Origin of the sequence: Rhizobium sp. Leaf384, assembly GCF_001424065.1 — a bacterium.
Lineage (GTDB): Bacteria > Pseudomonadota > Alphaproteobacteria > Rhizobiales > Rhizobiaceae > Ferranicluibacter.
In genome coordinates, this window is sequence record NZ_LMQE01000006.1 from 57,672 (window position 1) to 285,848 (window position 228,177).

Sequence of the window (228,177 nt, forward strand, 5' to 3'; positions counted from 1 at the left end):
CGATTACCTTTGGCTATGGTCTCCCTTCTGACATTGAAAGGGCCGACGCCTTTCGCCGTTTCGTTCGCGTCTCCACGCCTAACGTCCGTTATTTCGATCTGGATCATTTGAACCGGGCAACGGAACTCCTTCCCGAGTCCCTCGACTCGGAGATTGGCTACCTTTTCGACGGAAAGGCGCATGCCGCTTTCCTGGCGTCTCCCGAGGCCCAACGCGTCCGCCTTGCCCAATACCTGCCCGGTATTAACGCCCGGCTCACCAAAACTGACAATGGTATCCATGTCCTGAACCTGTGGACACCGTCGCCTCTCCTGCCAGCCCATGGGAAGTGGCCTGTGTTCCGGCGTCATCTGGAATTGCTGTATTCCGATCCCGATGACGGCGCTATTGCCTGCGATCACCTTTTGGATTGCCTCGCCTTTATGGTGCAGCATCCGGGCGAAAAAATCCGCCACGCCTATCTGCTTGGCAGCGCCGAACAACAGATCGGCAAGGGGCAGCTTCTGGAACTCATCAAGCAGCTTCTTGGGCCGGACAATCACCAGACTATTGAGGGCGAGGATTTCGGCGAAAAGTTTAATGCCCATACTGCTGATTATCAGTTGCTCGTTGTTGAAGAACTCCCACTCTCAAACAAGCTTGGCATCTACAACAAGATCAAAACCTTGCTGACGGAGCGCGACAAGCTTGTGGAAAAGAAGGGTGTCCAAAAGTTTCGTGCGAAGACGCCTGACTTCCTCCTCGCTACGTCCAATCATGCCCGCCCGCTTACCCTCGAAAAGGCGGATAAACGGGTTTTCTTCTACGAAAGCCCAATGCGTCGCCAATCCAGCGAATATTACCGTACCTTGGCGGAGGCGATGAAAACCGAAGCCCCGGCTATTCTCTACGATCTGTTGCAGCGCGATCTGAGTAGCTTCGATCCCAAATCGCCGCCACCCATGACCGCTGCGAAGTCCCGGCTCCTCTACGACTCCATGCCTGAAACTGAGAAGTCCTTGCAGGAACTTGTTGGTGAAGGCAACGCGCCGTTCAACCGGGATATTATCCACATGGATGATCTTCGTTTCGCCTTGGGTACGTCATCCACACGCAACCAACGCTTCGACGCTCTCAAGGCTATCGGTGCGTTGCAGACAGGCCAGGTGCGGGCCGAACCGGGAAATCCGAAATCTCCGAAGCATCGGCTCTGGATTATCCGCGATTTTGATCGCTGGAAAAACGCCACCGAAGGCCGGATTGTTGCTCACTGGAGGGGTATCTAAATGGCATCCCAACGCCTTCGCCGCCTCATTGCCGAACAACAGCAGGGCTTGGACGACTACCCTGACGTTATCACCCAATTCGATGCCAACTGGCGCGTGATCCGCCACATCAGTGGGAAGCCCCTGATCCTCCAACACCGTGCAGTTAGTCCCTACTACGTAGGCAAATGGAGGACGGCCGACACGGCATCCACCGCCTACGACATGATGGACCTTTGCATGGACGTCACCAACGACCTCGAAAAACTCAAGGAGATTTCTGCAGCATGCGCACCAACTTTGTGAAAGACCAATACGGCAAAATCAAATTCGAGCGGGACAACGACTGGCCGGACATCCTCGTCGAATTTTCTCCTAACGAACGTGTCATCTACGCTGCGGATGGCCAACGCCTCATAGTGCAGCACCGTCACCGCAATGGACAAAACGGCCAATGGGGCAAGTGGGTCCGCGTCGCAATGAAGACGTCCCATGAGCAAATGCGGAAGTTCCTGAACGACTTCCACCCTTTCGCCTCGGACTCCGAAAAACTGGACGCCATTTGCCTTAGGACTGATGACGGTGACTATGTAGAACACAGCCACTAACACCCGTTGCGCCTATAGAAATTATCTCCGCGAACTGCGGATTTATAAGTCGTGTTTTTTTGTTTGTATAACTCTACTTTTTCCACCTATGCAGCGACCACTCAACTATCCGGTTTGCCCTTGTGTTCAAATCATCCAATGACCACGTCTCAAATTGCAGTGCCAAGGAACGGGCGGTGGAGAAAATTGAATCTTTGTAAGCCACCCGTTTTAGTTGGAACGCGTTCTGTCCTTCATCATTGTTCATTTTCGATGTGAGCGGGATGAGGTTGGCGAAGGTGTTCAGTGACGATTTATGCTGGTCTTCTGAATACAAGCCTGCCCATTCGTCTGTGAGCTTTTGGGGCATGATATGCTCAATCCAAAAACTGTCGGAGGGAGTTTCACCGTGTTCCGAAAGCTCAAACTCTGACAGGACGTACCTGCAAACTTTTCTGCTATAGAGGTCACCGAAGCGCAAGGCGTGCTCAAACTCCTGATCTGACGGCCAGGCGATAGTTGGTCGCTTACGGATCGACTTAGAAACACCTGTTGCTGATAGATCACCTTCCTTGGCAAGCTCAGGCCATAAGCCCTTGAATACCGCATGCAAGCCCGTCGGTTCATGGCCACAGATTGCGCGTCGGGCTAGAAAAGCCTCAATCACATCAAGCATTTCCCTCGCAGTCGTAACTTCTAGTCTGCCCGAACTTGCTGCGTCACTGACGAGGCAAACAAACGAGTAAATTGAACTTGGCGCGCCGAGTCGATGCAACCGAAGAATATTTTGCCTTAGCTCATTAGGCAGAGACTCAGTCAAACCCTTCTCAAGCGCTATAATTGTGGGCGCGAACCTATCCATATCGATAATGATATCTGTAGTATCCTCAAATGTATTCCAATGCACTCTCAAGACCGAAAATAGATCCGCTTTTGTCGTATTGTGGTTGAGTGCAAGCCCATATGGAAACAGCAACTTCTCAAGGTCTACTTGTGCATCTAAAAACTTCCTCTGAAAAGGCTCCCAATCATTGTTAAATATTACTTGAGCAAGCGTTGGCTCAGATGCAACTCGTGAAAATATTTCGTTTCTAACCAAGTCTGCTGTCGTTATTCTCTCGCCGCGAGCGTTCAATCGCTCAAATATAATTGGGGCGGCAATCGGATTTCTTAGAGAAATCGATACAAAGCTAAGACTACCTGTAAGAATTTGTAAGGTTTTCTCTACGCGCTCAAAACCATAGTCTGTGAACGTTTTGCGAAACCGCCGCACAAGTCGGATATATTGTTGGATTAGCTTCCCGCTGGACGGGCCAGAAGAATGAGGAGGAGTGGGCTTGCCTATGACGTCCCAACTACCTTTTTCTTTCAGAACGCTATGAGCAGCGATGTCATCCCACGCTAGCTTAAACTGCTGCCTATCTGCTGCAGATGGAACAAGCTTCGTGTTCGTTGGGTGCTGACTGAAAGGTCGTAGAAGCAAGAAGGTTCTGGCAACCTCCAGCGCCCATTCTTTTTTACCTTCATCTAAAGCAGCGCGAACGGCCGCCATTATTGCCAGATAGCAAGTGAATAGCCTCTGCTGGCCATCGACAATGTCGTAGATTGTAGGTCTCCCAATTTGACTCGGTTGACGAACTGTTACAATCACGCCCAGGAATTGAGATTGCTTTGTGCCATCAAGAATCTCTTCGATATCCTGCCAAAACTGGCTAAGATTCTTTTCTGTCCATTTATACTCACGCTGAAATAGTGGTATATTTATAACATTATCACCGGCAACGATGTCCGAGAAACTGCTCTCTTCCGGAGTGTCGGTGACTTTCAGTCCTGAGTCCAAGGCAACCCCCATCTGTTGTTTCAGGTTAGATATCGACCTCAAACGTCCATCACAAGCGTCTGGGGCTACAAACGATAGCTTCACTCAAATTCGTAATAAAATGATATGCTTCGCTGTCGGTCGAGAAGCTGGCTCTCTTGCATGATCTGTAAGACAGTTTATGACCGGGCATAACATGGAATTGGTTGATTGCTTGACTTTGTCCAGCATTTTAAACCATCGAACTCAACGTGAGGCACGCTTGGGAAAGCTCGACAAGATTCGTATTAAGGGTTTTCGGAGCATCAAGGACCAAACGGTGGCTCTCGGGCCTATCAACATACTCATCGGCGGTAATGGTAGCGGGAAGTCAAATTTCATCGAGGCGTTTAAGCTGCTGAGGGAGATCTCCGAAGGGAGACTAACGGAGTACGTGAAACGTTCTGGCGGCGCCGACCGGATATTGCATTTCGGAACGAAGGAAACCGAATCTCTTCAATTCAAAGCTTACTTCAATGATTCTGTGGACCAGTACGAGATATCACTGGAGCCTACGGACCTTAGCGGATTGATACCAATGCGCGAGGTCGCATCCTATTGGAATAAGTCATATCCTCAGCCCTACAACAAATCGCTTTCTTCTTTCGGAGGAGAGGCCGCGATCTCGGGAGACAATGTCGATGGCGTCTCTTCTTACGTGAAGACTGCTTTATCAAGCTGGCGTGTCTACCATTTCCACGACACGGGACCCTCTTCACCGATGAAGAAAGTTGCGGAACTTGATGATAACCGGTTTCTGAGACCCGACGGCTCAAATCTAGCATCGTTCCTATACTATCTAAAACAAGCCCATGAACCAGAGTACAACCTAATACGCGGTGCCATTCGTCGAGTTGCGCCATTTTTTGATGACTTTGTTCTTGAGCCGCGAGCACTTGATGAAACTCGTATACGGCTGGAGTGGAAGCACTCAAGTTCCGATGCGTTTTTTGATGTCGCCAGCTTTTCCGACGGCACCCTACGGTTCATAGCACTCGCGGTGCTGCTGCTTCAGCCAACTGAATTTCGACCTTCGGTTATCCTGGTAGACGAGCCAGAATTGGGCTTGCATCCAGCTGCCATAACGCTGCTCGGTGCCATGGTAAGGCAAGCTTCCGACAAAGGTCAGGTGATCCTGTCAACCCAATCCCCATTTTTGTTGGATCACTTCGCCCCCGAAGAGGTGATTGTTGCTGATCGAGAAGATGGCACTTCAGTTTTCACTCGTTTGGAAAGTGTCACCCTCACAGAATGGCTCGAGGACTTCAGTCTTGGAGAGCTGTGGGAAAAGAATGAACTCGGCGGCAGGCCGCGCGGATCGTGAGGTTGGCTCTATGACTCGCCTTCTGGTCCATGTCGAAGGGCAGACCGAGGAAACGTTCGTAAACGAAGTCCTCGGTCCCCACCTGTACACATTGGGTTTCCATAAAGTCTCAGCCCGCCTATTAGGGGCGGCAAGAGTAAGAAAACGGCGCGGAGGAATATGTGCGTGGGAAGTAGTTGCCGATGAGGTTGCAAGGCACCTACTAAATGATGGTGGGGCGTTCGCGACAACGATTGTGGACTATTATGCTCTACCATCAGGTGAGGACGGCTGGCCCGGACGGCATGCCTGTGCCGGCTTGCCGTACGATCAAAGATCATCTTTTCTCGTGCAAAACCTCCGTCAGGACTTCGCAGCAAGGTACCCGGGCTTGGCAGGTCGCTTCATACCATTTGTAGCGATGCATGAGTTTGAAGGGCTACTATTTAGCAACCCTCAAACGATGGCTCAATCAATGGGACAGCCGGAACTTGCAGATCATTTTTCCGCTATTCGGGCCGCATTTGAGACCCCTGAGCACATCAACGATAGTTATATTACAGCTCCGTCCAAACGGCTCATAGCTGCGTTGCCAGGCTACCAAAAAGTACTTCACGGAAACGTCGCCTTTATAGATATTGGCTTGGATAACATCCGACAAGAATGTCCGATCTTCGACGAATGGCTCACGGAAATTGAAAAGCTCGCAACTTAGCGAACGCGGCGTGTCTCTTTGCCCTGAAAGTAGAAACGCAATCACGCTTCGATCCATCAACAGCAGGTGTGGTATTGACGCGATCAACGTTTCCAAATCCTGAACTGCCTCGCTACTCCAGAATGCCTCCTAGCTGCCTCTTACCGTTCCGAGTTTGGAGGCATGGTTCTTTGTTGATTTTATTTGCGAATTTAGATAATGCCTCGCTGCCTCGGGACTTTTGATCAGTCCACGCGCGCATAGCGAACGGATTCTATTCGTAATGGCCCAACCGCCCGGGGCAGCTCTTCACGATGTCAAATATCCGACGAACCAACGTCCGTCTGCTACCGGTTAATCTAATAGTCCCGTGTAGCGCTGGGATTTCCGACGCATATCGGCGTCGTCCTTAGCCCTGCACGCTGCCGCAAGTCATGCCCGTCTCCCCTGTAGTTGAATGAGCTCCGCCCCAAGACGCATTCTGTCGCACTCATCGGCCCACCAGGCAGCCATGTGAACACGTTCATCCCAATACACGCCACGGTGATAGGCGGCTCGGACGGCATTGGGGTCCAAATGCGCCAATTCGGCCTCAATAGCATCGGGGTTGAATTTGCCGGCTTGATTCAAGAGCGTCGAAGCCGTCGTGCGAAAACCATGCGGAACATGCGTGTCTTTGGAGAAGCCCATGCTTCTCAAGGCCGTGTTCATCGCCATGTCGCTCATGGGGCGCGTGACGGTGCGTTCTGAGGGGAAGACATAGCGCCCGGTGCCGGTCCACTGCTGCATGCTTTTTAATATCGCGACGGCTTGCGGTGGCAGCGGCTTTTTGTGATCCCGCCGCATTTTCGCTCTGCTGGCGGGTATAGTCCATATGGCCTTATCCAGATTGAACTCTTTCCACTCTGCTTGGCGTAATTCGCCCGGTCTGGGGTAAAGCAGTGCCATCAACTGCAATGCTACCTTCACACCCTCTCCCCGGCCCTCATAAGAGTCGATGGACCTAAGCAAGTCGCCGAAGTTCTTTCCATCGGTGATGGCAGATTGGTGCTTCGGCTTATTGGCTTTGATAGCGCCGCGCAGAGCACCGGTAGGATCGCTCTCAGCCCGCCCCGTAGCAATGGCGTAGCGAAACACCTCACCTATCACGGCCCGCACCCTGCCAGCCGTTGCCAGCTTCTCACGCTTTTCCAGCTTCCGGAGCGTGATAAGGATTTCCGGAGCCTTGATTTCATCAATCGGTCTTGATCCCAAGTCGGTCGAGGCAAACCTCAGATAGAAGCGCTTGTTTTTCATCGTCGCCACCGCCTTGCCTTCCGCCTCCTTCTTGGTCAGGAGTTCTTCAGCGACTTCCTTAAAGCTGCTGCCTCCGGCAAGGCGTTGGGCTTTCTCGATCTTTGCTGTAACAGAGGGATCGACCGCTCTCGCCAAGGAGGCCTTGGCTTCATCGCGCAGCGTCCGGGCTTGCTTGAGAGTGGTGGCGGGATAGGCTCCAAAGGAAAGTGTCTTCTCCTTCCCCCTATAGCGGAATTTCCGCCAGAGCTTTGAGCCATTAGGATTGACAAGAAGATATAGCCCCTCAGCGTCTGCATGTTTCCGAGGCTTGTCTGAGGGCTTAAGATTTCTAATCGCCGTATCCGTCAAACTCATATCAAACCTTGTGGGGGTATTGGGGGTATTGGCGAGGGGTATCAACAAAGTCGCACCCCCAGACATACCCCCAAACTTGTTACCTGTGGGTGGACAGTCCTGGACAGCCGCAGACGGAAGAGCCTGTAAAATCAGATCCTTGCTACTAGCATATGGACTATCATGAATGACGGTGGAAAAGAAGATGGTGCCCCATGCCGGAGTCGAACCAGCACTCCTTTCGGAACTCGATTTTGAGTCGAGCGCGTCTACCAATTCCGCCAATGGGGCACGGGAGAGGCAGGAACGGGATTTATACGGGTGGACGGGGCTTGGTCAACCGGGATTCCGTCGGAATGCAGCGCAATCGCTTGCCGTCAAGGCTGACGGCGCTTCGCCGCTGACCGGGCAGGAGGTCGGTCGGGTTGCGGAAGACATGCGGGGAAGACGTGTGGCGGAAAGCATGCGCCGAGGAGCATGGTCCGCTCATGCCTGTCGTCCGAACGTGTACAGCGGTTTCGGGAAACGACATGCATCCAAACCAGCCCCTCAAGCGCGTTGCGGGAATCCTTTTTTGCGTACCGCGCTTGAGGGTGCGGGACGGCTGGCTGGCGTGGCACCGGCACGCGCCCGGCGAAAAACCATGGTGCGGAGCAACATCCGTTGTGCAGGCGCGATTTACAGTTGGGCCGTTCGTGCATAAAAGCGACAGCATGCCCTTCGGGGCACCGCCGTTTTACCGCCCGGCTCGGGATATCGTCGCGAGTTTCGGGCCAGCGCTGCGCGCGGGATCCCGTCCCGCCTGCCGTCTGAACGAGGATTTGCCGATGCTCCGCAGCCTTTACGACTGGACCATGTCGCTTGCCGCCCGCAAGTCGGCGGAGGTCTGGCTTGCCGTCATCGCCTTCGTGGAAAGCTCCGTCTTCCTGGTGCCGGCCGACGTGCTGTTCCTGCCGATGGCGCTGGCGCGGCCCGAGCGCGCCTGGCGCTATGCAGCGATCGCGACCGTGGCCTCCGTCCTCGGCGGCATTGCCGGCTGGTATCTCGGACACTATGCGTTCGAGGCGCTGGCCCGCCCAATCCTCGAATTCTACGGCAAGCTCGAGGCGTTCGACACCATGCGGGCCTCGTTCAGCAACGAAATGCTCGTTCTGCTGCTCGTCACCTCGGGCCTTGCCCACCTGCCGCCGATCAAGGTCGTCACGATCCTCTCCGGCGTCGCGGGCATCCATCTCGGCCTGTTCATCGTGTGCGCCGTCATTGCGCGTGGCGCGCGCTTCTTCCTGCTCGCCTGGCTGCTGCGCCGCTACGGCGAGGAGATCCGCCATTTCATCGAAAAGCGTCTCGGCCTGATCTCGGCCGTCATCGCTGCCGTGCTGATCGTTCTTTTCATCGCCTACCGCTTTTTCCTGCACAATCCGGAGATCGTCACGCCCTGACCGGGCGATGCCTTTCCGGGTCGCCGGCCGGCGCGAAACAGATTTCGATCGCCGGCCATATGCTGTAAGCCCGTCGGCAACATCGACGCCAACCCGCCTTCCGGAGCCTTGAGATCGTGACCGAGACCGTGACCGCCATTCAACGCTCCCCTGCCCTGCCCGCAGCCGTCCTCGTCACGCTCGGGATGATCGTCACGGTGGGAACCGCGCTTGGCTTCGAGCATCTCGGCGGCTACATCCCCTGCGCCCTCTGCCTGATGCAGCGCGAGCCCTATTATTACGGCATTCCCGTCGGCCTGCTCGCCATCCTCAGCGCAGCCTTCCCCATGCCGGCCTGGCTGCCGCGCCTGCTGCTGGCCGTTGTCGCGCTGATGATGCTGGTCGGCGCGGGCATCGGCATCTACCACGCGGGCGTCGAATGGCATTTCTGGGCCGGTCCGGCAAATTGCTCGACGACGGCCCAGGGCGTCTCGCCCAATGTCGGCGACCTCCTCGGCGATCTCGACAGCAAGCATGGGCCCTCCTGCACGGATGCGGCCCTGCGCGTGCTCGGCCTTTCCTTTGCCGGCTGGAACGTGCTGGCGAGCTTGGTGCTGGCGGCCATCGCCATCCACGGCGCCGTCAAAGCCCGGTAAAAACCGAAAAGGGCGCCCTCATGTGGCGCCCTCGAAACCCATCGGCAATCCGTCAACGCCAAGCCTTACGGCTGCAGTTCGACATCCCAGTAGAGATAGTCCATCCAGCTTTCGTGCAGGAAGTTCGGCGGAAACAGCCGGCCATTGTTGTGCAGGTCCTGCACGGTCGGGTGGTACGGTTTCTGGTGGGGGAACATGCCGGCATTGCGGGGCATCTTGCCGCCCTTGCGCAGGTTGCAGGGCGAACAGGCGGCGACCACGTTTTCCCATGTCGTCTGGCCGCCATGGCAGCGCGGAATGACATGGTCGAAGGTCAGGTCGTCGGGCGAGCCGCAATACTGGCATTCGAAACGGTCCCGCAGAAACACGTTGAAACGCGTGAAGGCCGGATGACGCGAGGGCTGAACATAGCTTTTCAGGCAGACGACACTCGGCAGTTTCATCGAGAAGCTGGGCGAGGAGACCTGATGTTCGTATTCCGCGAGAATAACCACACGGTCAAGGAAGACCGCCTTGATCGCGTCCTGCCAGGACCAGAGCGACAAAGGGTAATAACTGAGAGGCCGGTAGTCCGCGTTCAACACGAGCGCAGGCAAGGCCTGAGGTGAGACTGCAATCGTCAAGTCCAGTGACTCCTGATCGATTCGGCATCTGCCCTTCTATATTAGGCTCGTTACGTCAGGATTGTGAAGCCGAAAGGAAAGTGGAAACAAAAGATTCATTTCAGTTGGTTACGAGCCGGCTTTGCCGCGTCCGGCCCCGCCAGAACAGGTGCGGCATCGCGTCGCATGCGCTGTGCATAGAAGGCCCAGAACAGCCGGGCGGCAACGCTGCGCCAGGGGCTCCAGGCCAGACTGAGGCCTTCCAGCACCCGGGCCGAGGGTCGCATGTCCAGGCACAGGGCATCGGCAACAGCACTCTGAAGTGCAACGTCGCCCACGGGAAAGATGTCGCAATGACCGGCGCAGAAGACGAGATAGACCTCGGCGGTCCAGCGACCGATCCCCGGAAGCGCGCCGAGCGTGGCGATGGCAACCTGCGGATCGACGGAACAGAGGCCGTCGAGATCGAGCGATCCGGCCTCGACAGCGGACGCGGCGGCCCGCAGAGCCTTGATTTTCGCAGCCGAAAGCCCGACCGCGCGGCATTCTTCCTCCGCGAGCGAGAGAAAGGCCTGCGCCTCCACCGTGCCCAGGCGCAGCACCAGCCGGTTCCAGATTGCGGCCGCACTGGCCTTGGAGATCATCTGGGACACGATGATGGCGGCCAGCCCGGAAAAGCCGGGTTCGGATCGCCGGAGCGGCACGGGTCCCGTCGCCGCGAGGATCGGGATCAGCCGGGGGTCGCGCTCCGTCAGAGCCGAGAGCCCGAGGGAAACATCGTGATCGCTCAGAATCCGCATGGCGGAACGCTTCTCCTGGTCTTGGCCCGGCGGCCCTTCGGTGGCAGAAGAAGCCATGCCGCACCGCCTGTCAAAGCCCCCGGTATACCGCTTCGCGCCGAGCCCCAATGGCCTTCTCCACCTCGGCCACGCGCTGTCGGCGCTTATCAACGCCCGTTTTGCGGCAGAAACCGGCGGACGGCTTCTGCTGCGCCTCGAAGATATCGACCGGACCCGGTGCCGCCCGGCATTCGAGCAGGCCGCTCTCGATGACCTCGCCTGGCTCGGCCTGACCTTCGACGAGCCCATCCGGCGCCAGTCCGAGCACTTTGCGGATTACGAGAGGGCGCTGGACCGCCTCAGGGATCTGGGTCTCGTCTACCCCGCCTTTCTCACGCGCGGCGAGATCCGCACCCGGGTCGCTGCCATCGAGGCGGGCGGCGCCCCCTGGCCGCGCGATCCGGACGGCGCGCCTCTCTACCCCGGCCCGGAGCGCGACTGGAGCGAGGCGCAACGGGCGGACGCGGTGGCCGAAGCAACGGCGGCCGGACGACCGTTCGCCTGGCGGCTCGACATGGCGAAAGCCCGCAACGCCGTCAAAGGGCCGCTGACCTGGCAGGAAACCGGCCTGCGTGCCCATGGCGAGCCTGAGGACGGGAAGACCGTGCTGGAAACGGTTCACGCCATGCCCGAGGCTTGGGGCGACGTCATCCTGTCGCGGCCGGATGCGCCCTCCAGCTACCATCTGTCGGTCACCGTGGATGATGCCTTGCAGGGCGTAACCCATGTCGTCCGAGGGCAGGATCTCTTTCATGCGACCTCGGTCCACCGCCTGCTGCAGGCGCTGCTCGACCTGCCGGAACCGGTCTATCACCACCATCGCCTCATCCTCGGAGCGGACGGGCGCAAGCTGTCGAAGAGCCATCGCGATACGGGGCTGCGCGACCTCAGGGAGAAAGGCCTTTCAGCGGCGGATGTCCGCGCGCTTGTCGTCTGACGCCGCGGCCGCGCTCTCTTCCGGCAGGGCGATATCGCGCGTCGCCGCGGCCTCCTCCGCCGGCATGCCGCGAAAATGGCGGATCACCATGCGCTTGACCTTGTATTTCATGATCGCCGCATTGATCTCCGCGCCGATGATGAAGATCGCGCCCAGCATGTAGAGGAACACGAGCACGATCATGATCGAGGCCAGACCGGCATAGGTCGAGGCATAATTTGCGAAATTCGAAAGATAGGACGCGAAACCGACGGCACCGATCGTCCAGGCAACAAGCGTGATGACGATCCCCGGCAGCACGTCCATGATCTTGCGCCGGCCATCGGGCAACCAGAGATGGGAAACGATCAAGCCCCCGGTCAGAATGAGGAGCGCCAGCGCCAGACCCCAGTTGTCGACCATCGACAGAAGCTCGTCGAGCCAGGGCAGCCAGCGGTCGGCATAGCGCAGGGCAAGCGGCACCGCGACCAGCAGCAGGCTGACAAACGCCAGGATGACGACCCCGGCCAGCACGAAGCCGAGGCTGGCGATCCGCGTGACGTACCAGGGCCGGCTTTCCGCCACCCGGTAGGCCCGGTTGAGCGAAATGCGCAGCGCCTCGACGCCGTTGGAGGCAAAATAGGCGGCCGCGAGCACGGACACGGTAAGCAGCCCGCCGCGCGGCGTGGTCAGCACCTGCACGATCTCGTCGGCGATCGGCTTTGCGATCGATGGTGGCCATGTGTCGAAGATCAGGTGCACGGCCGTGGTCGCGAACTGGTCGGCACCAAGAAAACTGCCGAGCGCGGTTCCGAAGATCAGGAACGGAAAGATTGCGAGCAGCGACGACAGGGCGACATGGCTGGCCATGGCCCAGCCGTCATCGTCGCTGAAATGCCACAGCGCATCGAATGTGACCTTCCAGGCCATACGCAGGAACAACGGCATCCGGTCTCCGCTCTCAAGGGCGCGACGTCCTCTTCCCCGAAAGACGTACGGCACTGCGATTTGGTTTCAAGCGCAGACCTTTGCGTCCGGATCGGCGTCCGGTTGCAAAGCCGCCGCATTGTCACCTGCTGTCGAATATGGGAGACCAGCGCTCCAAGTCCACAGCCTCATGGGCCTCATCGGCTTCATGCGCCTTGTTGGCCCATCTGCGGAATCCGGAGCGACACGCCTTCATGACCGACAGCCCTCATCGGGATCGACCGACCATCATCGTCACGGGATGTTCTTCCGGCATCGGGGCCCATGCCGCAAGGGCGCTCACACGCGACGGGTGGCGCGTTTTCGCCACCGTCCGGCGCGAGGAGGATCGGGTCGGCCTCGAAGCCGAAGGGATCGAGACCTTTCTCATGGACTACACGCGCACGGAAACGATCGCGGCGCTGGTCGAAGCTGTCCTGGCGCGGACAGGCGGGCGGCTGGACGCGCTCTTCAACAACGGCGCCTACGGACAGGCCGGCGCGGTGGAGGACCTGCCGACGGAGGCGCTGCGGCTGCAGCTCGAAACCAACGTCATCGGCTGGCACGATCTCACCCGTCGCGTCATCCCGGTCATGCGGGCGCAGGGCCACGGCCGCATCGTGCAGTGCTCGTCCATTCTCGGCATCGTGCCCTACCGATGGCGCGGCGCCTACAACGCGTCGAAATTCGCCATCGAGGGCCTGTCGCTGACCCTGCGCATGGAGCTTGCCGGTTCGGGCATTTCGGTCAGCCTCATCGAGCCCGGCCCGATCGAATCGCGCTTCACCGCCACGGCCGTGACGCATATCCGCCGCCATATCGACCTCGAAGGCTCGGTCCACCGCGCGGAATATCAACGGCAGATGCAGCGGCTGACCGGCGAAAGCGGTCCTGCGAGGGGAAAACTCGGACCGGAGGCCGTTTATACCGTTCTTGTGAAAGCTTTGACGGCAAAACGGCCGCGACCGCACTATATTGTGACTCAACCAGCCAAACAGGGCGCGCGGTTGAAGAAACTGCTTCCGGCAAGCCTGTTCTATCGCATTATCGGACGCCTCGGCTGAGCGGCCGGATCCTCTCTGGTGGGACGGCGAGCGGCCGTCAGAAAGACTGCGCATGAGTTCCTTTCTTACCGGCCTGACACTCCTCGTGATGGGCCTCGTCGTCATCGTCCTCGTCCGCGGCCTGATCAACATGGCCAAGGGCGGCAGCGGAAATGCATCCAACAAGCTGATGCAGGCCCGCGTCCTGCTGCAGGCGGTTGCCATCGGCCTGATCATGCTGACGCTCTGGATCACCGGCGGAGGCCGCTGAGATGGTCAAGCTCAACAAGATCTACACCCGCACCGGTGACGACGGGACCACGGGCCTTGCCGCCGGTCCGCGGCGTTTCAAGAACGACCTGCGGATCGAGTGCTACGGCACGATCGACGAGGCGAACGCCGCCATCGGCATGGCGCGCCTCACCACGGCGAGCGAGCCGGAGGTCGATGACATGCTGAAACGCATTCAGAACGACCTCTTCGACCTCGGTGCGGATCTCTCGACGCCCGATACCGGCGAAACACTGCCCTACGAGCCGTTGCGCATCGTCGCCGGCCAAGTGGCGCGGATCGAGGCCGAGATCGATCGCCTCAACGCCGATCTCGAGCCGCTGCGCTCTTTCGTGCTGAACGGCGGCACCCCGGCAGCCGCCCACCTGCACCTTGCCCGCACCATTGCACGGCGCGCGGAGCGCGCGATGGTCGCCCTCTCCCATACCGATGGAGAGACCGTCAGCCCGGCAGCGCTGGAATATGTCAACCGGTTGTCGGACTTCCTCTTCGTCGCGGCCCGCTGGCTGAACGATCGCGGCCGCGGCGACGTCCTGTGGATACCCGGCCTCACGCGATGACGCTGGGCTTACACCGTAAGCCCAGGCATGCGCAGTAAGGGCTGGATTTGCGCGGCAAGGCCAGGGCTCAGGGTGAAAGCAGGGCTCATAAGGTAGAGCCATGATGCGGGAGGAAACTGCATGTTCATACCGCTTCACGATCGCAACAACCTGAAGCATATCCGTCTGCAGGTCGTCACGATCGGGCTCATCGCGGCAAATGTGGTGATCTTCTTTCTGACCGGGCCGCTGTTCGTCGAAGCCGCGACCGTCAACGCCGACCTCCTTTCGTTCGGCTATATCCCCGCGCTCATCTTTGGGGATGCGACGCTGGCACCCGGCATCGCCGTCGTGCCGGAAAGCGCGACCCATATCACCTATGCGTTCCTGCATGCCGACCTCTATCACCTCGGCACCAACATGCTGTTCCTCTGGGTGTTCGGCGACAATGTCGAGGATGCGCTTGGACATGTTCGGTTCCTGATCTTCTATCTCGCCTGTGCGGCGGCAGGTGCGCTCGTGCACGGCCTTGTCGTGCCCTTCTCGCAGGCGCCGCTGATCGGCGCATCCGGCGCCGTTTCCGGGGTGGTGGCGGCCTACTTCCTCCTCCACCCGAAGGTTCGTGTCTGGGTGCTCGTCCTCTTCCGCATTCCGCTTCCCCTGCCCGCCTTCATTCCGCTCGCGCTCTGGATCGCACAGCAATTCTACATGCTGGCGGTCGATCCCTCCGCGGATGTATCCTGGGGCGCCCATGTCGGCGGGATCATCACAGGTCTGCTCCTTGTCCTTGTCATGCGCCGCAAGGGCGTACCGCTGTTCGACAGGGTCGTCGTCGTGCCGAAGGCCGTTCGCCTCGTGGAAACGGCTCCTCCCGGCGTCGCGCCTGGTCAGGGCCAAGCCGGCCCGTGGGGTCCGCTGCCGTGACCAGATCCAAGCGACGACCAGAAAACCGGGGCAGCCTATTGACGTGCACGTAAAGGTCAGTAATTTACGGGATGGACCGGGAGCGAGGTCAGCCGAGATTGTAATTGTGGAAAAAACGCGTATCGATGTCGCCAATCGACTGACAGGGCGGCAAGGGACTATGCGATTTCTGTTGTCTGGAACCGTGTTTCCTTCGGCTCGAGACCGGCGCCGAGACGCGCCGAACGGACCATCTGGGGCTGACACGGACAGCCGCGACCACGTCAGATCCGTGCCGGGCCCGCAGACCCGGCCACATCGTTGAGATTCACTGCCGAGATTCGATGAAGGAAGGCTCCATGAAAATTCTTGTCACCGTGAAGCGCGTCGTTGACTACAACGTCAAGATCCGCGTCAAGCCGGATGGGTCCGGCGTCGAGCTTGCCAACGTGAAGATGTCGATGAACCCGTTCGACGAAATCTCCGTGGAAGAAGCCCTGCGGCTCAAGGAAGCAGGCAAGGCGACGGAGGTGGTCGTCGTATCCATCGGCCCGGCGAAGGCGGAGGAAACGCTGCGCACCGGGCTCGCGATGGGTGCGGACCGCGCAATTCTGGTCGAGACCGATGCGACCGTGGAGCCGCTGGCGGTCGCCAAGATCCTCAAGGGCGTCGTGGAAGCCGAGCAGCCGTCGCTCGTCATCGTGGGCAAGCAGGCCATCGACGACGACAGCAACCAGACGGGCCAGATGCTGTCGGCGCTGCTCGGCTGGAGCCAGGGCACGTTCGCGTCCAAGGTCGTCCTTGACGCCGACAAGGCGACCGTCACCCGCGAGGTCGACGGCGGCCTGCAGACGATCGACATCAAGCTTCCGGCCGTCGTCACGACGGATCTGCGCCTCAACGAACCGCGCTATGCGTCGCTGCCGAACATCATGAAGGCGAAGAAGAAGCCGCTCGACAAGAAGACGCCGGCCGATTTCGGCGTCGACACGGCACCGCGCCTGACCGTCCTGAAGACCGAAGAGCCGGCCGGCCGCAAGGCGGGCATCAAGGTCGGCTCGGTTGCCGAACTCGTCGACAAGCTGAGGAACGAAGCCGGCGTGCTGTAAGCCCGAGGTGCACGGTGCGCCGCAGGTCCGCCAGGACAGCGCGCACCGGCAGCCGGGCTCTGCATGCGACATGCTGCCGATATGCGGTCGATACGGGACCGACGACGCAGCGACAGACAGATCGAGATTTCACGGAGAACATACGACATGGCCATTCTTCTTCTGGCGGATCATGACGGTCACACCGTTTCCGACGCAACCGCCCGTACCGTCAGCGCCGCGACCGCCATCGGTGGCGACATCCATGTTCTGGTCGCAGGCGCCGGTGCGGACGCCGCGGCCGCCAACGCCGCAACGCTGACCGGCGTATCGAAGGTCCTGCTCGCAAACGATGCAGGCCTTGCCAACAACCTGGCCGAGCCGCTGGCAGCCCTCATCGTGTCGCTCGCCGGCAGCTACGCCGTTCTGATCGCGCCGGCCACCTCGGTCGGCAAGAACGTCATGCCGCGCGTCGCAGCCCTGCTCGATGTCGCCCAGATCTCCGAGGTCACCGAGGTCGTGTCGGCCGATACGTTCAAGCGTCCGATCTATGCCGGCAACGCCATCCAGACCGTGCAGTCGGGCGACGCCAAGAAGGTCATCACCGTGCGGACCTCGACCTTCGCGCCCGCCGCCGCAGGCGGTTCGGCACAGGTCGAGACCGTTTCTGCGGCGGCCGATCCCGGGCTGTCCACCTTTGTCGCGGATGCCCTGTCCTCGTCCGACCGTCCGGAGCTGACCTCCGCGAAGATCATCGTGTCGGGCGGCCGCGCGCTCGGCTCGGCGGAGAAGTTCCAGGAGGTCATCCTGCCGCTCGCCGACAAGCTCGGCGCCGCCGTCGGTGCCTCGCGGGCCGCCGTGGATGCGGGATATGCGCCCAACGACTGGCAGGTCGGCCAGACCGGCAAGGTGGTCGCTCCGCAGCTCTATATCGCCTGCGGCATCTCCGGCGCCATCCAGCACCTCGCCGGCATGAAGGACAGCAAGGTCATCGTCGCCATCAACAAGGACGAAGACGCACCGATCTTCCAGGTCGCGGACTACGGTCTCGTTGGCGACATCTTCACGCTGCTGCCGGAACTCGAAAAGGCGCTGTGACCCCGATCCAGCCGAGGCTGGGTTCCTGACACGGCGGAGGCTGTGCCTCGACACACCGAGAAGTGAACGGCCGCATCCCCGATGCGGCCGTTTTACATTCGAAGACGCGCAGAGAACGACGGAAAGCACTGGCAAAACCCGCCGCCAGCCGGTATCACTTTGAGGCAGGCCTTGACTGCATCATTCCAGGATCGAAAACCGATCCGGAAGACGATGATGCGGCGGGTGTCGAGCGCGACTGCGAAGCTGGACGTCACCATGGCGCGCGGCGCGGTCGCGGTGCTGAACGTCGGCTGCGATTGGGGAAGAACGGCTTGATGATCAAGAATGTCGGAATCGTCGGTGCGGGGCAGATGGGCTGCGGCATTGCGCAGGTCGCCGCGATGGCAGGGTACAAGGTGCACCTCTACGACATCGCGCCCGATCGCATCGAGGCTGGTCTCGCCACGATCAACGGCAACATGGCCCGCCAGGTCTCGTCCGGAAAACTGACCGAGGACGAGCGCAAGAAGGCGCTCACGCTCATCAAGGGGTCCTCCGACCTGACGGACCTGTCGCCGGCCGATCTCGTGATCGAAGCGGCGACGGAAGACGAAGCCGTCAAGCGCAAGATCTATGTAGCCGTCTGTCCGGTATTGAAGCCCGACGCCATTCTCGCGACCAACACCTCGTCCCTGTCGATCACGCGCCTTGCCTCCGCCACGGACCGTCCGGAGCGTTTCATGGGCATCCACTTCATGAACCCGGTTCCGGTCATGAAGCTCGTCGAGCTGGTGCGCGGCATCGCGACCGAGGAAGGCACGTTCGCCTCGGCCCGCCAGTTCGTCACGGCCCTGGACAAGACCATCACGGTGGCCGAAGATTTCCCGGCCTTCATCGTCAACCGCATCCTTCTGCCGATGATCAACGAGGCGATCTACACGCTGTACGAAGGCGTCGGCACGGTCGATGCGATCGACACCGCCATGAAGCTCGGCGCCAATCACCCGATGGGACCGCTGCAACTGGCCGATTTCATCGGCCTCGACACCTGCCTGTCGATCATGCAGGTCCTCCACGATGGTCTCGCCGACAGCAAGTACCGCCCCTGCCCGCTGCTCGTGAAATATGTCGAAGCCGGCTGGCTTGGTCGGAAGTCCGGCCGCGGTTTTTACGACTATCGTGGGGAAACCCCCGTTCCCACGCGGTAAATCCGCCGTCGCCAACAGGCACGATCGGCAACAGCGAACAGGAGCGTGAGCGCCGTCCTCGTGGCACAGGGCTTCATGATTGCCGACATCGCTGACGGCTCAGGACCCCGTGCCCGCCGAGGCCGCGGCGCGCACCAGGGCCCGCCCCTCATCGCCATCCCAGGCCGCCGGCCCGTTCATGGCCGAGAGCAGGCAACCCTTCTCGTCGAGAAGCACGGTCACGGGCAGCCCGAAAGCGAGCCCCTCCTTCTTCAGCGCATTGAAGACGCCCATGGAAGCATCGCGGTAGGGTTTTAGCGCCGCGACGCCGGTCTCCGACAGGAACGCTTTCGGCTTCTCGTCGCTGCCGGTGTCGATATTGACGGCGACGACTTCGAACCGGTCGCTTCCCTCCGCCTTTTCCAGCCTGTCGAGCGCCGGCATTTCCTCGCGGCAGGGTACGCACCATGTGGCCCAGAGGTTGAGGAGAACCGTGCGGCCCTTGAAGTCGGCGAGCGTCAGATCCTTGCCCGTTCCATCCTTGAACGTGAGATCCTCCAGGGGCCGCGGCCGGTCGGCCGGCGCCATGGCGGCCACCTGGCCCTTCATCAGCGGCGTAAGGCTGGCGATCTTGCCCGACGCGGCTGCGCATTGGCCGGACGCGCCCGCCGAAGCGATCTCCGGAGCATTGCCAGACCCGCTTTGCCTGACGTATACCGCTGCCGCACCGGCGATCAGGCCCAGAAGGGCTGCGAGCGCCACAAGCCGTAGGGCGGAGCGGGGTTTCCCCGGGTCTGTCATGTCGGTTTTCAAGACTTGTACCTTTTTCAGGACGGATACTGCGATGGCCGACGGCGCTTCCGAGACGAAAACCTCCAACCAGATGTGGGGCGGTCGTTTCGCGTCCGGACCCGACGCCATCATGGAGGAGATAAACGCCTCCATCGGCTTCGACAAGAAGCTCTACGCGCAGGATATCCGCGGCTCCAAGGTTCATGCCGAAATGCTGGCCCATCAGGGCATCATTTCCGGCGCCGACAAGGACGCCATTCTCGGTGGCCTCGACACGATCCTGTCGGAGATCGAGGCAGGCACCTTCACGTTTTCCCGCCGCCTCGAAGACATCCACATGAACGTCGAATCCCGCCTGGCAACGCTGATCGGCCCGGCCGCCGGCCGGCTGCACACGGCGCGCTCGCGCAACGACCAGGTGGCGCTCGATTTCCGCCTCTGGGTCAAGGAAGAACTGCAGAAGGTCGAGACCGCGCTCACGCGCCTGATCGCCGCCTTCCTCGATCGTGCCGAGGAACATGCCGACACGGTCATGCCGGGATTCACCCATCTGCAGACGGCCCAGCCGGTCACGTTCGGCCACCATTGCATGGCCTATGTCGAAATGTTCGGCCGGGACCGCGCCCGTGTGCGGCACGCCATCGAGCATATGGACGAAAGCCCGATCGGCGCGGCGGCCCTTGCCGGCACCGGCTTTCCGATCGACCGGCACATGACCGCCAAGGCGCTTGGTTTCGCCGGACCGACGCGCAACTCCATCGACACCGTTTCCGATCGCGATTTCGCGCTGGAGTTCCTGTCGATCGCGGCGATTTCGGCCACCCACCTGTCGCGCCTTGCCGAGGAGATCGTCATCTGGTCGACGCCGCAGTTCGGCTTCGTCCGGCTGTCGGATGCCTTTTCCACCGGCTCCTCCATCATGCCGCAGAAGAAGAATCCGGATGCCGCCGAGCTGGTGCGGGCCAAGACAGGTCGTATCAACGGCTCGCTGATCGCGCTTCTCACCATCATGAAAGGCCTGCCGCTCGCCTATTCCAAGGATATGCAGGAAGACAAGGAACAGGTCTTCGACAGCGCCGAGAGCCTGGAGCTCGGCCTTGCCGCCATGACCGGCATGGTGCGCGACATGACCATCAACACGGAGCGCATGAAGAAGGCGGCCGGGTCCGGCTTCTCCACCGCGACGGATCTGGCGGACTGGCTCGTGCGCGAAGCCGGCTTGCCCTTCCGCGATGCCCACCACGTGACCGGCCGTGCCGTGGCGCTGGCCGAGAGCCGGAGCTGCGACCTTGGCGAACTGGGCCTTGACGACCTGCAGGCGATCCACGCGGCGATCACGGACAAGGTCTTCGACGTGCTGACGGTCGAGGCCTCCGTCGCCAGCCGCACCTCCTTCGGCGGCACCGCGCCGGCCGAAGTTCGCCGGCAGATCGCCTGGTGGCGGGCACGCAACTGAGGCGTCCGGCCTTCTGCTGCATGTCGCCCGAAACTGTGCAGCGGTTTCGGGAAACGACATGCATCAAAATAAGAACGCAAAGGCCGGCCCGGGCGATCGATCACGTTTCCCGGGCGATCCATCAGCAATTCGAACGTGCGCGGTCCTTGAAAAACAGCTAAGAGGGACCGCCTTCCCTCGCAAAGGACCCGCGACGATGACATTTCGGACTGCCGCCCTGACGGCGCTGCTTCTGACGGCAACGGTGCTGACGGCCTCCGGCTGCGGCCGCAAGGGCGATCTCGAACGTCCGAGCGTCGCCCGCGCGAAGGCGGCAAAGGACACCCAGAACACGACTGCCACGCCTTCGGCCCTGCCGTCCGGCTTCGTGCGCCCGGCAAGCGGGGCCGCCCCGGCGAGCGCCGCCGTCTCCGGCAATGCCTCGACCCAGACGACGGCCGTGACGCAGATGAACACCGTCCCCGGCTCTGACAACACGGCGGCCCGCAGCGGCCGCACTGGCGCCCAGGCCGACGTGCCCGAGCGCTCCTTCCTCCTCGACCCGCTGCTCTGACAGCCCACCGAAGGCCCCATCCGTGAACCACTTCGAATATCGTGACGGCGTTCTGCATGCGGAAGACGTGCCGGTGACCGACATCGCCCGTGCCGTCGGCACCCCCTTCTACTGCTATTCCACCGCGACGCTGGAGCGGCACTATGCCGTCTTCGCGAAGGCCTTCGAGGGCGTCGACGCGCTGGTGTGCTACGCCATGAAGGCGAATTCCAACCAGGCCGTGCTGAAGACGCTCGGCCGTCTCGGCGCCGGCATCGACGTCGTCTCCGGCGGCGAACTGGCCCGCGCACTGGCCGCCGGTATTCCGGCGGAGCGGATCATGTTTTCCGGCGTCGGCAAGACGGCCGGCGAGATGGATCTGGCGCTGGCCGCCGGCATCTACTGCTTCAACGTCGAATCCGAACCCGAGCTCGAAGTGCTCAACGCCCGCGCCGTCCGTCTCGATCGCCAGGCGCACGTGTCCTTCCGCATCAATCCGGATGTGGATGCCCGGACCCATGCCAAGATCTCGACCGGCAAGAAGGAAAACAAGTTCGGGATCGGCTTCGAGCGCGCCCGCGCCGTCTATGCCCATGCCGCAACGCTTCCCGGCATCAAGGTCACCGGGATCGACATGCATATCGGCAGCCAGATCACCGAGCTGCAGCCGTTCGAGGACGCCTTCAAGGTGCTGCGCGATCTCGTGGACGCGCTGCGCGCCGACGGGCATGTCATCGATCATGTCGATGTCGGCGGCGGTCTCGGCGTTCCCTACAAGGAAGACAACAATCCCCCGCCCCTGCCCGACGCCTATGCGGCGATCGTCAAGGAGCAGCTTGCCGGTCTCGGCTGCCGCATCGTCATGGAGCCCGGCCGCCTGATCGTGGGCAATGCCGGCATTCTGGTGACCGAGACGATCTATGTGAAGGATGGCGGATCGAAGACCTTCGTCATCGTCGATGCGGCGATGAACGATCTCATCCGTCCGACGCTCTACGAAGCCTATCACGAGATCCGCCCGGTCCGCATCTCGGCCGCCAACGCGCCGCGCATCACCGCGGATGTCGTCGGCCCGGTCTGCGAGACCGGCGACTATCTGGCGCTCGACCGCGAAATGGCCATGCCGCGCCCGGGTGATCTCTTCGCCGTCAGCACGGCAGGCGCCTATGGTGCGGTGCAGGCCGGCACGTACAATTCGCGGCTTCTGGTGCCCGAGGTCCTGGTCAAGGGCAACCGCTTCCACGTGGTCCGTCCGCGCACCACCATCGAGGATCTGATCGGTCTCGACAGTCTGCCGGAGTGGCTTTCGGACGAAGCGCTGCCAGACTGAGCGCGACCCCGGCCGGCTCCGGCACGCCCGGCTGCCGTCCGTCTGTGCGGGAAGGTCAAGACCGTCGGACGTGGTTTCGCCGGAGGACGCCACGTTCACGATTGCGTTCTCGCCCTCGTCTTCGCCACAAACAATGGTATCCTCGCGCCCGTAAACACATCGGCAGGCGCGGGATTCGCGTGGGCTGCGGTGTAAGGGCAGAAACAGGACGGTGTGGATGGCAGAATTCCGGCGGCAGGAACGCCCGGTCGGCAAAAACGGCGTCTCCGGCAGGATGAAGACAGGCATGACGCAGACGCTCGCCCGCAAGCGCGGTTTCGCCCGCGCGGTTCTCGTTGCCGAGCGGCTGGCGCCTCGCGCGCTCCTCCCGCTGGGCATCGCCTTTCTCTTCCTTTCCGCTGCCTGGTTCGGCCTGTTCCGGACGGTGCCACCGCTCGTTCACGCCGGTTTGCTGCTGACCTTTGCGCTTGCCTTCATGGCTGCTCTCGTCCCGGTCTTCCGCATCCGCCTGCCCGATATGCACGAGGCCGATCGCCTGCTGGAAGAGCGCAATGCGCTGCCGCACCAGGCGATCGGCGTGCAGGACGACAAGCCGGCCACCGGCGGCGCCTTCGGCGAGGCGCTGTGGCGCGAACACCAGACACGCATGGCCCGGATGATCGGCGCGCTCGAAACGGGGCTGCCGCGCCCCGATATCGCCCGCCATGACGGGTTCGGCCTGCGTGCGCTACCGGTTCTGCTCGTAACTGTCGCCTTTGCCTATTCGTATTCCAACCGCGCCGGAACGCTCTCGGATGCGTTCCGCCTGCCCGACACCATCGTCGCCGCGCCGGATGTGCGCATCGACGCCTGGGTAACGCCCCCCACCTATACCGGCCGCGCACCCGTGTTCCTGACGGGACGGGCAGACCAGGCCGATGCCACGGGCGCGCCCGCGGAGGCGAGCGTGCTCCGCATCCCGCAGTTCAGCGACGTGACCGTTCGCGTGACCAGCGCGGCATCCGCCCCGGACACGGCCGTCACCTTCCTCGACACGGGTGCCGCCACGGCCGTGCCGATCCCGCCGCAAAAGCCGCAAGAGGCAGGCGCGGACAAGGCTGCAGGCACGGTTGCCACCCCGGTCTCCGTTCCCTCCTCGCCTGCAGGCGAGACGACGGCGACGGACAGCGCGGCCCCGACGCCTCCCGGCAACAGCACGCATCTTTACAAGATCACCCGCGACGGCACGCTGACGGTCGGCACGCAGACATGGCAGTTTGCCGTCATTCCCGACGCCGTGCCCGAGATCGCCTTCGACGGGACGCCGCGCGCCACGGTCAATGCCGCACTGGAGATCCCCTTCATTGCCAAGGACGATTACGGGCTGAGCGAGGCTTTCGCGGAGATCGTCCCGGCGGAGGCGCCACCCGTCGAGGCAACGCCGCTCTACCCCGCCCCCGAATATCGGCTCGACCTGCCGCGCCGCAATGCAAAGGACGCCAAGGCGACGGCAAGCCGCAACCTGTCGGAACATCCGCTCGCCGGCAAGCGCGTCCGCATCACGCTGGTCGCGCGCGATGCTGCCGGCCAGGAGGGGCGCAGCGCCCCGCAGGAGATGATCCTGCCCGCCCGCCGCTTCTATGAACCGCTCGCTGGCGCGGTTGCCGAGGAGCGTCAGGTCATGGCGCTGAACAGCCGGGACCTGCCCCGCGCGTTCGAACTCAACGATGCGCTGAACATCCGCCCGGAAGACAACATTCCCAACCTCACCCATTTTCTCCTGCTGCAATCCGCCAAGGGCCGCATGACGCTGGCCCGCGACGAAGAGTCGATGCGCGGCACCGCCGACTATCTCTGGGAGGTCGCGCTCGGAATCGAGGACGGCAACCTGTCGCTGGCCGAACGCAATCTGCGCGAGGCCCAGCAGAAGCTGTCGGATGCCTTGGAGCGCAATGCCTCGGACGAGGAGATCGCCAAGGCCATGCAGGAACTGCGGGAAGCGATGAAGCAGTTCATGCAGGCGCTTGCCGAACAGGCGATGAAGAACCCCCAGACGGCCGCCCGGCCCAATATGGAGAACATGCTGAGCAGCAAGGATCTGGACAAGATGATGGACCAGATCGAGAACCTCGCCAAATCCGGATCGAAGGATCAGGCCCGCCAGATGCTGTCGGAGATGCAGCGGATGATGAACAACCTGCAGGCCGGCCGCAGGCCGCAGGACATGCAGCAGGGCCAGGACAACAGCGCGATGCGCCAGCAGATGGACAAGCTCGGGCAGCTGATGCAGGAGCAGCAGCGACTGATGGAGCAGACGTTCAAGCACGACCAGGCCCTGCGCAACCGCATGCAGATGGGCGATCCGATGATGGACGAGAATCTGTTCGAACAGCCGCCGGGAGACCCCAACCAGCAACAGGGCCAGCAACAGCAGGGTGGCGATCCGACCGAGCAGATGACGGAGGAGCAGCTGCGTCAGGCCCTGAAGGATCTCCAGGGCCAGCAGCAGGCGCTCGAAAAGCAGCTCGGCGAGCTTCAGAAGGGGCTTGAAGGCATGGGCATCAAGCCCGGCAAGGGTTTCGGCCAGGCAGGGCGCGAGATGAAGGGCGCATCGGGCCAGCTCGGCCAGGGTCAGGGCGAACAGGCGGTCGGCAGCCAGGGCCGTGCACTCCAGGCCCTGCGCGAGGGTGCGCAGGACATGATGAACCAGATGAGCCAGGGCCAAGGTCAGGGACAGGGCCCCGGCCAGGGCATCCCGCAATATGGACAGAACGGCCGCGACCCCCTTGGCCGCCGCCAGCAGAACGCCGGACCCGACTTCGGGGATCAGGTGAAGGTGCCCGACGAGATCGACACCCAGCGCGCGCGCGAAATCCTCGACGAGATCCGTCGCCGGCTCGGGAACAACGTCTCGCCCGAGGTGGAACGGCAGTATCTGGAGCGGTTGCTGGACATCCGGTAACATCGGAGCAGCGCGCGTCCCGCGTCACGGGGGCGCGCCCGACGGACAATCAGGCCCTCGACGCCCGCGTTCTCGACATCCTTACGCCGCCAGAGCCACGGCGACCGCCTTGCGGATATCGGGCAGGCTGAAGGGCTTGGCAACGACGTCGACGATCTTTCCAGCAAGGTCGTCAGCGCGCTCGCGCTGTTCGGCGTAGCCGGTCATCAACAGGATCTTCAGTCCGGGAAAGGCCGCCGCCGCTTCATGGGCAAGCGCGATGCCGTCCATGACGGGCATGCGGATGTCGGAAAGCAGCAGGTCGAAGGTGGCACCATGCAGATGCTCCAGCCCCTCCGCGCCATCGCCCGCCTGCACGACATCGTGCCCGTCCATCTGCAAGGCGCGCGCGACGAAGCGGCGCAGGGAGTCTTCATCCTCGGTGATCAGGATCTTTGCCATCATGGCCTCCTACGGTTCGGACGCCCACAAGCGCAGAGTTTTCTTTGAAAACCGTAAAGACCGGCAAACCTCTTCTCGCAAGAGGCCGGCATCAGATCTTGTCGGCATCCCCGGTGACCACGCCGACGAAGGGCAGTTCGCGGAAGGCATAGGCGACGTCCATGCCGTAACCGACGACAAAGTAGTCGGGACATTCGAAACCGACGAAATCCGCTTCGAAGTCGATCTCGCGCTTGACCTTCTTGTCGAGGAGAACGGCGATCGAGACCGACTTCGCGCCCCGTTCCAGCATCAGGTCGCGTGCGAAGCGGAGCGTCCGCCCCGATTCAAGAATGTCGTCGATCAGCAGGACGTCGCGGCCACGGGGGTCGCTGTCGATATCCTTGATGATCCTCACCCCGCGCGAGACCGTGCCCGTGCCGTAGCTCGACAGGGTGATGAACTCGACTTCCGGCGCAAGGCCCGCATGATGCATGGCGCGGATGAGGTCGGCTGCGAAGATGAAGGAGCCCTTGAGCACGGAGATGACCAGCAGGTCATCGGTGCGGCCCTTGACGATGTCGGCCGCCATCTCCGTGTTGCGTGTGGCAATCACGTCCGGTGAAAACAGCGTCTCGATCATCTTTCCGCGAACGACGGGCATGGCAGTGGCTCCAGGCGACGGGACGCCGTCCGGCGCCCTTCAAGGCTTGGCGTTAGCACAGTCAGCGGGGCGAAGCACCCGTCGGGCCGAAGGAAATTTGCACGATCGGCGCCGAACCACCGGCATGTGGCAGCCGTGCGGAGAAGGCGCGGCTCTCGCCCGGTGCAAGCAGACGGTCGCCGGCAAGCTGCCCCTCGGCCGTCATCCGTCGCCCGGAGGCGGCGACATCGACGCGGATGGCCGGGACAGCGCGTGCGACGGACGTCGGGTTGACCACCGTGCCATAGACGGCGACGACCTTCAGGCCGGCGGCATCCTGCAATTCGGTGCGGACATCGCCGAAGCCGAGCGCCGGCGCTGCCTGGGGCTTGGTCGGGACGAGTGCGGTTGCCAGAGTAAAAGCAGCGACGCAAACCGCCATCGTCAGGCCGGCGAAACGGCGGGGGGAAATCCGTTGCAGGGTGCGCTCCGCCAGCGCGACGGGCCCGGCCCGACGCTCGCCAGCCTGTCTCGGCGTCGACGAAGGCGGCGTCGCACGCGGGGCGGGCGACCGCGAGAAGGGCACGACCTCGAAAACGGCATCGACGACATCGACCGGGCGCAACACCCGTGACGCAGGCCGCACCGGACGGGCTCGTTCCGGGGGGAGAAGATCGATCCTGCGCGAAGCGCCTGAAAAGCCGGTCATGCATCGTCCTTCCGAAAGGGGCTCGCACGGCGACGCGCGAAATCCTTTCCGAAAGGTAAAGCCGAAGGGTTAAGGAAGTGGTAACGCAACCGAGGACCGAAAGCTGCAGCCTGCGCGCGTCTGTCGGCCCTTAAAGCGACGTTTTTGCCTGCGAGGTTAAAGGGAAATTAACCACTGTTTAACCATGCTGGCCGGATCGCGCCCGCACTCGGCGGTAGAGCGTCCATCTCAGAGGCTGGAAGTTGATTCATTTCGAAAACGTCGGATTGCGTTACGGCATGGGACCGGAAATTCTCCGCGACCTGACCTTCGATATCCCGCGCAAGTCCTTCCAGTTCCTGACCGGCCCGTCCGGCGCGGGCAAGACGACGCTGCTGCGCCTTCTGTTCCTGTCGTTGCAGCCGACGCGCGGGTTGATTCGGATGTTTGATCGCAACATCGCCTCCATCCCGCGCGACGAACTGCCCATGCTGCGCCGGCGCGTCGGCATCGTCTTTCAGGATTTTCGCCTGCTCGACCACCTGACCACCTACGAAAACGTTGCCCTGCCGCTGCGCGTGCGCGGCAAGGACGAATCATCCTATCGCTCGGACGTGCTGGAACTGCTCGGCTGGGTCGGCCTCGGCGAACGGATCAACGTCCTGCCGCCGGTGCTCTCGGGCGGGGAAAAGCAGCGGGCCGCCATTGCCCGTGCCCTGATCGACCGGCCGGAGATCCTGCTTGCCGACGAGCCGACGGGCAATGTCGATCCGCCGATGGCCCGCCGTCTTCTCAATCTGTTTATGGAGCTCAACCGCCTCGGCACGGCCGTCGTCATCGCCACGCACGATCTCTCGCTGATGGACCAGGTGGAAGCGCGTCGCATGATCCTGTCCCAGGGGCGGCTCGACATCTATGACTGACGCCCGCAAGACATCGTCCCGCGCGGCACCCAGCCGCGGCAAAGGCGGCCCGGTTCACGCAGCACCGGAGACGGACGGGCGCAAGGCCCCCATGCGCGTCCGGCCGACCGCGCCCATCGTGCCTCCGGTCAACGTGTCCGGCAACGCGCTGATGCTGGTGATCGCCATCATGTCCTTTCTCGCCTGCCTGACGCTCGGCGCGGTCTCCATGGTGCGGGCCACGGCCGAGAGCTGGCAGAGCGAGATCTCGCGCGAGGTGACGATCCAGATCCGGCCCGAGGAAGGGCTCGACATGGAGAAGGCCCTGCGCGACGCGCGCGACATCGCCCTGACCTTCGACGGCACCGTCGACGGCAGCATCGTCGACCGCACCGCGACCGCGCGCCTGCTGGAGCCCTGGCTCGGAGAGGGGCTCGATATCGACGAACTGCCCGTGCCGCGCCTCGTGATCATCACCATCGATGAACGCAACCCGCCGGATTTCGCCGGCATGCGGGCGCGTCTGACCGGCGAGATCCCACAGGCGACGCTCGACGACCACCGGACCTGGGTGGACCGGCTGGTGGCGATGGCGCACACGACGGCGCTGATCGGAACCGGCGTTCTGACGCTCGTCTTCTCCGCCATGGTCCTGACCGTCATCTTCGCCACGCGCGGCACGCTGTCGGGCAATCGCCACATCGTCGAGGTGCTGCATTTCGTCGGCGCGGAGGCAAGCTTCGTCGCCTCCGAATTCCAGAAGCACTTCCTGAAGATCAGCTTCAAGGGCGCCGGCGCCGGCGGTCTCCTCGCCGCCCTCTCCTTCGCGGCGGCCGGCTGGTGGCAGTCGCACTCGCTCGCCACGCCGCAAAGCGACCAGGCGACGGCCCTCTTCGGTACCTTCACCATCGGCTACACCGGCTATCTCGGCATCGCCGCCATCATGCTCGTCATCGCCCTTTTGACGACGCTGACGGCGCGGTTCACGGTCATGCGCACGATCTATGAAATCGATCGCATCCGCTCCGACCCGGCCCGGGCCGATCTCATCCCGAACGCCTGACATGTCGAAGCGCACGCCCTTCCCTTCTTTGGTCACGCTTTCGCGGTCGCTGCCCGCGCGGGCCATCGTTAAGGCGCAAAGCAGGTTCACCGGTTTCGAGACATCGCAACATCCGTCGCACCGGGTCGCAGGCATCCGGCGCAACGGTGGAAGAACATCATGATGGCGGACGAGCCTTCCGACGCGGAGACATCCGGCGACACCGAGCGCAAAGCTTTTGCGCGGCGGACGCGTCGGCATGTCAGCTTCCGCCGACAGCTCGCGCGCCTGACCTTCTATGTCCTGCTGGTCGTGGCTGGCTGCGCCACGGCAAGCCTGCTCTACTTCGCCGATCAGGTCGCCTCGCTCCAGCCACCGACCAGCCCAAAGGCCGATGCCATCGTCGTCCTGACGGGCGGGTTCCAGCGCATCGACCAGGCCGTCGACCTGTTGAAGGCCGGGGCTGGACAGCGCCTTTTGATCTCCGGGGTCCACCCCACCACCACCAGCAGCCAGATCCGCCGCAACACCCAGAGTTCGGCCGATCTGTTCCGCTGCTGCGTCGATATCGGCTATGATGCGATCGACACGATCGGCAATGCCCATGAAACGGCAAACTGGATCCGCGACAACGGCTACAAGAGCATCCTCGTCGTCACCAACAATTACCACATGCCGCGCAGTCTTCTCGAGTTGCGCCGCGCCAATCCCGGCATCACCTTCGTACCCTACCCCGTGGTGAACTCCGACCTGAAAAGCACGAACTGGATCGCCAATCCCATGGTTCTGAAATCGATCCTGTCCGAATACGCCAAGCTGACGGTCGCATCGCTGCGGGATCTCCTCGGCACCCCGACGGATAGCGGACTGCGGACCGAGCGGGCCCAGACCGGGCAATAGCGCGGCCGGCAGGCACCCGCGAGATCGCGGTTTTCGTCGCGCCGGAATTCGTGTAGGCACCCGGACGGCATGCTCGATCCCGTCTGCCGCCCGCTTTTCGAAAGCCGCCCATGATTCGCCTCCGCTCGGTCCTGTTCAACGTCGCCTTCTATGCCAACCTCATTCTGCGCATGATTGTGCTGACGCCCGTCTATTTTCTGGTCTCGCGAAAGACGTCTTGGTTCGTGCCGAAGAACTGGGCCCGCAGCAATCACTGGCTGATGCGGGTGATCGTCGGAACGACCTTCGAAATCGAGGGGCTCGACAATATCCCGAAGGACGGCGTCTACATTCTTGCGCCCAAGCATCAGTCCTTCTGGGACGTCTATGCGCTGCTGCCCTGGCTGTCCGACCCGTTCTTCATCCTCAAGCGCGAATTGATGCGCATTCCGCTGTTCGGCTGGTATGTGGCCAAGCAGCGCATGGTCCCGGTCGATCGCAGTGCCCGCGGCCGGGCGATGGCGGCCGTCATGCAGCGCGCCAAGGCCGAGATCGCGACCGGTCGGCAACTGATCATCTACCCCGAGGGCACCCGCAGGGCGCCGGGCGCGCCGCCCGACTACAAATACGGGATCGCCCGCCTCTATCGCGACCTGCAGGTGCCCGTCGTGCCCGTCGCGATGCATCCCGGCCTGTTCTGGCCGCGCAGCACGACGCTGCGCTTCCCCGGCCATTTCAAGGTCCGCATTCTCCCCCCGATCGGCCCGGGCCTCGACAGCGACACCTTTCTCAAGACGTTGATTGCCGTCACGGAAACGGCAAGCGACGAGCTGCTGGTCGAAACCGTCCGGGCAAACCCGCATCTGCCTCTGCCGGAGAGCGCGCGCACGCGTTTGTCCGAACTCGGCGTCACCGTGCCCTGAGAGACCCGTCAGCGCTTGGCGAGCAGTGTCTGCACGCCGCGGCCGACCTCTTCCAGCCAGTGATCGCGAATGCCCATCGCGCGGAGATGATCGAGCGTGTTCATGACGTAATCGACATTTTCGCCGGATCGGCCGCGCGCCTGTGCGACGATCAGCGCTGCCTCGTCGGCCTGGAGGGCGCCCGCATATTGCAGATGTGCCCGGTCGATGACATAGGCGAGCGCCGTCACCGTCCGCCCGTCGGCCAGCCGCAGCGGCACCAGACGCTCCTTGTAGACATGGGTTACCAGCTCGCGCTCGCGCAGATAGGCAATGACCGCCTCCCTATCACCTCCGGCGATGCGGAACGCCATGCCGAGACACGATCCTCCGCGATCCAGGCCGAGAACGAGGCCTGGTCGTTCCGCCGTGCCGCGGTGAACCTGGGAGCGCACGCAGAGGGCGCGGCGATAGCCGAAAACACGCGCCCGGATCTGCTCGACGAAGGCAAAGCCGGGGTTCCACATCAGCGAGCCGTAGCCGAACACCCAGATGTCGTCCGAGATGCCACCCATGTCCGTCATCATCGCAAGATCCGTCACAAGAAAGGGAATCCCGTCACCGAAAGCCTGGCCCCGGCGGCCGGTTCCGCCCTCCTACTGCAAAATGCCCGAAAGCAAAACGATTGGCGACGTCCCGAGCGGGTTTTTCATCACGCCGACACCGCCGGACGATGGTCTCCCGGCGGGGAGCCGGGCCTTCTGCGCTATTTTCCCCAAAGCATTCCGGTTCGCGGTGGAATGCAGTAGAAGACCCCGACGACGCGAACGCGGCCGAAGGTGTCGCACATGACAAGCGCCGGTTGACGCACCGCCCTGCCTGCATCCAGACCGCCGACCGGAGACCCGCATGACTCAGACAGAACCGCCCGCCGCGAGCACACGGATCCGGCGTCTCGGCATCGGCATCGTCATCTTCCTGGCGGTCTACAGCGGCATCTGGTTCCTGGCTGCCCACCAGATCGAGACCCGGCTTGCGAGCGTTCTCACCAGCCGGTCCGGCAGCGCCAGCGCACAGTGCGATGGGCTGACCGTGCGAGGCTTCCCCTTCCGCATCGGGCTGTTCTGCGACGCCGTGAAGGTCGATGACACCAAGCTTGGCGCGTCCGGCGCCGCCGGCGCGCTCCGGTCGGCCGCGCAGGTCTACTGGCCCGGCCATGCCGTGATCGAGATGGATGGTCCGGCCGAACTGCGCTTTTCCCCGGGCATCACCACATCCATGGACTGGCAGACGCTGAAGGCCAGCATCCAGGCGACGCTGTCCGGCCTTAGCCGCACGTCGATCGTCTCCGATCGCCTGGCCGGAACCCTGGTGCCGACGCTCGGCGAGGACGCGCTCGCCTTTGCCACAAGCCATACCGAACTGCATCTGCGCCAGAACGAGAGCGATCTCGACGCGGCCCTTTCGATCACCGGGCTCGACCTGAAACCGCACAATGGCACCAGCCTGCTGCCGCTCATGAACGCGGCGATCGATCTGACCGTCAAGGATCGCGCCACCGTGCTCGACCGTGGCGGCCTGTCGCGCCATGCCCTGCGCAACAGTGCGGGAGACGTCCGCAACCTGACGATCGATCTCGGCAACGGCATGATCACGACCGCCAGCGGTCCGTTCACGGTGGATGATGAGGGCCTCATCTCCGGCGCCTTCAAGGTCACGATGCGGGATGTCGCGGCCTGGCGCACCGCGCTCGCTCAGGCCTTTCCCGACAGCGAGAACATGCTCGACAACGCGGCCAACATGCTGACGGCGCTTGCGGCGGGCGGCAACGACACGACGGTCACGCTCAACGTGCGTGACGGCACCGCCTTCCTGGCCTTCATCCCGATCGGCGTTCTTCCGCAGCTCTGATGCATGTCGCCCGAAAATGTGCAGCGGTTTCGGGAAACGACATGCATCAAGACAAAAACGCTTCAGGCCCGGTACGGGCGGTGACGCGCGCGGCGTGCCGGGAACGCGACCCCGCTTTCGCCACGTGGCCGCTAGGACTTGGCGTCCAGCGCATGGCGGCCGAAATCGACCATGTCGGTATCCTGGCCGGCCTGGATGATGGAACGGCGGATCGCCCGGGTGCGGGTGAAGAGGTCGAACAGCTTGTCGCCGTCGCCCCAGCGGATCGCCCGCTGCAGATAGGCAAGATCTTCCGAAAATCGCGACAGCATTTCAAGGATCGCATCCTTGTTGTGCAGGCAGACGTCGCGCCACATTGTCGGGTCCGAGGCGGCCAGACGCGTGAAGTCGCGAAAGCCGGAGGCCGAATACTTGATGACCTCGGACTCGGTGACCGTCTCGAGATCGTCTGCCGTGCCGACGATGTTGTAGGCGATGATATGCGGCAGGTGGGAGACGATGGCGAGCACCTTGTCGTGGTGTTCGGGGTCCATCTCCTCGACATCCGAGCCAAGCGCTTCCCAGAAGGCCCGTAGGCGCGCTTTGGCGGGCTCGTCCGTTCCGGGCGGTGGCGTCAGGATGCACCAGCGGCTCCGGAACAGACCGACGAAACCTGCGTCCGGGCCGGAATATTCCGTTCCCGCGATCGGATGGCCGGGAATGAAATGGATCGTGTCCGGCAGGTGCGGCGCCATCTGCGCGATGACGGAACTCTTGGTGGAGCCCACATCCGTCACGATCGCCCCGGCCTTCAGATGCGGCGCGATCGCCTGCGCGACGGCACCCGATGCCCCGACCGGGACGGAGACGATGACGAGATCGGCATCCTCCACTGCTTCGCCCGGCGACAGGACATAGCGCTCGCCGAGGCCAAGGGCTTCCGCCCGCGCCAATGTCTCGGGACTGCGCGTCGAGATCGTAACGGAGGTCGCGAGCCCCTTGTCGCGGATCTCCCGCGCGATGGAGGAACCGATGAGGCCGATGCCGATCAGCGCGACCTTGTCGAAAAGCTTTGCCATGTCGGTCTCAGTCTTTCCGAAGGAATTCCGAGAGCGCCGCAAGGACGCCTTCGTTGGCCTCCGGCGTGCCGATCGTCAGACGCAACGCATTCGGGAAACCGTAGCCGCGAACCGCGCGCAGGATGAAGCCGCGGCTGGTCAGGAACGCATCCGCATCCGCCGCCCGCTTGCCTTCGACCTCCGGAAAGTGGATGAGCACGAAATTGGCAACCGAGGGCGTGACCTCAAGACCCAGCGCCGTCAGCGCTTCTGTCACCCTGCCCACCCATTCGGCATTGAAATCGATGGCAGCGGCGGTGAACGCCGTGTCGCGCACGGCGGCGGCTCCGGCGGCGATCGCCGGCGCGTTGAGGTTGAATGGTCCGCGGCTGCGGTTCAGCGCATCGATGATGGCGGCCGGCGCGTAGATCCAGCCGATGCGCAGGGCCGCCAGACCGTAGATCTTGGAGAAGGTTCGCGTCATCACCACGTTCTGGTTGGACGACACCAGTTCGATGCCGGCCTCGTAGTCGTTGCGCCGGACATATTCCGCATAGGCGGCATCGAGCACCAGAAGCACGTGCTTCGGCAGGCCCGTCTGCAGGCGACGCACATCCTCGACGGGGACGAAGGTGCCGGTGGGATTGGCGGGATTGGCGAGGAAGACGAGCTTCGTCTTGTCGGTCACCGCGGCAAGGATCGCATCCACATCGACGCGGCAGTCCCGCTCCTTGACCGTCACCGGCGTGCCGCCGGCCGCCATGATCTGGATCTTGTAGACGAGAAAGCCGTGCTCGGTGATGATGGCCTCGTCGCCCGGCGCGAGATAGGTGTGGGCGAGCAACCCCAGCAGCTCGTCCGACCCGTTGCCGCACATCAGGTTTGCGGGATTGAGAGCATAGACATCGGCAATCGCATGGCGAAGCTCGAGCGCCTGCCCGTCCGGGTAGCGTTCCAGCTGTCCGGCGGCCTGGCGAAAGGCCTCGATCGACCTGGGGCTCGCGCCGAGCGGCGTTTCGTTGGAGGAAAGCTTGTAGACCTTGGCCACGCCCGGTGCGTGTTCCTTGCCCGGCACATAGGCGGCGATGTCGAGAATGCCGGGGCGCGGTGTCGGAGCGTTCGGAAGAGAGCTCATGGTCTGGCTTTCGCTGGTATCACGGATGGCTCTGCCATTACCGGTCCATCGCCGCCTTGTCGAGGGGCCGGAGGGCGAAGAGGTTCCGCGGCCGACCTCGGTTCACCGCGTCGGCGATTGGCCGTCGCGTGCCGTCGGGACGCCCTGCGGCGCCAGGACGGGCACGAACACGCGGCGGGATGCGCGCGCCGCGACCGGCAGCCCTTGATAGAGCCGTTTCTGCGCCTCCACGATGATGACGCCCGAGAACATGGGCCAGAGCGCCCGCCCGATCCTCTCGAACGCCCGTCCGAGCTTCAGCACGGTCTTGACCGTCGAGGGCGGAAAGAACAGTGCCTCGCAGGAGGCGCCCGGTGTGAAATTCGTTTCCCGCAGGAGCGCCGTCAGCTGTCCGCGGGAATAGGGCCGGCCGGAGCCGAACGGCGTATGGTCCATGCGCGCCCAGACGCCCTGCCGGTTGGGCACCACGATGACGAGGCGGCCGCCGGGCGCAAGCACCCGCCACAGCTCCTTCATCGTCTCGCGCGGATTTTCGGCGAACTCCAGCGCGTGGACCATGAGAATCCGGTCGATCGAGCTATCGGGAAGCGGCAGTTCCTCGTCGAAGACCAGAGCCGTGGACGACAGCTCGCCGACCGGCCAGTTCACGGCCCCCTGCCCCGCCGGCATGAAGGCGAAGGTGCGCTCCGTATCGGCCCGGAAACGCTCGAGATAGGGCAGGACGTAGCCGAGCCCCACGAGCCGCTCTTCCGGCAGGCGCGCCCAGATGGAGGCGAGCGCCATGGAGATCACCGGTTCGGTGAAGCGTCCGAGCCGCGAATGATAGAACTGGCGAAGATCGACGATATCGGCGTGCATCCGCAGAGGGTAGTGCGCAGCCCGCCGAAAGGAAACCGGGCGCCGCCGAAATTCGCGACCGCCGCCATCGCTGGACTTCGTCGGCGGCGCCTTTACATTCTGAGGACAACGCCTGTTCCAGGCCCAGCCCCAGCCTTCCGAGGACTTCACCATGCCAGCGCTCGACCTCGACCTGTTCCTCTGCCGCACCGACAATTTCGGCGTGCTCCTTCACGACCCCGAAACCGGCGAGACGGCCTCGATCGACGCACCGGAGGAGCAGCCGATCCTCGACGCGCTGGAGCGACGAGGGTGGACGCTGACGCACATCTTCACCACGCACCACCACAACGACCACGTGGAGGCGAACCTCGCCCTGAAGACGCGCTACGACGCGACGATCATCGGGCCGGATCGCGAGGCCTCGCGCATCCCCGGCATCGACATGACCATCGGCGACGGCGGCGATTTCACCTTTGCCGGCCACAAGGTCCATGTGATCGGCACGCCCGGCCACACCGCCGGCCATATCTGCTACCACCTGCCGGAAGATCGCCTTCTGTTTGCGGCCGACACGCTGTTCGCGCTCGGCTGCGGCCGCCTGTTCGAAGGCACCCCGGCCGACATGTGGGCTTCCCTCCAGAAGCTCATGGCGCTGCCGGACGATACGCAGGTCTATTTCGGCCACGAATATACCCTGTCGAACGCCCGTTTCGCCGTGACGGTCGATCCCGACAATGCCGAACTGAAGACGCGCGCCGCCGAGATCGAGGCCCTGCGCGAACGCGGCGGCTGGACCGCGCCGACGAGCCTCGGCGTGGAAAAACGCACCAATCCCTTCCTGCGCCCGAACGATCCCGGCATCCGCGCCCATCTGGAGATGGTCTCGGCCAGCGACGGCGAGGTCTTTGCCGAGATCCGCAAGCGCAAGGACCATTTCTGATGGCCGTTCAGGGCGCGGTGGATGCCCGTGCGATCGTCGCGGCGCTCGGCATGACACGGCATCCGGAGGGCGGCTGGTATGCCGAGACCTTTCGCGATGAAGCGGGCGGCACACGGGGCCATTCCACGGCGATCTACTACCTGCTCGAGGCCGGCGAACGGTCGCACTGGCATCGCGTGCGCGATGCCGCCGAAGTCTGGCATCATTACGCCGGCGCGGCCCTGACGCTTCGCCTGGCGGCACCGGACGCGCCTGCCTCGACCATCGTGCTCGGCACCGATCTGGAGGCGGGAGAACGTCCGCAGGGCATCGTTCCCGCGGGGATCTGGCAATCGGCCGAATCTCGCGGGGCCTGGACCCTCGTCGGCTGCACCGTCGCCCCCGGCTTCGACTTCAGTGTCTTCGAGATGGCGCCGCCCGGATGGGAGCCGCCGCAAGCGGCTCACACAGCCGACTGAACCCGGTCTGTCGACACGGGCTCGGCCTTGCGCGACGAGAAGATCACGTCGCGCGCCGCCAGCACCGCTCCGCCGGTCACGAGCAGGCAGGCGATGGCGATGCCCAGGGACGGCTCGGCAAAGCCGAACAGGATGAGGGTCAACGTCGAAAGCACCGGGGCCGAATAGCTGGCGACGCCGAGCAGCTGGATGTTGCCGTTCTTGACGCCATGATCCCAGGCGTAGAAGGCCGCGCCGACCGGCAGGAGCCCGAGCCCGGCAACGGCCAGCCATTGCGTCCCCGTATCCGGCCAGACCGTGGTCTCGAGCGCGAGATGGCAGAAGAACGACAGAATCGAAGTCGCAAGACAGAAGCCGGTGACGACATCCGTGGAGACCGCCTCGAACCGCCGGGTCAGCAGGGAATAGATCGCCCAGGTGAAGGCGCAGGCGAGGGCGGCGCCATATCCGAGCGTATAGGCGCTGTCGAAGGCGACGCCGTTGCGCGCGACGATCATCGCCGTGCCCGCGAGGCCGCAGAGCGCACCCGCCACATGATGCCACCGCAGCCGCTCGCCCGGCAGCAGCGCCGAACCGACGACGATCAGCAGCGGCCAGAGATAGGCGATCAGCCCGGCCTCGACGGCCGGGGCATTGCGAAGCGCCGTGAAATAGAGCGCGTGATAGCCAAACAGCCCGGCAATGCCGACGATCCACACCTTTGCGGGCTGGCGAAGCAGGGCGATGCGCTCCGGCCGAAGCGCCAGCACGGCAAGACCGGGAAGGCTGCCGATGGCAAAGCAGATCGCCGAAAGCTGGAAGGGCGGCATCGTGCCAGACGCTGCGGTGAACAGGGCCAGAAGCGCCCACATGAGGATTGCGGTGAAGCCGATCAATGTCGCCCTGGTCTGCATCTGCCCGCGCTCCTAGCCGCCCCTGCCCTGCCTGCGTCGGTCGCCCTCTCCCGCACGCCGGCACCGCATAACGCAATGCGATGCGGATGATGCCAGGCGGATCACCCCTTGAACCGCGTGGCCCAGACGGTCACAGGCCCGTATTTCGTCGGGATGCGGACGTAGACAGGTGCATATACCTGCACGGCGTCGGACTTTGCAAACCAGATCTCCATGCTGTCGAGCTTGCGCAGGTAATCGACGTCGGCACGCCCCTTGCGATAGCCCGATTTCGGCACGAACTGGACGCCGCAGACGATGACGTCGCCGCTGAAGCCGTCGGTCTTGAAGGGCTTCGTCCCCTTGGCGCTCAGCTTCAGATCCATGCGCGATTCGCCGTCGAACACGGGCAGCGTCTTGGGGCACACCTTGCTGCCGGCCGGGAAGATCAGGCCCGACAGCGGATCGACCACGCCCCGCATGTCTTCCTTGGTCACCGGCACCCAGTTCTTCGGCGGCTTCTTGCGCTGCGGGGTCAGGATCGCGGAGGTCACATTGCCCTTGTCGAAAGCAATATCGATCGCGCGCGCCTTCTTGCCCGTCTGATACCGGACCGAGTAGTCGCTGGCGACGAGCTTGTCGCTCTCGATCGTGCCGGACACTTCCGTGCGCCCGCTCGTGCTCGACAGGATGTCGGCGAGGCCGGCCGAATTCAGCGTCCCCGAGATCGTGTAGCGGCGATCTTCCATCTTCGTATGGAAGGACGCTCTGGCAATCGGCAGGCCGGCCAGCGAAATCGTGTAATCGGTGTCGTGCACGACATCCGCCGGACGCGCCGCATTCGAGGGAACCGTCACCAGGGACATTGCGGCGAGAGCCGCAAGACCGACACGCAGGACCATGCCGTCCACCTTTCCGAAAGAGATCGGGAGAAAGAAGGAGAGATAGGCAGCGTTTGCGGCATTTCTACGCCCGTGCTAACCGGCCTCCACTCGTCACCGTGGCCGCGACTTTTCCACCGCCGCACCCCGATCTTGCCCGCCTTGGCGGGAAAATCCAGTGTTTTGGCTTGACGCGCGCCGCGCTGCTGACTATAGAACCGCAACTTTCCAATCCTGACCGGTGGGAATGCTGCCTGGGCTTGTGGCCCGCGAACGCATTGAACGCAGGCGAAAAGAAATAGGTGATTCCATGTCCCGTAGTTGCGAATTGACCGGCAAGGGCGTCCAGTCGGGCAACAATGTGAGCCACGCGAACAACAAGACCAAGCGCCGGTTCCTGCCGAACCTCTGCCAGGTCACGCTGATCTCGGACTCGCTCAACCAGCGTTTCCGTCTGCGCGTTTCCGCTGCGGCTCTCCGCACGGTCGAGCATCGCGGCGGTCTCGACGCATTCCTGCTCAAGGCCAGCGAAACCGACCTGTCGATGCGCGCCCGTCTGCTGCGCCGCCAGATCGTCAAGAAGACCGCGGAAGCCGTCGCCGCCTGATCGGCCCGACCGAGCGTCATTCGGATATTGGCCTGCCTTCATCGGCGGGCCTTTTCCTTGCGCGCTTTCTGTTGGGAACCAACCCGTCATAGGATCTGCCGCCGTTCGGGCAGCCGGTCCCTTCCTCCAACTGGTGGCATCACCCAGGATAAAAAAATGCTGAACGCACGCCTGTTCGCCGTCTACGTCGCCTTGATGACCCTTGTGGTCGTCGCCTCGAATGTCCTCGTGCAGTTTCCCCTGCCCGGCTCCATTGCCGGCATGCAGCTGGGCGACCTTCTCACCTGGGGCGCCTTCACCTATCCCGCCGCCTTTCTCGTCACGGACCTCACGAACCGCCAGTTCGGTCCGCGGATCGCACGCCGTGTCGTGATCTGCGGTTTTGCGGTGGCCGTGGTGATCTCCATCGCGGTGGCCACGCCGCGCATCGCCGTCGCATCGGGCTCCGCCTTCCTGCTCGGGCAGCTTCTGGACATTTCCGTGTTCAATCGCCTGCGCCGTCAACGCTGGTGGCGCGCGCCGCTCGCTGGCTCGCTGTTCGGCTCGGCCCTCGACACGGCGATCTTCTTCTCCCTTGCCTTCGCCCCGATCTTTGCCTTCATCGGCCCGAATGACCCGTTCGCGCTGGAGATGTCCCCGATCTTCGGCGTCCTTGCGACCGATGCTCCCCGCTGGATCTCCTGGGCCCTCGGCGATCTCAGCGTGAAGATCCTCGTCGGCCTCGTCCTCCTTCTGCCTTACGGCGCCTTGATGACGGTGCTGAAGCCGATGCCGGGCGCGCCGGGCGCGCGCGTCTGAACGCTTGCCCTGCAGCCGCCGCTAGAAAGGCTGCCGCGCCGCGACCGTCTCCCCACTTGCCAACCAACACGCTCGCTCCTTGCGGGGCGAAGGGTAGAGAGGGTGGGCGCGGCATCGCCAACGCACATCCCCTACCCGTCACGGCAGAAGCTTGAACTCCAGCATCAGCGAGCGCTCGAGGATCGAGTGGTTGTCGTCGGACACGAGGATGAGGTGGATGTCGCCATTCGGTTGCGTCACCACATCAAGGCCTTCCATATTGTCGATCTGGTAGCCGAGATCGGCCGCCATCAGCACCTCGCCATCGACCACCGCGCCCGGGCGGATGTCGTCGGCCTTGATGCGGCGGATTTCCATGCCGAGCCCGGTGGCGAAGCTGAACCGACGTTCAAGCAGCAGAAGATCGCCGTTCGGCAGGAAGGCCCCGTCCGTCACGGCGAAGGGATCCTTCTGCACCACCCCGAACACGCCCTTGCGAGGACCTTCGAGCACGGCCGCCAGAAGATGGTCATCCTTGTCGAACGAGAGCTCGGCCACGATGACGGGCGCGCCGGCAAGCGGGCTCGCCTTTGGCGACACCGCGACCATCTCGAGGCTTCTGTTGTTCTTCAACCGTCCCTTGGGAATGAGGATCGGCAGGGTTCGGAGCGGACGGGAGTGCGCAAAGCCGGGGTCGGGATAGATATCCACCCGCGCGTCGCCTTCGAAGCTGACAAGCACCTGGCCGTCACGCAGCGCCAGCCCTTCGGAATCCATGCGCGCTTTCGCACTTTCCGCACGGCCGCGACGATCCGTCATCGAGGTGACGGTAACGTCGGCAAGCCCTGAAAGCCGACCGCCGGCATCCCGCTCGATGCGACCTTCGAGCCAGTGTGCAGTATCGAGGACGCCCACGAAGTGCTCGCCATCCGGGCGAAATCGGATCGAGGAAAAGGCGCCAAAGAGGGCATTGTCGGAGGTGAGATCGAGACCGCCGACGAACTGCAGCTTTCCGAAGATGGTCTGATCGGAGCCGAACCGGAAGGTTTCGATCGTCTTGGCAAAGATCGTCATCGCCGCCGTTTCGGCTCGCTCAGGTTCGAGCTTCCGGTCGGCAGCCTGCACGGGCGGGAGCACGATCCCGCCCCCCGCGAGAGCAAGGACGCAAAGGCCCACCGCAAGCAGGAGACGGCGGCAGGCCGTCGTCAGCGTCCCCTCAGCCGGCACGTCGGGCTGCGCGTCTGCCGCGTCCGTTCTCGTCGTCGAACAGGGAGGCAAGCTGCTCCGTCATCGCACCGGCGAGTTCGTCGGCATCCACGATGGTCACGGCGCGGCGGTAGTAGCGCGTGACGTCGTGGCCGATGCCGATGGCCAGAAGCTCGACCGGCGATCGGCTTTCGATCTGCTCGATCACGGCGCGCAGATGCCGCTCGAGATAATTGCCCGGATTGACCGACAGCGTCGAATCATCGACCGGCGCGCCGTCCGAAATCATCATCAGGATCCGCCGCTGCTCGGGCCGCGCGAGGAGACGGTTATGCGCCCAGATCAGCGCTTCCCCGTCGATGTTCTCTTTGAGCAGGCCTTCGCGCATCATCAGGCCGAGATTGCGCCGCGCTCGCCGCCAGGGCGCATCGGCCGATTTGTAGATGATGTGGCGCAGGTCGTTCAGACGGCCGGGCGCCTGCGGCTTGCCGCTTGCCAGCCATGTCTCGCGGGCCTGGCCACCCTTCCAGGCCTTCGTCGTGAACCCGAGGATCTCGACCTTGACGCCACATCGCTCGAGCGTGCGGGCCAGGATATCGGCGCAGGTCGCGGCAACCGTGATCGGCCGGCCGCGCATGGAACCGGAGTTGTCGATCAGCAACGTCACCACGGTGTCGCGGAAATTCGTATCCTTCTCCCGCTTGAAGGAGAGCGGCTGCATGGGATCGATGATGAGGCGGGTGAGACGCGCCGGGTCGAGATAGCCTTCCTCGAGGTCGAACTCCCAGGAGCGGTTCTGCTGCGCCATCAGGCGACGCTGCAGCCGGTTGGCCAGCCGGCCGACGGCTCCCTGCAGGTGGGAGAGCTGCTTGTCGAGAAAGGCGCGCAGGCGGTCGAGTTCCGCCTCGTCGCAGAGCTCTTCCGACGTGATGGTCTCGTCGAACGCTTCGGTGAAGACGGCATAGTCCACCTTCTCGTTGAAGTCGTCGAACGGGCTGTTCGGCCGCTTGACCTCGCCGGGCGTCTCGCTGTCCTCGTCGCCGTCATCCGACATTTCCTCGTCGGAAATCTCGGCGCCGTCCATCTCGCCGTCTTCCATCTGCTCTTCGGCAGATTCGTTCTCCTCGGACGGTGCGGCATCCGAGCCGGCATCTTCTTCGGAGGTCGACTCGTCCTGCTCCTGGCTGCGTGGCTGGTCCTCGTCGGTCTGCGTTTCCTGGTCGTCCGGCTCCGCGTCCTCGTCGGTGTATTTCTCCGCCACGTCCATGGAGGCGAGCATGTTGCGCACGACGCGGGCAAAGGCCTGCTGGTCGTTGACGGCGCCCGAGAGGTTTTCCATCTCGTGGCCGGCCTTTTCCTCGATGAAGGCACGCCAGAGATCGAGCACCTTGCCGGCCGATTCCGGCGGCTTGCGCCCGGTCAGCCGCTCGCGCACGATCAGCGCCACGGCCTCCTCGATCGGCGCATCCGCCTGCCGTTCGATGGCGCCGAAATTGGCGCGGGCGTACTTTTCGTCCAGCATGGAGGTGATGTTGTCGGCCACGCCATCCATGCGGATGGAGCCGATGGCCTCGCAGCGCGCCTGCTCCACGGCATCGAAGATGACGCGGGCATCCGCGCCCTGGGGCGACATGGTCGCGTGGATCCGGTCGTCGTGGCATGCCTTGCGCAGCGCCATGCTGTCGCCGATGCCGCGCGTCACCGACAGTTCCTGCCGCGTCGGGCGGCGGGAAATGTCCGGCAACCGCATGCGATCGCCGGTCAGGCCAGGCCGCTCATTGGCAAACACGACCTCGATCTCGGATTCGCCCGCGATCGAGCGGATGCAGCCGGTCAGCGCGCGGCGGAACGGTTCGACATCCACCTGCGTGCCGGGTTTCGGTCTCGTATTGTCGCCGCGCCCTGCCATGCGATCAGGCCGTCGCTTCGAGAACGATGTTGGCAGCGCTTTCCTTCAGCTCCACGCCGAACGCGCGCTGGTAGTGCTCCGCCACGAGGGCCCGCTCCAGCTCGTCGCATTTGTTGAGGAAGGTCACGCGGAAGGCAAAGGCGATATCGCCGAAGATATGCGCATTCTCCGCCCAGGTGATGACGGTCCGCGGGCTCATGACGGTCGAGAGGTCGCCATTGATGAAGGCGGCGCGGGTGAGATCGGCAACACGCACCATCTTGGACACCGTGTCGCGACCGCGCTTCTCGGTAAAGCCCTTCACCTTGGCGGCGACGATGTCGACCTCGTTGTCGTGCGGCAGATAGTTGAGCGTGGTCACGATCGACCAGCGGTCCATCTGCGCCTGGTTGATCTGCTGCGTGCCGTGATAGAGGCCGGTCGTGTCGCCGAGGCCGACCGTGTTCGCTGTGGCGAACAGGCGGAAGGCGGGGTGCGGCCTGATGACGCGGCTCTGGTCGAGCAGGGTCAGGCGGCCGGACGATTCGAGCACGCGCTGGATCACGAACATGACATCGGGACGGCCCGCGTCATACTCGTCGAAGACCAGCGCGACATTGTGCTGGTAGGCCCAGGGCAGGATGCCGTCCTTGAATTCGGTGATCTGCATGCCGTCCTTGACGACGATCGCATCCTTGCCGACGAGGTCGATACGGCTGACATGGCTGTCGAGATTGACGCGCACGCAGGGCCAGTTCAGCCGTGCGGCGACCTGTTCGATATGCGTCGACTTGCCTGTGCCGTGATAGCCCGAGACCATGACGCGACGGTTGTGCGCAAAGCCGGCAAGGATCGCGAGCGTGGTTTCGCGGTCGAAGAGATAGTCGGGATCGCTGTCGGGCACGTAGGCATCGGCCTTGGAGTAGGCCGGCACGCGCAGGTCGCTGTCGATGCCGAAGACCTCGCGGACGGATACGGTCGTATCGGGAAGATTGGAAATATCGAGGTCTACCTTGCTCATCATGTCTCCGGCGGCCGCGCTTTGCGTCAGGCCTCATATCGCATTGCAGTGTGACGGGGTTCTTCCTAGCAGAAGCCTGCCTGTTTTAACAATTGGTAGGCCTGAACGACCTCACGAAAACGGTCCTCCGAGCCCCGATCTCCGCCATTGGCATCGGGATGATGCTTTTTCACGAGATCCTTGTAGGCGGTCTTGATGTCGGTGGCGGTTGCCGTCGCCGGCAGACCGAGCGTGTCGAACGCCTTGGTTTCCAGTGTCTTCGGCTTGCGCTGACGCGGCTCGGGCTGCGGCCGACGGGCCCGCGCCTCGTGCAGGAAGCCGAACGGATCGCTCATCCGCGCCTTGGCGCCCGCCGAACCGGACCGCGTCTGGCCCTGCTCCGGCGCGCTCTTCGCACTGCGGTTGACGCCGAGCGTCCAGGTTGGACGGTGGCCGGTCAGCGCTTCCTTCTGGTAGCGCGCGATCTCGTTGTCCGAGAGCCCGGAAAAGTAGTTGTAACCCTTGTTGTATTCCTTCACGTGCTCGAAGCAGAACATGAAATACTGGTTCTCGGCATTGCGTCCGACCGGGGCGCGATGCCCGCCATTTTCCTCGCAGCCGTCCCACTGGCACGTCGGAGCCACGGGCTCCGGTTTCCGGGTGGTCCCGCGTCGCTTCGTCCGGATGGTATCGAAGTATTTTGAGTCGAGTTTCATGGCACACATTATGGTGTGACGGAGAGGTCACAACAAGAATTGACAAATGCGAATGTTGCAGGCTTTTTGGGGCTGATTTGCCGGGAGCGCGGAGACCTGTTCAGCAGGGCCCGCATGCAGGTCCGACCAGGGATCTGAGCACCCGGCGACCCTTCCGCCGCATGCCGAGAAACGGGGCCACGCCATGTCGCTAGAGCAGCGTATCACATCCAGGCTCACCGAGGCTTTCGCACCCTCCCGGCTGGCCGTCATCAACGAGAGCCACCTGCATGCAGGCCATCATGCCGACTTCAACGGCACCGGCGAGACGCACATGCGCGTGCGCATCGTGGCCGAGGCCTTTACCGGCATGTCGCGCATCGCCCGTCACCGCGCCATCAACGATCTCCTGAAGCCCGAACTCGACGCCGGCCTGCACGCGCTTGCCGTCGAGCCGGCAGCGCCGGGCGAGCAGACGCGCTGGTAGGCATTTACCCGGACGCCTGCGCCTTCGGCGGATCCTCCGCGGGGCGGATGCGCAGCTTGGTGATCCGGTTCTTGACCCGCTTCATGACGATGAAGCGCTTGCCGTAGAAGGTGAAGGCCTGCCGCTCGTCCGGGATCGTGCGGGATTCGTGGATGACGAGGCCGGCGATCGTCGTCGCCTCGCCGTCGGGCAGCGACCAGTCGAGCGCCCGGTTGAGGTCGCGGATGGGCACGCCGCCATCCACCACGATCGAGCCGTCCGCCTGCTGGTGGACGCCGCGGATGTCGAGATCGTGCTCGTCGGCGATATCCCCGACGATCTCCTCCAGAATGTCTTCCAGCGTCACCAGCCCGCGCACCTCGCCATATTCGTCGACGACGATGGCGAAATGGCTCTTGCGGCGCAGGAACGCGCTGAGCTGGCTTGCAAGGTTGGTCGCATCCGGCACGTACCACGGCTTCTGCGAGATCCTGACGATATCGACCGTCTCCGGCCGGACGCCGGGCTCGGCGAGCGCCCGCAGCAGATCCTTGGCGTGGAGGACGCCGATGATGTTGTCGGCCGAGCCGCGCCAGACCGGCATGCGCGTGAAGGGGCTTTCCAGCACGGCCTTCACGTTGACCTCGGACGGATCATCGGCATTCAGCGCCCGCATCGCCATGCGGTGCACCATGATGTCGGACACTTCGAGTTCGTCGAGATCGAGCACGCCGCTGACGCGGTCGCGATCGGCCTTGACGACAGCGCCTTCCCGGTGGAGGAAATCCACCGCCCCGCGCAGTTCCTCATGCGCCGTCAGCAGGGGCGCCTCGTGCGACAGGTTGAAGCCGAAGGCCTGCATGATGGCCCGCACGGTCGCGTTCACCAGGCTCGACAGCGGCCCGACGAGGGCGACGACCACGCGCACGGGCCCCGCGACACCGACGGCGAAGCGCTCCGGCGCGGCATTCGCCCAGCTGCGCGGCAGCACGTCGGCCAGCACCACAAGCAGGATGGTCATGGCGATCGTCGCATAGGCGACGCCCGGTGCGCCGAAAAGCGAGAGGAACAGGCCGGTGGCCACCGCGGTTGCCAGAACACGCACGAGATTGCTGGCAAACAGCAGCGCGCCGATGGCCCGGTCGCGCCGCTCGACGAGCCGGTCGACCACGCCGGCACGCGCCTCGCCCTGGACATCGAGCGTGTGAAGGCGCGTGCGCGACACCGCGGTCAGGGCCGTTTCCGAACCGGACAGGAAGGCGGCCAGCACGATCATCAGCAGGATGGCCAGAACGGCCGGCCCATGCGCGACCAGAAGAGCGGTCAGCGCCTCCATGGTCATGCCGCGCGATCGGGGTGGTTTTCGGCAAGGAACGACAGGACGGCCGAGGCCGGCACGTCGTCGGCGACGAAGGCCTCGCCGAGGCCGCGCGTCAGGATGAAGGTCAGCTTGCCGCCCTTCACCTTCTTGTCCTGGGCGATGGCATCCATCAGCACCTCCGCCGGCGGCAGCCCGCCGGGAATTTCGTGCATGCGGGTCGGTAGGCCGACCGTGCGCAGATGCGCCTCCACCCGCGCCGCCACGTCGGGGCTCGCGAGATTCATGCGGGCGGAGAAGGCATGCGCCAGCACCATGCCGATCGCCACGCCCTCGCCATGCACGAGGCGGGCGCCGTCATAGGCGGTGGCGGCTTCCAGCGCGTGTCCGAAGGTATGGCCGAGATTGAGGAGCGCCCGGCGGCCGGTCTCACGCTCGTCCGCCACCACGACGTCGGCCTTTGCCTGGCAGCTGAGCGCGATGGCCTCGATGCGCGCCGCGCCGCCGGCAAACACCGCCTGCCAGTTGGCCTCCAGCCAGGCAAAGAAGTCCGGCTTGTCGATCAGGCCGTATTTGGCGACTTCGGCATAGCCGGCCCGGAACTCGCGCTTGGACAGCGTGTCGAGCACGTCCGTATCGGCCAGCACGAGATCCGGCTGGTGGAAGACGCCGATGAGATTCTTGCCGTGCGGCGAATTGATGCCGGTCTTGCCGCCGACGGAACTGTCCACCTGGGCCAGAAGCGAGGTCGGGATCTGGATGAAACGCGACCCGCGCCGCGCAATGCCGGCGGCAAAGCCTGTTAGATCGCCGATGACGCCGCCGCCGAGCGCGATCACGGCGTCGTTGCGTTCGATGCGCGCTCCGAGGATCGTTTCGCACACGGGAATGAGGTGCTCGAAGCTCTTGGTCTTCTCGCCGGCCGGAAGAATGGCGGACACGGCCTCGATCCCTGCCGCAGCCAGACTGTCCATCAGCGGCTGCAGGTAGTGGCGCGCGACGTTCTCGTCCGTCACCACGGCCATCCGCCGGCCGGTCAGCCGCGCGGCGATCTGAGCGGCGGCCGAGCCGATGAGGCCCGGACCGATGAGGATGTCGTAGGCGCGATCGCCGAGCGGAACATGGATCTTGCGCACGGCCGGGGTCTCGCTCATCGCTTGCTCGCTCTCATTGTCGTTCCTGGTCATGCCTGCCCGTCGGCTCCCGGCTTGGAATTGGCCTATTTTCGGGCCGGAAGCGCGGCGATGGCTTCCAGAACCTCTTCCACGATGCGCTCCTTCTTGACGTCGCGCGACAGGACGCTGACATCGGCCTCGGCATAGATCGGGTAGCGCTCGATCATCAGCTTCTCAAGCGTGCCCTTCGGGTTCTCGGTCCGCAGCAGCGGCCGCGTATCGCGCTTGTTGACCCGTTCCCACAGGACGTCGAGGTCGGCATTCAGCCACACCGACACGCCGCTTTTCTGGATCTGACGGCGCGTCTGCGGGTTGATGTAGGCACCGCCGCCAGTGGAGACGATGCGGGCGCCCGACTGCAGGAGCCGCTTGATCACCCGCGTTTCCAGCGCGCGAAACTCGGTTTCGCCGTAGGCCGCGAACAGTTCGGCCACCGTCATGCGCGACACGCGCTCGATCTCGTGATCGGAATCGACGAAGGGCAAGGACAGCGCCTGCGCCGTCAGCCGGCCGATCGCGGACTTGCCGGCCCCCATCAGTCCCACGAAGACGAGGTTGCGCCGGCCGAGCACAGCTCTCGCCCGCTTGACCAGCGCTTCCGAAACCGGCTCGACCACGTCGCTCATCACCGCAAGACTTTCCCCATTTCCCCTGTTCTATCGACAAAACAACGGGGAGCGTCAAGTCGCGGCTGGGTGCGCAATAGCTTTCCATCAACGCCGGCTTCTCCTGTCCACGATCCCGCTCGCCGATCCCGTGCCGCCGATCCCGTGCCGCGGCTTCGCCCGACTTGCGAACGCGCGGAGGGGGGGCCATATAGACGAACGCCCCGGAGACGTTCATGCCGACCCTCGTCCGCTTTCTCATCATCTGCCTGATCATCGCGGGCGCCATCTACGCAACCATGCTGGCCCTCGTCACCTTCGTCGATCCGGCCGAGCGCGACGTGACGATCCGCATCCCGCCGGAGCGGCTGGACACCGAACGCCTGGCACCGCGATAATGGATCTGTCGTCCGCCCACCTGGAATCCTTCCTGGAGATGATGAGCGTCGAGCGCGGCGCAGCCGTCAACACGCTCTCATCCTACCAGCGCGATCTCGAAGACATCCTGTCCTTTCTCAAGGGCCGCGGCGTGACCGTGGCGGAGGCGGGACCGGACGATTTTCGCGCATATTTCGCCGCCTTCGCCGCGCAGGGCTTCAAGGCCTCCTCGCAGGCCCGCCGCCTGTCGGCCCTGCGCCAGTTCTACAAGTTTCTCTATGCCGAGGGCATCCGGACCGACGATCCGACGGGCGTGCTGGATGCGCCGAAAAAGGGTCGGCCGCTGCCCAAGACCATGAGCGTCGACGATGTGACCCGCCTGATCGGCCAGGCCGAGGCGGAAGCGGAGGCCGAACCGCAGCTCGATCGCCTGCGCATGGCGGCCCTGATCGAACTCCTCTACGCGACCGGCATGCGCGTCAGCGAACTCGTCACCCTGCCCGCCTCGGTTCTGGCGCGCGACGGCCGGTTTCTCATCGTGCGCGGAAAGGGCAACAAGGAGCGGATGGTGCCCCTGTCGCGCAGCGCGATCGCGGCGCTGCAGCGCTACGGCGCGCGGATGCAGGCGGAAGCGGCCGCACGGCCAAGCGAAACCAGAGACGCAGACGACAGCCCGTGGCTGTTTCCGGCAAACTCCGAGACCGGCCATCTCCCGCGGCAGGTCTTTGCGCGCGACCTGAAGGGTCTTGCCGGTCGGGCCGGCGTCCGCGTCGCCTCGATTTCGCCGCATGTGCTGCGGCATGCCTTTGCCAGCCACCTTCTTGCCAATGGCGCGGATCTTCGCGCCGTGCAGGAACTGCTCGGCCATTCGGACATTTCGACCACACAGATCTACACCCACGTGCTCGAGGAAAGGCTGCACGATCTCGTGCAAAACCATCACCCTCTTGCCAAACAGGCCAAAAAACAGGATTAGGACGCTCGCCTCCCGTTCCGGACTGCCACGGGAGACCCGCGTCGAAACGATCGGAACCGCATCTCATGCATCACTATCTCGATTTCGAAAAGCCGATCTCGGACCTCGAAGGCAAGATTCACGAGCTGAAGAAGATCGCCGGCGAGGACGAGAGCATCGACACGAGCGACGAGGTCGAACGGCTCGAGGTCCGCGCCCGCGAGGCGACCGTCGAGATCTATTCCAAGCTCACGCCCTGGCAGAAGACGCAGGTCGCGCGGCATCCGCAGCGCCCGCACTTCCAGGAATATGCCGCCGGTCTCTTCACGGACTTCACGCCGCTCGCCGGCGACCGGAAGTTTGCCGAAGATGCCGCCATCCAGGCAGGCCTTGCCCGTTTCCGCGGCATGCCCGTGGCCGTCATCGGCCAGGAAAAGGGCAACGACACCAAGTCGCGCATCAAGCACAATTTCGGCAGCGCCCGGCCGGAAGGCTATCGCAAGGCGATCCGCGTCATGGAGATGGCCGATCGCTTCGGCCTGCCGCTGATCACGCTGATCGACACCGCCGGCGCCTATCCCGGCATCGGCGCGGAGGAGCGCGGTCAGGCGGAAGCCATCGCGCGGTCCACCGAGATGTGCCTCAATCTCAAGGTGCCGATCATTTCCGTTGTTCTCGGTGAAGGCGGATCCGGCGGCGCGATCGCCATTGCCACCGGCAACCGCGTCTACATGCTCGAACACGCGATCTACTCGGTCATCTCCCCGGAAGGTGCCGCCTCCATTCTGTGGCGCGACTCCACCCGCGCCAAGGAAGCCGCGACCAACATGAAGATCACGGCCGAGGACCTGAAGGCCTTCGGCGTCATCGACGGCATCATCGAGGAACCCGTCGGCGGCGCGCATCGGGATGCCGATCTCGTCATCGACCGCACCGGCGGCATCATCGCCGACGCGCTGAAGGACCTGTCGAGCCGCAAGGGCGAGGACCTGCGCAAGGAGCGCCGCGAGAAGTATCTGAGCATCGGTCGCTCGCTCTAGGCGCGACCGGGGCTCCAGGTGTAAAGACACTCGCCCCTGCGCCGGGCGTCGATGCGACTGCCTTATTCCGGGCACGCCCGCCCTATTTCGGCTATGATTGTCGGGCCCTTTGTGCGTAGACGCTTGCGCGTGAGGGAGACATCCGCGCGCGCGGGTGCTTGGGCGGTTAACAATTTGTGAAGCATAAAACCGTATTGATTCTGGCAGACTCGGCCGCTAGGGAAGAGTCGCGTCCGACTTTCATTTCGATGGGCTCCTGCCGATGCGTCTGACACATATTCTCGCTGCCGCCGTCATGGGCCTGTTTCTGGCGGGCTGCACCACGGAAGAAGTGGTCGATAGCGTCGACGTCGACCTGAAGAAGGTCACCAGCAAGACCAACTACGAACTGTCCGGCAAGATCGTCCAGAAGATGCAGGCGATGAGCATGGCGAAGACCTCGCCGATCATGCTGCGCATCTTCAAGGAAGAAGGCGCACTCGAGGTCTGGAAAGCCAATACGTCCAACCGCTTCGAGAAGCTGCGCGAGTACAAGATCTGTGCCTGGTCCGGCAAGCTCGGCCCGAAGGTCAAGGAAGGCGACCGTCAGGCGCCCGAGGGCTATTACCCCCTCGCCCCGGGCCAGCTGAATCCGAATTCCAGCTACTATCTCGCCATCAACACCGGCTTTCCGAACCAGTTCGACCGCGCAAACGGCCGCTTCGGCACCAATCTGATGATCCATGGCGCCTGCTCCTCGTCCGGTTGCTACTCGATGACCGACGAGCAGATGCAGGAGATCTTCGCGCTCGCCCGCGACGCCTTCAAGGGCGGCCAGTCGACCATCCAGCTGCAGGCTCTGCCCTTCCGCATGACGGCCGAGAACATGGCGCGGCATCGCAACAGCCCGCATTACGATTTCTGGAAGAACCTGAAAGAAGGCTACGACCAGTTCGAAATCACCAAGCGTCCGCCGGAATTTGCGATCTGCGACCGGAAATACGTCTTCAACAAGAGCGTCGCCGGCAAGATGAACCCCACGGGCCAGTGCCCGGCGCTGTCGACGCCGCCCTCCATGGAAATGGCGCTGGCGAGCTACAACAAGAAATATGACGAGGACTACGCGAAGGCGCTGAAGAAGCTCGACGGTCTCGTCTGGTACGAGCCGAGCGAAGCCGAACGCAAGGCCGTGGTCGCCAAGCAGCGCGCCGGCCGCGAACTCGCCTACGCCCCGACGGGCACCTCGCTCGACGCCGGCAAGCTGATGAAGGTGGCCGATCTCGAGAAGCAGGAAGCCCACCGCGCCGAGCTTGAAGAGGCCAAGAAGGCGATCGAAATCCAGACCGCGGCTCTCGAGAAGAGCACCCGCAACGGCAAGAGCGTGCCGATCCCGCAGGAAAACCCGCTGCCGCGCCCGGTCGCGCAGATCGCGACCGCCGCGCCGGTGCCCGGCCAGGGCGGTTTCTGGGGCAATCTGTTCAAGAAGCCGGCACCGGTCGCCGCCGCCCAGCCCGCCAGCGGTCCGCTGCTCGGCGAACCCCAGACGGCAAGCGCCGACACGACGGGCCAGAGCCTTGCCTCCGGTCCGGGCGCAGCCGCCAGGGCCGGCCGCGAGACCACGGCCGCCGTACCGGTCAACGTGGAAACCCGGAAGGTCAGCGTCAAGCCCGGCCACAAGGGCGCCCAGCCGACGGCCGTCAGCCAGGCTGCGCCGGTCGATCAGACGACGGGTGCACAGGTCTCCGCCGCCGGCGCACACACAGCCGAAGGCGCTCAGGCTGCAGGTGAAATGCCCGTGCCGCAGGCGTTGGCCGAGCAGCAGCCGGAAGGCAAGAAGAAGCCGTTCTGGAAGCTGTGGTAAAGCCCGGCCTCATCTCCGCAGCGCCGTCGACGGCGGGCGACGAAGGGCCCGCCTCGTCCGGTCATCAGGATCCGGCGTGTCCGCCGGGCCCAGAGCCGGCACTTTCTCTCGATCTCAAGGGACTGAAGTGCCCCCTCCCCGTCATGCGCACCCGCAGGCGGATGGCATCGCTCGACACGGGCACGCTGGTCCGGGTGGAAACCACCGACCCGCTTGCCGTCCTCGACATTCCCCATTTCTGCAGCGAGGACGGTCATCGCCTGGAACATCAGGAGGCGACCGCGCGCGGCCACCGCTTTCTCATCCGCAAGGGGTCCGTCTGAGCCGACGTCCGCCTGTCGTGGAACCGACCCCCGTGCCCGTCCCGCCGTGTCCCCTACCATGAGGGGCGCGGTTACATGCGCAGGCCGGGGACCGCCAGCGGATTGTCCGAAAGCGCCTGCCGGTCCGGCCGGTCGATCGCGGGCTTGCCGGTAAACGCATCGAACAGATCGCGGACGAAGTTTTCCTCGAGCCCCTTGGTGATCAGCACCATGCGCGTGCGCCGATCGTCCGGGTCCGGCCAGGCAGCCAGCCGCTCCGGGGGGTGAAAGATCTGCTGGACGCCGTGCAGCACCAGGGGCCGCTCGGGCCGCTCCGCGGTGCAGACGATCGCCTTCATGCGCAAAAGCTTCTCGCCATGCGCCGAGCGGAGAAGATCGACGAACATGTCGAGCGCCATCGCGGAAATCGGCCGGTCATGCACGATGCTGAAGGAGCGGATATCGTCGCCATGCCGGTTGGTGTCGTGGCGATGCGCATGGGCAGCGCCATGCTTGTGATGATGGCCATGATGATCATGCGCATGGTCACCATCGTGGCGGTGTTCTGCGTCATGCCCGTGTGCCGGATCATGATGGTGATGGTGATGGTCGTGATCGGCCTCGTCCTGAAGCCAGCGGCCGACATCGGCGATCTTCGTTGCGGGATCATAGAGACCGCAGGCAAACAGCGCGGCCCGACCCGTTTCCGGAAGATCGCCATCGATGACCGGGGCGCGCGGATTGAGAACGGCCAGACGGGCCTTCAGCGCCGCGACGCCTTCGGGCGTCCCGAGCGTCGCCTTGGTCAGCACCAGGCGGTCGGCGACCGCGATCTGCTTGGCGGCCTCGACATGATGGTCGAGCGTCGAGAGTCCGTTGACGGCATCCACCACCGTCACCACGCCGTCGAGCCGGTAGCTCTGCGCCAGGGTCGGATGCCCCATCACCGATTGCATGACCGGCGCGGGATCGGCAAGACCGGTGGTTTCGATGACGACGCGCTTCAGCGGCCGGATCTTTCCCGTCTGCATCCGATCCATGAGATCGGCCAGCGTATCCACAAGCTCGCCCCGCACCGTGCAGCACAGGCATCCGTCCGCAAGCTCAATCACGCCGTCGCCGGAGGACTCCACCAGCAGATGGTCAAGCGACACGTCGCCGAACTCGTTGATGATGACGGCCGTGTCGGCAAGGTCCGGATCCTGCAGCAGGCGGTTGAGCAGCGTCGTCTTGCCGGCGCCGAGGAAGCCGGTCAGGATCGAGACCGGCACCGGATCGAAACGGGTAATCATGGCGCTCGCTTTCAAGGCATGCCGGGCTTTGCGGGCATGCGGGGGACAGGACGGGCCGCACGCCCGAGGAGAGCGGGCGTGGCGACCTTTAAAAGACCGGCCGCGGCACGGGCACCGGCACATTGGCAACGTCGCCCTGTGCGCCGTCGGTCTGGCCGTCGGCATCCGCCGCCTTCGCCCCCTGGCCCGGGATGAGCTGTGCCGACACGAAATTCAGCGGCCGGTTGATCTCGTGGATGAAGGGCGACAGCAGCTTCTGGCGTCCCGCCTCGTCGCGGCCTTCGCTGCGCACCTTGGCGGCCTGTGCCGAACAGATCTGCTTGGAAATGTCGGCCGTTACGTCGCGCGTGTCGCCGTAGGGGGCGATCTGCCCGAGGCCCGGCTTTCCCGCCGGGCTCGACGTCAGCGCCATCTGCATGAGGCGGGCCGACTCGTCTGCCCGGCCCCCGAGGCTGTCGGCGCCGAGCACGACGGACACGACGCTGCGACCGTTGCGTGTGGCCGATGACACCTGGTTGAAACCCGACGCGCAGATGAAGCCCGTCTTCATGCCGTCCGCACCGTCGAAGCGGCCGATCAGCATGTTGTAGTTGGGGTAGCTCTTCTTGCCGGTGGTGAAACCCTCATAGGCGAAATAGGCCGCATATTCGGGAAATTCGCGCTTGATGGTGATGGCGAGAACGGCAAGGTCCCGCGCCGTCGTGTACTGTCCGGGCTCGGGAAGGCCGTTGGGATTGACGAAGTTCGACGACGTCATGCCGATCCGCTTCGCCTCGGCATTCATCATGGCGACAAAACCGGGCTCGGAGCCGCCGACCGCCTCGCCGATCGCCACCGCGATATCGTTGGCCGACTTGATCAGCATCATCTTCAGCGCGCTGTCGAGCGTCATCGATGCGCCGGGCTTCAGATACATCTTGCTCGGCTGCTCGGAGGCCGCATGCTTCGACATCACCACCGGCGTTTCCAGCGTCATGCGACCGGCTTTCAAGGCACGAAACGTCGTGTAGGCCGTCATCAGCTTCGTCAGCGATGCCGGATACCAACGCTGGAAGATGTCTTCCTGCTCGTAGACCTTGAGCGTCGCGACGTCGACCACCAGCTTGGGGTTGGCAAGGGCCGGCGCCGCGACCGTCAGTGCCACCGTACCGGCCAGGGCTGCAGCCACCAGCCTGGCCCCTGCCGACGCTCCGGCTCCCACATTGAAACCGGACATGCGAATCTTCATAGTCACCACAGTTCAACCTCGAAATTTTCGGGCAGTGCCTCGTGCCGAGGCGCTATTTAACCTATATGGCAGGGGCAAGGCAAAGACCTTTGCCAGAAGATTGCCCGGCGAAATCGCCCGGCCGCCACCCTGCGACCGCGCGCTGCCACCACGACCGACAGGATAGACCATGCCGATTCTCAACCGTGCTGCCGAACTCCAGGACGAAGTCACAGCGTGGCGCCGCCATCTTCACAGCCGGCCCGAACTTCTGTTTGCGGTCGAAAATACGGCATCCTTCGTCGAAAACAAACTGCGCGACTTCGGTGTTGACGAGATCGTGACCGGGCTCGGGCGCACGGGCGTGGTCGGCCTCATCCGCGGGCGGCTGGGCGATGGCGCCACCATCGGCCTTCGCGCCGACATGGACGCCCTGCCGATGACGGAGACGACCGGCAAGCCCTACGCCTCCACGACACCCGGCAAGATGCATGCCTGCGGCCACGACGGCCACACGGCCATGCTGCTCGGCGCCGCCAAGTATCTTGCGGAAACCCGCAACTTCAAGGGCGCGGTCGCCGTCATCTTCCAGCCGGCCGAAGAGGGCGGCGGTGGCGGCAACGAGATGGTCAAGGACGGCATGATGGAGCGCTTCGGCATTTCCGAGGTTTACGGCCTGCACAACATGCCGGGCATGCCGCTTGGCCATTTCGCCTCCCGCGTCGGCCCCATCATGGCCTCGACCGACGAGTTTTCCATCACCATCGAAGGGCGTGGCGGCCATGCGGCCCAGCCGCACCGGACCATCGATCCGATCGTGCTCGGCGCGCAGATCGTCACCGCGCTGCAGACCATCGCGTCGCGCACGGCCGACCCGCTGTCGGCCGTGGTCGTGTCCGTCACCAAGTTCAATGCGGGCTTTGCCCACAACGTCATCCCCGAGCAAGCGCTGCTCGCCGGCACCGTCCGCACGCTGATGGCCGAAAATCGGGACATGGCCGAGCGCCGCATCAACGAGATCTGTACGCATCTGGCCGCAGCCTACGGCGCGAAGGCCCGTGTCCGATACGCACGCAACTACCCCGTCACCGTCAACCACGCCACGGAGACCGGCCATGTGCTGCAGGCCGCAAGCGATGTCGCCGGTGCGGCACAGGTCGCGGGCGATGTCGACCCGATGATGGGCGGGGAGGATTTTTCCTACATGCTGCTTGCCCGCCCCGGCGCCTTCATCTTCATGGGCAATGGCGACAGCGCCGGACTGCACAATCCGGGCTACGACTTCAACGACGAGGCCATTCCCTACGGCATCTCCTATTGGGTGCGTCTCGCCGAAAGCCGCCTGGGCGCCTGATGAGCGGCATCGACAAGATCGACCGGCGGATCCTCAGCATCCTCCAGGCAGACGGGCGGATCACCAATCTGGAACTGTCCGAGCGCATCGGCCTCTCGCCGACCGCCACCAGCGAACGCATGCGCCGGCTTTTGAAGGAGGGTTTCGTTTCGGGCTTCGGCGCGCGTCTCGATCCGCAACGGCTTGGCTTCGGCCTGCTCGTCTTCATTGAGGTCATGCTGGACAAGACGACGCCGGAGGTCTTCGACACGTTCGCCGATGCCATCCGCAAGGCACCGTCCGTCATCGAATGCCACATGGTTGCCGGCGGCTTCGACTATCTGGTGAAGACCCGCTTCGAAGACATGAGCGCCTACCGCAACTTCCTCGGCCAGTTTCTCTGGACGCTCCAGGGCGTCAAGGAAACCCGAACCTATGCGGTGATGGAGGAAATCAAGAACGACGGTCCCCTGCCGCTGCTCTAGCGGAACTGGTCACTTTCTGGGCACTGCACAATACCCGCGCAAGTTTGGTGCGCCTATGTATCAGGACACACTAATAGTGCGGGCCTGTGGGTCCAGCCAGAAGGTCGCAACCATGATGGAACCCGAGAGGAAGGACATTTCGGAAACGCGCGCCACGCCGCGGGCCATGCGGGCTGTGACCGAGCGGATTGGCATTGATCTCGAGAGCTTCCGGCAGGAGAACGACGACATCGTCCGCCACATCCGCCTGCTCGGCATCAATGCGAGCATCGAGGCCGCGCGGGCCGGGGATATCGGCAAGGGCTTTGCGGTCGTCGCAAGCGAGGTGCAGCGGCTGGCCGGCGTTTCCGCTACGATCGCCGCCAAGCTCCAGCAGGAGGTGATGGAGCGCGTCAATCTCGGCCGCGCCTTGTCGGACGCCCTGGTGCACGAGATGGAGGGCGTCCGCTTGGTCGACCTCGCTCAGACCCTCGTTCAGCTCATCGTGCGGAACCTGTTCGAGCGGACCGCCGACGTCCGCTGGTGGGCGACCGATACGGCCCTCTGGGAGGCCCTGGAAAATCCCAATCGCGCCTCGCAGGCCTTCGCCGCCAAACGCCTCGGCGTCATCAACCGCTTCTACACCGTCTATCTCGACCTGGTGATGGTGGACACGTCCGGCCGGGCGGTCGCCTCCGCCAATCCGAGCTTCCAGAAAGGGATCATGGGCCAGAAGCTTGCCGGCGAACCCTGGGTGGCTGCCGCCATGAAGACGGAATCGGGCGACGACTACATCGTCGATACCGTCAAGCCGAGCCCCCTGCACGGCAATGCGGATGCGCTGGTCTATGCCACGGGCATCCGACAGGGCGGCGTCTCGACGGCGCCGCTCGTGGGTGCGCTCGGCGTCTATTTCGACTGGGCGAACCAGGGCCAGTCGATCGTCAACAAGGAAGCCAACATCGCGCCAGCGGACTTGGAGCGCACGACGGTCCTGCTGCTCGACGGCCGGGGCATGGTGATCGCCGCCTCGCGCCCCGCGCTGGTCTACACCAGTTTTGCCCTGACGCCGCCCGAAGGCATGAAGCGGGGCAGCTACTACATGAGCGACGGAACGCTGGTCGCCTTCGCGCCGACCCTTGGCTACGAGGATTATGACGGTCTCGGTTGGTGCGGCGTCGTCATCCAGCGACCCGAACGTGACGCCGATATCCGCGAGCGCTTCTCGCTCTGACGTCACGAAAAAGGGGCCACCGTCGCCGGTGGCCCCTTGGTCCAAGACCGACAAGACGTCCGATCAGATCGTCGCGGCGTCGATCAGATCGTCGCGGCGTCGATGACGAAGCGGTAGCGCACGTCGCTCTTCAGCACGCGCTCATAGGCTTCGTTGACCTGATCCATGCGGATCAGTTCGATTTCCGAGACGATGTTGTGCTTGCCGCAGAAGTCGAGCATCTCCTGCGTTTCCTTGATCGAGCCGATCATGGAGCCAGCAACGCTGCGGCGGGCGGGCACGAGCGAGAACGCGTGGACCGGAACCGCATTTTCCGGAATGCCAAGCAGCACAAACGCGCCGTCGACCTTCAGCAGGCCGAGATAGGCATTCCAGTCGATTTCAGCCGAAACGGTGCAGAGGATGAGGTCGAACGTGCCGGCCAGGGTCTTGAACGTCTCGGCATCGCTCGTTGCGTAGTAATGCGTCGCACCGAGCTTCAGGCCGTCTTCCTTCTTGGAAAGCGACTGGCTGAGCACGGTGATCTCGGCGCCGAGAGCCGCACCGATCTTCACGCCCATATGGCCAAGGCCGCCCATGCCGACGACAGCCACCCTCTTGCCGGGACCAGCCTTCCAGTGCATCAGCGGCGAGTAGAGCGTGATGCCCGCACAAAGCAGCGGGGCCGTCGCGGCAAAATCCAGATTGTCGGGAATAGAGAGCGCGTAGCCTTCCTTCACGACGATGCTGTCGGAATAGCCGCCATAGGTCGGCGTCGTGCCGTCGGCCTCGACATCGTTATAGGTCTGGACCAGACCCGGCATGTAGTGTTCGAGGTCGAGATCGCGCGTGGCGCAGGTCGTGCAGGAATTGACGAAGCAGCCGACGCCGGCCTTGTCGCCCACCTTGAACTTGGTCACGCCCGCGCCAACGGCGGACACGATGCCGACGATTTCATGGCCGGGAACCATGGGGTACTTCGCGTTGCCCCATTCGTTGCGGACCTGGTGGATATCGGAATGGCAGATGCCGGAATACTTGATGTCGATGACGATATCGTCTTCGTTGGGCGCACGACGCTCGAAGGTGAAGGGTTCGAGCGGCTTCGACGCGTCGGTCGCCGCATATCCTTTTGCGAAAGCCATGGGTGGTTCCTTCTGTCTGCAAATCTGAACCGAGCGAGACATCGCCGGCCGCGGCAATATGCAATTTATCACTGACCAAGGCATGCGCCATTCCTGCAAATTTCTTGCCCGATCCTGCAAATGCTGATGCAGGGACTGCCTCCGCCCGCCAGGCGGCCCGTCGTGGAATGGCTGTGCTCGAACGAGCGGATCATGCGGTTCGTACCACGCGGGGTTGCCGGTTCCCGACCGCTGAGCGGCAGGCGATATAGGGCAATTCCGACGTTGAAGCCGGAGCGGCTTTCACGCTAGATATCGTGTTCCTGCCGTCACCCGCATCAGGAGAGGCTTACCCTCATGTTCGACCCGTCCGTCGCCCGCCGCCAACCCTTCGTCGAGATCATTGCCCGTTTCGCCAGCGAGGACGGCGACCACGCGACGCCGGTGCCCGGGCTGACGCTGCACCGCCGCTCGGATCAGGCCGTCCCCTCCTGCGGCGCCTACCGCCCGAGCTTCGCCCTCATTGCCCAGGGCGTGAAAAAGGTGACGCTCGGCCACGAGACCTACATCTATGGCGGCTCCGACTATCTGCTCACCTCGTTCGATCTTCCGGTCACGAGCCAGATCGTCCAGGCCTCGCCCGAAAGCCCCTATCTCGGCATGGTCTTCGAGATCGACGTCGCGAAAATCCCGCCGCTTCTTGCCCTGCTCGACCGGCCGGTTGCAGCGGCAGACGGTGCGCAGGCCGCGACCGGCCCCGCGGCTGACGGTGCGGCGACGGAGCAGCGCGGCATGTCGGTGGCCGCGCTGACGCCCGAGCTCGAGGACGCCGCCCTCCGCCTGCTGCGGCTTCTCGACCGGCCCGGCGATATCCCGGCCTTGCTGCCGCTGATCGAGCAGGAGCTGATCTTCCGTCTGCTGACGGGCCCTCATGCCGCGCGGCTTCGCCAGATGGCGATGGTGGAAAGCCAGTCGCACCAGATCGGCCGCGCCTGCGCCTGGCTGAAGGAGCATTACGCGCTGCCGCTGCGCATCGAGGATCTCGCCCGCCGCGTCAGCATGAGCGTGTCCTCTCTCCATCACCATTTCAAGGCGATCACCGCCATGAGCCCCATGCAGTACCAGAAGCAGCTTCGTCTGCAGGAAGCACGCCGGCTGATGGTGGAGACCATGCTGGATGCCGGAAGCGCCGGCCATCAGGTGGGCTACGAAAGCCCCTCCCAGTTCAGCCGCGAATATGCCCGCCAGTTCGGCGCACCGCCGCTGCGCGATGTCGGCCGCACGCGCCGCTCTCTCACCGATCGCCGGGGCAGAGAGCCGGAAATGCTGAGCGAGGGCTGAGCCCTCCACGCTCTCTCCCGAAAACCTACACCACGATCCCGCATCGAACCGGAGTTCCCATGACCGAAACCGTCCGCCTGTCCCTCGACGACGCCCGCGCCCTGAGCCTGCAGGCGCTCGCCCGGGCCGGCCTTACGTCCGATCATTGCGAGGCGCTGGCCGACCTGGTCATGGCCGGACAGATCGACGAGTGCCATTCGCACGGGCTCTATCGCGTGCTGAGCTGCGCCGATGCCATCCGCAAGGGCAAGGTCGACACGGCGGCCGTGCCGGAGATTTTCGACCAGGCCCCCGGCATCGTCCGGGTCGACGCGAAGTTCGGATTCTCCCCGCTTGCCTTTCGGCTCGGGCTGCCCTTGCTGCAGGAGAAGGCGCGCACGCAGGGCGTAGCCGCGCTTGCCATCAACAATTGCTATCACTTTTCCGCGCTCTGGCCCGAGGTCGAACGTCTCGCCGCTGCCGGCCTTGCGGCCCTGGCCATGACGCCGAGCCACAGCTGGGTTGCGCCCGCCGGCGGCACGAAGCCGGTGTTCGGGACCAACCCGATCGCCTTTGCCTGGCCGCGTCCGGGCCCCTATCCCTTCGTGTTCGACTTTGCCACCAGCGCATCCGCGCGCGGCGAGATCGAACTGCACCGGCGTGCCGGAAAGCCGATCCCCGAGGGGTGGGCGATCGACAAGGACGGTGCGCCGACGACCGACCCGGAAGCGGCCATGGCGGGGGCGATGCTGACATTCGGCGGGCATAAGGGTTCGGCCCTCTCCGCCATGGTCGAGCTGATGGCCGGGCCGCTGATCGGCGACCTGACAAGCCGCGCGTCCCAGATCTTCGATGCGGGCGCCGGGGTCACGCCCTGCCACGGCGAACTCCTGCTGGCCTTCGACCCGAACCTGCTCTCGGGTGGGCACGCAGCGGAACATGCCGAGCGGGCGGAGGTGCTGTTCGACGCGATCGTCGGCCAGGGTGCCCGTCTTCCCTCGCAGCGTCGCTACGCTGCCCGCGAACGCAGCCATGCCAATGGCAGCGTCGAGATCCCGAAGTCGCTGCACGACGACCTGCTCGCACTGCTCGGCTAAGGACGACCTGATCGTCGGGGTTGGGATTCCGGACCGTTCGCGGCCCGGGATCGTGGGCTGAGGACCCGGGAATGGAAGGCCGTTCAGGCCTCGGGGTCAACGGCGGCCCGCGCCCATTCCCGGCGACCGATCATCACCATGGCCCCCATCAGCATGGCCGCGAGCGCAAACCAGGTCAGGGCGTAGACGAGGTGATTGTTGGGAAAGACGATGCGCGTGAGGCCGCCGACCGGCAGTCCGCCCGGATTGGCCGTGCCGTCGGCATCGATGAAGTAGGGAGCGGTCCGGTCCTGCCCGCGCGCCGCGGCGATCGCGGCCACATCCCGGGAATACCAGCGATTGCCGGGAGGATCGTTCTTGCGGAGAAATCCGCCGCCCGGCTCGGAAAGCCGCAGCAGGCCGACGATCGTGGCTTCGCCGGGCGCAGTGCCGGCGGACCGGCTCGCAGGATCGCGCCGGTCGGGCGGAACGAAGCCCCGGTTGACGAGGACGGTGGTGCCGTCGTCGCGAACGAGCGGCGTCACGACCCAGAAGCCCGGGCCGCGCTCGGTCGTCGCCTGCACCAGCGTTTCCGCCGCGTGACGGAAGGTGCCGGTGACGCGGACATGTCGGTACTCGTCGTTCCCTGCGGTGATCGCCGACCACTGATCGGCCTGGGGCGCTTCGACCGGGGCGGCATGGACCCGGGCATCCACCCGTTCGATCAGATCGAGCTTCCAGAAGAGGCGCTGAACCTGCCAGATGCCGAGCGCCAGGAGCACGACCGTCACGAAGGTCGACGCAACCCCGAAAACGACGAGCCCTCTGCGGGATCGGCCGCGCGAAACGGCGGCGCCCGGAGGCGCGAGTGCATCGTCGGTGCCCGTCTTACGCGTGGATCCGGCGGCCGTGTCCGGCCGCCGGGAGGGATCAGGGGACATTGCGCATCATGTCCGGGGTCATGGTCATCATGTTCGTGTTCAGATGATGCATGACCCAGAGCGAACCGGACAGAGCGATGACGATCAGCACGAGCGTGAAGATCAAAGCCATGATCGTCCATCCGCCTTCGGATTTGGTGTTCATGTGCAGGAAGTAGACCATGTGCACGACGATCTGCACGACGGCGAAGACCATGACGAGCCCGGCCGTGAGGGCCTTGTTCTCGAACACCTCGCCCATGACCAGCCAGAAGGGGATGGCCGTGAGGATGATCGAGAGGACGAAGCCGGTCATGTAGCTCTTGAAGGAGCCGTGAGACGCTTCGTGACCGTGGCTATGGCCGTGATGGGCCTCGTGCGCGTCCTCGTGCAGGGGGGCGTGTGTGCTCATCCGAGAACTCCGATCAGGTAGACAATCGAGAAGACGCCGATCCAGACGACGTCGAGGAAGTGCCAGAACATCGACAGGCACATCAGGCGGCGGCGGTTTTCCGGGATCAGGCCCTTCATCGACACCTGGGCCATCAGCGTGATCAGCCAGATGATGCCGAAGGTCACGTGCAGCCCGTGGGTGCCGACCAGCACGAAGAACGCCGACAGGAAGGCGCTGCGACCCGGGCCGGCGCCTTCATGGATCAGGTGCACGAACTCGTAGATTTCAAGACCGATGAAGATCGCGCCGAAGATGCCGGTGATCCCGAGCCAGAACAGCGTCTCTGTCTTGGCGTTGCGCTCCATCTGCAGCATCGCGAAGCCGTAGGTGATCGACGAGAGAAGCAGCATGGACGTGTTGATCGCCACCAGCTTCAGGTCGAACAGGTCGGCCGGTGACGGCCCGGCCGCATAGGAGCGGCCGAGCACGGCATAGGTGGCGAACAGGATCGCGAAGATCAGGCAGTCGCTCATCAGGTACAGCCAGAAGCCGAGGCCCGTGCTGTTCTCCGGATGATGGTCCTCCGTCATGTAGAAGACCGGCTTTTCGCCTTCGGCGACAGGGTTGTGTGTCGGTGCGCTCATGTTCAGGCCTGCCCGGAGAGCTGCCGTGTGCGCTCCCCTTCCGTTGCGACGACGTCTTCCGCCGGGATGTAGAAATCGCGGTTGTAGTTGAAGGTATGTCCGATGGAGACCGCGATGATGCCGACGAAGGCAACGATGGCCAGCCACCAGATGTACCAGATCACGCCGAAGGCGAAGGCCACGCTGAGGCCGCTGAGGATGATCCCCGTGCCGGTGTTCCGCGGCATGTGGATCGGCTTGAAGCCCTCGAGCGGACGGGCATAGCCGCGGCTCTTCATGTCGTACCACGAGTCATGGTCGTGGATGACGGGCGTGAAGGCGAAGTTGTAGTCCGGCGGCGGCGACGAGGTCGACCATTCGAGCGTCCGGCCGTTCCAGGGATCGCCCGTCACGTCGCGCAGCTTCTCGCGCTGCAGGAAGCTGACGACGAGCGAGATGATGAACGAGGCGATGCCGAGCGCGATCAGGAAGGCCCCGAAGGCGGCGATGATGAACCAGATCTGCAGCGACGGATCCTCGAACTGGCTGAGGCGGCGCGTGACGCCCATCAGGCCGAGCACGTAGAGCGGCATGAAGGCGAAGTAAAAGCCGACCAGCCAGAACCAGAAGCTCATCTTGCCCCAGAAGTCGTTCAGCTTGTAGCCGAAGGCCTTCGGGAACCAGTAGGTGACGCCGGCCATGACGCCGAACACCACGCCGCCGATGATGACGTTGTGGAAATGGGCGATGAGGAACAGCGAGTTGTGCAGCACGAAGTCGGCCGGGGGAACGGCGAGCAGGACGCCCGTCATGCCGCCGATGACGAAGGTCACCATGAAGCCGAGGGTCCAGAGCATGGGAACCTCGAACCGGATGCGCCCACGATACATCGTGAAGAGCCAGTTGAAGATCTTCGCACCCGTCGGGATCGAGATGATCATCGTGGTGATGCCGAAGAAGGCGTTGACGCTGGCGCCCGAACCCATGGTGAAGAAGTGGTGCAGCCAGACGAGATAGGACAGGATGGTGATAACGACCGTCGCGTAGACCATCGAGGCATAGCCGAACAGGCGCTTGCCGCAGAAGGTGGCGACGATTTCCGAGAAGATGCCGAAGGCCGGCAGGATTAGGATGTAGACCTCCGGGTGACCCCAGATCCAGATCAGGTTCACATACATCATCGGGTTGCCGCCGAGATCGTTCGTGAAGAAGTGCGTGCCGACATAGCGGTCGAGCGACAGCAGCGCGAGCGTGGCGGTCAGGATCGGGAAGGACGCGACGATCAGCACGTTCGTGCAGAGCGAGGTCCAGGTGAAGATCGGCATCTTCATCATGGTCATGCCCGGTGCGCGCATCTTCACGATGGTCGCGATCAGGTTGATGCCCGACAAGGTCGTGCCGACACCCGCCACCTGCAGGCCCCAGATATAATAGTCGACCCCCACGCCGGGGCTATAGTCGGCGCCGGAAAGCGGCGGATAGGCAAGCCAGCCCGTGCGGGCGAATTCGCCCACGAAGAGCGAGATCATGATGATCGCCGCGCCGGCCGCCGTCATCCAGAACGAGAAATTGTTGAGGAACGGGAACGAGACGTCGCGGGCACCGATCTGCAGCGGCACGACGAAGTTCATCAGGCCGGTGACGAAGGGCATCGCCATGAAGAAGATCATGATCACGCCGTGCGCGGTGAACACCTGGTCGTAGTGATGCGGCGGCAGGAAGCCTTCATTGCCGTTGAAGGCGATGGCCTGCTGCGTGCGCATCATCAGCGCGTCGGCAAAGCCGCGCAGGAGCATGATCAGCGCGAGGATCACGTACATGATCCCGATCTTCTTGTGGTCCACGCTCGTCAGCCACTCCTTCCAGAGATAGCCCCAGAGCTTGAAATAGGTGAGCGCGCCGACGACCGCGAGGCCGCCAAGGACGACGCCGATGAAGGTGAGCACGAGGATCGGCTCGTGGTAGGGAAAGGCTTCCAAGGTCAATCGTCCGAAGACGAGGCTGGAAATGTCCTGATTAAACATGGTGACCCCAGTTCTTACAGTCGCAAGCGGTGCGGAAAAGCGCCGCGATCATTTCGAGTTGTTCAGCTGTTCGGGCGCGATCGAGCCTTTGTCTGGCGTCGAGGAGCCGCTGTCGGAGGCCGGAGCCTGCGGGTTTTCGCCACCCATCTGGTGACCGTCCATATCGTGACCGTTCATGTTCAGCATGTCGTGCTGCATCGGCTGTGCGCCGCTGCCGGACTGGCCCTCGGCATCCTGTCCGGTCGTGCCTTCGGGTGCGCCCTGTCCGCGCGCCGGCTGGCCGGTTGCGGGGAAGGTTGCCGAGTTCGTGCCGTCGCCGGTGCCGGCGTGGCGGTTGTCATACTGCAGGCGTTCGCGGTTGGCTTCGCTCTCTTCGCCGCCGCCACCCATCATGTCGACATGCATCATTTCGTTCATGCACATCTTGCCCGGCTGGGCGCACATGTTGAGGACTGCCTCGTAGAGACCGTTCTCGACGCCGCCGTAATATCGAACCGGCTCCCGCTCGCTCGGCTTTTCGAGCTTCAGATAGGCATCGCGGTTGAGCATGGTGCCCTGCTGCTTGACCTTGGAGACCCAGCCGTCGAAGCCGGCCTGATCAAGACCATGGAACCTGAAGCGCATGTGTGAGAAGCCGGCGCCGCTGTAATTCGCGGAGAAGCCCTCGAACTCGCCCGGCGCGTTGATCACGGCATGGAGCCGCGTCTGCATCCCCGGCATGGCGTAGATCTGTCCGGCGAGCGCCGGGATGTAGAAGGAGTTCATGACCGAGGACGCAGTGATCTTGAAGTTGATCGGCACGTCCACGGGCGCCGCCAGTTCATTCACCGTGGCGATCCCGTAGTCCGGATAGAAGAACAGCCATTTCCAGTCGAGCGCGACGACCTCCACGGTCAGCGGCTTGACGTCGGCGGGAATGGCGCGCTCCGCGTCCAGGCGGTCGATCGGGCGATAGGGATCGAGCTTGTGCGTGCTGATCCAGGTGACGGCGCCGAGTGCGATGATGATGGCGAGCGGCGCAGACCAGATCACCACTTCCAGACGCGTGGAATGGTGCCATTCGGGATCGTAGACGGCCTGCGTGTTCGCACGGCGATAGTGCCAGGCGAAGTACAGGGTCAGCACGATCACCGGAATGATGATCAGGAGCATCAGGAAGGTGGAGACCAGGATAAGGTCGCGCTGCTGTGCTGCGATGTCGCCCGAGGGAGACATCACCACCATGTTGCAGCCGGCAAGCCCCGCCAGCAGCGGCAGCATGAGGATGCGACAAGCGTGTCGATAGAGGTTCGCCATGGTCCAATGCTCTTTTCGTTGTCTGTGCCCTGCGAGTAATACCCTGCGACCACGAACGATATGAGGTGTTTGGTCGCACCGCAGCAAAAATGATGCCCTGCGGCAAAACGTGCTGCCGCGTCGATAGACCGCTCGGGCTCGGTTCGCCATTCGCGACGGCGCGTCGTCCACAAGCTTCCGGATCGGCCTGCCTGTATGCGAGATATGCATTGCGCGGAAAAAGTCGAGACTTGGGCCTTGAATTGATCGCATCCGGACACAGGGCATAGCGTCGCAGGGGACAATTTCTCGCCGCGGGCCCTTGATAACGGTGTTGGTTTGATCAACATCGTTCAAAAGACGGCACGCGTTGAACCGCGCGGCCCTGTGACGGCATGGAGGCATCCCGATGACAACGATAGCAGAGACGTCCGGCGGACCCTCTTCCTCCGCTCTGGAGCGCGACGCCCGGCAGATCCACGGCGATGCGCCGGTCTCCCCGGGCTCGATCGCGCTCGGCGTGATCATCGGACGCATGTCGGAGTTCTTCGATTTCTTCGTGTTCGGCCTTGCCTCGGTGCTGGTCTTTCCGCGGCTGATCTTTCCCTTCGCACCGGACGCGCTGACGGCAACGCTCTATTCCTTCGCGATCTTCTCTCTCGCCTTCGTCGCACGCCCCATCGGCTCGATTGCCTTCATGGCCATCGACCGGGCCTACGGTCGCGGCACCAAGCTGACCATCGCGCTGTTCCTGCTCGGAATTTCCACGGTGTGCATGGGCTTCCTGCCGAGCTACCAGGACGCCGGCGTCTGGGCGATCTACCTGCTCGCCATCTTCCGCATCGGCCAGGGCCTGGCGCTGGGCGGCGCCTGGGACGGGCTGGCCTCTTTGCTCGCACTGAATGCACCGGAAAAGCACCGCGGCTGGTACGCGATGATTCCGCAGCTCGGCGCGCCGATCGGCTTCGCCCTCGCCAGCATCCTGTTCGGCTTCTTCGTCGCCAACACCTCCGAAGCCGACTTCCTCTCCTGGGGCTGGCGCTACCCGTTCTTCGTGGCGTTCGCGATCAACGTCGTTGCCCTCTTCGCCCGCTTGCGCCTCGTCATGACGAAGGATTTCGGCGATCTGCTGGAGCGTCACGAGCTCGAGGCCGTGCCCTTCACCGACCTGATCCGCACCCATGGCCGCGACATCCTGATCGGCGCCTTCGCACCGCTGGCAAGCTTCGCCATGTTCCACGTCGTCACGATCTTCCCGCTGGCCTGGACCAATCTCAACAGCGACCAGTCGATCGGCTCGTTCATGCTGGTTCAGGTGGCCGGCGCCGGCCTCGGCATCATCACCGTCGTCGCCTCGGGCCTCCTTGCCGACCGTTTCGGTCGCCGCAAGCAGCTGGTCATCGGTGCGATCATCATCGCCATCTTCAGCTTCATCGGCCCCATCCTGCTCGGCGCGGGCCAGACCGGCATCTCGTCCTTCGTCATCGCCGGCTTCGGCGTGCTCGGCCTGTCCTTCGGCCAGGCGGCGGGCTCGGTCTCCTCGCGCTTCACGCAAGGGTACCGCTATTCGGGCGCGGCGTTTACGTCCGACCTGGCGTGGTTCCTTGGCGCGGGCTTTGCACCGCTGATCACACTCGGCCTGTCGAGCAAGTTCGGCCTGCCCTTCGTGGGCTACTACCTGCTGTCGGGCGCGATCTGCACCATGCTGGCCCTTTTCCTGAACAAGCGTCTGCTGGCCCGGGAATAGTCGCAACCCACGCGCATGACGAAACATCCCGGCGAACGTCGAACGGTCGCCGGGATGCGGTATATCGATGGTGAAGAGGGAACGTTCTGGAAAAGCGGCAAGGCCCGCCTATTCGGGAAGCAGCGTGCGGAAACTGCCGTTGAAGTAAAGCAGCGGCGCTGCGCCCTCGCGAACATGCACGCTGCGGACCCGGCCGATGAGGACGGCATGGGTGTGACGGTGCAGTGCTTCGTCCAGCCCGCAGTCGATGACGGTCAGCGCGTCGGCGAGCGCCCATCCACCGCTGTCGAGCTTGATCCATTCGGCACCGGCATAGCGCTCGGCACCCCGACGCCCGTCGGCCCCCGCAAAAGCCTTTGCGATGCCTTCCTGCCCTTCCGCCAGCACATTGACGCAGAAGCCGCCGCTGCGTTCCAGCACTGGCCAGGATGACGACGTCCGGTTCAGACTGACGATGACGGATGGCACGTCTGCGGACAGGGAGGTCACCGACGTCGCGGTGAAACCTGTCCGCCCTTCGCCGTCGCCCACCGTGATCACGCAGACGGCGCCAGCAAGATGACGCATGGAAAGCTTGAACGCAGCGGCATCGGGGGCAGCTTCCACGGACGACGGATGAACGGCAGCAGTCATGTCTCGATACCTCGCAATGGACCCGACGAGGCGACGACACCGCGGCGGTCGGGGCTTTCCGTCTTACGCGACTCCCCTGAACATCTCACCTACCATCTTTCCTTCATCGAAGACGCGACGCAAGCGGCGGGCCGCGATCTTCCCGTATGCTTTACCGAGGCTGAACGGAAGACAGACCGGACGCGTCTCCGCAAGGCCGCAGCGACAGGGACGCGCGATCACGGCGCGGAGGCTCGCGGCAGTTCGCCAGGAGGCAGGCTCTGCGCGAGGCGCACGAGATAGCCGTCCGGATCCTGCACCAGAAGCTCGCGCGAGACCACGTCCCGCCCGCCGACATTGTAGACGACATCCTGCACGCCACGGAACAGCGGCCATGCGGCCGCCTCGAGACGGGCCGCGATGTCGGATATGTCGGACACCGCGATCTGGAAGTTGATGCCACGGCCGAGGGGCGGCTCCAGGGGCGCCGTGACCCAGGCACCGTTGATCTGCGACAGCATCACTTGTGCGCCCTCGCGTTCGAGATAGGCGAAGTTTGCAGCCTTCCGGTCATAGGCGATGCGGAAGCCGAGGAGATCGCACCAGAAGTTCAGGCTGCGACCGATATCGATCACGTCGAACTCCGGGACGAGCGCATTGAAGCCGCCGGCCGGCAGTCCGCCGGCGCTGTCGGCAGCGTTGCGCTCGCTCTGCCCGAGGCTGGGTGGGGTGATATCAAGGCTCATGATGCCGGCGCCTCCCGCCGATCGGCAAGGTTCCGATCCAGGCGCCCATCCAAGCGCCCAAGGCAAATGCGGATATCGAAGGTCATCGGCGGCTCCGGGCGGGCAGGCTCTCCTGTCCGCCACCTTAGACGGCCATGCCGTCCGGGCAAGCCTGAAAGCCCTGAGCGGAGCGGAAACCCGCGCGGGCCGCCGCGAAACGACATGGCCTCACGATCGAACGGAACTTCGGAGAAATGCGCGCGTTGTGCGCAAAACCAGGAGAATTGCCATGTCGATACGATCTGCAGCCCTGACAGCCTATCTTGCCCTCACCGCAACCTTCATGACCGCCGCCGTCTTCTCGCAGGCGGATGCACCGACAGTTTCGATGAGTTCCGTCTCGCTCGGAAAAACCAATCGCGTGATCTCGGGATCGCCGGACAGCTTCGTCATGGAACGCTTTGCCGGCTGACGGACGTTTCACGCGTCCGCGGAAGGGCTCGACGGTCCGCGCCGACCGGGGAGCCTCATGCGGAGTTCTGCGCTACCAGATCAGGCGCAGCAAAAGATAAGCACCGACCCAGAACCCGACCGAGATGGCAAACGCGCAAATAAGCGCGATGATCCGCAGGGTCGGCCATGCCGTTCGCGTCTGCTTCCCGGCATCCGTCCGGTGAAATCTTGGCATGGCGACATCCTCGATCGTCTTTTGCATGGCCTGCCTCATCCGGATGTCCTCCAAACCACCGACACGAAACCGCTCGGTCTCGTGTCCGACTCTCTGGATGTGTACCTGCCTTTCGGCATCAAAACGCTAATCTCGGTCACGGCATTTTACGCAGTGGTGCATTCTCCCTGATACGCTAGACGAAAAAGCCCGGCCTGCAGGTGCGGCCGGGCGCAAGATTTATCATCACAAAAACGTGTAGTCTCAGGCGTCTTCGACAACCCGAAGTGCCTGTGCCCTGGCAAGAGCAGCCTTCTGGACGGCATCCTGCACCTTTTCGAAAGCACGAACCTCGATCTGACGAACACGCTCGCGGCTGATGTCGAACTCGCTCGAAAGCTCTTCCAGCGTAACCGGATCCTCCGTCAGACGTCGGGCCTGGAAGATGCGGCGCTCGCGATCGTTGAGCACGTCCATCGCGCCCGACAGCAGCGAACGCCGGTTTTCCAGCTCGTCCTGTTCGATCAGGATATCTTCCTGGCTTTCGTGGTCGTCCACCAGCCAATCCTGCCACTGGCCGGATTCGCCCTCGCCGGCCTTGATCGGCGCGTTCAACGACGCGTCGCCCGAAAGCCGCTGGTTCATCGAAATGACCTCGGCCTCCGACACGTTCAGCGTGGTCGCGATCTGCTTCACCTGGTCCGGCTTGAGGTCGCCATCGTCAAGTGCCTGGATCTTGCCCTTGAGGCGACGCAGGTTGAAGAACAGACGCTTCTGATTGGCGGTCGTCCCCATCTTCACGAGCGACCAGGAGCGCAGGATATATTCCTGGATGGACGCCTTGATCCACCACATCGCATAGGTCGCCAGGCGGAAGCCCCGCTCGGGATCGAACTTCTTCACGGCCTGCATCAGGCCCACATTCCCTTCGGACACCACCTCGCCGATCGGCAGGCCGTAGCCGCGATAGCCCATGGCGATCTTCGCCACGAGGCGCAGATGGCTGGTCACGAGCTGGTGGGCAGCCTTGCGGTCGTCATGTTCCTGATAGCGCTTGGCGAGCATGTACTCGACCTGCGGCTCCAGCATCGGAAACTTGCGGATTTCATCGAGATATCGATTGAGACCACCTTCGCCGGCGGTCAGTGTCGGCATCGTACTCCGGGCCATTGTGCACCCCTTTCTCGTTCCGGCTTCCATCTGGCCAGCCGGGATGTGGGTCCTTCGACCCCACAGGTCACCAAGATAAGAACGCGCCGCGCACGATTCAAGGATGCAGCCGCGCGATTGCGACCCCATCCTTGGGCTTCGGGATATCTCGGTTAGATCGGCACGACGGCGCTGAATTCAACCCCTCGTGCCATTTTTCAAAAGCCGGTCCGGTCTCTCCACAGATACGGGAGAGACCCGTTGCACGACCGATCTCAGTGGATGGCGGCGCCGTCGTCTTCCTGTTCGGACAAGAACGCCTCGTCGCTCTTGGCGCTCAGGCGGACGCGGTTCCCATCGACGCTGTCGACCAGCGACAGGTCGATGAAATGATGGTGATCCTGATGTCCGACCGGATTGTCCTTCTTGGTCAGCTTGATGCGCTGGCCTTCGACACCGTCGACGGTTCCGACGTGTACGCCATCGGCGCTGATGACTTCGGCATGTTCCTTGATGTGGCTGGCGTCGATCATGATGTCTTCCCTTCGCTTTGGATGAGGCTGTTGATGCGGGGAAAACGCCGGCCTCTGCAAAAGGATGCATAGGCGCGCCAAGATTTCGCGGCTGGCCTGTCGGCCAATGACAACCGTCACGCCTTGAGCGCGGCTGCCAGCTCCAGCATGTCGGCGGGAAGCGGCGAGGTAAACCGCATGGTTTCGCCGGTGGATGGGTGCTCGAACGCCAGCATGAACGCATGCAGCGCTTGGCGCGGGAACCGGTCGACGGTCGCCTTGGCCGCTTCCGGCAGGAGGTTCGATTTCGTCCGGAACGCCGCGCCGTAATCGACGTCGCCGATCAGCGGATGCCCGATATAGGCCATGTGCACGCGGATCTGATGCGTGCGCCCCGTTTCGAGGCGGCATTCGACCATTGCCGCGAGCGCCGTCGCGTCCGGCTTTTCGTGATAGCGCTCGGTGACTTCGTAGTGGGTGATCGCCTCGCGGGCATCATCGGCATCGTGCTTCTTCACCGCCCGCTTGATCCGGTCGCCAGCGCGTCCGAGGGGTGCGTCGATGGTCCCGCGCAGTCCGCGCGGACGCCCCCAGACGATGGCGGCATAGGCGCGCTCCAGCGGCCCCGTGCGGCCATGGTCGGCAAACTGGTCAGAGAGATGCCGGTGGGCGAGATCGTTCTTCGCCACGACCATGACGCCGCTCGTGTCCTTGTCCAGGCGATGGACGATGCCCGGCCGCTTGACCCCGCCAATGCCCGACAGGCTGTCGCCGCAATGATGGATCAGCGCGTTGACCAGCGTCCCCGTCCAGTTGCCTGCGCCGGGATGCACGACGAGGCCCGGTGGCTTGATCAGCACGATCACGTCGTCGTCCTCATAGAGGACATCGAGCGGGATAGCCTCGCCCTTGGGCTCGGGATCGTCCGGCTCCGGCATGCCGATCTCGAACAGGTCGCCCTGCTGCACCTTGCGCTTGGGCTCCAGAACCGGCTTGCCGTTGACGCGCACGGCGCCCTGCTCGATCAGGGCCTTGATGCGGTTGCGCGAGAAAAGGCCGTCCATCTGCTCGGTCAGCCACGCATCCATGCGCCCGGATGCATCCTCGTCCGCCGTCAGGACTTTCCTTGGGGCTGCCGCTTGTTTAAAGGGGTCGTTCATTCTTGCTCAATCCGTGAGGTCAAACCGCCCATGTCGCTCCAGGAACCTGACGAACAGGACGAAAAGCCGCTCGATCCGGTCATGGAAAACGTTCGCCGCAAGATGATCCGCCTGCAGCTGGTCTCGGCGGGTGTGATGTTGGTCATGCTTATGGCCGTGCTGGGCGCGATTGTCTACAAGGTCACGCGCCCGAGCGACGCGCCACAGCTGGCAGGGACGCTTGCCAACACCGGGGCCGGCGTGCCGAGCGACGCGCCACTGACGGCCACCGCCCTGCTTCCGCAAGGCTTCGAGATCGCGCAGACGTCGCTGTCCGGCGGGCAGATCCTGTTCTTCGGTACGCTCTTCGGCGTTCGCAAGGCGCTCGTCTACGACATTGCCGCCAACCGGATCGTCGCCGACGTCACCGTGTCCGCGAACTGACCGTGGCGGACGCCGAGCGCCGGGTAACGCGCATCACGGATCCGGCGGATCCGCGCATCGCCGCGTTCGTCTCGATTCGCGAGCGCGACCTGACGGGGCGGCAGAACCGCTTCATCGCGGAGGGAACCGTGGTGCTGCGCATGCTCGCGGCATCCGCCCGCGCTGCGGGGCCGTTCACGGCCGAGGCGATCCTGCTTCTCGAAAGCCGTCATGCCGGGGTGGCGGACATTCTCGCCCAGTTCGACGACACGGTGCCGGTGTTCCTCGCGGACGCGGGCGTGTTCAACGCGATTGCCGGCTTCGACATGCATCGGGGCGTGCTCGCGATCGGCCTGCGGCAAAAACCGCAGAGGCTTGCAGACGTGCTGGCGCGCCTGCCGGACGATGCCCTGATCCTGGCCGCCTGCGGCCTTTCCAACCACGACAATGTCGGCGCGATCTTCCGCAATGCGGCCGCCTTCGGTGCGAGTGCGGTGCTTCTGGATGAAACCTGCTGCGATCCGCTGTATCGCAAGGCGATCCGCGTGTCCGTCGGCGCGGTGCTGACTGTTCCCTTCGTGCGCGAGGGATCGGTCGGCAGCCTGCTCGCCGCCATCGAACACCGCGGCTTCGCGCTCTGGGGCCTGTCGCCGCGTGGTGAGACCGATCTGGACGACATCCCGCCGGCGCGCCGCACGGCGCTGGTCGTCGGCGCCGAGGGCGAAGGCCTGCCGCCCGCCATCCTGGCGGCGATCCGGACCGCGCGCATCCGGCAGAAGCCCGGTCTCGACAGTCTCAACGTCGCCACCGCCACCGGTATCGCCCTGCACCGGATCGCGCAGCTGAACGCGATCGTCTGAACGCGATCGTCTTACCGCGTCTAGAGCGCGTTGCGTGAAAAACGATTCACGCAACGCGCTTTCAGGTCGTGTTGTGATGCATGTCGTTTGCCGAAACCGCTGCACACGTTCGGGCGACGTTCATCAGGAGGTGGAGGCAAGAAGCGAGCGGGTGCGCGCGGCCAGCGTCGGCGTGCCGGCGTCCGCGGTCTCGCGGGCCAGCAAGGCCGGAATGGGCGACGCCGCGCCTTCGTTGCGCGCGGTCAGGGCCGTCATGCCGGCCGCAATCGTCAGCAGGTCATTGCGCAGCGCTGCATCCTCCCCGGGATCGGCAGAGACAAGCCGATCAAGGAATGCGCCGGCCTCGGCTCTCAGCTCGTCCGGCGACGGAAGGGTCTGTGCGGGAAGGCGCGTGATCCCCTCGGGTGCCGGCATGGCGATTGCGGTCTCCTCGGCAACGGGTGGACGCACGGCCTCGCCAGCCGCGTCTCCCCCAGCCGCGTCTCCGCCCGCCAGACGGGTCTCGATTCCGGCCGCGCGCAGGGCCTGAAGCGCCGTCGCCAGATCCGATGTCATCTCGCGCACGCGCGTCATCAGACGGTCGATTTCCGCGCGACCCCGTTGGAGGCTTGTCTCGCGGTCGGCCAGAAGCGCATTGGCCGTCGTCAACCGGGATTCGACCTGCTTTGCGCGGACCTCCTGCTGCTCGAGCTTCAGTTCGAGGGCCTTTGCCTTTTCGCTCGCGCGACGCCGCTCGTCGCGCAGGGTCTCGCGCTCGTCGCGCAGACCGCCGGCGCGGGCATGAAGCTCGTCGATCTGGAGCGCTTCGGCGGCGGACACCGCCCGCATCTCGTCGAGGTCGCCCGAGACCCGGTCGAGCTGACGGGCAAGCACGGCCGCTTGCTCGGTCTTTGCCGCATAATCCGTTTCCAGCGACGCCAGCGCCTCCTTCAACCGCTCGATATGCTGCTCGAGAAGCCGGATGCCGGAGCGCAGGTCGCCCGCTTCCACATTCATCACGTCCAGCTGGGCCCGAAGATCCTCGTTCTCGGCACGCACGGTGCGCATCTCCTGCTCGGCCTTTTCGCGCGCGAGCATCAGCGCGATCGCCTTGTCGCGCTCACGCTTCAGCGTCTGGCTGGTCCGGACGTTCTCCGCAGCATAGATCGCGCGCGCCGCATCCTTCTGGGCACGCACCTCCTGCTGCGAGAGCGGCGTCGTCGCCTTCAGCCGGTCTTCCGCAAACCGCACGATCCGCCGATGGACGACGGGCGCGACCAGCGCGCCGAGCAGAACCGCAGAGAGAAAACCCAGGGCGAACATCAGTGCAAATTGGATCACGCGGAGGTCACTTCACAGGCGGTTGGACAAGGGCTTCATCCCCTTGCCATCATTATTCGCGCTCGGCCCGGACTTGGCAAGCATGCGACGAAGAGGCCGCACGACAGAAGCATGCGGCCATCGGCAACCACGAGATCCGGACGCGGGGTCCCCGGCCCGGAGATGGCTCAGAAGGGGTTCCAGGTCGGCTGCTGGGTCAGCTTGAGATAGCCGACATTGATGCCGAGGCGTGCGCCGACGCCGGTACGGATCGGCACGAGCACGATGTGCTCGTCCGTCAGGACCGTCATGCCGACACCGGCCACCACATAGGCCGAACCGGACACGCCGCCGAAGCGCTTGTAGAGGCTCGGCACGCTCGGAAGATTATAGACGAGCATCATGATGCGGCTGCCCTGCCCCCCGGCGTCGATGCCGAGCGAAGGACCCTGCCAGTAGACGCTGTGCTGCCCGGCATTCTTTGTGTTCAGACTGCCCTCGCCATAGGTCAGACCGGCGACGAAGGCGCCCGATCCTTCCTGGCCGAGAATATAGCCGTTCGGCAGTCCGTAGCTCTCGAAGGCGCGCTCGACCACCTTGGCCAGACCGCCGGAGGTGGATCCGAAGAAGCCGTGACCGGCATCGACGATCTCCTGGATGGAATATTGCGACGCGCTGTTGGCCGCCTGCGCGGACGCGGTGGAGACCGTCACACACAGGGCAAAAGCGCCGAACAGGACGGCTTTCACGGCAGACAGCAGGCCGCGCCGCGGCATGCGGGTGGCGGCATCCTTCGAGGGTGCACATGTCGATCTCGGCAGCATCGAATCCTCCGTTTTCGCAGGGCCGATGACGTGCGACAGGCGCAAGCCGTGCCTGTCCTCGCTCCCGGCCCGGGATTCCGCCACTCTGAACCCATCATCTTAACAATTGGTTTACCAAACATGGTGTCATTATGGCTGCACCGAACGCGCCACGTCCGCGCAATCTTCACCCGCTAAACAATCCCCGAAAACGGCCCTGCGCGAACCCGTCGCGCACCGGGATGATCGGCAAGGGCGACCTTTAAGGACACGACGATGGAAAAGAATCCGAACCTCACCCTGACCGGCCCCGATCTCGCTGCCCTGTTGTGCAGCCGCGTCTGCCACGACATCATCTCGCCGGTCGGCGCCATCAACAATGGCCTCGAGTTACTGGACGAAGGCGGCGCCGATGCCGACGCGATGGACCTCATCCGCACGAGCGCACTGAACGCCGCCGTCCGCCTGAAATTTGCCCGCCTCGCTTTCGGCGCCTCCGGCTCGGTCGGCGCGTCGATCGACACGGGTGAAGCGGAAAAGGCGGCGCGCGATTTCGCGATCGTCGAAAAGAAGACCGAGATCAGCTGGACCGGCCCGCGCGTCATCATCCCGAAGAACCGCGTCAAGCTGCTGCTGAACCTCTTCCTTATCGCCTATGGCGCCATTCCGCGCGGCGGCTCGCTCGACGTGACCTTGGAAAACCCGGAATATGAGGCCGTCTTCAAGCTCGTCGTGCGCGGCAAGATGATGCGGGTACCACCCAAGCTTGTCGAACTTCTGTCCGGCACGCTCGAAGAGGCGGTCGACGCCCACACCATCCAGCCCTACTACACGGTGCTCCTTGCGGACGAAGCCGGCATGAAGATCGAAATCCTTCCGACGCCGGAAGAGATCGTGTTCATGGCCTCCTCGGTTTCCTGAGGTCTGCGGTAACGGTTTGTTTGCCAAAGGCGCCTAATATTCTCCCGACGCGCACATGACATCGCTCCGGCCTGCCGGATGATGGACATGCGCAACCGGACGTTGACGCACCGCGCGGGCGGTTTTCTGCCCGCGGACGCGACCGACGTCGCGATGACGGGAATGAAAGGACAAAGGAGCCCCCATGCAGCGCTTGATGATCGCCGACGACTCCGACGTGGTGCGCAAGGTCGGCAAGCGCATCCTCTCCGGCATGGGCTTTCTGGTTTCCGAAGCCGCCAACGGCCTCGACGCGCTGGCGCGATGCGAAGCCGAACTGCCGAACATCATTATCGTTGATGCGGGGCTCGATGGCGCCCTGGAGCTCATCGCAAACATTCGCGTGATGTCCGAAGGCAAGTCTGTGCGCATCTACTACTGCGTCATCGAGGCGGATCTTCGCAAGATGATGGCCGGCAAGCGCGCCGGCGCCGACGACTTCCTGCTGAAGCCGTTCGACCGCAAGATTCTGACCAGCGTGTTCGGCGCCTACGCCGCCGCTGCCTGACGTCGACATTTCCAAAACGTCCCTCCCCTCCGCAAACGGCCGCCTTCCCGGCGGCCTTTTTTGTTGCGCAGCGCAGGGCGCGTGGCGCGGCTGCCGAACGGTTGCCAGACGGCCGAGACGAACTCGCCAAGACACTGGCCGGGACGAACTGGCCAAAACGAAAAACCCGCCACGAGGGCGGGTCGGTCGGCACCGACGAACGGCGATCCTGCACTGCGGGATGCATGATCGCCGACGGCGCTCAAGACATCCGGGAGATCAGGCGCTCTCGGCGAGATCGCCTTCCGGTTCGCGCAGCACGTAGCCACGGCCCCAGACGGTCTCGATGTAGTTGGCGCCGCCTGCGGCATTGGCCAGCTTCTTGCGCAATTTGCAGATGAAGACGTCGATGATCTTCAGTTCGGGCTCGTCCATGCCGCCATAAAGGTGGTTGAGGAACATTTCCTTGGTGAGCGTCGTCCCCTTGCGGAGCGAAAGCAGCTCCAGCATCTGGTATTCCTTGCCCGTCAGGTGAACGCGCTGGCCGCCGACTTCCACGGTCTTGGCATCCAGGTTGACGATCAGTTCGCCGGTCGAGATGACGGACTGGGCATGGCCCTTGGAGCGGCGAACGATCGCATGGATGCGCGCCACGAGCTCGTCCTTGTGGAACGGCTTGGTCATGTAGTCGTCTGCGCCGAAGCCGAGGCCGCGGACCTTGTCCTCGATGCCGGCCATGCCGGAGAGGATGAGGATCGGCGTCTTCACCTTGGACAGGCGAAGCGTCCGGAGCACCTCGTAGCCCGACATGTCGGGCAGGTTGAGGTCGAGCAGGATGATGTCGTAATCATAGAGCTTGCCGAGATCGACGCCCTCTTCACCGAGATCGGTGGTGTACACATTGAAACTCTCGGACTTAAGCATCAGCTCGATGCTCTGCGCTGTCGCGCTGTCGTCCTCGATAAGCAGAACCCGCATATGTTTGTCCCCTTTTCCGCCGCCGAAAGGTATCGCAAGGCTGCCTGACGCTAAACGGATCCAGTCGTTGCCTGATTTGGAGCTTGCCACCAAATGGTTAACAAATTCTGATTCCCTCTGGCAAGGTGCACATCCTTTGTTAAATATTTTTGTCAGCCCCTTGATTTTGTTTGATTTTGATAAAACGACCTTCTCACCCTCAAGGTGAGCCGGGCGCCCTATCGGACTCCAGAGATTCGTCAAAAGACCAAAGCATCAGATTTCGCGTTGGCCATTTACCGGGCCTTAAATGATCGTCCCTAGGATTAACTATGCCCGTAAACGAAACGTTACCAGCGGTAGGCATTTGTTAAGATCGCTGGGATTTTTTCGCGGCGCTGCAGGCATGAGCCTTCGGCAAGGGTTGCAAGTGAGATGCCGGGTCTCGCACCGCGGGAGTATTGCGTATGAAGTCACGTGAGAGCCTTGTCCGCCTGAAGGAATTTCAGGTGAAGGACAAACAGCGTCAACTGAAGCAGCTTCAGATGATGATGGCCGAATTCGAAAGGATGACCAAGGATTTGGAGCATCAGATCGCCTTCGAGGAGAAAAAGTCTGGCATTTCGGATCCGTCCCATTTTGCCTATCCGACCTTTGCAAAGGCAGCCCGCCAGCGGGCCGACAATCTGCAAGTGTCGGTACGGGAACTGAAAGTTCAGCAGGACGCGGCCGAACTCGCTCTGGAAGAGGTCCAGGCAGAATTCGCCAAGGCCTCCGCCCTCGAAGAACGCGACGGTCTCGTGCGGCTGCGCGCCTGATCCGTTCTGCCGACAGTCGAAACTGTTCGGCAGACCAGCCTGACCGACGACACCGCGCCTCGCTCCGAAGCGCGGCTGTCGTCGTCGTGCTTTCAGCTCATGTCTCCGGCCGGCCTTTGTGCTCCTCGTGCGCAAAGATCGACACAGAGGATGATCGGTAAGCCAAGGAGCTTGCGCGAAGCCTGTCCGCCCCTCGCCTCGCGGTTGCCGGACGCAAAAAAGCGCAGGATCGGCGCTTGCTGCTCCTTTATAGCGGCCCGCGGCCACGCTGCCCTTGTTGCTGCCCGTGAACTCGTCCCTGCCCTTCAGCCAGGCCCCGGCGGGTGCGGCTCGCGCCGATCCTGAACCCGCCATCCTCCCGTCGATCCTAACGCTGCCGCCGTGCCCCAGGGGGACGCCGTGCCGGACGCGGGGTCAGACACGACGCAGCACCGGTTGGAGAACGCGGATGGGCGACCGCGACATATGCCGCGGCCGCCCATCGATAGGCCTGACCTCCTGAGGGGTCAGTGGCGATATTGCTGGATGCGCGTCGTGCGCAATCCGGCGAGGCCGTGATCGTTGATGGAGGCCTGCCACGACAGGAACTCCTCCACGGTCAGCGTATAGCGCTCGCACGCTTCTTCCAGGCTCAGCAGGCCACCGCGAACGGCCGCCACCACTTCTGCCTTCCGTCTAATCACCCAGCGCCGCGTGTTCGCCGGAGGAAGATCGGCAATCGTCAGTGGGCTGCCATCCGGGCCGATGACATACTTCACGCGGGGTCGTACCATTTCGGTCATTGGACTCTCTACACATACTCAAGACCATATTCCGCGAGCCTAGCCTGCCACATTTAAGATTTGCCTAAGCTCCGCGACACAATTTATCCATCATTCGAATGACTTGCCGGAAAGGGTGAAGACGGCACGGAAAGAACGGCCTTTTTTCGCCCTTTCGCCCGCGCTCAGGCGGCGCGGATGCCGCATGCAGGCCGCGATTGTATCACGGCGCGGCACACGGAAAAGCAGGGGGAAATCCCGGGAAACAGGGCCTGCGGACCGCCATCGTCCCCGCATGGCTGCCATGCGAAAGCGCGGGTTTCAAAACTTGTAAGTTTTACATATAAATCGATGCAATGCAGAGACGTGCGATGCGCGCGGGCTGACGGGACGCTTTTTTCTTGCGACGGGTGCTGGCCGCGCAAGTCGGCGATGTCGGCAGGCTGCAGAATATCTGCTTCGAAGGCCGCAAGGGTTTCGAGATCTCTCTCCTTTGCATCCCCGGATGCGTTCGGATCGGTATTCCGCTAGACTGACAGTGTCTGATGACGGCAGAGCGCCCGCGTGAGCGGGAATAGAGCGCCATGCTGCCAGCAGACAATGACACGCGGATGACGGGACCGTTGTGCCGGCAGGCCGGCGGCAGGTGGGAGCAGGCAGACACATCGCAGGAAACGCAGGAAACAGGGAGCCGGCCAGGCCGGCAGGGGTGATGACGCTATGTCCGACGTGGATGAAACGGTAAGCGGCAGGAAATCGAGCCTGCTGTCTGCCAGCCCCGATCCTTCCGCCGTCCAGACGGAGTACGAGGTGCTGCGCCTCATGCGGCAATGCGCCGCCGAATTCGGCTTCGACAACTTCATGATCGTGCGCGTTCCCGCCGGCGACCAGCAGAATTTCGCGGAGCGGCTCGTTGTCAGCAGCTGGCCGGCGGATCTGGTGCGCGGCTACGATGCGCTCGACATCTTTCGCCTGAGCCGCCTGGTGGAGGATCTGCGCCACACGAAGCTGCCCGTCTTCCGGGAGACGGCCACCCTGCTCGGCCTTCGCGGCAAGCCCGTGACCTCTCTCCAGATCGCCCCCTCCATGGCCTTCACCTTGGCCGTGCTGATGCACACGACCTATGCCGACCCGTTCATCGTCACCCTCTCGGGAAGCCGCGACGCGCCGCACGGCATCGAGGCGGCGGAACTCTATTACGTGCTCCTGCAGCTGTTCGAGCGGCTGGAGCGCGCCATGGATGCGGGCGTCACGACCCGCGAGAAGCTTTCGGCCCGCGAGATCGAGTGTCTCCGCTGGGCCGCGGCCGGCAAGAGCAGCGACGAGATCGCCATCATCCTCGGCATCTCGGCCTATACGGTCAGCAGCTATTTCAAGACCGCCGCCCGCAAGCTCGACGCCGTCAACCGCATGCAGGCCATTGCCCGCGCCATGCGCCTGAAGATCATCTGAGCCCTAAGCCCGAGCCCGCAGAAACCCTCGACGCCGATCCCTCCGGGATCGAGGCCTCTGGGATTGGGGCCTTCGGATCGAGCCCTTCGGGATGGGGGCTTCGCGATCGGTGCTTCGGGAGCGCGATGACGCGCAGCGCTTGTAGAGGCCCGTGCGACCTTTTATATTGCGGTGAACAAGGTGCAGGCGCCGATGCCGCACCGGTCATCCGACAGAAGCGGACCTTTTCTCGTGAACAGCCTCGATTTCGACCGCAAGCCCGAAGATACCCGCGTCGTGGTCGCCATGTCCGGCGGCGTCGACAGCTCCGTCGTTGCGGGCATCCTGAAGCGGGAGGGCTATGACGTCTTCGGCATCACGCTGCAGCTCTACGACCACGGCGCGGCCGTCCATCGCGCCGGCTCCTGCTGCGCCGGACAGGATATCGACGATGCCCGCCGCGTCTGCGAGGTGCTCGGCATCCCGCATTACGTGCTCGACTATGAACAGCGCTTTCGCGAGACGGTCATCAATCCCTTTGCCGAAAGCTACATCGCCGGCGAGACGCCGATTCCCTGCGTTGCCTGCAACCAGACGGTCAAGTTCGCGGATCTCCTGGCGACGGCGCGCGATCTCGGTGCCGATGCGCTGGCCACCGGGCATTACATCCGCTCGCGCCCCAATCCGCAGCCGGGCTTTCCCGGCCGCCGCTCGCTCTATCGTCCGGCCGATGCCGATCGTGACCAGAGCTACTTCCTGTTTGCCACCACGCAGGAGCAGATCGACTATCTGCGCTTTCCACTCGGCCACCTGACCAAGGCGGAAACCCGGGCCCTGGCCGAGGACATGGGCCTCGTCGTGGCCAAGAAGGCCGACAGCCAGGACATCTGCTTCGTGCCGCAGGGCAAGTACAGCGACATCGTTTCCAAGCTGAAGCCCAATGCGGCGCTCGCCGGCGATATCGTCCATCTCGACGGGCGTGTGCTCGGCCGCCACGACGGCATCCTGCATTACACGGTCGGCCAGCGCCGCGGCATCGGCGTCGCCACGGGCGAGCCGCTGTATGTCGTGCATCTCGACGCACGCTCCTGCCGCGTCATCGTCGGCCCGCGCGAGGCGCTAGAGACCCGCCGCGTCGCGCTGCGCGACATGAACTGGCTGGGCGACATCCCCCTGGCCGACCTGCCGGCGGAGGGCCTCGCCTGCTACGCCAAGGTGCGCTCCACCAAGGTTCCCGCCCCCGCGCGCCTGACGGTCGATGCCGCCGGCATCACCGTCGAACTGATGGAAGGCGAAGCCGGCATCGCACCCGGCCAGGCCTGCGCGCTCTATTCCGGCCCCGGCGAGGACGCCCGCGTCTATGGCGGCGGCTTCATCCTGCGCTCCGAGCGCGAACCCGCTGCCGAACAGGCCCTGCGCCACCTTCTGGACGCCCCTGCGGCCGCCTGAAACCGGTCGGCGCCAGCCCGCCCGGGGCGTCGCCGACGACGCCCCTCCCCCAGCCCCGCTTTTTTTCCGCCATCGCTTGACACCCCCCTGAACCCCATCTTATAAGCCGCCCACCGAAAGCGACCGACCAAGGTCGCATCCGGCGGCGGGGTAGCTCAGGTGGTTAGAGCAGCGGAATCATAATCCGCGTGTCGGGGGTTCGAGTCCCTCTCCCGCTACCAAAATTTTTGCCTTCACGATTGTCTATCGTCCGCGCTGCTGACTGTCGCCGGCGTGACGTTTTGGCGTTTGCGACGGATGTAGCCGGACGCGATTTTCCGGAATTTTGACACAAGAAATTAGAATTTTCAGTTTTCCGGGACCCGTGTCAAAGCAGGCCTCAAAGGTATTCCGGCGAACATTCAAAGCTTCACCCTGTTCGTGTTAGCCGATACGTCAATTGTAATCTTCCCAAGGTAACTCGGTCATTCCTCCGCTGGCCTTTAAAACGGCGCGTTTTAGCACTTCCGACGGAATTGATGCGAAGAATGGAAACTGAGTCGCTTCCCTGAACTCAAGTTGTCGTGACACTAAGCCGACGACCTGTCCTTCCACTGAGACTACAGGGGCCTCCGCTGTTTCCCGGCCGAGCGATCGCACTAAAAAGATCAACATGTTGCCTATCGAACGTTGGGACGTCCAATGCGGCTATCTCACCGCGATGGAATGTTGGCCGAGGCTCGATTGAACGCGCGATCGGAGGATACCCACAGATCATAATGTTTTCGAGAAGGTGAGCGGGACGAAAGGCGAGATCTGGCAGCGGGGAGACTACATCATCATCCAGAAAGATGATTGCAACATCATCATCATCGTTAGTCACGATGTCGCGCACGCCAATCCGCTTTCCCGTAACCATCAGTTCTCGATCGACATCCATGTCCCTTACAACATGTGCGCAGGTCAATATCGCGTTGTTAGAGAAAAGCGTGCCTGTCCCACCGTGAACATCTCCAGCAGCATCTTTTCCTACCACATGAACAAGTGAACTCTGAAACTTGTGCGCAATGTGAGCATGGCCAAGAGCTTTACCCAGAAGGAGGGTGCCCTTTAGCTGTCGAGAAGTGGCTTCAAAAAGGGTGATGAACGCTGCTGTATACTGGCTCCCGCCGCGCTGCTCTAGGAACCCTTCTCTTTCCAACACCCTGGTCATATTCAAGACGCGCGATAGGTGCCGATGTGAATCTACATCAATTGTTTTCATACTTTCTAGGTAGTCAAAGACACGTAGAGGAGTCATCGTGCCTGGGTCGGCCGGCCTATTCAAAACCCTCAGCCAATGCTCGTTTTCAGCGGGCGAAAAAAACTTGAGAAGGCTAACTGCTAGCTGCTCTTCCTGCAGCGGTTCTAGCTTCCTCAACAGATTGTGGCGTTCAAGACGTTGTTTCATGGGCTTGTCCAAAAAAGCGCCTTATTGGTTGGAGCTCGGCGCTACTAGTTAAGCCAACCGTCTCTAAAGAAATGGGCTCGTGCTCTGGCGCACTTCTCCCAATCGATTTCCGTCTTTTCTTTGAGCAACTCGTCCCGCGCCCCTGCCATTTGAGTCGCACCGGCTTCGCCCATCAGCGAGGACAGCGCGATCTTAGTCTGTAAGATTTTCTGCACATCGTCTTTTGCCATGCCGCCCCCAAATGCCATCTCATCCGAGTAGTACGGCGAGAATCAACCGAGAGTCCATCGGGCATCGGGTGAACAGATTGCATCCAGTTACGCGACACAGTGCCTATAACTAACTATGACAAGGTCATAGCGAGGCTAAGTTTCCTAGATAGCTTTCAAACGAAGTTCTGAAACGGTAATCCTGAAATTCGCTACGCATACGTCACAAGCAACCTCGCGCCCGCCGCGTCGGATCGGTTCATCCGATCGGCCACCCCATCATCCAGTCCGTAAAATTCGGGCGAAGGTCAGGTTGCCGTTCGAGGATCGCGGCCCACTCCGGAAATTGATGTGGAGCAGGCGGGCAGACGGGCTTTCATCCGCGCCGCTCGGCAGGCCCTCATGAGAGGCCGGATCCGCATCCAGATGCGAAATGAAGAGCTGGCGCCGTATTTGGACATGCCGACATCGAGCGCTTCGGGCGAGCCCGCCCCTAGATTTTTAGACGCCTTCCTTTGTACCTTCGAAACAGCAAGAGCACCGAGACCGACAGGCTTTGTTCGAGACGCCGTTACAAGCACAACAGACATGAGGGGAGACGAACGTGGACTTCATGAGGCTCCTCAAATCGCTCGAAGAGCTCCTGTACGAGCTTGTCAGTTGGCTCGTCTTCTACCCGGCAACGATGTGGCGCACCGTGACGAGACCTCTGAGCATGATGCGCTATGCGGACCTGGAGCTGGCCGACCGGCCTGAGGACCAATACGACGATACGTTGAGCCCCCCGCTGTTCCTGCTGATCACCCTGCTTCTTTCACAGGCCCTCGCAGCAGCGTTACCCTCTATCGTCGATCCCGCCAGACTGGCCGAAGTCGCGTCGGCAGGGTCCAACCTGATGATCGCGAGAGGCGTGATCTTCGGAATCTATCCCCTCTGCATGGCCGTCACGCTGCTGCGGTGGAAGTCGGTCAAGCTCAGCCGAACCTCTCTTCGCCCACCGTTCTTCAGCCAGTGCTTCGTTGCCGCACCCTTCGTTTTCGCCGTCGGACTGGGCGTCGATCTTCTCGTCCTACCTTTGCAGAAGGGCATGGTCGCAGGCCTGCTTGTGCTGATCGTTGCCGTGGCCTGGTATGGGCAGTGCCAGGTTCGATGGTTTGTCCAGGACCTCGTCATCGGGCCGTCAAAAGCCTTCGGTCTCTTTCTTCTCGCCTTCACACTGGCCACAATGCTTGCCTTGGGCCTTGCCGTGCTTGTCAGTTTTGAGTTCAACGCGGTTTACGGCCACCCGTCGCCCGGCACCGCGTGACGTGATGCGTCGAGAGTGCGAGCTGCACGGACGCCGACGAGACAGGAGCTTGCCGCAATGCCCCCACGCCTCCGGAAAACATCCGGCGATCGGGGATCGTGGCGAATGACGACCCCCTCCTTATGTTTGAGGTCGGGCATATTGCGCTTAAATACGAAATAGCGAATATTCAGGTTCCCTCATGAGAGAACCTGCGGATGACCGCCTTATCGGCCGAAGCCAGACTGTCCGGGATCGACGCCTGTCGCGTCGTGGCCTTCGTCTTCATCGTCGCTTTGCACGCCAAGAGCCCGTTCCTCCCACCGCGCTACGGTCTCCCGCTCGAGATTTTGCCGCGTTTCGCCGTCCCCTTCTTCTTCCTCGTCTCCGGATACTTCCTCAAGGTCGACACACTCAAGTTTTCCGCCTTTGTCGGCAAGTTCGTCCAGCGCCTGTTGGCGATCTACATCGTCTGGATGCTGGTCTATCTCGTTGCCTGGCGGCTCTTCCATGTCGATTTCGGTTTTGCCACAATCGTCGGGCTCGTCGTCGGCGGGGGCCCGGGCTACCATCTCTGGTTCCTTCCTTCGCTCGGCGTCTCGGTCATCACCGTCTTCGTGATTGCGCGCTTCCTTGGCGATCGCGCGCTCGTCGCCATCTGCCTGCTGCTCTACGGCATCGGCCTCTACTACGTCGCGCTCTCTGCGCCTTTGGGCCCCGCCGTCCATTGGAATTTCCGGAACGGGCCCTTTTTCGGTGCCCTGTTTGTCGCCTTGGGCTTTCTCCTCCGGAAGCATGGCTGGCAACCGGAGATGCGCGGCGCGCTGACCCTCACTGCCTTGGGCCTGCTTCTCTCCGGCGTCGAACGCGCTGCCCTCGTGCTTGCAGACCTTGCCACGCCGTCGCAAGCGATCGACTATACGCTGGGAACGGTGCCGTTCGGGGTCGGCGTCTTCGCCATCGCCCTGAACCTGTCGCCCCGCGGTCGCATGGTCGGGAATCTCGCGGCCCTCGGCCGGTACACGCTCGGCCTCTATTGCATCCATGTTCTGCATCTCTGGTGGGTGCAGTGGCTCTTGCCCGCGACAACCCTCGGCAACGTTCTCATCGCGACCGCCGTTACGGTCGTCGCGTCCGTCGCGACGATCCTGCTCCTGTCGCGCGTTACGGCGCTCCGGCGCTTCATCCGCTGACGGCAGGCCATGCCGGCGCGGCGCGCGCCCACCGCCGCGCCAGCCCCTGGACGACAATCGCCAGCGTGACGATCCCGCCCGCCAGCAGGAAAGTGCGCTGCAGGCCGCCGGCCATGGCGGCGGGGGACGCGAGGGCCAGCGCCTTCGTGCCGACGCTGTGCGCAAAGACCGTCCCCATGAGCGATGCGCCTCCGATCAGGCCCAGGTTGCGCGACAGGTTGAGGAGCCCCGAAACGGTGCCGCGGCGGTCCGGTGCGACATCCGCCAGCGCCTCCGTGTTGTTGGCGGACTGGAACAGCTGGTAGCCCGGCGTCAGGACGAGGATGGACAGCACATAGCCGGCAACCCCGATCCTGTTCGGCAGGAAGGCCAATGCGAAGGCGCCGGCGGCCATGAGGACGAGGCCCACCAGCAGCACCCGGCGACTTCCCCAGGCATCCACCATCCGACCGGACGGGACGCCGCTGACGATCGAGATCACCGGACCGACCGCCATGAGGAGGCCGACCCGCGTGTCCGTCAGGCCGAGGCCTTGTCCGAGGTAGAACGGGGCCACCACCAGCGTCGTCATCATGACGTTGGCGACCAGCACGTTGACGATGAGATGCGGCAGGAGGCCGTGGCGCAGCATGGCCCGCAGCGGAGCCGCAGCCGCCCTGCCCTGACCCGCACCCTGACTTTTGCCTTTGCCCTGCCCCCCGCTGTCGGCATGTGGCATCAGGTCCGGCTGCACGGCGGGCACCCGGGCCGGCAACAAGGCAAAGGCCATCACCGAGGCGATGGCCGCCAGCGGCACCTGCACCCAGAAGATGCCACGCCCTCCGAGGATCGGGATCACCAGGCCCCCGAGGGTCGGCCCGAGCGCCGTTCCGAGGGCCGACACCGTGCCGAGCAGGCCCATGGCACGGCCAAGGCTTCCCGCGCTCGCCGTCTCGCGCATCAGGGCCATGGACAGCGTCATCAGGAAGGCGGCCCCGACGCCTTGCAGGGCGCGCGCACCGATCAGCGTCCACAGGTCGGGCGCCAGGGCGCCGAGCAACGACCCGGCGAAGAAAAGGCCGAGGCCCGCCAGCAGCGTGCGCTTCAGCCCATATGCATCGCCAAGCCGACCGGCATGAACCACCGTCACCGTCATGGCGAGGAGGTAGGCGACGACGACCGCCTGCACCTCGGCAAAGGGTGCGGCAAACTCCCTGGACAGCGTCGGCAGGGCGATGTTGGCGATACTGGTGCCGAGCGAGGCCAGCAGCATGGCAAGCGCCAGCGTGATTCTGCCCCCCAGCCGTGATCGGTTCCCCGTGATGGTTCCAGCCTGTTGCATCCTTGTGTCCTCTTGCTCGAATATCGGTTTCGGCCCATGCTGCCACTTCAAGCGCACTTGAGGTCAAGCATGAAATTTCTGGATATCGGAGAGGTGTCGGCCGAGACGGGCGTAAAGCCGTCGGCCCTGCGCTATTATGAGGCGGTGGGGCTGATTTCCTCCGCGTCGCGCCACGGATTGCGGCGGCAGTTTCCGCCCGAGGTCCTGCTGCAGCTGAGACTGATCACGATGGGCAAGAAAGCCGGCTTCTCGCTGGACGAGATGGCCGGGATGTTCGGGCGAAACGGCATGCCCGACCTGCCCCGCGCCGAGCTTCAGCAAAAGGCCGACGAGATCGACCGCCAGATCCGCGAGCTGACGGCGCTGCGCGACACGCTCCGGCATGTCGCCGCCTGCCCCGCGCCCTCCCATCTGGAATGCCCGACCTTCCGGCGGCTCCTGCAGGTCGCGGGAAAGCGGCGCGGCACGGGGAAGGGTACCGGCGGCCGGAGACGCCCGGGCTGAGGCGCGACATCGCGGCGAGGCCCCGTCACGAGGGCCCCATTGCGAGGGCCCTGCCGCAGGGGCCAACACCCGGGTGGCGGTCGGCGCACGTGGCCGCCTCCCAACAAAAAAGGCGCCGCCGGTAAACCGGCAGCGCCTTTCCGTCGGGTGAGAAAGAGCGTCGCTTAAAACTCTTCCCAGCTGTCTGTCGAAGGGGCGACGGCCGCTGCCGTGGCAGCGCCGCGACCCGTGACGGCCCTGGCGATCTTGCCGGCCATCGCGCGGGCCGGTGAAGGTGCCGGTACGTGTGCCGGCGTGAAGCGGGCCGAGGCCATCGTCGCCGCCGTCTTGCGCAGGGCAGCCGTCTGGACGGAGGAGCTGTCCGCCTGGCCGAGCTGGAACTGGCTGATCAGGTCGCGCAGCCGGCCGGCTTCGCTGGCCAGCGTCGCGCCGGCCGCATTGGCTTCCTCCACCATGGCGGCGTTCTGCTGCGTCACCTGGTCCATCTGGTTGACCGCCGTGTTAACCTCGGCAAGCCCGATCGACTGTTCCTTCGCCGAGGTGGCAATCGAGTCCATGTGCTGGTTCATCGTCACGATGAACTGGCTGATCGTCGTCAGCGCTTCGCCCGTGTCACTGACGAGCTTGACGCCGGTTCCCACTTCCACGGAGGAATTTCGGATCAGATCCTTGATTTCCTTCGCAGCCTTGGCGGAGCGCTGCGCCAGTTCGCGCACCTCCTGGGCGACGACGGCAAAACCCTTGCCGGCCTCGCCGGCCCGGGCCGCCTCGACGCCGGCGTTCAGGGCCAGCAGGTTGGTCTGGAACGCGATTTCGTCGATCACGCTGATGATGTTGGCGACCTCGGACGACGATGCCTCGATCTTGCGCATGGCCTCGACCGCGCTGGCGACGACGGTTCCCGACTGCGTCGCGCTGGTGCTCGCCTGGACAGCGACGGACCGCGCCTCCTCCGCGCGCTTGGAGGAATTGGCAACGTTAGCCGTGATCTGGTCGAGGGCTGCCGCGGTTTCTTCGAGCGACGCAGCCTGCTGCTCGGTCCGCTTGGCAAGGTCGTCGGCACTCTGGCTGACTTCGCGCGCCCCGCCGTCGATCGAGTTTCCAACCTTCGCGACGTCGGCAAGCGTCGTGCGAAGCTGGGAAATGGCCAGATTGAAGTCGGCGCGCAGGCTCTCAAAGTCGTCGGCAAAAGGCTGCTTGAGCTCGAAGGCAAGGTTACCGGACGCCATCTGCTTCAGGCCATCCGCAAGGCCGTTGGTGGCCTGCGCCATGGCTTCGGCGCGCGTCCGCTCGACGTCCGCCGTGCGAAGCCGCTGTTCTTCCGTCAGATGCCGCTGGGTCGCGGCGTCCTGCTCCAGCTTGGCATTGGCCTGCGCGTTGGCCCGGAAGACCTCCACGGCCGCTGCCATCTCGCCGATCTCGTCGGCCCGACCCGCAAAGGGAATGGCCGTCGCGGCATCGCCACGTGCAAGACCGTTCATGGACGTCGTGATCGCCTGGATGGGACGCGCAATCCCCGTGACCGCAAACCAGATGGACCCGGCGATCAGAAGGGCCGTGAACACCAGCAGCACGATCGTCACCGAAAGCGCCTGATTGTAGCCGGCTATGCTCGACTGGTAAGCCGCACCAGCACCCTTCGTGTTGATATCGACCAGCTTGGCAAGGCCGTCATTGATACTGGCCGAAAGCGGCTTCATGTCCGTGAGCAGGATCTTTTCCGAAGCCGCATAATCGTCGGCGGCCGAAGCCTTTTTCAGCGGCGCGAGAAGCTCTTGAAACTGGGCATAGTCCTCGCGGATCTTCTTCGTGATTTCGAGCTCGACCGGGTAGGTGTAGATCTTCTCGTACGCTGCCAGCGCCTTGGTGAAGCGAGCGGCCGCTTCGGTGGCGTCGGCCTCGGCAAGCTGCTGCTCGGCGGCCGTGCTCGACACGATGTGATCGCGCCATGCGACGCGGATGTCGGTAAAGGCGTTGTCGGCCTCCTTGGCGGCATCCAGGCTCGGCATCCAGTTGCCGGCGATGTCGGAGGTGCTCTTGTTGATGTTGGCCATGCTGAGGACGGCATAGGCCGCAAAGCCTGCAAATGTCAGGCCGATCATCGAAAGCACGATGATCAGGGCAGTCTTGATCTTGGGGCGGGTCATGGGAAGCACTCAACGCGTGCTGTTGGCAAGTCATCTGCCGTGCGCGTTCCATCCATCGGCGATTCATACCGATAGTGTAGACTTACTCTTCGTCCGTTGACCGGGCATTAATCCCCGATGACCCGAATGGAAAAAATCGCGCCATGGGATCTTAAGCTTTTCCGGATTCGACGGAGCGTCTACCGCGTTTTTGCAGTCCGGGCCGACAGCTTGTTTCCGTCGGGATCGCGCAGATACGCGACGAAGGCGCCGTTCGGGCGCTCGGATGGCGGGCTCTCGATCGCGGTGCCGCCATGCTCGGTCCCGGCCTTGTGCCATGCAAAAACATGTTCCGCACTCGCTGCGCCGATGCCGATCGTTCCGCCATTGGCTGCGGTCGCCGGCCGGCCGTCGATCGGCGTCGTGATCATCAGCAAACCGCCCTCGTGATCGTAGATCAGCCGGCCCCGGGCATCCGTCTTGCCGGGCTGTCCGCCCAAAGCGGTGAAGGTGGCGTCGTAGAAGTCCCTAGCCTTCTCGAGATCGTTGCTGCCGATCATGATGTGGGTGAACATGCTGCGTCTCCAGAGATGATCCGTCCGGGGTGGTGCCGTGAAACTACCGCATCCCGTGCGCCTGGCAAACCTTGTTTTAAAGGCAAGAAACGGCACGCTTTCGAACGCAAAGGCCGGATGTCGATGCAGCGGGACTCGACTTTCGGCACGCGGGCCATATTCTCCTGACCGTCATAGTCGACTGACCCATCAATGTCCGGAGGACGCCGTGTACAAAGCGCTCATTCTTGCCCTCTCCGTGTGCGGCTCCTTTCTGTCCGTCACCGCGGCCTCGTCCGCCGATCTGATCGTCGAGGGCGGCGATATGAACCGATATGCGCCGCGTGCCGCCTATGTGGCCACGGATGTCGATTGCGAGCGGCTCCAGATCGACTATCGCTTCCCGTATCCGCGGTACACGGAGATCGTGCAGGTCTGCTATCCTCCTGTCGATCTGCGGCCGACGGGCGTCGGCAGCACGAGCGGCGGCCTCATTCATGCGAGCGGGCGCTCCAGCATCCGCTGAGGCCCGCGCTGGTCGAACCCCGTGCATCGGTTGCATTTGATGCATCGAGCGCAGGGTGTCTTTACCATCCTTGCTGGGAAGGCCCGTAACGATTTTCAGGCACTCTGCTTTCGGTCACACAGAAAGCGGGACACGCCGATGAAGCAGCTTCCAGTCAACTCCAGAATCATCACCGCGGTCTTCTTCAATCCCGAAGACGGGCAGCTCCATCTCCGCCTGAAGAATGGCGAGGAGCGGCGTTTTCTGGGCGTCGGCGAGGCCGACGTCCATGCCATGATCGACGCGCCCTCGCCGGGCCAGCATTACATCGATCATATCCGCACGAAGTTTCCGCGCCTCGTCACGGAGCGGGTCACCGAGCGGGTCGTGGGGCAGCCTGCCGCAGCGGTCCGGGCGGCCTGAAACCCGGGATCCGGCGCTTCGCACCTCAGCGTGTCGCGCCGGTGGCGGCAGACACGCGCCCTGGCAACACGCGCGCCCCAGCGCCTCACGACGTTTTCGGTTGCCACATCCTTCTCCGGTGTTTAATGTATACCTGAAATAAGGAGGATGCGGAGCACTACTCCGCGGCAGGCCGGATGGCCCATGCGAGGGGTTTGTCGTGTCAGGGTCCAGCACCAACAGCGAACGATACGCCGGCCAGGACTATCTGGCGGAAAATCCCACCTGGCACGAGGAGGATGCGCCCTGGAAGGCCGGGCACATCGCCATGATCCTTCGATCGAACGGGATCGATCCCCGCAGCATCTGCGAGGTCGGCTGCGGAACCGGGGCCATCCTCGAGGTTCTCGCACAGGACTTTCCAAAGGCCGCGATCGAGGGTTTCGAGATCGCACCCGCAGCCTATGAACGCAGCCTGCAGAGAGCGTCGCCGCGCCTCGCCTTTACCCTCGGCAGCCCCTTCGCCACCGATCGCCGGTTCGACCTGTGCATGGCCATCGATGTCATCGAGCATGTAGAAAGCCCCTTCGAATTCGTCCGTGCGATGCACGCGATATCGACCCGCCAGGTATTTCACATTCCGCTCGACATGAACGCACTTGCCGTGGGCCGCGGCTGGGTTCTTGAAGAGGCCCGTCAGAAGATCGGACATCTCCATTACTTCGACCGCTCTTCGGCGCTTGCGCTTCTCCGGGAATGCGGCCTCGATATCGTCGACAGCTTCTATACGCCCTGGGCGATCGACCAATCCGGCAAGACGTGGAAGAAACGGCTCGCCGCCTATCCGCGCCGCATTGCCTATTCCGTCGCGCCACACGGCACGGTCCGGATGATCGGCGGTTGGTCCCTCATGGTCCTCACGCAGTCGCGATAAGCGGCCCGCCAGATCACGCGGCATTCCACCGCCATGTCAGGCTGTGCAGGCCCGCCACCGGATCGGCGCTTCATTCGCCCGGGATTTCGGCCTAGGGTGGGGCGGAACAGACGGCTCTCAGGCCGCAGCCGCGCCGCCTGCCCGGCCGCAAGCCGGAGAGCGACAGCGAGACGGCATCCAATGGACTGGACCTATATTCAGGCAAATTTCGACTGGGCCGGGCATATCGTCGAAGCCCTCGTCATGTCCGCCGTCGTGGCGGCGCTGTTCTGCATCGTCTTCGAGCGGCGCGTGGCCGTTCTGATGGGGCTCGCCTTTGCCATCGGGCATTTCCATGGACGGGAAAAACGCGACTTCGAGGTCAGCGTGAAGATGAAGCCGCCCCATCTCGAAGGCTACGAGATGTGGAAATGGTCCTTCGACCAGATGACGGATTTCTGGCCGACGGCGCTGGTGATCCTCGGCATTGCCATCCTGATCTACCGCCGGCGGCGCTGATCTGCGCTAGCCCCGCGCGACGCTTCAAACAGGCTCAGGGCGCGGGATCGGCGCGGATGATCGTGGAATAGTCGGGGCCGTTGGTCGGCTGCGCCTGCGCCTTGGCGCTGATGGCGGCTTTCGCCCGGAGTTCCCTTTCCGGCAGCTTCCAGAGGGTCGCCTCCTGATCGAGCAGATAGCCCGGGAGATAACCCGACAGCAGGATGCGCCAGTCCATGGGAATGCCGGGCGACACCAGCCGGGCGAGATCGAAGATGACGGTGGTGCAGTTGGTGGTCAGCGTGTCGTAGAATTGCGGTGTCTCGGCGCGGGCATTGGCGGCGTTCACATAGGTCAGGAACAGGGCTGCCGCCGCCTGTCGCGGCAGGGCCAGGGGGTAGAGATAGGTGTCCTCCCGCCGCATATTGGTGCGGAGATAGAGAATATCGCTCTCGTCCGCGGCGATGAAGGCGAGCTCGTAGCTCTTGAAGAAGCCGGCGATGGAGGAGAATTCCTCGGTTGTCTCCCGCCGGATTTCCACGGAGAACGCCACGTGCCGGCCGTCGGCAAAGCCGAAGCTGACGAGCGTGTGGGCGATGGCGTCCATGCCCCAGTACGACAGGACGAGATCGGTGCCGGTGATCGTATCGAGATCGTAGCTGCGGGTTTCCCAGCGCGGCTCGGCATCGCGATCGCTCGTCCAGCGGAAGTTGCGCACATTGTGCAGGGTGACGAGGTGGCCCACCTGTCCCGCAGCGCCGTTGCCGGCTCCCTCGTCCCCGCCGATCGTTCCCGTCACCGTTCGGGCGACATCGGGCGCCCAGTCGCGATCGAGCCGCGGGCGGATCGTCTGCCACCAGAGTCCAACGGCGACGAGCCCCACGAGAAAGATGCCGACGGCCGGCAAGGGAGAGCGTCGGCCAAAAAGCACAAGGCCGAGAACGAAGGCAACCCAGAGAGCGGCGGCACCGCCGCGCACGAGCGCGTCGCCCGGTATCCGGTACCAGAGTGCAAGGGCCGTCCATACGGTGGCGAGCAGCGCCAGCAGGAAAAGGACGACGCCGAGGAGGCCGGCGGCAAGGGTCGTGATCACGCGCATGCTGGGAACCTCGTGGAGAGTGACGCGGCGGGCTCGCATCCGCCGCCCGAAGATTATTGCGGCGACAGGATGCGCCCGGCGACGGTGAAGGGGCTTGCCACGACCTGACCCGCCGCATCGAGAATGAAGGCCCCGACATCCGTCGGCGTCGCCGCGCCGGGGCGGCCAAGTGCGCCGATCTGGGGCCCGAGCGCGGCAAGGCTCGCATAGCGATCATGGCCCAGCCCGTCCGGCGCATCGAGCGAGGTGATGTCGACCACGAGCACGCCGTAGGCCTTGGCCGTCTCCCGCACCTTGGGGTCCTCGACATCGAGCCGGCCGACCCGTGGACGCGCACCGCTGAGCAGGCTGGAGGCCGCCAGGGCCTCGTCCTGCGGCGAGACCAGCAGAACCAGCGGCGAACGCAGCCGACCGATCACGTCCATCTGCCGACGAAAGAGGTCCGCATCGATATCGGGCGCGGCAAGGATCACCGTCAGCTTGTCGAGCACGTCCCCGCGATCCGTCAGCCGGAGCTGGCGCAAGGACTCCATGATGAGAAAGCCGCCCATGCTGTGGCCGAATACCAGGATCTGGCGCACCTTGCCCGTTTCGCTGAGCGCCGCCATCAGCGACACCAGATCGTCACGCGAAAACAGCACGGCATCGCGATCGGCGAGATAGCCGGACAGCGCCCCTTCCGACGGCCAGGAAAACAGCACCGGCATCGCCTTGCTGCGCGAGTCCACGGCCATCTGCGCGAGCCGGAACACGCCCTCCTGGTATCGGTAGTTGAAGCCATGGACGAACAGGCCGACCGTGCCGTCGAAGCCGGGTTGCGACACGATGGCGGCGACCATGCCGCGCTGGTCGAGCCTGCGGCGTTCGCGCACCATCATCGCCTGTGGCATCGCCTGCGCGGACTTCGCCTGGCCGGACGGATATTCGATCGCCGCCGGCTTGTGGGAGGCCGGTATCGACAGCCGGTAGCGCTCATAGGTCATCGTCCGGGCGCGGCCACTGTCAAAGCCGTCGCCGTCCCGCGTGCGGTTGGTGACGGCAAAGAGCGTCAGCGACCTCGCGCCCGACGCCTTCGCCGCGGACGCCCCTCCGGCGGGCGCGGAGACGGGCTCGAGCACGGCAGCCGGCGGCCGATGGGCGCAGCCGGCGAGCGCGACGAAAACGCTGAACAGAAACAAGAGGATGCCAGGGCGAACGCGCAGAAGAGGCGCACCGGCGCAGATCGCAGTCATCAGGCGTCCTCATGGGCTCTTGCAGGGAACCGGCAAGCATGCCGCCCTTATTGCGCGGGTGCTCATGCACCGTCAAGCGCAACATAGAGCGCCGCTGCCCGGCTGACCATCTCGCGCTATCATCCTCAAAAAATGCCGATACACGTCAAGGGCGCATTCGTGACTTTCATGCAACAGCCCCATTTTTCGAGGTGGGGGTGCGCCGTAAATTACGAAGATCTCCTCTACACGACGCGCAAAAACCAGCTACTTACAAATCACACGACGCACCGTTGCCGACTGCGTCCCCTCTTTCGAAGGATATCTTCATGACCCGCTTTACCTCGATCCTGCTCGCCGGTGTCGTCTTTGCCGCAACCGGCTCCATCGTTCGCGCTGCTGATCTGACGGAGCCGGTCGGTCCGGTCGTCGTTGAAACCAATGGCGGCTTCTACCTGGGCTCGGTCAGCAGCCTGACCTTCCTTGACGACACATCCTTCGATTTCGGCGGCGCGACGGTCAAAACCGACTATGACGTCGGCTACTACACGGGCGTCCGCGCCGGTTACAGCTTCGGCGAGATGGGCTTCGTCACGCCCCGCATCGAACTGGAAGTCGGCATGGGCAATGCCTCGGTCGATCATCACCGCGTCAGCGGCGGCCCGTCCTTCGACTCCATCGACAGCTTCGGCGATGCCCGCACCATCCAGGGCTATGTCAACGGCTACCTTGACATCCCGCTCGGTGGCGCGCTTTCGGCCATCACGCCCTACGTCGGCGGCGGCGCCGGTGTCATGAACCTCGAACTGCGTCGCCAAGGCGTTGCCGTCGCGGGCGCCGGCACCCTCATGGATGACGACGACACGCGCTTTGCTTACCACCTGGACGCCGGCGTCGGCATCAACATCCAGGAACTGGGCCTGTTCACCAACTTCGCCCTGCTGACCAACACCACGTTCGATATCGGCTACCGCTTCACCGCTGCCGACAACTTCTCGTTCACGGCACGCGACGGTTCGCGCTCGGAAACGGATTTCCGCAGCCACGCCGTCATGGTCGGCTTCCGCAAGACCTTCTAAGGCTTTACCGCCTCGTGACTGAAAAAAGCCGGCTGGTCCTCCAGCCGGCTTTTTTCGTGGCGTCGTTCCTCGGAAAGGTGGTCCAGCCGCGTGGCAGGCCGGCCCACGGGCCGGGGCCGTCCGGTCAGGATGCGAGGATCTTCTCGATCACATAGCCGGTCATTTCGTCCTCGGCGAAGATCTGGCATCGCCCGGTCTCCTCGACATGCTGGTAGATATAGTCGGCGCGCGCTTCGTTGTTGTCGCTGGCGATCATCAGCGTCCGGCGGAGCGCTTGGCTGCTGAGAATCATTGCCGGCAGCGCCAGCCGACCCTGAAGGAAGATGCTGAAACGGAAATTCGGGTGCATATCGACATCCCACTTCGCCGCAGATCGCCGTGCCGCAGCACCCGAGGCTCTCAGACCTCGGCTGCCGACACAGGCCGGGGGGCAAGGATATCACCAAAGGACCGGCTTGTGATTCTGGGTCGGAAAACGTACCGACGGGCTTACGGCTGCATCGCCCGGGACATGTCCGATCGGGCGGCCGTTTCCGTTCGACAGGCAGACAGAGGCTCTCTCCTTCCTTGACACGCGCTCACACCCATCCGCCGGCCCCGGCGACACCGCAGCCGGCCTCCGTCGAGGGGCGCGCCTGCCGCACCTGCACGCTCTGCTGCCGCCTGCCCGATATCGACGCGCTGGACAAACCGGCCAATGCCTGGTGCCGGCACTGCACGGCCGGGTACGGCTGCGCGATCTATCCGGAGCGTCCGACCCTCTGCCGCGACTTTCTCTGTGCCTGGATGACGCGACCGGATCTCGAGCCGGAATGGGATCCGCTGGTGGCCAAGATGATGGTCTACGAGCAGGGACCGCAGACGACCGTGCTGGTGGATCCCGACCACCCGGCGGTCTGGCGCGAGGCGCCGTACGCGGCGATGCTGGAACGCTGGGCGACGGAGGCGGAAGCGAAAGGCGGCTATGTCATCCTGTTCGTCGGAGACGCGGTCTTCAAGATCGCGCCGTCCGCACGGTGACGCGACACGCAAAGGCCCGGGACCGCGCAGAGGCGATCCCGGGCCGTGTTCCCAGCGACGATGGCTCAGTTCCCGGCCGGGCGTGCCTGGCTCCAGGCGGTCAGCGCCTGGTTGAACGCGTCGGTGCCGGCCGTCCCCTTCTCCAGCGTCAGCAGCGCACGACGGCCGTTGCGGTAGGTCAGGGGAATGTCGATCCAGGCCCGTGTGCGCAGCAGATCGAGATTGGTCGTCACGGCTTCGGGAAAATCGTTGAGCGCGATCATGTGGAAGTCGTCGGTGATCTTGGCCGGCACGGCGATCAGGGGGTCGCCGCGATCCTGCTCGTTGCGCTTCATCGCCACGCGCTGAACGGTGTCGATGCTGCCGCCCTCGAAGTTCTCGGGCAGCGAGAACACGAATTCGATCGTGTGGCTGGCCGGGAGCGACGTGTCGGTGTTCCGCTTGATCGTCATCAGCGCGGTCAGGCCGCGGTCCGGCACGGTGATCTGCGCCTGGATGACAGGCTCGGGCCGCTGCCCGGCTTCCGGCGCTTCCTCCTTCAGCGACCAGGCGACGCTTCCCTCGATGGCGGTGGGCGCCGTCTGGCCGAGACGCTCCTCATAAAGAAACATCTTCTGCGCGCCGGCCGGCATCTGGGTCGTGGCCTGGTCCGGCGCACCGGTCGGGGTGACGGGCGGTGTCTGGGCGGATGCCGCATCCGCACCGGCAGCCGCAGCATCGGGCGATGTGCCGGGGGTCGCAGCCGGAGTCGTGCCGGGGGTCGTCGCCGGGGTCGTGTCTGGCGTCGCGGCTGGGCTTGCATCGGTCGTCGTCGCCGCATTGCCCTGGGCCGGCGGCGTTGCGGATGCGTCGGCCGTATCGACCGGGCGGCTCGCCTCGGTCTGCGCGGCCACGGATTTGCCTTCCTGCGCCGTGCTTTCGCCGGCCGGCGGCTGGGCCGCGCCCTCGTCCACCTCGCTGCCGTCCGTCTGGAGACGCTGGGTGAACTTGTTGTTCGGCTCGGCGGAGGCGACATCGGTGGTCGCACTGCCGCTGGCCGCGGTGCCGGATGCGGGCGCGCCGGTCCCGGATGCCGACGTTCCGCCATTGCTGGCGGTCGGCGGCGCCGTATTGAGGGAAGCGATCGTGTCGGAAATCCAGCTGTTCACCGCATCGCGGCTCATCCAGTAGGCATATCCCCCACCGCCGAACACGAGCAGGAGAACGAGCACCGACACGACCCGCTTGATGCTGAAAGCCGATTTGCGCGGCTCGGCGCGATAGGAGGCCGGACGGCGCGGCGCGGCGGGCGCCTCTGCCAGATCGAGGGCCGCACGACCCTGTGCGGCCGCCGCAGCGCCGCCGGCGGCCAGCAGGCTGTCGATCTCGTCCCAGTTTTGCGGCGGCGGCGGCTCGTCGCCGGCCTCGGTCCGCTCGGTCTCGTTGGACCGATCGACCGGCCAGGACCAGTCCGACACGGCAGGCTCGGTCCCTTCGGGACGAACCTCCTGCTGGAAGGGATCCGTCTCGTCCAGTGCCCAGGAATGCGACGGCTCGCCCTCGGGCGTGAGGCCGCCTGATACGGCCGGCAGGACCAAGGGCGTCGCGTCGACAGCGTCGCCGCGATCGTCGCCCGAAACCGGCTCGGTGCGCCAGTCGTCATGCGGATCGGCAGCCTGTTCGGCCGGGTGCGTCTCGACCGCTTCGGTCCAGACGGGCTCGATATGGGCGGTGACCGGCGTGGCGGCCAGCTCGTAGGTCTGCGTGGCCACCGGCTCCGCATCCGGCGCGGCGACAGGGCCGGCGGGTGCTTCGTTCCACTCCGGCAGATCCCACGTCGCCGACGGCATCGCGCTGGCGTCGCGCGCCTCTGCGTCGGGCTCCACGAGAGGTGCGGCCTCATGAAACGCCGGCTCATAGGAGACAGGCTCATAGGCCACAGGTTCGTGGGCCACAGGCGCATAAGCGTCCGGTTCGCGGGATACGGGCTCGAAAGCGACGGGCTCGTAGCTCGGATGCTCCGGCTCGATCGCGTGCGGCTCGGCCGAGGCCGCTTCCGGCGCGCGGTCGTGCTCGTCGGCCCAATCCTGCGCGGGTTCCTCGACAGGCTCCGGCTCGAGCGCCACCATGTCGTTTTCGTCGGTTACCGCATCGGTGGGCGGATCGATGGGCGCGTCGACGGGGTCGGCCGTCCGATCGTCCGGCTGCGCCGCCGGCTCGTTCAGATAGGCGAAATCCTCGACCGCGTCCGGCTCCACCGGCTCGATCGGCTGCGGCGCCTCTGCGATGTCGGCAGGTTCGTCGGCATAGCCGGCATCCGTGGCGGGCTCCCGGTAGGCCGGCTTCTGGTAGGCCGGCTCTTCGTAGGACGGCGCCTGGTCGACAGGCTCTTCGTAGGCCGGTTCTTCGTAAGCTGGCTCTTCGTATGGTGCCTCGTCAACGGGCCGGGGCGCGAACGCGTCGACAGGCTCGGCGGCAATGGGCGCCGCTTCGACCGGCTGCTCCGGTGCAACATGCGTGACGTCGTAGGGTACGGACGGCTGCTGGAACGTAACCTCGGCAGGGGCTGCTGCCGGGGATGCGACGTCGACCGGAAGAGGCTCGCGCGGCGCGGGCTCTGGGACGGGCTCCGGCACCGTCTCCGGCATCGTCTCCGGCATCGTCTCGACCGGAACAACCGCCGGGGCAACAGCGACGGCCGCAGCCGTAGCGGTCGCAGCCGCAGGCGCCGCATCGAGGGCGGGCGCTGCGGCGTGGCTGGCCTCCACCTCGGTGATGGCCGTTTCGAGCTTGCCCATCTGCCGATCGATCATCTCGTCGGAGGGGCGCGGCTTCATGCTTTCGAGCTGACGGCGGACGGCACCTCGGGCCTTTTCGTAGACCCTCGACCGCATCTCCGGACTGTTGTCGGACAAACCGTCCACGGTCCTGCGAATAACTGCTACAAAATCCGCCATCGAAAACTTTCTTTCAACCCTTCGGGGTGATTAAGCCGATACTTGATACGTCGCAAGCGCGGGATCTCTTCAAAAACCCGCGCTTTACGCCCTGTCATCACCCCGTCACAGGCCTGTTAACCTAGTCCTCAAACGGATCGGTAACAAGTATCGTGTCGTCGCGCTCCGGACTTGTAGACAGGAGAGCGACCGGTGCGCCGATGAGTTCTTCGACCTGGCGGACATATTTGATCGCCTGCGCCGGCAGGTCGGCCCAGCTGCGCGCCCCCACCGTGGACTCCTGCCAGCCCTCGAGCGTCACATAGACGGGCTGCACCCGCGCCTGGCTCGCCTGGCTGGCCGGGAGATGGTCGATCTCCACGCCATCGAGCGTGTAACCGACGCAGATCTTCAGTTCCTTCAGGCCGTCCAGCACGTCGAGCTTCGTCAGCGCGATGCCGGTGATGCCGTTGGTGGCGACCGACTGGCGCACCAGCGCCGCATCGAACCAGCCGCAGCGGCGCTTGCGGCCCGTCACCGTGCCGAACTCATGCCCCTTTTCGCCGAGGAACTGCCCGATCTCGTCATGCAGCTCCGTCGGGAACGGACCTTCGCCGACGCGCGTCGTGTAGGCCTTGGTGATGCCGAGGATATAGCCGAGCGCGCCCGGGCCCATGCCCGAACCGGCAGCGGCCTGGCCGGCGACCGTGTTCGAGGAGGTGACGAAGGGATAGGTGCCGTGATCGATGTCGAGAAGCGTGCCCTGCGCGCCTTCGAACAGGATGCGTGCGCCCTTGCGGCGCAGGCGGTCGAGCAGCAGCCAGACCGTATCCATGAACGGCAGCACGCGCGCGGCGATGGAGGACAGTTCCTCCATGATCGCGGCATGGCTCACTTCGGCTTCGCCCAGGCCGCGGCGCAGCGCATTGTGATGCGTCAGCAGACGATCGACCTTGGCCGGCAGGGTCGAGAGATCGGCCAGATCCATGACGCGGATCGCGCGACGGCCGACCTTGTCTTCGTAAGCCGGGCCGATGCCGCGGCGGGTGGTGCCGATCTTCGTGCCGCTGTTGGAGGCCGCGTCCTCGCGGATGCCGTCCAGCTCGCGATGGAGCGACAGGATCAGCGTGGCATTGTCGGCGATGCGCAGGTTTTCCGGCGTGATGGTGACGCCCTGCCCGTCCAGCTTCTCGATCTCGGCGATCAGCGCATGCGGATCGATGACGACGCCATTGCCGATGACGGCGAGCTTGCCGGGACGCACGACGCCGGAGGGCAGCAGCGACAGCTTGTAGCTGGTGCCGTCGATCACGAGCGTGTGGCCGGCATTGTGCCCGCCCTGGAAGCGGACGACGACATCGGCGCGTTCGGAGAGCCAGTCGACGATCTTGCCCTTGCCCTCGTCACCCCATTGCGATCCGACAACCACGACATTCGTCATTTCGTTTTTCCTGTCTGCAAGCGCGCGTTTTCATCCGCGCTCATCTTCGCCTCGCACGCGATCGCCCTGCCTCGTTTGGCATTGACCTCCCGCACCGACCCATGATCCTGCAACCCGATCCTGTTCCGGGGCTGCAAACCCGCGCATCTATAATGCCTCGTTTTTTCAAAAGCTATTCCGTTTGCCCGGAAATCGGGGCTTTTTGCATGGCAACACCGCGCTTTACGCGATATGCAGCGGGAAGGACGCGTCGCAAAACCTCTTCTCTTCCTGTCCGAGACGGAATTTCAGCTTGAACATTCAGGCCTATCTGATCCTTGCCTTGACCACCTTCATCTGGGGCGGCAACTCCGTGGCAGGCAAGATCGCCGTTGGCCATGTCAGCCCCATGCTCCTGACGGGCATGCGCTGGACGATCGCCTGCGGGCTGCTGCTCGCCATCGCCATCCCGCCCCTGCGCAAGGATTGGCCGCTCATCCGCCGCCACGCGCTGCTGCTCTTCAGCTATGGCGCCGTCGGCTTCACCGCCTTCAACGCGGCACTCTATTCGGCTCTGCAATACACGAGCGCGATCAATGCCGTGATCGAACAGGCGGCGATCCCCATGGTGATCTTTGCCGTGAACTTCGTGCTGTTTCGCACCGGCGTGTCGGTTGCCCAATGGTTCGGTTTCGCGCTGACACTGTTTGCGGTGGCCTTGACCGCGTCGCACGGCGACCTCTCGACGCTGCTGTCCCTCGACCTCAACCGCGGCGACGCGCTGATGATGTTCGCCGTCCTGGTCTATGCCGGCTACACTGTGACGCTGCGCTACAAGCCCGGCATCCACTGGAAAAGCCTGATCGCCGTCTCGGCATTCGCCGCGCTCCTGAGCAGCGTGCCGCTGATGATCTGGGAAAGCACCTCCGGCGCGATGATCTGGCCCGATACCACCGGCTGGATCATCGTCGCCTATGCCGGCGTGTTCCCGTCTCTGATCTCGCAGATCCTCTATGTGCGCGGCGTGGAGTTGATCGGCCCGAACCGGGCCGGGCTGTTCATCAATCTCATCCCCATTTTCGGCACGCTGCTCTCGATCGTCCTGATCGGCGAACAGCTCCACACCTTCCACATCATCGCCCTTGCGCTCGCGCTCATCGGCATCGCCGTAGCGGAAAAGGGCCGACCGAAGGTGGCCGCCGAGAGCCCCTGACGATAAAAGCGCCGGACCTTTGCAGGATCCGGCGCGGGTTGACGATGCAGGGCTCTGCCGCCGCCGTTACTCGACGTTGAAGACCAGGGGCTTGGCCTGGCGAATGGCCGGGTTGTCCGTCAGGGTCTTCAGCAGGCTGTCGGGCACGGGGCCGTCGACATACAGCAGGGCGATCGCATCCGAGCCCGCATCCTTGCGGCCGAGCTGGAAGTTGGCGATGTTGACGCCGGCATCGCCGAAGGTCTTGCCGATGAAGCCGATCATGCCGGGAACGTCGGTGTTGGTGATGTAGACCATGTGGCTGCCCACGTCGGCATCGAGGTTGATGTCCTTGATCTGGATGAAGCGCGGCTTGCCGTCCGAGAACACCGTGCCGGCGACCGAGCGCGTCTGGTTGTCGGTCGTGACCGTCAGCTTGATGTAGCCGTCGAACACGCCGGTCTTGTCGCGCTTGACCTCCGACAGGATGATGCCCTTTTCCTTGATCATGATCGGTGCGGAGACCATGTTGACATCCGACACCTGGCTGCGGATGAGGCCGGCCAGTGCCGCACTCGTCAGCGCCTTGGTGTTCATGCCGGCGGTGGAGCCGTCATAGAGGATCTCGATCTCCTTGATCGCGCTTTCCGTGACCTGGCCGACGAAAGCGCCGAGCACGTCGGCAAGCCGGATGAAGGGCTTCAGGATCGGGGCTTCTTCCGCCGTGATCGAGGGCATGTTGATCGCGTTGGAAACCGCGCCCTTGACGAGATAGTCCGACATCTGCTCGGCGACCTGCAGGGCGACGTTTTCCTGGGCTTCCGTGGTGGCGGCGCCGAGATGCGGCGTGCAGACGACGTTCGGCAGGCCGAACAGCGGGCTTTCCTTGGCCGGCTCGGTCTCGAACACGTCGAAGCCGGCACCGGCGACATGGCCGGACTTCAGGGCTTCGGCAAGCGCCGCCTCGTCCACCAGACCGCCGCGGGCGCAATTGATGATCCGCACGCCGGGCTTTGTCTTGGCAAGGGCTTCGGCATTGAGGATGCCGCGCGTCTTGTCGGTCATCGGCACGTGCAGGGTGATGAAATCGGCCCGCGCCAGCAAGTCGTCGAGTTCGACCTTGGTGACGCCCATCTCCTCGGCGCGCTCCTTGGACAGGAAGGGGTCATAGGCAAGCACGTGCATCTTGAGCCCGATGGCGCGCGAGATGACGATGGAACCGATATTGCCGGCACCGATGACGCCGAGCGTCTTGCCGGTGATCTCCACGCCCATGAACTTGGACTTTTCCCATTTGCCGGCCTGCGTCGACGTGTCGGCGGCGGGAAGCTGGCGCGCGACGGCGAACATCAGCGCGATCGCGTGTTCGGCCGTGGTGATGGAATTGCCGAACGGCGTGTTCATGACGATGATGCCGCGGCGCGAGGCGGCGGGAATATCGACATTGTCGACGCCGATCCCGGCCCGGCCGATAACCTTCAGGTTGGTCGCAGCCGCGATCAGCTTCTCCGTCGCCTTGGTGGCGGAACGAATGGCGAGACCGTCATAATTGCCGATGATGTCGGCCAGCTTGTCCTTGTCCTTGCCGAGTTGCGGCTGGAAATCGACATCGACGCCACGATCGCGAAAGATCTGGACGGCGGTTTCCGACAGTTCGTCGGATACGAGAACACGAGGTGCCATGAGAGGCCTCCACTGGTGAGAACGTCTTGAAACGAAACGGGATGTGATGCGGACGGGTGGCGAGCCTGCGCGACGCCGCGCGGACCCGCCGTACCGGTCTTAGGCTGCGGTCTTAGGCTGCGGCCTTGAGCTGCGCGGCCTTCTGGGCCTCGAACGCCCAGTCGAACCAGGGCATCAGCGCCTGGAGGTCGGCCGTGTCGATCGTCGCCCCGGCCCAGATGCGGAAGCCCGAGGGAGCATCGCGATAGGCACCGATGTCATGGGCAACGCCCTGCTTTTCGAGCAGTGCCACCATGCCCTTGGCAAACGCTTCCTGCTGATCGGCCGCAAGGGCCGTGACCGCGGGATCGACGATCTTGAGGCAGACGGAGGTGTTGGAGCGGGTGTCGGCCACCTCCGCCAGATTGGCGATCCAGTCGGTCTTCTCGACATAATCGAAGATGACCTGCGCATTGGCATCCGCGCGCGCCATCAGCGCGTTCAGCCCGCCGAGCGACTTTGCCCACTGCAGGGCGTCGATGTAATCCTCGACGCAGAGCATGGAGGGCGTGTTGATCGTCTCGCCCTGGAAGATGCCCTCGATGATCTTGCCGCCCTTGGTCATGCGGAAGATCTTGGGGAGCGGCCAGGCCGGGGTGTAGCTTTCCAGACGCGCGACGGCGCGCGGGCTGAGGATGAGCACGCCGTGGCCGCCCTCGCCGCCCAACACCTTCTGCCAGGAGAAGGTGACGACATCGAGCTTGGAGAAATCGAGATCCTGCGCGAAGGCGCCGGAGGTCGCGTCGCAGATCGTCAGGCCCTGGCGATCGGCGGGAATGAAATCGGCATTGGGAACGCGCACCCCCGACGTGGTGCCGTTCCAGGTGAAGACGACGTCACGATCGAAATCGATCGTGGAGAGATCGGGCAGCTTGCCGTAATCGGCCGTGATCTTGCGGGCGTCGGCGAGCTTGAGCTCCTTCAAAACGTCGGAAACCCAGCCCGATCCGAAGCTTTCCCAGGCGACCATATCGACGCCGCGCTCGCCGAGAAGCGACCACATCGCCATTTCCACGGCGCCGGTGTCGGACGCGGGAACGATGCCGATGCGGTAGTCCGCCGGCACGTTGAGGACCTCACGGGTCAGATCGATGGCTTGCTTGAGCTTGGCTTTGCCGACCTTGGCGCGATGCGACCGGCCGAGCGGTGCATCGGAGAGTGCGTCCAGCGACCAACCAGGGCGCTTGGAGCAAGGTCCGGACGAGAAATGGGTGTTCGCCGGACGGAGGTCCGGTGTCGCAGGCGTCTTCATGATGGCTACCCTTCCAGATAGAAAGCACCTCGTTAGGGAGGCGTGTCCTGCCGCCGTCAATACAGAAACAGCTCATGCAACGCAAGGGAAAAAGTCTGGAATGCCGTGGGAGCGCCATTTCTCATGCCGCCTGCGACATGGCGGCACGCTGCCCGACGTGGGATTTGAAGGGTCATTGACGGCACGCAGATCACGGTCGACCGCGCTTGGCGCGGCTGACTGAAGGAATAAGCGTGCCGTCCGATGATGCGCGGCGCTTAACGCCGACGATACCAGGAATGGTCGGGCCGGGAACGACCATGGATGGCGAGCGCAAGGGCGTAGCCTGTCAGGAGCGCTGCGGCGAGGCTCGTCATCGGCCTGTCGCCGGCGGTCGAGCGGATGGTGGCGCGAAGACGTGCGGTGGCGTCGGAACCGCGATCTGCGATCCGGCTGCGCAAGGTTTCGATCTCGGCCTTCAGGGCAGCCACCGTATCGGCGGCGTCGTTCGAGGACGGGTTTTCCTTCGCGGCCAACGCTTCGTCGACCAGCGGTGCGTCGGTCTGCGTCACGGCGTCCGGATCGGCATCTGTGTCGATCGTGCCGCGGGGGATGGGGTTTCCGATGTCGGTCATGGCGGGCTCCTCTTCTGGAGCCAGAACAGCCGGATCGCAACAAGGTTCCTCAAGGGGTGCCCGATCAGCATCCGGCCCCCTCTCCGTCCGTGTCCCTGCCCTTCCCCCTTGAAGGGTCGGCTCATGCATGTCGCCCGAAAGCGTGCAGCGGTTTCGGGAAACGACTTGCATCCAAACAAGGACTTAAAGCGCGTCGCGTGAATCCTTTTTCGCGCAACGCGCTAGTAGAGCTGGAACCGCAGGCCGGCGCGGACCTCGTGGCGGGAAAGGCCGTCGTCCTGCGCGTTCTCGCCGGCGCGGGCGAACATGTCGCCCCCCGCGATATCGGAATAGCGGTAGCTGATATCGAGCTTCAGCCGCTCGGTCAGATCATAGGAGGCGCCGGCCATGAGGGCATAGGTGAAGCGCCAGCTGCTGTCGCCGTGATACGCGCTTCCGGCGATCGGGGCGCCGGCCGCCGTCGCCGTGACGTCCTGCCAGTCGACCGATGTCGCGCCGATGCCGGCGCCGAGATAGGGCGTGAAGCCTGCGACGGTGGCAAGATCCACATAGCCGTTTGCCAGGATGCCGACGCCGCGCAGATCGGCGCGGTAGCGCGCGGACGTGCCGGTCGCATCGCTCGTTCCGGAGAAACGGCCTTCGAACAGGTCTGCGGTCAGGTCGGCGCGCAGGATGTCCGTGAACCGATAGCCAAGGCCGAGCGTGCCGGACACCGGACGGTCGAACCGGTCGTCGTCGAAATCGCTGCGAAGGCCGCCGACCGCCAAAGACGGGCTGCCCTCCTGGCGGAAGACCGTGGCACCGAGATCGGCGCGAAGATAGAGACCGGCCGACACGGTTTCGGCCGCGATGGTGACCTCGGGCGCCGACAGGAGCGCGTCCTCGGCCTGTGCGACAGGCGTGAGGCCGAAGCCGAAGCCGAAGACGACGGCGCTGAACAGGAAGGGGGCGATGGCCGCGCGACCGGGCGTTGCCGATCCTGCAGTGCCCGATGGGGAAAGACGCGTCATGGAGCCCTCGATTGCCGGTGTTCCCCCGGCCGGCGAATCATGCGGGCGGCGGATGGACAGGCGTTAACTTTTGGGCCGGTATGGTTAATGCCGCGTTAACGCGGACGCCCCTCTCAGGCGGCAAGCCCGGCACGGCCGGCATCGGCAAAGGCTGCGGGACGCTCCGTCATGACACTCGCCTCGAAGACGACATCGGCCTCGGCAAGCCTGTACTGGACCGGCGGACCCGGCTCCATGCGCACGTCGAGCGGCCCCGCGCCCTCAGCCCCCGGCTGCCCGAGACCATCGATCAGCGCGTTGATGTCGACCTCGCGGGCAAGCAGGCACTGGAGAAGCAGGCACACGGCGGCATCCGACAGGCTGTCGACAGGCACGATCCGCTCGAAGATCTGGTCCATGCCGACATGCCCGGTGATCCGCCAGAAGTGTCTTTCCATCGTCGCGTCCCGTCAAGTTTTCATCGAATCATCCGATCTCGACCCTAACCCGCGACGCGACACGCACAAGCAACCCCCGGCATCGCCCGTCCGTCTGGTTAAGACAGCCTCAACGACACGCGCGATCCCTGTGCCGGAAACGCACAAAGCCGCCCCTTTCGGGACGGCTTCGCGCAACGGGGAAGAAAGGCTGTTTATTTGTAGACGGGCTGTTCGACCGGATATTCCGGGACGTAGGCTGCCTCATCGCAACCGCCGAAGGCGTAGCGCAGGCCGGCGCGGGCTTCGTGGACATTGATGCCCTTGTCGCGACCGGGGCCGCCGCTGGCCTTGTAGCCGAACATGTCGCCGCCGACGATCTGGCGGAACCGGTAGCCGACGTCGGCCTTCAGGTTGCAGGTGATGTCGATCGACGTGCCGGCCATGACGCCGTAGGTGAAGCGCCACTTGCGCTTGCCTTCATGCTCGAACGTGCCGTCGCAATTGTTGGGATTGCCGGTTTCGCAGCTGGTGTTCTTCAGCTTGTCCCAGCGCACCTGCGTGCCGCCGATGCCGGCGCCGACGTAAGGGGTGAAGATGCCGTAGGTGCCGATATCGACATAGGCGTTGGCCATCAGGCTCCAGGCGTGCATCGAGGAAATGTCGCGCGAGGTGCAGAAGGTGGCAACGCCGCAGCTGCCGGTGGTGGAGCCTTCGAAATCGGCCTTGCCGATATGATCGAGCGTCAGGTCGGTGCGCAGGTGGCGGGTGATCTGGTAACCCACGCCGATGCCGCCGGTCCAAGTGTCATCGAGGTCGTAACGGTCGAAGTCGCGCTCGTAGGAGTTCGAGCCCTGATAGAATTTTGCGCCGCGAAGCTTCGTGAAGGCATAGCCGACGTCGCCGCGGAGATACCAGCCGCTGGCGTCGCTGACCTCGACGGGCGCTGCTTCCACGGCAGGTTCGAGCGGGGGCTGGTAGAGGTCGGCAGCATAGGCGACGGTGCCGGTCAGCATAGCTGCCACAACGCCAAGCACGATAGTCTTCATGGCTCACTCCATTACGATGTTGCGTCAGCCCACCTCATCGTGCAGCCCGACCGTCCTGTTGCGTGGCATCATGACGGAGATTGGTTAAGCTGCACTTAACCAAGAATCTTCACCCTGTCGGGACATAAAAAAACCCGGCCGAAGCCGGGTTTGCTGTGCGGTTATGGGGATCTGGACGATCAGGCCGCGTGGCGGGCCGATCCGATGACGGAGACGAGCTCGTCGACGATCCGCTCCACCTGGCCACGGTCGTCGCCTTCCGCCATGACGCGGATCAGGGGCTCGGTGCCGGACGGGCGGATGAGCAGACGGCCGGTCTTCGCCAGCGCGGCCTCGGCCTCCGCGATCGCCTGCCGCACGGCATTGTCCTCGAGCGGCGCGCCGGTGGAGACGCGCACGTTCTTCAGCACCTGCGGCACGGGCGTGAACTTGTGGCAGACCTCGCTGACGGGCTTGCCGAGCCGCTTGACGTTGGAGAGCACCTGCAGGGCAGCGACGAGGCCATCGCCCGTGGTTCCGAAGTCCGAGAGGACGATATGGCCCGACTGCTCGCCGCCGATGTTGAACCCCTTCTCGCGCATGTGCTCGACGACATAGCGATCGCCGACCTTGGTGCGCTGGAGCGACAGCTTGCGGCTCTGCAGGTAACGCTCGAGCCCGAGGTTGGACATGACCGTGGCGACGATGCCGCCGCCGCGCAGGCTTCCGTCGGCCGCCCAGCTGTCGGCGATGACGGCCATCAGCTGGTCGCCATCGACAATGGCGCCCTTTTCATCGACGATCAGCACGCGGTCGGCATCGCCATCGAGCGCGATGCCGATATCGGCGCGCACCTCGTGCACCTTCCTCGAAAGGGCGGCCGGGCTGGTGGAGCCGCAGTCCAGATTGATGTTCGTGCCGTTGGGGTCCGTCCCGATGGTCACCACGTCCGCACCGAGCTCCCACAGGGCGGCCGGCGCGACCTTGTAGGCGGCGCCGTTGGCGCAATCGATGGCGATGCGCAGGCCCTTCAGCGTGACGTCGCGCGGGAGCGTGCGCTTGGCATGTTCGATATAGCGGTCGTGGACCCCGTCGATACGCTTGGCGCGGCCGATCTCGTTGGAGCGCGCGAGCTGCATCGACAGGTCCTGGTCGAGCAGTTCCTCGATCTGGCCTTCGATATCGTCCGACAGCTTGTAGCCGTCGGGGCCGAACAGCTTGATGCCGTTGTCCTCGAACGGATTGTGCGAGGCGGAGATCATCACGCCGATATCCGCGCGCAGCGACCGCGTCAGCATGGCGACGGCGGGCGTGGGAATGGGACCGAGGACGAAGGCGTCGACACCCGCCGCCGTGAAGCCGGCAACCATGGCGTTCTCCAGCATATAGCCCGAGAGCCGCGTATCCTTGCCGATGACGACCCGGTGGCGATGTGCGCCGCGCCGAAAGATGGTGCCGACGGCGATCCCGACCCGCATGGCGAGATCCGGCGTCATCGGGAAAATGTTGGACTGCCCGCGAATGCCGTCGGTGCCGAAATATCTGCGCTTCATGATCGCTCCATCGTCATATCCGGCCGTCCGGCCCGGATCGGGCCGGTCTGGTCTTGCCGGTCTGGCCGTGCCCGTTTGGTCGTGCCCGTCTGGCCGTGCTGTCTTGGCCATCTGTGTTGGTCGTGATGCCCTCACCGGGATGTCATGCCCCTGACGTCCCGGCTTGCTCACTCGACCTTTTGCCACAGACACGCGGAAAACGGCATCCTCCCGGCCATCAGAAATGATTACACGCCGTTACCTTCGCAAAGCTTACCGGACAGCGGACGCGCCGAGACCCACGCACGCGGGACGCGCCGTGGAGAAAGGCATTCGGACGAGGCGCTGGAAGCTGCCACGTGAAGGGTAGAAGGGAAGACGACATCTTCCAGCACCTCGTTCGGTGGTTTTTCCCGCAGCCCGGCCNTGGCCGACCGTGGAATGGACGGACCGCTTTGGAGAAGTCCGCACCCATCGAGACAGGCATTCGGACGAGGCGCTGGAAGCTGCCACGTGAAGGGTAGAAGGGAAGACGACATCTTCCAGCACCTCGTTCGGTGGTTTTTCCCGCAGCCCGGCCATCCCGAAGAGGATTCCCCCGGCTTTACCCGGGAGCGCGTCCGGCAGTCACGACGCGGCTTGCCGCCGCCTTGCCGGGTTTCACAGGACGATCGCGGTTTCAACGATCGCCGCCNCCGAAGGTCTCGCCTTGCGCATCGTCAATGGTTTTTCCCGCAGCCCGGCCATCCCGAAGAGGATTCCCCCGGCTTTACCCGGGAGCGCGTCCGGCAGTCACGACGCGGCTTGCCGCCGCCTTGCCGGGTTTCACAGGACGATCGCGGTTTCAACGATCGCCGCCCCTTCTGTGACATCGCCACACCGCCGGCCTTACAAGCTCAAACGGCGGACGGCCTTTTCGCGAGCCCGGCGGCAGGGATATGCGTCATCCCCCCATCGCCGGCACCGGCCCCGCTTCGCCGGAACGCCTTCCGGTGCATCCGATAACGGGACGCGGCCAGTATGAAGGCGGAAAAACCGGCGTGGAAAAGAAAGGGCGAAAAAAGTCGAAATAAAAAAACCCTCCGGCCGGAAGCCGAAGGGTTCGATGTCGCACAAGACCGTGCAGATTATTGCGGCTGGGGCTCCAGGCCGCCTTCGGCCTCGCCCTTCGGCGTGGTGCCGTCCTTCTTGGCGCCCGCCGAGGGTACGGCCGAACCGCGATGCGGCGGCGAATCGTCGCCGAGGTCCCGGGCAGGCTTGTCGCCGCGGATCAGCGCCTTGATCTCGTCGCCGGTCAGGGTTTCATACTCGAGCAAGCCTTCGGCCACCGCGACGAACTGCGAATTCATATCGGTGATGATCCGGCGAGCCTCGTCATAGGCTTCGTCGATCAGGCGGCGAACCTCGTTGTCGATCTTCTGCGCGGTGGCTTCCGACACGTTCTTGGACTGCGAGACGGAATGGCCGAGGAAGACCTCCTGCTGGTTCTCGCCGTAGGAAACCTGACCGAGCTGATCGGAAAAGCCCCATTGCGTCACCATGGCGCGGGCCAGCTTGGTCGCCTGCTCGATGTCCGAAGACGCGCCGGAGGTGATGTTCTCCTTGCCGAAGGTGATTTCCTCGGCGACACGACCGCCCATCATGATGGCGAGCCGCGAAACCATCCACTTGTAGCTCATCGAATAGCGATCGCCCTCGGGCAGCTGCATGACCATGCCGAGCGCACGACCACGCGGAATGATGGTCGCCTTGTGCAGCGGATCGGCCGCGGGCACCTTGAGCGCGACGATGGCATGTCCGGCTTCGTGATAGGCCGTCAGCTTCTTTTCGGACTCGGTCATGGCGGAGTTGCGGCGCTCCGCACCCATCATGATCTTGTCCTTCGCATCCTCGAACTCGGCCATGGTGACGACGCGCTTGTTGCGGCGCGCAGCCATGAGGGCGGACTCGTTGACGAGGTTCATCAGGTCGGCACCGGAGAAGCCGGGCGTTCCGCGGGCGAGAACCTTGAGATCGACATTCGGAGCCAGCGGCACGTTGCGGACATGCACTTTGAGGATACGCTCGCGGCCGTTGATGTCGGGATTGGGCACGACGACCTGACGGTCGAAGCGGCCCGGACGCAGAAGCGCGGGATCGAGCACGTCGGGACGGTTGGTCGCGGCGATGAGGATGATGCCCTCGTTCGCCTCGAAGCCGTCCATCTCGACCAGCAGCTGGTTCAGGGTCTGCTCGCGTTCGTCGTTGCCGCCGCCAAGGCCGGCGCCGCGATGACGACCGACCGCATCGATTTCGTCGATGAAGATGATGCAGGGCGCATTCTTCTTAGCCTGCTCGAACATGTCGCGGACGCGGCTGGCGCCGACACCGACGAACATTTCGACGAAGTCCGAACCGGAGATGGTGAAGAAGGGCACATTGGCCTCGCCGGCCACCGAGCGGGCGAGCAGCGTCTTGCCGGTGCCGGGCGGTCCGACGAGCAGGACGCCGCGGGGAATGCGGCCGCCGAGGCGCTGGAACTTCTGCGGATCGCGCAGGAATTCGACGATTTCCTCGAGATCCTGCTTGGCTTCGTCCACACCGGCGACGTCATCGAACGTGATGCGGCCATGCGCCTCGGTGAGAAGCTTCGCCTTGGACTTGCCGAAGCCCATCGCGCCCCGCGATCCGCCCTGCATCTGCCGCATGAAGAACAGCCAGACGCCGAGGATCAGCAACATGGGCAGCAGCGTGCCGATGAAGCTCAGGAAGCCGTTGGACCCGTCCGTTTCCGGACGCACGGTCACGGTCACGTTCTTGGCCTCGAGGCGTTCGGTCAGAGCCGTATCGACGGAGGGCGCATAGGTCTGGAAGGTCGCGCCGCTCTCGTTGTAGGTGCCGAGCACCTTGTTGCCGGTGATGACCACGTCCTTGACGCGGCTGCCATCGACATCCTTCAGGAATTGCGAGAACGGAACTTCCCTCGAGCCGCTTCGCTCGGACGGCTGCTGAAACATGCTGAACAGCGCAATCAGCAACAGAGCGATAATGGCCCAGAGGGCAAGATTACGAAAATTAGGGTTCATCGAACTCCCCGGAACCGGTGCAGGCCCCGAAACAGGGCTCATATTTCTTCGCTAACATAGGGTTCGCGACAGGCCTTGCCAAGGCAAACCGCCTTCTGCACGATCATTTCATCGCGATATCGTCAACCGGGCATTCAGGATACGGGGCGCGGCCGAGCTTTGCAGCAATGCTTTGCCCGATCATCAGGTCGAAACGCGGCAAAAAGGTGTCGTAGGGCGCGATCCGCGGATGCCGGGAAAAGGCGCCGTCCGGGACCAGGCCACCGTCGGGGCCGAGGATCGCGGGCGCGGCCTGCGCGATGCGCCCGGCGACACCGGCGGGAAGGCCTTGCGCCGCAAGCCGTGCGGCCAGCGCGCGATCCCCGCCCGCCACGACCGTGATGGGAAGCAGGCCGGTGTTGTCGATCGTGACGCGCCCGTCCCACAGGAGGGATTGCCCGGGCGCGACCGTCGTCGGAACCGGGAGGTTGCGACGCTCCCGATAGACGAACAGGCGCCCGGCCCGACGCTCGAACACGCAGCCGCCGGCTGTTGTGGCGGTGGCGGCGGGATCGCCGAGCGCCGAGACGAGACGGGCGGCGCTGTCCCGACCGATTCCGTGCGGCTTTCCGGCAAGCGTCGCAGCAAGAAGCACGAGCAATCGCCGCCACGCGTCGTCGGCGACATCGAGATCCGCAAGCGCGATCGCGGCGACCACGGCTTCGGCGATGCGCACGTGGCGGGCAAGGAGGCCGGACAGCACGGCGCCAGACCGGATGCGACCCGCCGCGGCATCCCCGCACGCAAGGCCATCGTCCGAATCGCATGACGACGGCCCTGGTGACGCAGGCGAGGCAGACCCCTGGCGGACGCGGACGCGCTCGAAGCGGGGGTCGTCATTGCTCGGATCGTCGATCCACCCTTCGCCGCGCGCGGTCAGCGCATCCCGCACGGCCTGTCGGCCGACACCGAGAAACGGGCGGCAGATCCAGAGCCGGCCGTCGAAAAGAACCGCGTCCGCCATGCCCGCCAGACCGATCGGAGCCCCCCGGCCGGCCGCACGGTCCTCGCGACGGCGCGCGGCCCGCATGGCGATGGTCTCGGCCTGATCGTCGGCCGTATGTGCGGTGACGACGAGATCGGCCCCGAACAGGTGGGCTGCCTCGGACAGCAGCCGGTATCGGGCAAGGCGCGCCTGCGCCTGGAGGCCGGACGTGATGTCCGCATGCGACCAGCGGGCGACATGATGCGGAACGCCGAGCGCCCGGCAGCGCTGCGACACCGCCGCCGCTTCCGCCGCGGACGCGGCGCGCAGGGCATGGTCGACGGTGCAGGCGACGAGCCGATGGGGCGCGCCGCTCAACGTCAGCGCCTGATGGAGGGAAAAGAGGAGGCCGATGGAATCGCTGCCGCCGGACACGGCGACGAGAAGGGTGGACGGGCGACGCAGGCGCGACAGAAAAGCCTCTGCCGCAGCGATCGGCGCGGCGGCCCCGCCATCGGCGACCGGCCGGGCCGGTAGGGACGGCCGCATCAGCAGGACAGGCGGCTCTGCTCGCTCGTGACCTTGGCCTTTACCGCAGGCGAGGCCTTGGGATAGCGCTTGCCGACTTCGCGAAGCGTCGCGCAGGCGGTTTCCTTGTTGTCGAGCGCGGCCAGCGACATGCCGAGCTTCAAGAGCATTTCCGGCGCCTTGGGCGACTTCGAAAAGGCCTGGTGCGCATTCAGGAACGTCTTCGCGCTGTCGTTGAACTTGCCTTGGGAATACTGGGCTTCGCCCATCCAGAAGCTGGCATCCGCTGCCTTTTCACCGCTGGGGAAGGCATCGAGATAGCTGCGGAACTCGTTTTCCGCCTGGCTGTAGTCGCCGGAAAGGACATGGCCATAGGCTGACTGGTAGAGATCGCCGGGATTGTCGAGGCTGGCGGTCTGCTGCTCGGTCTCGGGCGTGGCGTTGAGGCCGGGCGCAGCGCGTGTGTTGGGCGAAGTGGAGGCGACGGAGCCGATGTCGGTGCCGGAAGCGCCGCCGGGAATCGCCCCGGGCTCCGGCAGGTTCTCGGCATTGGCGCCGATCGGATTGCCGGCATCGTCGAGGATGATCTGGCCGAGCGTCGTCGGCAGGCTGCCTTGAGCACCGTTCCCGCCGGTGGACGCGCCCGGGGCGACGCCCGGAAGGGTCCGCGCGGCCGTCTCCGATCCCGTGCTTGCGCCGGGATCGGGAACGGTTGCGGACGGTGCGACACGACCCGTGGTCGCCAGAGCCTCGTTGGAGGTGCGCGGCGTTTCGAGCGCCCCGCTCTTGCGCGGCGCGGCCGCCTTGCCGCCCTCGAGATCCTGGAACCGCAGCTCGTTGTCTTCCTGGAACTTCCGGATCTGCTCCTGCATCTGCAGCAGCTGGAAGCTCATTTCCTCGATACGCCCGTTGAGGGAGCGGATCGTTTCCTCGAGCTGCCCGATGCGCCCGGCCTCGCTGGCCTGCACTTTGAGCAGCGGCGCTTGTTCGCCAAGCTTCGTCTCGTTGCGGTGGAACGCCTTGTCCAACCAGCCGGAAAGCGGCATGGCAGTCACGGGCTGGCTCAGCGACCCGAAGGCGCCAAGACCGATCATGGCTGCCACGACAATGTTCTTCATGTCATGTGTCCCGTTCGATACCGATCATGTCGCAGGCCGGGGCGAAGGAAGCCCGCCCCTACCGCACTGCAACCGCCGCACAGTTTTCCAATTGCCTGCAAAAAGCAACGGAGTTCGGTCAAAGTGTGACGAAAAAGGAAGGCGGCCCTTGCGGACCGCCTTCCTCGACAAAGCAGATCGTGGATGTGTCGGACCGGCAGGCCGTGCGCCCGCCGATTCGACCGTCCAACTTACATGTTGCCGCCGCCGCCGAGCACGGTGACCGCGCGACGGTTCTGCGACCAGCAGGAAATGTCGTCGCAAACGGCGACCGGCTTTTCCTTGCCGTAGGAGATGGTGCGCATGCGGCCGGCCGGAACGCCTTGGCTCGCCAGGAATTCCTTGGCGGCGGCGGCGCGACGTGCGCCGAGCGCGAGGTTGTATTCGCGCGTGCCGCGTTCGTCGGCATGGCCTTCGACCGTGATCTGGTAGGTCGGGTACTTGGCCAGCCACTGTGCCTGGCGCGACAGGGTCGCCTGGGCATCGGCGCGGATGGACGAGCTGTCGGTGTCGAAGAAGATGCGGTCGCCGACATTGACCGTGAAGTCCTGCGCCGAGCCGGGCGTTGCCGAGCCGCCGGCGCCGAGGCCGAGGCCGGCAGCGTCGTTCGGCATGCTGTTCTTCTTGGAGGCGCAGCCTGTGATGGCCAGCGACAAGAACAGGGCGATCGCGACAGGGTTGCGTGCGAGGGACTGAAGACGGCCTGTGGCCGGGACGTGAATGCGGCTCATGAGCCGGTCTCCTTGGTAAGCGAAGGTCGGAAAGAAGTGAATATGAGGGTTGCCGAACTGTAACCGGATGCGGTTAACCTTCATGCAACGGAGATGGTTAAAACTCTCTCAACACGCGACCATCGCGCGGTCGTAATCAGTCTTTTGCGGCGAGAAAGCGGCATTTGGCCACATTTCCCGCCGCAATCGCGAGATCTGCCTATTCCAGAAGCGGCGACCAGGCCGGATCCGATGCGAAGCCCTGGGTGGCAACACGCTGCTCGTTATAGCCCGTCAGGTCGATGGAATAGAGCTGCGGACCGCCAGCACCGGCATCCTGGCGGAAGAACATGAGCACGCGGCCATTGGGCGCCCAGGTCGGACCTTCGTTGTGGAAGCCCGAGGTGAGGATGCGCTCGCCCGAGCCGTCCGGCTTCATCACGCCGATCGAGAACTTGCCGCCCGACTGCTTGGTGAAGGCGATGAGATCGCCGCGCGGCGACCAGACGGGGGTCGAGTAGGAGCCGTCGCCGAACGAGATGCGCGTCTGGCCCGAGCCGTCCGCACCCATGACGTAGAGCTGCTGGCGGCCGCCGCGGTCGCTTTCGAACACGATGCGCGCGCCGTCCGGCGAATAGGACGGCGAGGTATCGATGGCCGCGGTCGAGGTCAGGCGCGTCGTGGTGCGCGAGCGCAGATCCATGGTGTAGATATTGGCATTGCCTTCCTGCTGGAGGCTCATGATGACGCGCTGGCCATCCGGCGAGAAGCGCGGCGCAAAGGTCATGCCGGGGAAGTTGCCGACCACCTCGCGCTGTCCGGTTTCCAGCTGCAGCAGGTAGACCCGCGGCTCCTGGCCCTCGAACGACATGTAGGTGATTTCCTGGCGGCTCGGCGAGAAGCGCGGCGTCAGCACGATGTCGTTGGAATTGGTGATGGCGCGCGCATTGGCACCGTCCTGATCCATGATGGCCAGCTGACGCTTGCGGGCCGTCTTCGGGCCGCTTTCGGCGACATAGACGACGCGGGTGTCGAAATAGCCCTCTTCGCCGGTGATCTCCTTGTAGATCGCGTCGGCGATGATGTGGGCGAGACGGCGCCAGTTTTCCGGCTGCGTGAAATATTGCTGGCCGGTGATCTGGTTCTGCGCGGTGGCGTCCCACAGGCGGAACTGTGCCTTCAGGCGGCCGTCGCCTTCCTGCGTCACGCGGCCGGTGACGAGCGCCTGCACGTTGAGCACGCGCCAGTCTTCAAAGCGCGGCGGCGCATCCGGATTGGTGATCTTCTCGATGAAGGCCTTGCGATCGACGGGCGCAAACAGCCCGGACCGCTTCAGGTCGGCCGCTACCACGTCCGAGATCTTCTGCCCCATCTCCCCTTGCAGGAAGTCGGTGATGGCGATCGACAGCGGCTCGACATTGCCCCGGTTGATGTTGATCTCGACGCGCGCATACGCCGGGGCGGTCGCAACAGCGACCAGACCCGTCAGTGCGACGAAGAGCCGGAAAAAGGTGCGTCTAAGCATGATTACGGAGCCTCTCAGCAGTCCATTCGGTATGATGACGGCCATCCCGTGAAGCGATGGCCGGTGTGATGTCGTTCGTGGTCGCGAAGCCGGCGGTCACAGCAGCATGTCCGACGGGTCGAAATGGATGACGACCTCCTGCCAGGAGTCGTACTTGTCGGCCGGCAGCTTGAACGGTGCGGAGCGGCGCACGGCGCGCGTGGCGCTGCCGATCATCGCGCGCTGCGAGGTGGGCGTGCCGCCCGTCGCCTCGACCTCGGGCTGGCCGACGATCTCGCCCTGGGGGTCGAGCTGGATCGTGACCGTGATCACCATGCCCTCGAGATCCGCCATGCCGGGGATGATCGACCAGTTCTTCTGGATCGCGCCCTTCAGCGCGTCCATCTCGCTCAAGGACAGCGTATTGCCGGTCGTCGCCTTCTTGCCGCCGAGTGCGGCCTTGTCCTGCGAGCGCTTGGCGCCGCCGCCGGACGATTCGGTCTTGTTGAGAAGGGCCGCCACCTCGTCGGCGTTGAAGTCGCTTTCCTTCTGCGACGACGTCTTCTTCTGCTCCTTGGGCGCGGCGTCCGTCTTGCGGTCGGGCGTCTTGGCGGTCTGGGCCGCGGCGGTCTGCTCGACCTTCGGGCGCGCGGTCGGGGCCGGCACGTTCTGCGGCAGGGCAGCCGCATCCGGGCTTTCGGCCGGGGTCTGCTCGGCCGGCGTCGGCGTCGGCTCGGGGGTCGGCTCGGCCTTGGCTTCGGGCTGCGGCTTCGGATCGGGCTTGGGGTCCGGCTTGACCTCTTCCTTGGGCTCGGGAAGGGCTGCGACCTCGGTCGCCGGTTCCGCCGGCGGCTTTTCGGACGGCTTGACCTCCTCCTTCACCGGATCGGGCGACGGCGGTGCGTCGTCCGACTTCGGCGGGGCTGCGGAGGCCTGGTTCTCGACGGGCTTGGAAACCGGCTTCGGCGGCGTCTTCATGTCGACGTCGTTGTCGCCGACATTTTCGGCCTCGGGCTTTGTCAGCGGCTTTTCAGACGGCTTGGGCGCAGATTTCTCGGCCATGGGCGCCTTGAGGTCGCCCTGCTGGATCTGGCTCATTTCGCTGATGATTTCGACGGGCACGGACTCGACGGCCGCAACCTCAAGAGGCTTCGGACTGCCGAGCGAGACCAGCGCCCAGGTGAGCACCAGTCCGTGAAGCACAGCGGAGGTTGCAATGCTGCCCTTCATGTCAAAGGCTCACTTGTCCGTTTCCTGAAGGGTCACGAGACCCAGGTTCTTGAAGCCGGCCGAGGAAATGCGCGCCATGACCTTCATGACCGTTCCATAGTCCGCATTGGTGTCGCCGCGCACATAGATGCGCTCCTCGTAGCCGGTCTTGGCGATGGCCTCGAGCTTCGGCACGACCTCTTCGATGGTGATGGGGCTTTCCTGCAGGAAGATCTCGCCGGCCGGATTGACCGAGATGGTGATCGGCTGCGTATCGGAGTTCAGCGCCTTGGCCTGGGTTTCCGGAAGATCGATCGGCACGCCGACGGTCATCATCGGCGCGGCCACCATGAAGATGATGAGCAAGACGAGCATGACGTCCACGAACGGCGTCACGTTGATTTCGCTCATGACGGCCTTGCCGCCGCGTCCACGCCCGCGGCGTCTGCCGCCCGAGCCCTTGGATCCGCCCACTGCCATACCCATCGTCGCGGCCTCCGTCGGTGATTATTGAGCCGCCTGGCGCGGCTGCAGCTTTTCGTCGATCTGGCGCGACAGGATGGCGGAGAATTCGTCGGCAAAACCTTCCATGCGGGAATTGATCTTGCCGGCATCCGCCGTGAACTTGTTGTAGGCGATAACGGCCGGGATGGCGGCGAGCAGGCCGATGGCGGTGGCGAGCAGCGCCTCGGCGATGCCCGGCGCCACGACGGCGAGGTTGGTGGACTTCGAGCCGGCGATCGCCTGGAACGAGGTCATGATGCCGATGACGGTGCCGAAGAGACCGACGAACGGGCCGGCCGAGCCGATGGTGGCAAGCGAGCCGAGCCGCGCTTCCAGCGCTTCGGATTCACGCGACAGCGTCACGTCCATGGCCCGGTCGATGCGCATCTGCAGGCCGATCGGGGATCGTGCGCCGCGCTCGAAACTCTTCTTCCACTCGCGCATGGCCGACACGAAGATCGCCCCCATGCCGGAGGTCTGGCGATCGGACAGGGTCCGGTAGAGCTCTTCCAGCGACTGGCCCGACCAGAACACCTGCTCGAAACTGTCGAGCTGGCGGCGGACGCGGGCATAGCGGATGGTCTTGTCGACCACGATGGCCCAGGTCCAGACCGAAGCGGCCATGAGCCCGAGCATGACCAGCTTCACGACGAAGCCGGCCTCCATGAAAAGAGACCACAACGTCACGTCCGTGGTCACCGCGGCCAATCCAGCCTGTTCCATGCTTTCAAATCCCCGAATCCGGACGCCCGGCAAGAGCCATCACATGCTCGACGCCAGGTCGCTCAAACGTCATTGTTTTCAAGTTCGCCCCGGCAGCCCGCCGCCGATCGCACACGTGCAATCCAAGCTTCGGGCAAACCTTTCCCGCGTAATCTTGGTCAAAGGATGACGTGCAGTGCACAAAATCCCGTGGATCGATAAGACATCATTATGGTTAAGGGAGTGTTACCGAAGGCCCGCAGGCGGGCGGGATCGGACGTCGGCGGTCAGAGATCCGCACCCAGCGCGCGAAAGAGCGTGCGATATTGCTCGGCGGCGCCATCCCAAGAGAAATGCCGGGCGCGGACCAGGCCTTCCGCGGCAAGCCGGGTGCGCAAGCCCTCGTCCCGCATGAGCGCGACGATGCCGTCCGCGATCGCAGCGTCCGACGCAGGATCCACGAGCAGTGCCGCACCACCGGCGATCTCCTCGGTCGCGGTCGCCGCAGCGGTGAGCACCGGCGTGCTGCAGGCCATCGCCTCCACGATCGGCAGGCCGAAGCCTTCGTAGAGCGAGGGAAACAGAAAGGCGTCCGCACCCGCCATCAGCGGCCCCATATGCGCTTCCTCGACATAGCCGACGAAACGCGTGCGCGGCACGTCGGGAAGGGCCGCGACCGCGCCGAAGACATGCGCCCGCCCGAGATTTCCCGAGACGACGAGCTGGATGTCGTCCGGCAGCGCCCGCTGCGCGATGGCCCAGGCCCGCAGCGTCGCGGCCAGGTTCTTGCGCCGGTCGGAGGTGGCCTGCAGCAGCAGATAGCGCGCCGGCAGGTCGAGCGCGGCGCGCGTGACGGCGATATCCTGCGGTGCGTAGGGCCGGAAATGGCCGCTGACGCCGTTTGCAATGACGTCGATCCGGCTTTCGTCGATGTGAAGCGTGGCGGCGATCCGCTTCCGGGAGAAGTCCGACACCGTGACGACGCGGTCGACGCGCTTCACCAGCACCGGCAGCAGCGCCTTGTAGAAGGCGGTGAACGACCGGGAGAAATATTCCGGCACATCCAGGAACGCGACGTCATGAAGGGTAACGACCTGGCGCGCCTTTAACACCGGCCCCGTGGCCGAGGGCGACCAGAGAAGATGGCCGCGCGCACGCACCGGCAGGACGATCTGCTCCCAGGCATGCGCCTTCATGCCGCCGAGCGGACGGTCCGGCACGAGCTCGGTCAGCGATCCCAGACGCGTTGCGATCTCGGCGGCGACGCGTTGCTGGCCGCCCATGGCGAACTGCGTAACCCTGGCATTGACGGCAATCTTCATGGACGTCCCCTCATGGCCCTGCTCTACCACCGTCCCATGAAGCTTGCGTTAGCGTCGCTCGACGCCTGGAGGGCGCGCGCGAAGGTCGAAACGAGGCCGCGGATCATCGAGATCGCCTTACGCCAGGAACCTCTGGGCCAGCGCCTCCGGCAGGCGTCGCGGCCGGCCCGCAGCGTTGATGACGGCGATGATGACCCTGGCGGCGATCAGCAGACGGCCCTCGCAGAGGATCTGCTGGACAAGCACCATCTTCGCGCCGCCTGCTTTTTCCGTCGCGGTCCGGATCTCCAGAATGTCGTCCATGCGGGCCGGCAGGCGGAAGTCGATCTCCATGCGGTGGACGACGAAGACCAGGCCTTCGGCATCGGCCGTCAGAAGCGTCCGCTGCTCGACGCCGAGGCAGCGCAGATAGTCGGTGCGGCCGCGCTCGAGGAAATGCAGATAGCGGGCGTGGTAGACCAGACCGGAAAAATCCGTGTCTTCGTAATAGACCCGCTGCTGGAGAACATGCCCGTTCTCCGTCAGCCTTCCCGCAATCGAAAAATCCACGTGGCGTCGCCTCTTGCTGCCGTCCTCATCTGCGTTTGGCCGTTGTGGCGCAAAGACGGCATTGCGACAAGCATTGAACAACTGTCATAATTTCTAATTACAGCCGGAGAGGCGCAAAATCCGTTCGACCGGCGGGTGGCGACGACCGGGCGATCCGGGACACATTTTCTCCGGCACCGATCTTTCGAGGAGGCGACGTCATGAAGATTGCAGTGATGGGCGGCGACGGTTTCATCGGCTGGCCTACGGCCCTGCACCTGTCCCAGGCGGGCCACGACATCCATATCCTCGACAATCTCTCGCGCCGCTGGATCGACACCGAGCTCGGCGTCCAGTCCCTCACGCCGATGGACTCGATCCAGGAGCGCACGCGCATCTGGCATGCCGAAACCGGGCGACGCATTCATTTCAACCTGATCGACCTTGGCCGCGACTACGAGCTCCTGAAGAACTGGCTCGGCGAGCACCGCCCCGATGCGGTCATCCATTTTGCCGAACAGCGTGCGGCGCCCTATTCGATGAAGAGTGACCGGCACAAGAACTATACGGTCAACAACAACGTCTCGGCGACGCACAATCTCCTGAACGCGCTGGTGGACCTGAACCTGGACGCGCATCTGGTGCATCTCGGCACGATGGGCGTCTACGGCTATTCCACCGTGGGGGCCGCGATCCCGGAAGGCTACCTGCCGGTCGGCATCACCACGCAGAGCGGCGAGACGGTTGCCCAGGAGATCCTCTACCCGGCCAATCCCGGCTCGATCTACCACATGACCAAATGCCTCGATCAGCTGCTCTTCCAGTTCTATGCCAAGAACGACGCGCTGCGGATCACCGACCTGCACCAGGGCATCGTCTGGGGCACGCACACGCAGGAAACCCGCCGGCACGAGCAGCTGGTCAACCGCTTCGACTATGACGGCGATTACGGCACGGTGCTGAACCGCTTCCTCATCCAGGCGGCCATCGGCTATCCCCTGACCGTGCACGGCACCGGCGGGCAGACCCGCGCCTTCATCCACATCCAGGATTCGGTTCGCTGCATCGAGCTGGCGCTGAAGAACCCGCCGGCCCGGGGGTCGCGCGTCGAGATCTTCAACCAGATGACCGAGACGCACCGAGTGCGCGACCTCGCCCGGATGATCTGCGACATGACCGGCGCCGAGATCGCCTGGCTGCCGAACCCGCGCAAGGAAGCGCCGGAGAACGACCTGGTCGTCAAGAACGACAAGTTCCTCGATCTCGGCCTCGACCCCACGCGGCTGAAGGACGGGCTCCTGTCGGAGATCGTCGATGTCGCCCGGAAATACGCCTATCGCGTCGATCGCAGCCGCGTGCCCGCGGTTTCCGCCTGGACGAAGGACATCGCCTCCAAGATCGTTCACGATCCGGAAGGCCGGAAGCTGAAATCGGTCTCATGACGGGAAGCACCGTCCACGCTTATGTGACGCTGGTGACCAATGCGGATTACGCGATGGGGGCAAAGGCGCTCTGCCGCTCGATCCGCCGGACGGGAACCCGCGCGGACATCGTGGTCCTCCACACCCAGACGGTGACGGCGCCGATGCTGGCGCCGCTCGCGGCCTTCGACGTCCGGCTGGTCGAGACCGACCTTTTGCCGCTGTCGGATGCCTTCAACGCGCGGCATGCCAGGCGCAGCGTCCATGCCGCCGCCCCCTTCACCAAGGGGCGCAAGCCGGCCTTCCATTCGCCGCTCGACAATTTCTGCAAGCTGCGGCTCTGGCAGCTGACGGACTACGAGCGCTGCATCTTCATCGATGCCGACGCGCTCGTGCTGAGAAACATCGACCGGCTCTTCGACTATCCCGAATTCTGCGCCGCACCGAACGTCTACGAAAGCCTGGCCGATTTCCACCGGATGAACTCCGGCGTCTTCGTCGCCCGGCCCGCCGACGAGACCTTCCGGGCCATGCTGGAGCGGCTCGACGTTGCCGACGCCTTCTGGCCTCGCACCGACCAGAGCTTTCTGCAGGCCTACTTTCCGAACTGGCACGGTCTGCCGGTGACGATGAACATGCTGCAATATGTATGGTTCGCGCTGCCTGCTCTCTGGGACTGGCCGTCCATCGGCGTGCTGCACTACCAGTATGAAAAGCCGTGGGAGAGGGATCATCCCAAGGCCGATGCGCTGAAGCCGCTGATCGACCTCTGGCACGCCTTTCACGACGGCACCGACATTCCGGATATTGCCGGCCTTCCCGGTCCGTTGCGTCCGGACGCGACGAAGGCGGCAGGCTGATGCGGGTTCTCGTTTCGGGCGCAACCGGCTTTGTCGGCCGCTTCATCGTGGAGCACCTGCTGGCGCACGGGCACGAGGTGGTCGCAGGGGTCAGGCCCGATGCAAGCGCCGCTGCGGGGGCCTTACCGATCCTTTTGCCGACCTCCCGGCCACCGTTCTCGCGGCATGTGGACACCGTGGCGCTGCCGCTCGATCCCGCCGCACCGCTTCCGGATTTTGACGGCATCGACGCCTTCGTCCATGCCGCTTTGGAGCACGTGCCCGGACGATATCGCGGCGGCGAAGGCGATGACCCCGAGGGGTTCCGCCGCGCCAATGGCGATGGCTCCCGACGGCTGTTCGAAGCGGCCCGCGCGGCGGGCATCCGGCGCTGCGTCTTCCTGTCGAGCCGCGCCGTCTATGGCCGCCCGCCGGACGGGGCCCTGCTGTCGGAGGATCTGGAGCCGGCCCCGGAAAGCCTCTACGGCAGCGTCAAATGGGACGCGGAACGGGCGCTGGCGGCCCTGGACACGGAGAATTTCGTGACGGCAAGCGTCCGCGCCACCGGTGTCTACGGGCTCGCGCCCGATCGGCCGCACAAGTGGGAGAGCCTTGCGCGTGACTATCTTGCGGGCCGGCCGGTGGAAGACCGCGTGGGAACCGAGGTGCATGGCGACGACCTCGCCGCCGCCGTCCTGCTGCTCCTGACCGCCGATGCTTCGCTTGTCGCTGGCCGCGCCTTCAACGCGTCCGACCTGCTGACGAGCCATCACGAGGTGCTCGCGGAACTGCAGCAGGCGACGACCTGCCGTCATCCCCTCCCCGCGCCGGCGGACCGGTCCCATTTCGCGCAGATGGACACGACACGCCTGCGGTCGCTCGGCTGGGCCCCGGGCGGTACGGCCCGCTTCCGCGCGGATATCGCAGCCCTCGCTGACCGTCTCGCCGCGACCAGCGAGGACACCCGTCCGCCCGGCCGTTAATCGACCCCTGAAGGCTGCGACGGGGACCGGCCATCGGTGACGGGGACCCTGAGAGTGGCCGAATGGTGCGCGAGGGGTAAAAGAGATCGGCTACCGATCCTTTTCCAGCTTGGCCTTCTGCTTTTCCACCCAGTCGCGTCCGGCATCGCCGCCCCAGAGGAGCCAGGCGATGTAGCCGGCGGAGGGGTTCTCGTCGTCGCCGAAGTTCTTGGCACGCTTGTCGACCTTGTGGCGGGAGAAATAGCTCGACATGCGCTTGATCGTGTCGGGCGAGAGATGGGCGCGATTCTTCAGATCACGGGCGCGGGCGACGCCGATCTGCGTGCCGCCGCGCTTGAACGTCTCGCGCAGCTTCAGGCCCTTCTCGGCCTCCTTGGCGACGGCGTCCGGAGGAACATGATCGCTCGACATCAGCTTGCACTCAGCTCCGAATGGCTCTTGAGCACGTGCGCCCCATCGTCTTGGCTGATGAGGTAGGCCGGCTCGTCGGTCGACGCCTTGCGCTTGATCTTGTGGCCCTTGATGGTGCGCTCGACATCCTCGGTGAAGCTCTCGTCCACCTTGCCTTCTGCCGTGCCCTGACCCCATTTCCAGGAAACGGTGGTGCCCTTCGTGAATTTCTTCATCTGCGCTCTCCTTGACGCGATTACCGCGGGGGAAATGCATGCGCGCGAAACGGGTTCCGTCAGACGCGGTCGAGATCGCCATCGTGCCAGACGATGTGCCGGCTGGTCTCGGGCAGCGTCTCGATCTGCTCGGCGATGAAATAGGGCGGAATATCGAGCGCCCGCAGGGCGGCGACCGTCGCGGGCACCCATTTGAATTCGAGATCGGCCTTGCCGTCCCGATTGCGATGCACGATCTCGCTGTGGTGGAAGGGAAAGACCGGAGGCACGGTCATCAGATAATAGAACCCGATCTCGTGGTAATCGCGCGCCTCGTAGCGAAAGAAGTTCTCGACCGTCCACAGCAGACGGCCGACCGTGATCTCGACGCCGAGCTCTTCCTGCATCTCGCGCCGCAGCGTCGCCTCGGATGTCTCGCCCATCTCGGCGCGACCGCCCGGAAAGGTCCAGAACGTCTCGTGCACCGCCCGGTGGACGAGAACGTGCCCGTCGCGAAAACCGAGCCCGGCAATGCGGAAATTGAACCGCTTATCGCCGGCGTCGAGCCGGACCATCTTGCGCTTTGCCATCAACCGAGCTCCACGACGGTGATCTCCGGCGGCGAACCGAGCCGGACGGGAATGACGGACGTGCCGAGACCGCCGGACACGACCAGATGCCGCCCGTTCTCGACGATGTGCCCATAGGCATAGCGGCTGCCGAAACGCGAGGGAACCACGGGGGCAAAGCCGAACAGGCGGATCTGCCCGCCATGGGTATGGCCCGACAGCGTGACGGCGACCCGCACCGGGACCGTCGGGAAGACATCGGGCTCGTGCGCCATGAGGATGACGGGTGCATCGTCGGTAATGCGCGCGAGCGTCCCCGCGAGATCGTCGAGGCCGCGCGCCGGCAGCAGCTGATCCGCAAGGCCGGCAAGCCAGAAGGCCTGACCCTTCTTTTCGAGGCGCACGGCCCGGTTTTCGTAGAGCGGCACGCCGAGGCTGTCGAGCACGTCCTTGACGACCCCGGGGCGGCCGCTTTCCATGGCCTGGCGATCATCGAGCCAATCATGATTGCCGAGAATGGCGTGAACGCCAAGCGGCGCCCGCAAGGGCCGCAGCGCCGCGCCCCAGGCGTCCGGCGGCACCTGCGTTCCCAACATCATGCCGGAGAGAAAGTCCCCGAGAAGCAGGATCATGTCACCGCCCAGGCGATTGGCCTGGTCGGCAATCTCGGCAATGCGGGACGCCGGCATATAGGGATCGCAGGCATGGAGATCGCTGATCAGCACGAGCCGCAGCCGCAGCGCCCGAGGCCAGCCGGGCGGCACGATCCGATAGGTGACGACGCGCGGCCGGCGACGCGGCTCGATGCCGATACCGTAAGCGGCGGTGGACAGAGCCGCCAGGACGAGCGCCCCGGCAGTGCGGAGAAACCCGCGCCGGGACAGCACTCACTCGTCCTCCTGGAACAGGCGGAACTGCGAGGCCTCGAGATCCTTCGGCGGCACAAGACCGAGATGTTTCCAGGCATTGACCGTAAGCACCCGCCCGCGCGGCGTGCGCTGGATGAAGCCCTGCTGGATCATGTAGGGCTCGATGATATCCTCGATCGCATCGCGCGGTTCCGACAGGCCCGCCGCGATCGTCTCGATGCCGACGGGGCCGCCGCCGAAATTGAGCGCGATCATGCTGAGATACCGCTTGTCGAGCTGGTCGAGGCCCATATTGTCGACCAGCAGCCGCGTCAGGGCCTCGTCGGCGATCTGCCGCGTCACGGCCTCGGCCCGGGCGACCTGGGCGAAATCCCGCACCCGGCGCAGGAGCCGTCCGGCGATGCGCGGCGTTCCCCGCGCCCGCCGGGCAATCTCGCGCGCGCCCTCGTCGGTGATGGCGAGCCCCATCAGCCGGGCCCCGCGCCGCACGATCAGTTCCAGTTCCTCGACGGTGTAGAAGCTGAGACGCACGGGAATGCCGAACCGGTCGCGCAGCGGCGTCGTCAGCAGCCCGAGCCGGGTGGTGGCGGCAACGAGCGTGAATTTCGAGAGGTCGATCTTGACCGACCGGGCGGCCGGCCCCTCCCCGATGATGAGATCGAGCTGAAAATCCTCCATGGCCGGATAGAGAATTTCCTCCACGGCCGGATTGAGACGGTGGATTTCGTCGATGAAGAGCACGTCGCGTTCTTCGAGATTGGTCAGGAGCGCCGCGAGATCGCCGGCCTTGGCGATGACCGGGCCCGAGGTCGAGCGGAAATTGACGCCGAGCTCCTTCGCCATGATCTGCGCGAGCGTCGTCTTGCCGAGACCGGGCGGACCGACGAACAGCACGTGATCCAGCGCCTCGCCGCGGTGCTTGGCCGCCTCGATGAAGACCTTCAGATTGGCGCGCGCCTCCGCCTGGCCGGTAAATTCGTCCAGTGACTGCGGCCGAAGCGCGGTGTCGAGATCCTCGCCGCGCTTTTCGGGAGAGATCAGGCGGTCATCGTCGTCCGTCATGCAAGGAGTTCCATTCCCGGGGTGAGGCGCGCAGCCTTCCGGTCAAACGTACCGATTTTCTGGCAGCCGGCCCGCAGGCCCGACCGCGCGACGAGAGAATCAGCCGGAACCCTAGACGGGACGTCCGGCTGGAGAAACACGATATCGAGGTCCCCGGCAGGCGCGCCGACGATCTCCGCCGAGGACTGCCGGAGCAGACGCATCGGCATGATCTGCGATGGCGGAATATTGCGTTCCCCGCGTCAGATCGAGCCGGCCGCGACGGTCTTTCGGGATCGGACGCTGGCTTTCGGATGTTGGGATCGTCAGAGCGCCCATCTGTAGCAGCCTTTCCTCGTTGCTGTGCCAATCTTACCGGGAAACCGGGGCCCGAACAATCACTGCGACAGTTCGCGCAGTCCGAGACGGATGAGCTTGGCGCTATCGCCGCCCTCGCCGCCATTGCGCAAGGCGGCGGCGATCGCATTGGCCGCCTGGTCGCGGGAGTAGCCGAGATTGGTGAGAGCCGAGACGGCGTCGGCCACCGGCGCAGGCACGGCGCCTTCGCCGAGTTCCTGCTTGAAGCCGATGCCGGCCGCGGCCTCGCCCGCAAAGGCGGGCGCCTTGTTCTTCAGCTCGGTCACGATGCGCACCGCGACCTTCGGGCCGACGCCGGGCGCGCGCGAGATCGAGGTCTTGTCCTGCAACGCGATGGCATTGGCAAGTTCGCCAGGCGTGAGAACGGAGAGCACGGCGAGCGCCACCTTGGCGCCGACGCCCTGGACGCTCTGCAGCAGCCGGAACCATTCGCGCTCGAGCGCCGACAGGAATCCGAACAGGCGCAGCTGGTCTTCCCGCACATAGGTTTCGATGAAGAGCACGGCAGCCTCGCCGGCCGAGCCGAGCTTGCCGAGCGTGCGCGCCGAACAATAGGCGACATAGCCGACGCCATGGACGTCGATCACCACATGGTCGTCGGCGATCTCGTCAATCGTGCCTTTCAACTTGCCAATCATCCGCGTCGGTCCCAAAGAAAAAGAAAGAAGCTGGCCGGCGATCCATCACGCCGGATGGTTCACGCCGTGGCGGCCGCGATGCGATGGGCGAGGCTGCCGGCGAAACTCTGCCGATTGTGCGCATGGCAGATGGCGATGGCCAGCGCATCGGCGGCATCATTGCCCTTGAAGGTCGCTTTCGGCATCAAAACCTTGATCATCATATGGATCTGCTGCTTTTCGCCGTGCCCGACGCCGATCACCGATTTCTTGACGGCATTCGGCGCGTATTCCGCCACCTTCAGGCCGGCGCGGGCGGGAACCAGCATGGCAATGCCGCGCGCCTGTCCGAGCTTCAGCGTCGCGACAGCATCCTTGTTGACGAAGGTCTGCTCCACGGCGGCTTCGTCCGGCTTGTGGAGATGCAGAATGTCGGCCAGGCCGTCATGCAGCTGGCAGAGACGCGAGGCCAGATCCGCATCGCCGTCCGACAGGATCGTGCCCGACGCCACGAAGCGCAAGGTGTTGCCGAGCGTGTCGATCACGCCCCATCCCATGCGCCGGAGCCCGGGATCGATACCGATGATGCGAATCGTGGATTGCATGAAAATATCCTAGCCTTTGCCCCCGGACGCTGCCAGCAAAATGTGAACAAAACAAAAACATCCGGAAGGCTTGAATATGCGGTGCCCTTTAACTCGCGAAGACGGGCGCTTACATGACAAGGACATTCATCAGTTGAAGGCCGCTTGCCATGGTCCCCTTTTCCATTCTCGACCTGTCGCCCATCACGCAGGGCAGCACTGTTTCGCAGGCGCTCGACAACTCGCGGCGCCTCGCGCAGGAGGCGGAGCGCGCCGGCTATGAGCGCTTCTGGCTGGCGGAACACCATGGTATGAGCGGCATCGCCAGCGCCGCAACGGCCATCGTGATTTCGCACGTGGCCGCGGGAACGAAAACGATCCGCGTCGGCTCGGGCGGAATCATGCTGCCCAACCATTCGCCCCTCGTCATCGCCGAACAGTTCGGTACGCTTGCCGCTCTCTACCCGGGCCGGATCGATCTCGGTCTCGGTCGCGCGCCAGGCACGGACATGCGCACGGCGGCCGCGCTCCGGCGTCACATGGAGGGCAGCGCCAATGCCTTCCCGAACGACGTCGTGGAACTGCAAGGCCTGCTCGGCACCCCGCAAGAGGGACATGTGATCGCCACGCCCGGTTCTGGCACGAACGTGCCGATCTGGCTTCTCGGATCCAGCCATTACAGCGCCCAGCTTGCCGGCATGCTCGGCCTGCCCTTTGCCTTCGCGTCGCATTTTGCGCCCGACATGCTGTTTTCGGCGCTTGAGATCTACCGCGAGCGCTTCGAACCCTCGGCGATCCTCGACAAGCCCTACGCCATGGTCGGCATCATGGGCGTCGCGGCGGATACCGATGCGGAGGCGCGCCATCTCTTTACCTCGATGCAGCAATCCTTCGTGGCGCTCCGGCGCAATGCGCGCGGGCAGTTCCCGCCGCCGGTCGACAGCATGGACGGTCTGTGGAACGCCTCGGAAAAGGCTTTCGTCGATCATGCGATGAGCTATGCGATCGTCGGCGGACCCGAGACGGTGCGCCGCAAGACGCAGACGTTCCTCGCCGACACGCGCGCCGACGAGCTGATCATCTCCATGCCGATCTTCGACATGGACGCGAGGCTGACGTCGGTGCGCCGCTTCGCCGAGGCGCGTCAGGAGCTTGCGGCCGCAGCCTGACGTGGCTCAGCCGCGCAGGCTGGCGGCCATGCGGCGAAGCTCGCCCGTGGCCGCGCCCGGTGCGCCGGCGTCCAGCCCCTGCCCGACCACCACCCGGCCCCGTCCGAGCGATTTCGCCGTGTAGAGCGCATCGTCCGCGGCGCGAAACGCAGCATCGCAGGTGGTCGCCCTGTCCGTGACATGGCAGAGCCCGAACGAGGCGGCAATCTCGATCCGATGCCCCGGCGGATAGGCGCCCGGCAGGTAGAACGGCGCCGACAGCGCCTCGCCGAGCTTCCGGCAGGCCGCTTCGGCGTCTGCAAGGGTGATGGCCGGCATCAGGATGGCAAATTCGTCGCCGCCGAGGCGGAAGAGCCTGTCCTCCTTTCGCGCATCGGCGCGAAGCCGTGACGCGACCGCGCGCAGGAGATCGTCGCCGACCGCGTGGCCATAGGTGTCGTTGACGCCCTTGAACCCATCGAGATCGAGGCAGGCGACGACAAGCGCGCCCATGGCCGCTTCCTCGTCGTAGACGCTGTCCAGCAAAGCCCGGTTGGCAAGGCCGGTGAGAACGTCATGCGTCGCGGCGTGCGCCATCTGGCGCTCGCGGGCGACCAGCATCTGGGCGGTCGTCTGCGCGATGCGCAAGAGCAGGACGCCCCCCGCCATCAGCACGAAGAAGATCGTCAGAATCAGCGGCATCGCCTGGTAGAGCATGTCGCGCGCCGGCGTCGGCGGACGCCAGGAAAGGACCTGAACCTTGCCGTTCGGACTGACGGCGATCTCTGTACGCGCCCGTTCGGGCGCAACGTCTGTCAAAGGACTGACGCGGGCGTCGTCGAGCAGAAACCGCGTTCCGAAAAAATCCTTCAGGCTGCCGCCGATCGGCATGGCCGTGATCAGCACCGGCGCGCGATCCCCCTTCAGCCGCGCCGTGCCGAAATCCGGCTGGAACAGGCTGGCCGACAGCAGCACGGCCTCCTGTCCGATAACCTCGATCCGACTGGCGGCGATGGGCTTGGGGATGCCCGGACTTTTGGGTGCCGTCTCGCGGCGGCGCACATCGGCAACGAGCATCTTCGCATCCGCGACGATCCGGTCGGCGCCACGGGAAAAGAAAGGCCGGGTGGCGACCGTCTCTTCCGTCCGGGAATAGAGGATGCTGTCGTCCGGATTGAGAACGGCGGTAAAGCGGGTGCGCGACGTTCCGATCAGGGACGCGCCGATGTTGCGGTCCGCCCAGTCAAAGTCGAACGTGGTGTCGAGCTTGGCGATCGCCTCGTCCCAGATGGTCCAGGAGGTCAGCGTGAATTCGATATCGGCGATCCACAAAGCGAGGTTGCGCTTGACCAGCGTCTCCTGCTGAATCCGCGCCTCGCCATCGATCCGGGCCGCGCCGAAATAGGGCACTGTCGCCATGGCGGCGATGAAAAGGGCGACGCCGCCAATGGCGGGTCCCGCGAGTTTCAGGTGAACGAAGCGCAATCCCGGCCCGCTTTCCAATCCAGCATTCAGGTTGGACCCGCACGCAATCCCGCGCGCCGGACGCCCGTGAAGCGTCCGCCGATCCATCGACCGATGCGAAAGAGGCCTCGATCTCGACGAGGCGTCGGCAGCAGCAGACAGGCCGCATGCTGATCGACAGGCGTTACGATAAGGTTAGCGCAGACGCAGCAATACACCGAAAAGCATAGGATAGAGCCGTGATCTGCAACCTGTAATCAGGCCGACAGCTTGGCCATCACCTCGTCGGACACTTCGAAATTGGCGTAGACGTTCTGAACGTCGTCGTCGTCTTCCAGCGTGTCGATCAGCTTCATCAGGGATTCCGCCCGCTCCTCGTCGACCGGAACGCTGTTCTGCGCCTTCCAGATCGCCTTGACGGTCTCGGCTTCGCCGAGCGTCGCCTCGAGCGCCTTGGACACCTCGCCGATATCCTCGAAGCCGCAGATGATCGTGTGGCCATCCTCGTCGCTGGTGACATCCTCGGCACCGGCCTCGATGGCCGCTTCCATGACGGCGTCCGCGGTGCCGACATCCGGCTTGTAGGTGATTTCGCCGACACGGTCGAAGGAGAAGGAGACCGAGCCGGTTTCGCCCAGCGCCCCGCCGGCCTTGGTAAAGGTCGAGCGGACGTTGGAAGCGGTGCGGTTGCGGTTGTCGGTCAGGGCCTCGACGATCACGGCAACGCCGCCCGGGCCGTAGCCTTCGTAGCGGATTTCGTCATAGTTCTCGCTGTCGGCGCCGGACGCCTTCTTGATGGCGCGCTCGATATTGTCGCGCGGCATCGACTGCGCCTTGGCGTTCTGGATAGCGAGGCGCAGGCGGGCATTCATCGAGGGATCGGGAAGGCCGGCCTTGGCCGCGACGGTGATTTCGCGGGCAAGCTTGGAAAACATCTTGGATCGCACGGCGTCCTGGCGGCCCTTGCGATGCATGATGTTCTTGAACTGTGAATGGCCGGCCATGGCGCCCTCTTGGATAAACTCTGCCGATGATGGGATCGGGCCGCCTTATAATTTCATCCGGCCGGTTCGTCCAGCCTGTTGTCCGGCGCAATGTCGCCGGTCTCCTCACAACCCCTGGAGAAGCAGGATCAGCGGCTTTTTCGGCAAGGTTGCGAGAGACACGGTGACCGTAGCGCTGCCGGCCGTCGCCCGGTCGAAACCGGGGTCGAAGAGGCCGAGGAAGCTTTCGACCGGCGGCCCGCGCCGATGCATCGGAAGGATCAGCGCCGAGCGCAGCCGGCTGACGACACGCACCATGCTCTCCGCCCCCATGGTCAGCCCGCCATCCACCGGCACCATCACGACGTCGAGCCGGCCGATCTCGGCATAATCCGTCTCGGAGAGTTCGTGGTGGAGATGGCCGAGATGACCGATGCAGAGTCCCGCAACCTCGAAGATGAAGATCGAGTTGCCGTCCGGCTCCATGGCGCCGCCATAGCCGGCACGGATATCAGTCGGCACGTTGCGGATATAGGCGTCGCCGACGACGAGATCGTGATCGGCCGCACGGCCGTTGTCGCCCCAGCCGTGCAGCACATGGGCGATCTCGGGTCCCGGCGTCAGCGTGTAGTGGGTGGAATGCGCCTTGTTCATCGTCGCCACCTGGGGTGGCCGCGCCGGGCGGTGAAACCCGGAATAATCGGTCGCGATCGTCACGCCCTCCGGCGTTTCCAAGAGAAAGGTGGAGTGCCCCAGAAAGGTGATGGCGACATTTGGATCGCGCGCAGCCGCCGGCTGCAGGTCGGGGACAAAGCCGCCGGCGCTCGCCAGCTGGACAAAACCGGCGTCCGGCAGGGTCTGCGCGATGGCCTGGCACTGGCTGACCGCCGGCCGTTGCTGGGCGAAAGCGGGGGTCTGCGGACAGGCGGCGAACATGACCGCGAGCGCACACGAGGCAAGAACGGCAGATCGCAGCATGAGAAACCCCTGACCCTGTTTCAGCCCGGTTCGGCGACAGGGTCAGGATATGCGCCGGCGGCGCGCGGTAAAGAGGCGGCGCGTCACAATCACGTCATTGCCGGGAGGCGGATCTCGTCGACGATCCTCGGTGCGTATCACCTGCTCCAGAGGAACGACGGCAAACCACCCTCACGCCCAGAATGCCGGCACGGTCTCCGAAAGGCGCGGGCCGATGCGCAAGGGGGCGATGGCTTCGGCAAGGCCGGTGCGGTCGGAGATCTCGACGCCGACGCCGCACAGGGTCGCAGGACCGGACGCCGCCTCGAAGCGGCCCTTGGGCATCTTGGAGATGAAGCGGTTCAGCGGCTCCTCCTTTTCCATGCCGAGGGAGGAGTCGTAGTCGCCGCACATTCCGGCATCCGACAGATAGGCGGTTCCGCCATTGAGGATCTGATGGTCGGCGGTGGGAACGTGCGTGTGGGTGCCGACGACGAAGCTGGCACGGCCATCGACGAAATGGCCGAAACACTGCTTCTCGCTGGTCGCCTCGGCATGGAAGTCGAAGACGATCGCATCCGCCTGCTCCTTCAGCGGGCAGGCGGCCAAAATGGCCTCGGCCGACTTGAAGGGGTCGTCGAGCTCGGGATGCATGAAGACGCGGCCCATGATGTTGGCGACGAGCACGCGCGCGCCATTGCGGGCGAAATAGAGCCCGGAACCGCGTCCGGGCGTCCCTTGCGGATAATTGGCCGGCCGCAGGAACTGATCGTGTCGCTGACAGAAGGTCACCGCCTCTTTCTGGTCCCAGACATGATTGCCGGTGGTGACGACGTCGGCCCCGGCATTGATGGTCTCCAGAAAGATGTCCTCGGTGATCCCGAAGCCGCCGGCCGCGTTTTCGCCGTTGACGATGACGAAATCGAGCTTGAGGTCGGCAACCAGCCCCGGAAGCTTTTCCCAGACGGTCGTCCGGCCCGTCTTGCCCACCATGTCGCCAAGGAACAGAAGTCTCATGTCAGATCGATCTCGCTTACGCTTGCTGCATCTCGACCAGGCCTTCCTCTGTCAGAATGGCATCGAGCGGGATGTCGTGCGGCTCAAAAGGCACTGATGCCACTTCCTGGCAGGCGAAAGCAATCCCGATCAGGCGCGGTCGCTGACCGCGCGCCGCCAGGCGGGCGATCGCACGGTCGTAGTGACCGGCGCCATAGCCGATCCGGTGGCCGCGGCGATCGAACGCCGAGAGCGGCACCAGCATGACATCGGGATCGACCACCGGCGCGGTCTCGTCCGGCCCCGCGGTGCCGAAGCCGCTCTTCACGATCGGCGCACCGGGGCGGAACGCGCGAAAGACGATGGTCTGACGGTCGAGGACGACGGGCAGGCAGAGGCCGGCCCCCGTGGCGCGCAGCCGCTCCATCAGCGGACGGATATCGGGTTCGGAGCGGATCGGCCAGAAGCCTGAAACCATGGCGCCGTCCAGGTTGAACTTGTCCTCAAACGCCGGCGTCGCGACATGGTCGAGCATGGTCGCGGCACCGGCCGCCCGAACCTCCGCAGACAGCGCATCGCGCAGGGCCAGCCGCTCGGCGCGCAAAATCGCCTTCTGGTCTCTCGCCATATGTTCGCTTGCGGTCTGTTCGCTGGATGCCGGCATCATGACCCTCTCCCGTCCGTCATCCGGTTTTGGACCCGGCGCCGAAGGAGATCAAGGTGGAAGGCGCGGACAAGCATCGGACGAGGCACGATGGCGGCCCGTCACCTCTGCGTGACGGCGTGGACATGACGGGAAGGGAGAAAGTGCGATCCACACGACCGATGGATGTTTACGATCCTGGGTGCCTACAAACGTAGGTGGGCGCCATATGCCCAGGCCCACGAGCCTGGACAGGGACAGCTCCCGTTGGATCGAGTATGGCCCCAGGGATTGTGGTTCCTGTCGTGAAGCGCAGACCGCAAGATCGAATATAGAGCGCTTCGCCGCGGCATGCCAGAGGCGATTGTGAAATCGGCCTTCAAGGGGCACTGGCAAGAGACGATGGCAAGACGCGCCGGCAAGAGGCTCTGGCAAAACACGCTGGGGCACGGAGCGCGGCCGGGCCGGCGCAAACCGCAGCTTGCTGGGATATAGCCCGGAATGGGGACGCGGATGTTACCGGGGATGCGCTGGCGGGTGGGCGGGCTGGGCCGGCGGTGCGGGGCGGTTGGCGATGCGGGCGGCCAGCCCCTGGATCTGCGTGGTGACCTCGCCGAGCGCCGTTGCCAGGCCCTCCTCGGCTTCGGCCTGTTGGGCCACCGCGATGTCCCGCGCGCGCTTCAGCCCCTCGACTTCGGTTTCCAGCGCCTTGAGCCGGCGATCGACTTCGGAAAGTTCGTCGGTCACCATGATGGCGGCCATCACCGTTAGTCGGAGATCACCGATTTCGCCGAACTGGCTCTTGAGATGACTGACATACTGGTCGAAGCGCGCGGCGAGATCGGTCAGGTGATCCTCCTGCCCCTCTTCGCAGGCCATGCGATAGGCCTTGCCGTCGATCGTCACGGTGACTTGCGCCATTGGCTAACTCCCGGCCCGAGGCCCGTTGACGGATGGCATGGGGATTGTCGGCGTGTTCGCAGGCCGCATCATCGATCGAGAACCGCGCGGATCGTTTCCATCGCGGTCACCAGACGGCGCGAAACCTCCCGGTTGACCTCTTCGAGGCGATTGGCCCGAAACTGGGACTGGTCGAGTTCCTGCGCGAGCCGCGCCCTGTCGGTATTGACGCGGCGAACCTCGCCTTCGATCTCCACCCGGTCGCGTTCGCGGTCCAGCCGGCCGTCGATCACGCTTTCCAGACCGGCCACAGCCCCCTTCAGATCGTCGATCGCTGCCCTGACTGTCTTTCCCACCGCCATCGTGTCTGCTTCCAATCCATGGCCGGGGCACCGAATCGGCAAGCTGCGCCCTCGTCAAAGCCAATCGCATTATTAGACTCAATCCACCGGACGATACAACGCCGCGCTCTCAGCTTCAGGCTGGAAGCTGTGGATCACGCACGATTTTTCGTGCTTCGACAGCCCCCGCACGCCTGCCGTCTTTGTTGACTCCACCGGGCGAGGTGCTATGTCTCACCCGCTTCCGATGCGGTCTTTGGAGGATAGAGACCGTTCCCTGATCATCAAGCTTAAGCGGAACAGTCATGATCTCGAATGAACAACACGACCGGATGGCGAATGCGATCCGTTTTCTGGCCATGGATGCGGTGGAGAAGGCCAATTCCGGCCACCCCGGCCTTCCCATGGGAGCGGCCGACATCGCGACCGTCCTTTTCACCAAATACCTGAAGTTCGACCCGAAAACCCCGCACTGGCCCGACCGCGACCGTTTCGTCCTGTCGGCCGGCCACGGCTCGATGCTGCTCTATGCCCTGCTCTATCTCACGGGCTACCCCGACATGACGATCGAGGACATCAAGCAGTTCCGCCAGCTCGGCTCCAAGACCGCCGGACATCCGGAATTCGGTCATGCCACGGGCATCGAGACGACGACCGGCCCGCTTGGCCAGGGCATTGCCAATGCCGTCGGCATGGCGATCGCCGAGCGTAAGCTCGAGCAGGAATTCGGCTCCGACCTGCAGGACCATTACACATACGCGCTCTGCGGTGACGGCTGCCTTATGGAAGGCATCAGTCACGAAGCGATCGCGCTGGCCGGGCACCTGAAGCTGAACAAGCTCGTGCTCTTCTGGGACAACAACTCCATCACCATCGACGGTGCCGTCTCGCTTTCCGACTCGACCGACCAGATCGCCCGCTTCAAGGCGGTGCACTGGAACACGATCGAGGTCGACGGCCACGACCAGAAGGCGATCTCCGACGCCATCGAAGCCGCGCACAAGTCCGACCGTCCGACCTTCATCGCCTGCAAGACCGTCATCGGCTTCGGCGCACCGAACAAGGCCGGCACCCACAAGGTTCACGGTTCCCCGCTCGGTGCGGAAGAAATCGCTGCGACCCGCAAGGCCCTGAACTGGGAGTCGGAAGCCTTCGATACGCCGGCCGACGTGCTGGACGCCTGGCGCAGTGCCGGCGAGCGCTCGGTCCAGGCCCGCAAGGCCTGGGAAGCACGCCTGTCGTCCGCCGACGAAACGAAGAAGGCCGAGTTCACCCGCCGCTTCGCGGGCCAGCTGCCGGCCGGCTTCGACAAGGCCATCGACGACTACAAAAAGAAGCTCGCCGAGAAGCCCCCGACGATTGCAACCCGCAAGGCCTCCGAGGATGCGCTGGAAGTCATCAACGGCTTCCTGCCGGAAACGCTGGGCGGCTCTGCCGACCTGACGCCCTCCAACAACACCAAGACCAGCCAGATGACGTCGATCACCCCGACGGATTTCGGCGGTCGCTACATGCACTGGGGCATCCGCGAACACGGCATGGCTGCGGCCATGAACGGCGTCGCGCTGCATGGCGGCCTGATCCCCTACTCCGGCGGCTTCATGATCTTCTCGGACTATTGCCGTCCGTCGATCCGCCTGGCCGCGCTGATGGGCATCCGCGTCATCCACGTGCTGACGCATGACAGCATCGGCGTTGGCGAAGACGGCCCGACGCACGAGCCGGTCGAGCATATGGCCGCGCTCCGGGCGATCCCCAACCTGTTGATGTTCCGCCCGGCCGATGCCGTGGAAACCGCGGAATGCTGGCAGCTGGCGCTCGAAGACGGCAAGCGGCCTTCCGGCCTGGCGCTGACCCGCCAGAACCTGGCCCCGGCCCGCACCACCTACTCGGCGGAAAATCTCTGCGCCAAGGGTGCCTACGAGCTGATCGCCGCCGACGACGCCAAGGTGTCGATCTTCGCCTCCGGCTCCGAAGTCGAGATCGCCGTCAAGGCGGCCGCCGACCTCAAGGCCAAGGGCATTGCCGCCCGCGTGGTTTCCGTACCGTGCTTCGAGCTCTTCGAAGACCAGCCGGAAGACTACCAGACGGCGGTTATCGGCACGGCACCAGTCAAGATCGCGGCGGAAGCCGCCGTCCGCCAGGGCTGGGATCGCTTCATCGGCTCCGACGGCGCCTTCGTCGGCATGCACTCGTTTGGTGCATCCGGCCCCGCCAAGGAGCTGTTCAAGCATTTCGGCATCACGTCGGACGCGATCGTCGCGGCTGCCGAAGCCAAGCTTTCCTGATCACGTCCCGGAAGGGCATGCGCGAACGTGCATGCCCTCGGACACCCGCCTGAACCAGACACTCATCAAGACACGCCTTCTCAAAGGAGAGAGCCTCCATGACAGTGAAAGTCGCCATCAACGGCTTCGGCCGCATCGGCCGCAACGTGCTCCGCGCCATCGTCGAGTCCGGCCGCACCGACATCGAAGTCGTCGCGATCAACGACCTCGGCCCGGTGGAAACCAATGCGCATCTGCTGCGCTACGACTCGATCCACGGCAAGTTCCCCGCGACCGTCGAAGTCCAGGGTGACTCGATCGTCGTCAACGGCGGCAAGCCGATCAAGGTGACGGCTGTGCGCAACCCGGCCGAACTGCCGCACAAGGATCTCGGCGTCGATATCGCGCTCGAGTGCACCGGCATCTTCACCGCACGTGACAAGGCCGCTGCCCACCTGCAGGCCGGCGCAAAGAGCGTCATCATCTCAGCGCCTGCCGATGGTGCCGACCTGACCGTCGTCTACGGCGTCAACCACGACCAGCTGACCAAGGAACACACGGTCATCTCCAACGCGTCGTGCACCACCAACTGCCTCGTGCCGGTGGTCAAGGTTCTGAACGACGCGATCGGCATCGATCACGGCTTCATGACCACGATCCACTCCTACACGGGCGACCAGCCGACGCTCGACACCATGCACAAGGACCTGTACCGCGCCCGCGCCGCAGCCCTGTCCATGATCCCGACCTCGACCGGCGCCGCAAAGGCCGTCGGCCTCGTGCTGCCGGAGCTGAAGGGCAAGCTGGACGGCACGTCCATCCGCGTCCCCACGCCGAACGTCTCGGTCGTCGACTTCAAGTTCGTCGCCAAGCGCGACACGAGCGTTGCCGAAATCAACGACGCCATCAAGGCCGCCTCCAACGGCGCGCTCAAGGGCATTCTCGGCTACACCGAGGAGCCGCTGGTCTCGCGCGACTTCAACCATGACAGCCATTCCTCGATCTTCGCCATCGACCAGACCAAGGTTCTGGAGGGCAATTTCGTCCGCATCCTGTCCTGGTACGACAATGAATGGGGCTTCTCCAACCGCATGTGCGACACGGCCGTCGCCATGGGCAAGCTGCTCTAAGACGACCAAGAGCCCCGGGCGCCTCAGGCGGCCCGGGGCTTTTTCCATCTGCGCTTGTCGTGACCGCGCCTGTCGCCACGGCTCTTCGCCGTGACCCCGCATGATGACCCTGTCGCCATGACCGCCGGTCCGGCACGCATGCCGCCTGCACCGCCACCCGCCTGCACCGCCACCCGCTTGGACCGCCACGACGAGGAAGGCAAGGATCTCCCGATGTTTCGCCCGCTGCAGCCAACGACCGTGCGCTGGCGTCCGCTTGACGGCGAAGGCCTGGAGCATGTGACGCTGATGCCGCGCGCCGGGCCCGAGCCCGGTATCCGGATCACCTCCGTCGTCATCGGCGCACGTGCGGGCACCCCGTACGGCGTCCGTTACACGATCGACTGCGACCCGCACTGGACGACGACGGCGCTCTCGCTTTCGACCACGACCGGCATCCACTTTTCGCTCGTCTCGGATGGCCTTGGCCACTGGCAGGACGGCGACGGACAGGCCCTGCCGGCCTTCGACGGCTGCATCGATGTCGATCTCGCCGGCACGCCCGTCACCAACACGCTGCCGATCCGAAGGCTCGCGCTGCGCCCCGAGGACGGCACCCGCAGCCTCGACATGCTCTACATCCCCTTCGACACGTTCGAGCCCCTGCGCGACGGCCAGCATTATACCTGCCTGGCAGAGGACCGGCTCTATCGCTACGAGGCTGCCGACCGCAGCTTTACGGCCGATCTTCCGGTCGACGCGGACGGCCTCGTTCTCGATTACCCCACGCTTTTCATCCGTACCTGACCCGATCAGACGCAACTGGAGACGACCTATGACCTTCAAGACCCTCGACGACCTGACCGACATCGCCGGCAAGCGCGTGCTCGTGCGCGTCGACCTGAACGTGCCGACGAAGGACGGACAGGTGACGGACGCGACCCGCATCGAGCGCGTCGTTCCGACGATCCGCGAACTGTCCGAAAAGGGCGCCAAGGTCATCCTGCTCGCCCATTTCGGCCGCCCCAAGGGCGAACCGGTCGCGGACATGTCGCTGAAGCCGATCGCCGCGGCGGTCGAGGACATCATCGACCAGCGCGTCCATTTCGCAACCGATTGCATTGGCGAGACGGCGGCAGCCGCCGTGGCCGGCCTCGGAAACGGCGACATCCTGCTGCTTGAAAACACCCGTTTCCACAAAGGCGAGGAAAAGAACGACGCCGAGTTCACCAAGGCGCTTGCCGCCAACGGCGACATCTACGTCAACGACGCCTTCTCCGCCGCGCACCGCGCCCATGCCTCGACCGAAGGCCTGGCGCATCTCCTGCCCGCTTATGCCGGCCGGACGATGCAGGCCGAGCTCGAGGCGCTGGAGGCCGGCCTCGGCAATCCGAAGCGTCCGGTCGTTGCCATTGTCGGCGGCGCCAAGGTGTCCACCAAGATCGACCTGCTGACCAACCTCGTGAAGAAGGTCGATGCCCTGGTCATCGGCGGCGGCATGGCCAATACCTTCCTTGCTGCCCAGGGCATCGACGTCGGCAAGTCGCTCTGCGAGCATGATCTTGCCGACACCGCGCGCAGCATTCTGGCGGAAGCGGAAACCTCGGGCTGCGCCATCGTGCTGCCGGTGGATGGCGTGATAGCCCGCGAGTTCAAGGCCGGCGCCGCCAACGAGGTCGTCGATATCGCCGCGATTCCCGCCGACGCCATGGTTCTCGACGTCGGCGCAAAGTCGATCTCAGCCGTCAACGACTGGGTCAGCAAGGCGGAGACGCTCGTCTGGAACGGCCCGCTCGGCGCCTTCGAGATCGCCCCGTTCGACAAGGCGACGGTCGCCGTGGCCCGGCATGCAGCGTCGCGCACCAAGAGCGGCGCACTGGTTTCGGTCGCCGGCGGCGGCGACACGGTCTCGGCCATGAACCATGCCGGCGTTGCCGACGACCTGACCTATGTGTCGACGGCCGGCGGCGCGTTCCTCGAATGGATGGAAGGCAAGCCGCTTCCGGGCGTGGATGTCCTGCATCAGCAGAAGTAAGGCTTAACGCACAATCAGAGGCGCGGAGGGTTCCCCCCACGCCTCTGATCCTCCGGCGCATCAGCGCTCGTCGTCTCCACGGACTCTGTGGAAATCGCAGACTTTTCAAACGATTAAATTTTTTTCAATCGTTTTAGGTATTTTAAGTCGATTTGCATCGCCTGTTTCATCTGTTATCCGAAGAGCACAAACACGGATCGGAGAGGACGGATCATGACCGAGAGACTGGAAGAGATTGCCGCGGCGATGATGGCAAAGGGCCAGGGTCTCCTGGCTGCCGACGAATCGACCGCAACGATCGGCAAGCGCTTCGATACGATCGGCCTTGCCTCCTCCGAAACCTCGCGCCGCGATTATCGCGAGATGCTGTTCCGCGCTGACGACGCCATGTCGACGCACATCTCCGGCGTCATCCTCTACGAGGAAACCCTGTTTCAGAAGGCGGCCGACGGCACGCCCTTCGTCGATATCATCCGCGCCGCCGGCGCTGTTCCCGGCATCAAGGTCGACACTGGCGCCAAGCCGATGGCGAAGTTTCCGGGCGAAACGATCACTGAAGGCCTCGACGGCCTCGCGGACCGGCTGAAGACCTATTACGACGCCGGCGCCCGTTTCGCCAAATGGCGCGGCGTCATCGCCATTTCCGACACGCTGCCGACCTTCGGCGCTGTGAAGGCCAATGCCCAGGCGCTCGCCCGTTACGCCGCTCTCTGCCAGGAAGCGGGAATCGTGCCGATCGTCGAGCCGGAAGTGCTGATGGACGGCGTCCCCGGCGACCACGGGATCGCGCGCTCGGCCGACGTGACCGAGGAAACGCTGCGCATCGTGTTTGCCGAGCTCGCCGACGCCCGCGTCTCGCTCGAGGGCATGATCCTGAAGCCGAGCATGGTGATCGACGGCAGGAAAGCCCGCAAGGCCAGCGTCGAGGAAGTGGCCGAACGCACGGTGGCCGTCCTGAAGCGCACCGTCCCCTCGGCCGTGCCCGGCATCGCCTTCCTGTCCGGCGGCCAGACGACCGAGGAAGCCACCGCACACCTCTCCGCCATGATCGCTGGCTTCGACCTGCCCTGGACCATGACCTTCTCCTATGGCCGTGCGCTGCAGACCGAGGCGTTGAACGCCTGGCAGGGCAAGGCCGAAAACGTGGCGGCCGGCCAGCGCGCCTTTGCCCATCGGGCCCGCATGTGTGGCCTGGCGGCGCTCGGCGGCTGGAAGAAGGATCTGGAAAAGGCGGCCTGACCGCCGTCCGGCAGACGACACCCCACCGGTTTCCGTCCGGAGACCGCAAATGCCTTCTGGGAGGAAGGAGACCTGGCCGCCTCGTGCGGCCGGGTTTTTTTGTGCCGGTCGGAGGGCGGCGCAAATATTGTCATGGTCACAAGTCTGCAATTCCAAAGCCTGCGGCATCCGGGTAGCTCTTCCGGCAGCATCACCGGAGTGGGCGCCATGACGCAGATCGACTACATCACCCTCGACGTCTTCACCCGGGAACGCTTCCGCGGCAATCCGCTGGCGGTGATCGCCGATGCGCGCGGGCTCGACGCGGAGACGATGCAGGCGATCGCCCGTGAATTCCAGTATTCCGAGATCACCTTCGTGCTGCCGCCGGCGGACGCTGACAACACGGCCGAGGTGCGGATCTTCACGCCGACGATGGAGCTGCCCTTTGCCGGCCACCCGAACGTCGGCACCGCCTTTGCCCTCGCCCGCGCCGGCCATGTCTTCGGCAAGCCCGTGGGCGACAGCCTGCGCTTCGAGGAAACGGCCGGCATCGTCGCGGTCACCGTCGAGCGTGACGCGGATGGCGCGGTCACCGGCGCCAGCATCGAGGCGCCGCAGAGGCTGACGGTCGCAGACGGCCTGCCCGTCGAGACGCTCGGTCCCATGATCGGGCTTGCCCCCTCCGCGATCGCGATCGGCCATCATGCGCCGCTGTTCCTCTCCGTCGCCCTGCCCTTTCTCGTGGCGGAACTGCCCGATCTCGAGACGCTGGGCGCGGCCCGACCGGACATGAGCCTCTTTGCGGCTGCCGAGGCCGGGCTCGATCCGGTCGACGGACGCCTCTCGGTGTTTGTCTATGTGCGCAGCGGCGCGGAGCCGACGCGCCTGCGGGCGCGCATGTTCGCGCCGCTCGACACGATTCCCGAAGACCCGGCAACCGGCAGCGCCTCGGCCGCTCTCGCGGCGTTTCTGGCCCCCGGCATGGTCCCGGGTGCGGAAACGGTGGAGCTGACGATCGTGCAGGGGGTGGAAATGGGCCGGGAGAGCCGGATCCACCTGCGGGTCGCCATGGTGGACTGCCGGGCGGCCAGTGTCCGCATCAGGGGAGACTGCGTGGAGATGATGCGCGGCGCCCTCACCGTGTGACACGCACGGCCGAGACGTTCAGGGCCTGATCAACACCGTCAGCATCATCACGCCGATGGCGGCGACCGCGACCTTCCAGAAATCCCGCCGATAGCGAAGACCCGGCCACCCCAGAGGCTTGACCAGCTGAACCGTCATCAGGGCGAGAAGCAGGAGGGAGAGCGCTTTGGACATCGCCGCGACCATAGAGCAAATCGCGCAGCCAGGCGACGCGCTTTCGCGCCCGCATCCGGCAGGGCAACACCAGGCCGCAACGGACGGAACCCGCAGCACCGCGTCGCGGATGGCATGGCGGGACTGGGGGCGAACATTGTAGGAAATGGCTGCGCAAACCGATTCCGGTTTCGGAAAAACTGCAGTAGGTTCGCGCCCACGTCCGGAACAAGCGGAGTCTCATGACCAGAAACCTCCTCCCCGTCGCGGCCCTTCTCCTTGGAACGCTTTTCCTGTTTCTCGGCAACGGCCTTCACAGCTTGCTCCTGCCGATGCGCGGCACCACGGAGGGCTACTCGGCCACGCTGCTCGGCCTGCTCGGCACGTCCTGGGCAAGCGGCTTCGTGCTCGGTTGCCTGACGGCCCCGACGATCGTGCGCCGCGCGGGGCATGTCCGGGCCTTCAGCATCTTCGCCGCCATTCTCGCGATCGTCGCACTGATGACGGGCATTCATATCGATCCCATCTGGTGGGTTGGACTGCGCGCCTTCACCGGCTTCTGCACCGCCGGCACGTCGATGATCATCGAAAGCTGGCTGAACGAGCGCGCCACCAATGAGAGCCGCGGCGCGATCTTCTCGCTTTACATTGCCATCACCCTCTTCGGCGTGGTCGTGGGCCAGATGCTCGTCCCGTTCGGGGATACCAACACCACCGTCCTCTTCATGGTCTGCGGCATCGTTTACTGCGTGGCCATGCTGCCGACCCTGATGTCGACGGCCGTGTCTCCCCAACCGCTGAAGCAGGTGCGTCTCGACCTCGGGGGCCTCTACCGCAATTCCCCGGTGTCGTTTCTCGGCATTCTCATGATCGGCATCGCCAATGGCGCCTACGGCACGCTTGCCGCTGTCTTCGGCCGGCAGGCGGGCCTGCCGAATGCGGATGTGGCCTTGATGGTCAGCACGGTGATCTTTCTCGGCGCCATCATGCAGTTTCCGGCCGGTCGCCTCTCCGACCGCATGGACCGCCGCTTCGTGCTGGCCGGCATCGCCGCCGTCGCCGCGCTGGCCGGGATCCTGATCTTCCTGTTCGAGCCGGCCGGCAAGGTGTCCCTGCTGATCATGGTGGGCCTCTACGGCGCAATGTCGAATGCGCTCTATCCGATTGCCGTTTCCCACGCGAACGACTTCGCCGCGCCGGAAGATTTCGTGAAGGTCTCGGGCGGCCTTTTGCTGCTCTACGGCATCGGCACGATCATCGGTCCGACGGTCGGCGGCCCGGTGATGACGATGATGGGCCCCTATGCGCTCTTCATGATCACCGCCTGCGCCCACGTCATCGTGGCGGGCTATGCCCTCTTCCGCAGCCGCATGCGGGCCGCGGTGCCGGTCTCCGAACGCGACCCCTTCCCGGCGACCATGTCGAACGGACCGCTGATGGCAACGCCGGAGAGCCTGCAGATGTCGCCCCGCGCCGCCCAGGCCGCCGCTGCCGATCCCGCGTCCGAGCCGACGTCGGGTGAGGCTGCGCAGGACCCCCTCGACGACGCGCCGCGGACGCTCTGATGCGGCCGGCGCGGTCGACGGGCCATCCGCGCCCCGCCATGGGTGCAGAGATGAAGAAAGGCTTAACGACGCAACGATTGTTGCGGATCAGGACGGAAAGAACACCGGATTAACCGTCTGTTAGGCATTTCGGTTTATACATCATGACATCCAGTTCGCTCTGGACTCAGACATTTCACCCCAGGGCGAATGGTCTGATTTTCTCCCTGTTTTACCTTGAGAGCCGCTTCGCGCGGCTCTTTTTTTTGCCTTAATTCTGCCGTCACCGCAGCGCATTCATCAAATTGTGGATGTTAACCCTTTCTTAAGAATAGACTTGCGCGTTTTACGCTATGGGATCATTCTTGGTCTCAAGAAGAACGGCGTTAGAAACTTTTTATCGATCCGCCCGTTACCTGACCGAGCCAAGCGTCCAACCAGGGAATGAACCATGTCCGAACGCGGATTGAACACCGTCAGTTTTGCAGGCCATGCCGCAGCATCCGCTCAGTTCAAGGCGCTCTACGCTGAGGGCATGGGACTGGTCGAGGAAACGGCGAGCTACCTGGATGGCCACGGCCGCGCAGCCTCGAAGGTTCTGCCGCGCATGGCATCGGTTCTCTATGCAGCCGAGTCGATGCGCCTGACGACGCGCCTGATGCAGATGGCCTCGTGGCTGCTTCTTCAGCGCGCCGTCAACAATGGCGAAATGACCCGCGATCAGGTTCTGTCCGAAAAGAACAAGGTCCGTCTCGACAGCTTCAACGTCGACCGCACCGCGCCCGGCTGGTCCGACCTTCCCGAAGGCTTCCGCGATCTGATCGACCGTTCGCTGCGCCTGCAGAATCGCGTCGCCCTTCTCGACCGCGAAATCTACCGTCCTCAGGAAGCCGGCAGTTTCGTACCCGACAATCAGAACGGCGTAAAAGCCCAGCTGAACCTCTTGCAGACGGCGTTCGGCGCGAACTGACGCCAACCCCGATATCGATATGAAACGAGCCCGGCATGCCGGGCTTTTTCGTGTCCGGGGTCTGGTTTGATCGTGGTCGGCATCGAGCCCGTGGCTGCGCTTCCTCCGCCTGCCGCCACCGTCCTTCGTCTGCGGGACGAAGGGAATGCACCGTGCCGCACGACCCTGCCCTGGGCTGCGCGGAGAGGTCCGGCAGGCGGATGAAGGGCGGAACGGCACAGCCCGAGGCAAACCCCGCTCCGACACACCCACTCACACACAGACCGCACCCCTCTCGCCAAACGAAAAAAAGCCCGGCGAACCGGGCTTTTGCTACATATCCATGTCGCCCGCGAAGACCCGCGGCGCGAAAACGGAATCTTAGAGGCCGAGGCCTTCGAAGCGCTTCTTGAACTTGGAAACGCGGCCGCCGCGGTCCATGAGCTGCTGGTTGCCGCCGGTCCAGGCCGGGTGCGACTTGGGGTCGATCTCGAGGTTCATGGTCTGGCCTTCGGAGCCCCAAGTCGAGCGGGTCTCGTACTCGGTGCCGTCGGTCATGACCACCTTGATCATGTGGTAAGCGGGATGGATATCAGCCTTCATAACACTCTTCCTGCAGTTCCCGGGTCCATTTGTCGCAGCCACTTGCGGCTACCGGACCGAACACGATAATGAAGCCGCAGACCGCGTTTCGGCCAACGTCTTTTCAATTGGATGCGGTGCCTATACATGAAGGCCTCGGAGATAACAAGGGCCGACGATGTGGCCGGTTCGATGATCTGACGGCAAGACAGTGATGCGTTCGTCCAGATGCTGGACGCGGGGAGGACAGTGTGGCGATCGAGACTGACAAGGCGGCGGGACGCACGCGAGATGTCCGCCCGCTGACCGCGCTGCTTCCCTATGTGAAGCGCTATCGCGGCCTGGTGACCGGCGCAGCTATCTGTCTCGTCGCCGCCGCGCTCACCACGCTGACCCTGCCGCTTGCCGTGCGCCGCATGATCGACCACGGCTTCACCAAGTCCGACAGCGCCTTCATCAACACCTATTTTGCCATGCTGATGGTGCTCGCGATCGTGCTCGCTCTTGCCAGTGCCGGCCGGTACTTCTTCGTCATCACGCTCGGCGAGCGGGTTGTGGCCGACATGCGCCGCGAGGTGTTCGACCATATCACGCGGCTGTCGCCCGCCTTCTTCGACGTCAACCAGTCCGGCGAGATCGTCTCGCGGCTGACGGCGGATACGACGCAGATCAAGTCTGCCGTCGGTGCCACGGCCTCCGTCGCGCTGCGCAACATGATCCTCTGTCTCGGCGCCATCGCCATGATGGTCTATACCAGCCCCAAGCTTTCCAGCCTCGTGCTGATGGCGATCCCCGTCATCGTCTTTCCGCTCGTCGCTTTCGGCCGCAATGTCCGCCGCCGCTCGCGCGACGCGCAGGACCGGCTGGCCGGCGCGTCCGCCTATGCCAGCGAGGCGATCGGCGCGATCCGCACCGTCCAGGCCTTCAACGGCGAGGCCACGGCCATGGCGCGTTACGGCCGCACGGTGGAGGACGCCTACCTGGCCGCACGCGGCGCAATCACCGCGCGATCGGCGCTGACGGCCTTTGCCATCACCATGATCTTCGGCAGCGTCGTTGCCGTGCTCTGGTTCGGCGCGCAGGACGTCCTGGCCGGCACCATCTCGCCCGGCACGCTTGGCCAGTTCCTGCTCTATTCCGTCTTTGCCGCCGGCAGCCTCGGCGCTCTTTCCGAAGTCTGGGGCGAGCTGTCCCAGGCTGCGGGCGCCGCAGAGCGCCTGAACGAACTCCTGCAGGAGCAGCCCGCGATCACCGAGCCCGCACAGGCCAAGGCGCTGCCGCAGCCGGCTGCGGGTCGCGTGACCTTCGACGCGATCCACTTCGCCTACCCAACGCGCCCGCTGGAAAAGAGCCTCAAAGGTCTGACCTTCGAAGTAGAGCCCGGCCAGACCGTGGCGATCGTCGGACCGTCGGGCGCCGGCAAAAGCACGCTGTTTTCGCTCCTGCTGCGGTTTTACGATCCCGACAGCGGCGCCATTCGCGTCGATGGGGTCGATATCCGCGATCTCGCACCGCACGACCTGCGCGCGCGGCTGGCGATCGTCCCCCAGGATGTCACCATCTTCGCCGCCACCATCCATGAAAACATCGCCTTCGGCACGCCGGGCGCCACCCGGGCGGCGGTGGAAGCCGCGGCCGTCGCGGCGCAGGCCGACATGTTCATCCGCGCGATGCCGGAAGCCTACGACACGCCGGTCGGCGAGCGCGGCATCACCCTGTCGGGCGGCCAGCGCCAGCGGATCGCCCTCGCCCGCGCCATCCTGAAGGATGCTCCGGTGCTGCTGCTCGACGAAGCCACCTCGGCGCTGGACGCCGAAAGCGAGACGCTTGTCCAGACCGCGCTCGACGGGCTGATGCGCAGCCGCACGACGCTCGTCATCGCCCACCGGCTGGCGACGGTGCTGAAAGCCGATCATATCCTCGTGATGGACCAGGGACGCATCGTCGAAGACGGCACCCATGCCTCGCTGGTGCGGCAGGGCGGCCTCTATGCGCGGCTTGCAAGACTGCAGTTCGATCACGGATCGCAGGCGCTGAACGTCGCCAGCCTCTAAGGTCTTGGGCAGTTTTCCACCCATATCCCCTGCGGACGGGTGGAAGATCACCCAACACAGCGCGATGACACCGTAAAAGCCACGTCCACGATCGCGCCTGCGATTGTCTGTCGCGCGTCCCGAATGTCACTCTCCCGTTTCGGCCGGCGCTGCGGAGGTTGCGCGGGTCGCATCTCAGACAGTAACGGGAGGAACGCGATGTCTGTCTTCAAATCCTTTTTGGCTGGAACGCTGCCGGCCTTGGCGCTGGCACTGACGGTCGGCGCCCATGCCGCGCGGGCGCAGACATTTCCCGAGCGCGTCGTCACCATGGTCGTGCCCTTCGCAGCCGGCGGTTCGACGGACGTCGTGGCCCGCATCGTCGCGCAGAAGATGTCGGACGATCTCGGCCAGCAGGTCATCGTCCAGAACGTCGCGGGCGCCGGCGGCAATCTCGGTGCGACCAATGTCGCCCGCGCCGAGGCTGACGGCTACACGATCCTGATGGGCACGGTTGCGACGCACGCACTGAACCCGCTGATCCTCAAGACGAAGCCCTACGACCCGGAGACGGATTTTGCGCCTGTTTCGCTTCTCGTGCTGGTGCCGAACGTGCTCGTCGTCAATCCGGAGCTGCCGGCCAAGACGGTGGCGGAACTGATCGCGCTTCTGAAGGCCGATCCGGACAAATACGCCTATGCCTCGTCCGGCAACGGCACGCCGCTGCATCTCTCAGGCGAACTCTTCAAGAAAATGACCGGCGTCAGCATGCAGCACATCCCCTACAAGGGATCCGGGCCGGCGCTGAACGACGTCATCGGCAATCAGGTGCCGATCATGTTCGACAACCTTCCCTCGTCTTCCGGCCACATCAAGGCCGGCACGCTACGGGCGCTGGGCGTGACGACCGCCGAACGCGCGGCCTCCTTCCCGGACTTGCCGACGATCGCCGAAACCGTGCCGGGATACGAAACCTACACCTGGAATGCGCTGTTTGCACCCGCCGGCACGCCTGCGCCCGTGATCGACCGCCTGAACGCAGCCGCAAAGAAGGCCATGGCAGACCCCGCCGTCGTCGCCCGGATGAAGGACTTCAGCGCCACCATCGTCGCCTCGACGCCGGACGAGCTGAAGGCCCACGTGAAAGCCGAGATCGAGAAATGGACGCCGGTCGTGAAGGACGCGAACGTGACGCTGGACTGAGACATCCTCAAGCCGGGCGGGGCCCCCTCGCCCGGTCGTCACCACCGGATGCCCCCTCTTTGAGGAGATGCGCCGGAGGCACGACCCCGGTCTCATGGGAACCGGCCGAGCAGCCCTGTCCCCTTCTCCCCTCATACCAAGAGAGCGGCAACGCCATTAAGAGAAACGTTGCGCAGCGCCCTCTCGTGTCTGTCACCCGAAAGGGTGCAGCGGTTTCGGGGAACGACACGCATCAGAAGAAGACGCTTTAACGCAGCCCATGGCGTGAGCTCGGGGCGTGACCCGGGGACTGGAAGCCCGGGTCGGAACGCACGTCGCCGGCCCTATTTCTCGGTGAGCTTCAGCTCGATGCGACGGTTCTGGTCGCGGGCTTCCTTGGTGTCGCCCTCGGCGATCGGCTGGAACTCGCCGAAGCCGGCAGCCACCAGCCGCCCGGGCGGCACGCCCTTGGAGATGAGGAACTTGACGACCGAGGTGGCGCGGGCGGAAGAAAGCTCCCAGTTGTCGACATAGCGGCCCGAACCCGACAGCGGCACATTGTCCGTATGGCCGTCGACCCGCAGCACCCAGTCGATCTCGGCGGGAATTTCCTTGGCGAGGTCGAGCAGCGCCATGGCCAGCTTGGCCATTTCCTCCTGCCCCGCGGGATTGAGCTCGTTGCCGCCGGAGGGGAACAGCACCTCCGACTGAAAGACGAAGCGGTCGCCGACGATGCGAATGTTTTCGCGGTCCGACAGAATTTCGCGAAGCCGCCCGAAGAAATCGGACCGGTACCGGTTGAGCTCCTGGACGCGCTGTGCGAGCGCCACGTTGAGACGCCGGCCGAGATCCGCGATCTTCGTCTGGGAGGTCGCATCGCGGGCCTCGGAGGCCTGCAGCGCGCTTTCGATCGCCGCGATCTGGTTGCGCAAGGCGGCGATCTGCTGGTTGAGGAGATCGATCTGGCTCATGGCCCGACCGCTCGCCTGCTGTTCGGCCTCCAGCCGTCCGGTCAGATCGCCAATGCGCTGGTCGGCATCCGCGGAACTGCCGCTGCCCTGATCGAGCAGGGACTGCAGCCGCGAACGTTCGCCTTCCGATGTTGCGAGGGAGGCCTGCAGGTTGGCGAGCGAATCCTCCAGATCCTGCTTTCCGCTCTTTTCCAGGGCTAGAAGCTGGGTCAATTCGTTGATCTGGCTGTTCAGCCGCGTCAGCACCTCGTCCTTGCCGCTGATTTCGCGGCTGAGCAGGAACTGGGCGAGAACGAAGACCGAGAGCAGGAACATGATGGCCAGCAGCAGCGTCGACAAAGCATCGACGAAGCCCGGCCAGTAATCCACGGTGCGCTGGTGGCGACCCCTGCGTCCGAGCGCCATCTCAATCCTGTCCTGTCTCTTCGCTGGCCCGGCGCGGCGTCGGCAGGGTCTTCCTGTCGTTCTCAGACAGGCGCGCGGCCAGCTTGTCCAGCGTGCGGCGCATGGAGCGCGCTTCTTCCTGCTGGGCCTCGATCCAGTCCCGCAGCATCTGCTGCTCGCCGCGCATGTTTTTCACCAGACCCTGTATGCCCTCTGCAAGGCTCGCCATGGCGGCGGTCGTGCGCTGCCCGGTGCCGCCTTCCTGCGCCATGCGGCTCAGTTCCTCGGCCAGATGTCGCAGGTCTTCGGAGCGGCTGCCGGCGCCATCCGAGCGCACGTTCACATCAGAACTGACGTCGGTGACGGACGAGAGCCAGTTTTCGAGCTCGGTATAGAAACGGCTCTGCGCCCGCCCGGCCTGCAGATCGAGAAAGCCGAGCACCAGCGAACTCGAAAGGCCGAACAGCGAGGTGGAGAAGGCAGTGCCCATGCCGGTCAAGGGTGCGGAAAGACCGGTCTTCAGGGCCGAAAGGACATCGTTCGTGCTGCCGCTGCCCGCATCCAGCGACTGGATGACGGTGTTGATCGAACCGATGGTGCCGAGCAGGCCCCAGAAGGTGCCGAGCAGGCCAAGGAAAACGAGAAGCCCGATGAGATAGCGCGACGTGTCGCGTGATTCGTCCAGCCGGGTCGCGATGCTGTCGAGGATCGACCGGAGCGCGGCGGTGGAAATCGCCATCGAGTGGCGCTTGCCGATCAGCGCCCGCATCGGCGCGAGCAGCACCGGATCGCGGCCGACCTTGTCGGCGCTGCCCGCGGCGCGGAAGCTGTTGAACCAGCGAACCTCCGGGCGCAGCGCAAGGACATGGGTGAAGACGAGGAGAATGCCGATCAGCAGAACGCTGAGGATGAGCCCGTTGAGCCCCGGATTGCTGAGAAAGGCCGTCTGGGCCTGCCGGAACAGGATGGCGCCGACGAAGCCGACGATGATCAGGAAGATCACCATGGTCCAGAAGAACACCATGGGGCTCGTCAGCTTGTTCGGATTGTAGTCCTCGCCCTGCTCCGCATCCCAGCCAGACAATGTCAGTTTCGCCATGCCGCTTCTCTCGATTCCCAGCCGGCCGCCCGGTCATCTATCGGCCGGGTCCGGCCATATGGCGCAGACCCTACTGCATAAAGCGGAAAACCGGAACGGTTCACCCCGCATATTCCTGCGCGTCCTCGACCCTGCGTGCGGGCCGCCCAAAAGGGCAATCAAGGCGGGACCGGAGCGTCCGCATCCGCCGCCTTGCCGCCTCTGTTGACACGGCATCGGGCGATTTCGACCTGCCCGGCAAGGGGCGATTGCTACTTGCCTGGCATCGGGCGATTGCTACTTGCCCGGCATCGGGCGATGCAGAACCTCGTGCAGCGCCTTCCGGATATATTCGTTGCCGGCGACGATCGAGCCGTCTTCCATCGGCTTGTTGCCGCCGTCGATGTCGGCGATCCAGCCGCCGGCTTCCCGCACCATCAGCATGCCCGCCGCCATATCCCATGGCATCAGCCCGCGCTCCCAATAGCCGTCGAACCGGCCCGCCGCCACATAGGCGAGCGCCAAAGACGGCGCGCCGAGGCTGCGGACGCCGGCGACCTCGCCCATCACATGGCGCAGCTCGATGAGGTAGTTGCCGTGATGCCCGCGACCGAGAAAGGGCGTGCCGGTGGAGATGACCGCATCCGCAAGGCTGCGACGCGCCGCCACACGCAGGCGGCGGTCATTGAGAAACGCCCCGCCACCACGCTCGGCGGTGTAGAGCTCGTCGGTCGCCGGATTGAGGATCACGGCCGTGACGATTTCGCCCTGACGTTCGAGCGCAATGGTGATGGAGAAATGCGGAATGCCGTGCAGGAAGTTGGCGGCGCCGTCGAGCGTATCGACGATCCAGCGATGCGCGCCGTCGGTCCCCTCGACCTCGTCGCCGTCCTCGCCGAGATAGCCATAGGTCGGGCGGGCCTTCATCAGCTCTTCGCGGACGATCTTTTCAGCCTTGCGATCGGCCTGCGAGACGTAGTCGCCCGGCCCCTTCATCGAAACCTGCAGGTTCTGCACCTCGCCGAAATCGCGAGACAACGACTTGCCGGCCTTGAAGGCGGCCTGGACCATGACGTTGAGAAGGGCGGAACGGGCCATTTCGGGCTTCCTCTGAAAAAGGCGCCGGAACGAGGACCGGCAGATCGCGGGGCTGTCACAGAACGGTCGGCGACGACGGCGCTGGTAAGAGCAGACCGGGATCAAGCCGACAAAGCGGCGGATCGTCCTGACGATCCACCGGGCGGCGTCTCAAGACCATAGATCCCCGTGGATTTCAAGTCCCCGCGCAGGAACGGGCCATCGCGATGACCGATGCCGGGCGAACGACACGCCTGAAATGCGCGCGGATCAGCCGCGCGCGGCGCGGAACCGGTTCGCCGCCTCGCGCGCCGCCTTTTGCTGGTCCTCGCCGATCCCGAGATAGAAATCCTCGAGGTCGTCATCCTTCAGGCCGGCGCGGCGCGACAGGACGTACCATTTGGCGGCTTCCACCGGATTGGGCCGGGTGCCGATGGCATTGATATAGAGATGGGCGAGCTTGTTCTGTGCGACGACGTTGCCGGCATTGGCCGCGCGCAACATCCAGCCAAACCCCTTTTCGAGATCCCGGCCGCCGCCGATGCCGTCCACCAGCCAGATGCCGGCATCGAGCTGGGCCGTATCGACCCCGGCCGCAGCCGCGCGCAGCAGCCATTCGCGTGCCCGCTCCCGCTTGTCGTCGGGAATGCCGTCGACGTTCAGATAGATCTGGGACAGCGCATATTGCGCGTCCGCGATCCCCTGCTGGGCGGATTTCTCATAGAACGGCAAGGCGGCCTTCAATCCGGCCTGCCCCGGCTGATCGGCCACGAGCAGCTGGGCGTAGTTGAACTGGGCGGACGGGTTGCCTCGCTCGGCCGCCTTCTTCATCAGCTCCTCGGAGCGCGCCTTGTCGCGCGGCACGTCCCGCCCCTCCATCAGAAGGATGGCGTATTTGAACATGGCCGTGGGATCGCCGGAGGCGGCGGCTTGCCCGTACCAAAAGGCGGCATCCTTGGGTTTGCGGGGAACGCCGAGCCCCTGCGAAAAGATTTCCGCCACCAGCGTCTGCGCCGCAGCGTCGCCCAGCTGCGCCCGCGGCAAGGCGAGCTCCATGGCCGTGAGATAATAGCCGCGCTGGAACGCGCCATAGGCATCGTCGGCCTTGCCCTCGAACGGCTTTTCGGCCGGCAGGGCGGGAAGCGCCACGCCCATGCGTTCCAGCACGTTGACCCCGCCCGACGGCGCGATCTTTCCGTCGGCAGGCTTGACGTCCCCGCCCGGCGGCCGCAGCGCCGGTATCTCGTTGTCCGGAAGAGCCGCACCGTTGAACGGCGTGATGCGGCCACGCTTTGCGGTCCTGCCCGGCTCGTTCGCTGCGCCCATCGGGTCTGCCGGATCCGGGTCCACCGCACCGGGCTCCGTCGGGGCTTCCGCCGGCGCAATGGTGACCCTATCGGGATCGACGCCGGGAAGAGCGTCCTGCGCACGCGCGGGCAGACCGGCGAGACCTGCCGAGAGCAGGGCGACGGACAAGAGGCAGAAACGGGGCGAACGATCGAGCATGACGGGTCTTAAGCGCCAAACCGTGGCGCTTTTTCGTCCAGCAGCGCATTCACCTCGGCAATGACGGCGGCGGCGCGCTCGGGCACCTCGAAAACGGCGCGATGCAGGGCCACGAATTCGGCACCGCTTTCCGCCACCACCAGCGCGGAGGCCGGATCGGCGCCGCCCATGACGATGCAGGGGATCTCGATCATCGAAGACCACCATTCCCCGAGAGCAATGTTCTTGCTGTGCGCCTCGGGCTTGATGTCGCCGTTCAGCTTGCCGAAGAAGATATAGTCCGGCTTCGCCTCGCCGATCTCCAGCGCATGATGCCGGTCGGCTGCATTGCCGCCGCCCACGATGAGCTTCGGCGAAAACTTTTCCATCGCCTCGCGCATGGCCTCGGCGTTGTTCTCGACATGCAACCCGTCGGCACGGGCACGGCCGGCCACCCGGGTATCGCCCGAAACGAGCGCCGCGGCGCCGGCCTCCTGGATGATCGGCACCAGGACTTCGGCATGTTTCTGGAACGTCTGGTCGTCCAGATCATATTGCGGCAGGATGACGGAGGCGACGTCGCCGCCCTTCAGGGCGTCGCCGACGATGCGGGCGCGCTCCGCGGGATCTGCGATCTCCGGGACGATGAGGACGAGGCGGCAGCGGTTGTCGGTCAGGCTCATGAAGGGTGCTCCGGCAGGTCGCAAGGGACGTGCATCTGTGCGGGGTCTGCGTGTTGTCTGTGCGTTGAGCGATACCCGCTCGCGCCCTGGGGATCAACCGTGCCGGATGCGATGGGGCCGAAGACTCTACCTTTAAGAGAGGGCCCGCCATCACGCTCGCGTCACGCGAATATTAGAAATGTACGAAAAATACGTTACGGCAATGCACAAATCACTTGAAGACAATGTGCATTTATAATAACCTTCTAATATGTCAAACCTGTCGCCCTTCAGTGCCATCGCAGATCCGAATCGTCGCTACCTGTTGGAGGAGCTTCGGCGTGCGCCGAAGACCGTCAACGAACTTGCCGAGGGCTTACCAATTAGTCGCCCGGCGGTTTCGCAGCACCTTAAGGCTCTGCTTGATTCCAACCTCGTTTCGGTCTCGCCCAACGGGACGAAACGCATCTACCAGATCAACAAGCCGGGGTTCGACGCCGTCAATCTCTGGCTGGACCAGTTCTGGGCCTAGATGCCGCTGTCGAACGCGGTTATCAGCGCATAAGCCGGCCAGGGGGTTCGGCTTGCGCCTGGAGATAACCGAGCAGAAGGCAAAAGCCCTCACGCGGGGCCCATTCAGCGCGCACGGCAGTCGGCAGGGCCTTATGTCCTGCCGGAACATCATGTCCTGCCGGAACATCATGTCCTGCCGGAACATGACGCCTTTGTAAGCGAAGGATGACCTTCGGCGGTGGCCGGCACAGGCGCGGTTGTCATGCCACGCGGCCATTCGACGATGCTGCGCGACTTCTCCTCCGGCGGGCGGGCAGCAATGGCGACCGGCGGTCGATGCTGGCGCCGCAGTGTCCTGCTCTGTCGCGATGCGCGGATCAGCAAGCCGAGAGCGCGTGATTCGACCGCGCGTGATTCGGGACCGACGCCAGGGCCCTTTTGAAAGCCGATGACCTAAAGATGCGCGGGTCTTGCGGCCGGCGCTAAAGCGCGTTGCGTGAAAAAGGGCTCATGCAGCGCGCTTTAAGGTCTTGTTCGATGCACGTCGTTTCCTGAAACCGCCGCACACTTTCGGGCGACATGCGTGAACCGTGCGCTTTGAGGGATGGCTCGCGGCGGCCACGGGACGGCCGCGTCGGGGGCACTGCATTCGGCCTTGTTCCAGACGGATTGACGCGCCGCGCGGAAAGAAAAGCCGCAGACCGACCCGGTGCGGCCAAACGTATCCTGAAAAAACCGACGCCCCGCAGAGGGCGTCGGCCGGTCTGCGGGGCGTCTGGCTTTTAAAGCAGGGAACCTGTGCCGTCAGTCTCGGCGCGGCTCCGTTGTGATGCAGATGTCCCTTTGGACATGTCCCTGGAAGGTCTCCCGGACAGATGTCCCTGGAGGGGATGCTTTACCTCATCAATGAGTTGTCGAACGGATCTTGGCGATTTCGTCCTTCAAACGCAACTTCCGACGCTTGAGCGTGGCAATATACTCGTCCTCGACCGACGGTCTTGTCAGAGCAGAATGCAGTTCTTCTTCGAGAACACCGTGTTTTTTCTCAAGCGTTGCAAGATGAGCCTCAATGTTCATGTGGCAGTCCCTTCCTTGTGCTTGCATCCGGTCGCCAGGCGCCGGATGTTCAGGTTCTAACCCGGGAAGTGTGCCATGCGTTGCCCGATTTGTCGAAGGCGAATTCGCAGAAACGGATAACTTCCCGTGAACGATCGATCTATGCTAGAGGATCGCGTCTTGGATGAATCGCGCACCGGGCCGGAAGGTTCCGGCCTTGTCGCGAGGGTCCGAACCGGCGCGCTCCGACCGTGCGGCCACGCACCTCTTTTCTTACCCGACGACAGTTCTGCCGCCGGATGCCGACAGGGAAATCCTCATGCCCGATCAGGACCAGGCCGAACTCAGACTGAGCGTTGCGCGTCTGCGGCAGGAGCACGAGGATTATGATGTCGCCATCAACGCCATGATCCAGACCGGCTGCGATGCGCTGCGCATTCAGCGCATGAAGAAGAAAAAGCTGGCCATCAAGGACAAGATCACGAAAATCGAGGATGTGATCATCCCCGACATCATCGCCTGACGCGGCCTGATGCCGGGGCAGGCCACGACCGACGGAACCCATTCTCGAGCGCAGGCGTCGAAGGAGGCCGGTGCAAACCTCTTCTTCGAACCTTAACCCCGAACCTCTTCCCGATCCTCATCAAGGAGTGCGAGACGTGACGAACCCCGGCCCGCCCCCCGTCGCCATCATCATGGGCAGCCAGTCCGACTGGGAGACCATGAAGAATGCGGCCGACATGCTTGAGTCGCTCGATATTCCCTATGAAGCCCGCATCATCTCGGCCCATCGCACGCCGGACCGGCTGGTGACCTTCGCCACCACCGCGCGCGAGGAAGGCTTCAAGGTCATCATCGCCGGCGCCGGCGGTGCCGCGCATCTTCCCGGCATGACCGCCGCCATGACGGCCCTGCCCGTCTTCGGCGTGCCGGTGCAGTCGAAAACCATGTCCGGGCAGGACAGCCTGCTCTCGATCGTGCAGATGCCGGCCGGCATTCCCGTGGGCACGCTGGCCATCGGCCGGGCCGGCGCCATCAACGCCGCGCTGCTTGCGGCCGCCGTGCTCGCTTTGTCCGATCCGGATCTCGCCGACAGGCTGGACATCTGGCGCGCGGAGCAGAGCGCCGCCGTCGCCGAATTTCCGGTCGATCCCGCATGATCACGCTTGGCATCATCGGAGGCGGGCAGCTCGGCCGGATGCTCGCCATGGCGGCCGCGCGTCTCAATGTGCGCACCGTCATTCTCGAGCCGCAGGTCGATTGTCCGGCGGCGCAGGTCGCCAACCGACAGATCGCGGCGCCTTACGACGATGAAGCGGCCCTCGACGCCCTGGCGGACGCGTGCGACGTCGTCACCTACGAATTCGAGAACGTGCCCGTGGGAAGCGCGGCGCGTCTTGCGCGCAGCCTCCCGGTCTATCCCCCGCCGAAAGCCCTTGAGGTGTCGCAGGATCGGGTCACCGAAAAGCGTTTTCTCAACGCCTGCGGCCTGGAGACGGCCCGCTTCCACGCCATCGACAGCGCCGCCGACCTGACGGCGGCCCTCGCCGATTTTGGCGGCAAAGGCGTCCTGAAAACCCGCCGCCTCGGCTATGACGGCAAGGGGCAGCATGTGTTTCGCGATGGCAGCGACGACATCGCGGCGGTCTATGACAGCCTCGGTGGCGTGCCGCTCATTCTCGAAAGCTTCATCGCCTTCGACCGCGAGATCTCCATTCTCGCCGCCCGTGGAACCGACGGCACGTTTGCCGCCTTCGATCCGGCCGAAAACGTCCACCGCGACGGCATTCTTCACACCTCCACCGTTCCCGCGACGATCGACAAGCCTGCCACCGAGGCCGCCATCGCCGCGGCCCGGGCGATTCTGGAGACGCTCGACTATGTCGGCGTGATCGGGGTCGAGTTCTTCGTGCGGCCCGATGGCGGGCTGGCGGTCAACGAGATCGCCCCGCGTGTCCACAATTCCGGCCACTGGACGGAGGCCGCCTGCGTCGTCTCGCAATTCGAGCAGCATATCCGCGCCGTTTGCGGCCTGCCGCTTGGCGACAGCGCCCGCCATTCGGATGCGGTCATGCAGAATCTCATCGGGGACGATGTCGACGACCTGGCGCGCTGGCTGCAGACGCCGCGCACGCTGGTGCATCTCTATGGCAAGGCGGAGGCGCGGCCGGGCCGGAAGATGGGGCACATCACGACGCTTACCTGAGGGTGTTGCCGGATGCCCCGAGCCGCCTACAAAACCCGCGTTCCCGGCCAAATTCCCTGCCCTTGATGTTGACAGCGGCCCGGGCTCGGGGTATTTGCCAGCCACCGTAAAGAGCGCGCTCAGCCCTGACAGGCTCGCAGGCGCGCTTTTTGATTGTTTAGACCCTGTGCGAATGTGCATTCGCCGCAACCTGCGGATCAGAAAGATGAAGATCAAAAATTCGCTTAAGTCGCTGAAGGCCCGTCATCGCGAAAACCGTCTGGTTCGCCGCAAGGGTCGCGTCTACATCATCAACAAGCTGAACCCGCGCTTCAAGGCCCGCCAGGGCTGAGGCCTTCGGCCACACGGGACGGCAATGGCGTTCGCTTCGACCTTTGGTCGGAGCATGTCATAAAATTGATTTGATCTGAGGCCATGGCGGGATACCTTCCCACCATGGCCTTTTTCATGTCTTCTCCACTGATTCCCGCGACATCCCGACATCTCTCGCTTGTGGTGGCCCTTCTCGCCCTGTCGTCGATCGCGCCCGTGCAGGCGGCGGAGACTTCGCAGGCCGGCAAAGCCCTGCCGCCTGTCACCGCGCCGGCGCAGCCGCCGGCAGAGCCCGAAAAACTGCCGACGCGCGCGGAAAAGCTCGACACGCTCTTTGCCGCGCTGAAGCGCGAGCGCGATGTCGAGAAGGCGCGCGGCATTGCCGACCAGATCCGGGCCGAATGGCAGGATTCCGGCAGCGCCACCGTCAATCTCCTGATGCAGTGGGCGGCCAAGGCGGTGGCCGACAACAAGCAGCCGAGCGCCCTTGATCTCTACGACCAGGTCATTGCGCTGGCACCGGATTACGTCGAAGGCTGGAACCAGCGGGCAACGCTGCACTACCAGATGAGCAACTACCGCAAGTCGATGTCGGACATCAACCGCGTGCTGGCGCTGGAGCCACGGCATTTTGGCGCACTGGCCGGCATGGCCGCGATCCTCGAAGCGTCGGGCAAGGACGAACTGGCGCTGCGCGCCTGGGAGCAGTTCCTTGCCGTCTATCCGGCCGAACGCAAGGCGCAGGAGCAGCTGGGCGAGCTGGAAGAGAAGCTGGCCGGCAACCGCACCTGACAGCGCAGCCTATTCGCCCTCTTTCCCCTCATGCATGTCGCCCGAACATGTGCAGCGGTTTCGGGAAACGACATGCATCACAACAAGACCGTAAAGCGCGTTGCGTGATCCTTTTTCACGCAACGCGCTTTGAAGCCTCGCGGCGCGTGCGGGAAAAGCTTCAGCTTCGCCGGTGAACCGCCCCGCTTCGGCTTTCGTAAAGGCCCGACACGCAGACGCCGCCCGAAACCCGGCACCCGCTCTTGCCGCCGGCTGCGGCAGCGCAGACGGTGCAACGACGATAGATCCATGCCTCGCATCCCACGCCTCAGGACCATCATGCTTTCGACGCTTGCCACCTTCCTCATCCTGATTGCCGTGGGGGTCGGCGCCGGAACCTACCAGGCCTCGGCCTTTGAGCGCGACAACGGCAATCGCGGCGAGCTGATCGATGTCGGCGGCTTCCGGATGAACAGCGTGCACGTGCCCCGGCCGCCCGGCGCAGACCTGCCGCCCATCGTCTTCATTCACGGCGCCAGCGCGAACCTCAACGATCCCATGGCGGCCTTCCGCCAGACGCTCGAGGGTCGGGCGGAAATGCTGTTTCTCGATCGTCCGGGCTTTGGCTATTCGGAGCGGGGCGGGCCGCGCAATGCCTATCCCGATGGTCAGGCCGATGCTGTGGCGGCCCTCATGAAGAAGCGCGGCATCGGCAAGGCGATCATCGTCGCCCACTCGTTCGGCGGGGCGATTGCCGCAACCTTTGCGCTTCATCATCCGGATATGGTGGCGGGTCTCGTCTTCCTCTCGCCCGCGACGCACCCCTGGCCGGGCGGCATCGACTGGTACTACGACGTGGCCAAGAAACCCCTGCTCGGCGATCTCTTCGCGACCATCGTTGCGCCCACCGTCGGCCGGCTGCTCGTGGACAAGGCGACGCGCGGCGTCTTTGCGCCCAACCACCGCCCGGACAACTATGTTGCCGAGAGCAGGACCTACCTGGCGCTGCGGCCGGCCACCTTCCGCAACAATGCCATCGATATCGCCAACCTGCTCGCCTATGTCACCCGGGTTGCGCCGCGCTATCGCGAGATCAAGGCACCGACCGTGATCATCACCGGCGATCGGGACAAGGTGGTGCTGCCGGACATCCACTCCCGTCAGCTGCATGAAGCCATCGCGGGGTCGCGGCTCGTCACCATCCACAATCTTGGCCACAAGCCGGACTACATCGTCACCGACGTCGCCATCGCAGCCATCGAAACCGTTGCCGGAAAGAAAGCGGACCTCGACGGCCTTGCCCGCGCCGCCGAGAAACGCATCGCCGGCGACAACGAGAACTGACCGTCCACATCCTGTCGTCTCGGCTGGAGTCATCTCGGCTGAAGCCGACGACCATCATGCAAAACGCCGCACCCCAAAGGGCGCGGCGTTTTGCATGTCAGGCTCTTGCGCTTGCGCGTGGGATCAGACGCCGCCGGCGCCGTCTTCGCTGATATAGGCGATGCGCAGCATGTTGGTCGCGCCCGGCGTGCCGAGCGGAACACCGGCCGAAATGATGATGCGGTCGCCCGGTGCGGCAAGGCCTTCGGAGGCGACGATGCGGCAGGCGCGGTTCACCATGTCGTCAAGATCCGTCGCGTCGCTGGTGACGACGCAGTGCATGCCCCAGACGACCGAGAGCCGGCGCGCGGTCTGGATGACAGGCGAAAGCGCCAGGATCGGCACCTGCGGACGCTCGCGCGCCGTGCGCAGGCCGGTATTGCCCGACGACGTGTAGCAGACGATGGCCGAAAGCTTCAGCGTTTCGGCGATCTGGTGCGCGGCGAGCGAAATCGCATCCGCACCCGTTGCTTCCGGCGGCGTGCGCTGTGCGTAGATGATGCCGGAATAATGCGGGTCGGTCTCGACCTTCCCTGCGATCGACGACATGGTGGCGACAGCTTCGACCGGGTAATCGCCAGAGGCGGACTCGGCCGACAGCATGACCGCATCCGCGCCTTCGAAGACGGCGGTGGCGACGTCGGACACCTCGGCGCGGGTCGGAACGGGCGCCGAAATCATCGATTCCAGCATCTGCGTGGCGACAACGACGGGCTTGCCGGCGCGGCGGCAGGCGCGAATGAGCTGCTTCTGAAGGCCGGGAACCGCTTCGAGCGGCATCTCGACACCGAGATCGCCACGGGCGACCATCAGCGCATCCGACAGTTCGATGATCTCGTCGATCCGCTCGATCGCCTGCGGCTTCTCGATCTTCGACATCAGTCCGACGCGACCGCCCGAGATCTTACGGACCTCGATCAGGTCCTCGGGACGCTGGACGAAGGACAGCGCAACCCAGTCCACCTCGTTCGTGGCCAGGACGGCATCGAGGTCGGCCCGATCCTTGTCGGTGAGGACGCCGACGCCGAGCAGCGTGTCGGGCAGGCTCACGCCCTTGCGGTCGGAGATCTTGGTGCCGGACACCACGGAGCAGACAATGCTCTTGCCATTGGCGCTCTCGGCCCGCAGATGCAGCTTGCCGTCATCGATCAGCAACCGATCGCCGGCCTTGACCGATTCGAGAATTTCGGGATGCGGCAGGAAGACGCGGGTCTTGTCGCCGAGCGCCTCGTTGTCGTCGAGCGTGAAGGTCTGACCGGGGACGAGGTCGACCTTGCCGTCGGTGAACTTGCCGACGCGCAGCTTCGGCCCCTGAAGGTCGGCAAGGATGCCGATCGGGCGGCCGCAGCGCTCCTCGACGGCGCGGATGCGCTGGATCAGCGTGCGCATCATGTCGTGGCTGGCATGGCTCATGTTGATGCGGAAAAGATCCGCACCTGCCTCGTGCAGCTTCTGGATCATCGCCTCTTCGTTCGACGCCGGTCCCAGCGTCGCGAGGATCTTGGCTTTTCTATTCCGTCTCATCAATTCTGGCCTTCTTGAGTCCCGGGCGTATCGGAGAGCTGAACCATCCAGCTGCCTTGGCGTCCCGTGTCATATTCCTTGAAGCCCATGCGCTGGAAACCGCGCGCGAAACAGTCCTGCACGCCGACGATCTTGAACTCGTTCTCGGCGACACACATGTTGACATTGCCTGTCCAGCGTCCTCCACGTGCCGCATCCTCGGCATAGAGATAATAATAGCGGGACTGCAATTCGCCTTCGATGAGCGTCGCGCAGGTGGTGGCAGGTACCTGCCACCAGCCTTCGGTGATCCAGCCTTCCTTGGCGCGGTAGCCGATCGCGACCCCGACCAGGTTCTGCGTGCCGTTGCAGACGCGAAATTCGGCGCGGGCCTCCGTTGCCAGGAGGGGCGAGGCGAGCGCGAGCGCGAAGACAGTCAATCCACCGAGAGACAAGCGACGCATGTTCGACGAGGAGAGAAAATGTCGAGACACGGTTTCCAATGGTGCTCCATTGCATTTTGTCGAGGCACTTTCTTGCGACGGTGCGGGGCGAAAGTCAACGGACGTGTCGACGCTCATTTCCGGCTTTTTCCCGGTAGATGCGACCGCGGCCCGATGCCTGTGCCTTGCGATCGCCTTTTCGTCGTGTCATCCAAATTGTAAAGGCATGCAAAGAGGTTGAAGCCATGGCCGACGAGGCGCCGTTCGAGATCATCAGAGGCGATGGACGCAAGGGTCTCGTGCTCCTCGGCGACCACGCGACCAACAGGCTGCCGCTGCGCTACGGCACGCTCGGCCTGCCCGAAAGCGCGTTCGCGCGGCACATTGCCTATGATATCGGCGTGGAACCGCTGATGCGCGGACTGGCCGCGCGGCTCGACGTTCCCGCCGTGATGAGCCGTTTTTCCCGCCTCCTGATCGACCCGAACCGCGGCGAGGACGATCCGACGCTCATCATGAAAATTTCCGACGGCGCCATCATTTCCGGCAATCACCCCATGTCTCCGGAAGAAGCCCGAGCGCGCCTCGAACAGTTCCATCGCCCCTATCACCAAGCCGTTGCGGACACGATCGCCGAGGTCGCGGACGCGGGCGGGCGCACACCGCTCATCCTGTCGCTGCACTCGTTCACGCCGGCCTGGAAGGGCGTGCCCCGACCCTGGCACGTCACCGTGCTCTGGGATACGGACGACCGCGCCGTGCTGCCGCTTCTCGCGGCGCTTCGTGATCAGGGCGATGTGGTCGTCGGCGACAACGAGCCTTATGACGGGGCGCTTCGCGGCGACACGCTCTATCGGCATTGCATGGAAACCGGCATGCCGCATGCGCTGATCGAGGTGCGCCAGGACCAGATCGGGACGCCGGAGGGCGTTGCCGCCTGGGTCGACCGGCTGGCACCGATCTTTGAGCAGTTGAACGCGCGCGACGACCTGCACCGCACCAAGCGATACCCGTCCCGCACGGGCCCCTACGCCACGTGACGCCGCGGCATCCCGCGTTTCCGTCACACCCCTTCCTGCGGAGCGACCGCTCCTGCGCCGACCGAAAGGACATGCCATGCCGGACGATATCCACACCCCCGCCCCCGACGCCGCCCCCGACCGCGCCTCCGACCCTGCACCGACAACCGCTGGACCCGATCTCACGCCGGAACAGCGGACGGCCTTCGAGGCCGCCGCCTTTCGTCGCCTGCTGGCGCATCTCGACGCGCGCAGCGACGTCCAGAACATCGACCTGATGAACCTTGCGGGGTTCTGCCGGAACTGCCTCTCGAACTGGTACCGCGACGCGGCCGAAGCGAGCGGCCAGACGCTGACCAAGGAGCAGTCCCGCGAGATCGTCTACGGCATGCCCTATGAGGACTGGCGCCGGAAACACCAGCGGGACGCGAGCCCGGAGCAGCAATCGGCGTTCGAGAGCTCGCGCCCGAAGGCGTGACGGTCCCGCACCGGGCGGCATGCGGGTCATCGCAGCGCCGACCCGTGCGCAAAACAGCTTGACCTCGACGCCGCTTCGCGGCAGGTGACGGCCCAGCCGGGCATGAGGCCCCAAGGCCCGAACGCCTCCGAAATTCCCGCATCCCGTCGCGGCTCTTCGCCGGACGGCAGGTGCATGGTCAACCAAACAGCCGGAACGAAAAGGACAACAGGAATGGACGAAAGATCAATCCCGGAAACGGGCGTGGAAAACGTCGCCGCTGCCGAGCTTCGCCAGTTCATCGAGCGTATCGAGCGCCTGGAAGAGGAAAAGGCTGCGATTGCCGACGATATCAAGGACGTCATGGGCGAGGCCAAGGGCCGCGGCTACGACACCAAGGCCATCCGCACGATCATCCGCCTGCGCAAGAAGGATGCAAACGAGCGGATCGAGGAAGAAACGATCCTCCAGACCTACATGGCCGCTCTCGGCATGGAATGACCCGGAACGGGACCGCGTGCCGCCGTGAGGAATGGCAGCACGCGGTCATCCGAGAAATGCGGGTCTTCTCTGACGTTAAAGAGACCCCCGCGCAGATCGAGACGCGAATGACGGGATCCCCGGTTCGCGTGCCTGCCTCCCGCCACATGATCCGGGGTCTCGCTGCACCCTTTCCTCAGCTGCGCAGGAGCGCCAAGGGCGCATCAAAAGTCCTCCCAGGCTTCGCTGACGGCGGCGTTTCCGGAAAAAGCCGTTGCAACCTTCGCCGCCAGCTTTCTGACGGGTGACGGGACCGGACGATGCGCCGCACCCGCCGCCATGACGGCAGCGGTCTGACGCAATGCGCCTCCCAGCTGGAACTGGGAAATCAGCTCGCGCAGACGTCCGCTTTCCGTGGCGAGACTTGCGCCCGCCGCACTGGTCTCTTCCACCATGGCCGCGTTCTGCTGGGTCACCTGGTCCATCTGGTTGACGGCGGTGTTGACCTCGCTGAGCCCGACGGACTGTTCCCTCGCGGATGTTGCAATCGAGTCCATGTGCTGGTTGACGGTGACGATATAGGACTCGATCGTCTTCAGTTCTTCGCCGGTCGCGCTCACCAGCCTGACACCATTCTGCACTTCCAACGATGAATTCCGGATCAGGTCCTTGATCTCCTTGGCGGCCTTTGCCGAGCGCTGTGCCAGTTCCCGGACCTCCTGCGCGACGACGGCAAAGCCTTTTCCTGCCTCGCCTGCCCGTGCAGCCTCGACACCGGCATTCAGCGCCAGAAGATTGGTCTGGAAAGCGATCTCGTCGATCACGCCGATGATGTTGGAAATCTCGTTGGAGGACTGCTCGATCTTATGCATGGCATCGACAGCATCGGCGACGACCTTGCCCGACTGGGCCGCACTTTCATTGGCCAGAACGGCGATCTTTCGGGCCTCGTCGGCGCGTTTGGAGGAATTCGCGACGTTGACAGTAATCTCGTCCAGGGCTGCGGCCGTTTCTTCGAGAGAGGCCGCCTGCTGCTCGGTCCGCTTGGAAAGATCATCGGCACTGGCGCTGACCTCGCGGCTGCCATTGTCGATGGCGCCCGTCGCATCGGCCACGGCGCGCAGGGTCTTGGACAACTGACCAACGGCGGCGTTGAAGTCGGCCCGCAGCGATTCAAAATCGGCCGCGAAGCTCTCGGAGATCTGCACCGTCAGATCGCCTGCCGAAAGCGATCTGAGGCCCGAGGCCAGGCCCGTGGTCGCCTGGGCCATCGCTTCCGCACGCGCACGGTCTGCGGCTTCCTGCGCCATGCGGTCTTTCTCCGACTGCGAGCGATTGGCCTCGATCAGGCGATCGGATTCCATCTTGGCGAGCGCTGTCTGGCGGAAGACCTCGACAGCCGCTGCCATCGAGCCGATCTCGTCAGCGCGGCCGTTGAACGGAATTTCCTTCGCTGTATCGCCGGAAGCAAGCGTCGTCATCGACTGGGTGATCACCATGATCGGCTTGGATATGCCCATCATGGCAAAGGCCGTGGCGCCGCCCAGAAGCATCAGGATGCTTACCGACATGGCAAGCGATATCAACCGGGACAACTCGAAGTTTGCCTGCCCCGCCTCCGTCGCGGCCTGGCCACCCTGATTGTTGAACTCCAGAAGGTCGCGCGTGGTGTCGACGATCCTGTCCGTCACAGGGGTTAACTGCTGCAGATAGGCGCGAACAGCGGCGTTCTGTCCGGCCGCGGACAATTGCAGCGCCTTCGGCAGAGCGGAAATATAGTCACCCACCGCGGTCTTCACCTTGGTGTAGAGGCCACGCTCCTTTTCCGACGCGATGACCGCTTCGTAGGACGTTATGTCTCTCCGGGTGACCTCGATCTGCGCATCCAGCGCTTTCGCAATATCGGCCATGACGGCGGGGTCTTCCGCAATGACGTGATCCCTGATGATGAGCCGCAGTCCAGCGGCATCCAACGCGATCTGGGACGAAATCTGGGCACTCGGCATCCAGTTGGTCGTGATCTCGCGCGTGCCGTCATTCAATGACGACATGCGATTCATGGCGAATCCTGCAAATCCCAGGAAGATCAGGGCGACGACGGCGAAGATCGCCACCAGAGAACCCTTGATTGACGGTCTTTTCATCTCAAATTCCTTAATCGGTTGTCAGCATGTCGAGGCGCCTGCGGGACATCGATCTGCCAAGGGCTTTTTTAGGACAGGTATTTCAGGGTTTATAATATTCAGACCGCAATTCAGGGTTGCGTTAACAATTGAGACGGGGGGCCCGTGCCGGACGGGTCGCGTTTGTCAGGATCAGGATTGTCGGGATCAAAGAGACCGAGGGAACCGTGGGTCTTCATCCGCAGTCGGAACCGTCATCATCTCGGCTTCCGCAAGGTGGCACAACTTTAGCCATCCCTGTTTTAGCGGAATTCCTTTACTTGACGGTTAACGCCGCGTTGCACCCCGACCGCAATCGGCAGTGTGGCGTCGGCCATGGCCTGACGTTCGGGTGCGGCAAACGTCGGAGACTTGAAGCGCGTTGTGGAAAAAAAGGATTCACGCAACGCGCTTGAAGCTCTTTCTTGGATGCCTGTCGTTTGCCGAAACCGCTGCGCACTTTCGGGGCGACATGCATTATCGCTGCGCGACAGGTTCACGCCGGTGGGGGCGATCGCGAAAGACGCAAGCCCTCAGACCGAGAAGGCCGCGCTGGCATGGCGCACCAGGCTTTGCGGCGAAGCGTGCAAGACGACCAACGCCACGCGTCGCAACCGACGCGCGGCGTTTGGTGTGCGACCGGGAGGCAAGGCTACGGCAGGGGCCAAGGGCCGAACCTCAGTGAATGAGGCTCCGGCGGATCGCATCGGCGATGGCATGGGTGCGGTTGGCTGCGCCGAGCTTCTTGATCGCAGATTTGATGTAGCTGTTGACGGTGTCGTTCTGATAGCCCGTCACCCGTGCGATGCCTTCGCTTGTCAGCCCGTGACTGGCCTGCATCAGACAGGCGACCTCGCCGCGCGACAGCCGCAGATGCGCGGCAGCAAAGCGCTCCATCAGCGGCCGCGACACGGCTGCGTGGACGCACGGTGCGATCAGCGCCAGGAAGGCGATCTCCTCGCTGTCGAACGGCGTCTGGCGGGTGAACATGACCGCGCCGTAGACAAGGGAGGATCGCATGACCGGAACGAGCGTCCGGTTGTGGATGTTGAAGGCAGACGTCACCTGCTCGAGGCGTTCAGGCTTTGGCTGGGTCGCAAACATCTCGGCGTCGGTGACGAGCTCGCCCGCCATCAGCTTCTCGATGAGAGGGTCGATCTCGTAGAGACGCTCGCGATCATAGGCTTCGATATAGGCCGGCGGCAGGTCCGTATCCACGGATGCCCCGCGACCGATGTGGTATCCTTCGAGGTCAAGACCGCTGATCGCGATATGATCGAAAGGCACCGCCCGCCGCAGGCGGTCAACCACAGGATTGGACGTGAAATAGCGATGGCGAGGAACGGTGCGAAGATCGCGCCATTCCGAACGCAACGGCGAGAGTGGCGAAAGCGGCGTGCTGGCCATAACGGACTCCGAATGCCGACTTGCTGTAAGTCTGCAGGGACATTGTCAAATTCGGCACGGCGCCACAACCAAAAGATCTATTTCTAGGGGTTTTTACCGTATAAAGACACAAATGCCCCGGTTTCCCGGGGCATCGATGTGACAATGACGATATTTGCATGTCGGAGACGGGCGTCTGTCCGCAGCGTCAATTGAACCGTTTGACTTCCATGAAGTTGACGGCGGTCCCACTGAATCTTGCCGTGTCCGGGGCCGAGGGGCCCGTCGTGAACCCGGCGGAATAGACGGTGGTCGGCGATGCGCGCAGCGAACTGGAGACGAAACGCGGCGCCTTGACCGGCTTCGACAGCGTCGCCATGCGGCTGGTCGACAGTGCCCATTCCGCAATGATCTTTTGCGTCAGCTTCGGCTCGGTTCGCACCGAAGAGCGATGCGCTGCATCCGCCTGGACCTTTTTCGGACGCGCAGCCTTGACCGGCGCCTCGGCAGGAACGTCGAAGGCATTGCCGAAAGGATCGCGCGGCGCGGCCGATGGGGACGGCGCATAGGAGGCGAGTTCCACCGGCGGCGACGGGCGAACCGGTGCCGCAGCCATGCGGGTTGCGTCCTGCGCCGGCGGCGTTGGACGGGCCGGAACCGATGCGACCGCATCCGGTCGGGCTGCCGGGACTACACCAGAATTGAGGGCGCCAGGATTGCCGGCGCCAGGATTGCCGGCCGTCGGGGCGGCAAGGGCGACCCGGGTCTGGGCAGCCGCTGCATTGTCACGAGGCGCCTGGGCGGTCGCGACCACGGCGGGTGCCGTTGTTGCCGGAAGCTGGGCCGGAACCTGGGTCGGAAGCGGCTCGGCCGCCATGCTCGTCGGCGCACCGGCAACGTCGGCCTGGGCGACGGCCATCAGGGCGGCTTCTCCGGCCGGGCGAAGAGCGGGCACGGGAACGAAGCCGAGCGCCTCGGAATCTTCCGTCATCGCATTGGGATCGGCGCTGGCAAGAAGGGCCTCGCTACCCTGCGGATCGGTCTGGCGCGCCAGAGGCACGGGAACCTTGTAGCTCCGAAGATCGGCAAATTCCTCGCCCGCCGGCGGTGTCGCGGGGAGCGCTGCGGCAAGAGCATCCTGCGCGGCGTTTCTCGGCGGCGCGACAAGCGCCGTCTGGACGGACGTATCGGCTTCCTGGAACGCAGGACGGTTGAGCGGAACCGGCGCCTTGAGCGTCTGCTCGGCAACGAGGGGAGCGTCTTCGGCGCCCTCGACACCGGCCAGAACCGGCTGCTGGACCGGAGCGGCGGCAGGCTTGGTCGTCCGGGCCGGAGCCTGGGAAGGTGCTTCGGAATCGTCGCTGTCGGCACCGCTTGCAATCGCGGTTGCATCCTCGTCCTCGTCGCCGCTGCCAAACAGCATGGCAAAGAGGTTCTTGCCACCCCGCTTCGTGTCGCGGTCGCCCGCGCCCTTGGCGCCGCCGCCAGCCACTTCGATGGCGCTGGATCCGACGCGGCGCTTGTAGTCCGCCACAGCCTGCTCATAGCCGGGAAGCGGCGAGCCGTCGGAGGGAAGGTGCATGGTCTTGCCGTCCGGGAACAGGCGAACGAGTTCGCCGCGGCTCATGCGCGGCCAGGCGCGCACGCCACCGACGTCCATGTGGACGAACGGCGAACCGGAGGTCGGGTAGTAGCCGACGCCGCCGACCTGGAACTTCATGCCGATTTCGCGCAGCGTCTTCAACTTCACGTCGGGGAGATAGAAGTCCATCGCCTTGCCGAGCATGTGCTGGCTCTTCTTGGCGACACCCTTGGTGCGCGAGCGCAGCATGCCGTTGGTGGCCGGCGAACGATAGGCGGAAACGACGTGGATGTAATCGCGCGACCCGCTCTTCTGGTAGACTTCCCAGATGAGGTCGAGAAGACGCGGGTCCATTTTCGTCGGTTCGTTGCGACGCCAGTCGCGCAGCATGTTGTTGACCTGCTGGAGACCCTTGGGATCATAGCGGCCGTTGCGCTTGAAGGTGATTTCGGCCTTCTCGCGGGTATGAATGAAGTAGATCTTGAGCGTGCGGGTCTGGCCGGCAGCTTCGACGGCGGGCACGATGCCAGGGGTCACCATGGAAGCGGCGATCACCAGCGATCCGAGGAGGCGCGGCATGCGACGGGCCCAACGGCTGCAAAGGTCGCGCACTTTGGCGCCGAAAGGCGTTATCATTCCCGACAAATCCTGCAAACCTTCTTCCCCGTCGACGAACGCGCCGCTCCCTGCAGCCATCCAGTTGACTGTCAAATACGGTGACAGCATGGCATTTATGCCACAGTCGTCACTTATCCTTATAATATAGTGAACGGATCACTAACAAGGTCTAAACGACACCGAATGAATTTGACGAAGGCTTGGGGCAAGAACGTCTCGGCAGGCGGCTTTTTCGCACAGCTTCGGGGCGGCTTCAGGGCGGATTTCACGCGGCTTCGGAGAACGGATCGTCGGGGTCGATGCCGTAATCCTTGAGCTTGCGGTAGAGTGTCGAGCGCCCGATGCCCAGCTTGCGCGCCACCTGGCTCATCTGCCCGCGATAGAACTTCAGCGCAAAGCGGATCAGCTCTTCCTCGACCTCTGCCAGCTTGCGGACGTTGCCCCCGGCATCGACGCTCGGAATGGCCTGCTCGACAATGACCGTCTCGGCGGATCGCAATGCCCGCCGTTCGGATGGGGCGATGAACGACCCGCCCTGCACTGACCCGCCTTGTGCCGGCCGACCCTCAGCCAGCGCGCCCTGCGGCGCGATGCCGTGATGGGCAACCGCGGCGATCGATGCCCCGGAACGGAACGGTTCGGGCGAGAGATGCGGGACGACACCCCGCGCATGACCCTCGGGAAGGGTGACCGCAAGCTGTGGAAAATCGGCAATGTCGAGTTCGGGGCGTTCCGCCATGACGACGGCGCGATAGATGGCGCTTTCCAGCTCCCTGATATTGCCCGGCCAGTCATAGGCCGTCAGCAGAGCCATGGCCCCATGGCTGACGGTGAGGGTCTTTGGTAGCCGCTGTTCGCTGGAAAAGATTTCCACGAAATTGCGCACCAGCAGCGGAATATCCTCCTTGCGGCGGCGCAGCGCGGGAATGGCGATGGGAAACACGTTGAGGCGGTAATAGAGATCTTCCCGGAACCGGCCCTCGCGCACTTCGGTGATGAGATCCTTGTTGGTCGCCGAGATCAGCCGCACATCGACCTTCTGCGGCATGCGCGCGCCCACCGTCTCGATTTCGCCCTGCTGAACGGCCCGCAGCAGCTTGACCTGAACCGCGAGCGGCAGGTCGCCGATCTCGTCGAGGAACAGCGTGCCGCCATCCGCTTCGACGAACTTGCCGGCATGCTTTTCGGTCGCGCCGGTAAAGGCGCCCTTCTCATGGCCGAAGAGGATGCTTTCTACCAGATTGGCCGGGATCGCCCCGCAATTGACGGTCACGAAGGGCTTGCCGGCCCGGTCGCTGCCGGACTGGATGGCGCGGGCGACCATTTCCTTGCCCACACCCGATTCGCCTTCGAGGACCACGGGAATGCTCGACTGGGCGGCGCGCTTGGCGAGCTCGAGCACGCGGATCATCGCCTCGCTGGCGGACACGACATCCTCGAACCGCACGACGTCCCCGCGGCTGCGTCGACCGGCTGCGCGGGTCGGACGGCCGGACTGCTTCAGCGCATTGCCGAGCGCGACGGCCAGGCGTTCCGGCGACACCGGCTTGACGACGAAATCGAAGGCACCGGCCTGCATGGCGAGAACCACCGTCTCGATGCCGCCCTGCCCGGTCTGCACGATCGCAGGCGTCGAGATATGGCGCTCCGCCAGGGCCGCCAGAACCGCATGGCCATCCATTTCCGGCATCATCAGATCGAGAAGGATGACATCGATGCGCGCCCCGCGGCGCAGCAAGAGCTCGAGCCCCGCGCGCCCGTTTTCCGCCACATGGGCGATATGGCCGAGGCGCTCGATCATCCCTGTCAGGATCCGACGCTGGACCGGATCGTCCTCGATCACGAGTATCTGCGCTGCCATGGAACCTCCCGCTTGACGTCGTCGGCGCGCCATCATGCACGCCACCTTGAGCGTCCATTCCTGGCACAAAGGATTGAACACGGTGTTTGGCGAAACACTTGCATTTTAACCATCGACGACGTTACGGTTCGCCCCCGCGACGGGCCTTGCCAGTGCCCTGCAGCGCGTTCTCCCGGCCTCTGGCCGACCTCTCGAAATGTCCGGCCGCCCCGGTGCGCCGAAGCCAATGAGTGACCGCAATGACCTTCTGCCCCCGGACATCGATCGCCCCCCAGCCCGTCATGAGCCAGCCCGTCATGAGCCCGCCCGACGCCGCGCCCGCCGCCAGTGCGGCCGTCTCGGCCGTCTCGGCCGTCTCTGCAGCGACGGACGCGGCTCTTGGCGATTTGCCGACCTGGAGGCTCGAGGATCTCTATCCCGCACCCGGGTCTCAGCTCTTCTGGAACGATCTGCAGCAGGCGGGCGCGGAATGCCTGGCATTCGAGGCGAAGTGGAAGGGGCGCCTGGCGGAGGCTGCCACCCGAACCGGCGACGAGGGCCTGGGAAAGGCCGTGGAGGAATTCGAGGCGCTGGAGGAGCGCATGGGACGGATCGGATCCTATGCCGGGCTGACCTACTACACGGACACGTCCGATCCCGAGGTCGGAAAATTCTTTGGCGATGTCCAGGCCAAGCTGACCGACTATGCGAGCAGCCTTCTGTTTTTCGCGCTGGAGATGAACCGGATCGATGACGCCGTGCTCGAAGCCGCGCTTTCGGCCGATGCCCGCGCCGCGCATTACCGCCCCTGGATTGCCGACCTCCGGATGGACAAGCCCTACCAGCTGGACGACCGCCTGGAGCAGCTGTTTCTCGAAAAGTCCATGACCGGAGCCGGTGCGTTCAACCGCCTGTTCGACGAGACCATGGCCGCACTGACCTTCACCGTGGAGGGCGCGGAACTGCCGCTCGAGCGCACGCTCAGTCTCCTCCAGGAAAGCGACCCGGAAACGCGCCGCAAGGCCGCGCAGGCGCTGGCCACCACGTTCAAGGCGCATATCCGGACCTTTGCGCTCATCACCAACACGCTGGCCAAGGACAAGGACATCTCCGACCGCTGGCGCGGTTTTGCCGATATCGCGGACAGCCGGCATTTGGCCAACCGGGTGGAGCGCGCGGTCGTCGATGCCCTGGCCGAAGCTGTGCGCGCGGCCTATCCGCGCCTGTCCCACCGCTACTATGCGATGAAGGCGAAGTGGCTCGGCATGGAGCGGATGAACTTCTGGGACCGCAACGCGCCGCTGCCGGAAGCGCCGAACCACGTCATTCCCTGGAGCGAGGCGCGCGAGACGGTGCTGTCGGCCTATGCAGCCTTCGACCCGGAGATGGCGGCCATCGCGCAGCGCTTCTTCGACGGCGGCTGGATCGATGCGCCGGTGCGGCCGGGCAAGGCGCCGGGTGCCTTCGCGCATCCGACCGTGCCGTCGGCGCACCCCTATGTGCTCGTCAACTACATGGGCAAGCCGCGCGACGTGATGACGCTGGCCCACGAACTCGGCCACGGCGTGCACCAGGTCCTGGCCGGCGGACAGGGCGCCCTGATGGCCTCGACGCCGCTGACGCTCGCGGAAACCGCCTCCGTTTTCGGCGAGATGCTGACCTTCCGCGCGCTCCTGGAGCGCACGACGGACCGGCGCGAACGCAAGGCGATGCTGGCCCAGAAGGTCGAGGACATGATCAACACGGTCGTGCGCCAGATCGCCTTCTACGAATTCGAGCGCAAGCTGCACACGGCGCGCAAGGACGGCGAACTGACGCCGGAGGCCATCGGTCAGCTCTGGCTGTCCGTGCAGGCCGACAGCCTTGGACCGGCGATCGCGATCTCGGAGGGCTACGAGACCTACTGGGCCTATATCCCCCACTTCATCCATTCGCCCTTCTACGTCTACGCCTATGCCTTCGGCGATTGCCTGGTGAACTCGCTCTACGCCGTCTACGAAAAAGCCGAAGGCGGATTCCAGCAAAAATATTCCGAGATGCTCAAGGCCGGCGGCAGCAAGCATCACAGCGAACTCCTCGCGCCTTTCGGCCTCGATGCCACGGATCCCGCTTTCTGGGAAAAAGGCCTCTCGATGATCGAAGGCCTGATCGACGAGCTGGAAGCGCTGGACGCCGCGTGATCGCCATGACGCCGCAACCGTCCGTGCTGGGCGAACCCTTTGTTCTCTTCCGGGACGACACGACGCACACGGTGACGCTCTTTGCCGAGCCGCTGGAGGTCATCACCGCCCGCACCGCTGCCGAGGTCCTTCCGGCGCTGGCCCGCATGGAGGCTGCAAAGGCGCAAGGCCGCTGGCTGGCGGGGTTCATGGCCTACGAGACCGGCTATCTGTTCGAGGAACGGCTGGCGGCGCTCGCGCAGGAGGGTGGGGAAACCCCGTTCCTCTCTTTCGGCGTCTTCTCCGGACCGGCCGACGCCGCCCATCCCCTGGCCGCGCCACGGCGGCGGCGCGACAACACGCCGTTTCTGGCCGCGCCCCGCGCCGCCTGGGATTTTGCCACCTACCGCGACCGTTTCGACAGGCTGCACCGGCACCTGCGCCAAGGCGACTGCTACCAGGCGAACCTGACGATGCCGATTTCCGCCCGCTGGAACGGAGATCCGCTCGACGCCTTCTGGTCGCTGATCGAGCGCCAGCCGGTGCGCTACGGCGCGCTCGTCAGCCTTGACGGCCCGACACTTCTGTCGCGCTCGCCGGAATTGTTCTTTGAGGTTCTTAACGGCGCGATCGAGACGCATCCGATGAAGGGAACCGCCCCGCGCGGCGCGTCGGCGCTCGAGGACGCGGCGATCGTCGCGGCGATGCTGGCCGACGACAAGACCCAGGCCGAAAACCGCATGATCGTCGATCTCCTGCGCAACGACATTTCGCGGATCACCGAGGTCGGAACGCTCGACGTGTCCCGTCTCTTCGACATCGAGACCTACCCGACCGTGCACCAGATGGTCAGCCATATCCGCGCGAAACTCGTGCCCGGCGTCGCCATCGCCGATATTTTCAGGGCCCTCTTTCCCTGCGGCTCGGTGACAGGCGCCCCCAAGATCCGGGCGATGGAGATCCTGCACGGGCTGGAAACCGGGCCGCGCGACGCCTATTGCGGCGCCATCGGCTTTATCGCGCCGAACGGCGACATGCGGTTCAGCGTCGCCATCCGCACCTTGTCGCTCTTCGAGACAGGCGAGGCCGTCTTCAATGTCGGGGGCGGCATCGTCTATGATTCCACCGCCGAGGCGGAATATGCCGAGTGCCTGCTGAAGGCGCGCTTCGCGCTCGGCGACGAAGCCCCTGCGCTCGGCCTTGCGTCGTGACCGAGCTTTCGCTGATCGAGACATGGCGCATCGAGCCGTCCTCGAGTGGCAACCAGCCGCTCGAGACGCGCATTCCGCGTCTGCGGCTGCATGTCGCCCGTCTGTCCCGGTCTGCCCGACGCCTCGGCTTTCCCCTGCCGCCGGATCTCCTGCCGCGTCTGGAAGACGCCGCTGCGCCGGCGATCGCCCCCGCCCGCGGCCGGCTGGAACTGTTTCGCGACGGCCGGCTGGACATCGCGGTCGTCCCCTTCACGCCGCAGCCGGCCGGAACCGTCTGGCGCCTGCGCGTGGCCGAAACCCGGTTGGCCTCGTCCGACCCGCTGCTGCGTTACAAGACCAGCCGCCGTGCCGTCTACGATGCCGCGCGCGCGGAATGGCCGGCCGGAGACGCCGACGAGATCCTGCTGCTCAACGAACGCGGCGAGCCCTGCGAGGGAACCATCACTTCGCTGTTTCTCGATGACGGCTCGGGCCTTCTCAAGACGCCGCCGATCGCCTGCGGTCTGCTTGCAGGCGTGTTGCGAACGGAGCTGATCTGCGCGCGCCGCGCGCGCACCCAGCGCCTGACGCTCGACGACCTCCGCAAGGGCACCCTGTTCATGGGCAACTCGCTGCGCGGTCTCATTCCCGCCCGGCTGGTCGAATCCTGATTGGTCCGGCTGGCACGGTCGGCTGGCATGGTCGGCTGGCATGGTCGGCTGTCTCTCGGCCCGCGCGACAGCCTCTTGGCACCGGCAAAGCCTTCATTTAAGGGGTGTTGGAAAGACGCTGCCCTTTATTGTGACATCGAATTATGATCTAGGGCGCGCAGATTGTCTGGAGCCGACCGAACCCGGATCGGCTTGCCTCGAAAAGAAAACGTTCAGGAGAAGACCCCATGGCGGAAGCCTCTCATCCGGTTTACGGCGAAATCACCGGCCCGATCGTCATGATCGGTTTCGGCTCCATCGGCCGCGGCACCTTGCCGCTGATCGAACGGCATTTCACCTATGACAAGAGCCGGATGGTCGTGATCGACCCGCGTGAAGACGCGGCCGACATGGAGATCCTGAAGAAGCATGGCGTCAAGCACATCAAGGCCGCCGTCACCAAGGACAACTACAAGGAGCTGCTGAAGCCGCTTCTGACGGCGGGATCCGGCCAGGGCTTCTGCGTCAACCTGTCGGTCGACACCGGCTCGGTCGACCTCGTCAAGCTCTGCCGCAAGCTCGACGTTCTCTATATCGACACGGTCGTCGAGCCTTGGCTCGGCTTCTATTTCGACAAGAACATGAAGAACTCCGAGCGCACCAACTACGCGCTGCGCGAGACCATGCGCCACGAGAAGAAGAAGAACCCGGGCGGCACGACGGCCGTTTCCACCTGCGGCGCCAACCCGGGCATGGTCTCCTGGTTCGTCAAGCAGGCCCTGGTGAACCTCGCCCATGACCTCGACATCAAGTTCGACGAGCCCGACCAGCACGACCGCGAGGGCTGGGCGAAGCTGATGAAGAAGGTCGGCGTCAAGGGCGTCCACATTGCCGAGCGCGACACGCAGCGCGCCAAGAACCCGAAGCCGCTCAACGTCTTCTGGAACACCTGGTCCGTCGAAGGCTTCATCTCGGAAGGCCTGCAGCCGGCCGAGCTTGGCTGGGGCACCCATGAAAACTGGATGCCGAAGAATGCCAAGAAGCACAAGAAGGGCTGCCAGGCCGCCATCTACCTCGAACAGCCCGGCGCCAACACCCGCGTGCGCACCTGGTGCCCGACCCCGGGCGCCCAGTACGGCTTCCTCGTGACGCATAACGAGTCGATCTCGATTGCCGATTACTTCACGGTGCGCGACAAGGACGACGAGGTCACCTTCCGTCCCACCTGCCACTACGCCTATCACCCAGCCAACGACGCCGTGCTGTCGCTGCACGAGATGTTCGGCAATGGCGGCACGCCCCAGCCGGTCCTCCACGTTCTCGACGAGAACGAACTGGTGGACGGCGTCGACGAACTCGGCGTCCTGCTCTATGGCCACGACAAGAATGCCTACTGGTACGGTTCGCGCCTGTCGCTCGAGGAAACCCGCCGCATCGCGCCCTACCAGAATGCGACCGGCCTGCAGGTGACCTCGGCCGTTCTCGCCGGCATGGTCTGGGCCCTCGAAAACCCGAAGGCCGGCATCGTGGAAGCCGACGAGATCGACTACAAGCGCTGCCTCGAAGTGCAGACGCCGTATCTCGGCCCGGTCGAAGGTCATTACACCGACTGGACTCCGCTCGACGGCCGCCCGGGCCTCTTCCCGGAAGAGATCGACGAGAGCGATCCCTGGCAGTTCAAGAACATCCTGGTTCGGTAAGTCGCAATCAAAGACAATCCAAGCCCGGAGCGGTCTCGTTCCGGGCTTTTTCGTGCGCCTGTCCGTCCGACTGTCTCCCGAAAGCCGCGCCTGCGCGCTTGTGTAACGGAAGGCTGCCGATAGGGCCTTGCGCCGCTTGCAAACAGGGTTCGATCACGTCATGGTTTTTCCACTTCCGATCGTTCCGAGCATCACGGAGACCTTGCCATGAACGCCAAAGCCATCATGACCGCCCTCGCCGTCGCTGCATCTCTCGCCTCGTGCCAGTCGGCCCCGCGCGAGGTCAGCCAGATGCCGAGAAGTCAGGCCATGCCGGTGGGCGTCGAGGGAACCTGGGCCGATCCGAACGGCATCGTGTCGACGTTTGCAAGCGGAACCTTCTCCACCCGCACGACCGACACCAACCAGCTACTCGCCTCGGGCAGCTATGTCAGCATCACGCCGAAGCTGGTCGAGATCAACATGACGTCGATGGTTCGCAAGACGCAGCAGAAGGTCAATTGCGCGATGGTCACGACCTCGCAGCTCAACTGCACGACGGATACGGGCGCCCAGTTCTCGCTGTCGCGTCGCGCCTGATGTGACCACGTCCGGCGGCAAAATTCGCCGGGCCTTGCTCTTTCTCCTTGATGTCGCGTCGGCGGGATGAAACGATCCCGCTGTCCGGTGCCGGATCCCCGGCAGCGGGCCTGCGTTCGACAAAGAGGAGATCGTGATGATCCGCACCCTGCAGACCGGCCTGATGGCTGCGTCCCTGCTGGCCCTGTCCACAGGCGCCGCTTTTGCCGATTACGAACTGAACATCCTTCACATCAACGACTTCCATTCCCGCATCGAGGCGATCAACAAGTCCGATGCGACCTGCTCTGCAGAGGAGGAAGCCAAGAGCGCCTGTTTCGGCGGCGCCGCCCGCCTGCTCACCGCCATCAATACGACGCGCGGCGCGCTCGACGCTGCCGGCAAGAACACGCTCGTGCTGAATGCCGGTGACAATTTCCAGGGCTCCCTCTTCTACACGACCTACAAGGGGGCGACGGAAGCCGAGGTGCTGAACGCCATGAAGTTCGACGCGATGACCGTCGGCAATCATGAATTCGACGACAGCGACGACGTGCTCGCGACCTTTCTCGACAAGGTGCAGTTTCCCGTCGTGACGGCCAATGTCGTGCCGAGTGCGGCGACCAAGATCGGCGACCGCATCAAGCCGTCGATCGTCATCGACAAGGGTGGGCAGAAGATCGGCATCGTCGGCGTCGTCACCAACGACACGCCCGAGATCGCCAATCCCGGGCCGAACATCACGATTGCCGACGATGTCGCAAAGATTACCGAAGCCGTCGCAGCGCTGAAGGCGCAGGGCGTCAACAAGATCATCGCGCTGACCCATGTCGGCTACCCGCGCGACCTCTCGGCCATCGCCAAGATCCCCGATGTCGACGTGGTGGTCGGCGGGCACTCCCACACCTTGCTGTCGAACACGGTCGAAGGCGCAGAAGGCCCCTATCCGACCTGGGTCGACAACCCTGACGGCCACAAGGTGCCGGTGGTCCAGGCCTTCCAGTATTCGCGCTATCTCGGCGATCTCAGGATCGTCTTCGACGATGCCGGCGTGGTGAAGGAAGCCACCGGCGAGCCGATCCTGATCGACAGCACGTTCCAGCCCGATCCCGCCTTGACGGCCCGCATCAACGACCTGAAGGCGCCGATCGAAACGCTGAAGCAGAAGGTTGTCGGCGAGACCGCCGGACCCATCGAGGGCGACCGGAAGATCTGCCGCGCGCGCGAATGCAGCATGGGCAACCTGCTCGCCGATGCGCAGCTTGACCGCGTCAAGGATCAGGGCATCACGATCGCGCTGCAGAACGGTGGCGGGCTGCGCGCACCGATCGATGCAGGCCCGGTGACCATGGGCGAAGTGCTGACCGTGCTTCCGTTCCAGAACACGATCGCCACCTTCCAGCTGACCGGCGCGGACCTTCTGACGGCGCTCGAGAATGCGGTGAGCCAGGTGGACGACGGCGGTGGCCGCTTCCTGCAGGTTGCGGGCATGAAATACGCCTTCGACCGGTCGAAGCCTGTCGGCAGCCGCATCAGCGCCGTCGAAGTGAAGGAGGGCAACGCCTTCGTTCCGATCGATTCCGCCAAGACCTACGGCGTCGTCACGAACAATTACGTGCGCGGCGGCGGCGACGGCTTCAAGATCTTCGCGACCAATGCAAAGAATGCCTATGACTTCGGCCCCAATCTCGAAGAGGCTGTCGCGGCCTATCTCGGTGCGCACAATCCCTACACGCCCTACACCGACGGCCGCATCACCGACCTGACGCCCGCTGATTACGTCCCGCCCGCAAAGCAGGCTCCCGCGGCTCCGCCGGCTGCGAGCACCCCGGCGACGACGCCCCCCGCAGCGACGGCCCCGGCAGCGGCGACCCCGTCTCCGGCAAACCCGTCTTCGGCAAACCCGTCTCCGGCGACCTCGCCGGCGACCGTGCCTGCGGCCCCCCCTGCCACACCGCCGGCACCCGTACCCGCCGAACCCGCAGCGCCGGCAGCACCCCAACCTTCAGCACCCCAACCTTCAGCGCCCCAACCTGCGGCACCCGAGGCTGCGGCGCCCCAGCCCTCAACATCCGAGCCTTCAACACCTGAGCCCGCACCCTCGACCACCGCCGAAACGCGCCATGTCGTCGTCAAGGGCGACACGCTGTGGGATATCGCCAAGTCGGCCTATGGCGATGGCGAGCGATGGAAGGCGATTGCGGCGGCCAACGGCAACCCGGTTCCCGAGAGACTGCATGTCGGCACGGAACTGACCTTGCCGCCTCGCTGAGCGCGCGCCCAGCGACATCGAGACGAAACGGGATCCGGTCGTACGCGAGCGGATCCCGTCAAGAGCCTTCGGAGGGCCCTTGGCGGAGAATGTCCGCCTGCGCGAACCTCACCGTGATGTGTTGTCCGGTCCGACCTTGCAGAAAAGGGCCAATGAGACAATCGGCCTCATCCGCTTCCACCCGGCCGGGCTTCCCCGGCCCCGATTTTGTTTTACATAGAGACAGATGAACCGATGAGGGCCATATCCGTATAGGATCGCACCCGTCGTCCTTGCCTCAGGAAACCGCCATGAACATGACCGTCACGCCTCTCCCCGCCGATCACCCCAAGGTGGCTTTTGGAAAAGTCGGCGTTCTCCTGGTCAATCTCGGCACGCCCGACGGCACGGACAAGGTATCCATGCGGCGCTATCTCAAGCAGTTCCTCAGTGACAAGCGCGTCATCGAATGGTCGCGCGTGTTCTGGTACCCGATCCTTTACGGCATCGTGCTCAACACGCGCCCGGCAAAGGTGGGCAAGGCCTACGAGACGATCTGGAACAAGGATCTCGATGAGAGCTACCTGCGCACCTACACCCGCAACCAGGCCGAGAAAATGGCGGCAAGCCTTGCCGGCCACGACAATGTCGTGGTCGACTGGGCCATGCGCTACGGCCAGCCGTCGATCCCCGATCGCATGGAGGCCTTGAAGCAGGCGGGCTGTGAAAAGATCCTGCTGTTTCCGCTCTATCCGCAATATGCCGCCGCAACCACGGCCACCGTCAACGACGAGGCTTTCCGGCTGCTGCTGAAATCCCGCTGGCAGCCGGCGCTGCGCACCGTGCCGCCCTATCACGACGATCCGGTCTACATCGAAAGCCTCGCCAACTCGATCCACGCGCATCTGGCGACGCTCGACTGGGAGCCGGAGGTGCTGCTGACCTCCTTCCATGGCATTCCCCAGTCCTATTTCCGGAAGGGCGACCCCTACCACTGCCAGTGCTACAAGACCGCGCGCCTCCTGCGCGAGAAACTCGGCTGGTCGAAGGAGAAACTGCAGGTCACCTTCCAGTCCCGCTTCGGCCCGGAAGAGTGGCTGCAGCCCTATACGGACAAGACCGTGGAGGCCCTCGGCCAGAAGGGCATCAAGCGGATCGCCGTGATGAATCCCGGCTTTGTCTCCGACTGCCTGGAAACGCTCGAGGAAATTGCCGTGGAAGCCGAAGAAACCTTCCACCATGCCGGCGGCGAGAAGTTCACGCATATTCCCTGCCTCAACGACAGCGATGACGGCATGCGCGTGCTGGAGCACGTGGTGCGCCGGGAGCTCGGCGGCTGGGTGGACGCGACGGCACCGCAGCCCGTGTCCCTCGAGCGCGTGCTGGGCGCGCCCAGCATCTGATGTCCGTCAACGCCACATCGCGTCGACGGCACGGTTCCGCAATCTGCCCGGGCATGCTAAGCCGGAGCCTGGCCTGACACGAAGGAGATGACCTTGGGCGGACTGGATATCGTGGTAGTGGCCTTCGCGGTCCTCGTCATCCTCGTGCTCATCGCCGGGATCAAGACCGTTCCGCAGGGATATCGTCACACGATCGAGCGTTTCGGTCGCTACACGCGGACCCTGGAGCCCGGCCTCAACCTCATCATTCCCTTCATCGATCGCGTCGGCGCCCGCATGAACGTGATGGAGCAGGTGCTCGATGTGCCGACCCAGGAGGTCATCACCAAGGACAATGCCAGCGTCTCGGCCGATGCCGTCGCCTTCTATCAGGTGTTGAACGCGGCAGAGGCTGCCTATCAGGTCGCCAATCTCCAGAGCGCCATCCTGAACCTGACGATGACGAATATTCGCTCCGTTATGGGCTCCATGGATCTCGACGAACTGCTGTCGAACCGCGACACCATCAATGACCGCCTGCTGCGGGTCGTCGACGAGGCCGTCGGTCCCTGGGGCATCAAGGTGACCCGCGTCGAGATCAAGGATATCCAGCCGCCCAAGGACCTCGTGGATGCCATGGCGCGCCAGATGAAGGCCGAGCGCGAGAAGCGCGCGCAGGTGCTGGAAGCCGAGGGATCGCGCAACGCGCAGATCCTGCGGGCCGAAGGCGCCAAGCAATCGGCGATCCTGCAGGCAGAGGGACAGCGCGAGGCTGCCTTCCGTGATGCCGAGGCACGCGAGCGGCTGGCCGAAGCCGAGGCGAAGGCGACCCGCATGGTCTCCGAAGCGATCGCCGCGGGCGACGTGCAGGCGATCAACTACTTCGTTGCCCAGAAATACACCGAAGCTGTCGCCGCGATCGGCACCGCGCCAAATTCCAAGATCGTGCTCATGCCGATGGAAGCCTCGGCGCTCATCGGATCGCTCGGCGGCATCGGCGCCATCGCCCGAGACGTCTTCGGCGGTGCGCCGACCCCGCCGGAGCGTCCTCGTGGCCCGGCGCGCGCCGTGCCAGCGACTGCCCCGGCCGCCCCTTCCCCCTTTGCGACGCCGCGGACCGGCGCCTGATGGTCGCGCGCGTCATCGAGGAACTCGGCCCCTGGGCCTGGTGGGTTCTTGGACTGGCTCTTCTGGCCGCCGAAATCCTTGTTCCCGGCGTCTTTCTCGTCTGGATCGGCATGGCGGCGATCCTGACCGGCGCCCTGGCGCTGATGTTCTGGAACGCGGACATGTTCGGCTGGCATGTGCAGCTGCCGCTCTTTGCCGTTCTCTCCGTCGTCTCCGTGCTGGTCGGGCGCCGTCTGCTCGCCCGTTTCGACGCGACATCCGACGCCCCCTTGCTGAACCAGCGCGGCCGCAGCCTGATCGGGCGGACCGCGATCCTCGAGGAGCCGATCGCCGAAGGGCGTGGCCGCGTGCGCCTCGGCGACACCACATGGCCCGTCAGCGGACCCGACCTTCCGGTCGGTGCCCGCGTTCGCGTGATTTCGGCCGATGGGCAATGGCTTCGCGTCGAAGCGGCCGCCGCCACCGCCTGAGCCCACGCTAAGCCACTGCCTGAACCGGATGCGCCACCGGACGCCTCGCGGCTAAGGATTGGTTAACCACAAGCGTTTACGATTGCGAAACAATTGCTTCGAGCTTGCGGACCCGGCACATGGCGCCTTCTGATTTTCTGGACATGGATGCGTGTGCCGTTCGGCCCGCTCGTGCCGCCATGGCCGTCCTGCTTCTGTCGTCCGTCTGCCTGACGGCACTTAGCCCGCCATCGCACGCCTGGGCTCAGGCCGTGGAGGACGAGGCAGCCGATACAGAGCTTGCCGGGCCGCAGGACCCCGATGCCACCCGGACATCCGGCACGCTCAGCGCGCAGGCGGCCGGCGCGGCCGCGGCAGCCGTTCCCGCGACCGGCACGACGAGCGCCGTCTCCCCCACGGGCGACACCGAGATCACGGGTGCGATCGGTGACGACGCCGTGGTCGGCGGCGGCTTGCTGCGCGACCAGGACTTGATCCGCTCGAACCTGCGCGAAACCAGCGTCGACGGATTGAAGTCGGCCCTCGCGGACGACGACGACGTGCCCGGCATTCCGCTCGGCACCTTCACGCTGAAGCCGTCGATCGGCCAGAGCATCAACTCCGAAACAACCCGCAGCGGCGAGACGCGCGAGCGGCGGACCTATACCGAAACGGGCCTCAAGGGCACCCTGACGTCCGACTGGTCCCGCCATCAGCTGAGCGTCACCGGCGAAGGTTACTGGCAACGCAACCTCTCCGGCACCGGCGAGACCAAGCCCCGCGCCGATATCGACGCCGCCCTGCGGCTCGATATCAGTCGCGACACGATCGCAACCCTGCGCGCCGGCTACAGCTTCGACCGCGAGGATGCAACGGACCCCAATGCCGTGAACGGTGCGGAGACGCAGGCCGGCGTCAACCAGTACACGCTCGGCGCCGGCATCGAGCACGACTTCGGCATCCTGCGCGGCTCGGCAAAGGTCGATGTCAACCGCCTGACCTATTCGGACGTCGATCTCTCCGCCGGCACGACCCTGTCGCAAAAGGACCGGAACCGGGATGTCGGTACGTTGACGACCCGGATCGGCTACGAGCTGTCACCGGCCCTGATCCCGTTTCTCGAGGCCTCGATCGGCCGGGGCATCTACGAGCTCCGTTCGGACAGCCTCGGCTACAGCCGCTCCTACAAGACCTATTCCGGCCGCGCCGGCGTGGAGGCCGACCTTGGCGAAAAGCTGAAGGGCGAACTGGCGTTCGGCTACAACACCTATCGTTTCGACGACGCGCGGCTGAAAGACCTGAACGGCGCCACGATCGATGGCCTCATCAACTGGTCGCCACAGCGCGGGACGGACGTGTCGACAGGCTTGTCCACGACGCTGGAGCCTTCGACCACGTCAGGCGAGAGCGGCGCCCTTGCCTACACGCTGTCCAGTCGGGTCACGCACGAATTGCGCTCGGCCCTCGTCGCGCGGCTCTCCAACAGCCTGACATTCCGCAACTACCCCTCCGGCAGCATCTCGTCCGACACCAGGGTGTGGCTGGCGGGCGCCGGGCTGACCTACGACATCAACCGCTATCTCGCGCTGACGGGCGACCTCAGCTACGAGCGGACCACGCCGGACCGGGGCCAGGCGACGTCCGTCGCCCGGATCGGTGTCGGCCTGACGCTGCGACGCTGACCGTCCCGAACGAAAAAAGCCGCGCTGCCCGGGGGCAACGCGGCTTCGTCCTAAGACGTCAACGACTCAAGAGGGCCATGGATCAGCGGGCGAGAAGCGCCTTGAGCGGACCTTCGACCGAGTCGCGGATATCGTCGCGCGACAGGGCAAACGCGACATTGGCGAGGATGAAGCCATCCTTGGCGCCGCAGTCATAGGTTTCGCCGCGGAAGACATAGCCCGCAAAACCCTGGCTCTTCAGCAGCTTCAGCATGCCGTCCGTGAGCTGGATCTCGTTGCCGGCGCCACGCTCCTGCGTTTCCAGGATCTTGAAGATTTCCGGCTGCAGGATGTAGCGGCCATTGATGAAGAAGTTGGACGGCGCGGTTCCCGCCGCGGGCTTCTCGACCATGGCATTGATAGCGAAGCCTTCGCCGATGGTTTCGCCCACCCCGACGATGCCGTACTTGTGGGCGACTTCCGGCGCGCATTCCTCGACGGCAAGCACGTTGCCGCCGCTCTGCTCGTAGAGTTCGACCATGCCCTTGAGGCAGCCCTTTTCGCCGCGCATGATCATGTCGGGCAGGAGAACCGCGAAGGGCTCGTCGCCGACGATATCGCGCGCGCACCAGACGGCATGGCCAAGGCCGAGCGGCGCCTGCTGGCGGGTGAAGCTCGTCATGCCGGCAGCCGGCAGGATATCGGCCAGAAGCGTCAGTTCGGCCTTCTTGTTGCGCTCGCGCAAGGTCTGCTCGAGTTCGGTCTGGATGTCGAAATAGTCTTCGATCACGCCCTTGCCGCGGCCCGTCACGAAGATCAGGTGCTCGATGCCGGCTTCGATCGCCTCATCGACGACATACTGGATGACAGGCTTGTCGACGACCGTCAGCATTTCCTTCGGGACAGCCTTGGTGGCGGGCAGAAAACGTGTGCCGAGGCCGGCAACAGGAAAGACGGCCTTTCGGACCTTACGCTTCTCACTCATCAATATCTCCAGTTCTCAGTCATTCTACAAAGGGACGGATGGGAGGATCCAACCGCCGCGGCGTGATATCGTCTTACCGGAAACCGGCCTGAAAGGACCGTCGATCCCGATGGGTCCGTGGCAGCGCCGTTTCCACCGGATGACGTCGCTGCTCCCGAAAGCCCGGCGTCTGACGGACAGTGATATGTCGTACCCGCCCGCAGTCTCCAGACCGGTGCGATCCGTTTCTGGAAATACGCGGCCAAGCGGGCCCTGCATGCCCGGTTCCATGAACGATCCGGGGTGAATGTCCGGTGAACATGACACGGGTCCGTCACATGAACGTGAACATCTATAGCCTCGTCACGCTATTTTTTCGCTGCTCAAGACGCAAGACCCCCGACATGGTAAAGAACTTGTTGACCACATTTCGATAGTCTCGATGGAACCGGCGCGAAACCAATGCCGGCACGCGTCAGATCCGTCCCCGCGAGCGCAAGAGGGACGGTTCTGGAATGGTACAGTGATGGTTTGCGCGTCGCGTCCGGCGCCCATGACCAAGATTACGGAAACGACAGACCGATGAACAGCAACAGTCTGCCCCTTCGCCGCCACCTCCGCGCCGCCCTGGTCGCCGCCGCCACGTTCCTTGCCACCACGCCCGCCTTTGCCGATGCCGGCTTCCAGAAGTGGATCAACGGTTTCTATGCGACGGCCGCCAAGGCCGGCATCACCGAGAGCACATACCGCAAGGCTTTCGCCGGCGTGAAGAGCCCCGATGAGACCGTGATCGAGAAGGCCAACTACCAGCCGGAATTCAAGCACAAGATCTGGGAATATATCGATAGCCGCGTGAACCCCTACACGCAAAAGGTCGGCCAGGAAATGGCGGTCAAGCACCGGCGCACGCTGGACGCGATCGAGAAGCATTTCGGGGTCGACCGCACCGTGCTCCTGGCCATCTGGTCGATGGAATCTAACTACGGCGCCGTTCTGGAAAAGGACGACCGCCTGCATTATGTACCGCGGGCGCTGGCGACCCTTGCCTATGCCGATCCGAAGCGCGCCAAGTTTGCCAAGACCCAGCTGATTGCCGCACTGAAGATCCTGCAGTCGGGAGACGTCGGGCCGCGCGAACTCAACGGTTCCTGGGCCGGGGCGATGGGCCACACGCAGTTCATTCCCACGAGCTACCTGCTGTATGCGGTCGACGCCGACGGCAACGGCCATCGCGATATCTGGAACTCCGTGCCCGACGCCCTGGCGACCGCGGCAAACCTTCTGAAGAAGAACGGCTGGCAGCCCGGCATGACCTGGGGCTACGAGACGGCCGTCCCGGCCGGCGGATCCGATCTGCAGGGGCAGACGAAGACGCTCAAGCAGTGGGCCGCCCTCGGCTTCACCCGGCCGAACGGCAAGGGCTTTCGTGACGGCAGCATTCTTGCCACGCTGAAAATGCCGGGCGGCAGCAACGGCCCGGGCTTCCTGATGACCAAGAACTTTTCCGTGATCAAGCGCTACAACGCCTCCGACAGCTACGCGCTCGGCGTCGGCCTCCTTGCCGACGAAATCGCCGGCTATGGTGGCATGCAGCAAGCCTGGAGCCGGCCCGACGGTACGCTGGACGTCAAGCAGAAGTTCGAGCTCCAGTCGCGGCTGAAGGAACTCGGCTACTACGATGGCGAGGTGGACGGCAATTTCGGCTCCGGCTCGAAGGCCGCGATCCAGGCTTTCCAGAGCCGGAACGGCATGGCCCCGGACGGCCAGCCGACGCAGAACCTCCTGCGCGCCCTGCGGGATTGAACGCGGAATCGGCGGGCCTTTTTGAGAGGGCTTGCCGGATCAGAAGAGAACCGGGCAGGATGCCCGGGCGGGAATGCCGATGTCGATGCCGAGAACAGCCAGCCGTCCCCGTCGCCAGAGCAGCGTGCTGCTGAGACCGGCGTGGAGAACCTGTCTGCACCGGATCGCCGTCTTCGTCCTTGCTTTCGTTCTGGCCTTCGCCCTCGCCGTACCCGTCGTGACGGGGCTGCCGCCTGTCGGCAGCGCGCACGCGCAGGAACGCCGAACGATCCTCGACATGTTCTTCGGCCGGCCGCGCCAGCAGCAGCGCATCTACGAGACCTACGGCGACGAGGGGACCGTCTACCGGGAGGCCCCCCCAAGGGTACGTCGTCCGCCCAAGCCCCAGCGCACCAAGCCGCGTGCCGCCCCGGTCCTACCCGAAGCGCCGGCAGCCGTGGAGAAACAGCCGGACGCAAAGACGGTGCTCGTGGTCGGCGATTTCATCGCGGGCAGCCTCAGCGACGGCCTGAAAGCGGCATTCGCCGACAGCCCGGGAATCGTCGTCGAGGATCGCAGCGAAGGCTCCTCGGGCATGGTCCGCGACGATTATTTCGATTGGCCCGACATGCTCCCCGTCTATGCCGACGATGTGAAGCCGGCCTTGATCATCGTCAGCTTCGGGGCGAACGACCGCCAGCAGATGCGGATCGGCGCCGTGCGCGAAAAGTATCGCACGGATGCCTGGACGGCCGAATATACCCGCCGCGTCGCCGCCTTCGCAGCCCTTGCCCGCGGCCGCAACGTTCCGCTGCTCTGGGTCGGCATGCCCTCGTTCCAGTCACCGGCGATGACCACGGACATGGTGACCTTCAACGGCATCTTCCGTGCCGAGGCAGAGAAGGTCGGAGGGCAGTTCATCGATATCTGGGACGGCTTCGTCGACGAGCAGGGCAAGTTCGTGACGACAGGCTCCGACATCAACGGACAGCAGGTGCGCCTGCGCGGTGCGGACGGCATCAACCTGACGCCGGCCGGCAAGCGCAAGCTCGCCTTCTATGTGGAGAAGGACATCCGGCGTCTCCTCGGCGAAACCGTGGCGCCGGGCGAAGACATTCCGGATCCCAGCGGCATGAAGGACCTTGTCGTCACCGCGCCGACCAGCGAGACGATCGTCAAGACCCAGCCGATCAGCCTTGTCGATCCGGAACTCGACGGTGCATCCGCATTGCTCGACGGCGCCAGCCTGCCGGCCAGCACAGGGCGCAGCGCGCGAGACCTTCTCGTTGAGAAAGGGGAGCCCTCCCCTGCGCCCCTCGGGCGGATCGACGATTTCCGGCTGGTGAAGACGGCGCTGGTGCCGGAAACACCGAAACCCGCCGAACCGGCAACGCCCGTTGTAGGTCCCGTTCCGTCGGCGCCCGCACCGCCGCCTTGGCAGGCGGTCCCGCTCAGATAGTCCGAGCGGGCGCAAGCCGTTCCTCAGGCAGCCTTCAGCGCGGCGATCGTTGCGAGTGCCGCCTCTGTCGCGGCTTCCCGCTTGTCTGCGCCGAGCGCCAGACCCTCGGCCACAAAGACCTCCGGTGCGGTAACGCCGATGAAGGCGAGAACGGACCGCATATAGGTCTCGGCATGCTCGAAGGACTGCGACGGTGTGCCCGGTCCATAGAGCCCGCCTCGCGCGATCGCTAGGATGACGCGCTTGTCGCCGGCCAGACCCTGCGGACCGGCATCGGTGTAGCGAAAGGTCTTGCCGGCGACGCAGATGCGGTCCACCCAGCTTTTCAGCTGGCTTGCGATGCCGAAATTGTAGAGTGCCACGCCGATGACGACGATGTCGGCCTCCAGAAACGTCTCGAGAACCTTGCCGCCCAGCGCCAAGTCCTCTTGCAGCGCCTGATCGTGCTGCACATCGTCGCTTTGTCCGGCCAGATACCGGCCGGACAGATGGGCGACCGGCTCGGCGGCGAGATCGTGATAGGTGACCTCGATGTCGGGATGGACGGACGTCAGGCGTTCGACGGCCGCCCTGGACAGCGCCCGGCTGACGGAGTGATCGCCGAGAATGCTGGAATCGAGGTGAAGAAGCTTCATGGTGTCTGTCCTTTGCTGCACGATGTGCAAGGTCTTCGATGAGGATGGCGCATGGAAACGCAACGCCGCGCTGTGTTCTGCGAGACGCTGGAAAATCCAGTTACTTTTCCATACCGAGGCACTATGAATGATGTGTCGAAGCGTGCGCAAGGAGGCACATTGATGACACCTGCAGATAAGGACATGACGCTGGAGACGCTGCACGAGAGCCATGACTGCCGGGCGGCGAGCGCCCTTCTGTCCCGGATCGGCGACAAATGGTCGGTGCTGGTGGTGATGTTGCTGACGCCCGGACCGAAGCGCTTCAACGCGCTCAAGCGGGCGCTGGGCAGCATCTCGCAGCGTATGTTGACGCTGACGCTGCGCAATCTCGAGCGAGACGGTCTGGTGACGCGGACGATCTACCCGACCATTCCGCCAAAGGTGGAATATGCGCTGACCGATCTCGGCCAGTCTCTGCGCGAGCCCGTCCAGGCGCTCGGCTCATGGGCCTTTGAGAATCAGGACCAGATCGACCGGGCGCGCCTGGCCTACGACCAGCGGCAGGCCTGATCGCCCGAGAGGCCGTCGCCAGATCTCTGCGCCCGCACCCCACAGGCGTCGCGGATCTGCTGCGTGCGGGCGGCGGCGCTCCCCGCACCGCGGATGTCCGGCGAACCGGACACCGATCGTGATGGCAAGCTGCGGGATCAGCGCGGCAGGACGCTCGAGCCCATCAGGGCCTCGTCGATTGCACGCGCCGCCTGTCGACCCTCGCGGATGGCCCAGACGACGAGCGACTGGCCCCGACGGACGTCGCCGGCCGCCCAGACCTTGTCGACGGAGGTCCGATAGTCCTTGTCATCGGCGATCACGTTGCTCGAGCCGCGACGGTCTGTGTGGATGGCCAGCGTATCGCCGAGTTCCGCGAGGACACCGGTCTTCAAGGGGCCGCTGAAGCCGATGGCGATGAAGGCGAGGTCGGCCTTGATGACGAACTCCGTGCCGGGAACCGGCTTGCGGCGATCGTCGACCTGACAGCACTTCACGCCGGTCAGAACGCCGTCCTCTCCGACGAATTCGAGCGTTGCGACCTGGAATTCGCGGACGGCGCCTTCGGCCTGCGACGAGGACGTGCGCATCTTGGTGGCCCAGAATGGCCAGACGGCGAGCTTGTCTTCCTTTTCCGGCGGCTGTGGCCGGATGTCGAGCTGGGTCACCTTGACGGCGCCCTGGCGAAACGCGGTGCCGACGCAGTCGGACGCGGTGTCGCCACCGCCGACGACAACGATGTGCTTGCCGCCGGCCAAGATCGGATCCGACGGCCAGCCGACGCTGTCGATGTTCTCGCGGCCCACGCGGCGGTTCTGCTGCACGAGATAGGGCATGGCATCATGGACGCCGGCAAAATCGACGCCCGGGATGCCCGCGTCGCGCGGTGTCTCGGACCCCCCGCAGTAAAGCACGGCATCGTGCTCGTCGCGCAGGCTCTCCACCGTGCGATCCACGCCGATATTCACGCCATAATGGAAGGTGACGCCTTCGCCGGTCATCTGCTCGACGCGCCGGTCGATGAAGTTCTTTTCCATCTTGAAGTCCGGGATGCCGTAACGCAGCAGGCCGCCGGCCTTGGTTTCGCGCTCGTAGACATGCACCGCATGGCCAGCGCGCGCCAGCTGCTGGGCCGCCGCCATGCCCGCCGGACCGGAACCGATGATGCCGATCGACTTGCCGGTCTTCGTCACGGCCGGCTTCGGCACGATGTAGCCCATCTCGTACGCCTTGTCGGCGATCGCTTGCTCGATGGTCTTGATGGTAACCGGCGCATCCTCGAGGTTCAGCGTGCAGGCTTCCTCGCACGGCGCGGGGCAGATGCGGCCTGTGAACTCCGGGAAGTTGTTGGTCGAGTGCAGGTTGCGGATCGCCTCTTCCCAGTTGCCGCTATAGACGAGGTCGTTCCAGTCGGGGATCTGGTTGTGCACCGGGCAGCCGGTCGGGCCGTGACAGAAGGGGATGCCGCAATCCATGCAGCGCGCCGCCTGCTTCTGGACTTCAGGCTCCGACATCGGGATCGTGAATTCCCGGAAATGACGGATGCGATCAGAGGCCGGCTGATACTTTGCCAGCTGCCGGTCGATCTCCATGAAACCTGTAACCTTGCCCATGACTCTACCCTCAATCGTCGCCGTGAAAGCGCTGATGCCACCCGCTCAGCCTTCCACCCGTTTCTGTTGCTGACTGCCGGGCGCCCGGCAGCGTTTCATCATAGTCTCGCCCGATCCGACGAACGCGCACCCGAGGACACCTTGCAGAGAGAGATCTCCTCGCAAGGCCCTGTCGTCCCGGCGCGGCCTTGCCTTGTGGCCGGCACGCCGATGCCGAAGCAACGGGCGGGACAACGAACCGGGCGCGGTGCGGCACGCATTGCCGCGCCGCCTCCGCCTTCCAGGTGCCTCTGCCCTATGCGGCGACTTCCGCCATCTTCATCCGCTCCATATCCTCGAGCGCGCGACGATACTCGACCGGCATGACCTTGCGGAATTTCGGCCGGAACTCCGCCCAGTTGTCGAGGATCTCCTTGGCGCGGGGCGAGCCGGTGTAGTGAAGATGGTTGGAGATAAGCTGCACCAGCCGCTCCTCGTCATGGCGCGTCATGTCGCCGGAAACGTCCACCATGCCCTTGTGCATGAGGTCGCCGCCATGATGATGCAGTTTTTCCAGCATGTCGTCTTCCTCGGGCACCGGCTGCAGCTCGACCATGGCCATGTTGCAGCGCTGCGGGAAATCGGCGCTCTCGTCGAGCACATAGGCCACCCCGCCGGACATGCCGGCCGCGAAGTTGCGGCCGGTCTCGCCGAGCACGACCACCACGCCGCCCGTCATGTATTCGCAGCCATGGTCGCCCACGCCTTCGACCACCGCGATGGCGCCCGAATTGCGCACGGCGAAGCGTTCGCCGGCGACGCCGTTGAAGTAGCACTCGCCCGAGATCGCGCCGTAGAGCACGGTGTTGCCGACGATGATCGACTCCGCCGCCTTGATCTTCGACTCCTCGGAGGGACGCACCACGATGCGCCCGCCGGACAGACCCTTGCCGACATAGTCGTTTCCGTCACCGATCAGATCGAAGGTGATGCCGCGGGCGAGGAACGCGCCGAACGACTGGCCCGCCGTGCCACGGAGCGTCACGACGATCGTGTCGTCCTTCAGCCCCTTGTGCCGCCAGCGCTTGGCCAGCTCGCCCGAAAGCATGGCGCCGGCCGAGCGGTCGACGTTCTTGATCGTGGCCTCGATCTTCACGGGCGTCTTGGATTCCAGGGCCGGCATCGCTTCCGCGATCAGCCTGCGGTCGAGAATGTCGTGGATCGGATGGTTCTGCTTCTCGGTCCAGTAGGTCGCTTCCTTCGGCGCATCCACCTTGTAGAAGATGTTGGAGAAATCGAGACCGTTCGCCTTCCAGTGCGAAATCAGCGTGTCCTTCTCCAGGAGTTCGGACGCACCGATGATGTCGTCGAACTTCGACACGCCGAGCGAGGCGAGGATTTCCCGCACCTCTTCCGCGACGAAGAAGAAGTAGTTGACCACGTGCTCGGGCGCACCCTTGAAGCGCTTGCGCAGGACCGGGTCCTGCGTTGCCACGCCCACCGGACAGGTGTTCAGATGGCACTTCCGCATCATGATGCAGCCGGCGGCGATCAGCGGTGCGGTGGAGAATCCGAACTCGTCGGCACCGAGCAACGCTCCGATGATCACATCGCGACCGGTCTTCAACCCGCCATCGACCTGCAGGGCGATGCGCGAGCGCAGGCCGTTCAGCACCAGCGTCTGGTGCGTCTCTGCAAGGCCGATTTCCCAGGGGCTGCCGGCATGCTTCAGCGAGGTCAGCGGCGAAGCGCCCGTGCCGCCGTCATAGCCCGAGACGGTGATATGATCGGCGCGCGCCTTGGCGACGCCGGCCGCAACCGTGCCGACGCCGACTTCCGAGACGAGCTTCACCGAAACATTGGCGTCGGGGTTCACATTCTTCAGATCGTAGATCAGCTGCGCCAGATCCTCGATCGAATAGATGTCGTGGTGCGGCGGCGGCGAGATGAGGCCGACGCCCGGCGTGGAGTGCCGGGTCTTGGCAACGGTCGCATCGACCTTGTGGCCGGGCAACTGACCGCCCTCGCCGGGCTTTGCACCCTGCGCCACCTTGATCTGCAACATGTCGGCATTGACGAGATATTCCGTCGTCACGCCAAACCGGCCGGACGCCACCTGCTTGATCGCAGACCGCTCCGGATTGGCCGAACCGTCATGAAGCGGGAAATAGCGATCGCTCTCCTCGCCGCCTTCGCCGGTGTTCGACTTGCCGCCGATCCGGTTCATGGCGATGGCGAGCGTCGTGTGCGCCTCGCGCGAAATCGAGCCGAAGGACATGGCACCGGTCGAGAAGCGCTTGACGATCTCGGCGGCCGGCTCGACCTCTTCGATCGGAATCGGCGTGCGGCCGAGACCTTCCGCACCCTTGATGGTGAACAGCCCGCGAATGGTGTTCATCCGCAGGGCAGCGCCGTTCACCATGTCGGCAAACGCCCGATAATGGTCCTGTGCATTGCCACGCACGGCATGCTGGAGCGACGCGATCGAATCCGGCGACCAGGCATGGCCTTCGCCGCGCATGCGGTAGGCGTATTCGCCGCCCACATCCAGCGTGTTCGTGAGAACCGGATCGGGACCGAAGGCCGCCTGGTGACGGTTGAAGGTCTCTTCGGCGATTTCCTTGAGGCCGATCCCCTCGATCTGCGTGGCCGTGCCGAAGAAATAGCGCTCGATCAGCTCGCTCGAAAGACCGACGGCATCGAAGATCTGCCCGCCGCAATAGGACTGGTAGGTCGAAATCCCCATCTTGGACATGACCTTGAGAATGCCCTTCCCCACGGCCTTGATGTAGCGATAGACGATCTCGCTGCTGTCGACTTCCTTGGGGAATTCGCCGCGCTTGTGCATGTCGGTCAGCGTGTCGAAGGCGAGATAGGGATTGATCGCCTCGGCGCCGTAGCCGGCGAGAAGCGCAAAGTGATGGATCTCGCGCGGCTCGCCCGATTCCACGACGAGGCCGACCGAGGTGCGAAGGCCCTTGCGGATCAGGTGATGGTGCACGGCCGCCGTGGCGAGCAGCGCCGGAATGGCGACGCGATCCGGACCGACCTGGCGATCGGACAGCACGATGATGTTGTAGCCACCCTTGACGGCGGCTTCCGCACGCTCACAGAGCCGGTCGAGGATTTCGGGCATGCCTTCGGCGCCGCGCGCGACATCATAGGTGAAGTCGAGCGTCTTCGTGTCGAACCGGTCTTCCGTGTGGCCGATGGAGCGGATCTTTTCCAGATCGCCATTGGTGAGGATCGGCTGGCGCACCTCGAGCCGCTTGGCATGCGAGGCCCCGACATGGTCGAGAATGTTCGGCCGCGGTCCGATGAAGGACACGAGGCTCATCACCAGCTCCTCGCGGATCGGATCGATCGGCGGGTTGGTGACCTGGGCGAAGTTCTGCTTGAAATAGGTGTAGAGCAGCTTGGATTTGGACGACATGGCCGAGATCGGCGTATCCGTTCCCATCGAGCCGATCGCTTCCTGCCCGGTCGTCGCCATCGGCGACATCAGGATCTTCGTGTCTTCGAGTGTGTAGCCGAACGCCTGCTGGCGATCGAGCAGCGAGACGTCGCGACGCAACGCCCGCGGCTCCACCGGCTTCAGCTCTTCAAGGATCAGCTGCGTGTTGTCGAGCCACTTGCGATAGGGATGCTGGCCGGCGAGCGAAGACTTCACCTCCTCGTCCGAGATGATGCGGCCCTGCTCCATGTCGATCAGCAGCATCTTGCCCGGCTGGAGACGCCACTTCTTGACGATGCTCTCTTCCGGAACCGGCAGCGTGCCGGCTTCCGACGCGAGGATCACGCGGTCGTCATCGGTGACCAGGTAGCGGGCCGGACGCAGGCCGTTGCGATCGAGCGTTGCGCCGATCTGCCGGCCGTCGGTGAAACAGACCGCTGCCGGACCGTCCCAAGGCTCCATCAGGGCGGCATGGTATTCGTAGAAAGCCTTGCGCTCCGGCCCCATCAACTGGTTGCCGGCCCAGGCCTCGGGGATCAGCATCATCACCGCATGCGCAAGCGAGTAGCCGCCCTGCACGAGGAATTCGAGCGCATTGTCGAAGCAGGCGGTGTCCGACTGCCCCTCATAGGAGATCGGCCAGAGCTTCGAGATGTCGTCGCCGAAAAGCGGCGAGGACACCGACGCCTGACGGGCCGCCATCCAGTTGACGTTGGAGCGCAGCGTGTTGATCTCGCCGTTATGGGCGACCATGCGATAGGGATGCGCCAGCTTCCAGGACGGGAAGGTGTTGGTGGAGAAGCGCTGGTGCACGAGCGCGACCGCACTCTCGAACCGCGGGTCTTCCAGATCTTTGAAATAGGCCGCGACCTGATAGGCAAGGAACATGCCCTTGTAGATGATCGTCTTCGACGACAGCGACACGGGATAAAAGCCGGTTTCCGCACCCTTGTAGGCGTCGTAGATCCGGTTGGAGATGACCTTGCGCAGCGTGAACAGACGACGCTCGAATTCGGCATTCGTCGCGGCATCGCGGCCGGCGCCGATGAACACCTGGATATGGCGGGGCTCGGTGGCCGCAATATGCGGCGCCTTCGACAGCGAAGCATTGTCGACCGGCACGTCGCGGAAGCCGAGCAGCGACTGGCCCTCTTCAGCCACCACGTCGGCGATGACCTGCTTGAAGTGCGCGATCTGCGCCTCGTCCTGCGGCATGAACAGATAGCCGACGGCATAATCGCCGGCGCGCGGCAGCGTCACGCCCTGGGCCGCCATCTCCTCGCGGAAGAAGCGATCCGGGATCTGCACCAGAATGCCGGCGCCGTCCCCCATGAGCGGATCGGCACCGACGGCACCGCGATGCGTCAGGTTTTCCAGAATGAACAGGCCGTCCCGCACGATCTTGTGCGACTTGACGCCCTTCATGTGCGCGACGAAGCCGACGCCGCAGGCATCGTGCTCGTTGCGCGGATCGTAGAGGCCCTGCTTGGCCGGCAGGCCACCCTTGTATGTGTTTTCGGGAAACGCTTTCGGGAACACGGCCGTCGTCGTCGCAGTGGCCTCGACCTCTGCGCGATGGGATCCGGCGTCATGTGATGGCGTGATACGCGTCATCGTCTTCCCTCCAGTTGCGGCCCCTGTCTATCGGGCCTGCCGTCGTCGGGGCGCACGCGCGGCTTCAAACACGCGGTGACGCCCGGTCTATCGTTGCATGATCCTGTTCCGCTCGCAAACAAAGCTTGGCGGTATCGGGTCAGGTGATCCGCGACCATTTGACAGGGGACTCCGGCATCGGCCGACGGCGCAAAGGAGCCCTTCGGGCCCGCCGCGAGAGAGTGTTTCCCTGTACCAGCCCCGCGCCACGTGATGGGCACTTCGGGCCTTTCGGTCTCCAGACCGAAATAGGACAGCAAGCCTGTCCTATTTCACAGGCTCTATGCCAGAAACCTCCGGTGACCGCAAGGGATTGCGCTTAAATAAACAGCACCGCCAATGCAAAAATGTCGGTTATCCCGCAATTGGCGAAAGAAAGTTGCGCGGCTGATGGAGAGTGTTTCCATTGGTTTCAAACTGGTCTGCAAGTGTCGTTCGCGACACGAGCGGGATTGATTGCCGGGACCGGGCGATTATGGTCACGCTCGGTTCGACACCCTCCTGTCTTCGAACTTGCCCCTTCCTTGACCCTTTCTCTCGACCATCGGAAGCCCCATGATCTTCTCCTCCGACAACTGGGCCGGTGCCCACCCTCTGATTGCGGAAAGTCTGGTCAAGGCCGCGCCCGGCTTCGCCCCGGCCTACGGCACAAGCCCCCTGGACCGACGGGTCGAGGCCATGCTGGCCGAGGTGTTTGGACGCGAGGTCGCCGTCTTCTTCGTCGGGACGGGCACGGCGGCGAATTCGCTTGCCTTTGCCAGCGTCACGCGCCCCGGCGGACACGTGTTCTGCCACCGCGAGGCCCATGTAAATTCGGACGAATGCGGGGCGCCCGAATTCTTCTCTCTCGGTGCGCGCATGGCGCCGGTCGATGGCGCCCTGGGCAAGATGGATCCGGAACGCCTGGAGGCCGAAATCAGGCGGTTTCCCCCAGGCTCCGTTCATGCTGGGCAACCCATGGCCGTGACGTTGACGCAAGCGACCGAAGCCGGCACCGTCTATACGCTCGACGAGATTTCCGCGGTTTCGGAGATCGCGCGCCGCTATGCCTTGCCGTTGCATATGGACGGCGCCCGCTTTGCCAATGCATTGGTTGCCCTGGATGCGACGCCGGCCGAAATGACCTGGAAACGGGGCGTCGACATCCTCTCCTTCGGGGGCACCAAAAACGGCTGCTGGTGCGCGGAAGCGCTGATCCTGTTCGATCCTGCAAAAACCGGCGACATGCCCTACCTGCGCAAGCGCTCGGCCCAGCTTTTCTCCAAGACCCGGTTCGTGTCCGCACAGCTCGAAGCCTATCTCGACAAGGACCTCTGGCTTGACCTCGCGCGACATGCCAACACGATGGCCAAGCGCCTCGCGGACGGTCTCACAGACAGCAACAGCGCCCGCCTTGCCTGGCCGTCCAATGCCAACGAACTGTTCGTGATCCTGAAGACGGCGAACGCCGAGGCGCTGAAGGAAAAGGGCGCGCTGTTCTATCCCTGGCCGGTCCCCCACGCCCTGGCGGGGTCGCTCGCTGCCGACGAGGGGCTCTATCGCCTCGTCACCAGCTTTGCGACCGAACCCGGCGATGTCGATGCGTTCCTCGAGGGCTGCCGCAGCGCCTGATCCCCAAACGAAAGACGGCGCCCCTTTCGGGACGCCGTCCTGCATTCAACGACGAGCGGTCGATCAGTTGACGCTCGCCTCCACGTGGTTGGCTTCGATCTGCTTCGGTGCGCTTTGGGCGGCCGAGATCTCGATGCGACGCGGCTTGGCAGCTTCCGGGATCTCGCGCAGGAGATCGATATGCAGCAGGCCGTTCTTCAGGGAAGCGGAGCGGATTTCCACATATTCGGCCAGCTGGAAGCGGCGCTCGAAAGCGCGCTTGGCGATGCCGCGATACAGGAACTGGTTTTCAGCCGTCTGCTCTTCGCTCTTTTCACCCTTGACCGTCAGCGTGTGTTCCCGTGCCTCGATCGAAAGCTCGCTTTCGTCGAAACCGGCAACCGCCATGGTGATCCGGTAGGTGTTGTCGCCGGTCCGCTCGATATTGTAGGGCGGATAGCTCTGCGACTGGTCGGGCTGGCCGAGGCTGTCGAGCATGGTGAACAGCCGGTCAAAGCCGACGGTGGAGCGATAAAGGGGAGAAAAATCAACGTGACGCATGGTGTCCTCACTGGTCGAGCAACGTGTTGCGATGTCTGGTCCGTCATCCCGAAAGCGGCGATGGCGAGCCGGTGGCCGGGCCCTCTTCGGCGCCCGTGACCTTGAGATGGGAATGGCGATTTCGACCGTCAAGAGGCATCCGGACGACAAAATCACCGACATAAACCGGAGATGAACAGCCAATTCCATTTCGGTTCACCCGCGGTCGGCTAGAACGGCTTCATCGAAACAGGAGCAAGACACGCAGCCGGATCGTCCCTGAAAGGCTGCAGTCCCCGTTGCGCTCCTGTTTCGCCCTTCCGGGCCGGACGCGGTTCCCCGCCGCTCCGGCCCTTTTTTCGTCCCGGACCCACCCTGCCTGCGAACGCTGGCAAGACGTCCAGGCGGGCGCGTGTTCTTTGACGGCATGCCGCCTTTAAAATAGGTCTGCTGGTGAAATAGGTTTGATGGTCGAGGATCACGGGCTCGATGGCCTCGTCTGTCGTTCACCCGCCTTAAACACCGAAGCGCTAGGGTGTCGGCGACGGCACCGCACCCGAATGCCGAGACCGCCGATCGGAACATTGATGCAGACACCCTCCGCTCCGCAAAGCCAGAACCTCACCCAGGAGCCCGATGCCGGCGCCATGACCGCACCGCGCGCGGCGGACGGCCCGCGCGCCGCGGATGCGACGCAGTTGACGCCACGGCTGTTTCCGACACCGGACAATCCGATCCCCCCCGCCGCTGCCGATCCGCGACGCCATACCGTCGGCTTTTTTACCGGGACCGGCGGGCGACGCCTGCGCTACGCCGTCTTCCGCAGCGGCGACACCGCCGCCAAGGGCACGGTCGTCCTGCTGCATGGACGCAATGAATCGATCGAGAAATATTTCGAGATGATCGGCGATCTCCTCGCCCGCGGTCTCTGGGTCGCGACCTTCGACTGGCGCGGACAGGCTGGCTCCGAGCGCCTTTTGAAACAGCTGCGACGCGGCCATGTGCGCCGCTTTTCCGACTATGAGCAGGACCTGTCGATCTTCCTCGAAAAGATCGTGCTACCGGATACGCGCCTTCCGTTCTTCCTGGTCGCGCATTCCATGGGTGCGCTCGTGGCGCTCGCCCAGGCGCCGCGATTGGCAACGCGGATCGACCGCATGGTGCTGAATGCGCCCTTTGTCGCACTGGGCAACCAGCGAATGAGCCATGGCAAGATCGGCCTGCTCTCGGGCGCGGTCAGCCTGCTCGGCCTCGGCGCGCTCGCCTTGTCGAAGGAGCAGCCCATGCTCTTTCCACAGAACCTCGTCTCGTCGGATCCGCTGCGCTACGCCCGCAACGCCGCCATCACGCAGGCGCATCCCGAATTGGCGCTGGGGGCGCCGAGCGCGCGCTGGCTGCACGAAACCTTCCGCGCCATCCGGCGCGTCACGCGCCGTGAGCATCTGACGCGCATCACCGTGCCGACGCTCCTTTTGGCACCGACCCGCGACCGGCTTGTGCCCTATGCTGCCGTCGAAGCCCTGGCGCGCAATTTCCGCGCAGCCACCCTGATCCCGATCGACGGCGCCCGACACGAGGTCTTTCAGGAGGACGATCGCTACCGCGCGCAGGCCTTGGCCGCCATCGACGCCTTCATTCCCGGAAGCGCAGGCCCGGACGTGACGGAAAGCCTGAGTGGCGACGACATGCTCGTGCTCTGATTACCCCTTGAGCATTGCCAGAGCTTCGGCATGAACGGCTGCGCTGCCCGCCGCGAGCACCTCTCCGCCCATCTCCGCGCGACCGCCGTTCCAGTCGGTGACGATTCCGCCCGCCTGCTCGATCAGCGGAATGAGGCCGCCGACGTCGTACGGCTTCAGGCCGGCTTCGATGACCAGATCGATATGCCCGGCTGCCAGCAGTGCGAAGGCGTAGCAATCGCAGCCGTAGCGGGCGAGCTGGACCTTGTCCTGCACGGCCTCGAATTTCGTCCTGACGTCGCCATGGAACAGGGAAGGCGATGTCGTGAACATGGTTGCTGCCGACAGCGCGCCGCAGTCGCGGGTCTGGAGCGTCCGCACGCCCTCGGGGCCCTGATAGTGCGTGACGCCGTCGGCGGCAAAAAAGCGCTCGCCGGTGAAGGGCTGGTCCATCAGCCCCATCACGGCGCGTCCCTTGTGATAAAGGCCGATCAGCGTCCCCCAGACCGGCAGGCCCGAGATGAAGGCGCGCGTGCCGTCGATCGGATCGATGACCCAGACATAATCGCGATCGGCACCCACGGTGCCGTATTCCTCGCCCAGGATACCGTGATCGGGAAAGGTCGCCTCGATCAGCGCCCGGATGGCGCGTTCCGCTGCCTGATCTCCCTCCGTCACGGGATCGAAACCGGTTTCGAGCTTGTTGGAGACCCCGATCCCCATGCGGAACCGCGGCAGGGTCTCGGCCTTGGCTGCGTCGGCCAGGCGATCGAAGAAAAGACGGTCCGGCAGCATGGCACTCTCCTGAAACGACCCGTTCGAGCCTCGAGATGACGATGGAGGATGCTTAGACGAAATTATTTTGAAAAGAAATTGCAGAACAAGTTTTCAGCAATCGTGACCGACAACGCACATGTCATATGCAGACGGTGGCATTCCATCCGATTTCGCGCACAAATATTCGGCAATTTCAAAAATTATCAAACAAATTTCGTCTCTTAGCATGTCACCTATTCGTCATCTGCGCCCGGCTGGTCTTGACAATGGTGCGCCGCAATATCACACTCGCCCTACAGTCACTCGTGGCTGTAGATACCCTCCTTGGGTGTTTCCTCCCTAGACTTAACCGCGCGACAAGCGCGGTTTTTTTTGGCCAGTGACCGTGGCCAATGGTCAGGGCCACCCCGGTCAGGGCATGAAAGCCCCGCGTATCCTTGCGAAGATCTATTCTGCTGCGAGCGGCAGGCTCTCTGTCGAGCCCGCGACATGGGCTGCAAAATCGGCCACGAACGTGCCGAGGAGATGGGCGAGCCATTCGAATTCCGGCTTTTTCACCAGCGTCGTCTCGTCCACGTAGAGCCCACGATTGATCTCGATCTGCAAGGCGTGCAGACCGCGCGTCGGACGGCCGTAATGCTCCGTGATGAATCCACCGGCATAGGGCTTGTTGCGCGTCACCGTGAAGCCGAGGTTTTCGAGCAAGGTCACGGCCATGCGGGACAGGTCCGCCGAGGCGCTGGTGCCGTACCGGTCGCCGATGATGATGTCGGGCCGCAGGCCGCTCCCGGCCACCCGGACATTGCCGGGCATGGAGTGGCAGTCGATGAGGATCGCCCGCCCGAACAGCACATGCGTGCGTGCGATCAAGCGGCGAAGCGTTGCATGATACGGCTTGTAGATCGTCTCGATCCGTTCCAGCGCATGCTCGACGGGCATGCGGGTGCGATAGATCTCCATGTTCTCGGCCACCAGTCGCGGTATGGTGCCAAGCCCGCCGGCGACGCGCATCGAACTGATATTGGCATGCGGCGGCAGGGCACCGTCGAACATGCGCGGATCCAGCTCGTAGGGTTCGCGATTGACGTCGAGGAAAGCCCGCGGGAAATGCGCGACCAGCATCGGCGCGCCGAGCCCGACCGCACGGCCGAAAAGCTCGTCCACATAATGATCCTCGGAGCGACGAATGGCGCGCGCATCAAGTCGCGACTGCGCCAGAAACGCCTCGCTGTAGAGCCTGCCACTGTGCGGAGAGTTGAAAACAAAAGGGATTTTCTGATCGTCCGGCTCGCGAACGCAAAACAGGTCGTGTTCCCGAACCGTCTCCTCCATCGCGATCCTTTTTACCATGTCGTCATCTTGCCGCTTCGTTCATGTTGCCAGTTGCCCGCATCTGTGTCCATAGTCGCCCCTCACGAGGGTTGCGGGCTCGCGTGTCGCCCGGTCTTGACGTCCGGTCTTCACGGGATATTTACCCCATGGCGGTTTCATGAGGCGACCGCACCTTCCCGTCTATAGAGAAGACCTAGACAGCAACGGCTGGAAATCCATGAGTCCCAAAATTCTCCTCGCAGAAGACGACAACGACATGCGCCGTTTCCTGGTGAAGGCGTTGGAAAAAGCCGGTTACAAGGTCCTTTCCTTCGACAACGGAGCGAGTGCCTATGACCGCCTGCGGGAAGAGCCCTTTTCGCTCCTCCTGACCGACATCGTCATGCCGGAAATGGACGGTATCGAACTGGCGCGCCGCGCGACCGAGCTTGATCCCGATCTGAAAGTGATGTTCATCACCGGCTTTGCGGCCGTGGCGCTGAACCCCGACAGCAAGGCTCCGAAGGACGCCAAGGTTCTGTCCAAGCCCTTCCACCTTCGCGACCTGGTCGACGAAGTCAACAAGATGCTGGCGGCCTGACAGGTCACCAGCCCGGCCCCGCGCACCGGCGCTCTCCTTTTGTCAAAAAAGCATCACGATGCCTGTTGACGCTCAAAAAGGTTTGTGGTCTATGCGCGGCACGGATGGGCGTGTAGCTCAGCGGGAGAGCACTACGTTGACATCGTAGGGGTCACAGGTTCAATCCCTGTCACGCCCACCATCCTCTTCAAAAGCCCTGTTTCGACAGGGCTTTTTGCATTTCAGGGATTGGCCGCCACGACGCTTTCCGTTCGGTCGACGCGCCTTGGCACGCGATAGCCAGCTATCTTCACGACAGTCTGTCGACGGCCGACGCCGCCTTGGCGACGCCGCGCTTCACGTCGGCCTGTTCGGGTGCATCGATGCTGCGATAGCGCGCCTCGATGAAGCTGTAGAGGCCGAACGCAATCAGACCGGCTGCCGCCAGCGCGTAAAGATAGGTGCCCGTCGGCAGGTTGCGGACCCAGTCGAGTGCTTCCGGTACGCTGCCGGCCTGTCCCGAATCCACCACGACCGCGGCGAAAAGGACGAACCCGCCGGTGATCGACAGAACGAGCCCCCGCGCCGCAAGGCCGAAGACAGAGATGCCCCCGAGCAGATTGCGCTTGTCGGACGGCAGCGAGAGACGCTTGCGGTACGCGCCGGAGATTCCCCGCCAGGCCTGGACGGCACCGGCGGCGATGATGACGGCGCCTGCGGCGCCCACGAGAAAGCGGCCGAACGGCTGCTGCATCAGCCACGCCACAGGGCTCTTGCCTTCGCCCGATCCGTCTCCGGATGCCAGCACGAGGCGGGCGGCGGCCAGAGCGAGCGTGCCGTTGATGACGGCGCTTGCGAGATTGCCGGCGCGCGCCAGATAGCCCTTTGCGTTGTTCTCCTGGCTGTCGGCGTTGAGAAGCGCCTGCGCCAGCCGCCAGAGGACATGGCCGACCAGTCCGATGGCGACGGTTGCCAGAAGAAACCGGCCGAACGGCTGGCCAAGCAGGTTGGACAGGGCGCCATGCGTGCTGGCCTCTTCGCCGGACGAAGAACCGATGAGGGCGATCAGGCCGAGCGTGATGTAGACGACGCCGCGCGCCGCATAACCCCATCTGGCAAGAAATTCGAATGTGTTGGTCATCGTCCCCCCGATCATGATGCTTCCGCATGTGCGCCGGCTGGATGCCGGATCGCCTGCGTCTGTTGGTCTGCTCTGTGTCAGGAAGATTGACCGGCCGCGCCGGATGTCAATGTGCGGTGGGCATTCCCCTCCCCTTGACGCTCGTATCGTCTGGACGGGTGATCGACAGGCTCTCTGAACCAAGCTCCAGCCTCGCAGTCGGAATGCGGACGCTCGTTCCCATACGACGCGAGTTTCAGATAAAGGATGATCCTATGACCTCTCTTTCCCGCTCGGCGCTTTCTCTCGTGGCAGCCGCTGGATTTGCTCTTCTCAGCACAACGGCCTTTGCCGCCAACACGATCAAGGTGGTGGAAAGCGGCGAAGGCGGCGGTGAAATGGGCCTCAGCCTGGAGCCTGCAACGGTCAAGGCGGGTGCTACGGTGTTCACCGTCCACAATGCAGCTGTCGGCGAAGAGCATGAGATGATCGTCGTGCGGCTGAAGTCGCCCGACCAGAAAATTCCGCTGAACACGGCCAAGCACCGCGTCGAGGAAGGCAAGCTGAAGAGCCTCGGCGAAGTCGAAGATCTGAAGCCGGGCGCCGACGGCCAGCTGAAGACGACCCTGAAGGCCGGCACCTACCTCGTGTTCTGCAACATCAAGGGTCACTACGAAGCGGGCATGCAGGCGAAGCTGACGGTCACGCCGTAACACCTGTTTCTCCAGGAGCGGTGGCCGGGGCACGGTAACCGCGTCCGGCGCCCTGGCTTCGCTCCGGCATAATACGCGGAAATGCTGTCTTTGATGTCCAGCAAGCCTTGCCGAAGCATCTCTCGGCCGGGGCTTGCTGGAACGTTTGGGCCAAGGGCACGTTGTTGGCCATCGGCACCGGACAGCGAGGCTTCGGCATGACAAACTTTCCCGACGATCTCGAAGCGGCCCTGACGACGCACGCGCGGCAGCAGAACATTTCACGCGACGAGGCAATCCAGCGCATTGTCCGGGAATGGATGCGCACGCACGGATTTCTCGACAATATGGACGAGGCAGCGCCGCCCGTACCCGGCAAGCCGGATCCGGAATTCGTCCAATATCCGGGCTATTTTAAAGGCGACGGCAGTCTCTGACATATCTTCTGAAACGCAAAGGACCGCAGCAAACGTGCCGCGGCCCTTTTGTCATCATCGTCGAAAGACACTATGCCGGCGCATCAGTTCCGGTCAGGCAATCCCGGCAGGATCACCGATCGGCAGCAACGCCGGATCGTTCGGGTTTTTTGTGTCGCCCGGTGCGATCACGGGCGGCACCGGTGAACTGTCCTGACCGCGGTCGGGGATCCCCGGCGTGGAGATCGGCCCCCGCGGCGTATCGGTTTCGGGCGTCGGAAGCGGGTCACGATTTGGCATGATCTCATCCTTTCCTGTTACATTCCTGCCGTTAACGGGTCGGGTTGGCGATGGTTCCGATCTTTCCCGACCCACCAATCCGCAGGCTTGCTTGCAGCGGCAGGTGGTCGGAGGCAATGCGGGAGAGCGGCGTGCGGACGGGCCCAGCTGACACGGTTTCGATGTCTTCCGAAACGAAGATGTGATCGAGCCGCAGAAGCGGAAAGCGCGACGGAAACGTCGGCCCGATACGCCTGCGTCCTCCATCCGCTTTCCCCGGATCGTCGCCGACCCGGACAGGCGGAAGCCGGCGCTTCAAAAGCCCGTAGGCGACCGAGGACGGGATGGCGTTGAAGTCTCCGGCAAGAATGACCGGCGCGGTACGGCAAGCGTCATTGCCGATCCACGCGTCCCCAAGGAGCGCCTCGGCCTGGCGTCGCCGTTCGGTGCGGCCGAGGCCGAAATGCGTGTTGAAGATCTGGACGGTGCGACCGTCCACCTCGACCTCGACCCAGAGCGCGCCCCGGGTCTCGCCCATGGACGGGATGGGACCAGCCTTCACCAGCCGCGATGGCAGAGCCGTCAGGATGGCGTCGCCATATTGCTCGTCGCGGACATGCAGCGCGGGATGGAAGTGTGCCGTCACCTTCAGGGCATCGGCGATCCGAGCTGCCTGATCGATACCACCGGTGCGCGCGCGGCCGACATCGACCTCCTGCAGCGCGATCACGTCCGGCTGCGCCGCCGCGATGACCTCGGCAATGCGTTCCGGATCCATGCGCCGGTCCGTGCCGATACAGCTGTGGACATTATATGTGAGGATCGACAGGACGCTCGGCTGCGGCATGGGGGAGAACGGTGCGGCATGCGAGGGGGTGAATGACGGGGCAGGATGTTCAGGCATGGCGAGGGAACCCGATGGGGGGCCAATTCGTTCCGTGCGACAAAGCGGTCGCGATCGTCGCGCCTGTGCCCTGATATGCGATGCGCAGGACAAGAGAAACGCCTGCCAACGCGGTTTCGGCCTCACGTCTTGAGAGAGCGACCATCGAATGAGCCTTCGGATTATCTTTCGCGTTGTCGCTGTTGCGGCCGTTCTCTTCGCCGTTTATCTGCTTTTTCAGACGCTGCGTCAGTATACGCTGGACGAAATCCTGACGGCCTTGCGGGCGATTCCGGTTTCGCACCTGCTTCTCGGTCTCGCATTCGCGGCGGCATCCTATGCATGCCTCTCTTGCTTCGATGCGCTGGGCGTCCGCTACACCGGCAAGCGCCTGCCTTTCTACAAGACAGCCCTTGCGTCCTTCGTCAGCCTGTCGATCGGCCACAATGTCGGCGTTGCCGCGCTCAGCAGCGGTGCGGTGCGATACCGCTACTACGCCCGCTGGGGCCTGACGGCCGAGGATGTGGCGAAGATCGTGCTCTTCTGCGGCGTAACGGTTGCGCTTGGCCTGATGACGCTCGGAGGCGCAAGCCTGCTGCTCCGCCCGCAGGACGCGGCCGATATGACCGGTCTCAGCCGTAGCGCGGTCTTTGCCATCGGCATCATTTCGCTGATCGCGCCTGTCGTCTACCTCATGCTCTCCGCTTTCGTCCGCAAGCCGCTGACCATCAAAAGCTGGAGCTTCGACCTGCCGAAGCTGCCCATCGCCGCAGCGCAGATCGTCGTCGGCACGCTCAATTTCGCCTTTGTCGCAGCCAGCCTCCACCAGATGCTCTCGGCTTTCGCGGAGGCCGGCTATCTCAAGGTCGCCTCGGTCTCGATCATCGCCAATGTTGCCGCCATCATCAGCCATGTCCCGGGCGGCATCGGCGTTCTTGAAGCGACGGTCGCGCATATCCTTCCGGGTGCAGAATCGGTGGCCGCCGTCATCGCCTTCCGGGTGATCTACTATTTCATCCCGCTTGCCATCGGCCTGCCGACCCTGCTGATCAGCGAAATCCTCGTGAAAAGGAAGTCTGCGCTGTCCGCAGATGAAAGCGACGAGATGGACGGCCGACATGCAGGCTCGCCTGCCTGACGTCCCATCGCCGTTCGCAGATCGTTTCGATCGATCAGTGTTTGAAAGGCGCACGGTGTGGAAGCGCGGCAAGCCGGCCGTCAGGTGGCACTGCCGAAAATGCGGCTGGCAATGGCACTGGCGCCGCGACGCAGCGTGTCGATCGGGTGGATCGGTCCGGCAGGATCAACGAGATCGGTGCCCGGCAGCGGATCTTCCTCGCCTTCCGTGAGGTCGATATCGAAATGCCGAAGCCCGCGCCGCCCCGTGTTCAGCGCCTCCACCCCATCATGCAGCGAGTTCAGACGTGCAATCGTGTCGCGGACCGCATCCGGCGTGCTGTCGAGATGCTCGGCGAGCAGCCGGTAGCGGATATCGGCGATGGCTGCGCGCTGTTCCTCGCTGACGGCCTCGATCGCCATGTCGGCTTCGGTGTCCATGCCTTCGGAGCGGTTGTTGAGATTCGACGAGCCCAATCGGAGAAACCGGTCGTCGATGATGACCAGCTTGGAATGGACCAGCACCTCCTGCTGCCCGTCTTCGTCGTCGCTCGGCACGACGGCATACATCACGCGCAGCCGGTCATAGGGGTCGTTGCGCTTCAGCCGGCGGATCAGCCTGTCGCGATTGGTGCCCATGATGACCTTCTCGATGAACCCGTGCGAGATCCGGGTCACGACGATCAGGACTTCGGGGCCGTCCGGCCGTGCCAACCGCTCGATGAGGATATCGGCGATACCGAAGGCAGCAAGATATTGCGCTTCGATATAGACGACATGCTGGGCCGAGGTCAGCGCATCGGTCAGCATGTGAATGGATTCGTGGATACCCTCGTTGCCGATCGTTGCCGGTGTGGTCCGGGCGATCGCGACAGGGCATCCGGTCAGCGCCGGCGCCAGCGTTTCAGGCCAGGCAGTTTCCGCCCCGTCGACGGGCACGATTGTCTCGTCCATGGCATAGAACCAGCGTTCACGGCAGACATCGCCCAGCATGCGGGCGGCAGGTCCGGAAACGGCGGCCTGCATGTCGTGCACCGGCTCGTAGGCCTCGCCATCCGGCGTCACGCGCAGCGGATGGCCCGGCCTGTGGTCGCTGTCGTCCCAGCGCCGCGCGGTCAGGTCGATTCCGCCGATGAAACCCGTGGTATCGTCGATGCAGACGATCTTCTGGTGGTGCGAGCCGCGCAGCGGATGATGCGTGTCGAAATTCAGATGAATGCGGGGATGGCTCGCCCAGCCCTTCTTGCGGAAAAGCTTCAGCGACTTGCCGGAATAGATGGGCCCCATTGCCCAGACGAGAATGTGGATCTCGAGCGCAGGCTTGGCCTCGACAAGGGACAGCAGAAGGTTTCCCAGCGTCGGGCTCTCCGGATCTTCCGGCGTCAGGCGGATGTCGGGACTGAAATCCCAGCCGATGATCCAGATCCGCCGGGAGGCAAGCCGCAAGGCCCGATCCAACGTCTCAAAATAGGCCTTGCCGTCGATCATGAAGGCGATCTTGTCTGCCGTCTCCCGACGCCAGGCATTCTCGCCAATCCGGATGATGCTTGTCTCGCTGTCGCCAGAAGACCCTTCCTGAAGAGGGTTACCGTCATTCTCCTGGCCGACATGATACACGTGCAAATCCCCCGACCGGTTCTTCAGGCCATACTTCGTGGCGTTACCAAACGCCACGAATGCCGAAAAGTTCCGGGAGATTTCGTCCGGTGGGGCAACTATTCCGTGATCAGGAGAAGATAGGGCGAGCCCTCGATGTCTAGCAGATCCAGCGTTTGCCCGACCTCGACCGTTCCGCCATGGAGGACATTGCGGTAGGACCGGCCGGCCAGACCGTCCGGCAGGGAGACCCGGATCGCATCGAAGGCTCTGCTGAGATCGCCCTTGCCGAGCAATCCGAGCACCTTGCAGGGAGCAACGATAATGGCGGCGGCATTGCCCGACCGGCGCGCATAGGCGACCACGCTGCCGCTCGCCATCCCGGAGACATCGAGCGGCTGATAGTCGCCATCCTCGAAAAGACCGGGCGACGCACGTCGCGCCGAGATCAGGCGTGCAGTCAGAGCGATTTTTGCCTGTCCGGATGCACGCGCCTCGGCATCGAAAGAAAACCCGTCGGCCGCTTCCAGACGTTCTGCCATGGCCGCATAGTCCGGCATGCGCCGATTGTCGGGATCGACCAGGCTGAAATCCGAACGTTCCGACCCCTGATAGACGTCCGGCACGCCGGGAGCCGTCATCTTCACCAGTGTTTGGGTGAGCCCGTTGACGAGCCCTGCCTGTGCGAAAGGCTGCAGCGTCCTCACGAAATCATCGCGAAACGCCTTGTTATCCGGCGAAAGAAGCCCGGCGGCAAACGCCTGCACGGCGCCTTCATACGCCTCGTTCACCTCGGACCAGTTGCTGCGCTGCTTTGCTTCCCGCAGCATCTTTTCCACATAGGCGGAAAAGCGCTCCGCCAAGGCCTCGAGCGCTGCCGCGTCCGGCGTCGACGACGTTTCTTCCCAGGCACCGGCGAGCGCCTGATAGAGCGCCCACTCGACCGCAGGCTCCGGCGCAGGGCCGTCATCGAGCGTCGTGATCAGGCGGATGTTCATGGCGTGCCAGCGGGACACGGCCTCTGCCCATTCGGCAGGCGCCTCGCTGATGGCATACAGCCTGGCGCGCGCATCCTCGCCGCGCTTGGTGTCGTGGGTCGACGTGGTGGTAATTGCATGCGGCTGCTCGGCGGCACGGCGCCGCATCGCCGCATGGAAATGCGCAATCGACATCTCTTCCTCGGCCGGATCGCCGCCCACTTCGTTCAAGGCGAGCAGCCGGTGGTAGCGGTAGAACGCCGTATCCTCCATGGCTTTCGCCATGACCGGACCCGTGACCTGCTGGAACCGGCTGCGGAACTCGAACGCGTCCCCCTGCGTCGCGCCGGACAGCACGGCAACGATGGCATCGAGCGCTTTGCGCCCGTCGGTCGACAGCGTTTCGGAAGCCTCGCCGGCGGCACGATCGAGAACCTTTCGATCGTCCGCGTTCATCGCATCCCGCGTGCCGTAGGTCCTGTAGATCGGAAAGGCCGTGATCAAGGCCTTGAGCGCCGCATCCAGCGCCGCGTCGTGATGCTCTCCCCCGACCGAGGAACCTGCCAAAGCCACGAGCCGCTTGATCTCGCCCGCAAAGTTGACATCGAGCATGAGCGCCTTGGCGTCCTTCAGGATCGACGCATAGTCCTCACCGCCGGCAAACTCCGTATACGCCGCATCAAGCGCCTTTGCCTGCGCGGAATCGACGAAAAGATGCGCCAGCGCCGCGATGAATTCGTAGCCCGTCGTTCCCGCAATCGGCCAGCTCGCAGGCACGCGCTCGTTCCCCTCGATGATCTTCTCGACAACGAGATAGACATCGGGACCGACCGCATCGCGCAAGGTCTGCAGATAGGCTTCCGGATCGGCGAGACCGTCGACATGGTCGATGCGCAGCCCATCGACCGTGCCATCGCGGACCAGTTCGAGAATGAGGCGATGCGCTGCTTCGAAGACATCCGGCGCTTCGACCCGCAGACCGGCAAGGCCCGCCACCTCGAAAAAGCGGCGATAGCTGAGATCGCTCGCCGCCGTCTTCCAGTGCACGAGCCGGAACGCCTGCGCCGCGTGCGCAGCTCGGACCCGTTCGGCCGGCAAGCCGGAGAGAAACGTCGAAAGCGCCGTTCGATCAGCCTGCGAACCGCCCGCGATGAGGGTGTGCATCGTATGGTGGAAGGCCTCGTCTTCCTCTGCGGAGGCGGATGCGGCGAGCGCTGCGATCTTCGCCCCGAGCGTGCCTGGCGCACCCTCCAGCACCATCCCGTAGCTCGAGGGGTGAAGCGGAATGTTGCTCTCGTAATAGCCGAGTGCGAGGTTGCCAGCGGTTTCGTCGAGCCGGATCTCGATCTCGGCATCGTCCAGGGCCTCGTCGAAGCTCTTGCCGAGTTCTGCGATCGTCAGAGGGCGGGACCAGTCGATATCGTAGTAGTGCGCATAGGGGCTTTGCTCGCCCCATTCGACGACACTCCGCCACCAGCGGTTCTCCAGCGATGCGGCCATATGGTTCGGCACGATATCGAGGATGAGCCCGATATCGGCGGCCTTCAGGGCTGCCGACAGGCGATCGAAGCCCTCTCGCCCGCCGAGCGTCGCGTCGAACGCGTTGGGGTCGGTCACGTCGTAGCCATGCGTCGAACCTTCCGTCGCGGCAAAGATCGGCGAGGCGTAGAGATGGCTGATGCCGAGCGCCTTCCAGTGGTCGATCAGCGTGATGGCCTTGTCGAAGGTCATGCCGTTGCGGAACTGGAGCCGATAGGTGGCGATCGGAACTGTCATCGTGGAGGACTGCCTTTTGGAGAGGTCGGAACATGCGCAGGAGCCCGGCGCGCAAGGCGACGGACCTTGCTCGGGCGCAGCATGAACAGGCATCCCTGCCTGTTGGTTCCCGCCTCGGGCGGTGCGGGCGCAAACTCTTTGCCTGCGCGGAGGCAGAAACGCGCGAAAACTTGATCGCGGCGAACCGGATTGGCGTGAGAAGACCGTGACGCGACGGCAGTTTTACGCTAGGACGCCCCGAAACTGTCGTCGGACGTCGCGCCCAAGCGAATATCAGGCCCCGCCCGATCCTCACCAACGCCTCGAGGAAACGCCATGCCAGCCTATCGCTCCAGAACCACCACCCACGGCCGCAACATGGCCGGCGCCCGCGGCCTGTGGCGCGCCACCGGCATGAAGGACAGCGACTTTGGTAAGCCGATCATCGCCGTGGTCAACTCCTTCACCCAGTTCGTGCCGGGCCACGTGCACCTGAAGGACCTCGGCCAGCTGGTCGCCCGGGAGATCGAAGCGTCCGGCGGCGTTGCCAAGGAATTCAACACGATCGCGGTCGATGACGGCATCGCCATGGGCCATGACGGCATGCTCTACTCGCTGCCGTCGCGCGAGATCATCGCCGACTCGGTCGAATACATGGTGAATGCCCATTGCGCCGACGCGATGGTCTGCATTTCCAACTGCGACAAGATCACGCCCGGCATGCTGATGGCTTCGCTGCGCCTTAACATCCCGACCATCTTCGTCTCCGGTGGTCCGATGGAAGCCGGCAAGGTGCTTTTGTCCGATGGCAAAATCCACGCGCTCGACCTCGTGGACGCCATGGTGGCTGCGGCCGACGACAACATGTCGGATGCCGACGTCCAGACCATCGAGCGGTCCGCGTGCCCGACCTGCGGCTCCTGCTCCGGCATGTTTACCGCAAATTCGATGAACTGTCTGACGGAAGCGCTCGGCCTGTCCCTGCCCGGCAACGGTTCGACGCTCGCCACGCATTCGGATCGCGAGAAGCTGTTCCTGGAGGCCGGCCGCAGCATCGTCGGCCTGACCAAGCGCTACTATGAACAGGACGACGAAACCGCGCTGCCGCGCACGATCGCCTCCAAGGGCGCGTTCGAGAATGCGATGGCGCTCGACATCGCCATGGGCGGCTCGACCAACACCGTCCTGCACATTCTGGCCGCCGCCCACGAAGGCGAAATCGATTTCAACCTCGACGACATCGACCGGCTGTCGCGCAAGGTGCCCTGCCTGTCGAAGGTGGCGCCGGCCAAGGCCGACGTCCACATGGAAGACGTGCATCGCGCGGGCGGCATCATGGCGATCCTGGGCGAACTGAACCGGGCCGGCCTCATCAATGCCGATCTGCCGACCGTGCACGCAAAAACGCTCGGCGATGCGCTGTCGCAATGGGACATTGCCGTTACCGACAATCCCGCCGCACTCGAACTCTTTTCCGCCGCACCCGGCGGCGTGCCGACGCAGGTGGCCTTCAGCCAGAGCGCCCGCTGGAAGGAGCTCGATTTCGACCGTGAAAAGGGCGTCATCCGCGACGCGCAGCACCCCTTCTCCAAGGATGGGGGCCTTGCCGTGCTCAAGGGCAACATCGCGCTCGACGGCTGCATCGTGAAGACGGCCGGCGTGGACGAGTCCATCCTCAAATTCTCGGGCCCCGCCCGCGTCTTTGAAAGCCAGGATGCGTCCGTCAAGGCGATCCTCTCCAACCAGGTGGTCGCGGGCGACGTCGTCGTCATCCGCTACGAAGGCCCGAAGGGCGGCCCCGGCATGCAGGAAATGCTCTATCCCACGAGCTACCTGAAATCGAAGGGCCTGGGGAAAGCCTGCGCGCTCATCACCGACGGGCGCTTCTCGGGCGGCACGTCCGGTCTCTCGATCGGTCACGTTTCCCCGGAAGCGGCCAATGGCGGCACGATCGGCCTCGTGCGCGAAGGCGACATGATCGATATCGACATCCCCAATCGCACGATCTCGCTGCGCGTTTCCGAAGACGAGCTGGCGCAGCGCCGAAGGGAGCAGGATGCCTATGGCTGGAAGCCGACGGAAGAGCGCAAGCGCAAGGTTACGACGGCGCTGAAGGCCTATGCCGCCTTCGCAACCTCGGCCGACCGCGGTGCCGTCCGCATCCTGCCCGAGTAGGAAAACATCCGGGCCTGCCGCTGACGGCAGGCCCGGATCCCGGCGGCCCAAAGCGGGCCGGCGCGGGTGACGATCGCTGACAAAACCGGTCGATGGCGGTCGGACCGCAGCCTGCCTCGGCAGCAAGACAGCGCGTGATCCGGTCCCGTCGCAGCAGACGACCTGCCGATTTTTCAGCCTTGCTTTATTTCGTTGCATTGCACACAGTCCCGGCATGATGGCCACCATCCGTCATCGAGGGGACCGCATGTCGATCAAAGCCAGCATCTATCATCTGACCCATTACACCTATGACCGGCCGGTCCGCCTCGGCCCGCAGGTGATCCGGCTGAAGCCGGCCCCGCATTCCAAGACGAAGGTGCTGAGCCATTCCCTCAAGGTAACCCCTGCCAACCATTTCGTGACCCTGCAGCAGGATCCCTATGGCAGCTACCTCGCGCGGTACGTCTTCCCCGACCCGGTGACCGAGTTCAAGATCGAAGTCGATCTCGTGGCCGACATGACCGTCTACAATCCGTTCGATTTCTTCGTGGAAGAAAGCGCCGAGACCTGGCCCTTCGACTATCCCGCCGATATCCGGCAAGACCTGGAGATCTACAGCCGGCCGGAGCCGGCCGGCCCTGCCCTCCAGGCCTATCTCGATGGCCTCGACCGCACGCCGATGAACACGGTCGACTTCGTGGTCGGCATCAACATGCGTCTGCAGCAGGCGGTCAACTACGTCATCCGCATGGAGCCCGGCGTGCAGACGCCCGAGGAGACCCTGACGAAGGCGCTCGGCTCCTGCCGCGACAGCAGCTGGCTTCTCGTCCAGATCCTGCGCCATCTCGGCCTCGCCGCACGCTTCGTATCCGGCTATCTCATCCAGCTGGCGCCGGATTTGAAGGCCCTTGACGGGCCCTCCGGCACCGAGGTCGATTTCACCGACCTGCACGCCTGGTGCGAGGTCTATCTTCCCGGCGCCGGCTGGGTCGGGCTCGATCCGACCTCGGGCCTCCTCACAGGCGAAAGCCATATTCCGCTGTCGGCCACGCCGCACTACAGCAACGCCGCGCCGATCGCCGGCGGCTTTTCCGGCGATCCGGACACGCAGACCGCCTTCGCTTTCGAGATGCGGGTCGACCGTGTCGCCGAGCATCCGCGGATCACCAAGCCGTTTTCCGACCAGAGCTGGGACGCCCTGAACGCGCTCGGCCACGAGGTGGACGCCGCGCTTACAGCCAACGACGTCCGCCTGACCATGGGGGGAGAGCCGACCTTCGTGTCGATCGACGACTTCGAATCCGGCGAATGGAACACGGACGCGGTCGGACCGACGAAGCGCGCCAAGGCCGACGACCTGATCCGGCGCCTGCGCGAGCGTTTCGCCCCCGGCGGCTTCCTCCACTACGGTCAGGGAAAGTGGTATCCTGGCGAAAGTCTGCCGCGCTGGACCTTCTCGCTCTATTGGCGCCGCGATGGCGTGCCGATCTGGCGCAATCCGGATCTCGTCGCGCGCGAGCACGTGGACACCAAGGCGGGACCGGAAGAAGCCGAAAAGCTGCTGACCGGCATTGCCGTGGCGCTCGGGATCGAGCCGGACATGGTCCTGCCGGCCTATGAAGATCCGGCAGAATGGATCATCAAGGAAGGCAGCCTGCCGGAAAATGTCGATCCGTCCAATTCCAAGCTGAAGGATGCCGAGGAACGCAGCCGCATCGCCCGCGTCTTCGAGCGCGGACTGACGGTCCCCACCGGCTTCGTGCTGCCCGTACAGGCCTGGAATGCGCACGCCTCGGGCGAGCAGGCGGCCGGTCGCCGGTGGATGAGCGAACGCTGGCGTACGCGCCGGGGCAAGATCTTTCTCGTGCCGGGCGACAGCCCGGTCGGCTACCGCATCCCGCTCGGCGCCCTGCCCTATATTCCGCCATCCCAGTTTCCCTATATCCACGAGGCCGACCCTTCGATCCCCCGCGCCTCCCTGCCGGACTTTCCCGTCGGTGCGGACCGCTCCGCCGCAGCCCAGAAACCCGATCGCGCGATGGCGGAAGCCTCCTTCCAGGCTGCGGAAGCGCAGCAGGACCGCAACGAACAGGTGCTGGCCGAGATTGGCGGCGCCGTGCGCACGGCGATGACCGTCGAGCCCCAGAACGGCCGCCTCTGCGTCTTCATGCCGCCCGTGGAGCGGATCGAGGACTATCTCGACCTGATCGCCGCCGCCGAAACGGCCGCGAGCGACCTGGGACTGGCCGTCCATATCGAAGGATACGCGCCGCCGCATGACGAGCGCGTCAACGTCATGCGCGTCGCCCCGGATCCCGGCGTCATTGAAGTCAACGTGCATCCGGCCGCAAGCTGGCAGGAATGCGTCGACATCACCTCGGTCATCTACGAGGAGGCGCGCCAGTCGCGGCTGGGGGCGGACAAGTTCATGATCGACGGTCGCCACACCGGCACCGGCGGCGGCAATCACGTGGTGGTCGGCGGACGAAACCCGAACGACAGCCCGTTCCTTCGTCGTCCGGACCTGTTGAAAAGTCTCGTGATCCACTGGCAGCGCCACCCGTCGCTCTCCTACCTGTTCTCAGGCATGTTCATCGGCCCGACCAGCCAGGCGCCGCGCATCGACGAGGCGCGTCACGACAGTCTCTACGAGCTCGAGACCGCCATGGCGCAGGTGCCGCTGCCCGGCGAGGGCGTGCCGCCGCTGCCCTGGCTGACCGACCGCCTGTTCCGCAACCTTCTGACGGACGTGACCGGCAACACGCATCGCTCGGAAATCTGCATCGACAAGCTGTTCTCGCCCGATGGCCCGACCGGTCGTCTCGGCCTCGTCGAGTTCCGCGGCTTTGAAATGCCGCCGAACGCGCGCATGTCGCTCGCCCAGCAGCTTCTGGTGCGCGCCCTCATCGCCCGTTTCTGGCAAAATCCGATCGATGGCCGTCTCGTGCGCTGGGGTACGACCCTGCACGACCGCTTCATGCTGCCGCACCATGTCTGGGCCGACTTCCTCGACGTCCTCGCCGACCTCCGCGCCAACGGCTTCGATTTCCGTCCGGAATGGTTCGAGGCGCAGCTGGAGTTCCGCTTCCCGTTCTGCGGCGAGGTGACCTACGAGGGGGCGAAACTCGAGCTGCGACAGGCGCTGGAGCCCTGGAACGTCATGGGCGAGCAGGGTGCGATTGGCGGGACCGTGCGCTACGTCGACAGCTCGGTCGAACGCTTGCAGGTGCGCTTCGAGACCGCCAATCCCGGCCGCTATACCGTGGCCTGCAACGGCCGCCCGGTGCCGCTCAACGCGACGGGCGTGAACGGCGTCTCCGTCGCCGGCGTGCGCTACAAGGCCTGGCAGCCGGCTGCCGGGCTGCACCCGGTGCTGCCGGTCAACACGCCCCTGACCTTCGATATTTACGACACCTGGTCGCAACGTTCGATCGGCGGCTGCATCTACCATGTAGCCCATCCCGGCGGCCGCAACTACGACACGTTCCCGGTCAACGGCAACGAGGCGGAAGCGCGGCGGCTGGCGCGGTTCGAGCCCTGGGGTCATACGGCCGGCGGCTATGTGCTGGCGCCGGAACCGCCCTCGCCGGAGTTTCCCTTCACCCTGGACCTGCGCCGGCCTGCGGGACTGTAAAGCGACATGACACAAAAGCCGACGGCAGAGGCCATCAAGGGGAGACACGGTAGCACGAGCGCCGGGAGCGCCAAGGGCGACAACCCGGTCGCCGACTATCGCGCGCTTCCCGGCATCGCGGACGAGATGGTGGATGCACACGGCAAGGTGCGGCCGGTCTGGCAGAATCTCGTTTCCGCCATCGGCCGCATGGATGCGGCGGAGCTAGCCAACCGCTTCGCCCGCGCCGATCGGTATCTCCGGGATGCCGGCGTCTTCTATCGCGCCTATGGGACGAAGGAAAACTCCGAACGCAACTGGCCGCTGTCGCATATCCCCGTGCTGATCGCCGAGCGCGAATGGGAGAACCTGTCGCGCGGTCTCATCCAGCGCGCCGACCTGCTGGAGCGGATCGCGGCCGACATTTACGGGCCCAACACGCTCGTCAACGAAGGCTTTCTGCCGCCGTCCCTCGTCGGCGGGAACGCGGAATTCCTCCGCCCCATGGTCGGCGTAAAGCCAGCCGACGGCAATTTCCTGCACTTCGTGTCGTTCGAGATCGGGCGTGGCCCGGACGGAAACTGGTGGGTGCTCGCCGACCGCACGGAAGCCCCATCCGGCGCCGGCTTCGCACTCGAAAACCGGGTCGCGACGACACGCGCCTTCTCCGACATCTACGCCGAAACCCATGTCCATCGTCTCGCCCGCTTTTTCGTCGCCTTCCGCGATGCCCTGCAGATGCGCAAGCGTTCGCCGGATGACCGCATCGCCGTGCTGACGCCGGGCGTTGCCAACGAGACCTATTTCGAACACGCCTATATCGCCCGCTATCTCGGCTTCATGCTGCTGGAAGGCGAGGACCTCACCGTGGTGGACGGGCGCGTGATGGTGCGCACCGTCGCCGGCCTGAAGCCGGTCGGCATTCTCTGGCGACGGCTGGACTCCTCCTTCGCCGATCCCCTCGAGCTCAATCAGCGCTCCCATATCGGCACGCCCGGTCTTCTGGCAGCGTTGCGCGCCGGCACCGTGTCGATCGTCAACGCGCTCGGCTCCGGCATTCTGGAAACACGCGCGCTTCTCGCCTTCATGCCGACCATCTGCCATCATCTGCTCGGGGAGGATCTGCTGCTGCCGAGCATCGCCACCTGGTGGTGCGGGCAGAAGCCGGAACGGGAGCAGGTGGCGCGCAACATCGAGAAGATGGTCATCGGGCCTGCCTATTCGACTCGCCCCTTTTTCGACGACAACGGCCAGTCGGTTCTGGGATCAGCGATGCGCGAAACCGCCAAGCTGTCGATCCGCGACTGGCTGGAGAATGAGGGGCAGAAACTGGTCGGCCAGGAGGTCGTCACCCTGTCGACGACGCCGGCCTGGGTCGATGGCAAGCTTACACCGCGCCCGATGAGTCTGCGCGTCTACCTCGCCCGGACGCGGAACGGCTGGCAGGTCATGCCCGGCGGCTTTGCGCGGATTTCCAGCGGCGCGGATGCCGCGGCCATCGCCATGCAGGCGGGCGGCTCCGCAGCCGACGTCTGGATCGTCAGCGATCGCCCCGTCGAGCGCACCACCCTCCTCACCTCCGACGAAACCTTCATCCGCACCATGCCCGGCAGCCTGCCGAGCCGCGCGGCCGACAATCTCTTCTGGCTCGGCCGCTATATCGAACGTTCGGAAGGCGCGCTGCGCATCCTGCGCGCCTGGCACGGGCGCTTCGCCGAAAATGCCAACAGCGAAATGCCGCTGCTGAAGAACGTTTCCGACTATCTGAAAGTGCTCGACATCGACAGCGCGCAGCCCGTGCCCGATAGCCTCGTCGCCAATATCGACAGCGCTCTCTACTCTGCGAGCAATATCCGCGACCGCTTTTCCGCCGATGGCTGGCTCGCGCTGAACGATCTGTCGAAAACGGTACGGAAATTTCGGGCGACGGTCGAGGCCGGCGATGACGCGACGCATGCCATGACCATCCTGCTGCGCAAGCTTGCCGGCTTTGCCGGTCTCGTGCACGAAAACATGTACCGCTTCACCGGCTGGCGCTTTCTGTCGATCGGACGATATCTCGAGCGCGGCATGCATATGACTCGCCTGCTCGGCCACATGTCCGGCCGGGATGCGCCGGACGGATCGCTCGACATGTTGCTGGAAATCGGCGACAGCGTGATGACCCACCGGCGCCGCTACAACGTGAACACGGCCCCCTTGACGGTGACCGACCTCCTGGCGCTCGACCCGCTCAACCCACGGTCCATCCTCTACCAGCTGAACGAGATCCGCGCCGAAGTCGAGCAACTGCCAAACGCCTATGCCAACGGCCAGATGTCGCCCTTCTATCGCGAGGCGGTACGCTTGCACTCGGGTCTTGCGGTCATGACGCCCGAGGGGATGACCAGCGAGGTCTACGATCATCTCGAAAAGGAAATGGAGCGTTTCTCCGACATTCTCGCCCAGACCTATCTGAGCTGACCGGCGTCACGAAGGCACGTGTCACAAGCTTCTTCCGGTCGCTGCTTTTCTAATGCGCCGCTGCGTCAAACAGGGCATAGAGTGGGACGGACGGCTCTGCCACGCGGCAGGGCGGGGCGACAGGCGCGGCGGATCCATGCTCTACGACATCAGCCTCAAGATCACCTACAGCTACGAGATCCCGGTGTCCGGCGGGCGCCATATCGTGCGCGTCCTGCCCCTGTCCCTGCCCGCGCGCCAACGGCTGGTGGCCGGCACCGTCACCTGCTCCCCCGTGCCCGAGGAGCGGACCGACATGTTCGACTTCTTCCAGAACCCGGCGACGTCCATCCTTTTTCGCAAGTTGCATGACGAACTGGTGATCCATATGAAGGCGCGGGTGCAGCTGGATGCGGCCATGCCGACGGCCGACTTCTCGCCGGATCTTGCCGCCTTCCCTGCGGAGATCGGTGCCGTCTGGTCGCTCGATGCCGGTTCGCCACACCATTTCCTCGCACCGAGCCCCCGCCTTGCCGAGGATCCGACGATCGCGGCCTATGCCCGCGGAATTGCCAAGCCCGGCATGACGGTTCGCGAGATCGCCGGTCTCCTGTGCGAGCGGATCTACAGGGATTTCAAATACGATCCCAAGGCGACGTCCGTCGACAGCACCCCGATCGAGGCCTTCCGCCTGAAAAAGGGCGTGTGCCAGGATTTCGCGCATATCATGATCGTCGCGCTGCGTGCGCTCGGCATTCCCGCCGGCTATGTCAGCGGCTTTCTGCGCACGCTGCCGCCGCCGGGCAAGGAGCGCCTGGAAGGGGCCGACGCGATGCACGCCTGGGTGCGCGTCTGGTGCGGCAAGACGCTGGGCTGGGTGGAGCTCGACCCGACCAACAACGTCCCGGCCGGCACCGACCACATCGTCGTCGGTCACGGACGCGACTATTCCGATGTCGCCCCGGTCATCGGCGTTCTCAAAAGCTATGGCAGCCACAAAACGGATCAGGCGGTCGACGTCGTGCCCGTCTCCTGACGCTGCCCCGCCCTCATCTGTGCCGTTCCGCACCACCTGTCCCGCCCGCGGGACAGGCCGGCGACGAAAAT

General features: G+C 64.3%; 209 protein-coding genes, 3 tRNA genes, 1 other RNA gene and 3 pseudogenes (1 of these 216 cut by a window edge). 107 read left to right on the forward strand and 109 right to left on the reverse strand.

Going from position 1 to position 228,177, the window contains the following annotated elements; translation table 11 throughout:
- The 3 genes in view from ASG25_RS22810 to ASG25_RS13870 are tightly spaced (each overlapping or abutting the next) and all read left to right on the forward strand, a layout consistent with a single transcriptional unit that may run on beyond the window.
- A protein-coding gene (locus ASG25_RS22810; RefSeq protein ID WP_156466903.1) for a DUF5906 domain-containing protein crosses the window boundary here: on the forward strand, positions 1-1,265 show its 3' portion. 772 nt of this gene lie to the left of the window's left edge; only the last 1,265 of its 2,037 coding nucleotides appear in the window; its start codon lies off the left edge, out of view; it ends in the stop codon at positions 1,263-1,265.
- Positions 1,266-1,550: a hypothetical protein gene (locus ASG25_RS13865; RefSeq protein ID WP_062474784.1), complete on the forward strand. Its 285-nt coding sequence runs from the start codon at positions 1,266-1,268 to the stop codon at positions 1,548-1,550.
- Complete coding sequence (locus tag ASG25_RS13870) at positions 1,532-1,852, forward strand: hypothetical protein (RefSeq protein WP_062474789.1); 321 nt, start codon at positions 1,532-1,534, stop codon at positions 1,850-1,852. The genes ASG25_RS13865 and ASG25_RS13870 overlap by 19 nt, the downstream gene beginning before the upstream one ends.
- A gap of 73 nt (positions 1,853-1,925) precedes the next feature.
- On the opposite strand, the gene ASG25_RS13875 is transcribed toward ASG25_RS13870, so the two are convergent.
- Positions 1,926-3,683, reverse strand: coding sequence for a DUF262 domain-containing protein (locus ASG25_RS13875; RefSeq protein WP_062474791.1), 1,758 nt, complete (start codon positions 3,681-3,683; stop codon positions 1,926-1,928).
- A 163-nt stretch (positions 3,684-3,846) separates the two neighbouring features.
- Between ASG25_RS13875 and ASG25_RS13880 the strand changes: the two genes are divergently transcribed.
- Together ASG25_RS13880 and ASG25_RS22320 are read left to right on the forward strand one after the other, a co-directional pair.
- Positions 3,847-5,013, forward strand: coding sequence for an AAA family ATPase (locus ASG25_RS13880; protein ID WP_200942807.1), 1,167 nt, complete (start codon positions 3,847-3,849; stop codon positions 5,011-5,013).
- Positions 5,014-5,023: 10 nt separating this feature from the next.
- The gene (locus tag ASG25_RS22320) at positions 5,024-5,707 is read left to right on the forward strand and encodes a DUF4276 family protein (protein WP_082480245.1); all 684 of its coding nucleotides are present in this window, start codon (positions 5,024-5,026) and stop codon (positions 5,705-5,707) included.
- 411 nt (positions 5,708-6,118) lie between these two features.
- Here ASG25_RS22320 and ASG25_RS13885 read toward each other — a convergent pair whose 3' ends face one another.
- Complete coding sequence (locus ASG25_RS13885) at positions 6,119-7,336, reverse strand: integrase arm-type DNA-binding domain-containing protein (protein ID WP_062475724.1); 1,218 nt, start codon at positions 7,334-7,336, stop codon at positions 6,119-6,121.
- A 185-nt stretch (positions 7,337-7,521) separates the two neighbouring features.
- Positions 7,522-7,606, reverse strand: a tRNA-Leu gene (locus tag ASG25_RS13890).
- A gap of 536 nt (positions 7,607-8,142) precedes the next feature.
- Between ASG25_RS13890 and ASG25_RS13895 the strand changes: the two genes are divergently transcribed.
- Positions 8,143-8,754: a YqaA family protein gene (locus ASG25_RS13895; RefSeq protein ID WP_062474794.1), complete on the forward strand. Its 612-nt coding sequence runs from the start codon at positions 8,143-8,145 to the stop codon at positions 8,752-8,754.
- A 116-nt stretch (positions 8,755-8,870) separates the two neighbouring features.
- Positions 8,871-9,389 (forward strand): disulfide bond formation protein B, encoded by a 519-nt coding sequence (locus ASG25_RS13900; protein ID WP_082480185.1) that lies wholly within the window; start codon positions 8,871-8,873, stop codon positions 9,387-9,389.
- A 65-nt stretch (positions 9,390-9,454) separates the two neighbouring features.
- Here the strand turns inward: ASG25_RS13900 and ASG25_RS13905 are convergent, their stop codons facing one another.
- Together ASG25_RS13905 and ASG25_RS13910 are read right to left on the reverse strand one after the other, a co-directional pair.
- The gene (locus tag ASG25_RS13905) at positions 9,455-10,012 is read right to left on the reverse strand and encodes an HNH endonuclease (protein ID WP_062474798.1); all 558 of its coding nucleotides are present in this window, start codon (positions 10,010-10,012) and stop codon (positions 9,455-9,457) included.
- Between the two features lie 95 nt (positions 10,013-10,107).
- The gene (locus ASG25_RS13910) at positions 10,108-10,791 is read right to left on the reverse strand and encodes a DNA-3-methyladenine glycosylase (protein ID WP_062474801.1); all 684 of its coding nucleotides are present in this window, start codon (positions 10,789-10,791) and stop codon (positions 10,108-10,110) included.
- Between the two features lie 55 nt (positions 10,792-10,846).
- Here ASG25_RS13910 and gluQRS point away from each other — a divergent pair, with 55 nt between their 5' ends.
- On the forward strand, positions 10,847-11,767 hold the full coding sequence (gene gluQRS, locus ASG25_RS13915) for a tRNA glutamyl-Q(34) synthetase GluQRS (RefSeq protein WP_062475731.1): 921 nt from the start codon (positions 10,847-10,849) through the stop codon (positions 11,765-11,767).
- Here the strand turns inward: gluQRS and ASG25_RS13920 are convergent.
- Complete coding sequence (locus ASG25_RS13920; protein WP_082475612.1) at positions 11,735-12,694, reverse strand: YihY/virulence factor BrkB family protein; 960 nt, start codon at positions 12,692-12,694, stop codon at positions 11,735-11,737. The genes gluQRS and ASG25_RS13920 overlap by 33 nt on opposite strands.
- 233 nt (positions 12,695-12,927) lie before the next feature.
- On the opposite strand from ASG25_RS13920, the gene ASG25_RS13925 reads away from it, so the two are divergent.
- The 7 genes from ASG25_RS13925 (at position 12,928) to ASG25_RS13960 (ending at position 18,864) form a co-directional block, all read left to right on the forward strand.
- Complete coding sequence (locus ASG25_RS13925; protein WP_062474804.1) at positions 12,928-13,776, forward strand: SDR family oxidoreductase; 849 nt, start codon at positions 12,928-12,930, stop codon at positions 13,774-13,776.
- Positions 13,777-13,828: 52 nt separating this feature from the next.
- Complete coding sequence (locus ASG25_RS13930) at positions 13,829-14,026, forward strand: twin transmembrane helix small protein (RefSeq protein WP_062474808.1); 198 nt, start codon at positions 13,829-13,831, stop codon at positions 14,024-14,026.
- 1 nt (position 14,027) lies between these two features.
- Positions 14,028-14,606, forward strand: a complete 579-nt coding sequence (locus ASG25_RS13935; RefSeq protein ID WP_062474811.1) for a cob(I)yrinic acid a,c-diamide adenosyltransferase — start codon at positions 14,028-14,030, stop codon at positions 14,604-14,606.
- Positions 14,607-14,726: 120 nt separating this feature from the next.
- Positions 14,727-15,509 carry a rhomboid family intramembrane serine protease gene (locus tag ASG25_RS13940; RefSeq protein ID WP_082480187.1) on the forward strand — a complete coding sequence of 261 codons (783 nt, stop codon included), beginning with the start codon at positions 14,727-14,729 and terminating at the stop codon, positions 15,507-15,509.
- A gap of 338 nt (positions 15,510-15,847) precedes the next feature.
- Complete coding sequence (locus ASG25_RS13945; RefSeq protein WP_062475734.1) at positions 15,848-16,597, forward strand: electron transfer flavoprotein subunit beta/FixA family protein; 750 nt, start codon at positions 15,848-15,850, stop codon at positions 16,595-16,597.
- Positions 16,598-16,744: 147 nt separating this feature from the next.
- Positions 16,745-17,674 (forward strand): electron transfer flavoprotein subunit alpha/FixB family protein, encoded by a 930-nt coding sequence (locus tag ASG25_RS13950; RefSeq protein ID WP_062474814.1) that lies wholly within the window; start codon positions 16,745-16,747, stop codon positions 17,672-17,674.
- Between the two features lie 317 nt (positions 17,675-17,991).
- Positions 17,992-18,864 carry a 3-hydroxybutyryl-CoA dehydrogenase gene (locus tag ASG25_RS13960; RefSeq protein ID WP_062474821.1) on the forward strand — a complete coding sequence of 291 codons (873 nt, stop codon included), beginning with the start codon at positions 17,992-17,994 and terminating at the stop codon, positions 18,862-18,864.
- Positions 18,865-18,963: 99 nt separating this feature from the next.
- Here the strand turns inward: ASG25_RS13960 and ASG25_RS13965 are convergent, their stop codons facing one another.
- Positions 18,964-19,644 carry a TlpA disulfide reductase family protein gene (locus ASG25_RS13965; protein WP_062474824.1) on the reverse strand — a complete coding sequence of 227 codons (681 nt, stop codon included), beginning with the start codon at positions 19,642-19,644 and terminating at the stop codon, positions 18,964-18,966.
- Between the two features lie 43 nt (positions 19,645-19,687).
- On the opposite strand from ASG25_RS13965, the gene argH reads away from it, so the two are divergent.
- From argH to ASG25_RS13985, 4 genes and pseudogenes are all read left to right on the forward strand, one after another.
- Complete coding sequence (argH, locus tag ASG25_RS13970; protein ID WP_062474827.1) at positions 19,688-21,091, forward strand: argininosuccinate lyase; 1,404 nt, start codon at positions 19,688-19,690, stop codon at positions 21,089-21,091.
- Between the two features lie 196 nt (positions 21,092-21,287).
- Positions 21,288-21,383 (forward strand): annotated as a pseudogene (locus tag ASG25_RS23660) (lipoprotein); the annotation flags it as partial.
- Positions 21,384-21,666: 283 nt separating this feature from the next.
- Positions 21,667-22,953, forward strand: a complete 1,287-nt coding sequence (gene lysA / locus ASG25_RS13980; protein WP_062474833.1) for a diaminopimelate decarboxylase — start codon at positions 21,667-21,669, stop codon at positions 22,951-22,953.
- Positions 22,954-23,170: 217 nt separating this feature from the next.
- Positions 23,171-25,894 carry a TIGR02302 family protein gene (locus ASG25_RS13985; RefSeq protein ID WP_062474837.1) on the forward strand — a complete coding sequence of 908 codons (2,724 nt, stop codon included), beginning with the start codon at positions 23,171-23,173 and terminating at the stop codon, positions 25,892-25,894.
- 81 nt (positions 25,895-25,975) lie between these two features.
- Here the strand turns inward: ASG25_RS13985 and ASG25_RS13990 are convergent, their stop codons facing one another.
- From ASG25_RS13990 to ASG25_RS14000, 3 genes are all read right to left on the reverse strand, one after another.
- Complete coding sequence (locus ASG25_RS13990) at positions 25,976-26,335, reverse strand: response regulator (RefSeq protein WP_062474841.1); 360 nt, start codon at positions 26,333-26,335, stop codon at positions 25,976-25,978.
- A 91-nt stretch (positions 26,336-26,426) separates the two neighbouring features.
- Complete coding sequence (hpt, locus tag ASG25_RS13995) at positions 26,427-26,978, reverse strand: hypoxanthine phosphoribosyltransferase (RefSeq protein WP_062474844.1); 552 nt, start codon at positions 26,976-26,978, stop codon at positions 26,427-26,429.
- Between the two features lie 61 nt (positions 26,979-27,039).
- On the reverse strand, positions 27,040-27,666 hold the full coding sequence (locus tag ASG25_RS14000; protein WP_062474847.1) for a hypothetical protein: 627 nt from the start codon (positions 27,664-27,666) through the stop codon (positions 27,040-27,042).
- Between the two features lie 242 nt (positions 27,667-27,908).
- Between ASG25_RS14000 and ftsE the strand changes: the two genes are divergently transcribed.
- The 4 genes from ftsE (at position 27,909) to ASG25_RS14020 (ending at position 31,391) form a co-directional block, all read left to right on the forward strand.
- Positions 27,909-28,568, forward strand: a complete 660-nt coding sequence (ftsE, locus tag ASG25_RS14005) for a cell division ATP-binding protein FtsE (RefSeq protein ID WP_062595674.1) — start codon at positions 27,909-27,911, stop codon at positions 28,566-28,568.
- 91 nt (positions 28,569-28,659) lie between these two features.
- Positions 28,660-29,610, forward strand: coding sequence for an ABC transporter permease (locus ASG25_RS14010; RefSeq protein WP_062475737.1), 951 nt, complete (start codon positions 28,660-28,662; stop codon positions 29,608-29,610).
- Between the two features lie 159 nt (positions 29,611-29,769).
- The gene (locus ASG25_RS14015) at positions 29,770-30,489 is read left to right on the forward strand and encodes a YdcF family protein (protein ID WP_082480191.1); all 720 of its coding nucleotides are present in this window, start codon (positions 29,770-29,772) and stop codon (positions 30,487-30,489) included.
- Positions 30,490-30,599: 110 nt separating this feature from the next.
- The gene (locus ASG25_RS14020; RefSeq protein WP_062474852.1) at positions 30,600-31,391 is read left to right on the forward strand and encodes a 1-acyl-sn-glycerol-3-phosphate acyltransferase; all 792 of its coding nucleotides are present in this window, start codon (positions 30,600-30,602) and stop codon (positions 31,389-31,391) included.
- A gap of 8 nt (positions 31,392-31,399) precedes the next feature.
- On the opposite strand, the gene ASG25_RS14025 is transcribed toward ASG25_RS14020, so the two are convergent.
- The gene (locus ASG25_RS14025) at positions 31,400-31,957 is read right to left on the reverse strand and encodes a gamma-glutamylcyclotransferase (RefSeq protein ID WP_062474855.1); all 558 of its coding nucleotides are present in this window, start codon (positions 31,955-31,957) and stop codon (positions 31,400-31,402) included.
- A gap of 322 nt (positions 31,958-32,279) precedes the next feature.
- Between ASG25_RS14025 and ASG25_RS14030 the strand changes: the two genes are divergently transcribed.
- Positions 32,280-33,281, forward strand: a complete 1,002-nt coding sequence (locus tag ASG25_RS14030; protein WP_062474858.1) for a DUF2125 domain-containing protein — start codon at positions 32,280-32,282, stop codon at positions 33,279-33,281.
- Between the two features lie 131 nt (positions 33,282-33,412).
- Here ASG25_RS14030 and ASG25_RS14035 read toward each other — a convergent pair whose 3' ends face one another.
- The 3 genes from ASG25_RS14035 to ASG25_RS14045 form a co-directional block, all read right to left on the reverse strand.
- Positions 33,413-34,339 (reverse strand): prephenate/arogenate dehydrogenase family protein, encoded by a 927-nt coding sequence (locus tag ASG25_RS14035; RefSeq protein ID WP_062474862.1) that lies wholly within the window; start codon positions 34,337-34,339, stop codon positions 33,413-33,415.
- A 7-nt stretch (positions 34,340-34,346) separates the two neighbouring features.
- Positions 34,347-35,453 carry a histidinol-phosphate transaminase gene (hisC, locus tag ASG25_RS14040; RefSeq protein ID WP_062474865.1) on the reverse strand — a complete coding sequence of 369 codons (1,107 nt, stop codon included), beginning with the start codon at positions 35,451-35,453 and terminating at the stop codon, positions 34,347-34,349.
- A 102-nt stretch (positions 35,454-35,555) separates the two neighbouring features.
- Positions 35,556-36,311 carry a class I SAM-dependent methyltransferase gene (locus ASG25_RS14045; protein ID WP_062475742.1) on the reverse strand — a complete coding sequence of 252 codons (756 nt, stop codon included), beginning with the start codon at positions 36,309-36,311 and terminating at the stop codon, positions 35,556-35,558.
- Positions 36,312-36,462: 151 nt separating this feature from the next.
- Here ASG25_RS14045 and gloB point away from each other — a divergent pair, with 151 nt between their 5' ends.
- Complete coding sequence (gene gloB / locus ASG25_RS14050) at positions 36,463-37,233, forward strand: hydroxyacylglutathione hydrolase (protein ID WP_062474868.1); 771 nt, start codon at positions 36,463-36,465, stop codon at positions 37,231-37,233.
- Entirely contained in the window at positions 37,233-37,691 is a 459-nt protein-coding gene (locus ASG25_RS14055) for a cupin domain-containing protein (protein WP_062474871.1), read from the forward strand. The genes gloB and ASG25_RS14055 overlap by 1 nt, the downstream gene beginning before the upstream one ends.
- On the opposite strand, the gene ASG25_RS14060 is transcribed toward ASG25_RS14055, so the two are convergent.
- Both ASG25_RS14060 and ASG25_RS14065 read right to left on the reverse strand, forming a co-directional pair.
- Positions 37,676-38,584 carry an EamA family transporter gene (locus tag ASG25_RS14060; RefSeq protein ID WP_062474874.1) on the reverse strand — a complete coding sequence of 303 codons (909 nt, stop codon included), beginning with the start codon at positions 38,582-38,584 and terminating at the stop codon, positions 37,676-37,678. The two genes, ASG25_RS14055 and ASG25_RS14060, sit on opposite strands and share 16 nt — an antisense overlap.
- A gap of 101 nt (positions 38,585-38,685) precedes the next feature.
- A complete protein-coding gene (locus ASG25_RS14065; protein WP_244475212.1) occupies positions 38,686-39,429 on the reverse strand; it encodes a DUF3108 domain-containing protein in 744 nt (247 codons plus the stop codon).
- Positions 39,430-39,754: 325 nt separating this feature from the next.
- On the opposite strand from ASG25_RS14065, the gene rpmB reads away from it, so the two are divergent.
- Both rpmB and ASG25_RS14075 read left to right on the forward strand, forming a co-directional pair.
- Positions 39,755-40,051: a 50S ribosomal protein L28 gene (gene rpmB / locus ASG25_RS14070; protein WP_062474881.1), complete on the forward strand. Its 297-nt coding sequence runs from the start codon at positions 39,755-39,757 to the stop codon at positions 40,049-40,051.
- 156 nt (positions 40,052-40,207) lie between these two features.
- A complete protein-coding gene (locus ASG25_RS14075) occupies positions 40,208-40,849 on the forward strand; it encodes a VUT family protein (protein ID WP_062474884.1) in 642 nt (213 codons plus the stop codon).
- A gap of 138 nt (positions 40,850-40,987) precedes the next feature.
- On the opposite strand, the gene ASG25_RS14080 is transcribed toward ASG25_RS14075, so the two are convergent.
- The 4 genes from ASG25_RS14080 to ASG25_RS14095 form a co-directional block, all read right to left on the reverse strand.
- Positions 40,988-41,953: an esterase-like activity of phytase family protein gene (locus tag ASG25_RS14080; RefSeq protein WP_244479422.1), complete on the reverse strand. Its 966-nt coding sequence runs from the start codon at positions 41,951-41,953 to the stop codon at positions 40,988-40,990.
- A 91-nt stretch (positions 41,954-42,044) separates the two neighbouring features.
- Positions 42,045-43,943: a cobaltochelatase subunit CobT gene (gene cobT, locus ASG25_RS14085; RefSeq protein WP_062474888.1), complete on the reverse strand. Its 1,899-nt coding sequence runs from the start codon at positions 43,941-43,943 to the stop codon at positions 42,045-42,047.
- Between the two features lie 4 nt (positions 43,944-43,947).
- Positions 43,948-44,943: a cobaltochelatase subunit CobS gene (gene cobS / locus ASG25_RS14090; protein WP_062474891.1), complete on the reverse strand. Its 996-nt coding sequence runs from the start codon at positions 44,941-44,943 to the stop codon at positions 43,948-43,950.
- A gap of 65 nt (positions 44,944-45,008) precedes the next feature.
- The gene (locus ASG25_RS14095) at positions 45,009-45,647 is read right to left on the reverse strand and encodes a J domain-containing protein (RefSeq protein WP_062474893.1); all 639 of its coding nucleotides are present in this window, start codon (positions 45,645-45,647) and stop codon (positions 45,009-45,011) included.
- Positions 45,648-45,822: 175 nt separating this feature from the next.
- Between ASG25_RS14095 and ASG25_RS14100 the strand changes: the two genes are divergently transcribed.
- On the forward strand, positions 45,823-46,104 hold the full coding sequence (locus ASG25_RS14100) for a BolA family protein (protein WP_062474895.1): 282 nt from the start codon (positions 45,823-45,825) through the stop codon (positions 46,102-46,104).
- A gap of 4 nt (positions 46,105-46,108) precedes the next feature.
- Here the strand turns inward: ASG25_RS14100 and ASG25_RS14105 are convergent, their stop codons facing one another.
- From ASG25_RS14105 to ASG25_RS14115, 3 genes are all read right to left on the reverse strand, one after another.
- Entirely contained in the window at positions 46,109-47,425 is a 1,317-nt protein-coding gene (locus ASG25_RS14105) for an HlyC/CorC family transporter (protein ID WP_062474898.1), read from the reverse strand.
- Positions 47,422-48,555 carry a 3-dehydroquinate synthase gene (gene aroB, locus ASG25_RS14110; protein ID WP_062474903.1) on the reverse strand — a complete coding sequence of 378 codons (1,134 nt, stop codon included), beginning with the start codon at positions 48,553-48,555 and terminating at the stop codon, positions 47,422-47,424. Before aroB ends, ASG25_RS14105 begins: the two co-directional genes overlap by 4 nt.
- A gap of 65 nt (positions 48,556-48,620) precedes the next feature.
- Positions 48,621-49,202, reverse strand: a complete 582-nt coding sequence (locus tag ASG25_RS14115) for a shikimate kinase (RefSeq protein WP_062474906.1) — start codon at positions 49,200-49,202, stop codon at positions 48,621-48,623.
- A gap of 215 nt (positions 49,203-49,417) precedes the next feature.
- Between ASG25_RS14115 and ASG25_RS23150 the strand changes: the two genes are divergently transcribed.
- The 5 genes and pseudogenes from ASG25_RS23150 to ASG25_RS14135 all read left to right on the forward strand — a co-directional run.
- Positions 49,418-49,579 carry a hypothetical protein gene (locus tag ASG25_RS23150; RefSeq protein WP_164490738.1) on the forward strand — a complete coding sequence of 54 codons (162 nt, stop codon included), beginning with the start codon at positions 49,418-49,420 and terminating at the stop codon, positions 49,577-49,579.
- Entirely contained in the window at positions 49,576-50,535 is a 960-nt protein-coding gene (gene xerD / locus ASG25_RS14120) for a site-specific tyrosine recombinase XerD (RefSeq protein WP_062475747.1), read from the forward strand. Before ASG25_RS23150 ends, xerD begins: the two co-directional genes overlap by 4 nt.
- Before the next feature lie 65 nt (positions 50,536-50,600).
- Complete coding sequence (locus ASG25_RS14125; protein WP_062474908.1) at positions 50,601-51,554, forward strand: acetyl-CoA carboxylase carboxyltransferase subunit alpha; 954 nt, start codon at positions 50,601-50,603, stop codon at positions 51,552-51,554.
- Between the two features lie 262 nt (positions 51,555-51,816).
- A complete protein-coding gene (locus ASG25_RS14130) occupies positions 51,817-53,394 on the forward strand; it encodes a murein L,D-transpeptidase family protein (protein WP_062474911.1) in 1,578 nt (525 codons plus the stop codon).
- A 110-nt stretch (positions 53,395-53,504) separates the two neighbouring features.
- Positions 53,505-53,717, forward strand: a pseudogene (locus tag ASG25_RS14135) (sulfurtransferase TusA family protein); the annotation flags it as partial.
- Between the two features lie 71 nt (positions 53,718-53,788).
- Here the strand turns inward: ASG25_RS14135 and ASG25_RS14140 are convergent.
- A complete protein-coding gene (locus tag ASG25_RS14140; protein WP_062474914.1) occupies positions 53,789-54,988 on the reverse strand; it encodes a GTP-binding protein in 1,200 nt (399 codons plus the stop codon).
- A gap of 88 nt (positions 54,989-55,076) precedes the next feature.
- The gene (locus ASG25_RS14145) at positions 55,077-56,204 is read right to left on the reverse strand and encodes a D-alanyl-D-alanine carboxypeptidase family protein (protein ID WP_062475753.1); all 1,128 of its coding nucleotides are present in this window, start codon (positions 56,202-56,204) and stop codon (positions 55,077-55,079) included.
- A 181-nt stretch (positions 56,205-56,385) separates the two neighbouring features.
- On the opposite strand from ASG25_RS14145, the gene ASG25_RS14150 reads away from it, so the two are divergent.
- From ASG25_RS14150 to ASG25_RS14160, 3 genes are all read left to right on the forward strand, one after another.
- Positions 56,386-57,549 (forward strand): M20 aminoacylase family protein, encoded by a 1,164-nt coding sequence (locus ASG25_RS14150; RefSeq protein ID WP_062474917.1) that lies wholly within the window; start codon positions 56,386-56,388, stop codon positions 57,547-57,549.
- The gene (locus ASG25_RS14155; protein WP_062474920.1) at positions 57,549-58,013 is read left to right on the forward strand and encodes an Lrp/AsnC ligand binding domain-containing protein; all 465 of its coding nucleotides are present in this window, start codon (positions 57,549-57,551) and stop codon (positions 58,011-58,013) included. The genes ASG25_RS14150 and ASG25_RS14155 overlap by 1 nt, the downstream gene beginning before the upstream one ends.
- A gap of 112 nt (positions 58,014-58,125) precedes the next feature.
- Positions 58,126-59,226 (forward strand): methyl-accepting chemotaxis protein, encoded by a 1,101-nt coding sequence (locus ASG25_RS14160; protein WP_200942810.1) that lies wholly within the window; start codon positions 58,126-58,128, stop codon positions 59,224-59,226.
- Positions 59,227-59,309: 83 nt separating this feature from the next.
- Here the strand turns inward: ASG25_RS14160 and ASG25_RS14165 are convergent, their stop codons facing one another.
- Positions 59,310-60,350, reverse strand: a complete 1,041-nt coding sequence (locus ASG25_RS14165) for an NAD(P)-dependent alcohol dehydrogenase (RefSeq protein WP_062474923.1) — start codon at positions 60,348-60,350, stop codon at positions 59,310-59,312.
- Between the two features lie 336 nt (positions 60,351-60,686).
- Here ASG25_RS14165 and ASG25_RS14170 point away from each other — a divergent pair, with 336 nt between their 5' ends.
- Positions 60,687-61,670, forward strand: a complete 984-nt coding sequence (locus tag ASG25_RS14170) for an AraC family transcriptional regulator (protein WP_062474926.1) — start codon at positions 60,687-60,689, stop codon at positions 61,668-61,670.
- Positions 61,671-61,729: 59 nt separating this feature from the next.
- Positions 61,730-62,746, forward strand: coding sequence for an Ldh family oxidoreductase (locus tag ASG25_RS14175; protein WP_062474929.1), 1,017 nt, complete (start codon positions 61,730-61,732; stop codon positions 62,744-62,746).
- An 83-nt stretch (positions 62,747-62,829) separates the two neighbouring features.
- Here the strand turns inward: ASG25_RS14175 and ASG25_RS14180 are convergent, their stop codons facing one another.
- From ASG25_RS14180 to cyoA, 5 genes are read right to left on the reverse strand one after another with little or no spacing between them, the layout of a single operon-like run.
- Positions 62,830-63,666: an SURF1 family protein gene (locus tag ASG25_RS14180; protein ID WP_082480194.1), complete on the reverse strand. Its 837-nt coding sequence runs from the start codon at positions 63,664-63,666 to the stop codon at positions 62,830-62,832.
- Positions 63,656-64,057 carry a cytochrome o ubiquinol oxidase subunit IV gene (gene cyoD / locus ASG25_RS14185; protein WP_062474932.1) on the reverse strand — a complete coding sequence of 134 codons (402 nt, stop codon included), beginning with the start codon at positions 64,055-64,057 and terminating at the stop codon, positions 63,656-63,658. Before cyoD ends, ASG25_RS14180 begins: the two co-directional genes overlap by 11 nt.
- Positions 64,054-64,683 carry a cytochrome o ubiquinol oxidase subunit III gene (cyoC, locus tag ASG25_RS14190; protein WP_062474935.1) on the reverse strand — a complete coding sequence of 210 codons (630 nt, stop codon included), beginning with the start codon at positions 64,681-64,683 and terminating at the stop codon, positions 64,054-64,056. Before cyoC ends, cyoD begins: the two co-directional genes overlap by 4 nt.
- A gap of 2 nt (positions 64,684-64,685) precedes the next feature.
- On the reverse strand, positions 64,686-66,686 hold the full coding sequence (gene cyoB / locus ASG25_RS14195; protein ID WP_062474938.1) for a cytochrome o ubiquinol oxidase subunit I: 2,001 nt from the start codon (positions 66,684-66,686) through the stop codon (positions 64,686-64,688).
- A gap of 48 nt (positions 66,687-66,734) precedes the next feature.
- On the reverse strand, positions 66,735-67,982 hold the full coding sequence (cyoA, locus tag ASG25_RS14200; RefSeq protein WP_082480195.1) for a ubiquinol oxidase subunit II: 1,248 nt from the start codon (positions 67,980-67,982) through the stop codon (positions 66,735-66,737).
- Positions 67,983-68,379: 397 nt separating this feature from the next.
- Here cyoA and ASG25_RS14205 point away from each other — a divergent pair, with 397 nt between their 5' ends.
- A complete protein-coding gene (locus tag ASG25_RS14205) occupies positions 68,380-69,708 on the forward strand; it encodes an MFS transporter (protein ID WP_062475762.1) in 1,329 nt (442 codons plus the stop codon).
- A gap of 108 nt (positions 69,709-69,816) precedes the next feature.
- Here the strand turns inward: ASG25_RS14205 and ASG25_RS14210 are convergent, their stop codons facing one another.
- Together ASG25_RS14210 and ASG25_RS14215 are read right to left on the reverse strand one after the other, a co-directional pair.
- Entirely contained in the window at positions 69,817-70,341 is a 525-nt protein-coding gene (locus ASG25_RS14210; RefSeq protein ID WP_062474941.1) for a flavin reductase family protein, read from the reverse strand.
- Positions 70,342-70,559: 218 nt separating this feature from the next.
- A complete protein-coding gene (locus tag ASG25_RS14215) occupies positions 70,560-71,066 on the reverse strand; it encodes a VOC family protein (protein WP_244479412.1) in 507 nt (168 codons plus the stop codon).
- Between the two features lie 268 nt (positions 71,067-71,334).
- Here ASG25_RS14215 and ASG25_RS14220 point away from each other — a divergent pair, with 268 nt between their 5' ends.
- A complete protein-coding gene (locus ASG25_RS14220) occupies positions 71,335-71,517 on the forward strand; it encodes a hypothetical protein (RefSeq protein WP_062474945.1) in 183 nt (60 codons plus the stop codon).
- 72 nt (positions 71,518-71,589) lie between these two features.
- Here ASG25_RS14220 and ASG25_RS14225 read toward each other — a convergent pair whose 3' ends face one another.
- From ASG25_RS14225 to ASG25_RS14240, 4 genes are all read right to left on the reverse strand, one after another.
- Positions 71,590-71,760: a hypothetical protein gene (locus ASG25_RS14225; RefSeq protein WP_156381761.1), complete on the reverse strand. Its 171-nt coding sequence runs from the start codon at positions 71,758-71,760 to the stop codon at positions 71,590-71,592.
- Positions 71,761-71,976: 216 nt separating this feature from the next.
- The gene (gene rpoH / locus ASG25_RS14230) at positions 71,977-72,882 is read right to left on the reverse strand and encodes an RNA polymerase sigma factor RpoH (protein ID WP_062474951.1); all 906 of its coding nucleotides are present in this window, start codon (positions 72,880-72,882) and stop codon (positions 71,977-71,979) included.
- Positions 72,883-73,136: 254 nt separating this feature from the next.
- Entirely contained in the window at positions 73,137-73,394 is a 258-nt protein-coding gene (locus ASG25_RS14235) for a DUF2171 domain-containing protein (protein WP_062474954.1), read from the reverse strand.
- 116 nt (positions 73,395-73,510) lie between these two features.
- Positions 73,511-74,533 (reverse strand): RluA family pseudouridine synthase, encoded by a 1,023-nt coding sequence (locus ASG25_RS14240; RefSeq protein WP_062474957.1) that lies wholly within the window; start codon positions 74,531-74,533, stop codon positions 73,511-73,513.
- Positions 74,534-74,563: 30 nt separating this feature from the next.
- Here ASG25_RS14240 and ASG25_RS14245 point away from each other — a divergent pair, with 30 nt between their 5' ends.
- Complete coding sequence (locus ASG25_RS14245) at positions 74,564-74,956, forward strand: hypothetical protein (RefSeq protein ID WP_062474960.1); 393 nt, start codon at positions 74,564-74,566, stop codon at positions 74,954-74,956.
- 2 nt (positions 74,957-74,958) lie between these two features.
- Positions 74,959-75,795, forward strand: coding sequence for an RNA methyltransferase (locus tag ASG25_RS14250; RefSeq protein WP_062474963.1), 837 nt, complete (start codon positions 74,959-74,961; stop codon positions 75,793-75,795).
- Positions 75,796-75,918: 123 nt separating this feature from the next.
- Here ASG25_RS14250 and ASG25_RS14255 read toward each other — a convergent pair whose 3' ends face one another.
- Together ASG25_RS14255 and ASG25_RS14260 are read right to left on the reverse strand one after the other, a co-directional pair.
- Positions 75,919-77,115 carry a hypothetical protein gene (locus ASG25_RS14255; RefSeq protein WP_062474966.1) on the reverse strand — a complete coding sequence of 399 codons (1,197 nt, stop codon included), beginning with the start codon at positions 77,113-77,115 and terminating at the stop codon, positions 75,919-75,921.
- Positions 77,116-77,282: 167 nt separating this feature from the next.
- Positions 77,283-77,918, reverse strand: coding sequence for an EipA family protein (locus ASG25_RS14260; RefSeq protein ID WP_082475650.1), 636 nt, complete (start codon positions 77,916-77,918; stop codon positions 77,283-77,285).
- Between the two features lie 255 nt (positions 77,919-78,173).
- On the opposite strand from ASG25_RS14260, the gene ASG25_RS14265 reads away from it, so the two are divergent.
- On the forward strand, positions 78,174-78,818 hold the full coding sequence (locus tag ASG25_RS14265) for a histidine phosphotransferase family protein (RefSeq protein ID WP_062474969.1): 645 nt from the start codon (positions 78,174-78,176) through the stop codon (positions 78,816-78,818).
- Between the two features lie 184 nt (positions 78,819-79,002).
- A complete protein-coding gene (locus ASG25_RS14270; protein ID WP_062474972.1) occupies positions 79,003-79,365 on the forward strand; it encodes a response regulator in 363 nt (120 codons plus the stop codon).
- Between the two features lie 258 nt (positions 79,366-79,623).
- On the opposite strand, the gene ctrA is transcribed toward ASG25_RS14270, so the two are convergent.
- The gene (gene ctrA, locus ASG25_RS14275) at positions 79,624-80,322 is read right to left on the reverse strand and encodes a cell cycle two-component system response regulator CtrA (RefSeq protein ID WP_056339603.1); all 699 of its coding nucleotides are present in this window, start codon (positions 80,320-80,322) and stop codon (positions 79,624-79,626) included.
- Between the two features lie 446 nt (positions 80,323-80,768).
- On the opposite strand from ctrA, the gene ASG25_RS14280 reads away from it, so the two are divergent.
- Positions 80,769-81,119, forward strand: a complete 351-nt coding sequence (locus ASG25_RS14280; protein ID WP_062474976.1) for a hypothetical protein — start codon at positions 80,769-80,771, stop codon at positions 81,117-81,119.
- A gap of 506 nt (positions 81,120-81,625) precedes the next feature.
- Here ASG25_RS14280 and ASG25_RS14285 read toward each other — a convergent pair.
- The gene (locus ASG25_RS14285) at positions 81,626-81,901 is read right to left on the reverse strand and encodes a DUF1153 domain-containing protein (protein ID WP_062474978.1); all 276 of its coding nucleotides are present in this window, start codon (positions 81,899-81,901) and stop codon (positions 81,626-81,628) included.
- Between the two features lie 699 nt (positions 81,902-82,600).
- On the opposite strand from ASG25_RS14285, the gene ASG25_RS14295 reads away from it, so the two are divergent.
- From ASG25_RS14295 to ASG25_RS14305, 3 genes are all read left to right on the forward strand, one after another.
- Positions 82,601-83,332, forward strand: a complete 732-nt coding sequence (locus tag ASG25_RS14295) for a LuxR family transcriptional regulator (protein WP_062474984.1) — start codon at positions 82,601-82,603, stop codon at positions 83,330-83,332.
- A gap of 192 nt (positions 83,333-83,524) precedes the next feature.
- Positions 83,525-84,760: a tRNA 2-thiouridine(34) synthase MnmA gene (mnmA, locus tag ASG25_RS14300; RefSeq protein WP_062475772.1), complete on the forward strand. Its 1,236-nt coding sequence runs from the start codon at positions 83,525-83,527 to the stop codon at positions 84,758-84,760.
- Positions 84,761-84,904: 144 nt separating this feature from the next.
- Positions 84,905-84,981: transfer RNA gene (locus tag ASG25_RS14305), tRNA-Met, on the forward strand.
- A gap of 332 nt (positions 84,982-85,313) precedes the next feature.
- On the opposite strand, the gene ASG25_RS22325 is transcribed toward ASG25_RS14305, so the two are convergent.
- Both ASG25_RS22325 and ASG25_RS14315 read right to left on the reverse strand, forming a co-directional pair.
- On the reverse strand, positions 85,314-86,189 hold the full coding sequence (locus ASG25_RS22325) for a serine protease (RefSeq protein ID WP_082480196.1): 876 nt from the start codon (positions 86,187-86,189) through the stop codon (positions 85,314-85,316).
- A gap of 44 nt (positions 86,190-86,233) precedes the next feature.
- Positions 86,234-86,419: a hypothetical protein gene (locus ASG25_RS14315; protein ID WP_062474991.1), complete on the reverse strand. Its 186-nt coding sequence runs from the start codon at positions 86,417-86,419 to the stop codon at positions 86,234-86,236.
- Between the two features lie 592 nt (positions 86,420-87,011).
- Between ASG25_RS14315 and ASG25_RS14320 the strand changes: the two genes are divergently transcribed.
- Together ASG25_RS14320 and ASG25_RS14325 are read left to right on the forward strand one after the other, a co-directional pair.
- The gene (locus ASG25_RS14320; protein ID WP_244479423.1) at positions 87,012-87,704 is read left to right on the forward strand and encodes a permease; all 693 of its coding nucleotides are present in this window, start codon (positions 87,012-87,014) and stop codon (positions 87,702-87,704) included.
- 197 nt (positions 87,705-87,901) lie between these two features.
- The gene (locus ASG25_RS14325) at positions 87,902-88,876 is read left to right on the forward strand and encodes an acyltransferase (RefSeq protein ID WP_062474997.1); all 975 of its coding nucleotides are present in this window, start codon (positions 87,902-87,904) and stop codon (positions 88,874-88,876) included.
- Here the strand turns inward: ASG25_RS14325 and ASG25_RS14330 are convergent.
- Positions 88,866-90,197: an MFS transporter gene (locus ASG25_RS14330; protein ID WP_062475000.1), complete on the reverse strand. Its 1,332-nt coding sequence runs from the start codon at positions 90,195-90,197 to the stop codon at positions 88,866-88,868. The two genes, ASG25_RS14325 and ASG25_RS14330, sit on opposite strands and share 11 nt — an antisense overlap.
- Before the next feature lie 69 nt (positions 90,198-90,266).
- Here ASG25_RS14330 and ASG25_RS14335 point away from each other — a divergent pair, with 69 nt between their 5' ends.
- Entirely contained in the window at positions 90,267-90,701 is a 435-nt protein-coding gene (locus ASG25_RS14335) for a helix-turn-helix domain-containing protein (protein WP_062475002.1), read from the forward strand.
- A 164-nt stretch (positions 90,702-90,865) separates the two neighbouring features.
- Here ASG25_RS14335 and ASG25_RS14340 read toward each other — a convergent pair whose 3' ends face one another.
- On the reverse strand, positions 90,866-92,848 hold the full coding sequence (locus tag ASG25_RS14340; protein WP_062475004.1) for a methyl-accepting chemotaxis protein: 1,983 nt from the start codon (positions 92,846-92,848) through the stop codon (positions 90,866-90,868).
- Between the two features lie 179 nt (positions 92,849-93,027).
- Positions 93,028-93,402, reverse strand: coding sequence for a VOC family protein (locus ASG25_RS14345; protein WP_062475010.1), 375 nt, complete (start codon positions 93,400-93,402; stop codon positions 93,028-93,030).
- Between the two features lie 208 nt (positions 93,403-93,610).
- Here ASG25_RS14345 and ASG25_RS14350 point away from each other — a divergent pair, with 208 nt between their 5' ends.
- The 4 genes from ASG25_RS14350 to ASG25_RS14365 all read left to right on the forward strand — a co-directional run bounded on the left by ASG25_RS14350 (position 93,611) and on the right by ASG25_RS14365 (position 95,720).
- Positions 93,611-93,907, forward strand: coding sequence for a hypothetical protein (locus ASG25_RS14350; RefSeq protein ID WP_062475014.1), 297 nt, complete (start codon positions 93,611-93,613; stop codon positions 93,905-93,907).
- Between the two features lie 138 nt (positions 93,908-94,045).
- Positions 94,046-94,309 carry a KTSC domain-containing protein gene (locus ASG25_RS14355; protein ID WP_082475621.1) on the forward strand — a complete coding sequence of 88 codons (264 nt, stop codon included), beginning with the start codon at positions 94,046-94,048 and terminating at the stop codon, positions 94,307-94,309.
- 199 nt (positions 94,310-94,508) lie between these two features.
- On the forward strand, positions 94,509-95,222 hold the full coding sequence (locus ASG25_RS14360; RefSeq protein WP_062475017.1) for a class I SAM-dependent methyltransferase: 714 nt from the start codon (positions 94,509-94,511) through the stop codon (positions 95,220-95,222).
- 180 nt (positions 95,223-95,402) lie between these two features.
- A complete protein-coding gene (locus tag ASG25_RS14365) occupies positions 95,403-95,720 on the forward strand; it encodes a hypothetical protein (protein WP_062475019.1) in 318 nt (105 codons plus the stop codon).
- Between the two features lie 34 nt (positions 95,721-95,754).
- On the opposite strand, the gene ASG25_RS14370 is transcribed toward ASG25_RS14365, so the two are convergent.
- Entirely contained in the window at positions 95,755-96,798 is a 1,044-nt protein-coding gene (locus tag ASG25_RS14370) for a DUF4105 domain-containing protein (protein ID WP_062475021.1), read from the reverse strand.
- Between the two features lie 53 nt (positions 96,799-96,851).
- The gene (locus tag ASG25_RS14375) at positions 96,852-98,030 is read right to left on the reverse strand and encodes an alpha/beta fold hydrolase (RefSeq protein WP_062475023.1); all 1,179 of its coding nucleotides are present in this window, start codon (positions 98,028-98,030) and stop codon (positions 96,852-96,854) included.
- A gap of 308 nt (positions 98,031-98,338) precedes the next feature.
- On the opposite strand from ASG25_RS14375, the gene ASG25_RS14380 reads away from it, so the two are divergent.
- Positions 98,339-99,088 (forward strand): outer membrane beta-barrel protein, encoded by a 750-nt coding sequence (locus ASG25_RS14380; protein ID WP_062475024.1) that lies wholly within the window; start codon positions 98,339-98,341, stop codon positions 99,086-99,088.
- A gap of 124 nt (positions 99,089-99,212) precedes the next feature.
- On the opposite strand, the gene ASG25_RS14385 is transcribed toward ASG25_RS14380, so the two are convergent.
- Positions 99,213-99,437, reverse strand: a complete 225-nt coding sequence (locus ASG25_RS14385) for a hypothetical protein (RefSeq protein ID WP_062475026.1) — start codon at positions 99,435-99,437, stop codon at positions 99,213-99,215.
- Between the two features lie 218 nt (positions 99,438-99,655).
- Here ASG25_RS14385 and ASG25_RS14390 point away from each other — a divergent pair, with 218 nt between their 5' ends.
- Complete coding sequence (locus tag ASG25_RS14390) at positions 99,656-100,108, forward strand: hypothetical protein (protein WP_062475027.1); 453 nt, start codon at positions 99,656-99,658, stop codon at positions 100,106-100,108.
- A 65-nt stretch (positions 100,109-100,173) separates the two neighbouring features.
- Here ASG25_RS14390 and ASG25_RS14395 read toward each other — a convergent pair whose 3' ends face one another.
- Together ASG25_RS14395 and ASG25_RS14400 are read right to left on the reverse strand one after the other, a co-directional pair.
- Complete coding sequence (locus tag ASG25_RS14395) at positions 100,174-103,044, reverse strand: hypothetical protein (protein WP_062475030.1); 2,871 nt, start codon at positions 103,042-103,044, stop codon at positions 100,174-100,176.
- Positions 103,045-103,165: 121 nt separating this feature from the next.
- Positions 103,166-104,464 (reverse strand): adenylosuccinate synthase, encoded by a 1,299-nt coding sequence (locus ASG25_RS14400; RefSeq protein ID WP_062475034.1) that lies wholly within the window; start codon positions 104,462-104,464, stop codon positions 103,166-103,168.
- A 292-nt stretch (positions 104,465-104,756) separates the two neighbouring features.
- Here ASG25_RS14400 and ASG25_RS14405 point away from each other — a divergent pair, with 292 nt between their 5' ends.
- Positions 104,757-105,656: a DMT family transporter gene (locus ASG25_RS14405; protein ID WP_062475037.1), complete on the forward strand. Its 900-nt coding sequence runs from the start codon at positions 104,757-104,759 to the stop codon at positions 105,654-105,656.
- A gap of 66 nt (positions 105,657-105,722) precedes the next feature.
- Here the strand turns inward: ASG25_RS14405 and serA are convergent, their stop codons facing one another.
- The 17 genes from serA to ybgC all read right to left on the reverse strand — a co-directional run bounded on the left by serA (position 105,723) and on the right by ybgC (position 125,423).
- Positions 105,723-107,318 carry a phosphoglycerate dehydrogenase gene (gene serA / locus ASG25_RS14410; protein ID WP_062475040.1) on the reverse strand — a complete coding sequence of 532 codons (1,596 nt, stop codon included), beginning with the start codon at positions 107,316-107,318 and terminating at the stop codon, positions 105,723-105,725.
- Between the two features lie 112 nt (positions 107,319-107,430).
- The gene (locus tag ASG25_RS14415) at positions 107,431-108,609 is read right to left on the reverse strand and encodes a phosphoserine transaminase (protein ID WP_062475043.1); all 1,179 of its coding nucleotides are present in this window, start codon (positions 108,607-108,609) and stop codon (positions 107,431-107,433) included.
- A 257-nt stretch (positions 108,610-108,866) separates the two neighbouring features.
- Positions 108,867-109,223 (reverse strand): hypothetical protein, encoded by a 357-nt coding sequence (locus ASG25_RS14420; RefSeq protein WP_062475046.1) that lies wholly within the window; start codon positions 109,221-109,223, stop codon positions 108,867-108,869.
- 221 nt (positions 109,224-109,444) lie between these two features.
- Positions 109,445-110,233 (reverse strand): outer membrane protein, encoded by a 789-nt coding sequence (locus ASG25_RS14425; protein WP_082475622.1) that lies wholly within the window; start codon positions 110,231-110,233, stop codon positions 109,445-109,447.
- Positions 110,234-110,346: 113 nt separating this feature from the next.
- A complete protein-coding gene (locus tag ASG25_RS14430; RefSeq protein WP_062475049.1) occupies positions 110,347-110,670 on the reverse strand; it encodes a hypothetical protein in 324 nt (107 codons plus the stop codon).
- 194 nt (positions 110,671-110,864) lie between these two features.
- Positions 110,865-111,698 (reverse strand): outer membrane protein, encoded by an 834-nt coding sequence (locus tag ASG25_RS14435; RefSeq protein ID WP_062475052.1) that lies wholly within the window; start codon positions 111,696-111,698, stop codon positions 110,865-110,867.
- Between the two features lie 179 nt (positions 111,699-111,877).
- Positions 111,878-113,230 carry a phosphoglucosamine mutase gene (glmM, locus tag ASG25_RS14440; protein WP_062475055.1) on the reverse strand — a complete coding sequence of 451 codons (1,353 nt, stop codon included), beginning with the start codon at positions 113,228-113,230 and terminating at the stop codon, positions 111,878-111,880.
- Between the two features lie 1,106 nt (positions 113,231-114,336).
- Positions 114,337-116,274, reverse strand: coding sequence for an ATP-dependent zinc metalloprotease FtsH (gene ftsH, locus ASG25_RS14445; protein ID WP_062475057.1), 1,938 nt, complete (start codon positions 116,272-116,274; stop codon positions 114,337-114,339).
- 103 nt (positions 116,275-116,377) lie between these two features.
- Positions 116,378-117,787: a tRNA lysidine(34) synthetase TilS gene (gene tilS / locus ASG25_RS14450; protein WP_062475062.1), complete on the reverse strand. Its 1,410-nt coding sequence runs from the start codon at positions 117,785-117,787 to the stop codon at positions 116,378-116,380.
- Positions 117,787-118,884 carry a tol-pal system protein YbgF gene (ybgF, locus tag ASG25_RS14455; protein ID WP_062475064.1) on the reverse strand — a complete coding sequence of 366 codons (1,098 nt, stop codon included), beginning with the start codon at positions 118,882-118,884 and terminating at the stop codon, positions 117,787-117,789. The genes tilS and ybgF overlap by 1 nt, the downstream gene beginning before the upstream one ends.
- A gap of 230 nt (positions 118,885-119,114) precedes the next feature.
- Positions 119,115-119,654 carry a peptidoglycan-associated lipoprotein Pal gene (gene pal / locus ASG25_RS14460; protein WP_062475066.1) on the reverse strand — a complete coding sequence of 180 codons (540 nt, stop codon included), beginning with the start codon at positions 119,652-119,654 and terminating at the stop codon, positions 119,115-119,117.
- A 199-nt stretch (positions 119,655-119,853) separates the two neighbouring features.
- Positions 119,854-121,158: a Tol-Pal system beta propeller repeat protein TolB gene (tolB, locus tag ASG25_RS14465; RefSeq protein ID WP_062475068.1), complete on the reverse strand. Its 1,305-nt coding sequence runs from the start codon at positions 121,156-121,158 to the stop codon at positions 119,854-119,856.
- A gap of 96 nt (positions 121,159-121,254) precedes the next feature.
- Positions 121,255-122,367, reverse strand: a complete 1,113-nt coding sequence (locus ASG25_RS14470; RefSeq protein ID WP_062475071.1) for a cell envelope integrity protein TolA — start codon at positions 122,365-122,367, stop codon at positions 121,255-121,257.
- A gap of 9 nt (positions 122,368-122,376) precedes the next feature.
- Positions 122,377-122,832 carry a protein TolR gene (tolR, locus tag ASG25_RS14475; protein WP_062475073.1) on the reverse strand — a complete coding sequence of 152 codons (456 nt, stop codon included), beginning with the start codon at positions 122,830-122,832 and terminating at the stop codon, positions 122,377-122,379.
- A gap of 21 nt (positions 122,833-122,853) precedes the next feature.
- A complete protein-coding gene (gene tolQ, locus ASG25_RS14480; RefSeq protein ID WP_062475077.1) occupies positions 122,854-123,573 on the reverse strand; it encodes a protein TolQ in 720 nt (239 codons plus the stop codon).
- Between the two features lie 266 nt (positions 123,574-123,839).
- Positions 123,840-124,874: a glycosyltransferase family 1 protein gene (locus ASG25_RS14485; protein WP_062475080.1), complete on the reverse strand. Its 1,035-nt coding sequence runs from the start codon at positions 124,872-124,874 to the stop codon at positions 123,840-123,842.
- 117 nt (positions 124,875-124,991) lie between these two features.
- Complete coding sequence (gene ybgC / locus ASG25_RS14490) at positions 124,992-125,423, reverse strand: tol-pal system-associated acyl-CoA thioesterase (protein ID WP_062475083.1); 432 nt, start codon at positions 125,421-125,423, stop codon at positions 124,992-124,994.
- Positions 125,424-125,623: 200 nt separating this feature from the next.
- On the opposite strand from ybgC, the gene ASG25_RS14495 reads away from it, so the two are divergent.
- Genes ASG25_RS14495 through ASG25_RS14505 form a run of 3 tightly spaced genes read left to right on the forward strand, consistent with a single transcriptional unit; the run spans position 125,624 to position 128,645 of the window.
- On the forward strand, positions 125,624-126,844 hold the full coding sequence (locus tag ASG25_RS14495; RefSeq protein WP_062475086.1) for an NAD-dependent epimerase/dehydratase family protein: 1,221 nt from the start codon (positions 125,624-125,626) through the stop codon (positions 126,842-126,844).
- Positions 126,841-127,683 (forward strand): glycosyltransferase, encoded by an 843-nt coding sequence (locus tag ASG25_RS14500; RefSeq protein ID WP_062475089.1) that lies wholly within the window; start codon positions 126,841-126,843, stop codon positions 127,681-127,683. Before ASG25_RS14495 ends, ASG25_RS14500 begins: the two co-directional genes overlap by 4 nt.
- The gene (locus ASG25_RS14505) at positions 127,683-128,645 is read left to right on the forward strand and encodes an NAD-dependent epimerase/dehydratase family protein (protein ID WP_062475092.1); all 963 of its coding nucleotides are present in this window, start codon (positions 127,683-127,685) and stop codon (positions 128,643-128,645) included. The genes ASG25_RS14500 and ASG25_RS14505 overlap by 1 nt, the downstream gene beginning before the upstream one ends.
- Positions 128,646-128,735: 90 nt before the next feature.
- Here the strand turns inward: ASG25_RS14505 and ASG25_RS14510 are convergent, their stop codons facing one another.
- The 7 genes from ASG25_RS14510 to ruvC form a co-directional block, all read right to left on the reverse strand.
- The gene (locus ASG25_RS14510) at positions 128,736-129,056 is read right to left on the reverse strand and encodes a hypothetical protein (RefSeq protein WP_062475093.1); all 321 of its coding nucleotides are present in this window, start codon (positions 129,054-129,056) and stop codon (positions 128,736-128,738) included.
- Positions 129,056-129,271, reverse strand: coding sequence for a DUF2945 domain-containing protein (locus ASG25_RS14515; protein WP_062475096.1), 216 nt, complete (start codon positions 129,269-129,271; stop codon positions 129,056-129,058). The genes ASG25_RS14510 and ASG25_RS14515 overlap by 1 nt, the downstream gene beginning before the upstream one ends.
- Positions 129,272-129,330: 59 nt before the next feature.
- Positions 129,331-129,840, reverse strand: coding sequence for an NUDIX hydrolase (locus ASG25_RS14520; protein ID WP_062475099.1), 510 nt, complete (start codon positions 129,838-129,840; stop codon positions 129,331-129,333).
- A complete protein-coding gene (locus ASG25_RS14525; protein WP_062475102.1) occupies positions 129,840-130,706 on the reverse strand; it encodes a metallophosphoesterase in 867 nt (288 codons plus the stop codon). Before ASG25_RS14525 ends, ASG25_RS14520 begins: the two co-directional genes overlap by 1 nt.
- A complete protein-coding gene (gene ruvB / locus ASG25_RS14530) occupies positions 130,707-131,750 on the reverse strand; it encodes a Holliday junction branch migration DNA helicase RuvB (RefSeq protein ID WP_062475106.1) in 1,044 nt (347 codons plus the stop codon).
- 377 nt (positions 131,751-132,127) lie between these two features.
- Positions 132,128-132,745 carry a Holliday junction branch migration protein RuvA gene (gene ruvA / locus ASG25_RS14540; RefSeq protein ID WP_062475112.1) on the reverse strand — a complete coding sequence of 206 codons (618 nt, stop codon included), beginning with the start codon at positions 132,743-132,745 and terminating at the stop codon, positions 132,128-132,130.
- A gap of 59 nt (positions 132,746-132,804) precedes the next feature.
- The gene (gene ruvC / locus ASG25_RS14545) at positions 132,805-133,329 is read right to left on the reverse strand and encodes a crossover junction endodeoxyribonuclease RuvC (RefSeq protein ID WP_062475115.1); all 525 of its coding nucleotides are present in this window, start codon (positions 133,327-133,329) and stop codon (positions 132,805-132,807) included.
- Between the two features lie 149 nt (positions 133,330-133,478).
- Here ruvC and ASG25_RS14550 point away from each other — a divergent pair, with 149 nt between their 5' ends.
- Positions 133,479-134,477, forward strand: coding sequence for an LLM class flavin-dependent oxidoreductase (locus tag ASG25_RS14550; protein ID WP_062475118.1), 999 nt, complete (start codon positions 133,479-133,481; stop codon positions 134,475-134,477).
- A 6-nt stretch (positions 134,478-134,483) separates the two neighbouring features.
- Here the strand turns inward: ASG25_RS14550 and ASG25_RS14555 are convergent, their stop codons facing one another.
- From ASG25_RS14555 to ASG25_RS14590, 8 genes are all read right to left on the reverse strand, one after another.
- Positions 134,484-135,941 carry a diguanylate cyclase gene (locus ASG25_RS14555; RefSeq protein WP_062475120.1) on the reverse strand — a complete coding sequence of 486 codons (1,458 nt, stop codon included), beginning with the start codon at positions 135,939-135,941 and terminating at the stop codon, positions 134,484-134,486.
- Between the two features lie 236 nt (positions 135,942-136,177).
- Positions 136,178-136,924 carry a YebC/PmpR family DNA-binding transcriptional regulator gene (locus ASG25_RS14560; protein WP_062475123.1) on the reverse strand — a complete coding sequence of 249 codons (747 nt, stop codon included), beginning with the start codon at positions 136,922-136,924 and terminating at the stop codon, positions 136,178-136,180.
- A gap of 105 nt (positions 136,925-137,029) precedes the next feature.
- The gene (locus ASG25_RS14565; RefSeq protein WP_082480249.1) at positions 137,030-137,839 is read right to left on the reverse strand and encodes an MBL fold metallo-hydrolase; all 810 of its coding nucleotides are present in this window, start codon (positions 137,837-137,839) and stop codon (positions 137,030-137,032) included.
- Between the two features lie 213 nt (positions 137,840-138,052).
- The gene (locus ASG25_RS14570; protein ID WP_062475128.1) at positions 138,053-138,877 is read right to left on the reverse strand and encodes a TIGR00282 family metallophosphoesterase; all 825 of its coding nucleotides are present in this window, start codon (positions 138,875-138,877) and stop codon (positions 138,053-138,055) included.
- A gap of 16 nt (positions 138,878-138,893) precedes the next feature.
- Positions 138,894-139,520, reverse strand: coding sequence for a 5-formyltetrahydrofolate cyclo-ligase (locus tag ASG25_RS14575; RefSeq protein ID WP_082480252.1), 627 nt, complete (start codon positions 139,518-139,520; stop codon positions 138,894-138,896).
- A 143-nt stretch (positions 139,521-139,663) separates the two neighbouring features.
- A non-coding RNA gene (gene ssrS, locus ASG25_RS14580) (6S RNA) lies at positions 139,664-139,821 on the reverse strand.
- A 194-nt stretch (positions 139,822-140,015) separates the two neighbouring features.
- A complete protein-coding gene (locus ASG25_RS14585; RefSeq protein WP_062475131.1) occupies positions 140,016-140,420 on the reverse strand; it encodes a cell division protein ZapA in 405 nt (134 codons plus the stop codon).
- Between the two features lie 68 nt (positions 140,421-140,488).
- A complete protein-coding gene (locus tag ASG25_RS14590; RefSeq protein WP_062475134.1) occupies positions 140,489-140,761 on the reverse strand; it encodes a DUF4164 domain-containing protein in 273 nt (90 codons plus the stop codon).
- A gap of 284 nt (positions 140,762-141,045) precedes the next feature.
- Between ASG25_RS14590 and tkt the strand changes: the two genes are divergently transcribed.
- The 6 genes from tkt (at position 141,046) to ASG25_RS14620 (ending at position 148,518) form a co-directional block, all read left to right on the forward strand.
- The gene (tkt, locus tag ASG25_RS14595) at positions 141,046-143,028 is read left to right on the forward strand and encodes a transketolase (protein ID WP_062475137.1); all 1,983 of its coding nucleotides are present in this window, start codon (positions 141,046-141,048) and stop codon (positions 143,026-143,028) included.
- Between the two features lie 98 nt (positions 143,029-143,126).
- The gene (gap, locus tag ASG25_RS14600) at positions 143,127-144,137 is read left to right on the forward strand and encodes a type I glyceraldehyde-3-phosphate dehydrogenase (RefSeq protein WP_062475140.1); all 1,011 of its coding nucleotides are present in this window, start codon (positions 143,127-143,129) and stop codon (positions 144,135-144,137) included.
- 213 nt (positions 144,138-144,350) lie between these two features.
- Positions 144,351-144,923: a putative glycolipid-binding domain-containing protein gene (locus ASG25_RS14605; protein WP_062475782.1), complete on the forward strand. Its 573-nt coding sequence runs from the start codon at positions 144,351-144,353 to the stop codon at positions 144,921-144,923.
- Between the two features lie 28 nt (positions 144,924-144,951).
- Positions 144,952-146,151, forward strand: coding sequence for a phosphoglycerate kinase (locus ASG25_RS14610; RefSeq protein ID WP_062475143.1), 1,200 nt, complete (start codon positions 144,952-144,954; stop codon positions 146,149-146,151).
- Between the two features lie 213 nt (positions 146,152-146,364).
- Positions 146,365-147,390, forward strand: a complete 1,026-nt coding sequence (locus tag ASG25_RS14615; RefSeq protein WP_062475146.1) for a class I fructose-bisphosphate aldolase — start codon at positions 146,365-146,367, stop codon at positions 147,388-147,390.
- Between the two features lie 207 nt (positions 147,391-147,597).
- Entirely contained in the window at positions 147,598-148,518 is a 921-nt protein-coding gene (locus tag ASG25_RS14620) for a PhzF family phenazine biosynthesis protein (RefSeq protein ID WP_062475149.1), read from the forward strand.
- 18 nt (positions 148,519-148,536) lie between these two features.
- Here ASG25_RS14620 and ASG25_RS23155 read toward each other — a convergent pair whose 3' ends face one another.
- Positions 148,537-148,692: a hypothetical protein gene (locus tag ASG25_RS23155; protein ID WP_156379863.1), complete on the reverse strand. Its 156-nt coding sequence runs from the start codon at positions 148,690-148,692 to the stop codon at positions 148,537-148,539.
- 221 nt (positions 148,693-148,913) lie between these two features.
- On the opposite strand from ASG25_RS23155, the gene ASG25_RS14625 reads away from it, so the two are divergent.
- On the forward strand, positions 148,914-150,236 hold the full coding sequence (locus ASG25_RS14625; protein ID WP_062475152.1) for an MFS transporter: 1,323 nt from the start codon (positions 148,914-148,916) through the stop codon (positions 150,234-150,236).
- A gap of 430 nt (positions 150,237-150,666) precedes the next feature.
- Positions 150,667-151,185, forward strand: a complete 519-nt coding sequence (locus ASG25_RS14630) for a DUF1465 family protein (protein ID WP_062475155.1) — start codon at positions 150,667-150,669, stop codon at positions 151,183-151,185.
- Positions 151,186-151,545: 360 nt separating this feature from the next.
- On the opposite strand, the gene rpmE is transcribed toward ASG25_RS14630, so the two are convergent.
- Positions 151,546-151,767, reverse strand: coding sequence for a 50S ribosomal protein L31 (gene rpmE, locus ASG25_RS14635; RefSeq protein WP_018327882.1), 222 nt, complete (start codon positions 151,765-151,767; stop codon positions 151,546-151,548).
- Positions 151,768-152,003: 236 nt separating this feature from the next.
- Between rpmE and ASG25_RS14640 the strand changes: the two genes are divergently transcribed.
- Positions 152,004-153,800: an ABC transporter transmembrane domain-containing protein gene (locus tag ASG25_RS14640; RefSeq protein ID WP_082480254.1), complete on the forward strand. Its 1,797-nt coding sequence runs from the start codon at positions 152,004-152,006 to the stop codon at positions 153,798-153,800.
- Positions 153,801-153,998: 198 nt separating this feature from the next.
- On the forward strand, positions 153,999-154,982 hold the full coding sequence (locus ASG25_RS14645; protein ID WP_062475159.1) for a tripartite tricarboxylate transporter substrate binding protein: 984 nt from the start codon (positions 153,999-154,001) through the stop codon (positions 154,980-154,982).
- A 323-nt stretch (positions 154,983-155,305) separates the two neighbouring features.
- Here ASG25_RS14645 and ASG25_RS14650 read toward each other — a convergent pair whose 3' ends face one another.
- The 5 genes from ASG25_RS14650 to ASG25_RS14670 all read right to left on the reverse strand — a co-directional run bounded on the left by ASG25_RS14650 (position 155,306) and on the right by ASG25_RS14670 (position 160,639).
- Positions 155,306-156,337, reverse strand: coding sequence for a peptidoglycan -binding protein (locus tag ASG25_RS14650; protein ID WP_062475162.1), 1,032 nt, complete (start codon positions 156,335-156,337; stop codon positions 155,306-155,308).
- 1 nt (position 156,338) lies between these two features.
- Positions 156,339-157,415: a MotA/TolQ/ExbB proton channel family protein gene (locus tag ASG25_RS14655; RefSeq protein WP_062475165.1), complete on the reverse strand. Its 1,077-nt coding sequence runs from the start codon at positions 157,413-157,415 to the stop codon at positions 156,339-156,341.
- Between the two features lie 276 nt (positions 157,416-157,691).
- A complete protein-coding gene (locus ASG25_RS14660; RefSeq protein WP_062475168.1) occupies positions 157,692-158,492 on the reverse strand; it encodes an inositol monophosphatase family protein in 801 nt (266 codons plus the stop codon).
- Positions 158,493-158,741: 249 nt separating this feature from the next.
- Entirely contained in the window at positions 158,742-159,977 is a 1,236-nt protein-coding gene (locus ASG25_RS14665) for a tetratricopeptide repeat protein (protein ID WP_082480198.1), read from the reverse strand.
- A gap of 8 nt (positions 159,978-159,985) precedes the next feature.
- On the reverse strand, positions 159,986-160,639 hold the full coding sequence (locus ASG25_RS14670) for a thiamine phosphate synthase (protein ID WP_062475181.1): 654 nt from the start codon (positions 160,637-160,639) through the stop codon (positions 159,986-159,988).
- A gap of 250 nt (positions 160,640-160,889) precedes the next feature.
- Here ASG25_RS14670 and ASG25_RS14675 point away from each other — a divergent pair, with 250 nt between their 5' ends.
- The gene (locus tag ASG25_RS14675; RefSeq protein ID WP_062475184.1) at positions 160,890-161,150 is read left to right on the forward strand and encodes a metalloregulator ArsR/SmtB family transcription factor; all 261 of its coding nucleotides are present in this window, start codon (positions 160,890-160,892) and stop codon (positions 161,148-161,150) included.
- 884 nt (positions 161,151-162,034) lie between these two features.
- Here ASG25_RS14675 and ASG25_RS22330 read toward each other — a convergent pair.
- On the reverse strand, positions 162,035-162,208 hold the full coding sequence (locus tag ASG25_RS22330) for a DUF465 domain-containing protein (protein WP_082475624.1): 174 nt from the start codon (positions 162,206-162,208) through the stop codon (positions 162,035-162,037).
- A 298-nt stretch (positions 162,209-162,506) separates the two neighbouring features.
- On the opposite strand from ASG25_RS22330, the gene ASG25_RS14680 reads away from it, so the two are divergent.
- From ASG25_RS14680 to ASG25_RS14705, 6 genes are all read left to right on the forward strand, one after another.
- Positions 162,507-162,710: a YdcH family protein gene (locus tag ASG25_RS14680; RefSeq protein WP_062475794.1), complete on the forward strand. Its 204-nt coding sequence runs from the start codon at positions 162,507-162,509 to the stop codon at positions 162,708-162,710.
- A 172-nt stretch (positions 162,711-162,882) separates the two neighbouring features.
- Entirely contained in the window at positions 162,883-163,347 is a 465-nt protein-coding gene (gene purE, locus ASG25_RS14685; RefSeq protein ID WP_062475797.1) for a 5-(carboxyamino)imidazole ribonucleotide mutase, read from the forward strand.
- Positions 163,344-164,393 carry a 5-(carboxyamino)imidazole ribonucleotide synthase gene (locus ASG25_RS14690; protein WP_062475187.1) on the forward strand — a complete coding sequence of 350 codons (1,050 nt, stop codon included), beginning with the start codon at positions 163,344-163,346 and terminating at the stop codon, positions 164,391-164,393. Before purE ends, ASG25_RS14690 begins: the two co-directional genes overlap by 4 nt.
- A gap of 205 nt (positions 164,394-164,598) precedes the next feature.
- Positions 164,599-164,724, forward strand: a complete 126-nt coding sequence (ykgO, locus tag ASG25_RS14695; RefSeq protein WP_034855034.1) for a type B 50S ribosomal protein L36 — start codon at positions 164,599-164,601, stop codon at positions 164,722-164,724.
- A 116-nt stretch (positions 164,725-164,840) separates the two neighbouring features.
- Positions 164,841-165,497 (forward strand): hypothetical protein, encoded by a 657-nt coding sequence (locus ASG25_RS14700; protein ID WP_082480257.1) that lies wholly within the window; start codon positions 164,841-164,843, stop codon positions 165,495-165,497.
- Between the two features lie 288 nt (positions 165,498-165,785).
- Positions 165,786-166,820 (forward strand): alpha/beta hydrolase, encoded by a 1,035-nt coding sequence (locus ASG25_RS14705; protein ID WP_244479413.1) that lies wholly within the window; start codon positions 165,786-165,788, stop codon positions 166,818-166,820.
- A gap of 123 nt (positions 166,821-166,943) precedes the next feature.
- Here ASG25_RS14705 and pyk read toward each other — a convergent pair whose 3' ends face one another.
- Both pyk and ASG25_RS14715 read right to left on the reverse strand, forming a co-directional pair.
- Complete coding sequence (pyk, locus tag ASG25_RS14710; protein ID WP_062475193.1) at positions 166,944-168,383, reverse strand: pyruvate kinase; 1,440 nt, start codon at positions 168,381-168,383, stop codon at positions 166,944-166,946.
- Positions 168,383-168,754: pseudogene (locus tag ASG25_RS14715) on the reverse strand (DUF1036 domain-containing protein); the annotation flags it as partial. The pseudogene ASG25_RS14715 and the gene pyk, both read right to left, overlap by 1 nt.
- Before the next feature lie 296 nt (positions 168,755-169,050).
- Here ASG25_RS14715 and ASG25_RS14720 point away from each other — a divergent pair.
- The 3 genes from ASG25_RS14720 (at position 169,051) to ASG25_RS14730 (ending at position 170,782) form a co-directional block, all read left to right on the forward strand.
- Complete coding sequence (locus ASG25_RS14720; protein ID WP_062475199.1) at positions 169,051-169,845, forward strand: N-formylglutamate amidohydrolase; 795 nt, start codon at positions 169,051-169,053, stop codon at positions 169,843-169,845.
- A gap of 76 nt (positions 169,846-169,921) precedes the next feature.
- Positions 169,922-170,302, forward strand: coding sequence for a DUF1244 domain-containing protein (locus ASG25_RS14725; protein ID WP_082480202.1), 381 nt, complete (start codon positions 169,922-169,924; stop codon positions 170,300-170,302).
- Between the two features lie 213 nt (positions 170,303-170,515).
- On the forward strand, positions 170,516-170,782 hold the full coding sequence (locus ASG25_RS14730) for a DUF2312 domain-containing protein (protein ID WP_062475202.1): 267 nt from the start codon (positions 170,516-170,518) through the stop codon (positions 170,780-170,782).
- 203 nt (positions 170,783-170,985) lie between these two features.
- On the opposite strand, the gene ASG25_RS14735 is transcribed toward ASG25_RS14730, so the two are convergent.
- The 4 genes from ASG25_RS14735 to ASG25_RS14750 form a co-directional block, all read right to left on the reverse strand.
- Positions 170,986-172,905, reverse strand: a complete 1,920-nt coding sequence (locus ASG25_RS14735) for a methyl-accepting chemotaxis protein (RefSeq protein WP_062475205.1) — start codon at positions 172,903-172,905, stop codon at positions 170,986-170,988.
- Positions 172,906-173,601: 696 nt separating this feature from the next.
- Positions 173,602-174,330, reverse strand: a complete 729-nt coding sequence (locus ASG25_RS14740; protein ID WP_062475209.1) for an autoinducer binding domain-containing protein — start codon at positions 174,328-174,330, stop codon at positions 173,602-173,604.
- 187 nt (positions 174,331-174,517) lie between these two features.
- Positions 174,518-176,545 (reverse strand): DUF882 domain-containing protein, encoded by a 2,028-nt coding sequence (locus ASG25_RS14745; protein WP_062475805.1) that lies wholly within the window; start codon positions 176,543-176,545, stop codon positions 174,518-174,520.
- A 229-nt stretch (positions 176,546-176,774) separates the two neighbouring features.
- A complete protein-coding gene (locus ASG25_RS14750) occupies positions 176,775-178,370 on the reverse strand; it encodes a sigma-54 dependent transcriptional regulator (protein ID WP_062475213.1) in 1,596 nt (531 codons plus the stop codon).
- A gap of 239 nt (positions 178,371-178,609) precedes the next feature.
- Here ASG25_RS14750 and ASG25_RS14755 point away from each other — a divergent pair, with 239 nt between their 5' ends.
- The 10 genes from ASG25_RS14755 (at position 178,610) to ASG25_RS14800 (ending at position 191,498) form a co-directional block, all read left to right on the forward strand.
- A complete protein-coding gene (locus ASG25_RS14755; protein ID WP_082480205.1) occupies positions 178,610-180,529 on the forward strand; it encodes a M3 family oligoendopeptidase in 1,920 nt (639 codons plus the stop codon).
- Positions 180,530-180,534: 5 nt separating this feature from the next.
- Positions 180,535-181,719 (forward strand): aminodeoxychorismate synthase component I, encoded by a 1,185-nt coding sequence (locus ASG25_RS14760; RefSeq protein WP_062475811.1) that lies wholly within the window; start codon positions 180,535-180,537, stop codon positions 181,717-181,719.
- Positions 181,716-182,369 (forward strand): aminotransferase class IV family protein, encoded by a 654-nt coding sequence (locus ASG25_RS14765; RefSeq protein ID WP_082480207.1) that lies wholly within the window; start codon positions 181,716-181,718, stop codon positions 182,367-182,369. Before ASG25_RS14760 ends, ASG25_RS14765 begins: the two co-directional genes overlap by 4 nt.
- Before the next feature lie 227 nt (positions 182,370-182,596).
- Positions 182,597-184,048, forward strand: coding sequence for a homospermidine synthase (locus ASG25_RS14770; RefSeq protein ID WP_062475216.1), 1,452 nt, complete (start codon positions 182,597-182,599; stop codon positions 184,046-184,048).
- Between the two features lie 207 nt (positions 184,049-184,255).
- The gene (gene omp10, locus ASG25_RS14775; protein WP_062475219.1) at positions 184,256-184,627 is read left to right on the forward strand and encodes an outer membrane lipoprotein Omp10; all 372 of its coding nucleotides are present in this window, start codon (positions 184,256-184,258) and stop codon (positions 184,625-184,627) included.
- A 136-nt stretch (positions 184,628-184,763) separates the two neighbouring features.
- Complete coding sequence (locus tag ASG25_RS14780) at positions 184,764-186,878, forward strand: 5'-nucleotidase C-terminal domain-containing protein (RefSeq protein ID WP_062475222.1); 2,115 nt, start codon at positions 184,764-184,766, stop codon at positions 186,876-186,878.
- Positions 186,879-187,174: 296 nt separating this feature from the next.
- The gene (hemH, locus tag ASG25_RS14785; protein ID WP_062475817.1) at positions 187,175-188,260 is read left to right on the forward strand and encodes a ferrochelatase; all 1,086 of its coding nucleotides are present in this window, start codon (positions 187,175-187,177) and stop codon (positions 188,258-188,260) included.
- Between the two features lie 87 nt (positions 188,261-188,347).
- The gene (locus ASG25_RS14790) at positions 188,348-189,367 is read left to right on the forward strand and encodes an SPFH domain-containing protein (RefSeq protein WP_062475224.1); all 1,020 of its coding nucleotides are present in this window, start codon (positions 188,348-188,350) and stop codon (positions 189,365-189,367) included.
- Positions 189,367-189,837 (forward strand): NfeD family protein, encoded by a 471-nt coding sequence (locus tag ASG25_RS14795; protein ID WP_062475226.1) that lies wholly within the window; start codon positions 189,367-189,369, stop codon positions 189,835-189,837. Before ASG25_RS14790 ends, ASG25_RS14795 begins: the two co-directional genes overlap by 1 nt.
- Positions 189,838-189,956: 119 nt before the next feature.
- A complete protein-coding gene (locus tag ASG25_RS14800) occupies positions 189,957-191,498 on the forward strand; it encodes an outer membrane beta-barrel protein (protein WP_062475229.1) in 1,542 nt (513 codons plus the stop codon).
- Positions 191,499-191,580: 82 nt separating this feature from the next.
- Here ASG25_RS14800 and galU read toward each other — a convergent pair whose 3' ends face one another.
- The gene (gene galU / locus ASG25_RS14805; RefSeq protein ID WP_062475234.1) at positions 191,581-192,462 is read right to left on the reverse strand and encodes a UTP--glucose-1-phosphate uridylyltransferase GalU; all 882 of its coding nucleotides are present in this window, start codon (positions 192,460-192,462) and stop codon (positions 191,581-191,583) included.
- 561 nt (positions 192,463-193,023) lie between these two features.
- Between galU and ASG25_RS14810 the strand changes: the two genes are divergently transcribed.
- Together ASG25_RS14810 and ASG25_RS14815 are read left to right on the forward strand one after the other, a co-directional pair.
- A complete protein-coding gene (locus ASG25_RS14810) occupies positions 193,024-194,244 on the forward strand; it encodes a lytic murein transglycosylase (protein ID WP_062475238.1) in 1,221 nt (406 codons plus the stop codon).
- A gap of 79 nt (positions 194,245-194,323) precedes the next feature.
- Positions 194,324-195,682, forward strand: a complete 1,359-nt coding sequence (locus tag ASG25_RS14815; protein ID WP_244479414.1) for a DUF459 domain-containing protein — start codon at positions 194,324-194,326, stop codon at positions 195,680-195,682.
- A gap of 23 nt (positions 195,683-195,705) precedes the next feature.
- On the opposite strand, the gene ASG25_RS14820 is transcribed toward ASG25_RS14815, so the two are convergent.
- Positions 195,706-196,317 (reverse strand): NAD(P)H-dependent oxidoreductase, encoded by a 612-nt coding sequence (locus ASG25_RS14820; RefSeq protein WP_062475241.1) that lies wholly within the window; start codon positions 196,315-196,317, stop codon positions 195,706-195,708.
- A gap of 183 nt (positions 196,318-196,500) precedes the next feature.
- Between ASG25_RS14820 and ASG25_RS14825 the strand changes: the two genes are divergently transcribed.
- Positions 196,501-196,869, forward strand: a complete 369-nt coding sequence (locus ASG25_RS14825; RefSeq protein WP_244479424.1) for a helix-turn-helix domain-containing protein — start codon at positions 196,501-196,503, stop codon at positions 196,867-196,869.
- A gap of 137 nt (positions 196,870-197,006) precedes the next feature.
- Here the strand turns inward: ASG25_RS14825 and ASG25_RS14830 are convergent, their stop codons facing one another.
- Both ASG25_RS14830 and gltB read right to left on the reverse strand, forming a co-directional pair.
- Positions 197,007-198,461 (reverse strand): glutamate synthase subunit beta, encoded by a 1,455-nt coding sequence (locus tag ASG25_RS14830; protein ID WP_062475250.1) that lies wholly within the window; start codon positions 198,459-198,461, stop codon positions 197,007-197,009.
- A 295-nt stretch (positions 198,462-198,756) separates the two neighbouring features.
- Positions 198,757-203,508, reverse strand: coding sequence for a glutamate synthase large subunit (gltB, locus tag ASG25_RS14835; RefSeq protein WP_062475253.1), 4,752 nt, complete (start codon positions 203,506-203,508; stop codon positions 198,757-198,759).
- Positions 203,509-204,102: 594 nt separating this feature from the next.
- Here gltB and ASG25_RS14840 point away from each other — a divergent pair.
- The gene (locus ASG25_RS14840; RefSeq protein ID WP_062475256.1) at positions 204,103-205,158 is read left to right on the forward strand and encodes a low specificity L-threonine aldolase; all 1,056 of its coding nucleotides are present in this window, start codon (positions 204,103-204,105) and stop codon (positions 205,156-205,158) included.
- A 63-nt stretch (positions 205,159-205,221) separates the two neighbouring features.
- On the opposite strand, the gene ASG25_RS14845 is transcribed toward ASG25_RS14840, so the two are convergent.
- A complete protein-coding gene (locus ASG25_RS14845; RefSeq protein WP_062475259.1) occupies positions 205,222-205,698 on the reverse strand; it encodes an Hsp20 family protein in 477 nt (158 codons plus the stop codon).
- 566 nt (positions 205,699-206,264) lie between these two features.
- Here ASG25_RS14845 and ASG25_RS14850 point away from each other — a divergent pair.
- Positions 206,265-207,377: an alpha/beta hydrolase gene (locus ASG25_RS14850; RefSeq protein WP_244479415.1), complete on the forward strand. Its 1,113-nt coding sequence runs from the start codon at positions 206,265-206,267 to the stop codon at positions 207,375-207,377.
- On the opposite strand, the gene hisN is transcribed toward ASG25_RS14850, so the two are convergent.
- Entirely contained in the window at positions 207,378-208,151 is a 774-nt protein-coding gene (gene hisN, locus ASG25_RS14855; protein ID WP_062475262.1) for a histidinol-phosphatase, read from the reverse strand.
- A gap of 429 nt (positions 208,152-208,580) precedes the next feature.
- On the reverse strand, positions 208,581-209,465 hold the full coding sequence (locus tag ASG25_RS14860; protein WP_062475265.1) for an N-formylglutamate amidohydrolase: 885 nt from the start codon (positions 209,463-209,465) through the stop codon (positions 208,581-208,583).
- A 217-nt stretch (positions 209,466-209,682) separates the two neighbouring features.
- Between ASG25_RS14860 and cpdR1 the strand changes: the two genes are divergently transcribed.
- Both cpdR1 and ASG25_RS14870 read left to right on the forward strand, forming a co-directional pair.
- Complete coding sequence (gene cpdR1 / locus ASG25_RS14865) at positions 209,683-210,045, forward strand: response regulator CpdR1 (protein WP_018327941.1); 363 nt, start codon at positions 209,683-209,685, stop codon at positions 210,043-210,045.
- Positions 210,046-210,151: 106 nt separating this feature from the next.
- Positions 210,152-210,226: transfer RNA gene (locus ASG25_RS14870), tRNA-Val, on the forward strand.
- A gap of 108 nt (positions 210,227-210,334) precedes the next feature.
- On the opposite strand, the gene ASG25_RS14875 is transcribed toward ASG25_RS14870, so the two are convergent.
- A complete protein-coding gene (locus tag ASG25_RS14875) occupies positions 210,335-211,165 on the reverse strand; it encodes a DUF1206 domain-containing protein (protein ID WP_162242197.1) in 831 nt (276 codons plus the stop codon).
- A 254-nt stretch (positions 211,166-211,419) separates the two neighbouring features.
- On the opposite strand from ASG25_RS14875, the gene ASG25_RS14880 reads away from it, so the two are divergent.
- Both ASG25_RS14880 and ASG25_RS14885 read left to right on the forward strand, forming a co-directional pair.
- A complete protein-coding gene (locus ASG25_RS14880; protein ID WP_062475271.1) occupies positions 211,420-211,857 on the forward strand; it encodes a plastocyanin/azurin family copper-binding protein in 438 nt (145 codons plus the stop codon).
- A 197-nt stretch (positions 211,858-212,054) separates the two neighbouring features.
- The gene (locus tag ASG25_RS14885; RefSeq protein WP_156379864.1) at positions 212,055-212,273 is read left to right on the forward strand and encodes a CopG family transcriptional regulator; all 219 of its coding nucleotides are present in this window, start codon (positions 212,055-212,057) and stop codon (positions 212,271-212,273) included.
- A gap of 93 nt (positions 212,274-212,366) precedes the next feature.
- On the opposite strand, the gene ASG25_RS14890 is transcribed toward ASG25_RS14885, so the two are convergent.
- Together ASG25_RS14890 and ASG25_RS14895 are read right to left on the reverse strand one after the other, a co-directional pair.
- Positions 212,367-212,552 (reverse strand): hypothetical protein, encoded by a 186-nt coding sequence (locus ASG25_RS14890; protein WP_062475278.1) that lies wholly within the window; start codon positions 212,550-212,552, stop codon positions 212,367-212,369.
- 31 nt (positions 212,553-212,583) lie between these two features.
- Complete coding sequence (locus tag ASG25_RS14895) at positions 212,584-213,309, reverse strand: endonuclease/exonuclease/phosphatase family protein (protein WP_244479416.1); 726 nt, start codon at positions 213,307-213,309, stop codon at positions 212,584-212,586.
- A 274-nt stretch (positions 213,310-213,583) separates the two neighbouring features.
- Between ASG25_RS14895 and ASG25_RS14900 the strand changes: the two genes are divergently transcribed.
- The gene (locus ASG25_RS14900) at positions 213,584-214,552 is read left to right on the forward strand and encodes a lysylphosphatidylglycerol synthase domain-containing protein (protein ID WP_062475285.1); all 969 of its coding nucleotides are present in this window, start codon (positions 213,584-213,586) and stop codon (positions 214,550-214,552) included.
- An 80-nt stretch (positions 214,553-214,632) separates the two neighbouring features.
- Here ASG25_RS14900 and ASG25_RS14905 read toward each other — a convergent pair whose 3' ends face one another.
- On the reverse strand, positions 214,633-216,147 hold the full coding sequence (locus tag ASG25_RS14905; protein WP_156379865.1) for a phospholipase D-like domain-containing protein: 1,515 nt from the start codon (positions 216,145-216,147) through the stop codon (positions 214,633-214,635).
- A 98-nt stretch (positions 216,148-216,245) separates the two neighbouring features.
- Complete coding sequence (gene treY / locus ASG25_RS14910; protein ID WP_062475288.1) at positions 216,246-218,879, reverse strand: malto-oligosyltrehalose synthase; 2,634 nt, start codon at positions 218,877-218,879, stop codon at positions 216,246-216,248.
- 315 nt (positions 218,880-219,194) lie between these two features.
- Here treY and ilvD point away from each other — a divergent pair, with 315 nt between their 5' ends.
- From ilvD to ASG25_RS14930, 4 genes are all read left to right on the forward strand, one after another.
- The gene (gene ilvD / locus ASG25_RS14915) at positions 219,195-221,033 is read left to right on the forward strand and encodes a dihydroxy-acid dehydratase (protein ID WP_062475291.1); all 1,839 of its coding nucleotides are present in this window, start codon (positions 219,195-219,197) and stop codon (positions 221,031-221,033) included.
- Positions 221,034-221,280: 247 nt separating this feature from the next.
- Positions 221,281-224,649, forward strand: a complete 3,369-nt coding sequence (locus ASG25_RS14920) for a transglutaminase family protein (RefSeq protein ID WP_062475293.1) — start codon at positions 221,281-221,283, stop codon at positions 224,647-224,649.
- A 33-nt stretch (positions 224,650-224,682) separates the two neighbouring features.
- The gene (locus ASG25_RS14925) at positions 224,683-227,091 is read left to right on the forward strand and encodes a circularly permuted type 2 ATP-grasp protein (RefSeq protein WP_347360111.1); all 2,409 of its coding nucleotides are present in this window, start codon (positions 224,683-224,685) and stop codon (positions 227,089-227,091) included.
- Between the two features lie 136 nt (positions 227,092-227,227).
- Complete coding sequence (locus ASG25_RS14930) at positions 227,228-228,106, forward strand: transglutaminase family protein (protein ID WP_062475299.1); 879 nt, start codon at positions 227,228-227,230, stop codon at positions 228,104-228,106.
- Positions 228,107-228,177: the final 71 nt, after the last annotated feature.

Bases quoted from the DNA above. Each gene is read 5' to 3' on its own strand.
- ruvA (WP_062475112.1), bottom strand. From the start codon at position 132,745: ATGATTGGCAAGTTGAAAGGCACGATTGACGAGATCGCCGACGACCAT.
- argH (WP_062474827.1), top strand. From the start codon at position 19,688: ATGGCCGACGGCGCTTCCGAGACGAAAACCTCCAACCAGATGTGGGGC.
- ASG25_RS14140 (WP_062474914.1), bottom strand. From the start codon at position 54,988: ATGATTACCCGTTTCGATCCGGTGCCGGTCTCGATCCTGACCGGCTTC.
- ASG25_RS14235 (WP_062474954.1), bottom strand. From the start codon at position 73,394: ATGATCGACGCCAGCCACATCAAGGAACATGCCGAAGTCATCAGCGCC.
- ASG25_RS14220 (WP_062474945.1), top strand. From the start codon at position 71,335: ATGTCGATACGATCTGCAGCCCTGACAGCCTATCTTGCCCTCACCGCA.
- ASG25_RS22330 (WP_082475624.1), bottom strand. From the start codon at position 162,208: ATGAACATTGAGGCTCATCTTGCAACGCTTGAGAAAAAACACGGTGTT.
- ybgF (WP_062475064.1), bottom strand. From the start codon at position 118,884: ATGAAGAACATTGTCGTGGCAGCCATGATCGGTCTTGGCGCCTTCGGG.
- ASG25_RS14095 (WP_062474893.1), bottom strand. From the start codon at position 45,647: ATGTGTGCCATGAAACTCGACTCAAAATACTTCGATACCATCCGGACG.
- ASG25_RS14585 (WP_062475131.1), bottom strand. From the start codon at position 140,420: ATGGCGCAAGTCACCGTGACGATCGACGGCAAGGCCTATCGCATGGCC.
- ASG25_RS14160 (WP_200942810.1), top strand. From the start codon at position 58,126: ATGATGGAACCCGAGAGGAAGGACATTTCGGAAACGCGCGCCACGCCG.
- ASG25_RS22325 (WP_082480196.1), bottom strand. From the start codon at position 86,189: ATGAAACAACGTCTTGAACGCCACAATCTGTTGAGGAAGCTAGAACCG.
- ASG25_RS13935 (WP_062474811.1), top strand. From the start codon at position 14,028: ATGGTCAAGCTCAACAAGATCTACACCCGCACCGGTGACGACGGGACC.
- tilS (WP_062475062.1), bottom strand. From the start codon at position 117,787: ATGCGGCCGTCCCTACCGGCCCGGCCGGTCGCCGATGGCGGGGCCGCC.
- ASG25_RS14180 (WP_082480194.1), bottom strand. From the start codon at position 63,666: ATGTCCCCTGATCCCTCCCGGCGGCCGGACACGGCCGCCGGATCCACG.
- tolQ (WP_062475077.1), bottom strand. From the start codon at position 123,573: ATGGAACAGGCTGGATTGGCCGCGGTGACCACGGACGTGACGTTGTGG.
- ASG25_RS14150 (WP_062474917.1), top strand. From the start codon at position 56,386: ATGCCGATTCTCAACCGTGCTGCCGAACTCCAGGACGAAGTCACAGCG.
- ASG25_RS14670 (WP_062475181.1), bottom strand. From the start codon at position 160,639: ATGAGCCTGACCGACAACCGCTGCCGCCTCGTCCTCATCGTCCCGGAG.
- ASG25_RS14130 (WP_062474911.1), top strand. From the start codon at position 51,817: ATGCGTCTGACACATATTCTCGCTGCCGCCGTCATGGGCCTGTTTCTG.
- ASG25_RS14335 (WP_062475002.1), top strand. From the start codon at position 90,267: ATGAAATTTCTGGATATCGGAGAGGTGTCGGCCGAGACGGGCGTAAAG.
- ASG25_RS14625 (WP_062475152.1), top strand. From the start codon at position 148,914: ATGACCAGAAACCTCCTCCCCGTCGCGGCCCTTCTCCTTGGAACGCTT.
- ASG25_RS14660 (WP_062475168.1), bottom strand. From the start codon at position 158,492: ATGGCCCGTTCCGCCCTTCTCAACGTCATGGTCCAGGCCGCCTTCAAG.
- ASG25_RS14840 (WP_062475256.1), top strand. From the start codon at position 204,103: ATGATCTTCTCCTCCGACAACTGGGCCGGTGCCCACCCTCTGATTGCG.
- ASG25_RS14425 (WP_082475622.1), bottom strand. From the start codon at position 110,233: ATGACGCGTCTTTCCCCATCGGGCACTGCAGGATCGGCAACGCCCGGT.
- ASG25_RS14400 (WP_062475034.1), bottom strand. From the start codon at position 104,464: ATGACGAATGTCGTGGTTGTCGGATCGCAATGGGGTGACGAGGGCAAG.
- ASG25_RS14890 (WP_062475278.1), bottom strand. From the start codon at position 212,552: ATGCCAAATCGTGACCCGCTTCCGACGCCCGAAACCGATACGCCGCGG.
- ASG25_RS14420 (WP_062475046.1), bottom strand. From the start codon at position 109,223: ATGACCGACATCGGAAACCCCATCCCCCGCGGCACGATCGACACAGAT.
- ASG25_RS14505 (WP_062475092.1), top strand. From the start codon at position 127,683: ATGCGGGTTCTCGTTTCGGGCGCAACCGGCTTTGTCGGCCGCTTCATC.
- ASG25_RS13925 (WP_062474804.1), top strand. From the start codon at position 12,928: ATGACCGACAGCCCTCATCGGGATCGACCGACCATCATCGTCACGGGA.
- ASG25_RS14510 (WP_062475093.1), bottom strand. From the start codon at position 129,056: ATGTCGAGCGATCATGTTCCTCCGGACGCCGTCGCCAAGGAGGCCGAG.
- ykgO (WP_034855034.1), top strand. From the start codon at position 164,599: ATGAAGATCAAAAATTCGCTTAAGTCGCTGAAGGCCCGTCATCGCGAA.
- ASG25_RS14325 (WP_062474997.1), top strand. From the start codon at position 87,902: ATGACCGCCTTATCGGCCGAAGCCAGACTGTCCGGGATCGACGCCTGT.
- ASG25_RS14875 (WP_162242197.1), bottom strand. From the start codon at position 211,165: ATGACCAACACATTCGAATTTCTTGCCAGATGGGGTTATGCGGCGCGC.
- ASG25_RS14900 (WP_062475285.1), top strand. From the start codon at position 213,584: ATGAGCCTTCGGATTATCTTTCGCGTTGTCGCTGTTGCGGCCGTTCTC.
- ruvC (WP_062475115.1), bottom strand. From the start codon at position 133,329: ATGCAATCCACGATTCGCATCATCGGTATCGATCCCGGGCTCCGGCGC.
- ASG25_RS14655 (WP_062475165.1), bottom strand. From the start codon at position 157,415: ATGGCGAAACTGACATTGTCTGGCTGGGATGCGGAGCAGGGCGAGGAC.
- ASG25_RS14770 (WP_062475216.1), top strand. From the start codon at position 182,597: ATGGCGGAAGCCTCTCATCCGGTTTACGGCGAAATCACCGGCCCGATC.
- ASG25_RS14700 (WP_082480257.1), top strand. From the start codon at position 164,841: ATGTCTTCTCCACTGATTCCCGCGACATCCCGACATCTCTCGCTTGTG.
- ASG25_RS14570 (WP_062475128.1), bottom strand. From the start codon at position 138,877: ATGAGACTTCTGTTCCTTGGCGACATGGTGGGCAAGACGGGCCGGACG.
- ASG25_RS14340 (WP_062475004.1), bottom strand. From the start codon at position 92,848: ATGACCCGCCCCAAGATCAAGACTGCCCTGATCATCGTGCTTTCGATG.
- ASG25_RS14780 (WP_062475222.1), top strand. From the start codon at position 184,764: ATGATCCGCACCCTGCAGACCGGCCTGATGGCTGCGTCCCTGCTGGCC.
- pal (WP_062475066.1), bottom strand. From the start codon at position 119,654: ATGAGCCGCATTCACGTCCCGGCCACAGGCCGTCTTCAGTCCCTCGCA.
- ASG25_RS14010 (WP_062475737.1), top strand. From the start codon at position 28,660: ATGCGCGTCCGGCCGACCGCGCCCATCGTGCCTCCGGTCAACGTGTCC.
- ASG25_RS14705 (WP_244479413.1), top strand. From the start codon at position 165,786: ATGCCTCGCATCCCACGCCTCAGGACCATCATGCTTTCGACGCTTGCC.
- ASG25_RS14240 (WP_062474957.1), bottom strand. From the start codon at position 74,533: ATGAACGACCCCTTTAAACAAGCGGCAGCCCCAAGGAAAGTCCTGACG.
- ASG25_RS14315 (WP_062474991.1), bottom strand. From the start codon at position 86,419: ATGGCAAAAGACGATGTGCAGAAAATCTTACAGACTAAGATCGCGCTG.
- ASG25_RS22320 (WP_082480245.1), top strand. From the start codon at position 5,024: ATGACTCGCCTTCTGGTCCATGTCGAAGGGCAGACCGAGGAAACGTTC.
- ASG25_RS14320 (WP_244479423.1), top strand. From the start codon at position 87,012: ATGAGGCTCCTCAAATCGCTCGAAGAGCTCCTGTACGAGCTTGTCAGT.
- cobS (WP_062474891.1), bottom strand. From the start codon at position 44,943: ATGAGCAAGGTAGACCTCGATATTTCCAATCTTCCCGATACGACCGTA.
- ASG25_RS14850 (WP_244479415.1), top strand. From the start codon at position 206,265: ATGCAGACACCCTCCGCTCCGCAAAGCCAGAACCTCACCCAGGAGCCC.
- purE (WP_062475797.1), top strand. From the start codon at position 162,883: ATGGGCAGCCAGTCCGACTGGGAGACCATGAAGAATGCGGCCGACATG.
- ASG25_RS14395 (WP_062475030.1), bottom strand. From the start codon at position 103,044: ATGGCGGATTTTGTAGCAGTTATTCGCAGGACCGTGGACGGTTTGTCC.
- ASG25_RS14830 (WP_062475250.1), bottom strand. From the start codon at position 198,461: ATGGGCAAGGTTACAGGTTTCATGGAGATCGACCGGCAGCTGGCAAAG.
- ASG25_RS13945 (WP_062475734.1), top strand. From the start codon at position 15,848: ATGAAAATTCTTGTCACCGTGAAGCGCGTCGTTGACTACAACGTCAAG.
- ASG25_RS14025 (WP_062474855.1), bottom strand. From the start codon at position 31,957: ATGATGACGGACATGGGTGGCATCTCGGACGACATCTGGGTGTTCGGC.
- ASG25_RS14800 (WP_062475229.1), top strand. From the start codon at position 189,957: ATGGCGCCTTCTGATTTTCTGGACATGGATGCGTGTGCCGTTCGGCCC.
- glmM (WP_062475055.1), bottom strand. From the start codon at position 113,230: ATGAAGCGCAGATATTTCGGCACCGACGGCATTCGCGGGCAGTCCAAC.
- ASG25_RS14895 (WP_244479416.1), bottom strand. From the start codon at position 213,309: ATGGATCCGGAACGCATTGCCGAGGTCATCGCGGCGGCGCAGCCGGAC.
- ASG25_RS14170 (WP_062474926.1), top strand. From the start codon at position 60,687: ATGTTCGACCCGTCCGTCGCCCGCCGCCAACCCTTCGTCGAGATCATT.
- cyoB (WP_062474938.1), bottom strand. From the start codon at position 66,686: ATGTTTAATCAGGACATTTCCAGCCTCGTCTTCGGACGATTGACCTTG.
- cyoC (WP_062474935.1), bottom strand. From the start codon at position 64,683: ATGAGCGCACCGACACACAACCCTGTCGCCGAAGGCGAAAAGCCGGTC.
- ASG25_RS23155 (WP_156379863.1), bottom strand. From the start codon at position 148,692: ATGTCCAAAGCGCTCTCCCTCCTGCTTCTCGCCCTGATGACGGTTCAG.
- ASG25_RS14665 (WP_082480198.1), bottom strand. From the start codon at position 159,977: ATGCTCGATCGTTCGCCCCGTTTCTGCCTCTTGTCCGTCGCCCTGCTC.
- ASG25_RS14245 (WP_062474960.1), top strand. From the start codon at position 74,564: ATGTCGCTCCAGGAACCTGACGAACAGGACGAAAAGCCGCTCGATCCG.
- ASG25_RS14105 (WP_062474898.1), bottom strand. From the start codon at position 47,425: ATGACCATGGAGGCGCTGACCGCTCTTCTGGTCGCGCATGGGCCGGCC.
- mnmA (WP_062475772.1), top strand. From the start codon at position 83,525: ATGCCGCACCGGTCATCCGACAGAAGCGGACCTTTTCTCGTGAACAGC.
- cpdR1 (WP_018327941.1), top strand. From the start codon at position 209,683: ATGAGTCCCAAAATTCTCCTCGCAGAAGACGACAACGACATGCGCCGT.
- ASG25_RS14470 (WP_062475071.1), bottom strand. From the start codon at position 122,367: ATGAAGGGCAGCATTGCAACCTCCGCTGTGCTTCACGGACTGGTGCTC.
- ASG25_RS14125 (WP_062474908.1), top strand. From the start codon at position 50,601: ATGCATCACTATCTCGATTTCGAAAAGCCGATCTCGGACCTCGAAGGC.
- ASG25_RS14645 (WP_062475159.1), top strand. From the start codon at position 153,999: ATGTCTGTCTTCAAATCCTTTTTGGCTGGAACGCTGCCGGCCTTGGCG.
- hisN (WP_062475262.1), bottom strand. From the start codon at position 208,151: ATGCTGCCGGACCGTCTTTTCTTCGATCGCCTGGCCGACGCAGCCAAG.
- ASG25_RS14380 (WP_062475024.1), top strand. From the start codon at position 98,339: ATGACCCGCTTTACCTCGATCCTGCTCGCCGGTGTCGTCTTTGCCGCA.
- ASG25_RS14175 (WP_062474929.1), top strand. From the start codon at position 61,730: ATGACCGAAACCGTCCGCCTGTCCCTCGACGACGCCCGCGCCCTGAGC.
- ASG25_RS14285 (WP_062474978.1), bottom strand. From the start codon at position 81,901: ATGACCGAAATGGTACGACCCCGCGTGAAGTATGTCATCGGCCCGGAT.
- ASG25_RS14565 (WP_082480249.1), bottom strand. From the start codon at position 137,839: ATGTTCGCCGCCTGTCCGCAGACCCCCGCTTTCGCCCAGCAACGGCCG.
- ASG25_RS14065 (WP_244475212.1), bottom strand. From the start codon at position 39,429: ATGTCCCTGGTGACGGTTCCCTCGAATGCGGCGCGTCCGGCGGATGTC.
- rpmE (WP_018327882.1), bottom strand. From the start codon at position 151,767: ATGAAGGCTGATATCCATCCCGCTTACCACATGATCAAGGTGGTCATG.
- ASG25_RS13880 (WP_200942807.1), top strand. From the start codon at position 3,847: ATGGAATTGGTTGATTGCTTGACTTTGTCCAGCATTTTAAACCATCGA.
- ASG25_RS14825 (WP_244479424.1), top strand. From the start codon at position 196,501: ATGACGCTGGAGACGCTGCACGAGAGCCATGACTGCCGGGCGGCGAGC.
- tolR (WP_062475073.1), bottom strand. From the start codon at position 122,832: ATGGGTATGGCAGTGGGCGGATCCAAGGGCTCGGGCGGCAGACGCCGC.
- ASG25_RS13965 (WP_062474824.1), bottom strand. From the start codon at position 19,644: ATGACAGACCCGGGGAAACCCCGCTCCGCCCTACGGCTTGTGGCGCTC.
- gltB (WP_062475253.1), bottom strand. From the start codon at position 203,508: ATGACGCGTATCACGCCATCACATGACGCCGGATCCCATCGCGCAGAG.
- ASG25_RS14155 (WP_062474920.1), top strand. From the start codon at position 57,549: ATGAGCGGCATCGACAAGATCGACCGGCGGATCCTCAGCATCCTCCAG.
- ASG25_RS14930 (WP_062475299.1), top strand. From the start codon at position 227,228: ATGCTCTACGACATCAGCCTCAAGATCACCTACAGCTACGAGATCCCG.
- ASG25_RS14045 (WP_062475742.1), bottom strand. From the start codon at position 36,311: ATGCACGCCGATATCGTCGATCTTCGCCAGTTCTATCATTCGCGGCTC.
- ASG25_RS14225 (WP_156381761.1), bottom strand. From the start codon at position 71,760: ATGCAAAAGACGATCGAGGATGTCGCCATGCCAAGATTTCACCGGACG.
- ilvD (WP_062475291.1), top strand. From the start codon at position 219,195: ATGCCAGCCTATCGCTCCAGAACCACCACCCACGGCCGCAACATGGCC.
- ASG25_RS14265 (WP_062474969.1), top strand. From the start codon at position 78,174: ATGGAAAAGAATCCGAACCTCACCCTGACCGGCCCCGATCTCGCTGCC.
- gluQRS (WP_062475731.1), top strand. From the start codon at position 10,847: ATGCCGCACCGCCTGTCAAAGCCCCCGGTATACCGCTTCGCGCCGAGC.
- ASG25_RS14280 (WP_062474976.1), top strand. From the start codon at position 80,769: ATGAAGTCACGTGAGAGCCTTGTCCGCCTGAAGGAATTTCAGGTGAAG.
- ASG25_RS14680 (WP_062475794.1), top strand. From the start codon at position 162,507: ATGCCCGATCAGGACCAGGCCGAACTCAGACTGAGCGTTGCGCGTCTG.
- ASG25_RS14295 (WP_062474984.1), top strand. From the start codon at position 82,601: ATGTCCGACGTGGATGAAACGGTAAGCGGCAGGAAATCGAGCCTGCTG.
- ASG25_RS14355 (WP_082475621.1), top strand. From the start codon at position 94,046: ATGAAGCAGCTTCCAGTCAACTCCAGAATCATCACCGCGGTCTTCTTC.
- hpt (WP_062474844.1), bottom strand. From the start codon at position 26,978: ATGCCCGTCGTTCGCGGAAAGATGATCGAGACGCTGTTTTCACCGGAC.
- ASG25_RS13990 (WP_062474841.1), bottom strand. From the start codon at position 26,335: ATGGCAAAGATCCTGATCACCGAGGATGAAGACTCCCTGCGCCGCTTC.
- ASG25_RS14515 (WP_062475096.1), bottom strand. From the start codon at position 129,271: ATGAAGAAATTCACGAAGGGCACCACCGTTTCCTGGAAATGGGGTCAG.
- ASG25_RS14610 (WP_062475143.1), top strand. From the start codon at position 144,952: ATGACCTTCAAGACCCTCGACGACCTGACCGACATCGCCGGCAAGCGC.
- ASG25_RS14055 (WP_062474871.1), top strand. From the start codon at position 37,233: ATGGCCGTTCAGGGCGCGGTGGATGCCCGTGCGATCGTCGCGGCGCTC.
- ASG25_RS14750 (WP_062475213.1), bottom strand. From the start codon at position 178,370: ATGGCAGCGCAGATACTCGTGATCGAGGACGATCCGGTCCAGCGTCGG.
- ASG25_RS14820 (WP_062475241.1), bottom strand. From the start codon at position 196,317: ATGAAGCTTCTTCACCTCGATTCCAGCATTCTCGGCGATCACTCCGTC.
- hisC (WP_062474865.1), bottom strand. From the start codon at position 35,453: ATGAGCTCTCTTCCGAACGCTCCGACACCGCGCCCCGGCATTCTCGAC.
- ASG25_RS14100 (WP_062474895.1), top strand. From the start codon at position 45,823: ATGTCGCTAGAGCAGCGTATCACATCCAGGCTCACCGAGGCTTTCGCA.
- rpmB (WP_062474881.1), top strand. From the start codon at position 39,755: ATGTCCCGTAGTTGCGAATTGACCGGCAAGGGCGTCCAGTCGGGCAAC.
- ASG25_RS14215 (WP_244479412.1), bottom strand. From the start codon at position 71,066: ATGAGCCTTGATATCACCCCACCCAGCCTCGGGCAGAGCGAGCGCAAC.
- ftsH (WP_062475057.1), bottom strand. From the start codon at position 116,274: ATGAACCCTAATTTTCGTAATCTTGCCCTCTGGGCCATTATCGCTCTG.
- ASG25_RS14000 (WP_062474847.1), bottom strand. From the start codon at position 27,666: ATGACCGGCTTTTCAGGCGCTTCGCGCAGGATCGATCTTCTCCCCCCG.
- pyk (WP_062475193.1), bottom strand. From the start codon at position 168,383: ATGAGACGGAATAGAAAAGCCAAGATCCTCGCGACGCTGGGACCGGCG.
- rpoH (WP_062474951.1), bottom strand. From the start codon at position 72,882: ATGGCCCGGAGTACGATGCCGACACTGACCGCCGGCGAAGGTGGTCTC.
- ASG25_RS13870 (WP_062474789.1), top strand. From the start codon at position 1,532: ATGCGCACCAACTTTGTGAAAGACCAATACGGCAAAATCAAATTCGAG.
- ASG25_RS14575 (WP_082480252.1), bottom strand. From the start codon at position 139,520: ATGCCGGCATCCAGCGAACAGACCGCAAGCGAACATATGGCGAGAGAC.
- ASG25_RS13950 (WP_062474814.1), top strand. From the start codon at position 16,745: ATGGCCATTCTTCTTCTGGCGGATCATGACGGTCACACCGTTTCCGAC.
- ASG25_RS14345 (WP_062475010.1), bottom strand. From the start codon at position 93,402: ATGTTCACCCACATCATGATCGGCAGCAACGATCTCGAGAAGGCTAGG.
- ASG25_RS13910 (WP_062474801.1), bottom strand. From the start codon at position 10,791: ATGCGGATTCTGAGCGATCACGATGTTTCCCTCGGGCTCTCGGCTCTG.
- ASG25_RS14730 (WP_062475202.1), top strand. From the start codon at position 170,516: ATGGACGAAAGATCAATCCCGGAAACGGGCGTGGAAAACGTCGCCGCT.
- cyoD (WP_062474932.1), bottom strand. From the start codon at position 64,057: ATGAGCACACACGCCCCCCTGCACGAGGACGCGCACGAGGCCCATCAC.
- ASG25_RS14020 (WP_062474852.1), top strand. From the start codon at position 30,600: ATGATTCGCCTCCGCTCGGTCCTGTTCAACGTCGCCTTCTATGCCAAC.
- galU (WP_062475234.1), bottom strand. From the start codon at position 192,462: ATGAGTGAGAAGCGTAAGGTCCGAAAGGCCGTCTTTCCTGTTGCCGGC.
- ASG25_RS14725 (WP_082480202.1), top strand. From the start codon at position 169,922: ATGCCGGACGATATCCACACCCCCGCCCCCGACGCCGCCCCCGACCGC.
- ASG25_RS14590 (WP_062475134.1), bottom strand. From the start codon at position 140,761: ATGGCGGTGGGAAAGACAGTCAGGGCAGCGATCGACGATCTGAAGGGG.
- ASG25_RS14210 (WP_062474941.1), bottom strand. From the start codon at position 70,341: ATGACTGCTGCCGTTCATCCGTCGTCCGTGGAAGCTGCCCCCGATGCC.
- ASG25_RS14620 (WP_062475149.1), top strand. From the start codon at position 147,598: ATGACGCAGATCGACTACATCACCCTCGACGTCTTCACCCGGGAACGC.
- ASG25_RS14605 (WP_062475782.1), top strand. From the start codon at position 144,351: ATGTTTCGCCCGCTGCAGCCAACGACCGTGCGCTGGCGTCCGCTTGAC.
- ASG25_RS14370 (WP_062475021.1), bottom strand. From the start codon at position 96,798: ATGCGCGTGATCACGACCCTTGCCGCCGGCCTCCTCGGCGTCGTCCTT.
- ASG25_RS14675 (WP_062475184.1), top strand. From the start codon at position 160,890: ATGTCAAACCTGTCGCCCTTCAGTGCCATCGCAGATCCGAATCGTCGC.
- ASG25_RS14075 (WP_062474884.1), top strand. From the start codon at position 40,208: ATGCTGAACGCACGCCTGTTCGCCGTCTACGTCGCCTTGATGACCCTT.
- cyoA (WP_082480195.1), bottom strand. From the start codon at position 67,982: ATGGCGAACCTCTATCGACACGCTTGTCGCATCCTCATGCTGCCGCTG.
- cobT (WP_062474888.1), bottom strand. From the start codon at position 43,943: ATGGCAGGGCGCGGCGACAATACGAGACCGAAACCCGGCACGCAGGTG.
- ASG25_RS13875 (WP_062474791.1), bottom strand. From the start codon at position 3,683: ATGGGGGTTGCCTTGGACTCAGGACTGAAAGTCACCGACACTCCGGAA.
- ASG25_RS13985 (WP_062474837.1), top strand. From the start codon at position 23,171: ATGGCAGAATTCCGGCGGCAGGAACGCCCGGTCGGCAAAAACGGCGTC.
- ASG25_RS13885 (WP_062475724.1), bottom strand. From the start codon at position 7,336: ATGAGTTTGACGGATACGGCGATTAGAAATCTTAAGCCCTCAGACAAG.
- ASG25_RS14260 (WP_082475650.1), bottom strand. From the start codon at position 77,918: ATGCTGCCGAGATCGACATGTGCACCCTCGAAGGATGCCGCCACCCGC.
- ASG25_RS23150 (WP_164490738.1), top strand. From the start codon at position 49,418: ATGCCGACCCTCGTCCGCTTTCTCATCATCTGCCTGATCATCGCGGGC.
- ctrA (WP_056339603.1), bottom strand. From the start codon at position 80,322: ATGCGGGTTCTGCTTATCGAGGACGACAGCGCGACAGCGCAGAGCATC.
- ASG25_RS14880 (WP_062475271.1), top strand. From the start codon at position 211,420: ATGACCTCTCTTTCCCGCTCGGCGCTTTCTCTCGTGGCAGCCGCTGGA.
- ASG25_RS14760 (WP_062475811.1), top strand. From the start codon at position 180,535: ATGACGCCGCAACCGTCCGTGCTGGGCGAACCCTTTGTTCTCTTCCGG.
- ASG25_RS14720 (WP_062475199.1), top strand. From the start codon at position 169,051: ATGGCCGACGAGGCGCCGTTCGAGATCATCAGAGGCGATGGACGCAAG.
- ASG25_RS14415 (WP_062475043.1), bottom strand. From the start codon at position 108,609: ATGAAGACGCCTGCGACACCGGACCTCCGTCCGGCGAACACCCATTTC.
- ASG25_RS13960 (WP_062474821.1), top strand. From the start codon at position 17,992: ATGATCAAGAATGTCGGAATCGTCGGTGCGGGGCAGATGGGCTGCGGC.
- ASG25_RS14885 (WP_156379864.1), top strand. From the start codon at position 212,055: ATGACAAACTTTCCCGACGATCTCGAAGCGGCCCTGACGACGCACGCG.
- ASG25_RS14790 (WP_062475224.1), top strand. From the start codon at position 188,348: ATGACCTTGGGCGGACTGGATATCGTGGTAGTGGCCTTCGCGGTCCTC.
- ASG25_RS14520 (WP_062475099.1), bottom strand. From the start codon at position 129,840: ATGGCAAAGCGCAAGATGGTCCGGCTCGACGCCGGCGATAAGCGGTTC.
- ruvB (WP_062475106.1), bottom strand. From the start codon at position 131,750: ATGACGGACGACGATGACCGCCTGATCTCTCCCGAAAAGCGCGGCGAG.
- ASG25_RS14550 (WP_062475118.1), top strand. From the start codon at position 133,479: ATGGTCCCCTTTTCCATTCTCGACCTGTCGCCCATCACGCAGGGCAGC.
- ASG25_RS13895 (WP_062474794.1), top strand. From the start codon at position 8,143: ATGCTCCGCAGCCTTTACGACTGGACCATGTCGCTTGCCGCCCGCAAG.
- ASG25_RS14015 (WP_082480191.1), top strand. From the start codon at position 29,770: ATGATGGCGGACGAGCCTTCCGACGCGGAGACATCCGGCGACACCGAG.
- ASG25_RS13940 (WP_082480187.1), top strand. From the start codon at position 14,727: ATGTTCATACCGCTTCACGATCGCAACAACCTGAAGCATATCCGTCTG.
- aroB (WP_062474903.1), bottom strand. From the start codon at position 48,555: ATGAGCGAGACCCCGGCCGTGCGCAAGATCCATGTTCCGCTCGGCGAT.
- ASG25_RS13930 (WP_062474808.1), top strand. From the start codon at position 13,829: ATGAGTTCCTTTCTTACCGGCCTGACACTCCTCGTGATGGGCCTCGTC.
- gloB (WP_062474868.1), top strand. From the start codon at position 36,463: ATGCCAGCGCTCGACCTCGACCTGTTCCTCTGCCGCACCGACAATTTC.
- ASG25_RS14435 (WP_062475052.1), bottom strand. From the start codon at position 111,698: ATGAAGACTATCGTGCTTGGCGTTGTGGCAGCTATGCTGACCGGCACC.
- ASG25_RS14165 (WP_062474923.1), bottom strand. From the start codon at position 60,350: ATGGCTTTCGCAAAAGGATATGCGGCGACCGACGCGTCGAAGCCGCTC.
- ASG25_RS14860 (WP_062475265.1), bottom strand. From the start codon at position 209,465: ATGGAGGAGACGGTTCGGGAACACGACCTGTTTTGCGTTCGCGAGCCG.
- ASG25_RS14375 (WP_062475023.1), bottom strand. From the start codon at position 98,030: ATGACTGCGATCTGCGCCGGTGCGCCTCTTCTGCGCGTTCGCCCTGGC.
- ASG25_RS14060 (WP_062474874.1), bottom strand. From the start codon at position 38,584: ATGCAGACCAGGGCGACATTGATCGGCTTCACCGCAATCCTCATGTGG.
- ASG25_RS14365 (WP_062475019.1), top strand. From the start codon at position 95,403: ATGGACTGGACCTATATTCAGGCAAATTTCGACTGGGCCGGGCATATC.
- tkt (WP_062475137.1), top strand. From the start codon at position 141,046: ATGATCTCGAATGAACAACACGACCGGATGGCGAATGCGATCCGTTTT.
- ASG25_RS14615 (WP_062475146.1), top strand. From the start codon at position 146,365: ATGACCGAGAGACTGGAAGAGATTGCCGCGGCGATGATGGCAAAGGGC.
- ASG25_RS14115 (WP_062474906.1), bottom strand. From the start codon at position 49,202: ATGAGCGACGTGGTCGAGCCGGTTTCGGAAGCGCTGGTCAAGCGGGCG.
- ASG25_RS14845 (WP_062475259.1), bottom strand. From the start codon at position 205,698: ATGCGTCACGTTGATTTTTCTCCCCTTTATCGCTCCACCGTCGGCTTT.
- ASG25_RS14500 (WP_062475089.1), top strand. From the start codon at position 126,841: ATGACGGGAAGCACCGTCCACGCTTATGTGACGCTGGTGACCAATGCG.
- ASG25_RS14920 (WP_062475293.1), top strand. From the start codon at position 221,281: ATGTCGATCAAAGCCAGCATCTATCATCTGACCCATTACACCTATGAC.
- tolB (WP_062475068.1), bottom strand. From the start codon at position 121,158: ATGCTTAGACGCACCTTTTTCCGGCTCTTCGTCGCACTGACGGGTCTG.
- ASG25_RS14270 (WP_062474972.1), top strand. From the start codon at position 79,003: ATGCAGCGCTTGATGATCGCCGACGACTCCGACGTGGTGCGCAAGGTC.
- omp10 (WP_062475219.1), top strand. From the start codon at position 184,256: ATGAACGCCAAAGCCATCATGACCGCCCTCGCCGTCGCTGCATCTCTC.
- ASG25_RS14560 (WP_062475123.1), bottom strand. From the start codon at position 136,924: ATGGCCGGCCATTCACAGTTCAAGAACATCATGCATCGCAAGGGCCGC.
- ASG25_RS14650 (WP_062475162.1), bottom strand. From the start codon at position 156,337: ATGGCGCTCGGACGCAGGGGTCGCCACCAGCGCACCGTGGATTACTGG.
- ASG25_RS14755 (WP_082480205.1), top strand. From the start codon at position 178,610: ATGACCTTCTGCCCCCGGACATCGATCGCCCCCCAGCCCGTCATGAGC.
- ASG25_RS14735 (WP_062475205.1), bottom strand. From the start codon at position 172,905: ATGAAAAGACCGTCAATCAAGGGTTCTCTGGTGGCGATCTTCGCCGTC.
- ASG25_RS14690 (WP_062475187.1), top strand. From the start codon at position 163,344: ATGATCACGCTTGGCATCATCGGAGGCGGGCAGCTCGGCCGGATGCTC.
- hemH (WP_062475817.1), top strand. From the start codon at position 187,175: ATGACCGTCACGCCTCTCCCCGCCGATCACCCCAAGGTGGCTTTTGGA.
- ASG25_RS14385 (WP_062475026.1), bottom strand. From the start codon at position 99,437: ATGCACCCGAATTTCCGTTTCAGCATCTTCCTTCAGGGTCGGCTGGCG.
- ASG25_RS14145 (WP_062475753.1), bottom strand. From the start codon at position 56,204: ATGTCCGGTTTCAATGTGGGAGCCGGAGCGTCGGCAGGGGCCAGGCTG.
- ASG25_RS14035 (WP_062474862.1), bottom strand. From the start codon at position 34,339: ATGGCAAAGCTTTTCGACAAGGTCGCGCTGATCGGCATCGGCCTCATC.
- gap (WP_062475140.1), top strand. From the start codon at position 143,127: ATGACAGTGAAAGTCGCCATCAACGGCTTCGGCCGCATCGGCCGCAAC.
- ASG25_RS14815 (WP_244479414.1), top strand. From the start codon at position 194,324: ATGTCGATGCCGAGAACAGCCAGCCGTCCCCGTCGCCAGAGCAGCGTG.
- ASG25_RS13865 (WP_062474784.1), top strand. From the start codon at position 1,266: ATGGCATCCCAACGCCTTCGCCGCCTCATTGCCGAACAACAGCAGGGC.
- ASG25_RS14030 (WP_062474858.1), top strand. From the start codon at position 32,280: ATGACTCAGACAGAACCGCCCGCCGCGAGCACACGGATCCGGCGTCTC.
- ASG25_RS14795 (WP_062475226.1), top strand. From the start codon at position 189,367: ATGGTCGCGCGCGTCATCGAGGAACTCGGCCCCTGGGCCTGGTGGGTT.
- ASG25_RS14485 (WP_062475080.1), bottom strand. From the start codon at position 124,874: ATGAAGATTGCCGTCAATGCCAGGGTTACGCAGTTCGCCATGGGCGGC.
- ASG25_RS14495 (WP_062475086.1), top strand. From the start codon at position 125,624: ATGAAGATTGCAGTGATGGGCGGCGACGGTTTCATCGGCTGGCCTACG.
- ASG25_RS13920 (WP_082475612.1), bottom strand. From the start codon at position 12,694: ATGCCGTTGTTCCTGCGTATGGCCTGGAAGGTCACATTCGATGCGCTG.
- ASG25_RS14740 (WP_062475209.1), bottom strand. From the start codon at position 174,330: ATGGCCAGCACGCCGCTTTCGCCACTCTCGCCGTTGCGTTCGGAATGG.
- ASG25_RS14630 (WP_062475155.1), top strand. From the start codon at position 150,667: ATGTCCGAACGCGGATTGAACACCGTCAGTTTTGCAGGCCATGCCGCA.
- serA (WP_062475040.1), bottom strand. From the start codon at position 107,318: ATGGCACCTCGTGTTCTCGTATCCGACGAACTGTCGGAAACCGCCGTC.
- ASG25_RS14430 (WP_062475049.1), bottom strand. From the start codon at position 110,670: ATGGAAAGACACTTCTGGCGGATCACCGGGCATGTCGGCATGGACCAG.
- treY (WP_062475288.1), bottom strand. From the start codon at position 218,879: ATGACAGTTCCGATCGCCACCTATCGGCTCCAGTTCCGCAACGGCATG.
- ASG25_RS14810 (WP_062475238.1), top strand. From the start codon at position 193,024: ATGAACAGCAACAGTCTGCCCCTTCGCCGCCACCTCCGCGCCGCCCTG.
- ASG25_RS14330 (WP_062475000.1), bottom strand. From the start codon at position 90,197: ATGCAACAGGCTGGAACCATCACGGGGAACCGATCACGGCTGGGGGGC.